Annotated in this window: 202 protein-coding genes, 9 tRNA genes, 6 rRNA genes, 2 other RNA genes, 2 pseudogenes and 1 riboswitch (2 of these 222 only partly in view); of the genes and pseudogenes, 88 read left to right on the forward strand and 133 right to left on the reverse strand. The window is 51.9% G+C overall.

Annotation, left to right across the window (positions count from 1 at the left end; genetic code table 11):
* Together recQ and pldA are read right to left on the reverse strand one after the other, a co-directional pair.
* Positions 1-1228 carry the 5' portion of an ATP-dependent DNA helicase RecQ gene (gene recQ, locus GN242_RS19990; RefSeq protein WP_156288092.1) on the reverse strand. The gene continues 608 nt to the left of window position 1, outside the view, so only the first 1228 of its 1836 coding nucleotides appear in the window; the start codon lies at positions 1226-1228; the stop codon falls past the left edge of the window.
* Positions 1229-1293: 65 nt separating this feature from the next.
* Complete coding sequence (gene pldA / locus GN242_RS19995) at positions 1294-2172, reverse strand: phospholipase A (RefSeq protein WP_154754500.1); 879 nt, start codon at positions 2170-2172, stop codon at positions 1294-1296.
* Between the two features lie 204 nt (positions 2173-2376).
* Here pldA and GN242_RS20000 point away from each other — a divergent pair, with 204 nt between their 5' ends.
* Positions 2377-2847, forward strand: coding sequence for a thioesterase family protein (locus GN242_RS20000; protein ID WP_156288093.1), 471 nt, complete (start codon positions 2377-2379; stop codon positions 2845-2847).
* 4 nt (positions 2848-2851) lie between these two features.
* Positions 2852-3751, forward strand: a complete 900-nt coding sequence (gene rarD, locus GN242_RS20005; protein ID WP_154754498.1) for an EamA family transporter RarD — start codon at positions 2852-2854, stop codon at positions 3749-3751.
* Between the two features lie 84 nt (positions 3752-3835).
* On the opposite strand, the gene corA is transcribed toward rarD, so the two are convergent.
* The 17 genes from corA to GN242_RS20090 all read right to left on the reverse strand — a co-directional run bounded on the left by corA (position 3836) and on the right by GN242_RS20090 (position 22151).
* Positions 3836-4795, reverse strand: coding sequence for a magnesium/cobalt transporter CorA (gene corA / locus GN242_RS20010; RefSeq protein ID WP_154754497.1), 960 nt, complete (start codon positions 4793-4795; stop codon positions 3836-3838).
* Between the two features lie 293 nt (positions 4796-5088).
* Complete coding sequence (gene uvrD, locus GN242_RS20015; RefSeq protein WP_154754496.1) at positions 5089-7251, reverse strand: DNA helicase II; 2163 nt, start codon at positions 7249-7251, stop codon at positions 5089-5091.
* A gap of 59 nt (positions 7252-7310) precedes the next feature.
* Complete coding sequence (gene yigB, locus GN242_RS20020; protein WP_154754526.1) at positions 7311-8027, reverse strand: 5-amino-6-(5-phospho-D-ribitylamino)uracil phosphatase YigB; 717 nt, start codon at positions 8025-8027, stop codon at positions 7311-7313.
* Positions 8027-8935 (reverse strand): tyrosine recombinase XerC, encoded by a 909-nt coding sequence (xerC, locus tag GN242_RS20025; RefSeq protein WP_156288094.1) that lies wholly within the window; start codon positions 8933-8935, stop codon positions 8027-8029. The genes yigB and xerC overlap by 1 nt, the downstream gene beginning before the upstream one ends.
* Complete coding sequence (locus tag GN242_RS20030) at positions 8932-9639, reverse strand: DUF484 domain-containing protein (RefSeq protein ID WP_154754494.1); 708 nt, start codon at positions 9637-9639, stop codon at positions 8932-8934. Before GN242_RS20030 ends, xerC begins: the two co-directional genes overlap by 4 nt.
* A complete protein-coding gene (gene dapF, locus GN242_RS20035; protein ID WP_154754493.1) occupies positions 9636-10460 on the reverse strand; it encodes a diaminopimelate epimerase in 825 nt (274 codons plus the stop codon). The genes GN242_RS20030 and dapF overlap by 4 nt, the downstream gene beginning before the upstream one ends.
* Before the next feature lie 27 nt (positions 10461-10487).
* Positions 10488-10688 carry an LPS translocon maturation chaperone LptM gene (gene lptM, locus GN242_RS20040; RefSeq protein WP_154754492.1) on the reverse strand — a complete coding sequence of 67 codons (201 nt, stop codon included), beginning with the start codon at positions 10686-10688 and terminating at the stop codon, positions 10488-10490.
* Between the two features lie 161 nt (positions 10689-10849).
* Complete coding sequence (locus GN242_RS20045; RefSeq protein ID WP_154754491.1) at positions 10850-11845, reverse strand: hypothetical protein; 996 nt, start codon at positions 11843-11845, stop codon at positions 10850-10852.
* Between the two features lie 17 nt (positions 11846-11862).
* Positions 11863-12831, reverse strand: coding sequence for a hypothetical protein (locus GN242_RS20050; protein WP_154754490.1), 969 nt, complete (start codon positions 12829-12831; stop codon positions 11863-11865).
* Between the two features lie 2 nt (positions 12832-12833).
* Positions 12834-13835 (reverse strand): hypothetical protein, encoded by a 1002-nt coding sequence (locus tag GN242_RS20055; protein WP_156288095.1) that lies wholly within the window; start codon positions 13833-13835, stop codon positions 12834-12836.
* 37 nt (positions 13836-13872) lie between these two features.
* Positions 13873-14511 (reverse strand): hypothetical protein, encoded by a 639-nt coding sequence (locus GN242_RS20060; RefSeq protein WP_197094747.1) that lies wholly within the window; start codon positions 14509-14511, stop codon positions 13873-13875.
* A 2-nt stretch (positions 14512-14513) separates the two neighbouring features.
* Complete coding sequence (locus GN242_RS20065) at positions 14514-15053, reverse strand: CS1 type fimbrial major subunit (RefSeq protein ID WP_156288096.1); 540 nt, start codon at positions 15051-15053, stop codon at positions 14514-14516.
* 25 nt (positions 15054-15078) lie between these two features.
* Positions 15079-15549, reverse strand: a complete 471-nt coding sequence (locus GN242_RS20070) for a hypothetical protein (RefSeq protein WP_156288097.1) — start codon at positions 15547-15549, stop codon at positions 15079-15081.
* Positions 15546-16229, reverse strand: a complete 684-nt coding sequence (locus GN242_RS20075) for a pilus assembly protein (protein ID WP_156288098.1) — start codon at positions 16227-16229, stop codon at positions 15546-15548. The genes GN242_RS20070 and GN242_RS20075 overlap by 4 nt, the downstream gene beginning before the upstream one ends.
* A gap of 16 nt (positions 16230-16245) precedes the next feature.
* On the reverse strand, positions 16246-18246 hold the full coding sequence (locus GN242_RS20080; RefSeq protein ID WP_197094748.1) for a TcfC E-set like domain-containing protein: 2001 nt from the start codon (positions 18244-18246) through the stop codon (positions 16246-16248).
* Between the two features lie 357 nt (positions 18247-18603).
* A complete protein-coding gene (locus tag GN242_RS20085) occupies positions 18604-19134 on the reverse strand; it encodes a CS1 type fimbrial major subunit (protein WP_154754484.1) in 531 nt (176 codons plus the stop codon).
* 458 nt (positions 19135-19592) lie between these two features.
* Positions 19593-22151 carry a class I adenylate cyclase gene (locus GN242_RS20090; protein WP_156288100.1) on the reverse strand — a complete coding sequence of 853 codons (2559 nt, stop codon included), beginning with the start codon at positions 22149-22151 and terminating at the stop codon, positions 19593-19595.
* Positions 22152-22444: 293 nt separating this feature from the next.
* On the opposite strand from GN242_RS20090, the gene hemC reads away from it, so the two are divergent.
* From hemC to hemY, 4 genes are all read left to right on the forward strand, one after another.
* A complete protein-coding gene (hemC, locus tag GN242_RS20095) occupies positions 22445-23386 on the forward strand; it encodes a hydroxymethylbilane synthase (RefSeq protein ID WP_154754482.1) in 942 nt (313 codons plus the stop codon).
* Positions 23383-24126 carry a uroporphyrinogen-III synthase gene (gene hemD, locus GN242_RS20100; RefSeq protein WP_156288101.1) on the forward strand — a complete coding sequence of 248 codons (744 nt, stop codon included), beginning with the start codon at positions 23383-23385 and terminating at the stop codon, positions 24124-24126. Before hemC ends, hemD begins: the two co-directional genes overlap by 4 nt.
* A gap of 67 nt (positions 24127-24193) precedes the next feature.
* On the forward strand, positions 24194-25333 hold the full coding sequence (gene hemX, locus GN242_RS20105) for a uroporphyrinogen-III C-methyltransferase (RefSeq protein WP_154754480.1): 1140 nt from the start codon (positions 24194-24196) through the stop codon (positions 25331-25333).
* A 2-nt stretch (positions 25334-25335) separates the two neighbouring features.
* Positions 25336-26526, forward strand: coding sequence for a protoheme IX biogenesis protein HemY (gene hemY, locus GN242_RS20110; protein WP_154754479.1), 1191 nt, complete (start codon positions 25336-25338; stop codon positions 26524-26526).
* A 594-nt stretch (positions 26527-27120) separates the two neighbouring features.
* Here the strand turns inward: hemY and GN242_RS20115 are convergent.
* From GN242_RS20115 to trxA, 19 genes are all read right to left on the reverse strand, one after another.
* A non-coding RNA gene (locus tag GN242_RS20115) (RtT sRNA) lies at positions 27121-27250 on the reverse strand.
* A 32-nt stretch (positions 27251-27282) separates the two neighbouring features.
* A non-coding RNA gene (locus GN242_RS20120) (RtT sRNA) lies at positions 27283-27410 on the reverse strand.
* Between the two features lie 32 nt (positions 27411-27442).
* Positions 27443-27519: transfer RNA gene (locus GN242_RS20125), tRNA-Pro, on the reverse strand.
* Between the two features lie 89 nt (positions 27520-27608).
* Positions 27609-27685: transfer RNA gene (locus GN242_RS20130), tRNA-Pro, on the reverse strand.
* Between the two features lie 34 nt (positions 27686-27719).
* A tRNA-Leu gene (locus GN242_RS20135) sits at positions 27720-27806 on the reverse strand.
* Positions 27807-27819: 13 nt separating this feature from the next.
* Positions 27820-27895 (reverse strand) — tRNA-His (locus tag GN242_RS20140).
* 101 nt (positions 27896-27996) lie between these two features.
* Positions 27997-28073, reverse strand: a tRNA-Arg gene (locus GN242_RS20145).
* 179 nt (positions 28074-28252) lie between these two features.
* A complete protein-coding gene (gene wecG / locus GN242_RS20150; RefSeq protein ID WP_154754478.1) occupies positions 28253-28993 on the reverse strand; it encodes a lipopolysaccharide N-acetylmannosaminouronosyltransferase in 741 nt (246 codons plus the stop codon).
* Positions 28994-29030: 37 nt separating this feature from the next.
* Complete coding sequence (gene wzyE / locus GN242_RS20155; protein ID WP_156288102.1) at positions 29031-30377, reverse strand: ECA oligosaccharide polymerase; 1347 nt, start codon at positions 30375-30377, stop codon at positions 29031-29033.
* Positions 30374-31450, reverse strand: coding sequence for a TDP-N-acetylfucosamine:lipid II N-acetylfucosaminyltransferase (gene wecF, locus GN242_RS20160; RefSeq protein ID WP_154754476.1), 1077 nt, complete (start codon positions 31448-31450; stop codon positions 30374-30376). The genes wzyE and wecF overlap by 4 nt, the downstream gene beginning before the upstream one ends.
* On the reverse strand, positions 31447-32697 hold the full coding sequence (wzxE, locus tag GN242_RS20165; protein WP_156288103.1) for a lipid III flippase WzxE: 1251 nt from the start codon (positions 32695-32697) through the stop codon (positions 31447-31449). Before wzxE ends, wecF begins: the two co-directional genes overlap by 4 nt.
* Before the next feature lies 1 nt (position 32698).
* Positions 32699-33829, reverse strand: a complete 1131-nt coding sequence (gene rffA, locus GN242_RS20170) for a dTDP-4-amino-4,6-dideoxygalactose transaminase (protein WP_156288104.1) — start codon at positions 33827-33829, stop codon at positions 32699-32701.
* On the reverse strand, positions 33826-34521 hold the full coding sequence (rffC, locus tag GN242_RS20175; protein WP_156288105.1) for a dTDP-4-amino-4,6-dideoxy-D-galactose acyltransferase: 696 nt from the start codon (positions 34519-34521) through the stop codon (positions 33826-33828). The genes rffA and rffC overlap by 4 nt, the downstream gene beginning before the upstream one ends.
* Positions 34521-35783 carry a UDP-N-acetyl-D-mannosamine dehydrogenase gene (gene wecC / locus GN242_RS20180; protein WP_156288106.1) on the reverse strand — a complete coding sequence of 421 codons (1263 nt, stop codon included), beginning with the start codon at positions 35781-35783 and terminating at the stop codon, positions 34521-34523. Before wecC ends, rffC begins: the two co-directional genes overlap by 1 nt.
* Positions 35780-36910, reverse strand: coding sequence for a non-hydrolyzing UDP-N-acetylglucosamine 2-epimerase (gene wecB / locus GN242_RS20185; protein ID WP_156288362.1), 1131 nt, complete (start codon positions 36908-36910; stop codon positions 35780-35782). The genes wecC and wecB overlap by 4 nt, the downstream gene beginning before the upstream one ends.
* 48 nt (positions 36911-36958) lie before the next feature.
* Positions 36959-37987 carry an ECA polysaccharide chain length modulation protein gene (gene wzzE, locus GN242_RS20190; RefSeq protein ID WP_156288107.1) on the reverse strand — a complete coding sequence of 343 codons (1029 nt, stop codon included), beginning with the start codon at positions 37985-37987 and terminating at the stop codon, positions 36959-36961.
* A gap of 30 nt (positions 37988-38017) precedes the next feature.
* Complete coding sequence (gene wecA / locus GN242_RS20195; protein WP_156288108.1) at positions 38018-39121, reverse strand: UDP-N-acetylglucosamine--undecaprenyl-phosphate N-acetylglucosaminephosphotransferase; 1104 nt, start codon at positions 39119-39121, stop codon at positions 38018-38020.
* 289 nt (positions 39122-39410) lie between these two features.
* Positions 39411-40670, reverse strand: coding sequence for a transcription termination factor Rho (gene rho / locus GN242_RS20200; protein WP_154754469.1), 1260 nt, complete (start codon positions 40668-40670; stop codon positions 39411-39413).
* A 362-nt stretch (positions 40671-41032) separates the two neighbouring features.
* Positions 41033-41362, reverse strand: a complete 330-nt coding sequence (gene trxA, locus GN242_RS20205; protein ID WP_154754468.1) for a thioredoxin TrxA — start codon at positions 41360-41362, stop codon at positions 41033-41035.
* Between the two features lie 129 nt (positions 41363-41491).
* On the opposite strand from trxA, the gene rhlB reads away from it, so the two are divergent.
* Positions 41492-42784 carry an ATP-dependent RNA helicase RhlB gene (gene rhlB / locus GN242_RS20210; protein ID WP_154754467.1) on the forward strand — a complete coding sequence of 431 codons (1293 nt, stop codon included), beginning with the start codon at positions 41492-41494 and terminating at the stop codon, positions 42782-42784.
* A 6-nt stretch (positions 42785-42790) separates the two neighbouring features.
* Positions 42791-44275 (forward strand): guanosine-5'-triphosphate,3'-diphosphate diphosphatase, encoded by a 1485-nt coding sequence (gene gppA / locus GN242_RS20215; RefSeq protein WP_154754466.1) that lies wholly within the window; start codon positions 42791-42793, stop codon positions 44273-44275.
* A gap of 139 nt (positions 44276-44414) precedes the next feature.
* On the opposite strand, the gene rep is transcribed toward gppA, so the two are convergent.
* A complete protein-coding gene (gene rep / locus GN242_RS20220) occupies positions 44415-46433 on the reverse strand; it encodes a DNA helicase Rep (RefSeq protein ID WP_156288109.1) in 2019 nt (672 codons plus the stop codon).
* Positions 46434-46645: 212 nt separating this feature from the next.
* Between rep and ppiC the strand changes: the two genes are divergently transcribed.
* Positions 46646-46927, forward strand: coding sequence for a peptidylprolyl isomerase PpiC (gene ppiC / locus GN242_RS20225; protein WP_154754464.1), 282 nt, complete (start codon positions 46646-46648; stop codon positions 46925-46927).
* 61 nt (positions 46928-46988) lie between these two features.
* Here the strand turns inward: ppiC and ilvC are convergent, their stop codons facing one another.
* Positions 46989-48467: a ketol-acid reductoisomerase gene (gene ilvC / locus GN242_RS20230; RefSeq protein ID WP_154754463.1), complete on the reverse strand. Its 1479-nt coding sequence runs from the start codon at positions 48465-48467 to the stop codon at positions 46989-46991.
* A gap of 168 nt (positions 48468-48635) precedes the next feature.
* Between ilvC and ilvY the strand changes: the two genes are divergently transcribed.
* Positions 48636-49517, forward strand: a complete 882-nt coding sequence (ilvY, locus tag GN242_RS20235; RefSeq protein WP_154754462.1) for an HTH-type transcriptional activator IlvY — start codon at positions 48636-48638, stop codon at positions 49515-49517.
* On the opposite strand, the gene ilvA is transcribed toward ilvY, so the two are convergent.
* The 6 genes from ilvA to ilvL all read right to left on the reverse strand — a co-directional run bounded on the left by ilvA (position 49514) and on the right by ilvL (position 56063).
* Positions 49514-51058 (reverse strand): threonine ammonia-lyase, biosynthetic, encoded by a 1545-nt coding sequence (gene ilvA / locus GN242_RS20240; RefSeq protein WP_154754461.1) that lies wholly within the window; start codon positions 51056-51058, stop codon positions 49514-49516. The genes ilvY and ilvA overlap by 4 nt on opposite strands.
* Positions 51059-51063: 5 nt before the next feature.
* Complete coding sequence (gene ilvD / locus GN242_RS20245) at positions 51064-52914, reverse strand: dihydroxy-acid dehydratase (protein ID WP_154754460.1); 1851 nt, start codon at positions 52912-52914, stop codon at positions 51064-51066.
* A gap of 65 nt (positions 52915-52979) precedes the next feature.
* Positions 52980-53906 (reverse strand): branched-chain amino acid transaminase, encoded by a 927-nt coding sequence (locus GN242_RS20250; protein ID WP_154754459.1) that lies wholly within the window; start codon positions 53904-53906, stop codon positions 52980-52982.
* A gap of 18 nt (positions 53907-53924) precedes the next feature.
* Complete coding sequence (gene ilvM / locus GN242_RS20255; RefSeq protein WP_154754458.1) at positions 53925-54182, reverse strand: acetolactate synthase 2 small subunit; 258 nt, start codon at positions 54180-54182, stop codon at positions 53925-53927.
* Positions 54179-55825 carry an acetolactate synthase 2 catalytic subunit gene (gene ilvG / locus GN242_RS20260; protein ID WP_156288110.1) on the reverse strand — a complete coding sequence of 549 codons (1647 nt, stop codon included), beginning with the start codon at positions 55823-55825 and terminating at the stop codon, positions 54179-54181. The genes ilvM and ilvG overlap by 4 nt, the downstream gene beginning before the upstream one ends.
* Positions 55826-55964: 139 nt before the next feature.
* On the reverse strand, positions 55965-56063 hold the full coding sequence (gene ilvL / locus GN242_RS20265; RefSeq protein WP_154754456.1) for an ilv operon leader peptide: 99 nt from the start codon (positions 56061-56063) through the stop codon (positions 55965-55967).
* 341 nt (positions 56064-56404) lie between these two features.
* Here ilvL and GN242_RS20270 point away from each other — a divergent pair, with 341 nt between their 5' ends.
* Positions 56405-57928, forward strand: a complete 1524-nt coding sequence (locus tag GN242_RS20270; protein ID WP_156288111.1) for a YifB family Mg chelatase-like AAA ATPase — start codon at positions 56405-56407, stop codon at positions 57926-57928.
* Between the two features lie 33 nt (positions 57929-57961).
* On the opposite strand, the gene GN242_RS20275 is transcribed toward GN242_RS20270, so the two are convergent.
* Positions 57962-58300, reverse strand: a complete 339-nt coding sequence (locus GN242_RS20275; RefSeq protein ID WP_154754454.1) for a MaoP family protein — start codon at positions 58298-58300, stop codon at positions 57962-57964.
* 121 nt (positions 58301-58421) lie between these two features.
* Between GN242_RS20275 and hdfR the strand changes: the two genes are divergently transcribed.
* A complete protein-coding gene (gene hdfR / locus GN242_RS20280; protein ID WP_156288112.1) occupies positions 58422-59249 on the forward strand; it encodes an HTH-type transcriptional regulator HdfR in 828 nt (275 codons plus the stop codon).
* A gap of 140 nt (positions 59250-59389) precedes the next feature.
* Here hdfR and GN242_RS20285 read toward each other — a convergent pair.
* The 8 genes from GN242_RS20285 to btuB all read right to left on the reverse strand — a co-directional run bounded on the left by GN242_RS20285 (position 59390) and on the right by btuB (position 67882).
* A tRNA-Trp gene (locus GN242_RS20285) sits at positions 59390-59465 on the reverse strand.
* A 7-nt stretch (positions 59466-59472) separates the two neighbouring features.
* A tRNA-Asp gene (locus tag GN242_RS20290) sits at positions 59473-59549 on the reverse strand.
* Positions 59550-59649: 100 nt separating this feature from the next.
* A 5S ribosomal RNA gene (gene rrf / locus GN242_RS20295) occupies positions 59650-59765 on the reverse strand.
* 232 nt (positions 59766-59997) lie between these two features.
* Positions 59998-62903: ribosomal RNA gene (locus GN242_RS20300) — 23S ribosomal RNA — on the reverse strand.
* Positions 62904-63123: 220 nt separating this feature from the next.
* Positions 63124-63199 (reverse strand) — tRNA-Glu (locus GN242_RS20305).
* A gap of 71 nt (positions 63200-63270) precedes the next feature.
* A 16S ribosomal RNA gene (locus tag GN242_RS20310) occupies positions 63271-64812 on the reverse strand.
* The 16S, 23S and 5S rRNA genes sit together here with 3 tRNA genes alongside, the layout of an rRNA operon.
* A gap of 405 nt (positions 64813-65217) precedes the next feature.
* Positions 65218-66069 carry a glutamate racemase gene (gene murI, locus GN242_RS20315; RefSeq protein ID WP_154754186.1) on the reverse strand — a complete coding sequence of 284 codons (852 nt, stop codon included), beginning with the start codon at positions 66067-66069 and terminating at the stop codon, positions 65218-65220.
* Entirely contained in the window at positions 66014-67882 is a 1869-nt protein-coding gene (btuB, locus tag GN242_RS20320) for a TonB-dependent vitamin B12 receptor BtuB (RefSeq protein WP_156288113.1), read from the reverse strand. Before btuB ends, murI begins: the two co-directional genes overlap by 56 nt.
* A 66-nt stretch (positions 67883-67948) precedes the next feature.
* A riboswitch (cobalamin riboswitch) is annotated at positions 67949-68151 on the reverse strand.
* Positions 68152-68268: 117 nt separating this feature from the next.
* Here btuB and trmA point away from each other — a divergent pair.
* Entirely contained in the window at positions 68269-69369 is a 1101-nt protein-coding gene (gene trmA, locus GN242_RS20325) for a tRNA (uridine(54)-C5)-methyltransferase TrmA (protein ID WP_154754184.1), read from the forward strand.
* 40 nt (positions 69370-69409) lie between these two features.
* On the opposite strand, the gene GN242_RS20330 is transcribed toward trmA, so the two are convergent.
* Both GN242_RS20330 and fabR read right to left on the reverse strand, forming a co-directional pair.
* On the reverse strand, positions 69410-69760 hold the full coding sequence (locus GN242_RS20330; RefSeq protein ID WP_154754183.1) for a YijD family membrane protein: 351 nt from the start codon (positions 69758-69760) through the stop codon (positions 69410-69412).
* A 33-nt stretch (positions 69761-69793) separates the two neighbouring features.
* Complete coding sequence (fabR, locus tag GN242_RS20335; protein WP_154754182.1) at positions 69794-70435, reverse strand: HTH-type transcriptional repressor FabR; 642 nt, start codon at positions 70433-70435, stop codon at positions 69794-69796.
* Between the two features lie 224 nt (positions 70436-70659).
* On the opposite strand from fabR, the gene sthA reads away from it, so the two are divergent.
* Positions 70660-72060, forward strand: coding sequence for a Si-specific NAD(P)(+) transhydrogenase (gene sthA / locus GN242_RS20340; protein WP_154754181.1), 1401 nt, complete (start codon positions 70660-70662; stop codon positions 72058-72060).
* Here sthA and oxyR read toward each other — a convergent pair.
* A complete protein-coding gene (oxyR, locus tag GN242_RS20345) occupies positions 72043-72957 on the reverse strand; it encodes a DNA-binding transcriptional regulator OxyR (RefSeq protein WP_154754180.1) in 915 nt (304 codons plus the stop codon). The two genes, sthA and oxyR, sit on opposite strands and share 18 nt — an antisense overlap.
* 137 nt (positions 72958-73094) lie before the next feature.
* On the opposite strand from oxyR, the gene GN242_RS20350 reads away from it, so the two are divergent.
* Positions 73095-73826 carry a glutathione peroxidase gene (locus tag GN242_RS20350; RefSeq protein WP_154754179.1) on the forward strand — a complete coding sequence of 244 codons (732 nt, stop codon included), beginning with the start codon at positions 73095-73097 and terminating at the stop codon, positions 73824-73826.
* A 74-nt stretch (positions 73827-73900) separates the two neighbouring features.
* Here the strand turns inward: GN242_RS20350 and argH are convergent, their stop codons facing one another.
* From argH to argB, 3 genes are read right to left on the reverse strand one after another with little or no spacing between them, the layout of a single operon-like run.
* Complete coding sequence (gene argH / locus GN242_RS20355; protein WP_154754178.1) at positions 73901-75274, reverse strand: argininosuccinate lyase; 1374 nt, start codon at positions 75272-75274, stop codon at positions 73901-73903.
* Positions 75275-75333: 59 nt separating this feature from the next.
* Positions 75334-76548 (reverse strand): argininosuccinate synthase, encoded by a 1215-nt coding sequence (locus GN242_RS20360; RefSeq protein ID WP_154754177.1) that lies wholly within the window; start codon positions 76546-76548, stop codon positions 75334-75336.
* Positions 76549-76594: 46 nt separating this feature from the next.
* Entirely contained in the window at positions 76595-77371 is a 777-nt protein-coding gene (argB, locus tag GN242_RS20365; RefSeq protein WP_154754176.1) for an acetylglutamate kinase, read from the reverse strand.
* A gap of 171 nt (positions 77372-77542) precedes the next feature.
* On the opposite strand from argB, the gene argE reads away from it, so the two are divergent.
* Together argE and ppc are read left to right on the forward strand one after the other, a co-directional pair.
* A complete protein-coding gene (gene argE / locus GN242_RS20370; protein ID WP_156288114.1) occupies positions 77543-78694 on the forward strand; it encodes an acetylornithine deacetylase in 1152 nt (383 codons plus the stop codon).
* Positions 78695-79067: 373 nt separating this feature from the next.
* Complete coding sequence (ppc, locus tag GN242_RS20375; RefSeq protein ID WP_154754174.1) at positions 79068-81719, forward strand: phosphoenolpyruvate carboxylase; 2652 nt, start codon at positions 79068-79070, stop codon at positions 81717-81719.
* Positions 81720-81788: 69 nt separating this feature from the next.
* Here the strand turns inward: ppc and metF are convergent, their stop codons facing one another.
* The 6 genes from metF to metB all read right to left on the reverse strand — a co-directional run bounded on the left by metF (position 81789) and on the right by metB (position 89316).
* Positions 81789-82691 (reverse strand): methylenetetrahydrofolate reductase, encoded by a 903-nt coding sequence (gene metF / locus GN242_RS20380; RefSeq protein WP_154754173.1) that lies wholly within the window; start codon positions 82689-82691, stop codon positions 81789-81791.
* Between the two features lie 1569 nt (positions 82692-84260).
* Positions 84261-84665 carry a hypothetical protein gene (locus tag GN242_RS20385; RefSeq protein ID WP_156288115.1) on the reverse strand — a complete coding sequence of 135 codons (405 nt, stop codon included), beginning with the start codon at positions 84663-84665 and terminating at the stop codon, positions 84261-84263.
* 48 nt (positions 84666-84713) lie between these two features.
* Complete coding sequence (locus GN242_RS20390) at positions 84714-85118, reverse strand: hypothetical protein (RefSeq protein ID WP_154754169.1); 405 nt, start codon at positions 85116-85118, stop codon at positions 84714-84716.
* A 44-nt stretch (positions 85119-85162) separates the two neighbouring features.
* Positions 85163-85567, reverse strand: a complete 405-nt coding sequence (locus GN242_RS20395) for a hypothetical protein (RefSeq protein ID WP_156288116.1) — start codon at positions 85565-85567, stop codon at positions 85163-85165.
* Positions 85568-85717: 150 nt separating this feature from the next.
* Positions 85718-88153, reverse strand: a complete 2436-nt coding sequence (locus GN242_RS20400; protein WP_154754167.1) for a bifunctional aspartate kinase/homoserine dehydrogenase II — start codon at positions 88151-88153, stop codon at positions 85718-85720.
* Positions 88154-88155: 2 nt separating this feature from the next.
* Positions 88156-89316 (reverse strand): cystathionine gamma-synthase, encoded by a 1161-nt coding sequence (gene metB / locus GN242_RS20405; RefSeq protein WP_154754166.1) that lies wholly within the window; start codon positions 89314-89316, stop codon positions 88156-88158.
* A 243-nt stretch (positions 89317-89559) separates the two neighbouring features.
* On the opposite strand from metB, the gene metJ reads away from it, so the two are divergent.
* The gene (gene metJ / locus GN242_RS20410; protein ID WP_154754165.1) at positions 89560-89877 is read left to right on the forward strand and encodes a met regulon transcriptional regulator MetJ; all 318 of its coding nucleotides are present in this window, start codon (positions 89560-89562) and stop codon (positions 89875-89877) included.
* 175 nt (positions 89878-90052) lie between these two features.
* Here the strand turns inward: metJ and rpmE are convergent, their stop codons facing one another.
* Entirely contained in the window at positions 90053-90265 is a 213-nt protein-coding gene (gene rpmE, locus GN242_RS20415; protein ID WP_154754164.1) for a 50S ribosomal protein L31, read from the reverse strand.
* A gap of 221 nt (positions 90266-90486) precedes the next feature.
* Here rpmE and priA point away from each other — a divergent pair, with 221 nt between their 5' ends.
* The 7 genes from priA (at position 90487) to rraA (ending at position 98676) form a co-directional block, all read left to right on the forward strand.
* Positions 90487-92685 carry a primosomal protein N' gene (gene priA / locus GN242_RS20420; RefSeq protein ID WP_154754163.1) on the forward strand — a complete coding sequence of 733 codons (2199 nt, stop codon included), beginning with the start codon at positions 90487-90489 and terminating at the stop codon, positions 92683-92685.
* Between the two features lie 208 nt (positions 92686-92893).
* Positions 92894-93952 (forward strand): DNA-binding transcriptional regulator CytR, encoded by a 1059-nt coding sequence (gene cytR, locus GN242_RS20425; protein WP_156288117.1) that lies wholly within the window; start codon positions 92894-92896, stop codon positions 93950-93952.
* 158 nt (positions 93953-94110) lie between these two features.
* On the forward strand, positions 94111-95019 hold the full coding sequence (ftsN, locus tag GN242_RS20430; protein WP_156288118.1) for a cell division protein FtsN: 909 nt from the start codon (positions 94111-94113) through the stop codon (positions 95017-95019).
* Between the two features lie 90 nt (positions 95020-95109).
* Positions 95110-95640: an ATP-dependent protease subunit HslV gene (hslV, locus tag GN242_RS20435; protein ID WP_156288119.1), complete on the forward strand. Its 531-nt coding sequence runs from the start codon at positions 95110-95112 to the stop codon at positions 95638-95640.
* A 12-nt stretch (positions 95641-95652) separates the two neighbouring features.
* On the forward strand, positions 95653-96984 hold the full coding sequence (hslU, locus tag GN242_RS20440; RefSeq protein ID WP_154754161.1) for an ATP-dependent protease ATPase subunit HslU: 1332 nt from the start codon (positions 95653-95655) through the stop codon (positions 96982-96984).
* 172 nt (positions 96985-97156) lie between these two features.
* A complete protein-coding gene (locus GN242_RS20445; RefSeq protein WP_156288120.1) occupies positions 97157-98083 on the forward strand; it encodes a 1,4-dihydroxy-2-naphthoate polyprenyltransferase in 927 nt (308 codons plus the stop codon).
* Positions 98084-98190: 107 nt separating this feature from the next.
* Entirely contained in the window at positions 98191-98676 is a 486-nt protein-coding gene (gene rraA, locus GN242_RS20450) for a ribonuclease E activity regulator RraA (protein WP_154754159.1), read from the forward strand.
* Positions 98677-98751: 75 nt separating this feature from the next.
* Here rraA and zapB read toward each other — a convergent pair whose 3' ends face one another.
* Positions 98752-98991, reverse strand: coding sequence for a cell division protein ZapB (zapB, locus tag GN242_RS20455; protein WP_154754158.1), 240 nt, complete (start codon positions 98989-98991; stop codon positions 98752-98754).
* Positions 98992-99435: 444 nt separating this feature from the next.
* On the opposite strand from zapB, the gene GN242_RS20460 reads away from it, so the two are divergent.
* From GN242_RS20460 to glpX, 3 genes are all read left to right on the forward strand, one after another.
* A complete protein-coding gene (locus GN242_RS20460) occupies positions 99436-100278 on the forward strand; it encodes an MIP/aquaporin family protein (RefSeq protein WP_154754157.1) in 843 nt (280 codons plus the stop codon).
* 34 nt (positions 100279-100312) lie between these two features.
* Positions 100313-101827, forward strand: a complete 1515-nt coding sequence (gene glpK / locus GN242_RS20465; protein WP_154754156.1) for a glycerol kinase GlpK — start codon at positions 100313-100315, stop codon at positions 101825-101827.
* 97 nt (positions 101828-101924) lie between these two features.
* Positions 101925-102935, forward strand: a complete 1011-nt coding sequence (glpX, locus tag GN242_RS20470; protein WP_154754155.1) for a class II fructose-bisphosphatase — start codon at positions 101925-101927, stop codon at positions 102933-102935.
* Positions 102936-103783: 848 nt separating this feature from the next.
* On the opposite strand, the gene emrD is transcribed toward glpX, so the two are convergent.
* Complete coding sequence (emrD, locus tag GN242_RS20475; RefSeq protein ID WP_154754154.1) at positions 103784-104962, reverse strand: multidrug efflux MFS transporter EmrD; 1179 nt, start codon at positions 104960-104962, stop codon at positions 103784-103786.
* 308 nt (positions 104963-105270) lie between these two features.
* Between emrD and fpr the strand changes: the two genes are divergently transcribed.
* Positions 105271-106017: a ferredoxin--NADP(+) reductase gene (gene fpr / locus GN242_RS20480; RefSeq protein WP_156288121.1), complete on the forward strand. Its 747-nt coding sequence runs from the start codon at positions 105271-105273 to the stop codon at positions 106015-106017.
* Here the strand turns inward: fpr and GN242_RS20485 are convergent.
* The gene (locus GN242_RS20485; protein WP_156288122.1) at positions 106008-106451 is read right to left on the reverse strand and encodes a DUF805 domain-containing protein; all 444 of its coding nucleotides are present in this window, start codon (positions 106449-106451) and stop codon (positions 106008-106010) included. The two genes, fpr and GN242_RS20485, sit on opposite strands and share 10 nt — an antisense overlap.
* 91 nt (positions 106452-106542) lie before the next feature.
* Between GN242_RS20485 and GN242_RS20490 the strand changes: the two genes are divergently transcribed.
* Both GN242_RS20490 and tpiA read left to right on the forward strand, forming a co-directional pair.
* Positions 106543-107136 (forward strand): YiiQ family protein, encoded by a 594-nt coding sequence (locus tag GN242_RS20490; protein ID WP_154754151.1) that lies wholly within the window; start codon positions 106543-106545, stop codon positions 107134-107136.
* Positions 107137-107254: 118 nt separating this feature from the next.
* Entirely contained in the window at positions 107255-108022 is a 768-nt protein-coding gene (tpiA, locus tag GN242_RS20495) for a triose-phosphate isomerase (protein ID WP_154754150.1), read from the forward strand.
* A 31-nt stretch (positions 108023-108053) separates the two neighbouring features.
* Here tpiA and pdxR read toward each other — a convergent pair whose 3' ends face one another.
* Entirely contained in the window at positions 108054-109478 is a 1425-nt protein-coding gene (pdxR, locus tag GN242_RS20500; protein WP_156288123.1) for a MocR-like pyridoxine biosynthesis transcription factor PdxR, read from the reverse strand.
* Positions 109479-109538: 60 nt separating this feature from the next.
* Here pdxR and GN242_RS20505 point away from each other — a divergent pair, with 60 nt between their 5' ends.
* The gene (locus GN242_RS20505; RefSeq protein ID WP_154754148.1) at positions 109539-109994 is read left to right on the forward strand and encodes a carboxymuconolactone decarboxylase family protein; all 456 of its coding nucleotides are present in this window, start codon (positions 109539-109541) and stop codon (positions 109992-109994) included.
* 320 nt (positions 109995-110314) lie between these two features.
* A complete protein-coding gene (gene mqo, locus GN242_RS20510; RefSeq protein WP_154754147.1) occupies positions 110315-111877 on the forward strand; it encodes a malate dehydrogenase (quinone) in 1563 nt (520 codons plus the stop codon).
* A gap of 142 nt (positions 111878-112019) precedes the next feature.
* Here mqo and GN242_RS20515 read toward each other — a convergent pair whose 3' ends face one another.
* Positions 112020-112604 carry a LysE family translocator gene (locus tag GN242_RS20515; protein ID WP_156288124.1) on the reverse strand — a complete coding sequence of 195 codons (585 nt, stop codon included), beginning with the start codon at positions 112602-112604 and terminating at the stop codon, positions 112020-112022.
* Between the two features lie 152 nt (positions 112605-112756).
* On the opposite strand from GN242_RS20515, the gene GN242_RS20520 reads away from it, so the two are divergent.
* Positions 112757-114193, forward strand: coding sequence for an aminotransferase-like domain-containing protein (locus GN242_RS20520; protein WP_156288366.1), 1437 nt, complete (start codon positions 112757-112759; stop codon positions 114191-114193).
* 36 nt (positions 114194-114229) lie between these two features.
* Here GN242_RS20520 and GN242_RS20525 read toward each other — a convergent pair whose 3' ends face one another.
* Positions 114230-114853: a glutathione S-transferase family protein gene (locus GN242_RS20525; protein WP_154754145.1), complete on the reverse strand. Its 624-nt coding sequence runs from the start codon at positions 114851-114853 to the stop codon at positions 114230-114232.
* A 113-nt stretch (positions 114854-114966) separates the two neighbouring features.
* Between GN242_RS20525 and GN242_RS20530 the strand changes: the two genes are divergently transcribed.
* Positions 114967-115818 carry a PhzF family phenazine biosynthesis protein gene (locus tag GN242_RS20530; protein ID WP_156288125.1) on the forward strand — a complete coding sequence of 284 codons (852 nt, stop codon included), beginning with the start codon at positions 114967-114969 and terminating at the stop codon, positions 115816-115818.
* 42 nt (positions 115819-115860) lie between these two features.
* On the opposite strand, the gene GN242_RS20535 is transcribed toward GN242_RS20530, so the two are convergent.
* Positions 115861-116619, reverse strand: a complete 759-nt coding sequence (locus GN242_RS20535; protein ID WP_156288126.1) for an SDR family NAD(P)-dependent oxidoreductase — start codon at positions 116617-116619, stop codon at positions 115861-115863.
* Between the two features lie 115 nt (positions 116620-116734).
* Here GN242_RS20535 and GN242_RS20540 point away from each other — a divergent pair, with 115 nt between their 5' ends.
* Entirely contained in the window at positions 116735-117634 is a 900-nt protein-coding gene (locus GN242_RS20540; protein ID WP_154754142.1) for a LysR family transcriptional regulator, read from the forward strand.
* A 56-nt stretch (positions 117635-117690) separates the two neighbouring features.
* Entirely contained in the window at positions 117691-118704 is a 1014-nt protein-coding gene (gene yhjD / locus GN242_RS20545; RefSeq protein WP_154754141.1) for an inner membrane protein YhjD, read from the forward strand.
* Between the two features lie 35 nt (positions 118705-118739).
* On the opposite strand, the gene GN242_RS20550 is transcribed toward yhjD, so the two are convergent.
* The 5 genes from GN242_RS20550 to GN242_RS20570 all read right to left on the reverse strand — a co-directional run bounded on the left by GN242_RS20550 (position 118740) and on the right by GN242_RS20570 (position 123307).
* The gene (locus GN242_RS20550; RefSeq protein ID WP_156288127.1) at positions 118740-119510 is read right to left on the reverse strand and encodes a CDP-diacylglycerol diphosphatase; all 771 of its coding nucleotides are present in this window, start codon (positions 119508-119510) and stop codon (positions 118740-118742) included.
* A gap of 182 nt (positions 119511-119692) precedes the next feature.
* On the reverse strand, positions 119693-120682 hold the full coding sequence (locus tag GN242_RS20555; RefSeq protein WP_156288128.1) for a sulfate ABC transporter substrate-binding protein: 990 nt from the start codon (positions 120680-120682) through the stop codon (positions 119693-119695).
* 144 nt (positions 120683-120826) lie between these two features.
* On the reverse strand, positions 120827-121789 hold the full coding sequence (gene pfkA, locus GN242_RS20560; protein ID WP_154754138.1) for a 6-phosphofructokinase: 963 nt from the start codon (positions 121787-121789) through the stop codon (positions 120827-120829).
* Positions 121790-122002: 213 nt separating this feature from the next.
* Complete coding sequence (gene fieF, locus GN242_RS20565) at positions 122003-122905, reverse strand: CDF family cation-efflux transporter FieF (RefSeq protein WP_154754137.1); 903 nt, start codon at positions 122903-122905, stop codon at positions 122003-122005.
* Positions 122906-123007: 102 nt separating this feature from the next.
* The gene (locus GN242_RS20570; RefSeq protein WP_154754136.1) at positions 123008-123307 is read right to left on the reverse strand and encodes a TM2 domain-containing protein; all 300 of its coding nucleotides are present in this window, start codon (positions 123305-123307) and stop codon (positions 123008-123010) included.
* A gap of 282 nt (positions 123308-123589) precedes the next feature.
* Here GN242_RS20570 and GN242_RS20575 point away from each other — a divergent pair, with 282 nt between their 5' ends.
* Positions 123590-124411, forward strand: a complete 822-nt coding sequence (locus tag GN242_RS20575; RefSeq protein ID WP_154754135.1) for an FkbM family methyltransferase — start codon at positions 123590-123592, stop codon at positions 124409-124411.
* A 126-nt stretch (positions 124412-124537) separates the two neighbouring features.
* On the opposite strand, the gene cpxP is transcribed toward GN242_RS20575, so the two are convergent.
* Entirely contained in the window at positions 124538-125038 is a 501-nt protein-coding gene (gene cpxP, locus GN242_RS20580; protein ID WP_154754134.1) for a cell-envelope stress modulator CpxP, read from the reverse strand.
* A gap of 152 nt (positions 125039-125190) precedes the next feature.
* On the opposite strand from cpxP, the gene cpxR reads away from it, so the two are divergent.
* Genes cpxR through trmL form a run of 3 tightly spaced genes read left to right on the forward strand, consistent with a single transcriptional unit; the run spans position 125191 to position 127781 of the window.
* Complete coding sequence (cpxR, locus tag GN242_RS20585) at positions 125191-125892, forward strand: envelope stress response regulator transcription factor CpxR (protein ID WP_154754133.1); 702 nt, start codon at positions 125191-125193, stop codon at positions 125890-125892.
* Positions 125889-127268 (forward strand): envelope stress sensor histidine kinase CpxA, encoded by a 1380-nt coding sequence (cpxA, locus tag GN242_RS20590; protein ID WP_154754132.1) that lies wholly within the window; start codon positions 125889-125891, stop codon positions 127266-127268. Before cpxR ends, cpxA begins: the two co-directional genes overlap by 4 nt.
* A gap of 39 nt (positions 127269-127307) precedes the next feature.
* Positions 127308-127781, forward strand: coding sequence for a tRNA (uridine(34)/cytosine(34)/5-carboxymethylaminomethyluridine(34)-2'-O)-methyltransferase TrmL (gene trmL, locus GN242_RS20595; protein WP_154754131.1), 474 nt, complete (start codon positions 127308-127310; stop codon positions 127779-127781).
* Between the two features lie 154 nt (positions 127782-127935).
* Here trmL and cysE read toward each other — a convergent pair whose 3' ends face one another.
* The 5 genes from cysE to GN242_RS20620 all read right to left on the reverse strand — a co-directional run bounded on the left by cysE (position 127936) and on the right by GN242_RS20620 (position 131088).
* Complete coding sequence (gene cysE / locus GN242_RS20600; protein WP_156288129.1) at positions 127936-128757, reverse strand: serine O-acetyltransferase; 822 nt, start codon at positions 128755-128757, stop codon at positions 127936-127938.
* Positions 128758-128817: 60 nt separating this feature from the next.
* Positions 128818-129837: an NAD(P)H-dependent glycerol-3-phosphate dehydrogenase gene (gpsA, locus tag GN242_RS20605; RefSeq protein WP_156288130.1), complete on the reverse strand. Its 1020-nt coding sequence runs from the start codon at positions 129835-129837 to the stop codon at positions 128818-128820.
* Entirely contained in the window at positions 129837-130298 is a 462-nt protein-coding gene (gene secB, locus GN242_RS20610; protein ID WP_154754128.1) for a protein-export chaperone SecB, read from the reverse strand. Before secB ends, gpsA begins: the two co-directional genes overlap by 1 nt.
* Positions 130299-130386: 88 nt before the next feature.
* Positions 130387-130638, reverse strand: coding sequence for a glutaredoxin 3 (gene grxC / locus GN242_RS20615; protein ID WP_154754127.1), 252 nt, complete (start codon positions 130636-130638; stop codon positions 130387-130389).
* Positions 130639-130656: 18 nt separating this feature from the next.
* Positions 130657-131088 carry a rhodanese-like domain-containing protein gene (locus GN242_RS20620; RefSeq protein WP_154754126.1) on the reverse strand — a complete coding sequence of 144 codons (432 nt, stop codon included), beginning with the start codon at positions 131086-131088 and terminating at the stop codon, positions 130657-130659.
* 352 nt (positions 131089-131440) lie between these two features.
* Between GN242_RS20620 and envC the strand changes: the two genes are divergently transcribed.
* Positions 131441-132748 (forward strand): murein hydrolase activator EnvC, encoded by a 1308-nt coding sequence (gene envC / locus GN242_RS20625; RefSeq protein ID WP_154754125.1) that lies wholly within the window; start codon positions 131441-131443, stop codon positions 132746-132748.
* Positions 132749-132751: 3 nt separating this feature from the next.
* Positions 132752-133687, forward strand: coding sequence for a divergent polysaccharide deacetylase family protein (locus tag GN242_RS20630; protein WP_154754124.1), 936 nt, complete (start codon positions 132752-132754; stop codon positions 133685-133687).
* Positions 133688-133750: 63 nt separating this feature from the next.
* Here the strand turns inward: GN242_RS20630 and tdh are convergent, their stop codons facing one another.
* Both tdh and kbl read right to left on the reverse strand, forming a co-directional pair.
* The gene (gene tdh, locus GN242_RS20635; protein WP_154754123.1) at positions 133751-134779 is read right to left on the reverse strand and encodes an L-threonine 3-dehydrogenase; all 1029 of its coding nucleotides are present in this window, start codon (positions 134777-134779) and stop codon (positions 133751-133753) included.
* Positions 134776-135987: a glycine C-acetyltransferase gene (kbl, locus tag GN242_RS20640; RefSeq protein ID WP_156288131.1), complete on the reverse strand. Its 1212-nt coding sequence runs from the start codon at positions 135985-135987 to the stop codon at positions 134776-134778. The genes tdh and kbl overlap by 4 nt, the downstream gene beginning before the upstream one ends.
* 229 nt (positions 135988-136216) lie before the next feature.
* On the opposite strand from kbl, the gene rfaD reads away from it, so the two are divergent.
* From rfaD to GN242_RS21805, 5 genes are all read left to right on the forward strand, one after another.
* Positions 136217-137152: an ADP-glyceromanno-heptose 6-epimerase gene (gene rfaD / locus GN242_RS20645; RefSeq protein WP_154754122.1), complete on the forward strand. Its 936-nt coding sequence runs from the start codon at positions 136217-136219 to the stop codon at positions 137150-137152.
* 16 nt (positions 137153-137168) lie between these two features.
* Positions 137169-138215 carry an ADP-heptose--LPS heptosyltransferase RfaF gene (gene rfaF, locus GN242_RS20650; protein WP_156288132.1) on the forward strand — a complete coding sequence of 349 codons (1047 nt, stop codon included), beginning with the start codon at positions 137169-137171 and terminating at the stop codon, positions 138213-138215.
* Positions 138216-139184: a lipopolysaccharide heptosyltransferase RfaC gene (gene rfaC, locus GN242_RS20655; RefSeq protein ID WP_154754120.1), complete on the forward strand. Its 969-nt coding sequence runs from the start codon at positions 138216-138218 to the stop codon at positions 139182-139184.
* A 103-nt stretch (positions 139185-139287) separates the two neighbouring features.
* The gene (locus tag GN242_RS20660; protein ID WP_156288133.1) at positions 139288-140187 is read left to right on the forward strand and encodes a WaaZ-like lipopolysaccharide core biosynthesis protein; all 900 of its coding nucleotides are present in this window, start codon (positions 139288-139290) and stop codon (positions 140185-140187) included.
* Between the two features lie 418 nt (positions 140188-140605).
* Positions 140606-141340: an O-antigen ligase family protein gene (locus tag GN242_RS21805; protein ID WP_230320748.1), complete on the forward strand. Its 735-nt coding sequence runs from the start codon at positions 140606-140608 to the stop codon at positions 141338-141340.
* Between the two features lie 50 nt (positions 141341-141390).
* On the opposite strand, the gene GN242_RS20670 is transcribed toward GN242_RS21805, so the two are convergent.
* The gene (locus GN242_RS20670) at positions 141391-142503 is read right to left on the reverse strand and encodes a glycosyltransferase family 9 protein (protein WP_230320747.1); all 1113 of its coding nucleotides are present in this window, start codon (positions 142501-142503) and stop codon (positions 141391-141393) included.
* 269 nt (positions 142504-142772) lie between these two features.
* On the opposite strand from GN242_RS20670, the gene galE reads away from it, so the two are divergent.
* Positions 142773-143789: a UDP-glucose 4-epimerase GalE gene (galE, locus tag GN242_RS20675; protein WP_156288135.1), complete on the forward strand. Its 1017-nt coding sequence runs from the start codon at positions 142773-142775 to the stop codon at positions 143787-143789.
* Positions 143790-143839: 50 nt separating this feature from the next.
* On the opposite strand, the gene GN242_RS20680 is transcribed toward galE, so the two are convergent.
* Positions 143840-144802, reverse strand: coding sequence for a polysaccharide deacetylase family protein (locus GN242_RS20680; protein ID WP_156288136.1), 963 nt, complete (start codon positions 144800-144802; stop codon positions 143840-143842).
* A gap of 174 nt (positions 144803-144976) precedes the next feature.
* Between GN242_RS20680 and rfaQ the strand changes: the two genes are divergently transcribed.
* Genes rfaQ through GN242_RS20695 form a run of 3 tightly spaced genes read left to right on the forward strand, consistent with a single transcriptional unit; the run spans position 144977 to position 148274 of the window.
* Positions 144977-146047 (forward strand): putative lipopolysaccharide heptosyltransferase III, encoded by a 1071-nt coding sequence (rfaQ, locus tag GN242_RS20685; RefSeq protein ID WP_374189871.1) that lies wholly within the window; start codon positions 144977-144979, stop codon positions 146045-146047.
* The gene (locus GN242_RS20690) at positions 146044-147174 is read left to right on the forward strand and encodes a glycosyltransferase family 4 protein (RefSeq protein ID WP_154754114.1); all 1131 of its coding nucleotides are present in this window, start codon (positions 146044-146046) and stop codon (positions 147172-147174) included. Before rfaQ ends, GN242_RS20690 begins: the two co-directional genes overlap by 4 nt.
* Positions 147171-148274: a glycosyltransferase gene (locus tag GN242_RS20695; RefSeq protein WP_154754113.1), complete on the forward strand. Its 1104-nt coding sequence runs from the start codon at positions 147171-147173 to the stop codon at positions 148272-148274. Before GN242_RS20690 ends, GN242_RS20695 begins: the two co-directional genes overlap by 4 nt.
* Before the next feature lie 22 nt (positions 148275-148296).
* Here the strand turns inward: GN242_RS20695 and GN242_RS20700 are convergent, their stop codons facing one another.
* Positions 148297-149331: a glycosyltransferase family 9 protein gene (locus tag GN242_RS20700; RefSeq protein WP_154754112.1), complete on the reverse strand. Its 1035-nt coding sequence runs from the start codon at positions 149329-149331 to the stop codon at positions 148297-148299.
* Between the two features lie 295 nt (positions 149332-149626).
* On the opposite strand from GN242_RS20700, the gene GN242_RS20705 reads away from it, so the two are divergent.
* The 4 genes from GN242_RS20705 (at position 149627) to coaD (ending at position 153314) form a co-directional block, all read left to right on the forward strand.
* Entirely contained in the window at positions 149627-150628 is a 1002-nt protein-coding gene (locus GN242_RS20705; protein ID WP_156288368.1) for a glycosyltransferase, read from the forward strand.
* A 161-nt stretch (positions 150629-150789) separates the two neighbouring features.
* Positions 150790-152064: a lipid IV(A) 3-deoxy-D-manno-octulosonic acid transferase gene (gene waaA / locus GN242_RS20710; RefSeq protein WP_154754196.1), complete on the forward strand. Its 1275-nt coding sequence runs from the start codon at positions 150790-150792 to the stop codon at positions 152062-152064.
* Positions 152065-152841 carry a glycosyltransferase family 2 protein gene (locus GN242_RS20715; RefSeq protein WP_156288138.1) on the forward strand — a complete coding sequence of 259 codons (777 nt, stop codon included), beginning with the start codon at positions 152065-152067 and terminating at the stop codon, positions 152839-152841.
* Positions 152838-153314: a pantetheine-phosphate adenylyltransferase gene (coaD, locus tag GN242_RS20720; protein WP_154754110.1), complete on the forward strand. Its 477-nt coding sequence runs from the start codon at positions 152838-152840 to the stop codon at positions 153312-153314. The genes GN242_RS20715 and coaD overlap by 4 nt, the downstream gene beginning before the upstream one ends.
* Before the next feature lie 12 nt (positions 153315-153326).
* Here coaD and mutM read toward each other — a convergent pair whose 3' ends face one another.
* From mutM to radC, 4 genes are all read right to left on the reverse strand, one after another.
* Positions 153327-154136, reverse strand: coding sequence for a bifunctional DNA-formamidopyrimidine glycosylase/DNA-(apurinic or apyrimidinic site) lyase (mutM, locus tag GN242_RS20725; RefSeq protein WP_154754109.1), 810 nt, complete (start codon positions 154134-154136; stop codon positions 153327-153329).
* Between the two features lie 103 nt (positions 154137-154239).
* Positions 154240-154407: a 50S ribosomal protein L33 gene (gene rpmG / locus GN242_RS20730; protein WP_001051798.1), complete on the reverse strand. Its 168-nt coding sequence runs from the start codon at positions 154405-154407 to the stop codon at positions 154240-154242.
* Between the two features lie 16 nt (positions 154408-154423).
* Entirely contained in the window at positions 154424-154660 is a 237-nt protein-coding gene (rpmB, locus tag GN242_RS20735; protein WP_154754108.1) for a 50S ribosomal protein L28, read from the reverse strand.
* A 297-nt stretch (positions 154661-154957) separates the two neighbouring features.
* Positions 154958-155629, reverse strand: coding sequence for a RadC family protein (radC, locus tag GN242_RS20740; protein ID WP_154754107.1), 672 nt, complete (start codon positions 155627-155629; stop codon positions 154958-154960).
* A gap of 189 nt (positions 155630-155818) precedes the next feature.
* Between radC and coaBC the strand changes: the two genes are divergently transcribed.
* The 3 genes from coaBC (at position 155819) to slmA (ending at position 158184) form a co-directional block, all read left to right on the forward strand.
* Complete coding sequence (gene coaBC, locus GN242_RS20745) at positions 155819-157033, forward strand: bifunctional phosphopantothenoylcysteine decarboxylase/phosphopantothenate--cysteine ligase CoaBC (protein ID WP_156288139.1); 1215 nt, start codon at positions 155819-155821, stop codon at positions 157031-157033.
* Entirely contained in the window at positions 157011-157469 is a 459-nt protein-coding gene (gene dut / locus GN242_RS20750) for a dUTP diphosphatase (protein WP_195918395.1), read from the forward strand. The genes coaBC and dut overlap by 23 nt, the downstream gene beginning before the upstream one ends.
* A 118-nt stretch (positions 157470-157587) precedes the next feature.
* Complete coding sequence (gene slmA / locus GN242_RS20755) at positions 157588-158184, forward strand: nucleoid occlusion factor SlmA (RefSeq protein WP_154754105.1); 597 nt, start codon at positions 157588-157590, stop codon at positions 158182-158184.
* Positions 158185-158236: 52 nt separating this feature from the next.
* Here slmA and pyrE read toward each other — a convergent pair whose 3' ends face one another.
* Together pyrE and rph are read right to left on the reverse strand one after the other, a co-directional pair.
* Entirely contained in the window at positions 158237-158878 is a 642-nt protein-coding gene (gene pyrE / locus GN242_RS20760; RefSeq protein ID WP_156288140.1) for an orotate phosphoribosyltransferase, read from the reverse strand.
* Between the two features lie 56 nt (positions 158879-158934).
* Positions 158935-159651, reverse strand: coding sequence for a ribonuclease PH (gene rph, locus GN242_RS20765; RefSeq protein WP_154754103.1), 717 nt, complete (start codon positions 159649-159651; stop codon positions 158935-158937).
* A 209-nt stretch (positions 159652-159860) separates the two neighbouring features.
* Between rph and GN242_RS20770 the strand changes: the two genes are divergently transcribed.
* Positions 159861-161045, forward strand: coding sequence for a NupC/NupG family nucleoside CNT transporter (locus GN242_RS20770; protein WP_154754102.1), 1185 nt, complete (start codon positions 159861-159863; stop codon positions 161043-161045).
* A gap of 39 nt (positions 161046-161084) precedes the next feature.
* Here GN242_RS20770 and GN242_RS20775 read toward each other — a convergent pair whose 3' ends face one another.
* Positions 161085-161513, reverse strand: a complete 429-nt coding sequence (locus tag GN242_RS20775; RefSeq protein WP_154754101.1) for a DUF3574 domain-containing protein — start codon at positions 161511-161513, stop codon at positions 161085-161087.
* 155 nt (positions 161514-161668) lie between these two features.
* Between GN242_RS20775 and GN242_RS20780 the strand changes: the two genes are divergently transcribed.
* The gene (locus GN242_RS20780) at positions 161669-162532 is read left to right on the forward strand and encodes a YicC/YloC family endoribonuclease (RefSeq protein ID WP_154754100.1); all 864 of its coding nucleotides are present in this window, start codon (positions 161669-161671) and stop codon (positions 162530-162532) included.
* A gap of 43 nt (positions 162533-162575) precedes the next feature.
* Here GN242_RS20780 and GN242_RS20785 read toward each other — a convergent pair whose 3' ends face one another.
* Positions 162576-163514: a LysR family transcriptional regulator gene (locus GN242_RS20785; RefSeq protein WP_154754099.1), complete on the reverse strand. Its 939-nt coding sequence runs from the start codon at positions 163512-163514 to the stop codon at positions 162576-162578.
* Positions 163515-163704: 190 nt separating this feature from the next.
* Between GN242_RS20785 and GN242_RS20790 the strand changes: the two genes are divergently transcribed.
* The 8 genes from GN242_RS20790 to GN242_RS20825 are packed head-to-tail and all read left to right on the forward strand — an operon-like array spanning position 163705 to position 169623.
* Entirely contained in the window at positions 163705-164316 is a 612-nt protein-coding gene (locus tag GN242_RS20790) for a hypothetical protein (protein WP_154754098.1), read from the forward strand.
* Positions 164317-164328: 12 nt separating this feature from the next.
* Complete coding sequence (locus GN242_RS20795; protein WP_154754097.1) at positions 164329-165105, forward strand: AfsA-related hotdog domain-containing protein; 777 nt, start codon at positions 164329-164331, stop codon at positions 165103-165105.
* Complete coding sequence (locus GN242_RS20800; RefSeq protein WP_154754096.1) at positions 165098-165928, forward strand: hypothetical protein; 831 nt, start codon at positions 165098-165100, stop codon at positions 165926-165928. The genes GN242_RS20795 and GN242_RS20800 overlap by 8 nt, the downstream gene beginning before the upstream one ends.
* Positions 165929-165937: 9 nt before the next feature.
* Complete coding sequence (thmT, locus tag GN242_RS20805; RefSeq protein WP_154754095.1) at positions 165938-166162, forward strand: 2-hydroxymuconate tautomerase; 225 nt, start codon at positions 165938-165940, stop codon at positions 166160-166162.
* A 2-nt stretch (positions 166163-166164) separates the two neighbouring features.
* Complete coding sequence (locus GN242_RS20810) at positions 166165-166815, forward strand: HAD family hydrolase (protein WP_156288141.1); 651 nt, start codon at positions 166165-166167, stop codon at positions 166813-166815.
* Between the two features lie 23 nt (positions 166816-166838).
* Positions 166839-168050 carry an MFS transporter gene (locus GN242_RS20815; protein ID WP_230320746.1) on the forward strand — a complete coding sequence of 404 codons (1212 nt, stop codon included), beginning with the start codon at positions 166839-166841 and terminating at the stop codon, positions 168048-168050.
* Entirely contained in the window at positions 168047-168451 is a 405-nt protein-coding gene (locus tag GN242_RS20820) for a carboxymuconolactone decarboxylase family protein (RefSeq protein ID WP_154754094.1), read from the forward strand. The genes GN242_RS20815 and GN242_RS20820 overlap by 4 nt, the downstream gene beginning before the upstream one ends.
* A complete protein-coding gene (locus GN242_RS20825) occupies positions 168448-169623 on the forward strand; it encodes an acetyl-CoA C-acetyltransferase (protein ID WP_154754093.1) in 1176 nt (391 codons plus the stop codon). The genes GN242_RS20820 and GN242_RS20825 overlap by 4 nt, the downstream gene beginning before the upstream one ends.
* Before the next feature lie 67 nt (positions 169624-169690).
* On the opposite strand, the gene GN242_RS20830 is transcribed toward GN242_RS20825, so the two are convergent.
* On the reverse strand, positions 169691-170689 hold the full coding sequence (locus GN242_RS20830; protein ID WP_154754092.1) for an aldo/keto reductase: 999 nt from the start codon (positions 170687-170689) through the stop codon (positions 169691-169693).
* A gap of 171 nt (positions 170690-170860) precedes the next feature.
* On the opposite strand from GN242_RS20830, the gene GN242_RS20835 reads away from it, so the two are divergent.
* Together GN242_RS20835 and GN242_RS20840 are read left to right on the forward strand one after the other, a co-directional pair.
* Positions 170861-171199, forward strand: a complete 339-nt coding sequence (locus GN242_RS20835) for a zinc ribbon domain-containing protein YjdM (RefSeq protein ID WP_154754091.1) — start codon at positions 170861-170863, stop codon at positions 171197-171199.
* A 150-nt stretch (positions 171200-171349) separates the two neighbouring features.
* Positions 171350-172714 (forward strand): MFS transporter, encoded by a 1365-nt coding sequence (locus tag GN242_RS20840; protein ID WP_156288142.1) that lies wholly within the window; start codon positions 171350-171352, stop codon positions 172712-172714.
* Between the two features lie 4 nt (positions 172715-172718).
* Here the strand turns inward: GN242_RS20840 and GN242_RS20845 are convergent, their stop codons facing one another.
* The 4 genes from GN242_RS20845 to GN242_RS20860 all read right to left on the reverse strand — a co-directional run bounded on the left by GN242_RS20845 (position 172719) and on the right by GN242_RS20860 (position 178337).
* Positions 172719-174881 (reverse strand): peptidase domain-containing ABC transporter, encoded by a 2163-nt coding sequence (locus tag GN242_RS20845; RefSeq protein ID WP_156288143.1) that lies wholly within the window; start codon positions 174879-174881, stop codon positions 172719-172721.
* A gap of 47 nt (positions 174882-174928) precedes the next feature.
* Positions 174929-176191 (reverse strand): HlyD family secretion protein, encoded by a 1263-nt coding sequence (locus GN242_RS20850; protein WP_156288144.1) that lies wholly within the window; start codon positions 176189-176191, stop codon positions 174929-174931.
* A 43-nt stretch (positions 176192-176234) separates the two neighbouring features.
* Positions 176235-177545 (reverse strand): TolC family outer membrane protein, encoded by a 1311-nt coding sequence (locus GN242_RS20855; protein WP_154754088.1) that lies wholly within the window; start codon positions 177543-177545, stop codon positions 176235-176237.
* A 96-nt stretch (positions 177546-177641) separates the two neighbouring features.
* On the reverse strand, positions 177642-178337 hold the full coding sequence (locus GN242_RS20860; protein WP_231617121.1) for a response regulator: 696 nt from the start codon (positions 178335-178337) through the stop codon (positions 177642-177644).
* A gap of 467 nt (positions 178338-178804) precedes the next feature.
* Here GN242_RS20860 and GN242_RS20865 point away from each other — a divergent pair, with 467 nt between their 5' ends.
* Positions 178805-179422: a trimeric intracellular cation channel family protein gene (locus GN242_RS20865; RefSeq protein WP_154754086.1), complete on the forward strand. Its 618-nt coding sequence runs from the start codon at positions 178805-178807 to the stop codon at positions 179420-179422.
* Here the strand turns inward: GN242_RS20865 and ligB are convergent.
* Complete coding sequence (gene ligB / locus GN242_RS20870; protein WP_154754085.1) at positions 179419-181104, reverse strand: NAD-dependent DNA ligase LigB; 1686 nt, start codon at positions 181102-181104, stop codon at positions 179419-179421. The two genes, GN242_RS20865 and ligB, sit on opposite strands and share 4 nt — an antisense overlap.
* A gap of 259 nt (positions 181105-181363) precedes the next feature.
* Between ligB and gmk the strand changes: the two genes are divergently transcribed.
* From gmk to rluF, 8 genes are all read left to right on the forward strand, one after another.
* Complete coding sequence (gene gmk, locus GN242_RS20875) at positions 181364-181987, forward strand: guanylate kinase (protein ID WP_154754084.1); 624 nt, start codon at positions 181364-181366, stop codon at positions 181985-181987.
* A gap of 56 nt (positions 181988-182043) precedes the next feature.
* Positions 182044-182319, forward strand: a complete 276-nt coding sequence (rpoZ, locus tag GN242_RS20880; protein ID WP_133846462.1) for a DNA-directed RNA polymerase subunit omega — start codon at positions 182044-182046, stop codon at positions 182317-182319.
* Positions 182320-182338: 19 nt separating this feature from the next.
* Positions 182339-184462 carry a bifunctional GTP diphosphokinase/guanosine-3',5'-bis pyrophosphate 3'-pyrophosphohydrolase gene (spoT, locus tag GN242_RS20885; RefSeq protein ID WP_154754083.1) on the forward strand — a complete coding sequence of 708 codons (2124 nt, stop codon included), beginning with the start codon at positions 182339-182341 and terminating at the stop codon, positions 184460-184462.
* 86 nt (positions 184463-184548) lie between these two features.
* Positions 184549-185244, forward strand: coding sequence for a tRNA (guanosine(18)-2'-O)-methyltransferase TrmH (gene trmH, locus GN242_RS20890; protein WP_154754082.1), 696 nt, complete (start codon positions 184549-184551; stop codon positions 185242-185244).
* Positions 185244-187325 (forward strand): ATP-dependent DNA helicase RecG, encoded by a 2082-nt coding sequence (recG, locus tag GN242_RS20895; RefSeq protein ID WP_154754081.1) that lies wholly within the window; start codon positions 185244-185246, stop codon positions 187323-187325. The genes trmH and recG overlap by 1 nt, the downstream gene beginning before the upstream one ends.
* Positions 187326-187425: 100 nt before the next feature.
* The gene (locus tag GN242_RS20900; protein ID WP_154754080.1) at positions 187426-188814 is read left to right on the forward strand and encodes a nucleobase:cation symporter-2 family protein; all 1389 of its coding nucleotides are present in this window, start codon (positions 187426-187428) and stop codon (positions 188812-188814) included.
* Positions 188815-188932: 118 nt separating this feature from the next.
* On the forward strand, positions 188933-190615 hold the full coding sequence (locus GN242_RS20905) for an AsmA family protein (RefSeq protein WP_154754079.1): 1683 nt from the start codon (positions 188933-188935) through the stop codon (positions 190613-190615).
* Between the two features lie 84 nt (positions 190616-190699).
* On the forward strand, positions 190700-191575 hold the full coding sequence (gene rluF / locus GN242_RS20910; protein ID WP_154754078.1) for a 23S rRNA pseudouridine(2604) synthase RluF: 876 nt from the start codon (positions 190700-190702) through the stop codon (positions 191573-191575).
* Positions 191576-191622: 47 nt separating this feature from the next.
* On the opposite strand, the gene GN242_RS20915 is transcribed toward rluF, so the two are convergent.
* The 5 genes from GN242_RS20915 to GN242_RS20935 all read right to left on the reverse strand — a co-directional run bounded on the left by GN242_RS20915 (position 191623) and on the right by GN242_RS20935 (position 197450).
* The gene (locus GN242_RS20915; RefSeq protein ID WP_231617122.1) at positions 191623-192168 is read right to left on the reverse strand and encodes a fimbrial protein; all 546 of its coding nucleotides are present in this window, start codon (positions 192166-192168) and stop codon (positions 191623-191625) included.
* Positions 192169-192180: 12 nt separating this feature from the next.
* Complete coding sequence (locus tag GN242_RS20920) at positions 192181-193263, reverse strand: fimbrial protein (protein WP_195918394.1); 1083 nt, start codon at positions 193261-193263, stop codon at positions 192181-192183.
* Positions 193264-193336: 73 nt separating this feature from the next.
* Positions 193337-194098, reverse strand: coding sequence for a fimbrial biogenesis chaperone (locus tag GN242_RS20925; protein WP_154754190.1), 762 nt, complete (start codon positions 194096-194098; stop codon positions 193337-193339).
* A gap of 38 nt (positions 194099-194136) precedes the next feature.
* Positions 194137-196605 (reverse strand): fimbria/pilus outer membrane usher protein, encoded by a 2469-nt coding sequence (locus GN242_RS20930; RefSeq protein ID WP_154754189.1) that lies wholly within the window; start codon positions 196603-196605, stop codon positions 194137-194139.
* A gap of 293 nt (positions 196606-196898) precedes the next feature.
* Positions 196899-197450 carry a fimbrial protein gene (locus tag GN242_RS20935; protein ID WP_154754076.1) on the reverse strand — a complete coding sequence of 184 codons (552 nt, stop codon included), beginning with the start codon at positions 197448-197450 and terminating at the stop codon, positions 196899-196901.
* A gap of 235 nt (positions 197451-197685) precedes the next feature.
* On the opposite strand from GN242_RS20935, the pseudogene GN242_RS21810 reads away from it, so the two are divergent.
* Both GN242_RS21810 and GN242_RS20945 read left to right on the forward strand, forming a co-directional pair.
* Positions 197686-197819, forward strand: a pseudogene (locus GN242_RS21810) (Mor transcription activator family protein); the annotation flags it as partial.
* A gap of 95 nt (positions 197820-197914) precedes the next feature.
* Positions 197915-198175 (forward strand): annotated as a pseudogene (locus tag GN242_RS20945) (23S rRNA pseudouridine(2604) synthase RluF); the annotation flags it as partial.
* A 47-nt stretch (positions 198176-198222) separates the two neighbouring features.
* Here the strand turns inward: GN242_RS20945 and GN242_RS20950 are convergent.
* The 11 genes from GN242_RS20950 to typA form a co-directional block, all read right to left on the reverse strand.
* Positions 198223-198768 carry a fimbrial protein gene (locus GN242_RS20950; RefSeq protein ID WP_231617123.1) on the reverse strand — a complete coding sequence of 182 codons (546 nt, stop codon included), beginning with the start codon at positions 198766-198768 and terminating at the stop codon, positions 198223-198225.
* A 12-nt stretch (positions 198769-198780) separates the two neighbouring features.
* A complete protein-coding gene (locus GN242_RS20955) occupies positions 198781-199857 on the reverse strand; it encodes a fimbrial protein (protein WP_154754075.1) in 1077 nt (358 codons plus the stop codon).
* Between the two features lie 90 nt (positions 199858-199947).
* On the reverse strand, positions 199948-200700 hold the full coding sequence (locus GN242_RS20960; protein ID WP_154754074.1) for a fimbrial biogenesis chaperone: 753 nt from the start codon (positions 200698-200700) through the stop codon (positions 199948-199950).
* A gap of 20 nt (positions 200701-200720) precedes the next feature.
* Positions 200721-203201 carry a fimbria/pilus outer membrane usher protein gene (locus tag GN242_RS20965; RefSeq protein ID WP_154754073.1) on the reverse strand — a complete coding sequence of 827 codons (2481 nt, stop codon included), beginning with the start codon at positions 203199-203201 and terminating at the stop codon, positions 200721-200723.
* Positions 203202-203217: 16 nt separating this feature from the next.
* A complete protein-coding gene (locus GN242_RS20970) occupies positions 203218-203472 on the reverse strand; it encodes a hypothetical protein (protein ID WP_154754072.1) in 255 nt (84 codons plus the stop codon).
* Positions 203473-203548: 76 nt separating this feature from the next.
* On the reverse strand, positions 203549-204100 hold the full coding sequence (locus GN242_RS20975; RefSeq protein WP_154754071.1) for a fimbrial protein: 552 nt from the start codon (positions 204098-204100) through the stop codon (positions 203549-203551).
* A 281-nt stretch (positions 204101-204381) separates the two neighbouring features.
* On the reverse strand, positions 204382-205320 hold the full coding sequence (gene fabY / locus GN242_RS20980) for a fatty acid biosynthesis protein FabY (protein ID WP_154754070.1): 939 nt from the start codon (positions 205318-205320) through the stop codon (positions 204382-204384).
* A 59-nt stretch (positions 205321-205379) separates the two neighbouring features.
* A complete protein-coding gene (gene dtd / locus GN242_RS20985; protein ID WP_154754069.1) occupies positions 205380-205817 on the reverse strand; it encodes a D-aminoacyl-tRNA deacylase in 438 nt (145 codons plus the stop codon).
* Positions 205814-206686 (reverse strand): virulence factor BrkB family protein, encoded by an 873-nt coding sequence (locus tag GN242_RS20990; RefSeq protein ID WP_154754068.1) that lies wholly within the window; start codon positions 206684-206686, stop codon positions 205814-205816. Before GN242_RS20990 ends, dtd begins: the two co-directional genes overlap by 4 nt.
* 3 nt (positions 206687-206689) lie before the next feature.
* Complete coding sequence (yihX, locus tag GN242_RS20995) at positions 206690-207283, reverse strand: glucose-1-phosphatase (protein WP_154754067.1); 594 nt, start codon at positions 207281-207283, stop codon at positions 206690-206692.
* A gap of 263 nt (positions 207284-207546) precedes the next feature.
* Entirely contained in the window at positions 207547-209370 is a 1824-nt protein-coding gene (typA, locus tag GN242_RS21000; protein ID WP_156288145.1) for a ribosome-dependent GTPase TypA, read from the reverse strand.
* Positions 209371-209807: 437 nt separating this feature from the next.
* On the opposite strand from typA, the gene glnA reads away from it, so the two are divergent.
* From glnA to glnG, 3 genes are all read left to right on the forward strand, one after another.
* Positions 209808-211217: a glutamate--ammonia ligase gene (gene glnA, locus GN242_RS21005; RefSeq protein WP_154754066.1), complete on the forward strand. Its 1410-nt coding sequence runs from the start codon at positions 209808-209810 to the stop codon at positions 211215-211217.
* A 273-nt stretch (positions 211218-211490) separates the two neighbouring features.
* Entirely contained in the window at positions 211491-212540 is a 1050-nt protein-coding gene (gene glnL, locus GN242_RS21010; protein ID WP_154754065.1) for a nitrogen regulation protein NR(II), read from the forward strand.
* Between the two features lie 7 nt (positions 212541-212547).
* Positions 212548-213957 carry a nitrogen regulation protein NR(I) gene (gene glnG / locus GN242_RS21015; RefSeq protein ID WP_154754064.1) on the forward strand — a complete coding sequence of 470 codons (1410 nt, stop codon included), beginning with the start codon at positions 212548-212550 and terminating at the stop codon, positions 213955-213957.
* 71 nt (positions 213958-214028) lie between these two features.
* Here the strand turns inward: glnG and hemN are convergent, their stop codons facing one another.
* From hemN to yihI, 3 genes are all read right to left on the reverse strand, one after another.
* Positions 214029-215402: an oxygen-independent coproporphyrinogen III oxidase gene (gene hemN, locus GN242_RS21020; protein WP_156288146.1), complete on the reverse strand. Its 1374-nt coding sequence runs from the start codon at positions 215400-215402 to the stop codon at positions 214029-214031.
* 10 nt (positions 215403-215412) lie between these two features.
* On the reverse strand, positions 215413-215571 hold the full coding sequence (locus GN242_RS21675; protein WP_197094806.1) for a hypothetical protein: 159 nt from the start codon (positions 215569-215571) through the stop codon (positions 215413-215415).
* A 351-nt stretch (positions 215572-215922) separates the two neighbouring features.
* Positions 215923-216450 (reverse strand): Der GTPase-activating protein YihI, encoded by a 528-nt coding sequence (gene yihI / locus GN242_RS21025; protein ID WP_154754062.1) that lies wholly within the window; start codon positions 216448-216450, stop codon positions 215923-215925.
* Positions 216451-217003: 553 nt separating this feature from the next.
* Here yihI and yihA point away from each other — a divergent pair.
* A complete protein-coding gene (yihA, locus tag GN242_RS21030; RefSeq protein ID WP_156288147.1) occupies positions 217004-217639 on the forward strand; it encodes a ribosome biogenesis GTP-binding protein YihA/YsxC in 636 nt (211 codons plus the stop codon).
* Between the two features lie 216 nt (positions 217640-217855).
* Here the strand turns inward: yihA and spfP are convergent, their stop codons facing one another.
* From spfP to GN242_RS21050, 5 genes are all read right to left on the reverse strand, one after another.
* A complete protein-coding gene (gene spfP, locus GN242_RS21990; RefSeq protein WP_071892919.1) occupies positions 217856-217903 on the reverse strand; it encodes a small protein SpfP in 48 nt (15 codons plus the stop codon).
* Positions 217904-218195: 292 nt separating this feature from the next.
* Positions 218196-220985 (reverse strand): DNA polymerase I, encoded by a 2790-nt coding sequence (gene polA / locus GN242_RS21035; RefSeq protein ID WP_156288148.1) that lies wholly within the window; start codon positions 220983-220985, stop codon positions 218196-218198.
* A gap of 404 nt (positions 220986-221389) precedes the next feature.
* Positions 221390-222019, reverse strand: a complete 630-nt coding sequence (dsbA, locus tag GN242_RS21040; protein ID WP_154754059.1) for a thiol:disulfide interchange protein DsbA — start codon at positions 222017-222019, stop codon at positions 221390-221392.
* Positions 222020-222067: 48 nt separating this feature from the next.
* A complete protein-coding gene (locus GN242_RS21045; protein WP_154754058.1) occupies positions 222068-223060 on the reverse strand; it encodes a serine/threonine protein kinase in 993 nt (330 codons plus the stop codon).
* Positions 223061-223141: 81 nt separating this feature from the next.
* Positions 223142-223411, reverse strand: coding sequence for a YihD family protein (locus GN242_RS21050; RefSeq protein WP_154754057.1), 270 nt, complete (start codon positions 223409-223411; stop codon positions 223142-223144).
* 51 nt (positions 223412-223462) lie between these two features.
* Between GN242_RS21050 and mobA the strand changes: the two genes are divergently transcribed.
* Positions 223463-224044, forward strand: a complete 582-nt coding sequence (gene mobA, locus GN242_RS21055) for a molybdenum cofactor guanylyltransferase MobA (RefSeq protein WP_156288149.1) — start codon at positions 223463-223465, stop codon at positions 224042-224044.
* A 240-nt stretch (positions 224045-224284) separates the two neighbouring features.
* Here mobA and rrf (GN242_RS21060) read toward each other — a convergent pair.
* From rrf (GN242_RS21060) to GN242_RS21075, 4 genes are all read right to left on the reverse strand, one after another.
* Positions 224285-224400: ribosomal RNA gene (gene rrf / locus GN242_RS21060) — 5S ribosomal RNA — on the reverse strand.
* A 232-nt stretch (positions 224401-224632) separates the two neighbouring features.
* A 23S ribosomal RNA gene (locus GN242_RS21065) occupies positions 224633-227539 on the reverse strand.
* A 219-nt stretch (positions 227540-227758) separates the two neighbouring features.
* Positions 227759-227834, reverse strand: a tRNA-Glu gene (locus GN242_RS21070).
* 71 nt (positions 227835-227905) lie between these two features.
* Positions 227906-229448 (reverse strand): 16S ribosomal RNA (locus GN242_RS21075).
* A gap of 551 nt (positions 229449-229999) precedes the next feature.
* On the opposite strand from GN242_RS21075, the gene mdtD reads away from it, so the two are divergent.
* Positions 230000-230686: the 5' portion of a multidrug transporter subunit MdtD gene (mdtD, locus tag GN242_RS21080; protein ID WP_156288150.1), read on the forward strand. The gene runs 711 nt beyond the window's last position; 687 of the gene's 1398 nt are visible here — the first part of the coding sequence; it begins with the start codon at positions 230000-230002; the stop codon falls past the right edge of the window.

Below are 230686 nucleotides of genomic sequence, written 5' to 3' on the forward strand. Positions count from 1 at the left end.
AACGACGAGGCGGATCAAGGCAAATATCGCAGTTATCACAAGGCTGCTGCCGGCCTTCACCGAAGTAGTTCAGCAGTACCAGACGGCGGCAGGTCTGCGCTTCGGCAAATGCCCCCATCGCATTCAGCTTATGGCGTTCGATATCCTGTAGCGGCCCTGGCGCTTTCTCTTCCAGGCAGCGGCGCAGCCAGGCCATATCCGCCGGATCGTAGAGCAGCAGTGCCTCAGCAGGGAGGCCATCACGCCCCGCACGGCCGGTTTCCTGATAGTAGGATTCGATATTGCGCGGAATATCAAAATGCACCACAAAGCGCACGTTAGGTTTGTTAATTCCCATACCAAACGCAACGGTTGCCACCACAATTTGCAGGTCATCACGCTGGAAGGCTTCCTGCACGTGGGCACGGTGAGCGTTATCCATCCCCGCATGGTAAGCACCAACGCTCAGACCCCGGCTTTGCAGGCGAGCAGCTGTGTCTTCTACTTTTGCCCGGCTGTTACAGTAAATAATGCCGCACTTGCCGCGCTGATCCTGCACATAGCGCAGCAGCTGTTCGGTGGGTTTAAATTTTTCCACCAGCGTATAGCGGATATTGGGCCGGTCAAAACTGCTGATCTGAATCAGCGGATCTTCCAGCTGTAGCAGGCGGGCAATATCGTTACGTGTCGTTTCATCCGCAGTGGCGGTGAGGGCCATCACCGGGACATCAGGCAGGCGCTGACGCAGCTGACCAAGCGCACCGTATTCCGGGCGGAAATCATGGCCCCACTGGGAAATACAGTGAGCTTCATCCACCGCCAGCATTGCCGGATTCCAGTGGATCAGCTGTTCGAGGAAGTTATCCATCATCAGACGTTCAGGGGCGATATAGAGCAGACGGATTCTGCCAGTCCGGCAGCCCGCCATCACCTCCTGCTGCTCTTCGCGGTTCTGCGTTGAGTTAAGGCAGGCAGCGGATACGCCGTTCGCCAACAGCTGATCGACCTGATCTTTCATCAGAGAGATCAGCGGCGATACCACCAGCGTCAGACCTTCACGCACCAGGGCTGGGATCTGATAACAGAGTGATTTACCGCCGCCGGTTGGCATGACCACCAGACAGTCACGCCCGTTCAGCGATTCCTGGATAATGGCTTGTTGTCCAGGGCGAAACTGCTGATAGCCGAAGGTCTCGCGCAATACCTGTTCTGCCAGCGTTTCTGTATTGATGACTGCTGCCGTAGACACATCGTCCCCAAATCTGAAATATAAAATTCTGACCAGATGGCCTGCACCACCCGGTCACGACGACCTTAGAACAGGTCGTTGAGCGCCACGCCGACACCGACGCGCGTTTGACGGTGATTATAATCGATAAGTGACTCGCCATAACCGCTGAACACCTGCGTGTAGAAACGCACATGATCGGTCATCGGGTAGCTCCAGCCGAGTTCAGCGCCGCCGTAGCCGCTGTTCCAGTTGTAGTTACTTCTCACGCTGAAGATGCTGTCACCCATCTGGTAACCCACCGTCAGGCGATAATACCCCATGTACTTAGTGATATCAGGGTTATCATCATTATTTTCACTTTCTGGAATACGGTACCAGGGTTTGACTTCCACCAGCCAGTTACCGTTTTCTGCCATCAATCGGGCGTAAACACGGTTCCAGCTACGTGACGTCGGATCCGAACGGCCATTGGATTGATGATTAAGACCCGTTTCCACATCACGCAACGTCCAGCCGGCTAAACGGTAGTCGGTAGCCCAGCCAAGAAACAGCTGCGGCTCGTAGTTAGTTTCACGAAACGGTGAAGATGCGCCACGATTGGAAAGCTGCCACCATGATTGCTGAGTATAGGACGCCGCCAGTACCGAGTTATCGCCAGCAATGCCACGCCACAGAGGGAAAGCCAGACTTAGCTTGAACTTGACTTCATCGTGTTTGGCCTTGTTTCCCCAGTCGTAAGATGAGATCGCATCTTTATTGATATTGCTGGTATCGGTATAAAGCAGATAGTTGCTTTCATAAGGAAACAGGATAAATGGGTTATCATGCTTCTCCAGCAAATTGGCAATGATGCTGCCGCGTACTGCCGGCTGATCGTGCACATCTTTTACTGTGGCTTCCTGTGCCAGCACTAACGACGGAAACAGAATTGCTGACGCCAGCAATCCTTTCAGCAGAGCCATAGGTTTCTCCCAGAAAGGCGGATAAATGAATAAAAAGCACGCCATTCTACACAGAAAGCTCCTAAGGGATTAGTGCTCATTTCTGAAAGTGGAAAGCACTCTCAACGAAGCATAAGATATACAATCCATTAACATGTTTTTTTCACTTCTACCCTGAGTAATTCGAGTACGAAGGGTAAAGACGCTTTACAGGAAGACCCGCTAATGTCAGCTGTACCTATGGATCAGGCCGCCGCTCGCCGCCTGATTGGAGAGATTTTTGTTTACCATATGCCGTTCAACTGTGCGCTGGGGCTGAAGCTCGATCGCCTTGAGTCGGATTATGCTGAACTGAGCCTGGAGAACCAAACCAAGCTGGTCGGTAATTCTGCGCAGAAAATTCTGCACGGCGGGGTGGTTGCTTCGGTGCTGGATGTTGCCGCCGGTCTGGTGTGCGTCACCAGTGCGCTTACACGCCAGGAGAGCATCACGGAAGAGGAGTTACGCCAGCGTTTATCGCGTATGGGAACCATCGATTTACGGGTAGATTATCTGCGCCCGGGCCGGGGTGAGCGCTTTATTGCCAGCAGCAGCCTGCTGCGGGGCGGTAATAAAGTTTCGGTAGCCAGAGTAGAACTTCATAACGACGCGGGATTACATATTGCCAGCGCCACTGCGACCTATCTGATCGGATAAATTAATGAATCAACAGCAAACGCGACAGGGCATTTTATTTGCCCTGGGGGCCTATTTTATCTGGGGTGTTGCCCCGGTCTATTTCAAACTGATCCAGCAAGTTTCCCCGGCGGAGATTATGACCCACCGGGTGATCTGGTCATTTTTCTTTATGCTGGTGCTGCTGAGTGTTTGCCGTAACTGGAACAATGTCAGAACCATTGCCAGGCACCCTAAAAAAGTGCTGCTGCTGGCGCTCTCTGCCGTGGTGATTTGCAGTAACTGGTTACTCTATATCTGGGCGGTCAATAACCACCATTTGCTGGAAGCCAGCCTGGGCTACTTTATTAATCCACTGTTAAACGTCCTGGTGGGGATGGTGTTTCTGGGCGAACGCTTTCGTCGTTTGCAGTGGCTGGCGGTGGCACTCGCCGCCTGCGGTGTGCTGATACAGGTGTGGCAGTTTGGTTCCGTGCCAGCCATCGCCCTTGGCCTGGCGGTCAGCTTCTCGTTTTATGGCCTGCTGCGCAAAAAGATTGCTGTTGATGCGCAAACCGGAATGCTGATTGAAACCAGCTGGCTGTTGATCCCTGCGGCTATCTATCTGTTCGCTATCGCCGACAGCACGACCAGTCATCTGGGGGAAAATCCCATGAGTCTGAATCTGCTGCTGGTGGCCGCAGGGGTGATCACTACCGTTCCGCTGATGCTGTTTACCGCCGCCTGTAGCCGCCTGAGGCTCTCCACCGTGGGCTTCTTCCAGTATCTGGGGCCGACGCTGATGTTCTTGCTGGCGGTGATTTTCTACGGGGAGGAGATGACGCCAGATAAGATCGTTACCTTTGGCTTTATCTGGGCCGCTCTGGCGTTGTTTATCGCAGATGCGCTGTGGGCATTGCGCCGATCCTCTACCCCCCCGGCGTAACGGATAGGGTTTGTAAGGTCAGACGGGAAACCGCATATATAAAAAAATCGCCACATGGGCGATTTTTTTATTGCTGATAAGAAGTTACAGCCAGTTTTTACGCTTGAAGTAAGCATAAGGTGCCAGGCCGGCAAGAATCATCAGCGTTATTGCGCCCGGGTAACCAAAGCTCCATTTCAGCTCCGGCATAAACTCGAAGTTCATTCCGTAGCTGGAGGCCACCAGCGTTGGCGGCAGGAACACCACTGAAACCACCGAGAAGATCTTGATGATGCGGTTCTGTTCGATATTGATAAAGCCCATCGCCGCCTGCATCAGGAAGTTAACTTTCTGAAACAGGGATTCGTTGTGCGGCAGCAGAGATTCGATATCGCGCAGGATCTCGCGGGCCTGCTCCAGCTGATTCCCCGGCAGACGAGCCTTTCGCACCAGGAAGTTCAGAGCACGCTGGGTATCCATCAGACACAGACGCACCTTCCAGCCAATATCTTCCAGCTCGGCCAGCGTCGACAGCGCTTCATCAAAAGCATCGCCCTGCTGTCCTTCCATTATCACGCGGCTCAGTTTTTCCAGGTCGCTGTAGATATTCTCTATTTCATCCGCCAGCTGTTCGATTTTCGTTTCAAACAGGTCGAGCAGCAGCTCATAGGCATTCCCGTCAGTCAGCACCTGATTGCGCGCGCGCATACGGTAGAGGCGAAATGCCGGAAGCTCACGTTCGCGCAGGGTGTAGAGACGCCCTTCACGAATGGTGAAGGCTACCGTTGAGTTCCCCGCGTGATCGTCGGCATCTTCATAAAAGAAAAATGAGTGAATGTGCAGGCCGTCTTCATCTTCAAAGAAACGTGCGGAGGCCTCGATATCTTCCAGCTCGGGACGGGTTGCCAGGCTCTGGCCCAGCTCTGTCTGTACCCGTTCACGCTCCGCTTCTTCGGGTTCTATCAGATCAACCCAGACGGAACCGATCAGCTCATCTCTGGCATCAGCATCATCCAGTTCAAGACGGGTCAGACGGTTTTGGTCGAGTTTAAATGCGCTCAACATAAGCTGTACTCCCAAAATCACAGTAACAAAATGGGACAGAGCGTTTGAACACGGGAAACAGATGTTTCAGTCAGCGATCAAAACTGACTCAGAGCGACGGGAAAGGAGGTCGCCAACAACCACGAAGGCTATCGGCAAAAGAGGATAGCCTTAGGAGTTGTACCTGCGGTGCAGGTCAGTGAGCCAGTATGTACTGGGTGTGTCCAAGGCGAATGTCCTCTTAGGGTAATGGTGGGCGCATGTTACGCTGAGACTAAAAAGGCGTCAAGCGGGGCCATGCGCCCTTCAGGGCGTCAGAGTGCTTCCAGCCTGGCATAAGCGGCAACCAGCCACTTGATTCCCTGCCCCTGGAAAGCCACCTGCAACCGGCTGTGCTCACCACTTCCTTCCAGATTGACGATGGTACCTTCACCAAATTTAGCGTGATGCACACGCTGGCCAAGCACGAAGCCGCTGTCATTTTTCGCCACAGGGGTTCCCATGCGCTGATGGTTCACAGGCCGGCTCACGCTGGCGCGCAGGCGGACTTCCTCCACGCACTCTTCCGGCAGTTCACCGATAAAGCGTGACGGGCGGTGATACACTTCCTTACCATAAAGCCGCCGCGTTTCGGCGTAGGTCAGCGTCAGCTTCTGCATGGCTCGCGTGACGCCCACATAGGCCAGGCGCCGCTCCTCTTCCAGCCGTCCGCCTTCATCCAGCGACATCTGGCTGGGGAACATGCCCTCTTCCATGCCAACAATAAACACCTGCATAAACTCCAGGCCTTTGGCGGCGTGCATGGTCATCAGCTGCACCGCATCCTGCCACTTATCAGCCTGGCCTTCACCTGCTTCCAGAGCCGCATGGGAGAGGAATGCCTGGAGCGGCATCAGATCCTGATCTTCATCCTGATAGCTGTACTGCCGCGTGGCGTTAACCAGCTCTTCAAGGTTTTCGATACGTGCCTGGCCTTTCTCGCCTTTTTCCTGCTCATACATCAGCCACAGGCCGGAATCTTTGATTACCCGGTCAGTCTGCACATGCAGCGGCATCTCGGCTGTTTCCTGCGCCAGTGAGTCGACCAGTTCGGTAAAGCGCAGCAGTGCCGAAGCGGCACGCCCGGCCAGAGCTTTTTCCTGCAACAACACACGCGTGGTCTGCCACAGCGTCAGCTGCCGTTCGCGTGAAGTCTGGCGTACCACATCAAGGGTGCGGTCACCAATGCCGCGCGTAGGGGTATTGATCACACGCTCAAAAGCGGCGTCGTCATTGCGGTTAGAGATCAGGCGCAGATAGGCCAGCGCATCTTTGATTTCCTGACGTTCGAAGAAGCGCATACCGCCATAGATCCGGTACGGCATGCTGGTTTGCAGCAGGGCCTCTTCCAGCACGCGGGACTGGGCGTTACTGCGATAGAGAATAGCGCAGTCGTTCAGCGCGCCGCCGTTCTCCATCCATACTTTGATGCGGTTGACCACAAAACGCGCTTCATCCAGCTCGTTGAAAGCACAGTAGAGAGCAATCTGCTCGCCGTCGCTGTCTTCCGTCCACAGCTCTTTACCAAGACGACCACTGTTATTAGCAATCAGGGCATTGGCCGCTTTAAGAATATTGTTAGTTGAGCGGTAGTTTTGCTCAAGGCGGATAGTTTCCGCACCCGGGAAATCTTTCAGGAAGCGCTGAATGTTTTCCACCTGCGCCCCGCGCCAGCCGTAGATCGACTGGTCGTCATCCCCCACAATAATTACTTTACCCGTGTCACCCGCCAGCATACGGATCCAGGCGTACTGAATGTTGTTGGTATCCTGGAATTCGTCGACGAGGATATTGGTGAAGCGCTCACGGTAGTGATTGAGGATATGCGGTTTGTTCAGCCACAGCTCGTGCGCACGCAGCAGCAACTCGGCGAAGTCCACCAGCCCGGCACGATCGCAGGCTTCCTGATAGGCCTGATAAATGCGCAGCCAGGTCTGTTCAATCGGGTTGCCGTAGCTTTCGATATGTTTCGGGCGCAGCCCTTCATCTTTTTTGCCGTTGATGTACCACATTCCCTGACGGGCGGGCCACTGCTTCTCATCCAGATTCATCGCCTTGATCAGGCGCTTCAGCAGCCGCAGTTGATCTTCACTGTCAAGGATCTGAAAATCCTGCGGCAGGTTGGCATCCAGATGGTGTGCACGCAGCAGACGATGCGCCAGCCCGTGGAAGGTACCGATCCACATTCCCCCCTGACTGGTGCCAATCAGCTGCTCGATACGATGGCGCATCTCGGCCGCCGCTTTGTTGGTGAAGGTCACCGCCATAATCGAATAAGGAGAGCAGTTTTCCACCGCCATCAGCCAGGCAATACGATGAACCAGCACGCGGGTTTTTCCGCTGCCCGCGCCGGCCAGCACCAGCAAGTTGCTGCGCGGGGCAGCTACGGCTTCGCGTTGTTTATCATTCAAGCTGTCGAGCAGGTCAGAAACGTCCATAAGCACCGTCGGGGATCGGGGGCAGCATCAGGCCGCCCACTGGATATTTAACCAGCTTATTATATCAGCGCGGTCAGCGATGCCAACTGCGAAATTTCCAGCGTTGGCAGCAGGCGGGAATCCTTCATATGCATCAGATTTCCCTGATGTGGATTTATCCAGCATGCCTGCATACCACTGCGTATAGCTCCGGCAACATCGGTTATAAGATCGTCACCCACATGCAGGATACTTTCAGCGGGCAGATTTAAGCGCTCCACCGCCACGTCATACATGTCCTGATACGGCTTGGCACGGCCATCCGGCCCGGCACGCAGGGTAAACTGGAAGTATTTATCAAGACCACAAAGGTGTGGTTCAGCGTTACCGTTCGTGATCGCTACCAGAGGGATGCGCTGCGCAAGAGCCGCCAGCGTGGCATGTGTCTCAGCTGGCACCTCAATTTCACTGCGCCAGCGGGCAAACACCGCCATTACGTCATGGGAACCGCTCACTGCCTGCGCTGACGGCAGCCCGGCGTCCAGCATTACCTGTTCAACCGCACGGCGACGCCATTCGCTGACATCATGATAAATCTCTGGTTCGGCGGCCAGCAGGCGGTCACGCACCTGCTGATACTGCGCCACACTGTAGTTTTTCAACGCCGGGTGATAGGCCTGTAAGGCGCTGTGAGATTCCTGCGTGGTGCGCAGAATCACCGGATAGTTGTCGTACAGAGTGTCATCAAGGTCGAACGTCATTGCCGCAACCGGGCGTAAAGGGCGGTAAAAGTGCATCATGATTTTCCTCGTTTCGCACGGGGATGAGCAGCATCGTAAACCGACGCCAGATGTTGAAAGTCGAGATGGGTATAGATTTGCGTGGTGGTCAGATTGGCATGCCCAAGCAGCTCCTGTACCGCACGCAGATCGCCACTGGATTCAAGCATGTGCGTGGCAAACGAATGGCGCAGTTTGTGCGGATGAACATGGCTGGATAGCCCCTGTTTTATGCCCCATTCGGCAAAGCGTTTTTGCACGTTACGCGTTGAGATACGTTTGCCCTGCTTCGACAGAAACAGCGCGTTATCGTCAGGTGCAAACAGCTCACGCAGCTCCAGCCAGTGCTCAATCCAATGTACGGCAGTGCGGCCCATCGGCAGACGGCGCTCTTTACTGCCTTTACCGGTCACCCACACTTCACCGGAAGCCAGATCAAGGTGGCTGCGATCGATGCCCACCAGTTCGGAGAGACGCAGCCCGGCCCCGTACATCACCTCCAGCATAGCGCGATCGCGCACCGCCAGCGGGTCGTTAAGGTCAATATCCAGCAGCCGGTTCACTTCATCAACATCAATATTTTTAGGCAGATGGCGCGCAGCCCGCGGCGTGGCAACGCCTTTCGCCGGGTTAGCGCTGATCACGCCCTGACTAATCAGCCAGTCGAGGAAGCTGCGTAATGCGGAAAGACGTAACGCCAGGCTGGCAGGCTTCAGACCGCTACGGCTACTGCGAGCTGCCAGAGAACGTACCAATGCAGCATCCAGCTGCGGCCATGCTTTAACCTTGAGTTCATCCAGCAGGAGGATAACGGCACTGAGCTGACGCTGATAGCTTTCCAGAGTGAGCGGACTAAGCTGGCGCTCAACCTTAAGGTAACGCAGGAAGCCCTCAACGGCAGCAACCAGGGGCGACTCGCTGTTCACACGCGTTCGACCCAGCGTGAAAGTAGCTGAGGCAGCATCTGCGACAGGTGCTGTAATAATACGGTGCCCATACCCTGCTGGTAGTGCTGGTTGTCACGGCTGCTGAAAATCAGCACACCGAGATCGCCCTCTTCACCCAGCAATGACAGCGCCACCGAACCAATGGCTTTCGCCTGCGGTATTAACAGCAGTAGCTCCGGGCCATTGAGGCTCCCGAGGTAGTGATTCTGCTTACCGAGGCGCTGAATACGAACGGGTTCAAATGCCTGGCGCGGCAGCGCAAGTTGCGTAAAGTCAGACGGCGCGCCAATGCGCCATTTCTCACTGAACAGGCGGATATTCGCTCCCGCCAGGCCAAACTCACGCGCCCAGCGATGCAGCCGATTGAGCATATCATGCAAACTGGTGGCAGATGCCAGACGGCCCTGAAGAGCAAAGAGACGATCAAACAGCTGCTGATTGGCGCTGGCCTGCTCCATCAGCAAGGTAATATCTTCTTCCAGCTGATGAATATGGTTACGCTGGCGGGCCAGCTGCCACTCAACCAGCGATACCGAGCCGCGTACCGGATGCGGCACCATCATCTGCTCAACCTGGCGGGCATTACGGATAAAGAAGTCTGGATTTTGCAGCAGGAACTCGCTAACCATGCGATCGTCCAGCAAAATTTCGCCAGCGTCCTGTTGTTCCTCGACATTTTTCATAAATGAATAAACCCGTCATAAACGTGAGTGGCAGGGCCGGTCATATACAGTGGATGCCCGGGCCCTTTCCAGGCGATGTTGAGCGTGCCGCCCGGCAGTTCAACCCGCACTTTTTCTGCCAGCAACGCTTGCTGGATCCCCACCGCCACCGCCGCACACGCGCCGCTGCCGCAGGCCTGGGTTTCACCTGCACCGCGTTCATAGACGCGCAGGCGGATATGTTCACGGCTCACCACTTCCATAAAGCCTACATTGACCCGCTCAGGAAAACGCTCGTGGCTTTCCAGCACCGGACCAAGGGTTTCCACAGCAGCGGTTTGTACGCTATCAACCTGCAAGACGCAGTGTGGATTACCCATCGACACCACGCCACACATGACAGTTTGCTCGGCGGCGCGCATCAGGTAGATGTTTTCTACTTTATTGGCACGGAAAGGGATCTGCTGTGGTTCAAAATCAGGCTCACCCATATTCACGCACACCAGTTCATCCTGGTTAACGCTTAACACCATGCGGCCGGTTTGTGTGCTGACGCGAATATCGCTTTTATTGGTCAGCCCTTTCAGGCGCACAAAGCGGGCAAAGCAGCGCGCACCGTTGCCACACTGTGCAACCTCGCTGCCGTCGGCATTAAAGATACGGTAGTGAAAATCAAGATCGGGATCGTAAGGGGGTTCAACGATCAGCAGCTGATCAAAGCCGATCCCCAGGTGCCGATCGGCCAGGCGGCGGATCAGTTCTGGTGAGAAATAGACATTCTGCGTCACGGCATCAACTACCATAAAGTCGTTGCCAAGACCGTGCATTTTTGAGAACTGCATTTTCTGCTCCGCCGAGTGCGTCATAGTTTACTGAGCCGGTTGCACACTCTGTTCGCCGATCGTGGCAGGTTGTTGCGCCTGATTGCCAGACTGCGTTGCAGGGGTTGTCTGAGTGGTTGGTGGTTTAGCCTGCTCATCCTTCGGAAAATAGAGCGGCCCTTTTAATCCACACCCCGCCAGGCTGGTGGCAGCCAGTATCAGGGCCAGCTGGCAAATTCTTTTCTTCATTCTCATTTTGCTCGTTTTACACCCTAAAATGTCATGTCGGTGGACACAGACAGTCAGTCTATCATCGCAGGTGAAGCGCCGAAAGCAACAGGGAAAAGGTAATCCCTGTTGCATCGTTGTGGGCACGGTATTAGCCACCCGAAGCAACGGCGGAAGAGGTTTCAGGCTTTCGTCACAATATTAAAGGTCAGCACATCGGTATAGAGACCGGGTTCGAGATTTTCAGGCGCCATAGTTATAAAGGTGGGAATAAAACACGTGCTTCCTCCGGCATTTAGTGTGATGGTACTGTTGTAAGAGTTCGGCAAAACAGTTAAACCACCCATGGTGTTATTCAACATTAATATATAAGGAGCTTCTTGCGATGGATTATATAAGTGACTCATGCGGTAGAGACTATTTTTTACACCATTCTGATTAGTGGCATTAATAATAAACTGCTTACCCGCCACGCTGCTGCCGGTATATTTCAGGCATAGCTGTTCAGCGCTGCCGCTGAGTGGGATACTCTGCTGACCCGGTTTGATTTCGCCCAGGTTCCAGTCCGGTGCAGTAACTGTGATATCGATATTATCTGGCGGTGGCGGTGGCGACGACGGCGGCTGAATATTTCCAAAGCTGGGATAAAGCTCACATTTCCCATTGCTGCTCTCATTTATATATACATAGCCAATGTTATCAAACACAACATCGGTGCTTCCCACGTTTGCGATACCGATCAGGACTCCAAACCGTTTCTGCTGGGTCTTATTTGATATCCGAACTACAACATGCGAGGAAAAATCAGCATCGTTACCCCATGACTTATTGCTTGCTGAACTTTTATAATGATAATCAGTTAAAAGTATGTACATTGATGAATCGGAAGGCTCTCCATTCATAGTTACACTCTTAACATTGGTCGTATCTGTTCCTGATTCTAAATGGTCATATAGCCCCAAAGCTCTGCTGACAAGGTTACCCTGACCTAACAATTTTATCGATGAATTAAACCCTATATTTAATGATACTTCAGACTCATCGCCAAAATTGACCATCGAGCATGAATCAAAGGAATTGGACACTCTCGCCGAATATACCGCAGCCGTTGCCTGATTGGACGTAGCGCTAAGAAATATTAAAATAACTGAAAAAAGAGAAGCCGTTATCTGTTTCATTATTCTATTCCTCCTGTTCAGGCTTTCGTCACAATATTAAAAGTCAGTACATCGGTATAGAGCCCGGGTTCGAGATTTTCAGGCGCCATAGTTATAAAAGTGGGAATAAAGCAGGTACTCCCTCCGGCATTGAGCTCGATAGCACCGTGGTAAGAGTTAGGTAAAACGACTACACCACCCACTGTGCGGTTCATTATTAGCCCATAAGGAATTTCCTGCGATGGATTAAGTAAATGCTTCATCAGGTAGCTATTATTTTTTATGCCGTGCTGATTGGTGGCATTAATAATAAATTGCTTACCCGCCACGCTGCTGCCGGTATATTTCAGGCATAGCTGTTCAGCACTGCCGCTGAGTGGGATACTCTGCTGACCCGGTTTGATTTCGCCCAGGTTCCAGTCAGGTGCGGTAACTGTTATATCTATATCCGCTAAGGGATTGGAAATGATATTACAGCGCCCCTCTCCCCCGTTCTTTTGCACATATGCCAATCCTTTTTTATCAACCACAAAATCTCTGCTTCCCAGGTTCCCCATACCAATAGCGATGCCTGACCAGGATGCCAGAAAATGACTTTGCATCCGAACAACAACTACTCTCGGCATATCACTAGAGTCGCTCCATGAATGAGAGTTGTTTGGATTTCTATAATAATAGGTAACCCCCGACAAATTCATCTCTGCATCAGAAGGAGTTCCATTCATAGTGACGCTTTGAACTCTGATGTTCTCAGTGTAGCCTGATTCTGAATAACGATATACCGCCACCGCTCTGCTTATAAATGAATCCTGATTAGAGGCTGCATTGGCGTTATTCGGAGAAAGCCAAATCGTTGCTTCGCTATATCCATTCCCCAAATCATCCAGAAAACAAGTATCGTATCCAGAGGTCACGTCGCCCCAGACTAATGCGGCGAGTGCCTGACTAGCTGTAATATCAAGACATATTAATATGACTGCGCAAATAAAAGTGGCGACCTGTTTCATTGTCATGCTTTCGTCACGATATTAATGGTCAGCACATCTGAATAGATGCCTGGTCTAATATTTTCAGGTACATCGAGCCTAAACATGGGCGTAAAGCAGCTCCTGCCTCCCGCATCAAGATTGATACCCGTATTTTGAGAGTTTGGCCAGTATATTACCTTACGCCCGGAACCAATATCGGAACCAATCAGCGTCAGCCAATAAGGAATAACCTGCGATTTATCCTGCAAATTTGTCATCTGGTAGTAGTCATTATTCACGCCATTCTGAGCAGTGGCATTTATAACAAAAGGCTTGTTGGCTATGCTTCTGTCCGTATATTTCAGGCAGAGTTGTTGAGAAGCACTGACTAAATGTATATTTTGCGATCCGGGTTTGATTTCGCCCAGATCCCAGTCAGGGGCAGTCACACTTATATTTATATCCGGCGCAGGCGGAACAGAAGGATCGGCAATTACATTACACGTGTTTTTGCCCCTTTCTATATATACTGCGCCGCCATTATGGAGCACAGTCTCCTTTCCTCCTACGTTTGCCGCCTGAATAGCAATACCAGGCCAGACATCCAGTATAGTATTTGACACATTAACACTAACATGGGCATTATTATATCCTTGTTCGTTCCATCCAGAATTTGACATCGCGCTGGAATAAAGGACAAAATTATCCCTCACCGTGATGTCATTAGCTGGCATACCATTGTAATTGACCGCTAAAGCTTTGGTATTCTGCTGCATACCCGATGCTGAATAGCTATAGAACACCACGCCTCTGCTTTTCATGGAAGTACCGTACGCCGACTTAAATCCGATAGATAGCGTTACATTGATATAAGTTCCATAATTGGTAATACTGCAGTTAGTGTATCCGGAGGCAATATCGTCGTACAGAATCTTATTAGCTAATACCTTATTAAAAGTAGCGCTAAAAAATATTAAAAGTACTGAGTAAAGAACAAAAATCATCTGTTTCACTATTGCGCCAATCCATATATTTTTATTCATCCGGTGAATCTTCCGGATATTCCGTAGATAAATTCCTTTACCTGCAAACCCTCTTCCCCGCCATTTCAATATCAGGGCCAGCGACGAAAATCGGTGTCCCCGGGTAGACATTAAATGCCTCAATCGTCTGACCACCCGTTCTCATGCCCCCCACCTTATAACGCGTGGTGCCCGTGGCGGTCAGCATTACGCCTTGAGCGCGACAAGAGATGGAAATATCACTGCTCTGCTTATCCGGTAGCTGGCGTACCAGTGCACTAAAACTGAGTTTAACCGCCACCCCTGCTGTCGACTTAAGCGCAGCCTCTCCGGATAATGCCGCGACGGTCTTCACCTCCAGCCGATAGACATTCTCCTGCTTAACCGTGGTTAGCGGTTTAAGTACGATCTTTTTTGATTGTCCTTGTGCCAGCGACACCCGAAACGGATAAGCGTAAAGCTGCGGATTGCGTGACATTCCTACCGTTTCCAGCTGCTCCTTTTCATGGGGCACCCCAGGATTGAGCAGACGGAACAGTGTTACCGTCACATATTCCGGATGGTCACTATTATTGATAATGCTTACCGTCGTGAGCTCTTTTCCTTTAACTTCAATCAGCTTTGGTTGCACATCAATGGCTGCTCCCGCCTGATAGCTGGCTAGCACCACCATCGCAAAAAGAATTATTTTTAACATCACTACTCCAGCACGGGTTCAAAGGTCAATGACAGTACGCCGGTATAATTTCCCCCAGTCGACTTAAAATCACCCGATGGCGGTAAGGCAGAAACAGTCAACAGGTAATGGCCGATACTGTCATCACCATTAGCAGATGCTGCCGGGTTGGTAAATGTGGTGTTTTGCGCCACCGCCAGCAATTTAAGCGCCTCTCCACGAGGCCCCATTTTTACCACGACATTGCGGAAAACTAACGCGGGCTTGCTCACATGCTGTAACACCAGAGAGGAATCTATACGAACGTGAAACTTACCACTGGTGGAAGTGATACGCAGGGGAGCCTCAACCTCGTAGGCACTGCCAAGTCCGCCCATTTGAACCATAATCAACCCATTCTCATACCAGCCTCCTCCTTCATCAGTGACAAACAGGTTGTTTGTTCTGGTAACCACTGCCGTTACCATGCTGCTAGTTTTTCCCTTCAGCACCACTTCTGACTGCCCAATGCCAGGCAACCAACATAACAACAGCGCAATAAGCTGCACGGCGGTGTTTCTCATTGTTCCGTCCCCGGTTTTACTATTTTCACACGGCCCCCGGTTGATAAATCACCACACCGTAACCAATGCTGATCGAAACCGGTGCCACAGCTCTTTCTTCCTCGTCACTGGCTGAGATGACGATTTTTTCACGCGGGCGAAAAGTGACACGCCAGATTTTTCGCTGTTGCGGAATGCGCAGCACTTTTACGTTGAGTACGCGTTTTTGCCCGGGGCCAAGAACCAGTTTTACCGGGCTGATCAACAGCGATGGAGAAGGGACTTCCCCTACAGAAAGACGCACTTCCGGCACGGTGAGCGGTGTTTGCACCAGTTCCTGGGTCACATCCAGATAAAGGGCTGAGTTGCCGATATTCTCAATTTCTAACTTTGCAGGCGGCAGCGTGCCACCCACGATAATTTCTGTGTTGGTCAGCCGAAGTATCCCCGCTGCCTGTGCCTGAAACAGGGCCAGACAGCCGCCAGCCAGCAGCATCCAGCCAGCGACACGCCTCACGGGCAGCTCACTGTTGCCGGTTTATCCTCTACATTCATGGTGATTTTTTTCCCTTTAACTACCTGAGGCACTCCGGGGAAAAGCCCGATTGCAGTAGGTTGGCTTTTACCCGACGGGGAGACCTGAATCTCCGAAAACCGCACGCGAACGTTGCCTGTATTGGTCAGCGTAATACCGCCATTTTCACAGCGATGCGACCAGCCCGATTTTTGTTTGTCGGGAGCGGGCATATGCCGTACCAGCACTCCGTAGCCAATCGATACAGACAGCGGGGCCGTAATTTTGTCGGCGGGGGCCTGCTCCACGGTGAGAGATTTGACCGGCATAATATAAACCCGATACAGCACTTCCTCTTTAGGCTCCCCCAGGGAGATAAGCCGTAGATCGCGTGCCTGATTTGGCCCCAGCGTGATCTTATCCGGCGATGCCAGCATTCCGGGATTCGGTATATCGCGTAGCTTTACTTTTTTCTCCGGAGAGAGGCCCGGATTTGTGACTTTCTCCACCATCACCGAGAGGTATAACGGCGCATCGCCTACGTTACGAACTTTAATGCTCTTTTCATGGGCATTGAACAGTTTAGTACTGGCAGGCAGTACCATCAGTTCACCCTCGGCCTGAGCTGGCATTGAGGCCAGCAAAGCGCTCCCCAGAACGACCATCCATATTTTCTTCAACATATAAAGCCCTTTATTATTAATCGTTAATCTCTAGCGGATCACATGAGTAATCATTACCTACAGGGCGAGTCAGGTCACAACGGTATACCCCGCTCTTACCATCAACGGTCACTTTTGATAGCAGAGTCTTACTGACGATAGAGAACAGCCCATTGGGATAAACAGTATCCCCGGTTTGAGTAATCACTCCTGCTACGGGTTTACCCTGCATATCTTTCATAAATCCGTTGTAAAGCAGGCTCAATTCGACCGTTGCCTCTGCGTTGTAAACCTGACCAGGGTGCGCACGCACGATATTGGCAGGGACTTCTACGTTCATATCCATATCCTTGCTATTGGTGGTAACCCGGGCAAAAGATACATCTGCATAGGATTGCAGTGGCACGGCATAACGTCTGCCGCCTGCAACCGGCGCACCCTCAACGCTAAACCCGTAATGGGTACCAGGAATTTCAGGCGTTTTCAGTAACATTGCCGATCCGCTATAGCTATAACGCCCCAGCGCCACTCCCTGTGAGTTAGCAGCCAGCATGCCGCGATAGTTAAAGTCAGCATTAGTGCTGAATGGGTTATGCCCCAGGTTCACTGACACATCCCCACGGGTACCTGCGCGGCTCGCATACAGGGCGACGCTGGTCTCGTCATCAATCCGACTCACCGTAGTACCCGCGGTGGTTTCACCGTACTGATCCTCAAAGGTGTTTCGATAATCTCCGCTCAACTGCGTTTGCTGGCCGGAACGGGCTGCCCTGAAGCTGGCCTGCGAGTTATTCAGCGTCCAGCTGGTATTGAGATACACGGCATAGTTGCCGGCGGACTGGTGATATCCCCCCTTCTGCACCCCTACGGAGAAGTTCGCCCATAGCCCGTTCGGGCGATAGTTCCAGCGGACTTCTGCCTGCTGCTGTTCACTGTTAGAAAAACGCTGATAGGTGTAACTCAGCAGGGTTCCTTTGAATAAATAACTGTAAGAAAAACTGGTACTTGAGGATCCCCGATAAAAATAGGAAACATCATTGTTCTGATAGCGGTTAATCGTTACTGAGCCCAATTCGTTACTGCTGGCGCTCAGGCTGGCATAGCCTCCGCTTTTCTTCTCACCGGTCAAAATGCCGATGCTCGGATCCACTTGAATGTTACCTATCGGTGAGGGCCGGGTGATATTCACCTCCGCCGCCCACTTGCCGTGCTCGCCGCTAATCGCAGAAGCGTTAACATAAAACCAGCGAACATCGCGGCTCCATGAAGCCTGTAGCATTGTTCTGCGCGTACGCATTTCGCGCCCGGCAGTCAGACTCCAGGCGTTACCGCCCCTGCCGAAAGTGACGTTATTAACTTCACGTATCTCTTTTTTAATGATCCGGCCATCGCGATCAACAAGATATACCTCCAGTGAGTAGTAACCACCGGGCAGGTCAGCAAAACCGATTTCATTGCGACCCAGAACTGCCGGACGTTTAAGGATCATGCGGCCGCCACGATATATCTCGTAATTCCCTTCAGCCGTGGAGTAAAGCACCAGTGACCCTTTATGGGATTTAGTCTGCAAATGTGCCTGACTCCCTACGGTAATAAACTGATCGAAGCTGGGTGATAACACAGTGCTGACAGAGCCGGATAAGTAGTCGATACTGTTCTGCTTACCGGCCCGCAAATAACTGCTGGTAAAGTTTTTTTGCATATACCAGGACGAGATCCCTTCACTGCGATACGACTGATTTTTTCTCTCTGTATGGCTGGCATACCAACTCAGATAGCCAAAAGTTTGAGCAGGTAACCCCAGCCAGGCATTGCCATTAATATTCATCGCACGATAGCTATCCGAAGATGCGCGCAGATCAATTGACTGATTGTGAACCAGACCAAAATTGGTAGCGGGCACCACGTAATCGCTGTTGATATCGCGAATAGAAATGGTTCGTCTGAGTTTATCCAGGGAAACCCGATAGCCCTCCAGGGTTATATCGCATCCTTCCTTACAAGCCAGATAATCAAGTTTTTTAAAAACCGCTTGCATAGCAAGGATGTCTTTTTCTTCAATATTATTTTCCTGGTACCTTTTTTCATCAAAGGTTAACTTCCCGTTATCTCGCGAAACGCTAATAAAATCTGGCAAAATCATTCCATTAAACGTACCCAGATAACGAGCATCGATATCCATTTCTGCAGCGGCAAAGCCCGCTGGAACAGCATAGGAAATTTTAATCCTGGCATGGGAGTTTGTAGAAAAAACGGCAAAAAAAACAATAAACCACTTTTTATAAAAGTATAAATTATGGACACAGCGGTTCATATCCATTTTACCCAACAGAGATCCACATGATATATAGCCCCGTATCCTCCGGGGCTAGCCCTGTAACAACTGATTAGGGGGTTAACTGCCGTTTGGAGCGCTGGCAACTGCCTCAAACAGCATAACCAGCTCACCGCTGTAACTACCATTGGTGCTTGCAGTGGTTTTTACAGGAGCATCGACATCAATTTTCAGATCGTATACAGAGTCAAAACCATCTGTACCCGCCACAACCTGCGTCACTTTCGTCGAAGTGCCGAATGTCACCTGCTTATTGCCCTGAGGAGTAACCAGAGTAACGGCCGGATTTATCATTTCATAATTACCGTTGCTCATTTTCAACTGCTGCGCCAGTGAGATATTGAAGTCAGCATTTTTACTCCAGACACGGATAGGCAGTACTTTAGAGAAGTGCGCCTGTTTATAGTCAGTCGCTTTCAGTTCTTCAGTTTCATACCAGGAAGAACCGTCCGGTTTAGAGACAAAAATACTGTCATTTATCTGTGCGGTCAGAATGATTTTTTTGGACACCGTAGCGTCATTGGCTGCATGAACCGAACCCGCGAAGGAGAACGCGATAGCCATTGCAAGAGCAATATTTTTGATCTTCATAATACTCATCCATAATATATTTTTCATAGCCACCTTCATGATGGCTGTTTCGCCAAGGTATAAAGCCCCTTGCCTTTAATCAGAAAAATCACAGGCAAAAGACCTCGCTTATAGCGCAAGATTAGATCAACAAAACATCTTTATTGGAAAGAAAATGATACTACAGCACTCGTGCATGAAAACAAACAAGCTCATTAAATACACGAAAAATAATTTTCAGTCATCAAACAATAATTGAAAAAAAAGATTGGCGATATAATAACCCAAAACAAGTAACACAGACAGATTAAAATCTCGCGCGAGAGCCATGGTATAAATTTCAGACATTAAACCTTCTTGGTATTACGTGTGCTTTCAGGAAGGATTGCTAATAAATCATAATGAAATTAAGAGTGTTTAATTATAATTTTTTGGAAAGAAAAAAGGAGGGAGTAATCTGGCAACAATTGCTAAGGTATTTACTGCATCTGATAGCGGCGAGCATACTCTTCGCTGGCGGCGTCATCATCCGGCAGGGCAGCACAAAGCTGTGTCAGGGTCTGGCTACGAAACGGTATCACCTGGAAGCGATCTTCCACGCGCACAATCTGATAGAACTGTGGAAGATTGAAGTTGATAAAGCTGGAGCCATAGGTGAAGCGATCATGGGAGGAGGAGTAGAAACGGCTGACATCACGCACCAGCTCTTCTTTACTGCCTTCACAGTGGTGATACACCTCGACGCGGTTGGTCTCATCAAGGATATAGATATTGAAGCCGTGATCGTCCAGCGTATCTTCAAAGAAGAACTGGATAATGCCTTCACTGGCATAGCCATTCACCACCGCAGGCAGGCGTACCTCATCGGTTTCCACCTTCAGTGACAGTCCGTGCAGTTTATTATTGGAGATAGCGCCATAAAATTCCACGGCATTTTCCAGTTTCTGCACGGATACGCTCAAACGCTCAAAGAACAGTCCCCAGGTCTGCCCTGCGACACGCACGGCTTTAAATCGCCCAGGTTCCTGACGGGTGCTGGAGAGGCGCAACTCAATACACTCTGACACCAGCTGCTGTACACGAGTGCGAATTAATCCACGCAGATGCTGGCTATAGCAGAACACTTCTACCGCATCCGGCGGTGATGCATCCTGGTGCATTTTGCCAAGAATAGTTTTCAGCGCTTCTATCATCGCCTGCTCGCCGTTGAAATGCAGGGTACGCACTTCGTTCCACGAGTTACGGTAGAGCAGGTCGACACTGCCTACCAGGCACTGCTGCTGCTGACCAAAACTGAAGACGTCCAGCTTGCGGAAATCAAAGTGAACCACCTGATTACGGAACGCTGCCGTCGGATCATATTCAAGGTTAACGATAATGGCCAGATGACGGATTTCGCACGGGCTGTAAAGCGCCTTCGGTGAAGGTGCAGGCAACCGCAGCGGGAAGTGATGCGAGACGTCGGAAACCAGCTCCTGCAAACGAGCAAGATCGCAAACCTCATTTCCTTTGATATGCAGCCGCGTTTTACTGGTCAGCAGGCCGTTAAACCACGCCCAGGCCACCAGCTTATTAAGGTAACGGTTATACTCCAGCGGCTGATGGCTGATTATCGAGCTCATATCCGGCGACTGATTGTAGAGATACCAGCCTGCACGGTTAGCACGCCCGTTTGGCACATGAATAAAGGTCAGATCCGGTTCAGACAGATCCGGGGAAATCTGCGGATTAAGCAGGGTGACTTTCCCGGGCAGCGCTTCAAAAGCAGCGTACAGCTTACGGGTCAGCACGCCAATATCCTGCGGGCTGGCGCTGACGCTTAAGTTGTTGCGCCGCGCAAAACGAATCAGGTTGCGATAGCTCTGCATCATTGCATCCAGCAGCTCGTTATGTGCTTCACGTACCTGGCTTATTTTCCAGTCAGAGCGGCTGTCCAGCATGGTCAGACGTGCATTATCCCAGCCCCACTCTTTAACCAGCTGGCCAAGAATTTCGCGACGCCAGCCAGTATCTTCCGTAGCAACTGACAGTTTTTCACACACTTTGAGATAGAAGCAACGCCGTACCAAATCGAGGCGAGCATGATCGTCAATACTGGTCAGATAGTGCGTTACCCGCTCCAGCATCATGCAGTAAGGATCAAGACCATAGGAGACGATTTCACCATCATGCAGGCGCTGCTTAATATCCATCGCCAGCAGTCGTGTAGCGGGATACTCCCAGGAATAAGCCTCCAGCAGCAGGGTCTTTAATACAGCTTTATAGGGTGAATCGATGCTTTTATACAGCTGCCACAGGCTGGCACCGAAGTACTCTTCAGCCGACAAAGTACCAAGCCCACCGAGATCCAGCCATTCGTTTGGCGTCAGCACGCCCTGCTGGTACAACGACATCACGTAGTCGTCGTAATGCTCTTCTTCTTCGCGTGGCACCATATTCCACAGAATCCGCTTGCCCGCCATCCGCACTGCGGTGCGATAAAATTCATCAAGCAGCAGAATGTGCTGAGTTGAGCCACAGTCTTCCCCACCCAGGCTGCCACTTTCGTTATGGCGGAAGCGGTTTTCGTCAATCAGGAAGAAGCTCACCTCAACGCCCATCGCGGCACACCACTTTTGCAGCAGAGTGCATTTTTTTTGCAGGCTCAGACGCTCTTCGTTATCCAGCCATGACTGATGGCATACCCAGATATCCAGATCGGAGGTGTAGTTCTGTCCTACGGATGAGGTACTGCCCATTGAGTAAACACCGGTGATCGGCATCTCTCCCTGCGGCGGAATAGCAACAGCCGACCCGGATTTTCCTTCCAGATCATTCAGATAGATTTTTTGACTTTCATCAGGCGTGTAGAAGCCGATGCCATGTGGAACGTTACCTTCGAAGTAACCCGGCATCAGCGGATGATGATAATGTAATAAGGTCGGCAGCAGACTGTAAACCTGTTGGAACGCAGGCCCCATGGCCGCCAGTGCACGGTCAACGCGCAGCTGGTTGATGGCATCCAGTCTCTGTTTCAGTGTCTCAATGTAGAGGTACAAGACGTTTCGCCTGATTATCCCAGTGCTAATACCCTTTATATGACTCTCAAGGGTATATAAAAGTTCGCTTTCCGAAATCTGCCGCTTGCTTTAGAAATAGTCGTGCAGATTATTGCTGGAAACGTGATCAATCTAACACCTGGCAGATTGACGGTAAAGAAAGTTGCGCGAGTTAACAGTTTAGCACATTTTACAATCAAATTGCTGCAATAGCTGCCCGTTCCGCCGTTTAACTGACAGGGTTCCCGGTTCAATGATAGGATAATCAGTGAACGATCAAAACGGTATCAAGCATGTTAGACAAAATTTTAAGAATTGCCACTCGACAAAGTCCACTGGCGCTGTGGCAGGCAGAATATGTACAGCAGCGTTTAATCACCGCTCACCCGGGCCTGCGCGTTGAGCTGGTGCCAATGGTGACGCGCGGGGATGTGATCCTCGATACGCCACTGGCAAAAGTCGGCGGCAAAGGTCTGTTCGTTAAAGAGCTGGAACAGGCCATGTTGAGCGATCGCGCCGATATCGCCGTCCACTCGATGAAAGATGTTCCTGTCGACTTCCCACCAGGATTAGGGTTAGTCACTATTTGCGAACGCGAAGATCCGCACGATGCGTTTGTTTCTCATCACTATGCATCGGTAGATGCATTGCCACAAGGCGCAGTGGTGGGTACATCAAGCCTGCGTCGCCAGTGTCAGCTAAGTGCTCGCCGTCCGGATCTGGTTATCCGTTCATTGCGCGGCAACGTCGGTACCCGGCTGGGTAAGCTGGATGCCGGTGAATATGACGCCATTGTGCTTGCTGTAGCCGGGCTGAAACGTCTGGGGCTAGGCGATCGTATCCGTCAGGTAATGCCTGCGGAAGAGTCGCTGCCCGCAGTCGGCCAGGGTGCAGTGGGCATTGAATGCCGCCTTGATGATAGCTGGGTTATCGGACTTTTGTCAGCGTTAAACGACGACGATACCGCCTGTCGGGTGCGTGCAGAACGCGCTATGAACACCCGGCTGGAAGGGGGCTGTCAGGTACCGATCGGTAGCTTCGCGCTGCTGGAAGGCGATCAGCTTTGGCTGCGAGGGCTGGTCGGAGCGCCAGACGGCAGCCAGATGATTCGCGGCGAACGTCGTGGTCCACGCGCCGATGCAGAAAAAATGGGAATTTCACTGGCTGAAGAGCTGCTGGATAACGGCGCTCGTGAAATTCTTGCTGAGGTCTATCAGGGGAATCCTCCGGCATGACTATTCTGGTAACCCGTCCGTCACCGGCTGCCGATGAGCTGGTTAGCCGTCTGCGTACTCGTGGGCAGGTTGCCTGGGCATTCCCATTGATTGAATTTACACCGGGAAGCCAACTGGATCGTCTGCCATCGCGGCTTAGTTCGCTGACGGCAGGCGATCTGGTATTTATCCTGTCACAGCACGCAATCCAGTATGCCCAGCCAGCGCTAGCCCTGGCGGGTACAACATGGTCTGCTAACCTGAACTATTATGCTATAGGCCGCACTTCAGCCCTGGCGCTTCACGCGGTCAGCGGCCATAACGTGGTCTGGCCGCACGAGGAGGAAATCAGTGAAGTACTGATTCAACTTCCCGCGTTACAGGCCGTGGCGGGCAAGCGCGCCCTCATCTTACGCGGAAATGGCGGTCGGGAACTACTGGCAGAAACTTTGCTTGCCCGTGGCGCTCAGGTAGAGTTTATTGAGTGCTATCAGCGCTGTGAAAAGAATTATCATGGCGCAGAAGAGGGGCGGCGCTGGCGCGATCGCGGTATTGAGACGCTGGTGGTAACCAGTGGTGAAATGCTGCAACAGCTTTACCAGCTGTTCCCCGATGTTGACCGGGATGAATGGCTACTACACTGTCGGCTTATTGTCGTCAGTGAACGTTTGGCGACCTTGGCCAGAAGGCTGGGCTGGGCGAACATTTGTGTCGCCGGGGGCGCCGATAACGATGCGCTATTGCGCGCACTATACCTTTAAGATCTCCTGCGGACACTGCGCGAGAGATTAAACGTATAAAACACACTTAAATATGGGATGAACCAGAATGACGGAACACAAAGATTCCTCCGCCATGGTTGAAGAGACTACCCCAGCGGGTGAAACCTCGACACTTAAACCACAACCACCGCGGAAAGTGAAAAACAGTGGTGCGGTGCTGGGCGCTGTAGCCATCGCTATTGCTCTGGCGATGGGTGCAGGTCTCTACATGTATGGAAACCATCAGATACAGCAGCAGGCTGCCGCCAATAAGGCGCTGGCTGAACAACTTTCCAACCTGCAACAGTCATCAATCAGTGACAAGCAGTCACTGGTTGAGCAGCTGGCGACACAAGCCAGCGCGCTTGAGACAACACGTCAGCAGCAGGCAGCCACCAGTCAGCAGCTGGATGAGCTGAAACAGAAGGTAGCCACGATCTCAGGCAGCGATGCCCAGACATGGATGCTGGCTCAGGCCGATTACCTGGTTAAAATGGCCGGGCGTAAGCTGTGGAGCGATCAGGACGTTACCACCGCAGTTGCGCTGCTGAAAAGTGCAGATGCCAGCCTGGCGGATATGAACGATCCAAGCCTGATCGATGCGCGCCGTGCGCTCACGCAAGATATCAGCACCCTCTCGGCCCTCAGCCAGGTGGACTATGACGGCGTGATCCTCAAACTCAATCAGCTCTCGAACGATGTTGATAATCTGCGTCTCGCCAACAACGACAGCGATAATGAGCCGATGGATTCTGATAGCAATGAGCTGACCTCTTCCCTGCGCGAGTGGCGTCAGAACCTGGTGAAGAGCTGGCATAACTTTATGGATGATTTCATCACGATACGCCGCCGCGATGCCACCGCCGAGCCGCTGATGGCTCCTGATCAGGATATTTATTTGCGTGAAAACATCCGTTCACGTCTGCTGATTGCCGCCCAGGCGGTACCGCGCCATCAGGATGAAATCTATAAACAGTCGATCGATACGGTTTCTGCCTGGACGCGCGCCTGGTTCGACAGCAGCGATGCCAATACTAAAGCCTTCCTTGCACAGCTGGATGACCTCAGTCAGCAAAGCGTGTCTATGGATGTACCAGAGGCGCTGCAAAGCCAGCCGCTGCTGGATAAACTGATGGAGACCCGCGTGCGTAACCTGCTGGCGCAGCCAGCAGCACAGTCGGCTCCGTCCCAGCAGCAGGGAGAATAATAATGTTAAAAGTTCTTCTGCTGTTTATGTTGTTAATTGCCGGTATCGTGCTGGGCCCTTTAATCGCGGGCCATCAGGGTTATGTACTGATTCAGACCGATAACTGGGACATCAGAACCAGCGTGACTGCCATGGTAATCATGCTGGTTCTCACGCTTATCGTGATTCTGGCAATCGAGTGGCTGCTGCGTCGGCTATTCCGTACCGGCGCCCGCACTCGTGGCTGGTTCAACGGTCGCAAACGTCGCAGCGCACATAAGCATACCAATGCGGCGCTGGTGAAGCTGGCAGAGGGTGATTATCAGCAGGTTGAAAAATTGCTGTCACGCAATGCCGATCACGCTGAACAGCCGGTGGTGAACTATCTGCTGGCTGCTGAAGCCGCGCAACAGCGCGGTGATGAAATTCGTGCTAATCAGCACCTGGAGCGCGCCAGCGAAATAAACACGGGTGACCCGCTACCGGTAGAAATCACACGTGTACGTATCCAGCTGGCACGTAACGAAGATCATGCAGCACGCCATGGTATTGATCGTCTTCTGGAAGTTGCCCCTCGCCATCCTGAAGTGCTGCGTCTGGCGGAGCAGGCTTATCTGCGTACTCACGCCTGGAGCGCTCTGCTGGATATTCTGCCTGCGATGGAGAAGATTCAGCTGGGTGACGAAGCTCACCGTCTCGATTTGCAGAAGCAGGCCTGGCTGGGCCTGATGAGCCAGGCGATGGCCGATCAGGGTAGCGATGGTCTGAAACGTTGGTGGCAGAATCAGAGCCGCAAAACCCGTCAGGATCCTGCTTTGCAGGTGGCAATGGCGGATCATCTTATCGCCTGCAATGACCACGATACCGCGCAGCAAATCGTGCTGGACGGCCTTAAGCGTCAGTACGATGAACGTCTGGTGCTGTTGATGCCGCGGCTGAAAACCGGTAATCCCGAGCAGCTGGAAAAAGCACTGCGCCAGAAGATTAAACAACACGGCGCTACGCCGCTGTTACACAGTACGCTGGGCCAGCTGTTAATGCAGCACGGGGAGTGGGAACAGGCTAGCGAGGCATTCCGTGCAGCGCTGCAACAGCGTCCGGATGCGTTTGATTACGCATGGCTTGCCGATACTCTGGATCGCCAGCATAAACCTGAAGAAGCCGCCACCATGCGCCGTGACGGTTTGTTGCTGACACTGAAAAACAATCCCTGAATCCTGAAACCTGTTCAACAAAACCGGGCCTGTAGCCCGGTTTTTTTATGTCTGCTTTTCGTGTTGCAGGAAGGCGGCCAGCGGGAGAATCCCCGGGAGCTTACATCCGTAAGTGACCGGGGTGAGCACGCGCAGCCAACGCATCTGCGGCGCGAAAGATAACGGGCATCAGGGCAAAAAAAAACACCTGTCCATGGACAGGTGCAAATTTTCAGGTCGGCTAAGACAACCGGTTGGTACCCGACTCAACGTATTGCCCGATAGATCCAATAAGGCGTTAGCGATATTGGCTGGCTGGACAACAGGTACCGTAAAGTGGCTCTGCATCATTCCCAGGTTTATGAAGCTTGCGCAAACATAAGAGGTGGAATGAGCATCTACGGCGATATTCTTGCATAGTGCGTGCCAGGATTGCAATGTGAGCGATATTAAAAATCTATCTTCATGATATTAAAGCGATTACATATAAATCTGCTCATCTGATATTTCACTAAAGTGTCGTCTGTTGCTGGCACGATGATGGTGTAAACGTCTCTATATGGCGACAATCAATGTATGCTCATGTAAATGTTTTTTAAAACAATGAGATAAATGTCGCCGATTAGAGACAATTACTAATTGATCTGATAATGGATGCGGGCCGTTGCTGAAGCGCAACGTTGTCTCGCTACGCCCGGCTCTAACCTCCTTCGGAGGTTCTCATCCTCATTAGTACAGACGAAAAAAAACCTGCTTTTTCAAGCAGGTTTCTTAAATTGGTCGGCGAGAGAGGATTACGGCTCTTCGAGCCGCCCTGCGGGCCGTTGCTGAAGCGCAACGTTGTCTCGCTACGCTCGGCTCTAACCTCCTTCGGAGGTTCTCATCCTCATTAGTACAGACGAAAAAAAACCTGCTTTTTCAAGCAGGTTTCTTAAATTGGTCGGCGAGAGAGGATTCGAACCTCCGACCCACTGGTCCCAAACCAGTTGCGCTACCAAGCTGCGCTACTCGCCGAATACTACATCGTTGCCACTACTTTTCTTTTTGTTGCTCAAAACGCTCAGGCTTTGAGCAAAACCTCGCAAAAGCAAGATTTTATAAATTGGTCGGCGAGAGAGGATTCGAACCTCCGACCCACTGGTCCCAAACCAGTTGCGCTACCAAGCTGCGCTACTCGCCGAATACTACGGCACTGCTTCACTTCTAAGATTTTGTGGTGCGAAGAGAGGGACTTGAACCCTCACGTCCGTTAAGACACTAACACCTGAAGCTAGCGCGTCTACCAATTCCGCCACCTTCGCATACTACAAAATCTGGGGTGGCTAATGGGACTCGAACCCACGACAACTGGAATCACAATCCAGGGCTCTACCAACTGAGCTATAGCCACCACACCTTACTTCTTCAACTACTCTACTCTTTACTTCACTTCTTTACTGCTTACTAACGCGGTAAATGTTACCACCGCCGCTCATATGCGCACAAAATAAATGGTGCGCCCGACAGGATTCGAACCTGAGACCTCTGCCTCCGGAGGGCAGCGCTCTATCCAGCTGAGCTACGGGCGCGTAGCGCCGTTGCGGATGTGCATACTACGGAGGACAGCCCTGACTGTCCAGTGCTTTTTGCACAAAATAGATCGTTTGATTACGCTTTGTGCATTCCGTCTAAAGTCGCAGCGTTTTTCGGCCTTTTCAGCGGGTTGAATCACACAATATGCCCTTCGCGAATAAAAACAGCCTGGTAATTAAAGATCGCCCCGCCAGTGATATTTAAGGTATTTCAGCAATCTGAGCTGACGCCGCAGGCGTGAGGGTTGCGAAAGCAGACGATACAACCACTCCAGCCCCATTTTCTGCCATATCTTAGGCGCACGCTTGACCCGCCCGGTAAACACATCATATGTGCCGCCCACTCCCATATATAACGCATCCGGGTACAGGGCTTTGCAGTCACGCATCAAAATCTCCTGGCGCGGAGACCCCATCGCCACCGTCACCAGTTTAGCGCCGCTCTCTTTAATACGGGTAAACAGTCCTTCACGCTGATCCGGAGTAAAAAAACCATCCTGAGATCCCACAATATTCACATTCCACTGACGACGCAGTTTATCCATTGTGTGCGCAAGAACAGCTGGCTGGCCTCCGATAAGAAAAACTGGCGTGCCTTCACGTCCAGCTCTTTCCATCAGTGCCTCCCATAAATCAGCTCCGGCAATGCGCGATACCTGCGCCTGCGGATACTTCTTACGGATGGAGCGCACAATACTGATGCCATCAGCATATTTGTATTCTGCCGCATCAATCAGCTGATGAACCTCAGCGTCTGCCTCCGCAGTCAGCACTTTCTCTGCGTTAATCGCCACCAGCGTACCGGTTTTCAATTCACCCTGCTGGTTGAGATAGTCGACAAACTGAGCCATATCACGGAAGCCCGACAGCGCTATACCACGGATCTGATACTGCGGCACCGTTACAGAGATACTCATGAAAATTCCTTCAAAACAAAATAATGCATATCAATGGCTACGGCTGAGTCGACAAGGAGCGAGCAGCGGCACGTACTCGCACCAGCCCGGCACTGTCCAACAGCCAGTAAAGCAGCTTGGCTGCCACCACACAGACTGCGAAAATCACACAGAAGAACACCGCGCGTGAAACAAACGCATCCAGTCCCTCGCGCGCCAGCACGATCATATTGAATACCGCACCAAAGCAAAAACTTTGCAGAATCGCCGCCTTGTAACGGCTCTGCTCCTGCTGGCCTTTCTCATACAGCCAGTCAAACCACTTGATAATCAGCCCCACGGCCACAGCACCCAGCGGAATAAACAGTGCGCCGCCCATCACCACCAGCGAACCGATTAGCGTGGGCGAGATCGCCAGCCCTGAGTGATTATCAAGGACATCCCACGTAAAGTAGTTGGCGCTGTTGAGCACGATGGAAGGCCGCTCATGCCAGAGCCAGCTGGGGATAAATACGTAAAAATCGCGCCAGACAGGTGCCAGCCCCTGGAAATCAATCTTGTCATAATTTTGCAGCAGCAGGCCCAGATTCTCCCACGGCGAGAAGGTATCACGCGTGAGATAAAGGAAGGTGTAAAACGCTTCCGACCCGCTGACATCCAGGTTGTAGCGTTTTAACGCCAGCCAGAACATCCCGACAATGCCGCCGATGCCCGCCAGCGCCAGCATCCACAAAGTGATCCAGCCACGGATAATGCCGATAAACAGGAACAGGGCGAAGGCGATAATAATATTCGCCCGTGTTCCGCCTACGATCGTATAAGTCAGCAGACCGAAGGCCACTGTACTTACCAGAAACAGCAGCCAGCTGCGTTTATCCTGCTTCAAAAAGTAGATCACCAGCATTGCCGGGATAAAGAAGTAGAAGAAGCGTTTTAACGCCACGCCAGAGACATCCGCAGAGAAGATCTGGCTGTAGCTGTGCAGCTTAAACAGCAGAAAGCCATTATGCATAAAGAACACGCTAACGGTGCCCAGCGCCACCAGCGCGAGGATGCCCCAGGTGAGATGGGCCTCAATGCGATTAATGGTAAACATCTGGCGCGAGGGTGCCCGATGGCGCGCGCGCAGCCGGGTTTTATAGCTAACGTAGTAAATGGCATAGAAACTACCGGCTGACAGCAGCGCCTGTAACAGGTATTCCGGCGGCACCACTTCAACGTTGAACCCAAACACCAGCATGCAGGTCAGTGGGAAACCAAAGAAAAAGGTCAGCAGAAATAACAGCGAGAAAAACACATTGAAATTGAAGCGTACGCGACGAAATTCGCGCCAGGTGAGCGTAAGTATAAAACCACAGCAGCACAGGTAGACCACCAGCAGGCCGGCAAACTGTAATAGCGTCATACGCAGTCTCCTTCGACCAGACGCAGTGCCTGCTGCCAGCCGCTCAGATAGCCAGGCTCAAAAAAGGCAATACGTGATTTATCTAACAGCATCATCTGACGCCGCGCCTCGCTGACCGTTGCAGCATCCAGCGGATCACCATCAAACAGTACCGGCACCTGTTGTTCCGCCAAATCCTGCCAGAACGGATTCTTGCGATTAAGCACAAAGGGTACATTCGCCTGCATCAACAGACACAACGTGCCAATCCCCTGCTGACGTTCAAAAATAAAATAGCCAAGATGGCACTGGGCTATCAATTGCAGATAGTCGCTAAATGCCAGCTTCTCAGTTAACAGTTCCACTACGCCTGGAGCAAACAGCGCAGCGGCCGCCTCTTTTACGCGCTGAATATAGGCCCCGTTATTCGCCGGATAGCCCAGCGGTACCTTTACCCGTACATGATTACCAAACTGCTGACAGATGGTCTGTAGCGCCTGAATATGGCGGTTACTGGCATCGCCGGAGTTACCCAGAAGGATGGTCAGTGGCCCCTGCGGCTCCTCACTGGATTGCACATTTTGTGCCAGTCTGGTCGGGAAATAGAGCAGCGATGCCGGAATATGCGGGTTACGCTGGTGCAAGTGCGTGATATCACCCCGGGTGGCAAACACATGGGCCACTCGTTTTTGTGCCTGACGCCGCAGCAGATAGAACAGGCGGAATTTCAGGTGGGTGGACTCTTCGTAAAGGTCAGCCCCCCAGATATGCCAGTAAATCTGGGAGCGTTTAAGCTGGCCAGATAACAACGCCAGCCACAGGCGCGGATTAAACTGACCGTGGCAGAAAAAACGTGTATCACGCTCGCGGCGTCCGGTGGCAATCACCGCTGCGGCCAGCGCGGATTTATCCGCAAACACCCGGATATTCAGCCGGGTAAACGACTGAGCGATCGCGGGCTGTGCGCTAACGACCCAGAACTGACGCGCGGTCGTAACGGGCACCGCGTCATGGAGCTGTTGATCGAAGAAACTCAGCACCGTCTGGTTATGATGCGGAATATCTGAGCCTAAAAGGTGGATTACTGTGGTCATACTCGTCTACGGTAAATAATAAAAATGCCTGCACAGAGTGCAAAATAAGCGATATAGGTCGCCATATACGCCTGAGCCGCACCGGCTGCACCATGCAGCGGGATGAGCCAGCGGGAAAATCCGGTAAGCAGGACGAACTGACTCACTTCCGTCAGCACATAAAAACGTAGCGATGCCTTCGCAATGACCAGATAGCCAAACACGTAGCAGCCAACCTTGAGTACATCACCGATTAACTGCCAGACAAACAGGTCGCGCATGGCAGCAAATTCTCGGGAAAACAGCAGCCAGATGGCCACATCGCGCAGCAGCCAGACGGTAAAACTTACCGCAGCAACCGCTGGCAGCACAAAGCGCAGAGCCTTGATAATTTCGCGGGAGATCTCCGCTCTGTTTTGTAGCCGTGAAAGCGTAGGCAGCAGATACACGCTAAACGATGCGGTAATAAATTGCAGATACGCATCAGATATACTGCTGACGCCCTGCCATAAACCTACCTCTTCCCATCCTGCATGCTGTGCCAGCAAGTTACGCATCATCATCCATGCCACCGGCAGCGTTACTGCGGTAATCAGCGCCATCAGTGTGAATTTACCCAGCAGGGTGACAAACTCTGGCCGCCAGGCAGGCAACAGATAGCGCATCGGCAGATGGTCGCGCCGCGCCAGCAGGATAACAGCGGGAACCACCACCAGCGCAGGCACCATCGCCAGCCCAACCAGCGCGCCGCTGTAGCCTCCCAGCTTGTAGCAAACAAACCATGCGGCGACGCCAGTCAGGCTGCCGACTATCAGCGACAGAGCATTACCGGCCGCATCCCGGAAGCCTTTCATGATCGCCAGCGCCAGGTTGGCCCAGGCAATCCCCATTTGCAGGAAGGCGACGATACGAATTACCTGCTGATAACGCTCATGGCCGAACAGCGCCTGGCTGATTGGCGCAGCAAACAGCAGGAAGATCAACGCCAGCAGCAGTGAGAAGCCCAGCACCATCGACGATGCGGTACCGGTGACAGCACGTAACTGTTCCGGCTGCTGCTGATACTGCGCTACATATTTAGTCACGCCGTTAAAAATCCCGGCCCCGGCCAGAACTCCAAGCACGGTAATCAGCTGACGGAAGTTACCCGCCTGCCCGACCCCGGCTGGCCCGTATGAGACCGCCAGCATTTTCACCACCAGCAAACCAGCGACAATTTTTACCAGTGTGGATATCGCCGTCCACACTGATGCTTTTGCCAGTGACATATCAGGAGAAATAGCTTAGTAAGGAGCCGATCACCGTTTTCTGATTATTATCAGAGAGGTTATAGAACAGCGGCAGGCGCAGCAGGCGATCGCTTTCACTTTGGGTAAAACGATCTTCACCGTTCATACGCCCAAAGCGCTGCCCGGCCGGGGAGCTGTGCAACGGGATATAGTGGAACACCGCCAGAATTTCGGCTTCTTTAAGCCAGGCAATCAGCGCGCTGCGGTCATCATGGTCGCGCAGCTTCAGGTAAAACATATGCGCATTGTGCTGGCAGTCAGCCGGAATACTGGCCAGTTCAATACGTCCACGGGCGGCGATCGGTTGCAGGGCATCGCTATAGTTCTGCCACAGGCGTAAACGCTGTTGGTTGATCTGCTCTGCGGCCTCCAGCTGCGCCCAAAGATAGGCGGCCTGCAAATCGGCCATCAGGTAGCTGGATCCGATGTCACGCCAGGTGTATTTATCCACCTGACCGCGAAAGAACTGACTGCGGTTAGTGCCCTTCTCACGAATAATCTCGGCACGCTCGACCAGTGTTGCATCGTTGACCAGTGTCGCCCCGCCTTCACCACCCGCAGTGTAGTTTTTGGTCTCATGGAAGCTGAAACAGCCAATATGGCCGATGCTACCCAACGCCCGTCCCTTATAGGTCGACATCACACCCTGAGCGGCATCTTCCACTACCCACAGCTGATGCTTTTTCGCCAGCGCCATAATAGTGTCCATCTCGCAGGCAACTCCTGCGTAATGAACCGGCACAATGGCTTTGGTCTTTTCGGTGATCGCCGCTTCAATCAGGCGCTCATCGATATTCATAGTGTCCGGGCGTACATCAACAAAGACAATGGTCGCACCGCGCAGCACAAAAGCATTGGCGGTGGAGACAAAGGTGTAGCTCGGCATAATGACTTCATCGCCGGGCTGAATATCAATCAGGATGGCCGCCATCTCCAGCGATGCAGTACAGGAAGGCGTCAGCAGCACTTTACGGCTGCCGAAGCGCTGCTCCATCCACTGCTGGCAGCGACGGGTAAAACCGCCATCGCCGCATAGTTTGCCGCTGCCCATTGCCGACTGCATATATTCAAGTTCAGTTCCCACCACCGGTGGCGCATTAAACGGAATCATGGGTTTTCCCTGTATAACCAGTAGGCGGTGCGTTCAATCACGCCACCGCAGCGAAGATAGAGTCGCAGCGCGGCAACATTGCCCAGCTGCGTTGCTACATGTAGCCGTGTCAGGCGGCGCGCCCGGCACCAGTCGTTAGCGGCATTCATCAGCCGCTGGCCAATGCCCAGCCCTTGTGCCGCAGGTAACACCGCCAGCAGGCCAATACGTGCCGTGCCGTCGTCCAGTTCGCGCAGAGAAACAAAGCCCTGCATTGCGCCCTGTTCATCCACTGCCAGCAGGCACTGGTGATCAAAGGTGCCACGCACGGCATTCTCCACCCACTGCGCATAAAAACGCCCGCTGTCACCTGGCGCATACCAGGGAGCACGAAAACGGCTGTAGAGAAAGGCGTGTTCTGCCACCTCGCGCAGGGCGGATATATGCTCAACACGGGCAATGCGAATACCCGTCGGGCGCTCAACAGGGGTAACCCCCAGAACGCAGTCGGCTTCCCCCTCAACCAGACGAAAACCGAGGGCGCTCAGTGCATCCAGTTCGGCACTCTGCTGGGCCAGCACTTTGACCTGCACCAGCTGATAACTGTCGAGCAGAGCGATATCCAGTGGCGTATCGCCCTGCAATTCCAGCAGCGCGCTGTGGCAACCAAAGAAGGCGTTTTCCCACGCCAGGGGTTTAAGCGTCGCTTGCACTAACGCCAGACGCCCTTGGTATCGACAATCCACTGCTGGCTGACTGTTGACGCATCGGTAGCTTTAAACTGACGGTGATCCACCAGCATCACCAGTATATCGGCCTGTTGCAGTGCATCGTCCAGCGATACCAGCGTTACGCGTTCCTGCAATTTAGGCGGAAGCTGCTGTACGTTCGGTTCAACCGCCAGCGTGATCCCCTGATGCCATTCAGCAATCATTTTCGTGACCTGCACAGCCGGGCTTTCACGTAAGTCATCAATATCCGGCTTAAACGCCAGGCCAAAACAGGCAATTTTCAGCTCGCTGGCGCGTTTATTGTTATGCATCAGGCAGTCGGCTACCTGGCGCTGAACCTGCTCCAGCACCCAGTGCGGTTTGCTGTCATTCACCTCACGCGCGGTGCGGATCAAACGCGCCTGAACCGGGTTTTGCGATACGATAAACCATGGGTCGACAGCGATGCAGTGACCGCCAACTCCCGGGCCTGGCTGCAAGATATTGACGCGAGGATGGCGGTTGGCCAGCCGGATCAGCTCCCAGACATTGATCCCCTGGTCGGCCGCAATCAGCGACAGCTCGTTTGCAAAGGCAATATTGACATCGCGGAAGCTGTTTTCGGTTAATTTGCACATCTCAGCGGTGCGCGAGTTCGTCACCACGCACTCACCTTCCAGGAAGATGTTATAGAGATCGCAGGCGCGCTGTGAGCAGCGCGGCGTCATTCCGCCAATCACGCGGTCATTTTTAATCAGTTCAACCATCACCTGGCCTGGCAGTACACGCTCCGGGCAGTAGGCGATCTGAATATCTGCATCCTCACCCGCCTGCTGTGGGAAGCTCAGGTCAGATCGTGCCGCCGCCAGCCATGCTGCCATCTGCTCGGTGGCACCAACGGGGGAGGTTGATTCCAGAATCACCAGATCACCCTTTTTCAGTACCGGAGCAATGGACTCAGCGGCAGCCTGCACATAGGCCATATCGGGCTGATGCTCGCCTTTAAACGGCGTTGGTACGGCGATCAGCCAGGCATCAGCAGCCTGAGGCTGGGTTGAGGCACTTAACCAGCCCCCTTCAACGGCGGTTTTCACTGCCTGACCAAGATCCGGTTCAACAATGTGTATCTCGCCACGATTGATGGTTTCAACCGCGTGAGCATTAATATCAATGCCAATCACTCGCTTCTGACGTGAAGCAAATGCGGCGGCAGTAGGCAGGCCAATGTAGCCCAGCCCAATCACTGAAATAGTATTAAAACTCATAATGTTATCCGATTATTTTTAAGGGCCTGCACAATGCGCTGGCAGGCCAGCCCGTCACCGTAAGGATTATGGGCACGGCTCATTGCATGCCATGCGTCCTCATCGGTGAGCAGACGAGTCACTTCGCGAACAATCTTCGCACCGTCAGTTCCCACCAGTCTGACTGTCCCGGCGGCTACCGCCTCAGGGCGCTCGGTTGCATCACGCATTACCAGTACTGGTTTACCGAGAGACGGGGCTTCTTCCTGAATCCCGCCGGAATCGGTGAGGATCAGCCAGGCGCGATCCATCAACCAGACGAACGGCAGGTACTCCTGCGGTTCAATCAGAATAATATTGTCAATATCGCGCAGTATGCGGTTTACCGGCTCGCTGACGTTCGGGTTGAGATGCACCGGATAAACGATCTGCGTATCCGGATGCAGACGCGCGATCTCGGCCAGTGCATTGCAGATACGTTCGAAGCCACCGCCAAAACTTTCGCGACGATGGCCGGTGACAAGGATCAGTTTTTTATCCGCATCGAGGAACGGATAACGAGCTGCAAGACTGTCTCTTAGTGCGGTATCGCTGAGTACGCGATCCCGCACCCATAGCAGTGCGTCAATCACCGTGTTTCCGGTGACGAAAATACGCGACGCTGGCAGATTCTCACGCAACAGGTTCTGCTGCGAGTTATCAGTCGGGGTGAAATGGTAGCTGGCGAGATGCCCGGTCAGCGTGCGGTTCGCTTCCTCTGGCCACGGCGACCAGAGATCGCCTGTACGCAACCCCGCCTCCACATGCCCGACGGGAATACGGTGGTAAAAAGCTGCGAGGCTGGCAGCCAGCGTGGTGGTGGTGTCACCATGAACCAGCACCACATCCGGAGTGAAGTCGGCAAACACCGTCTTCAATCCCTCCAGAATACGGCTGGTGATCTCGGTCAACCCCTGGCCGGGTTGCATAATATTAAGATCGTAATCCGGCACGATGGAAAACAGGTGCAGCACCTGGTCGAGCATTTCCCTATGCTGTGCGGTCACGCATAAGCGTGACTCGATTTCATCATCCTGCGCCAGCGCTTGCACCAGAGGTGCCATTTTTATCGCTTCCGGGCGCGTGCCAAAAACCGTTAATACTTTCACCATGACTCTCTTAATTCAAATTATTTAACAGCACCGGTTAAAGTGCCCTTAACGGCGAGAGCGGCGCACCAGCGCAGTCCCTGCACCCAGTAATACGCCTATCGTACCCCACATGATCATCAGCAATACACGGCGTGGACTATCACGATTTACCGGCTCTTCCGGCGTACGCAGATAACGCCACGTCTGGAATGATTTCACCAGGGTAGGGCCAACATTTAGCGTCGTCAGCATTGCCCGATTTTGATCGTATTCCAGATCGTAAGACGGTCCGGTTGCCCGCAGATTTTCCAGCCGCGCCTGTAGCAGCGGTCGGCCCAGCATAAACAGCTCAGAGTCCGGCAGCTGTTCAGATGGAATCTCTGTTTTTGACTGCTCAAAGCCCTGCTGTTGCGCTATTTTCAGCGCCTGCTCGATGCTGTTGATCTGACGATCGTAAATAGCTTTGGCGACCGCTTCCTGACGTTTAACCTGCGCTTTTAACTGGATACTGCGCGCAGCCCATGCGGCAGACAGCTCTTCATTCAGATGCGTGGTGGCGCGGGCGTTCGCAAAGGCCACATACTGACGCAGCAGGGTATTCGCATCTGCCGACGTCTCCGCAACCAGCCTGACGGTATCATTCATATTTTTCGCACCGTCGGCAGGCTGAAACTGGATGTTGGCGATCATTTCATCCAAAAGTGCCGCATCTTCGCGCGCCTTGCCGGTTTTACGCTGCTGGTAATAGCTGGACTGTAACCAGAAATCACGGCGTGTATCCCAGGCAAAAAGCTGCATCATGAATTCTTGATACGCTTCCTCCATGACCGTTGGAGGTGCCACGGTCAGGCTTCCGGCACGAATATCCAGATTATTAAGAAACTGCTGCTGAGAGTAGAACCCGGAGAGCATATTCACCGTTGGGCGGTCGACAATCGCCGTCGTGCTCCATTTAGGCGTGACCACTAACGAATAGAGCCAGGCCAGCAGCGCAAACAGTACGCCCCCGGCAATAATCCAGAATTTACCGCGCCATAGCGCGCAGCAGAGGCCGCGAATATCCAGCTCATTATCTGCAGCGTCAGGATGGGTCATACATCTGTTTCCTTGTCATGAGGGCATCTGTCAGTCAGTGGAAGATTTGCTTTCATTATTGTTATTTCGCAGACGGCGTTTAAACCGTTTAATCATGCGCGCTACACGCCATGCGCGTTTGATGCAGTAGCCATAAAGCATAAATGCCAGTAAGAACAGCACCAGCATCACCCATTCAGGGACAAACGAAAGGTACTCACCCAGTACACCAACCATCGCCAGCAGCGCCGCCGCAGCGGTAATCAGGACAAATGCCTGGCGCGAGGTAAAGCCTGCGCGCATGATCAAATGGTGTATATGCTGACGGTCGGCAGAGAACGGGCTCATCCCTTTACTCAGTCGGCGATACATAATCGCCACCATATCCATCAGCGGAATGGCAATCAGCCACAGCGCGGTGACCGGCGTGATTGGGTGATTCTGGCCCTGGGTCGCCTCTAACAGGATCCAGATAATCGTGAAGCCAATCACCGTACTGCCTGCATCACCCATAAAGACTTTATAGCGGCGACCAAACATACCCAGGTTCAACAGAATGTAGGGCACGATGGCAGCAATCATGATGAAGCACCACATCGCAAGGCTGCTCTGCCCGTCTAACATCAGGATGACACCCATCGCCAGAAACGTTACGCAGGATAAGCCGCCCAGCAGACCGTCAATTCCGTCTACCATGTTGAATGCGTTGATCGCGGCCCAGACAGCAAATAGCGTCAGCACATAGCCGAACGGCCCTACCACCAGCTCCCAGGGGCCGAATATATAGCCCAGGCTTAACAGATAGAGTTTAGCCTTCATCATCATAACGATGGCAACACCCGCCTGTACCACGGCGCGGAATTTGACACTTATGTCATAGCGATCATCGAGCGCACCCACCAGTACCAGACAGCCGGCGCAGGCCAGGTACAGTTCAGCATGGGGAATATAGAAGTTCGTTAATGCAAAAGCGAAGCAGCTACCCGCAAAGACAGAGATCCCACCAACAAGCGGAATGGCTCCCTGATGACGTTTGCGATAGTTGGGTTTATCCACCAGTCCAACTTTTTTAGCCGCTTTACGTGCAAAGAAAAGAAACACCAACGAAAATAAAAAAGTCAGGCCAAGTTCTGTACTCATATTGAGCAAATTCACATTATCCAGCTCTCTGCTAAGAATTGCACAGATGTTATAAGCAATATTTGTGCCAATACATATCTGCAATTCTGATTTTGTTCACCAGGGCTAAAAAAATCACTATCCTCTGTGACTAGTACCCTGTGCCGTTCTTTAGGTTTAATTCTCCCAGATTAGGATAGCCTATAGGCCAAAAACAAAAAACGCCACGACTATGCGTGGCGTTACCCGAGTTTTGTACTTAATATTGACGGCAGTAGTGTTGTCTGGCGGTTAAATCATCGCCTGACCTGCTGCCCGAAGACCTTTATGAACGCTTCATCATATCGAAGAATTCATCATTGGTTTTCGTCATCGCCAGCTTGTTGATGAGGAACTCCATTGCGTCGATTTCGCCCATTGGGTGAATAATCTTACGCAGGATCCACATCTTCTGTAGCTCTTCGGAAGTGGTAAGCAGCTCTTCTTTACGCGTACCAGAGCGATTGTAATCAATAGCAGGGAACACGCGTTTCTCAGCGATTTTACGCGCCAGATGCAATTCCATGTTGCCTGTACCTTTAAACTCTTCGTAGATCACTTCGTCCATCTTCGAACCGGTATCAACCAGTGCGGTGGCGATAATGGTCAGGCTTCCGCCCTCTTCCACATTACGCGCAGCACCGAAGAAGCGCTTCGGACGATGCAGGGCGTTGGCATCCACACCACCGGTCAGTACCTTGCCAGAGGCAGGAACAACGGTGTTGTAGGCACGCGCCAGGCGGGTGATGGAGTCCAGCAGGATGATAACGTCTTTTTTGTGCTCGACCAGGCGCTTGGCCTTCTCGATTACCATCTCAGCAACCTGAACGTGACGGGATGCTGGTTCGTCGAAGGTAGAAGCAATAACTTCACCTTTAACCAGACGCTGCATCTCGGTGACTTCTTCCGGACGTTCGTCAATCAGCAATACCATCAACACGCAGTCTGGATGGTTGTAAGCGATGCTCTGCGCAATGTTTTGCAGCAGCATGGTTTTACCGGCTTTCGGAGGCGCCACAATCAGACCACGCTGACCACGACCGATCGGCGCAGCCAGATCAAGTACGCGGGCGGTCAGATCTTCGGTAGAACCGTTACCACGCTCCATGCGCAGACGAGAGTTGGCATGCAGCGGCGTTAAGTTTTCAAACAGGATTTTATTACGGGCATTTTCCGGTTTGTCGTAGTTAACTTCATTAACTTTCAGCAGGGCAAAGTAACGCTCACCTTCTTTTGGCGGGCGAATCTTGCCAGAGATGGAGTCACCTGTGCGGAGGTTGAAGCGGCGGATTTGGCTGGGGGAAACGTAGATATCATCGGGACCGGCGAGGTAGGAGCTGTCTCCTGAGCGGAGGAAACCAAATCCATCCTGCAATATCTCGAGTACGCCGTCGCCGAAGATGTCTTCGCCACTTTTAGCGTGTTGCTTAAGGATGGCGAAGATTATGTCCTGTTTGCGCAAACGCGCCAGGTTTTCCAGCCCCATATTTTCGCCGAGGGTAATCAGGTCTGAAACCGGCGTATTTTTTAATTCGGTAAGATTCATAATGGTGGGTTCTTAAACTCGGGGTAATACATGAACTGTTTGTCGTGAATGGTATGGCGAAAGATCCATGCCTGTTTAATTGGTTTCTGGTGCCGATGTCCACTCGATGATCACGTGCAGGAAAACGCAAATCTGAGACGAGGAGACGGTAAAGGCAAGAAACCGGAAATCAGTTGATACTAACCGTCAGATTGCTGAACATCTGTAAGACTTTGATGAATACTGTGTTCAACAAGGAGTAATTCTAAAGATTCAAACTACAAGGCAAGTGCGTAGTGCAGTAGATTTAACTTAGCACGCTTAAAGCCGGGCGTCTAGCGGTCAACGAAAAATTCGAACCGCAAGCCGCCGGCATAGCTTAATTAGCCAAGGTTCGCATTCAGGAACTCTTTGAGCTGGCCTTTAGACAGTGCGCCGACTTTAGTCGCAGCCACTTCGCCATCCTTGAACAACAGCAGGGTTGGGATACCACGGATACCGTATTTAGGTGCCGTTGCTGGATTTTCATCGATGTTCAATTTAGCAATAGTGAGCTTGCCTTCATACTCTGCTGCCACTTCATCAAGAATAGGGGCAATCATTTTGCAAGGGCCACACCATTCTGCCCAGAAGTCGACCAGCGTCAAACCTTCTGCTTTAAGGACGTCGGTTTCGAAGCTGTCATCGGTCAGGTGAACAATTTTATCGCTCATGTTTACTCCAGGGGATTATCTTTACCTTCAATGTTGCATTAAGCCACATCAGGCTGAGTTTATATCACTGCTTTTATTTCACCGGATAAGCTTTCGTAAAGCAATAGTAAGCTGATATTCTACCACACTATGAGCAAAACACACTTAACCGAACAGAAGTTTTCCGACTTCGCCCTGCACCCTCAGGTTGTTGAAGCCCTTGAAACTAAAGGGTTTCATAATTGCACGCCTATCCAGGCGCTGGCATTACCTTTTACGCTCTCCGGGCGTGATGTAGCAGGTCAGGCGCAAACAGGTACCGGCAAAACGATGGCGTTTCTGACGTCAACGTTCCATCATCTTCTTTCTCACCCAGCACCGGAAGGTCGCCAGGTTAACCAACCGCGAGCGCTGATTCTGGCACCAACGCGCGAACTGGCGGTGCAGATTCACGCGGATGCGGAGCCTCTTGCGCAAGTAACCGGACTCAAGCTTGGTCTGGCTTACGGTGGCGATGGCTACGATAAGCAGCTGAAAGTGCTTGAAAGCGGCGTCGATGTTTTAATCGGCACCACTGGCCGTTTAATCGATTACGCTAAACAGAATCATGTGAATTTAGGTGCTATCCAGGTGGTAGTGCTCGACGAAGCTGACCGCATGTTCGACCTCGGCTTCATTAAAGATATTCGCTGGCTGTTCCGTCGCATGCCTGCGGCCAACCAGCGCCTGAATATGCTGTTCTCCGCCACGCTCTCCTTCCGCGTCCGTGAACTGGCGTTTGAGAATATGAACAACGCTGAATACGTTGAAGTCGAACCGGAGCAGAAAACCGGACACCGTATTAAAGAAGAGCTGTTCTACCCTTCCAATGAAGAAAAAATGCGTTTGCTGCAAACGCTGCTGGAAGAAGAGTGGCCCGATCGCGCGATTATTTTCGCCAACACTAAGCACCGCTGTGAAGATGTCTGGGGCCACCTGGCAGCAGATGGTCATCGTGTCGGCTTGCTGACCGGTGATGTGGCACAGAAAAAACGCCTGCGTATCCTGGATGATTTCACCAAGGGTGATGTCGATATCCTGGTTGCTACTGATGTTGCCGCACGTGGCCTGCACATTCCTGCGGTGACTCACGTGTTTAACTATGATTTGCCGGACGATTGCGAAGACTATGTGCACCGAATTGGTCGTACTGGTCGCGCAGGTGCAAACGGTCACTCAATCAGCCTCGCCTGTGAAGAGTACGCACTGAACCTGCCGGGCATCGAAGAGTATATCGGTCACAGCATTCCGGTCAGCCGCTATAACAGCGATGCGCTGATGAGCGATCTGCCGCCGCCAAAACGTTTGACCCGCAACCGTTCTGGTAATGGTCCGCGCCGTGGTGGCAATAATAACCGCCGCAGCAGCGCTCCGCGTAATCCTAACCGTAAACGTTCAGGTTAAGCCGCCATGCTGAGTGCATCATCACTCTATGCTGCGATCGATTTAGGATCGAACAGCTTCCATATGTTGGTGGTGCGCGAGGTGGCTGGTAGCATCCAGACCGTTGCCCGCATCAAACGCAAGGTGCGCCTTGCCGCCGGTCTCGATGCCGATCATCATCTTTCCGATGAGGCAATGGAGCGCGGCTGGCAGTGTCTGCGGTTGTTTTCCGAACAGCTCCAGGACATTCCCCCGGAACAGATCCGCGTGGTGGCCACTGCCACTCTGCGAATAGCTGCCAATGCCGGGAGTTTCCTGGTAAAAGCGCAGGAAATCCTCGGGTGTCCGATCAATGTTATCAGCGGCGAAGATGAAGCACGCCTGATTTATCAGGGTGTGGCGCATACCACCGGTGGCTCCGACAAGCGCCTGGTGGTTGATATCGGTGGCGGAAGTACCGAACTGGTGACAGGCAGAGGTTCACAGACCACAACGCTTTTCAGCCTGTCGATGGGCTGCGTCACCTGGCTTGAGCGCTACTTTGCCGATCGCCATCTGGGTAAAGCCAATTTCGAACAGGCCGAAGAGGCCGCGCGAGCCATGATCCGTCCGGTTGCTGACGCTTTACGCGAGCAGGGCTGGCAGGTCTGCGTGGGTGCTTCCGGCACCGTGCAGGCGCTACAAGAAATTATGATGGCGCAGGGCATGGATGAGCGGATTACACTCAGCAAACTTGAGCAGCTTAAACAGCGTGCTATCCAGTGCGGTAAGCTGGAAGAGCTGGAAATCGAGGGGCTGACCCTTGAGCGTGCGCTGGTGTTCCCCAGCGGCCTGTCGATTCTGATCGCTATCTTTACTGAACTGAACATCACCAGCATGACGCTGGCCGGCGGTGCACTGCGCGAAGGACTGGTGTACGGCATGCTGCATCTGCCCGTAGATCGGGATATTCGTAATCGTACGCTGCACAACATCCAGCGCCGTTTTGCCATTGATCCTGAACAGGCCGAGCGTGTACGCCAGCTGGCTGACAGTTTTGCCCGTCAGGTCAGCCAGGTGTGGAAACTGGACGATCGCAGCCGCGAACTGCTGGAAAGCGCCTGCCTGATCCACGAGATTGGTCTGAGCGTAGATTTCCGCCAGGCTCCACAGCACGCGGCTTATCTGGTTCGCCATCTGGATCTGCCCGGCTTTACTCCGGCGCAGAAAAAGCTCCTGGCTACCCTGCTGCAAAACCAGGTCAACGGTATCGATCTGGCGCTGTTAAGCCAGCAGAATGCGGTACCACCGCGTGTTGCCGAGCGTATGTGTCGTCTGCTGCGGTTAGCGATTATCTTTGCCAGCCGCCGTCGTGATGACATGCTGCCCGCCGTGCGTTTACAGGCGGATGATGACAACCTGACCCTGACGTTACCGGCCGGATGGCTGGAACTTCATCCTCTGCGGGCTGAACTGCTGGAGCAGGAAGCGCACTGGCAAAGCTATGTGCACTGGTCACTGGTTATCATATAAAACAGCTGTGCCAGGCCATGCTGTGTTAAAAATTTCACGTCACATGCTCATTTACGCTCTGTAAACTCCGCTTTGCCGTGAATTTTTTTGTCTTGCCTGACCCGCCGCCCGCTACAGTTTCGACCGGGTAACTTCGATTCTATTTCTTCGCTTTATCCAGCATCGCACGCAGACCGGCCACGCGACTCTGTCCGGTTTGCATGCGCTCTTCCGCGCTGACGACTTTCCGCTCCGACTCCCATTTCAGGTCATCCTGCGGCAGCTCCAGCAGGAAACGGCTTGGCTCCGGACGCACCAGCTCACCATATTGACGGCGTTCGCGGCACAGGGTAAACGTCAGCTCTTTTTGCGCACGGGTGATCCCGACATAGGCCAGACGTCGCTCCTCTTCAACGTTGTTTTCGTCGATGCTGCTTTGATGAGGTAACAGCCCCTCTTCCATACCGACCAGGAAGACATACGGGAACTCCAGACCTTTTGAGGCATGTAGCGTCATCAGCTGAACCTGATCGGAATCCTCATCACTTTCTCCACGCTCCATCATGTCGCGCAGGGTAAAACGTGTTACTACCTGGGTCAGCGTCATCGCTTCATCAATATCACTGCCTTCCAGCATTTCAGTCATCCACTGGAACAGAGTGTTGACGTTTTTCATGCGCATTTCGGCGGCTTTTTGGCTGGGTGAAGTTTCATACAACCAGCTTTCATAATCGATATCACGAATCAAATCACGCACTGCCGCTATCGGCTCACGTTCAGCCAGGCGGGCAATCTCCTGCAACCAGTGGGTGAAACGCTGTAGCGATTCCAGACCACGGCCGCTTAACGTCTGCTCCAGACCCATATCAAAACTGGCGCTGAACAGGCTTTTGTTACGCTGCATCGCCCAGTCACCCAGCTTTTGCAGCGTGGCGGAACCAATTTCGCGCCGCGGCGTATTCACAATACGCATAAAAGCACTGTCGTCATCAGCGTTGGTCAGCACACGCAGATAGGCCAGCAGATCTTTGATCTCTGGCCGTGAGAAGAACGACGTACCACCCGAAATACGATATGGGATGCGGTTCTGCATCAGCATCTTTTCAAATACCCGCGACTGATGGTTGCCGCGATAAAGAATGGCGTAATCTTTGTAGCTGGTTTTATTGATAAAGTGGTGGGCGATCAGCTCTCCGGTCACGCGCTCCGCTTCATGATCTTCATGGTTAGCTGTGACCACTTTTAGCTCTGCACCGTAGCCCAGCTCAGAGAACAGACGCTTTTCAAACACATGCGGATTATTAGCGATCAGAATGTTCGCTGCTTTCAGGATACGTTCAGAAGAGCGGTAGTTCTGCTCCAGTTTAATCACCTGTAACGCCGGAAAATCTTCCTGTAACAGCACCAGGTTCTGTGGACGTGCGCCACGCCATGAATAAATAGACTGATCATCATCGCCCACTACGGTGAAACGCGCCCGGCTCCCTACCAGCAGTTTAACCAGCTCGTACTGGCTGGTGTTGGTATCCTGATATTCATCCACCAGCAGATAGCGAATACGCTGCTGCCAGCGTTCAAGCACCTCCTGATTACGCTGGAACAGCAGAGTCGGCAGCAGAATCAGGTCATCAAAGTCCAGCACGTTGCATGATTTAAGATGTTTGTCATACAGCCCATAGCAGTGGGCAAACAGCTTATCGCGTTCCGAGATCGCGCCCGCCGCGGCACGGGACGGATCCATCAGATCGTTCTTCCAGTTCGAGATCGTCGAGATCAGCTGTTGCAGCAGGGTTTTATCATTTTCCAGCCACTTTTCAGTTAAATCTTTCAGTAGCGCCAGCTGATCCTGATCGTCGAACAGTGAGAACTTAGCTTTCATTCCCAGCGCTGCATACTCACGTTTGATAATCTCCAACCCCAGGGTGTGGAAGGTCGAAATCATCAGCCCGCGCGCTTCTTTGCGCCCGAGGGTTTGAGCCACACGTTCTTTCATTTCGCGTGAGGCTTTATTGGTAAAAGTTACCGCCGCGATATGGCGCGCCTGATAGCCGCACTCGCGGATCAGATGGGCAATTTTGTTGGTGATCACGCGTGTTTTACCTGAACCGGCACCAGCCAGCACCAGACAAGGCCCGGTAACAAATTCGACGGCGTGTTGTTGCCCAGGATTAAGACGCATAGATAAGTCACTCAATGAAATTACGAGGGAGAAGAAAACAGCGTGGTAGTATATACCCAAAATAATTCGAGTTGCATGAAGGCAGCAAAAGTGTGAATCCCGATGAGCTGACTGAAGTCAGTGATTCGGGTGAACGAGAGCAGCTAACGCACAGGCAGCTTGAAGTATGACGGGTATAGCCCGCGAAATCCCTATGACTCAAGGTAACAATCATGGCAAAAATGGCAGCAGCACTGCATATTCTGGTAAAAGAAGAACAACTGGCGAATGACCTGTTAGCACAGCTGCAACAGGGCGCTGATTTTGAGAAGCTGGCGAAGAAACACTCCACCTGCCCGTCAGGCAAAAAAGGCGGTCATTTAGGCGAGTTCAAACAGGGTGCGATGGTACCGGCATTCGATAAAGTGGTGTTCTCCTGCCCGCTGATCGAGCCACAAGGCCCGCTGCACACTCAGTTCGGTTACCACATCATTAAGGTGTTGTACCGTAACTAAAAGAAAGGCGCCGTAAGGCGCCTTTTTTACTGGAAAGGATCGTCAGACCCTTGCTGAATAATTAACCTGCTACCGCGATACGTTTCATATCGGTCATGTAGCCACGCAGTGTGCGGCCCACGGTTTCGATATCATGGTTGCGGATGGCTTCGTTAACATCGCGCAGCTGCGCGTTATCAACGGTGGTGGCAGTATTCACCGCCTGGCCCAGGTCGCCTGCCTGCAAGGTTGTCATAAACTCTTTCAGCAGCGGTACTGCCGCGTAAGAGAACAGGTAGTTACCGTATTCCGCAGTATCCGAGATAACCACGTTCATTTCATACAGGCGCTTACGGGCAATAGTGTTCGCAATCAGCGGCAGTTCGTGCAGTGATTCGTAGTAAGCAGACTCTTCAATGATGCCAGCAGCAACCATGGTTTCAAATGCCAGCTCAACGCCCGCTTTCACCATGGCAATCATGACTACGCCCTGATCGAAGTAATCCTGCTCGGAGATTTTACCTTCAAACTGCGGAGCGGTTTCGAACGCGGTCTTACCGGTCTCTTCACGCCATGTCAGCAGATTTTTATCGTCGTTTGCCCAGTCAGCCATCATACCGGAAGAGAACTCACCGGAGATAATGTCATCCATGTGCTTCTCAAACAGCGGAGCCATAATGGTTTTCAACTGCTCAGAGAGGGCGAATGCACGCAGTTTCGCCGGGTTAGACAGGCGATCCATCATCAGGGTGATACCGCCCTGCTTCAGTGCTTCAGTGATGGTCTCCCAGCCGAACTGAATCAGTTTTTCTGCATAAGCTGCGTCGGTGCCTTCAGCAACCAGCTTGTCGAAACACAGCAGTGAACCCGCCTGCAACATACCGCACAGGATGGTCTGCTCGCCCATCAGGTCAGATTTCACTTCCGCTACAAAGGAAGATTCCAGCACGCCCGCACGGTGACCGCCAGTCGCCGCAGCCCAGGCTTTAGCAATCGCCATACCTTCGCCTTTAGGGTCGTTTTCCGGGTGAACCGCGATCAGCGTTGGCACACCGAAACCACGTTTGTACTCTTCACGCACTTCGGTGCCCGGGCATTTCGGTGCCACCATGATTACGGTGATGTCTTTACGTACCTGCTCGCCCACTTCAACGATATTGAAGCCGTGAGAGTAACCCAGCGCAGCACCGTCTTTCATCAGCGGCTGAACAGCCTGTACAACTGAGCTGTGCTGTTTGTCCGGCGTCAGGTTGATCACCAGATCGGCCTGCGGGATCAGCTCTTCGTAAGTGCCCACTTTGAAACCATTTTCGGTCGCTTTACGCCATGAAGCACGTTTCTCAGCAATGGCCTCTGCACGCAGAGCATAGGCGATGTCCAGGCCGGAATCGCGCATGTTCAAACCCTGGTTCAGGCCCTGAGCACCACAACCAACGATGACGACTTTTTTGCCCTTCAGGTAGCTGGCTTCATCGGCGAATTCTTCGCGCGCCATAAAACGACATTTACCTAATTGCGCTAACTGGTTGCGCAGGTTCAAAGTGTTGAAATAGTTAGCCATGGGGTACTCCGTTATGAGGTTGTGTTCGCATTATTGTTTGTTGTCGGGGCGGGTTATTTCCCTGCCCTCAATAGACCTTATCATATGACAGGAAATGCGTTGCTGAAATTGATATATTAACAACGTGACATTGCACTTTTTGCAACATGAAAACGAGGCACGACTCTGATGGATTTACGCGACCTGAAATTGTTTCTCCATCTGGCTGAAAGCCGCCATTTCGGGCGCAGTGCACGGGCGATGCATGTCAGCCCCTCAACGCTCTCACGACAGATTCAGCGGATGGAGGAAGATCTCGGGCAGACGCTATTTTTACGCGACAACCGTACCGTTACCCTGACCGATGCCGGAGAGCGTCTGCGCCAGTTCGCGCAGCAAACGCTGTTGCAGTATCAGCAGATGCGTCACGCTATCGGTCAGAACGGCCCGTCACTCAGCGGTGAACTGAAGCTATTCTGCTCGGTAACCGCCGCTTACAGCCATCTGCCGCCAATCCTCGATCGGTTTCGTGCCGAACATCCGCTGGTTGAAATCAAACTCACCACCGGCGATGCTGCCGATGCGGTGGAAAAAGTGCAGACCAACGAGGTGGATATTGCCATTGCGGGGCGACCGGAAACGTTGCCCACCAGCATTGGCTTTATGCCTCTCGGACTGATTCCTCTGGTGCTGATCGCACCGGCGCTGCCCTGCCCGGTTCGAACTCAGGCAACCCAGCCGCAGCCCGACTGGGCGCAAATCCCGTTTATTCTGCCCGCTCAGGGGCCATCGCGGCGGCGTATTGATTTATGGTTCCGTCATCGCCATATCGCGAATCCGCAGATTTACGCTACGGTCTCCGGCCATGAGGCGATTGTATCAATGGTGGCGTTGGGCTGTGGTATTGCACTGCTGCCCGACGTGGTGCTGGAAAACAGCCCGGAGCCGATACGTAACCGCATTCTGGAACTGGAAGATGTGGAGATGGTAGCGCCGTTTGAGCTGGGCGTTTGCGTACAAAAAAAGCGACTCACAGAGCCGCTTATTGATGCTTTCTGGAAACTGCTTTAGCCAGCAAGGAAGAAGCGGAAAGCAGGGTTATGCGTTTCATCGTGGAAATCATAGCCCAGCGCCGCCAGATGCTCTTCGAACTGCGGTTCACTGTCACTCAGCTCAAATGCCGCCAGCACGCGGCCATAGTCGGTGCCGTGGCTGCGATAGTGGAACAGCGAAATATTCCAGTGAGTGCCGAGCGTCTGCAAGAAACGCAGCAGCGCACCGGGCGCTTCCGGGAACTCAAAGCTGAACAGCTTTTCACGTAGTGGCTTAGATGGACGTCCGCCGACCATGTAACGCACATGCAGCTTCGCCATTTCGTCGTCGGAGAGATCCACCACCTTGTAACCGCCCTCGGAAAGAAGCGTCAGAATCTCCTCACGTTCGTCCAGGCCGCGCGTCAGCCTTACACCCACGAAAATACAGGCTTCATCAGCGTGAGCGTAACGGTAGTTGAACTCGGTGACCGAACGGCCGCCCAGTAACTGGCAGAAACGCAGGAAGCTACCCTGCTGCTCAGGAATGGTTACCGCCAGCAGCGCTTCACGCTGCTCACCCAACTCGCATCGCTCAGAGACGTAGCGCAGGCCGTGGAAGTTCACGTTAGCGCCAGACAGCACATGTGCCAGGCGTTCACCCTGGATCTGGTGCAGCTGGATATACTTCTTCATCCCTGCCAGCGCCAGCGCCCCTGAAGGCTCCGCGACCGCGCGAACATCGTCAAACAGATCTTTCATCGCGGCACAGATGGCATCGCTGTCAACGGTGATAATATCGTCCAGATACTCCTGACACAGGCGGAACGTTTCGTCACCGATCCGCTTCACCGCCACCCCTTCAGCAAACAGCCCGACGCGCGGCAGATCAACCGGATGACCGGCATCAAGCGCGGCTTTCAGACAGGCCGAATCGGCAGCTTCGACCGCAATCACTTTGATTTGCGGCATCAGCTGCTTGATCAACACCGCGACACCCGCCGCCAGCCCGCCACCGCCTACCGGCACGAAGACGCGATCCAGGTGAGCATCCTGCTGCAACAGTTCCATAGCCAGCGTGCCCTGCCCGGCGATGACCATCGGGTGATCGAACGGCGGCACAAAGGTATAGCCCTGCAATTCGGACAGCTCAATGGCTTTCGCTTTCGCTTCGTCAAAGTTGGCCCCAAACAGATAAACCTCACCGCCAAACGCACGCACAGCATCCACTTTGATATCCGCAGTTGCCACCGGCATCACAATCAGAGATTTGATCCCCAGCTTGCTGGAAGAGAGCGCCACGCCCTGGGCATGGTTACCGGCCGAGGCGGTAATCACCCCTCTGGCCTTCTGCTCTTCGTTCAGCCCGGCAATCATTGCGTAAGCACCGCGCAGCTTGAAGCTGTGCACCGGCTGGCGATCCTCACGTTTCACCAAAATAGTGTTACCGAGGCGCGCAGAGATTTTTTCCATCTTCTGCAACGGTGTCACCTGCGCAGCTTCATACACCGGGGCACGCAGCACGGCACGCAGATACTCCGCGCCATTGGGTTGATCGGATAGCGGTTGAGATTCAGCCATGTTTGTTAGCCTCCCAGCTTACTCTTATCACGGACGGCGCCTTTATCAGCGCTGGTTGCCAGTGTGGCATAAGCGCGCAGCGCAAAGGAGACCTGACGTTCACGACCGTGTGGCGTCCAGGCTTCATCGCCGCGAGCTTCTTCTTCACGACGGCGTGCTGCCAGCTCTTCAACAGAGATCGCCAGCTCAATACCGCGGTTAGGAATATCGATATTGATGGTATCTCCATCTTTTACCAGTGCGATAGTACCGCCACTGGCTGCTTCCGGTGAGGCATGACCAATGGAGAGACCAGAAGTACCGCCGGAGAAACGACCGTCGGTGATCAACGCACAGGCTTTGCCGAGCCCCATAGATTTCAGATAAGTAGTCGGATAGAGCATTTCCTGCATGCCGGGACCGCCTTTCGGGCCTTCGTAACGGATCACCACCACATCACCGGCGACAACTTTTCCGCCGAGAATGGCAGAAACCGCATCGTCCTGACTTTCATAGACTTTCGCCGGGCCGCTAAACACCAGACTGCCTTCATCAACGCCTGCCGTTTTAACAATACAGCCGTTTTCAGCGATGTTGCCATACAGCACCGCCAGGCCACCGTCCTGACTGAAAGCAAACTCGCGTGAGCGAATACAGCCCTCCTTACGATCGTCATCCAGCGTGTCCCAACGAGTGTCCTGCGAGAACGCCTGGGTGGTACGAATACCCGCCGGGCCGGCGCGGAACATTTTCTTCACCGCTTCATCTTTGGTCAGCATGATGTCGTACTGATCGAGGGTTTCCCGCAGGCTCAGGCCGAGGATGTTACGTACGCTATTGTCCAGCAATCCGGCGCGATCCAGCTCACCAAGAATACCGAGCACGCCACCCGCACGGTGTACGTCTTCCATATGATATTTCTGGGTGCTTGGTGCCACTTTACACAGGTGCGGAACCTCACGGGACAGGCGGTCGATATCAGAAATATCGAAGTCAATTTCGCCTTCCTGGGCAGCAGCCAGCAAATGCAGAACAGTGTTAGTGGAACCGCCCATGGCGATATCCAGCGTGATGGCGTTTTCAAAGGCTGCTTTGCTGGCGATGCTGCGCGGCAGTGCCGTTTCATCATCCTGCTCGTAATAACGCTTAGTCAGAGCAACAATTCGACGGCCAGCATTCAGGAACAACTCTTTACGATCGGCGTGGGTCGCCAGCAGTGAGCCGTTACCTGGCTGTGACAGACCCAGCGCTTCGGTCAGGCAGTTCATTGAGTTAGCGGTGAACATACCGGAACAGGAGCCGCAGGTTGGGCAAGCAGAGCGCTCAATCTGATCGCTCTCTGCATCGCTGACGTTCGGGTTTGCCCCCTGAATCATCGCATCAACCAGGTCGAGTTTGATGATTTTGTCGGAGAGCTTAGTTTTACCCGCTTCCATCGGGCCGCCGGAAACGAAGATCACCGGAATATTCAGGCGCAGTGAAGCCATCAGCATTCCGGGGGTGATCTTGTCGCAGTTGGAAATACACACCATGGCATCAGCACAGTGTGCATTCACCATATACTCCACCGAGTCAGCGATCAGCTCGCGAGACGGCAGAGAGTAGAGCATCCCGCCGTGGCCCATCGCGATACCATCATCGACGGCAATGGTGTTGAACTCTTTCGCAACGCCGCCTGACGCTTCGATCTCTTCAGCGACCAGTTTTCCCAGATCGCGCAGATGAACGTGGCCAGGCACGAACTGCGTGAAGGAGTTAACAACCGCAATAATCGGTTTGCCGAAATCATCATCGGTCATTCCCGTGGCGCGCCACAGTGCACGGGCACCCGCCATATTTCGGCCGTGGGTGGTGGTGGCGGAACGATACTTAGGCATGCTCTTTACTCCAGAAATCAGATAGTGCGCGGGCATCAACTGATGCCCGCGAAAAGTATTTTTTGTTATGGGTTAACCGGATCCAGCCAGCCCCATTTGTCTTCCGTTTCACCCGTGAACAGACCAAAGAATGCAGACTGGATACGCGCGGTAACCGGGCCGCGTTTACCTTCGCCAACCTGAATACCGTCAACGCTGCGTACCGGAGTGATTTCTGCTGCGGTACCTGACATAAACACTTCATCAGCCAGGTACAGAGATTCACGTGACAGTACCTGCTCACGCACTTCAATACCCATATCCTGCGCCAGTTTGATGATGGCGTCACGGGTAATTCCTGGCAGCGCAGAAGAGGTGAACGGTGGCGTAAAGAGGATCCCGTCTTTCACTTCAAAGAGGTTTTCACCCGCGCCTTCAGAGATATAACCCTGAGTGTCCAGCGCGATACCTTCCTGATAACCGTGGCGGCGAGCTTCGCTGCCTACCAACAGTGAGGAGAGATAGTTACCGCCCGCTTTGGCCGCAGTCGGCAGCGTGTTTGGCGCCACGCGGTTCCATGAAGAAACCATCGCATCAATCCCCTGCTCCAGCGCTTCAGCACCGAGGTAAGCGCCCCATGGGAAGGCAGCGATAATGACATCAGTTTCGTAGCCGTCCGGCGGGTTAACGCCCAGACCAACATCACCAACAAACACTAACGGACGAATATAGGCACTCTTAAGATTATTCTTGCGCAGAGTGGCACGGCAGGCCTCCATCAGTTCATCAACGCTCAGACTGACAGGGAAACGGTAAATTTTTGCAGAATCGCGCAGGCGTTGCATATGTTCACGATGGCGGAAGACTACTGGCCCTTTGTGCGAGTCATAGCAGCGTACGCCTTCAAATACTGAAGTGCCGTAGTGCAGGGCATGGGACATCACGCTAACCTTAGCGTCTTCCCATTTTACCATCTCGCCATTGAACCAGATAAAGTCTGCTTTCTTCGTCATTCTTGTTTCCTTGCGCGCTTATGCGCGGATTTGTTGTGATGTTTGTTGTTGGATCTGAACGCATGCCACGTCCATCAATTTACTCAACTGTGTTGACAGTAAATCGACAGAGCGCAGGCTGGCAACGGTCATCTCAATATTAATATTGTCAGTATTCACCAGCGACGCCATGTTCATTGAGCACACCTGAAAACCACGGTGACGTACGACGCGCAAAATGCGTTCCAGTATTTCCGGGCGAAAACGTGCTTCTATAGACAATTGATGCTGTTTCATGAGGTCTTCTCCATCATATTTTCGTTGCTGGCACCCGGTGGTACCAGAGGCCAGACGTTCTCATGCTCGTCAATCGCGACGTGGAGCATGTATGGCCCTTCACTGTGCAGCAAAGCGTCTAATGCGGCGTCGACCTGATCTTTACGGGTAATACGCTGGCCGGGAATGCCGAAGGCACTGGCCAGAATGAGAAAGTCCGGATTATCTGAGAGGTTAGTTTCGCTATAACGTTCTTCGAAGAACAGCTGCTGCCACTGGCGTACCATTCCCAGGCGCTGGTTATCGATCAAAACAATTTTAACCGGTAGCTGCTTGCGCTTAATGGTACCCAGCTCCTGCACGTTCATCATGAAGGAGCCATCACCGGAAACGCAGATAACTGTGTCATCCGGGCGAGCAACCTGGGCACCCACAGCGGCAGGCAGGCCGAACCCCATGGTGCCCAAACCGCTCGATGTGATGAAGTTTTCAGGGCGGTTAAAACTCATATGTTGAGCTGCCCACATCTGATGCTGTCCCACGTCTGTGGTAACTACCGCGCTTTGCGGCTTACGATCGGATAACTGCTTTAAAAACAGCGGCGCAAAAATGGCTTCGCCCGGATGATCGTAACGCCAGCCGTTATTGGCTTTCAGCGCTTTCACCTCTTCACGCCAGGCGGTGATAGCAATCGGCTGGTACAGATCGGGCAGCAGCTTATTGAGGTCGCCTTGCAGGCCAACATGGGCCCGGCGGAGTTTATGCAGTTCTGCGGGGTCAATATCCAGATGGATCACGCTGGCATGCGGGGCGAAGGTATCCAGCTTGCCAGTTACGCGGTCGTCAAAGCGAGCGCCTACAGCAATCAACAGATCACACTGCTGCACTGCGAGGTTAGCTGCTTTGGTGCCGTGCATCCCCAGCATACCGAGGTAATATGCGTCTTCAGCATCCGGGGTACCAAGACCTTTCAAGGTCGCAACGGTAGGAATTCCGGTCTCTTTAGCAAACGCCCTCAATGCATGCACTGCATCCGCCATACCCACGCCACCGCCCACATACAGGATTGGTTTTTTCGACTGAGCCAGCAGGTTACGCGCCTGCTGCAATTCGGCATACGGATGCGGCATTGCCTGCTCTACCGGCAGCAGATGAGCCACCAGATCGCCGCTGGCTAACTGGATATCCTTAGGGATATCAACCAGTACCGGGCCAGGACGACCTGATTTTGCAATAGCAAAAGCTTCTGCCAACACCACCGGCAGTTCATCAAGGGACTCTACGAGGAAGCTATGTTTGGTACAGGCCAGAGACAGACCCAGAACGTCAATCTCCTGAAAGGCATCCGTTCCCATCACCGCAGATGAAACCTGGCCCGTGATAGCAACGATAGGTACAGAATCCAGCATGGCGTCCGCCAGGCCGGTGATCAGATTGGTCGCACCCGGCCCTGAAGTGGCGATACAGACGCCGACTTTTCCGGTTGCACGAGCGAAGCCGATAGCGGCCATAGCTGCACCCTGCTCATGGCGGCAAAGTAGGTGTTCGACACCGCCGTCATACAGCGCGTCATAGACCGGCATAATTGCACCACCCGGATAGCCGAAAACTGTCTCGACTCCCTGTGCACGCAAAGCTTGAACCACCCACTGAGCACCATTCATAGTTATTCCCCCGCCTCTCGCTGGGAACAACAGCATTTTATGCTACTGTTCATATTCTGTTCCTCTCTCATATTGTCTTGCCAAAAAAAAACCCCCGGACCTTTCGGTGCGGGGGTTCTTTCGAAATCAGGCTTGATTTTTAAGCCTTTCTTTCTCCGAGCGTAGCCCCGCACGGCGTGATAATAATCACGACGACGTTAATAATGACTAGGCTAATGACTCGTAGAAGGGCTTTCATTCGGATTCTTTTAATTCACTTGTTCGAAGTAATGCCTACAGAGTTATCACAGTTATCAGCTTTAATTCAACTTTTTTCATTATTTTATTTTATGAGCCCTTGCACAAAACAAGAAAAAACTATTGTTATTCAGTAAATAAGAAGGCATTGATTTTTTTTCATCTGTCACGATGCGTGACTATTTTATTTCCACATAGTGGAAATCCGTGAGGCGTCCCGCAACAGAATGTCATCGGTGGTCAACCGAATGCGATCGATCACAGCACCGCGCGCAAATTAACGTTTTCTCACTGGCCTGCTAAGTCACCACAATCCACAGTAGTGAACACAAGGAGTGTGTTATGTCGCTATCTGTTGCCAATACCCGTGCCGCATTGGGCATTCAGGCACCTCTGGTGTCTGTGGAAGTTCATCTGAGTAATGGCTTGCCTGCCCTTTCCCTGGTTGGCCTGCCGGAAACCACCGTGAAAGAAGCCCGGGATCGGGTGCGCAGCGCCATTCTCAATAGCGGATTTACCTTTCCGGCTAAACGGATCACCGTCAACCTGGCACCCGCCGATTTACCTAAAGAGGGTGGACGCTATGACTTGCCCATCGCTATTGCCATTCTGGCTGCCTCAGAGCAGATTCCAGCGGCAAAACTTGCCGGGTATGAATTCCTCGGCGAGTTAGCCCTGACGGGCGCGCTACGTGGCGTACAGGGCGCTATTCCTGCTGCCGTTGCCGCACTCGATGCCGGACGGCAGCTTATTCTCTCAGCGGACAATGTGAATGATGTTGCCTTGATTCAGCACGGGAAGAGTTTAATTGCCGGTCATCTGCTGGAGGTGTGCGCTTTCCTGCACGGCAGAGCACAGCTGGAAGAGGCACAAAGCAGGCCACAGATATGTCCGCCGCATGCAGGAGGAGACCTGAACGAGATTATTGGTCAGCAGCAGGCCAAGCGCGCGCTGGAGATTACGGCCGCGGGGGGACACAATCTGTTATTGATCGGCCCACCAGGCACAGGTAAGACAATGCTGGCATCCCGGTTGAATAGCCTGATGCCGCCTCTAAGCGATCGTGAGGCCCTGGAGAGTGCCAGCGTAGCCAGTCTGCTGGGTAGTGGTGATCTGCATCGTCAGTGGCGTCAGAGGCCGTTTCGTTCCCCTCATCACAGCTCCTCTCTCTATGCCCTGGTCGGCGGCGGCTCAATACCAAAGCCAGGTGAGATATCTCTCGCCCACAACGGCATCCTGTTTCTTGACGAGCTTCCGGAGTTTGAACGCCGCGCTCTGGATTCCCTGCGCGAGCCACTGGAGTCAGGTGAGATCAGTATTTCCCGCGCACGCGCCAAAATCACCTATCCGGCACGCTTCCAGCTGATCGCTGCGATGAATCCCAGCCCAACCGGGCACTACAGCGGCCCACATAATCGCAGTTCACCCCAGCAGACACTGCGCTATCTCAGTCGCCTCTCTGGCCCTTTCCTCGACCGTTTCGATCTCTCTCTTGAAGTTCCGCTACTGCCGCCAGGAACGTTAAGTGCGCAGCAGGGCGGCGGCGAGTCGAGCCAGGAGGTTCGCGTACGGGTTCTGGCAGCGCGGGAACGCCAGATAAATCGCTGCGGCAAAGTGAATGCGGTAATGAAAAACCACGAAATCCAGGCTTGCTGTACACTTACACCTGAGGACGCCCAATGGCTGGAGCAAATACTTAACCAGCTGGGGCTGTCGGTGCGAGCATGGCAACGCCTGCTAAAAGTGGCACGTACCATTGCTGATTTGGAAGGGGAGGACGAAGTTAACCGGAACCATCTGACGGAAGCAGTGAGTTACCGTGGGATTGACCGTTTGCTGATTCACTTGCACAACAGCCTGCAATAGCAGAAATGAGAAAGGGGCCGAAGCCCCTTTTTCTTAATCGTCACTATCCGTGTAGTCTTCAACGCCTTCCATCTGCGGCTTGCCGCCGGAAAGGGTATGAAAACGTTTAGGACGTTTAATTCGGGTCATATACTTTGACCAGACTTTTTCTGCCTCAGTTTGTGGCTCACGCACGCCCCGGCACACCTCAATGAACAGACGCTCTTCTTCCGTTGATGGCTCTCGTTTTGCCAGGTCGAGCTCATTAAAAGCGTAACCATAACGCTCAAGAAGTTGGGCTTCTTTGATGGTGAAATCACCGTGACGGGAGAACCCGCGAGGGTAATGTTTGTTATCAAAAAAACGATTCGTTGTTGCGAAGCTTTCCGCCATTTTACACGCTCCTAACTCTTTTATGGCCGTGCTATTTATGGCGCGGAGTATTAGATAGGCTTGACAGAGTGTAAAACAAAACATTTAAATCATAACGACAAATGTTTTTTAGGAGATGGATGTGGATACGGAATTATTGAAAACCTTTCTTGAAGTGAGCAGAACTCGTCACTTTGGACGTGCCGCCGAAGCACTCTATCTCACGCAATCTGCTGTAAGTTTTCGCATCAGGCAGCTTGAAAACCAGCTGGGAGTTAACCTGTTTACGCGCCATCGCAATAACATCAGGCTGACGGCTGCCGGGGAGCGATTACTGCCTTACGCAGAGAGCCTGATGAGCACGTGGCTGATGGCCAAGAAAGAGGTCGCGCACACACAGCAGCATCATGAGCTGTCCATTGGGGCCAGTGCCTCTTTGTGGGAAGCGTATCTGACTCCATGGCTACAGACGCTGTATGAAAATCGTGAAAGCCTGCATGTGGAAGCGCGTGTTGCGCAGCGTCATTCGCTGGTTAAGCAGCTGCATGAACGGCAGCTTGACCTGCTGATCACAACTGAAGCGCCAAAAATGGATGAATTAACCAGCCAGCAGATTGGTCATATTTCCCTGACGCTTTTCCGGTCGCGAAAATCGGAGAAAAAGGAGAAATATGATTATATTAAGCTGGAATGGGGTGCTGATTTCCATCAGCATGAGAGCTATCTGGCCGGGGCGGATGATGTTCCGGTGCTGACGACAACATCAGCACATTTAGCTCGTCAGCTTCTACATACAACCGGTGCCTGTACTTTTTTACCGGATGCCTGGGGCAAAGAATACAGCGATCTGTTAGTGATCCCTGATACCGCTGTAGCGACCAGACCACTGTACGCAGTGTGGTTACAAAACAGCGATCAGCAGGCACATATCCGGCAGCTGATTAAATTTCCGGTGAATACGCGAGCATAATCAGTACAAATAAGCATCTAACAGGGCCGGTTTTCTGGCCCTTTTCTATTCTTTACGAGTGACAACTGGAACCAACAGGAAAAATGGCAGGAATTTTAGACAAAAAAAATCCTTTGCCGAAGCAAAGGATTGTTTTTATTTGGCAGGGGCGGAGAGACTCGAACTCCCAACACCCGGTTTTGGAGACCGGTGCTCTACCAATTGAACTACGCCCCTAAAAGGGTGGCGGAACGGACGGGGCTCGAACCCGCGACCCCCTGCGTGACAGGCAGGTATTCTAACCAACTGAACTACCGCTCCACCGATTCTGTACTGACTTCAGACTGCGTCTGACTTCAGGTGTTTCGCCCTTACCTTGTCAGGGGTAAGGTCACGACCCGCTTACGGGTCTTAATTTGATGCCTGGCAGTTCCCTACTCTCGCATGGGGAGACCCCACACTACCATCGGCGCTACGGCGTTTCACTTCTGAGTTCGGCATGGGGTCAGGTGGGACCACCGCGCTAAAGCCGCCAGGCAAATTCTGTGCTCTGTCCTGTGTCTTTTGCGCTCTGACTGCGTTGCCTGCGCTCGCAAGCTCAGTCACATACCTGTGTATGCTCCTTCACTCACTTCGCTGGCCGCCTTGTCACAGCACAAAATCCTTCGGAATTGACTCCGCAGGAGGACAGATAAATTCTTTATCCGGTACAGGCTGAAAATTGTCTTCGCGTCTCTCATAACGCTCACCAGAACGCTTCTGGCGTTGTAAGGTTAAGCCTCACGGGTCATTAGTACCGGTTAGCTCAACGCATCGCTGCGCTTACACACCCGGCCTATCAACGTCGTAGTCTTCAACGTCCCTTCAGGACTCTCAAGGAGTCAGGGAGAATTCATCTCGAGGCAAGTTTCGCGCTTAGATGCTTTCAGCGCTTATCTTTTCCGCACTTAGCTACCGGGCAATGCCATTGGCATGACAACCCGAACACCAGTGGTGCGTTCACTCCGGTCCTCTCGTACTAGGAGCAACCCCTCTCAATTCTCCAGCGCCCACGGCAGATAGGGACCGAACTGTCTCACGACGTTCTAAACCCAGCTCGCGTACCACTTTAAACGGCGAACAGCCGTACCCTTGGGACCTACTTCAGCCCCAGGATGTGATGAGCCGACATCGAGGTGCCAAACACCGCCGTCGATATGAACTCTTGGGCGGTATCAGCCTGTTATCCCCGGAGTACCTTTTATCCGTTGAGCGATGGCCCTTCCATTCAGAACCACCGGATCACTATGACCTGCTTTCGCACCTGCTCGAGCCGTCACTCTCGCAGTCAAGCCAGCTTATGCCATTGCACTAACCTCACGATGTCCGACCGTGATTAGCTGACCTTCGTGCTCCTCCGTTACTCTTTAGGAGGAGACCGCCCCAGTCAAACTACCCACCAGACACTGTCCCCACGCCGGATCACGGCGCCAGGTTAGAACATCAAACGTTAAAGGGTGGTATTTCAAGGTTGGCTCCACGCAGACTGGCGTCCACGCTTCAAAGCCTCCCACCTATCCTACACATCAAGGCTCAATGTTCAGTGTCAAGCTGTAGTAAAGGTTCACGGGGTCTTTCCGTCTTGCCGCGGGTACACTGCATCTTCACAGCGAGTTCAATTTCACTGAGTCTCGGGTGGAGACAGCCTGGCCATCATTACGCCATTCGTGCAGGTCGGAACTTACCCGACAAGGAATTTCGCTACCTTAGGACCGTTATAGTTACGGCCGCCGTTTACCGGGGCTTCGATCAAGAGCTTCTCCTTGCGGATAACCCCATCAATTAACCTTCCGGCACCGGGCAGGCGTCACACCGTATACGTCCACTTTCGTGTTTGCACAGTGCTGTGTTTTTAATAAACAGTTGCAGCCAGCTGGTATCTTCGACTGGCTTCAGCTCCGGGAGCAAGTCCCTTCACCTACGCGCCAGCGTGCCTTCTCCCGAAGTTACGGCACCATTTTGCCTAGTTCCTTCACCCGAGTTCTCTCAAGCGCCTTGGTATTCTCTACCTGACCACCTGTGTCGGTTTGGGGTACGATTGATGTTACCTGATGCTTAGAGGCTTTTCCTGGAAGCAGGGCATTTGTTACTTCAGCACCGTAGTGCCTCGTCATCACACCTCAGCCTTAAAGAGTTCCGGATTTGCCTGGAACTCAAGCCTACATGCTTAAACCGGGACAACCGTCGCCCGGCTAACATAGCCTTCTCCGTCCCCCCTTCGCAGTAACACCCAGTACGGGAATATTAACCCGTTTCCCATCGACTACGCCTTTCGGCCTCGCCTTAGGGGTCGACTCACCCTGCCCCGATTAACGTTGGACAGGAACCCTTGGTCTTCCGGCGAGCGGGCTTTTCACCCGCTTTATCGTTACTTATGTCAGCATTCGCACTTCTGATACCTCCAGCAGCCCTCACAGGCCACCTTCGACGGCTTACAGAACGCTCCCCTACCCAACAATACTTGCGTATCGCTGCCGCAGCTTCGGTGCATGGTTTAGCCCCGTTACATCTTCCGCGCAGGCCGACTCGACCAGTGAGCTATTACGCTTTCTTTAAATGATGGCTGCTTCTAAGCCAACATCCTGGCTGTCTGTGCCTTCCCACATCGTTTCCCACTTAACCATGACTTTGGGACCTTAGCTGGCGGTCTGGGTTGTTTCCCTCTTCACGACGGACGTTAGCACCCGCCGTGTGTCTCCCGTGATAACATTCTCCGGTATTCGCAGTTTGCATCGGGTTGGTAAGCCGGGATGGCCCCCTAGCCGAAACAGTGCTCTACCCCCGGAGATGAGTTCACGAGGCGCTACCTAAATAGCTTTCGGGGAGAACCAGCTATCTCCCGGTTTGATTGGCCTTTCACCCCCAGCCACAAGTCATCCGCTAATTTTTCAACATTAGTCGGTTCGGTCCTCCAGTTAGTGTTACCCAACCTTCAACCTGCCCATGGCTAGATCACCGGGTTTCGGGTCTATACCCTGCAACTTAACGCCCAGTTAAGACTCGGTTTCCCTGCGGCTCCCCTATACGGTTAACCTTGCTACAGAATATAAGTCGCTGACCCATTATACAAAAGGTACGCAGTCACACCACGAAGGTGCTCCCACTGCTTGTACGTACACGGTTTCAGGTTCTTTTTCACTCCCCTCGCCGGGGTTCTTTTCGCCTTTCCCTCACGGTACTGGTTCACTATCGGTCAGTCAGGAGTATTTAGCCTTGGAGGATGGTCCCCCCATATTCAGACAGGATGTCACGTGTCCCGCCCTACTCATCGAACTCACAGCAAGTGCATTTTTGTGTACGGGAGTATCACCCTGTACCCTGCGACTTTCCAGACGCTTCCACTAATGCACAAACTGATTCAGGTTCTGGGCTGTTCCCCGTTCGCTCGCCGCTACTGGGGGAATCTCGGTTGATTTCTTTTCCTCGGGGTACTTAGATGTTTCAGTTCCCCCGGTTCGCCTCATGCCACTATGTATTCATGACATGATAGTGTGCCGGAGCACACTGGGTTTCCCCATTCGGGTATCGTCGGTTGTTGCGGTTCATATCACCTTACCGACGCTTATCGCAGATTAGCACGCCCTTCATCGCCTCTGACTGCCTAGGCATCCACCGTGTACGCTTAGTCGCTTAACCTCACAACCCACAAGCGTCCCGGAGGACACATTGCTGTTGCGAGCATTTGAGAGACTCGAACATATCGTTGATTTCATTCTTATTTACGGAGAATGAAAACGACATGTCGTTTCAATTTTCAGCTTGTTCCGGATTGTTAAAGAGCAAATATCTCAAACATGACTCGTTAAAGTCAGCTTTGAGATACTGGGTGGCAACGTCTTTCACGTCGTTACCGGTATGGCGTCCCCAAGGGGATTCGAACCCCTGTTACAGCCGTGAAAGGGCAGTGTCCTGGGCCTCTAGACGATGGGGACTCGGGTACTACTTTGCTCGTTACTTCTATCAGACAATCTGTGTGGACACTGCGCGGGAAGGTATCTTCAGGTAAGGAGGTGATCCAACCGCAGGTTCCCCTACGGTTACCTTGTTACGACTTCACCCCAGTCATGAATCACAAAGTGGTAAGCGCCCTCCCGAAGGTTAAGCTACCTACTTCTTTTGCAACCCACTCCCATGGTGTGACGGGCGGTGTGTACAAGGCCCGGGAACGTATTCACCGTAGCATTCTGATCTACGATTACTAGCGATTCCGACTTCACGGAGTCGAGTTGCAGACTCCGATCCGGACTACGACGCACTTTATGAGGTCCGCTTGCTCTCGCGAGGTCGCTTCTCTTTGTATGCGCCATTGTAGCACGTGTGTAGCCCTGGCCGTAAGGGCCATGATGACTTGACGTCATCCCCACCTTCCTCCGGTTTATCACCGGCAGTCTCCTTTGAGTTCCCGGCATTACCCGCTGGCAACAAAGGATAAGGGTTGCGCTCGTTGCGGGACTTAACCCAACATTTCACAACACGAGCTGACGACAGCCATGCAGCACCTGTCTCACGGTTCCCGAAGGCACTTTCGCATCTCTGCAAAATTCCGTGGATGTCAAGGCCAGGTAAGGTTCTTCGCGTTGCATCGAATTAAACCACATGCTCCACCGCTTGTGCGGGCCCCCGTCAATTCATTTGAGTTTTAACCTTGCGGCCGTACTCCCCAGGCGGTCGACTTAACGCGTTAGCTCCGGAAGCCACGCCTCAAGGGCACAACCTCCAAGTCGACATCGTTTACGGCGTGGACTACCAGGGTATCTAATCCTGTTTGCTCCCCACGCTTTCGCACCTGAGCGTCAGTCTTTGTCCAGGGGGCCGCCTTCGCCACCGGTATTCCTCCAGATCTCTACGCATTTCACCGCTACACCTGGAATTCTACCCCCCTCTACAAGACTCTAGCCTGCCAGTTTCGGATGCAGTTCCCAGGTTGAGCCCGGGGATTTCACATCCGACTTGACAGACCGCCTGCGTGCGCTTTACGCCCAGTAATTCCGATTAACGCTTGCACCCTCCGTATTACCGCGGCTGCTGGCACGGAGTTAGCCGGTGCTTCTTCTGCGGGTAACGTCAATCAGCGAAGCTATTAACACTCTGCCTTCCTCCCCACTGAAAGTACTTTACAACCCGAAGGCCTTCTTCATACACGCGGCATGGCTGCATCAGGCTTGCGCCCATTGTGCAATATTCCCCACTGCTGCCTCCCGTAGGAGTCTGGGCCGTGTCTCAGTCCCAGTGTGGCTGGTCATCCTCTCAGACCAGCTAGGGATCGTCGCCTAGGTGAGCCGTTACCTCACCTACTAGCTAATCCCACCTGGGCACATCCGATGGTGTGAGGCCCGAAGGTCCCCCACTTTGGTCCGAAGACGTTATGCGGTATTAGCCACCGTTTCCAGTGGTTATCCCCCTCCATCGGGCAGTTTCCCAGGCATTACTCACCCGTCCGCCACTCGTCACCCAAGGAGCAAGCTCCTCTGTGCTACCGTCCGACTTGCATGTGTTAGGCCTGCCGCCAGCGTTCAATCTGAGCCATGATCAAACTCTTCAATTAAAAGTTCGATTTGCTGCAACAAGTGCAGCGATGCTCAAGTGTAAAACGTCATAATGAATTTCATTATGTGTTCACTCTTAAGACTTGATATTTTTTGTCACCCGGAGGTGACTGATATCAATCCTGCGAGTGCCCACACAGATTGTCTGATAAATTGTTAAAGAGCGGTGCAATCAGTGCCGAAGCTTCCTGTTGCGAGGTGGCGTATATTACGCTTTCCTCCTTCGGAGTCAACTTCTTTTTGAGAAGTTTTTCCGGCGCTATCAGTTACCTGACGCTTCTGACCCGGTAGCCCGTAAGCCGTTGTTCCGTGTCAGTGGAGGCGCAGTATAGGGATTTTCTGGCGGGTGACAAGAGCAAAATGCAAAAAAATTACTGACTGGCGCTTTTTTGCCCTAAAGTTCCCTAAAGTGCCAGTTTTTCGAGCTTCCCAAAGCCATAACGCTGCAAAACGGGCATTAATTGTACCGCCTGTTCAGTGATATCCATGCAGAACGCCACGTTCTCATCCTGAGAAAATGCCTCAGGTGACTCATTTTCTAACAACCATACCGTACGCCGGGCAATTGCAGCGCCAGAATCGATTAAACGCGTCCCTTCCGGCAATACTTGTTGCAACTCTTCACTAATAAGAGGGAAGTGAGTACAGCCCAGCACAACAGTGTCCGGCGGCTCCTGCATACGCAGCCAGGGTTGCAGGATACGTTTAACATCTTCTATAGCTACAGGCTTTCCATGCAGTTTGGCTTCGGCCAGTTCCACCAGTTCAGCAGAGCCAAGCATCTCGGTCTTACACTCGCTGCCGAAACGTGCCACCAGCTCATGCGTATAAGGACGCTTTACCGTGCCACGCGTTGCCAGCAGACCAACAACACCGTTACGGGTCAAACGTGCCGCAGGTTTAATCGCAGGCACTACGCCCACTACCGGGAATTCAAAGCGTTTACGCAGTGCAGGCAGCGTCACGGTGCTCGCCGAGTTGCAGGCAATCACAACCAGCGCAAGAGGATAGCGGCGGGTGACTGCCTCAACGATAGCCACCACGCGCTCAACGATAAACTCTTCCGACTTTTCACCATAGGGGAAGGCGACGTTGTCGAATGCATAGAGATAATGGAGATCCGGCAATAATTTGCGGATCTCATCATAGACAGAAAGCCCACCAACGCCGGAGTCAAAGACCAGCACGGTGGGGCGCGCTTTAGAAGGTGTAGCTGCCGCTGAGGTAGTATTCCCGTCCAGGGGTTTCATAGCCATACGCTGTCTCGTATTCTTTATCGAACAGGTTGGCGATTCTACCACGAACGGTGAGATGTGATGTGACTGGATACGCGACTGCGAGATCCCACAGGCTCAATCCACCCATTTTGATCGTACGGTAAGGATACGTGTTGAAATCCTGATCGTAGCGCTGGCCCAGATACTGGTAAGTCACCGACCAGTCGAAGTTATACACCGTCCAGTCCAGCTGGTACTTCACCTGCTGTTTAGCACGACGTAACAGTATTTCATTGGTCTGGCTGTTACGGGGATCAAGGTAGTCAAATGAGATCTGGTGGCTCAACGGGCCGGTATCAAAGGCGGCGGTGGCTTCTACTCCTTTAATGGTTGCCTGTGCAACGTTGTAATAAACATATAAAGGTGCATCGGCAGAAATGAGGTTATCAATATCATTCCGATATCCAGAGACATGCCATGTAACCGGGCCTGTGAGACCTTCAAATCCGGCTTCCCACTGCTTACTTTCTTCAGGTTTAAGATTTGGGTTTCCGCCATAGGTGCTGTACAGCTGCGATAGGTAAGGCGCTTTATAGGCCGTCGCATAAGAGGTCACGAAGCGATATCCCTCAATGAACTCCCACGCCCCACTGGTTTGCCAGGTGTTATGTCGGCCAAACTGTGAGTTATCATCAGAGCGAACCGCACCTTCAAGGGTGAAGTCCCCCAGACGCTGCTGGCCTGTCAGATAGAGTCCGGTATTGCGTATCGCTGTACTGTCAGAAAGTAAGCTGGTGCCAGGTTCCGTGGTCTCTTTCTGCCAGTCAACCCCTCCACTGACCGTACCCTGCCCCACTTCAATGCTGTTACCCCATTGCAGATTGTACTGTTTACTCTCATCCAGTGAGGTCGCCGGGCTGTATCGCCCCAGACGTGGGTCATAGTTGTAGTCTTTCACGTGGCTGTAACTGGCTACCAGCTGAGACGAGTAGATACCCTGCTGGAAACGCAGACCGGTGTCCCACGTCTGGCTGTAAAGCTGGCGGGTATCTACCAGCGCTCCAGGTACCGAAAAACTGGAACTGTTGTCATATGCAGTGCGATTATCAAAACCATAACCACGAACAAAACCGCTGAACCTGTCGCTGAAATCATGTTCAAGCCCACCGTATAGCGTCTTACTCATATAGCCATCCCGGTCAGGCTGTGCCGGGCCACTGTCATTAGGGTAGCCTGCTTTCACGTCAAAACCGTGAGTGTAGGTGTAGTCCCCTGCCAGCGTCACCCGCGTATTTTCGCCCAGTTTTTGCTGCGTCGACCCGTTATAGTTTTGGTAACCATAGGAGCCCACTCCTGCTTCCAGGGTCGTTCCCTCTTCCTTGCGGGTAGTGATAATATTGATCACCCCGCCAATGGCATCCGACCCATATACTGCCGAACGCGCACCCCGGATATATTCAACGCGCTGTACCAGCGCCAGTGGGATCTGACTGATATCGGCAGAACCCGAAATACCAGACTGGTTAAGACGAATACCGTCAATCAGTACCAGAACATGGTTTGAGTTAGTTCCGCGAATAAACAGGCTGGTTTTCTGTCCCATGCCACCACTTTGCACCGCGTCCACACCCGGTAAGCGGCGCATTACATCATTCAGGCTTTTCGCCTGCCAGCGGTCTATCTCCGCACGGGTCACAATCGTTGTCGGTGCCAGCACTGTATTTACCGGCTGCTGAAAGCGATTCGCGGTGACGACCTGTGTGTTGTCACTATTCTGCGCAAAGCCGTTTTGCGCCCAGAGAGAAATTGCCGTGGCGCTAAACGCCAGCAGCTTATATTTTTTTGTAGTCATGACCAAGCATCCAAAAGATGTGCGGATGCCGCAGGCATACGATCAATAGCACGCGATGATCGTAAAAAATGCGACGTTAATCCGGCAGGTCTTCGGGCTCAGAACTTGATACCTAATAGTATCGGGTGGCAATGACTTCCCATCAAAAGACAGTGTCTGCGTTACGCTATTGTCACGACATTCTATACCGCTGCGCGTCAGCTCCAGATTTACACTGGATTCCCTTTTAACTCGTTGGGAGGCCGGGAACCGCATTTTATGTATAAATATGTCGGAAGTCCAGATATCCAGACTTCCATAAGGGATGAATTGAGGACAATACTGGACATGAGTTAAAGAATCCCTACAATCGCCCGGCTATTACTGCCACATACACAGGAACAACCATGACACCCGAACAACTGCCTGTTGAACACTATGACGACCAGCTCTCAGAGAAAGTGACACGGCTGACATCCATGATGTCGGCGTTTAACGCTCCCGATGTCGAGGTCTTCCGTTCACCGGTCAGCCATTACCGGATGCGTGCAGAGTTCCGTATCTGGCATGACGGCGATGACCTCTACCACATCATTTTCGACCAGGAGACGCGCGAACGTATCCGGGTCGATAGTTTTCCGGCCGCCAGTGAGCTGATTAACCGGCTGATGCCTCGTCTGATCGATGCCGTACGTGATCAAAGAACGCTGCGGTTTAAACTGTTCCAAATCGACTATCTGTCAACGGTCAGTGGCCAGATCGTAGTCTCCCTGCTTTATCACCGTAAGCTTGATGAAGAGTGGCAGCAGGCGGCCACACTGCTGCGCGACACGCTGCGTGCTGAAGGTTTTGACCTGCATCTGATTGGGCGCGCCACTAAAACTAAAATCTGTCTCGACCAGGATTTCGTTGATGAGCGCCTGACCGTGGATGGCCGTGAAATGGTCTACCGCCAGGTGGAGAACAGCTTTACCCAACCTAACGCGGCAGTGAACGTGAAGATGCTGGAGTGGGCGCTGGATGCAACGCAGAATTCTCGCGGAGATCTGTTGGAGCTGTACTGCGGTAACGGCAACTTCTCACTTGCGCTGGCCCGCAATTTCCGCCGGGTGCTGGCAACGGAAATCGCCAAACCTTCAGTTGCATCAGCGCAGTACAATATTGCCGTCAACCAGATCGATAACGTACAGATTATCCGTATGGCGGCTGAAGAGTTTACTCAGGCAATGAAGGGTGAAAGAAGCTTCAGACGGCTGGAGGGTGTCGATCTGACGAGCTATGAGTGTGAGACCATTTTCGTTGACCCGCCACGCAGCGGCCTGGATGACGAAACGGTGAAGATGGTGCAGGCCTATCCGCGTATCCTCTATATCTCCTGTAACCCGGCAACGCTGTGCGACAATCTCGCCACGTTATCGGCCACTCATACGATTACGCGCCTGGCGCTGTTCGACCAGTTTCCGTATACCCATCATATGGAGTGCGGCGTGTTGCTGACCCGCCGCTAAAAGAGTGCGGGCGATGATAAGTCGCCCTGCTTTACCTTACTTAAGCGCGACGTGCGCGCCACTTCATCGCAATCCAAAGCGCCACGACCACCATCAGGATGGTTGGCACAAAGTTGGAGCCAATTTCAGGATACTCTGCCCTGACTATTGCGCTGTACACCAGGATCCCCAACAGGAAAAAGGCGGCGGCCAGCGATGGCATGCCATCCGGCATGGCACGGTTAAGATAACGTTGATGCAGGCACCAGGCAGACAGGCCCAGTGCAATAAGAGGGAAAACAGAGAATGGTACCAAAGCGCTAAACAGCGCTGAAAACGAACCATTAATCGACAGCCCGGTAAGAAACATCAGCAGCAGAGTTCCTTTATCACGGCCAGTAGCTAAATTCATTTCACCCCCTTGCGCCTGTTCCAGTAGGCTATTCTATTCTCTAGATTCCAGCGTAACCGCCAGCTTCTCCTGCTCACGACGATACCAGTAATATGCCCCTTTCGAGATCATACGCAGTTGCAGCACCAGCCGTTCTTCCAGCTGACGCCGTTGATCGACGTCGATATCCAGCGCTTCAGCGCCAGCGTTAAACACGATAATTACCATCGCTTCTGCCTGCGCCTCAGTGAAACTGCGCGGCATACGGTTTTCAATTTCAAGGTAGTCGGCCAGTTCAGCAATAAAGTGCTGAATTTCACGGGCAACGGCGGCACGAAACGCCGATGACGTACCGGATCGCTCACGCAGTAACAGCCGAAATGCATTAGGGTTATTGCCAATGAACTCCATAAAGGTAGAGACCGATGTGCGGATAACGCTGCCACCTTTAGCAATACGCTGACGCGCCTGCCTCATCAGCTGGCGTAACATCAGGCCACTTTCGTCCACCATTGTTAACCCTAACTCATCTACATCACGAAAATGACGATAAAATGACGTAGGGGCAATTCCAGCCTCCCTGGCAACTTCCCGCAAACTGAGGCTGGCAAAACTACGCTCGGCACTTAGCTGACTAAATGCTGCTTCAATAAGTGAACGCCGTGTACGTTCTTTTTGCTGCGCTCTGACGCCCATTTTTGTGCCTGTTTAGCCTGCGAGTAGGCACTATAACAAAAATTTCAGCGTACAGTGGGCCAAACTTTGTGAACGTCTGTTAGACAATGTGCCGCTATCGCGAAACATTACTTAAAAGCTTAATTCGAGGTTTGAAAGAAAACAGCACGGTTAGAATTGGGAACTGAGGCACGAGATGTTAGAATCTCGTTGTAAAATTGTTTTAGAAAATAGGACGTATTGGTATGCAACAGTCTTATGATTACGACGCCATAGTGATTGGTTCCGGCCCTGGCGGTGAAGGTGCCGCAATGGGGTTGGTAAAACAGGGGGCGCGCATAGCCGTTATCGAGCGCTACCACAACATTGGCGGTGGATGTACACACTGGGGAACAATCCCGTCGAAAGCGCTGCGCCATGCCGTCAGCCGCATTATCGAGTTCAACCAGAACCCACTTTACAGCGACCATACACGTCTTCTGCGTTCTTCTTTTGCCGATATTCTGAATCACACTGAAAATGTCATCAGCCAGCAAACCCGTATGCGTCAGGGTTTCTATGAACGTAACCATTGTGAACTGTTCCAGGGTGATGCGCGTTTTATCGATGCTAACACCATCGAAATCAAGAGCCAGGATGGCACTGTTGAGCGCCTGACAGCAGGCAAATTTGTTATCGCCTGCGGCTCACGTCCTTATCACCCGCCTGATGTCGACTTTACCCATCCACGCATCTACGACAGCGACTCCATCCTCAACCTGCATCATGAACCGGAACATGTGATTATCTATGGTGCCGGAGTGATTGGCTGCGAATATGCGTCGATTTTCCGTGGTTTGTCGGTCAAGGTTGACCTGATCAATACCCGTGACCGTCTGCTGGCCTTCCTTGACCAGGAAATGTCAGATTCACTTTCCTATCATTTCTGGAATAGCGGTGTGGTAATCCGCCACAACGAAGAGTTTGAAAGAATTGAAGGGGTGACAGATGGAGTCATTATGCATCTGAAATCCGGTAAAAAGCTGAAGGCAGACTGCCTGCTCTATGCGAACGGCCGTACCGGTAATACCGATTCACTGGGGCTGGAGAGCGTAGGTCTGGAAGCCGATGGGCGTGGCCTGCTGAAAGTTAACAGCATGTACCAGACTGCACAGCCGCATATCTACGCGGTGGGCGATGTTATCGGCTATCCGAGTCTGGCGTCAGCCGCTTACGATCAGGGGCGCATTGCTGCACAGGCGATGATAAAAGGTGAAGCCACGGCTCATCTGATTGAAGACATTCCTACCGGTATCTATACCATTCCGGAAATCAGCTCAGTCGGTAAAACCGAGCAGCAGCTAACGGCGATGAAGGTGCCATATGAGGTGGGCCGGGCGCAGTTCAAACATCTCGCGCGCGCGCAGATTGTCGGTATGAACGTCGGTAGCCTGAAAATCCTGTTCCACCGCGAAACCAAAGAGATCCTCGGGATTCACTGCTTTGGTGAGCGCGCCGCCGAAATTATTCATATCGGTCAGGCGATCATGGAACAGAAAAACGGTGGCAACACGATTGAATACTTTGTGAATACCACCTTTAACTACCCGACGATGGCGGAAGCCTACCGGGTCGCCGCGCTGAACGGTTTAAACCGGCTCTTTTAAGCGATCCATCACCACGCGCATATGCTCGCGGATTGCCTCTGCCAGCTGCTCATAACGGCCACGCAGAGGTGAACCCGGGCGGTAAACCAGTGCAATAGTGCGCTGCGGTACAGGTTTGTAGCAAGGCAGATAGCAGACGCCATCACGCACCCGCTCGTTCGGCACGGCAAGCGAAGGCAAGAGCGTGATACCGCTACCTGCCGCGACCATATTGCGCAGCGTCTCCAGACTGGTAGCGCGGAAATGGGTATCTTCATCGGCTCCCGCCTGGAAGCAAAAGCCCATCGCCTGATCGCGCAGACAGTGACCATCTTCCAGCATCAACAGTTTTTCCCCTGCCAGATCTGACATCGGTACACGATCGCGGTCATGCCACGGGTGATCGGCGTAGATCGCCAGCTTCATTGGCTCATCAAACAGCGGAACTTCAATAAATGCTTCCGACTCTTTTACCAGTGCGAGAATGGCACAATCCAGCTTGCCGCTGTCGAGCTGCGCCAGCAGCTGCTGCGTCTGCGCTTCATGCAGATACATTTCGAGTTTAGGGAAGGTCTGATGCAAGGTAGGGATAATCTGTGGCAGCAGATATGGGCCAACGGTAGGGATCAGGCCTATATGCAGCGGTCCGGACATCGCCTCGCCCTGCTGGCTGGCCATCTCTTTCAATACTTTCACTTCACGCAGCACGGTACGTGCCTGATCCACCAGCAGCAAACCGGCCTGAGTGAATAACACTTTGCGGCTGGTACGCTCCAGCAGCATCACTCCCAGCTCATCTTCCAGCTTACGAATCTGGCCGCTTAACGTTGGTTGACTCACATGGCAGGCATCGGCTGCACGACGGAAATGGCGGTGTTCTGCCAGTGAAACCAGATATTCCAGATCACGAATGTTCATCTTAATCCTCTATTTCACGATAGACCGTGACGATAGATAGCATAGCAACCAACGATTATCCCTATCAAGCATCAATAATGATAATGTGCCGGTGCCAGAACATGAGCACACCTAATTTTATAATCTTGAGGTCTTTTATGTTTGCAAGTCAGGAAGGTAAGTCTGTCCCGCAGGTCACTTTTCACACACGTCAGGGCGACAGTTGGGTCGATGTCACCACTGATGAGCTGTTTAAAGACAAAACCGTGATCGTCTTTTCACTGCCGGGTGCCTTTACCCCCACCTGCTCCTCCAGCCATCTGCCACGCTACAACGAACTGGCTGATGTATTTAAAAAACATGGCGTAGACAGCATCCTGTGCGTTTCTGTCAACGATACGTTTGTGATGAATGCCTGGAAAGCCGATCAGCATGCCGGACACATCACCTTTATCCCCGATGGCAACGGCGAGTTCACTCGCGGCATGGAAATGCTGGTCGAAAAAGCCGATCTCGGCTTTGGCCCGCGCTCCTGGCGTTACTCCATGCTGGTACGTAACGGCGTGGTAGAGAAAATGTTTGTTGAGCCAAACAAACCGGGTGACCCGTTTGAGGTATCTGATGCAGATACCATGCTGCGCTATGTAGCGCCGGAGTTTAAGGTGCAGGAGTCCGTATCGCTGTTCACTAAGCCGGGCTGTACATTCTGCGCTAAAGCCAAGCAGATGCTGTTAGATCGCGGGATTAAGTTCGAAGAGATCGTTCTGGGCCAGGATGCAACCACCGTCAGCCTGCGCGCTATGACTGGCCGTGCTACCGTACCTCAGGTATTTATCGGCGGACGTCATATTGGCGGCAGCGATGATTTAGAGCAGTTCTTCGCGGCGTAAAACAAAAACGGGATGGGCATGCCCATCCCCTACAACATTACCCAGGGGGCGGACTTGCCCGACCCACAGCGCGATTAAGCCAGACGCTGCTTCGCTTCGGTAATCGCGGCTGCTACCTGATGCGGAGAAACGCCGCCTTTCGCGTTACGTTTATCCAGGCAGGATTGCAGCGCAAGAATCGGATACACATCCTCGCCAATCACACTGCTGAACTTCTGCAAATCAGATAACTTCAGTGCTTCCAGCGCCACGCCCTGCTTGATAGCTTCAACTACCGTTTCGCCAACAATATGGTGCGCTTCACGGAAAGGTACACCTTTAGCTACCAGATAGTCCGCCAGTTCGGTGGAGTTAGCATATCCTTGTTCGGCGGCCTCCTGGCAACGCGGGCGTTTCACCTGAATACCATCCAGCACCAGCGCCGCCATATGCAGGCAGTCAGACCAGGTATCGAGTGCGTCAAACAGCCCCTCTTTGTCTTCCTGCATATCTTTGTTGTAGGCCAGCGGCAGCCCTTTCAGCGTCATGCTCATCGCGGTTAAAGCACCCTGCACACGACCAGCTTTGCCACGGATCAGCTCCAGCGCATCCGGGTTTTTCTTCTGTGGCATCAGAGATGAACCTGAAGTGACCTTATCAGACAGCTCGACAAAACCGGATTCGCCAGTGTTGAAGAAGATCAGATCTTCAGCGAAGCGCGACAGGTGAATCATGCCGATTGAGGCATCAGACAGCAGCTCCAGCACGTGGTCGCGGTCTGAAACGGTATCGAGGCTGTTACGGGTTGCAGAGGCAAAACCTAACCAGCCTGCCAGCTGCTCACGATCGATCTCATAGGCTGTTCCCGCCAGCGCCCCGCAGCCAAGCGGACTGACATCAAGGCGCTTCAGCGTATCCTGCAGGCGGCTTTCATCACGCGCCAGCATCTCAACGTAGGCCAGGCACCAGTGGGCAAACGTCACCGGCTGGGCGCGTTGCAGGTGGGTATAGCCCGGCATTACCGCATCCTGATTGGCTTCTGCGGTGGCGACCAGCGCCTGCTGGAACTGACGCGTGGCGATCAGCAATTCGCTGACCTGCGCTTTGCACCACAGTTTCAGGTCGGTTGCGACCTGATCATTACGGCTACGGCCAGTATGGAGTTTTTTACCCAGCGCTCCGACCTTATCGATCAGTTTGCCCTCCACCCAGCTGTGAATATCTTCGGCGTCGCTTTCCAGTATTTGCTGTGGATTTGCGCGCACATCTTCCAGTAAAGCATTCAGCGCCACTTCCAGCTGCTGCTGCTCATCGGCGGTTAATACATTGACCGTCACCAGCGCTTTGGACCAGGCAATGGAACCGGTAATATCCTGCTCTGCCAGACGATAGTCGAAGCGCAGTGAGTCATTGAAGAGCTTGAAACGTTGATCTGCTGCCTGCGTAAACCGTCCACCCCAAAGTGCCATGCTCAGTACTCCCTATCAGAAATCTTGTAGGGGCGAGGCGCACCTCGCCCGAAAAAATACTACTTCTTCTCGTTCAGCGCACGGATGCGTGAAGAGAGAGAGAACAGACGGATAAAGCCGCCTGCATGACGGTGATCGTACACTTCATCTTCACCGAAGGTCGCGAACTCTTCAGAGTACAGGCTGTTAGCAGATTTTTTCTGAATCGCCGTTACCTGGCCTTTATACAGTTGCAGAACCACTTCACCATTCACTTCTTCTGCCAGTGCTGCGGCAGAGGCCTGAATAGATTTACGCAGCGGCGCGAACCAGCGACCATCGTAAACCACGTAGGACATTTCCAGACCCAGCTGCTCACGCCATTTGAAGCTATCGCGATCCAGCACCAGTTGCTCAACGGCACGCAGCGCATTCACCATGATGGTGCCGCCAGGGGTTTCATAGCAGCCACGGGACTTGATACCGACCAGACGGTTTTCCACGATGTCGATACGGCCAACGCCGTGACGGGCACCGATAGCATTCAGTTTGTCCAGGCAGCCAAACGGGCTTAACGCTTCGCCATTGACGGCAACAACGCGGCCTTTCTCAACGGAAACGGTCACCTGCTCAGGCTGATCTGGTGCTTCCAGCGGATCAACGGTCCACACCCAGCAATCTTTGTTCGGTGCGTTCCACGGGCTTTCCAGCACGCCGCCTTCGGTGGAGATATGCCATGCATTTTCATCACGGCTGTAAATTTTTTCCAGCGACGCAGTAGTCGGGATATTACGTTCTTTCAGGTAATCCAGCAGAGCTTCACGGGAACGCAGGTTCCACTCACGCCATGGCGCAACCACTTTCAACTGTGGTGCCAGCGCGGTGTAGGTGGTTTCGAAACGCACCTGGTCATTACCTTTACCGGTCGCGCCGTGGCACAGCGCATCTGCGCCCACTTTAAGGGCCAGTTCAACCTGAGCTTTTGCGATAATCGGGCGCGCCATAGACGTTCCCAGCAGATAGGTGCCTTCATACAGGGCACCGGTTTGCAGCACCGGATAAACGTACTCGCTGATGAACTCTTCACGCAGATCCACCACATGACACTCTGACGCACCAGATTGCAGCGCTTTCTGCTCAACGCCTTCCAGATCGCCGCGCTCCTGGCCGATGTCCGCCACGAATGCCACGACTTCACAGCCGCCGTAGTTCTCTTTCAGCCATGGAATGATGGCCGAAGTATCCAGACCGCCGGAGTAAGCCAGTACGATTTTTTTGATGCTCTTATCTTGCATTGTCTTTTCCTTGAACTTCCCTTCATCTTCCGGGAAAGGTTTATAGTTAAGCGAGGATACGGGTGCCAATGGACACGCCGTTAAACAGGGCTGGCAGCTGTTCCGCATGGCGCCAGCTGGCAATATCAACCGGACGGCCCAGAGTACGGGCAGCGTCCAGTGCAGCGTTTACTTTAACGATCATACCGTCGGTGATCACACCGTCAGCGATCAGCTGTTCTGCTTTTTCTGCCGTCATTTCAGCGATACGCTGCTTATTAGCGTCAAGAATACCGCTAACGTCAGAGAGCAGAATCAGATCTGCGCCCAGAGTAGCTGCCAGTGCCGTCGCTGCCTGATCGGCATTCACGTTCATCAGCAGGCCATCCTGAGTAATACCAATTGAGCTGACTACCGGCAGATAACCCGCCTCCAGCAGCGTGGAGATCAGCCGTGGAGAGCCTGGCGTTGCCAGACCAACGTGGCCAAGCTCATCATCAAACTGCGCCACATTGACGCTGCCGCCGTCACCAAGACAGAGGCCCACAGCATCAATGCCATGTTTTTTCGACCAGGCCAGCAGGGTTTTGTTCGCCGTACCAGCCAGCGCACCGGTAATAATGTCAATCTGATCGGCTGGGGTCACACGCAGGCCGTTTTTCTTCTTCACCGGCAGCGCTAATTTAGTCATCAGCTCATCGACCAGGCAGCCACCACCGTGAACAATCAGCAGCGGACGTTGATGAGCAGCACGATAGGCCACCAGGGCGTCAAACAGCCGCTCCAGCGCTTCTTCGCTGTCCAGCAACACACCACCTAACTTGATAATTAACGGATTCGTCATGAAAGTCACTCGCTCACTATGAGTCATTGCGCTTCAGGGCTGCCAAAACGCCTGTTGAACTGCTACCGTGGAAGACAAAATTATCGGTTTCCATCCGGTCGTCGTTAATGTATTTTTATTCACTATTAATGCATGAATATTGATACTATCCTAACCCAAGGACTGTCAACAGTGAAGACAAAATTACCCCCTTTTATTGAGATTTACCGCCAGTTGATTGCAACGCCATCAATCAGTGCAACCGACAGTGCGCTCGATCAGAGCAATGAAACTTTAATCAATTTACTCGCTGGCTGGTTCCGCGATATCGGCTTCACGGTGGAAGTGCAGCCAGTGCCTGGTACGCGCAATAAATTCAATATGCTGGCGAAGAGCGGTAACGGTGCCGGAGGCCTTCTGCTGGCGGGTCATACTGATACCGTTCCTTTCGATGATGGCCGCTGGACGCGTGATCCCTTTACCCTGACCGAACACGATAACAAGCTATACGGGCTGGGAACGGCTGATATGAAAGGCTTCTTCGCTTTCATTTTAGATACTTTGCGTGATATTGACGTGTCAGCGTTGAAAAAACCGCTCTACATCCTGGCTACCGCTGACGAAGAAACCACTATGGCGGGTGCGAAGTTCTTCTCTGAAACGACCAGCCTGCGCCCGGACTGTGCCATTATCGGCGAGCCAACATCACTGAAACCTGTACGCGCCCATAAAGGCCATATTTCCAATGTCATCCGCATTCAGGGCCAGTCCGGCCACTCCAGCGATCCGGGGCGAGGCGTTAACGCCATTGAACTGATGCATGAGTCGATTACCCAGCTAATGGAGCTGCGCAACACGCTGAAAACGCGCTATCACCACGACGGCTTTGCGATCCCCTACCCTACAATGAACTTCGGCCATATTAACGGCGGTGATGCTGCTAACCGCATCTGCGCCTGCTGTGAACTGCATATGGATATACGCCCACTGCCGGGTCTGACGTTAAGCGATCTCGACGGGCTGCTGAATGAAGCGCTGGCTCCGGTAAGCGCACGCTGGCCTGGCCGACTAACCGTAGGCGAATTGCATCCGCCGATCCCTGGCTACGAGTGCCCGCGTGAACATCAGCTGGTGCAAGTGGTAGAGAAACTGCTGGGAACAGAAACGGAAGTGGTCAACTACTGCACCGAGGCACCATTTATTCAGGAAATCTGCCCGACGCTGGTTTTAGGCCCGGGATCAATCGATCAGGCGCACCAGCCGGATGAATTTATCGACACGGCATTTATCAAGCCAACCAGAGAGCTGATCGCCCAGGTGGTGCACCATTTTTGCCATCACTAAGTGAAAAGAAGAGGTAATAGGCAGTGAAAACAGCCGATTATCTCTGATTTCGATTATTCGGGATGATAAGAATAACTTATCTCACTCCGGGGTTGTTAAATTTCATAAATTCCCGCCACTTAGCGCCACGATGCGGGAAATTTAAGTCAATTGACGAATGGTTGTTAACGTGGCTAGATAAAAGGCTGAGTTATGCCCACAAGGGTTATTTATAGCCAAAAATAGTTGGAGTTGCAGCAGGGCGGCAAAAGAACGAGTTCCGATGAGCTTGCATAAGTAAGTGATTCGAGTGAGTGAGAGCAGTCAACGTAGTTGCAGCTTCAAAGATGACGGATATTAAAGTTACAAATACTAGAAGGGTGTCAGGGATCATATGAACGAACAATATTCCGCAATGCGAAGTAATGTAAGTATGCTCGGCAAACTGCTCGGGGATACTATCAAGGATGCACTGGGAGAGAACATCCTGGACCAGGTAGAAACCATCCGTAAGCTCTCCAAGTCATCACGTGCGGGAAATGATGCCCACCGTCAGGAATTGCTGACCACGCTGCAAAATTTGTCCAATGATGAACTGTTGCCGGTTGCCCGTGCATTCAGCCAGTTTTTGAATCTGACGAACGTGGCCGAGCAGTACCACACCATTTCACCAAAAGGTGAAGGTGCTAACCATCCCGAGTTGCTGGCCAAGACGTTTGAACGACTGAAACAGCAGCCGAATCTGACCGAAGCTGACATACGTAACGCCATTGAATCCCTGTCGCTTGAACTCGTTCTGACCGCGCACCCAACTGAAATCACTCGCCGTACACTGATCCACAAACTGGTGGAAGTGAATACCTGTCTGCAACAGCTGGATCACAACGATCTCTCCGACTATGACCATGGAAAGATCATGCGTCGCCTGCGTCAGCTGGTCGCTCAGGCCTGGCATACCGATGAAATTCGCAAATACCGTCCTACGCCAGTTGATGAAGCGAAGTGGGGCTTTGCAGTAGTCGAAAACAGCCTGTGGGAAGGTGTTCCTCACTTCCTGCGTGAGCTGAACGAACAGGTCGAAGCCGCTTTTGGCTACACTCTGCCCGTCGATTTTGTGCCGGTAACGTTTACTTCATGGATGGGTGGTGACCGTGACGGTAACCCAAATGTTACCGCTGATATCACCCGCCATGTGTTACAGCTGAGTCGCTGGAAAGCCACCGATCTGTTCCTGCGTGATATCGCGGTGCTGGTCTCTGAGCTGTCGATGTCCGAATGTACGCCTGAAGTACGCGAACTCTGTGGTAACCCGGAAGCGCTGGAACCCTACCGCGAGATTATGAAAAATCTGCGGGGCCAGCTGATGAGCACTCAGGCTTATCTTGAGCGCCGTCTGAAAGGTGAGCGTTTACCGCGCCCGGCTAACTTATTGATCTCCAACGATCAGCTTTGGGAACCCCTCAACACCTGTTACCAGTCGCTGCAAGCCTGCGGCATGGGCATTATTGCCAATGGTCAGCTGCTGGATACGATGCGCCGCGTGAAATGTTTTGGCGTTCCGCTGGTGCGAATCGACATCCGTCAGGAAAGCACCCGCCACACCGAAGCGATTGCTGAGATCACCCGTTACCTCGGCCTTGGCGATTACGAAAGCTGGTCAGAAGCCGACAAACAGGCATTCCTGATTCGCGAACTGAATTCCAAACGTCCTCTGATGCCGCGTCAGTGGGAGCCAAGCGCCGAGACCAAAGAGGTGCTGGAAACCTGTCGCGTGGCCGCAGAGGTGCCGAAAGGTTCAATTGCTGCCTATGTAATCTCGATGGCAAAAACGCCGTCAGACGTGCTGGCCGTACACCTGCTACTGAAAGAAGCAGGTATTACATACGCAATGCCTGTGGCTCCGTTATTTGAAACCCTCGATGACCTCAATAACGCTAACGAGGTCATGAACCAGCTACTGAATATTGACTGGTATCGCGGCCTGATTCAGGGCAAACAGATGGTAATGATTGGCTATTCCGACTCCGCAAAAGATGCGGGCGTGATGGCCGCAAGCTGGGCGCAGTATCAGGCTCAGGATGCGCTGATTAAAACCTGCGAGAAAGCCGGTATCACCCTGACGCTGTTCCACGGACGCGGCGGTTCAATCGGCCGTGGCGGTGCTCCAGCACATGCAGCCCTACTCTCTCAGCCTCCGGGCAGCCTGAAAGGCGGTCTGCGCGTTACCGAACAGGGCGAGATGATCCGCTTTAAATACGGCCTGCCGGAAGTCACTATCAGCAGCCTGTCGCTGTATACCGGTGCAATCCTCGAAGCCAATCTGCTGCCACCACCGGAGCCGAAGGAAGAGTGGAACAGCATCATGGATGAGCTGTCTGAGGTTTCCTGCAAGATGTACCGTGGCTACGTACGTGAACATGCCGATTTCGTGCCGTACTTCCGCTCTGCCACGCCTGAGCTGGAGCTAGCCAAGCTGCCGCTGGGTTCACGTCCGGCAAAACGTCGCCCGACTGGCGGTGTTGAGTCGCTGCGTGCTATTCCGTGGATCTTTGCGTGGACGCAGAACCGTCTGATGCTGCCAGCCTGGCTGGGTGCCGGAGCGGCATTGCAGGAAGCGATGGAAAAGGGTCATCAGGAAACACTGGAAACCATGTGTCGCGACTGGCCGTTCTTCTCTACCCGTCTGGGTATGCTGGAAATGGTGTTCTCGAAGGCCGATCTGTGGCTGGCGGAATACTACGATCAGCGCCTGGTAGACAAATCACTGTGGGCGCTGGGTAAACAGCTGCGCGATCAGCTGGAGTCTGATATCAAAGCGGTACTGACTATTGCCAACGATTCCCATCTGATGGCCGACCAGCCGTGGATTGCCGAATCAATTGCGCTGCGTAACGTCTACACTGACCCACTAAATGTGCTTCAGGCCGAACTGTTACATCGTTCACGCCAGCAGGAAGCCGCCGGGGCAGAGCCAGACGCCCGCGTTGAGCAGGCATTGATGGTAACAATTGCAGGTGTTGCGGCGGGAATGCGTAATACCGGTTAACCTGGTTACAACACAAAAAAAGGACGCGTAAGCGTCCTTTTTCGTATGGTTAGGCTACCGGGCTAATTGTCAGACAGCTACCGATGCTTCCGGGCGCACACCCAGGGTATGACAGATGGCGTAGCTCAGTTCGGCACGGTTCAAAGTGTAGAAGTGGAAATCTTTTACCCCTTCGCGGCTGAGGATTTTCACCATATCCATCGCCACATTAGCCCCGACCATTTTGCGGGTTTCCGGATCATTATCCAGCCCTTCAAACATGCTGGTCATCCAGCCCGGCACACGCACGTTAGTCATGGCCGCGAAACGCTGTAGCTGCTTGAAGTTTGACACTGGCAGAATACCAGGGACGATCTCAACATCAATTCCGGTCGATACACAGCGGTCGCGAAAACGCAGGTAGCTTTCCACATCAAAGAAGAACTGGGTGATAGCGCGATTAGCGCCGGCATCAATTTTACGCTTCAGGTTGATCAGGTCAGCCTGCGCGCTTTTTGCCTCTGGATGTACTTCTGGATAGGCCGCAACAGAAATATCAAAATCCCCCACCTCTTTCAGCAGCGCCACCAGGTCAGCACCGTACATATCCGGCTTGCCGCCACCCGGTGGCAGGTCACCACGCAGTGCCACAATATGACGGATCCCATTGTTCCAGTAGTCCTGGGCAATAGTGCGCAGTTCATCACGGGTAGCATCAACACAGGTCAAATGTGGTGCCGCTTCCAGACCGGTACGATCTTTAATGCCTTTAATAATGCTGTGAGTACGGTCGCGCTCACCGGAGTTGGCACCATAGGTGACCGAGACAAACTTAGGTTTCAGGCTGCTAAGACGATCGATGGAGCTCCACAGGGTATCTTCCATTTCACTGGTGCGCGGCGGAAAGAACTCAAAGGAAACGTTAATTTGCCCGCTGATTTCGGCAAGACTCTGGTTCAATGCTTCGCGCTGGTTTGCGTGGAAAAAACTCATACCCGTTACCTCATCGATCGCTACATAAAATGGCTCACCGCCTTACACGTCTATCCATTTAGACGTCCAGACATTCAAAATGACCCAAATTGGTTAATCAGTCAACAGATAAATGATGACCTGCCGTGACAAATTCTCACTGAAGTTGAAAGAAATTCATGATGTGACAATCCAGCTAAGTAAATATTTACCTTTGTCATTATTTGTACAATATAAACAACGAGTTACAGGAAAATCTTTTTCTACCAATATCGCTGTTGCGAAAAAAACATCATTGGATCACTAAATTATAGCCGCTTCTTTTACGCAAAAAGAAAATTGTGCACATCACTTAGATTAAATACCATAAAACAATAAATTGGTTATCATCATTTAAAATACAATTGACAATTAAAAAATAAATCAATCTCACATATTTAAATCCGCTGTGTTATTTAAAACACTCAAAAAACAACAATTATGGACTATGTATTATATACTTTTTAAATTGCCCCGCCATAATATATACACTTCATTGAACCATCACGTATAATTTCAATAAATAAGTTTTAACCAACTAAAGCCTATGGAAGTACTATTGACCACTGGTAGTTATACTGTAGAGAGTTAGAAGTTATTATGAATGTGTAAAACAAGCCAACCTATACAATGAAGATAATTTAATCGCCACAGTTGCACCGAAAAAAAATGAAGTTGATCGAAATGGCAAGGAAAAATCTCGGCAATCTGGTTCATATAATTAATACGACGGAAAAGCTGAGAGAAAAGATACAGCTTCAACTATGGCGAAGCTATAAAACCATTGATAATCCTCCCAGAACCCATCATCACTCAATGTTCTGAGGAGGATTTTTTTATCCTCTGAATGACATCCACCGCACTAACACTACCAATAATCGACGTATCCCAGCTATTTTCGTGTTTTATCGATTGAGATGGGGAGGCTAAAGCTTTTAATATTTTCCTAAATTAGCTCATTATTTTATGCAAAAGACTTCGTACCAAAATGGGAGACTAAATCTCCACCCATGAAGCTATTCCTTGGCGGTACCTCAGTTTACAAACTAAAAGCAATTATTTATGATCATAACTATATTTATAACGGTGATTAGTCAGTTTCAATCATCGATAGCCTGGGGCGGGCTAATTTTGTACCAGCGCATTCTTAACCTAAGTATCGATAGCTTCATGGTGGTTATGATGCTTAAGCCTTCAGATCGGGAACAAATAAAAAACTTATACCATACAGAAAATAAAGAAATTATAAACATCACCAGGCCGCTAGCTATACCATTAGAGTAATAAGTATATAAAACAATAAAAGAAAACAGAATGTACATCCAGAAAAAACCGCGACTGCATATTTCTGCGATAAGTAGTATAAACCTGTCAAATGACTCATCCTCAGTGACTTTCTGTATACGCCCGTAGACAATACGTTTTTTACTCAGATACTGCGTTTTCAGTCTTAACAGCTCTCGCAGCGTAAAGCTGTTGGTTAAAATCAGTTTTCTTGCATCCATGCGGGATCCTTTTTTTTTAAAATTAATGATGAATCTAAAAATAATTTCAATCATCCATAATCTGTGGCGGACTGATTTTGTACCAGCGCATTCTTAATCTGAGAGTTGATAGTTTTATAGCGATTGTTACATTCAACCCTGCGGCCCTTGCACAGTTAAAAAAATTATAAAAAACAGGGATAAAACAGATCACAAACATGACAGCCCCGCCAAAAAAACCTTCTTCCAGATAAGTTAAAATAGTTATAACAACACTAATACCACATAAACCAAAAAATCCACGACTGCATATTTCTGCGATAAGTAGTATAAACTTGTCAAATGACTCATCCTCAGTCACTTTCTGTATACGCCCGTAGACGATACGTTTTTTACTCAGATACTGAGTTTTCAGTCTTAACAGCTCTCGCTGCGTAAAGCCGTTGGTTAAAATCAGTCTTCTTGCATCCATGCGGTTACCTTTTTTTTTGAAAAAAACAATAATAAAACTAAAGAAGTGTTAATCATCCATAATCTGCGGCGGACTGATTTTGTACCAGCGCATTCTTAATCTGAGCATCATTAATTTTATTATAATTAAAATACTTAAATTCGTACTTTTTGCCCTACTAAAGAGATCATAAAGAATAAAACCAAGAAAGAAGAAAAATAGTATCCATCCGCCGTTAAAACCTTCATCGAAAAAATGACCAAAAAACATAAAAAAAACCACTCCGTGCACTAAAAAAAATGCACCACTGGATAAATCAGAAGTTAACAGAATAAACCTGTCAAACGACTCATCTTCAGTCACTTTCTGTATACGCCCGTAAACGATACGTTTTTTACTCAGATACTGAGTTTTCAGTCTTAACAGCTCTCGCAGCGTAAAGCCGTTGGTTAAAATCAGTTTTCTTGCATCCATGCGGGATCCTTTTTTTAAAATTAATGATGAATCTAAAAATAATTTCAATCATCCATAATCTGTGGCGGACTGATTTTGTACCAGCGCATTCTTAATCTGAGCAAGGCTAATTTAATGACAATAACAAAACTCAATCTTGAAACTTTCACCCTATAAATAAAAGCTACAAAACCATAAAAAAGACAAATAGAAAGCATTAATAAACCTGCTTTTTCATCATCCGTAAAAAATGTACCTACCGTAATAAAACATAAAGTAAAATTAAAAATAAAATATCCCGAACTTGATAGATCAGCAATCAGCAGAATAAATTTGTCAAACGACTCATCCTCAGTCACTTTCTGTATACGCCCGTAGACGATACGTTTTTTACTCAGATACTGAGTTTTCAGTCTTAACAGCTCTCGCAGCGTAAAGCCGTTAGTTAAAATCAGTTTTCTTGCATCCATGCAGGTTATTCCCTTAAAACCAAAAAAGTCTTTAGGGATATTCTAGCGAAAATGAGGATATTTTACAGCGAGGAAATAATTGAATAAGACTATCATTTAAACGGGATTCTGCTGCCGCTTCCCGGCGGCAGAATCCTCTGTATTACTGATTTACAGCAATTGCGCCAGGCGGTTCAGATCCGACTGAATTGCTCCGGCGGTGACGTCGCGCCCCGCACCAGGCCCACGGATAACCAGCGGGTTATCCCGATACCAGCGGCTTTCAATGGCAAATACGTTATCGCACGGCAGCAGAGCCGCCAGCGGATGATCGTCGCGCACGGCTTCCACACCAACGCGAGCTTTGCCGTTGGCATCGAAGCGCGCCACATAGCGCAGCAGCAGGCCCAGCTCCTGCGCCGCCTCGAAGCGCTGCACCATCTGCTCATTCAGCTCATCGGCGTTTTCAAAGAAATCATCCACCGATCCGGACTGGTAGCTAGCCGGCACCAGCGACTCCACGCGTACCTGGTCGGGTTCAATGTCGTAGCCCGCCTCGCGCGCCAGGATCACCAGCTTACGCATCACATCCTGACCGGAAAGATCGACGCGCGGATCGGGTTCAGTCAGCCCTTGCTGCCATGCCTGCTCCACCAGCTCAGTAAACGGCACCGTGCCGTCGAATTGCAGGAACAACCAGGATAGCGTGCCGGAGAAAATACCGCTGATCGATAAAATACTGTCGCCGCTTTCACGCAGATCGCGCACCGTATGGTTCACCGGTAGCCCGGCTCCCACCGTAGCGTTATATAGCCAGTGACGCCCGGTCTTGGCAAAAGCATCGCGGATCTGGCGATAGCTGTTGCTGCTTGACGCACCAGCAACCTTATTCGCACCAATAACGTGAAAACCATAGCTGGCGAAATCAAGATACTGTGCGGCGAGAGTTTCACTGGCAGTGACATCCAGCACCACCAGATCGTCAAACGGATGGGCACGCATCCACAGGAACAACGACTCTTCATCCTGCTCCACGGCTTCATCTTCAAAGAAGGCCAGCGCACGGCTGGCATCCAGCCCGTCATAACTCAACAAACTGCGGCGGCTGTCCACGACCCCGGCAAGAATAAATTCAAACCCGGTACGGGCAGAAATCGTCTCCTGCTCGCGTGCAAACAGCTCTAGCCAGCGGGAACCGATATTGCCTTTGCCAAACAGTACCAGGCCCACCTGCTTTTCAGCACGGAATAACGTCTGGTGCAGACCACGAACCAGATGTTCTGTCGGCCCGACGCGCAGCACCGCCACCAGGCTAATGCCCTCCTGCGACTGACAGATAAACTCCACCGGCTGGTCTTTCATCTGCTGCCAGAAACGGTGGCTGTGCAGCGGATTACGGCAAACACCAGCCCCTACCATCGCCACCATTGCCATGCCTTCCCGCAGCTGTAAGCGACCCGGCAATGCCGCATCCTGTAGCAGAGTCAGCGCGCTGTTGACCACTTCCGAGGTGTAGCAAAGCTGCAAAAGGTTACGATCAGGATGGATGCCCGTCGCCAGCGGACGAACCTGGGCACGCAAGAGTAGCTGATCGATATCTTTATGCAGTGAGGCAAAATCATGCTGCGCAGGCACCTGAAACTCAATCAGACAGACATCATCATGGCTGGTGACAATTCGCGCCCCAGTGCCTGATGCCAGTACGCGTTCAATGCGCGTGGAACCCTGCTCCGGCTGATAGCTGCAACGCAGCTGTAAATCGATATCGCTGCCGGAAACGGGCTGTAAAGTACGCGTATGCAGTACCGGAGCCGCCAGTCGAGCCAGCTCACTGGCTTCATCCAGACGCAGCAGCGGCAGCAGGCAAGCATCTTTTACTTTACGTGGGTCAGCGCTGTACACCCCGGCAACATCACTCCAGATGGTGACGCGGGTCGCCCCGGCCAGCGCACCGATCTCCGTCGCCGAGTAGTCACTACCGTTGCGTCCTAACAGTACCGTTTCACCTGCATCATTGGCGCAGATAAAACCGGTCACAACTAAGCGTTGCGCCGGACGCTGTGCCATCAGCTGCTGCAACAGCGGCTGAGACTTTGCCTCATCCACCTGCGGCTGCGCGGCACGTTCGGCACGTAAGAAATCGCGGGCATCCAGCCAGTCGGCATGAAGATCGCGCTGATTCAGCACCGCTGACATTAGCCGTGCCGACCAGATCTCACCGTGACCCACAACCTGCGCATACACCGCATCGGTGATAGTGCCATCCAGCAGAGCGGCCAGTTTTTCGAGGTCATGAATAAATGCAGCAGTCAGTGGCTCGGCCACCGCTGGCGGTAACAGACTGCTAATCAGCTCACTTTGATAACGACGCAGCGCCTGCTGCACCTGGTGCGCAGATAACCGGTCGCTCTGGCTCAGTTTGAGCCAGTTAATCAGCTGGTTGGTGGTACTGCCTGCCGCAGAGACGACCATCAGGTCACCGGGCTGGCTGTACTCTGCCATGATCCCGGCAACACGCTGGTAGCATTTGGCATCGGCCAGGCTACTGCCACCAAATTTATGTAACTGCCGTGAACTGTCTGCCCCTGCCACTGCTGAATAACTCATGCTTACCTCTTGGCCGCGATCCGGAACGCATTATCCAGATCGGCGATTAAATCTTCGTGATCTTCAATTCCTACCGAAACACGCAGCAGCGTTTCCGAAATTCCCGCTGCCGCCCGTGCTTCAGCAGACATGCCTGCATGTGTCATCGTCGCAGTATGAGAAATCAGGCTTTCAACGCCACCCAGCGACTCCGCCAGGGTAAATAATTCCAGCGCTTTCAGGAAACGACGCAGCGTCGCTTCATCACCGTTCAGCTCAAAACTTAGCATGGCGCCAAAGCCTTTTTGCTGACTTACCGCAAACTGATGGCCGGCATTTTCCGGCAGCGAAGGATGATACAACTTTTTCACCAGCGGTTGTTGTTTCAGGTAATCGACAATCGCTAATGCATTACGTTGGGCGGCCGCCATACGCGGGGCCAGAGTACGCATTCCGCGCAGCAGCAGATAGCTGTCGAACGCGCTACCGGTTACACCAATATTGTTCGCCCACCAGGCAAGATCGATGGCATGCTGCGGGTCTTTGGCAACCACAGCACCTGCCACAACATCAGAGTGACCGTTAAGATATTTGGTACATGAGTGAATCACCAGGTCAGCACCCAGCGCCAGCGGATTTTGCAAGGCCGGGCTGAGGAAAGTATTGTCCACTACGCTAATCGCGCCTGCCTCTGCCGCCGCCCGGGCGATGGAGACAATATCCACCACACGCAGCAGCGGATTGCTTGGGCTTTCAATCAGCACCAGCTTTGGTTTCTCGGCCAGTGCTGCCTTTAATGCTGCTTCGTCACCCTGGTCGACAAATTTCACGCGATAAGCGCCACGCTTACTCAGGCTGTCAAACAGACGGTAGCTGCCGCCATAACAGTCATGTGGTGCCACCAGCAGGTCGCCAGGCTTAAGGAACACGGTACACACCAGATGAATGGCGGACATGCCCGTATTTGTCATCACCGCACCAGCGCCCCCTTCCAGCTCCGCCAGCGCACGCTGCACCACATCACGCGACGGGTTGCCACGGCGTGAGTAGTCATGAGCGCGCGGCTCATTGAAGTCGGTAAAGTTATAGGTGGTGGAGAGATGGATGGGTGGGACGACGCAGCCATATTGCTCGTCATCATTCAAACCGCTACGTACTGCGATAGTTGCCTGTTTACGCGTCATGGTGCATTGATTCCTGCTGGTAAGGTAAAAGAATAGTGATAGAGTAAACAGCAGGGAGATAGACGTCAATACATCTGGACATCTAAATGTCTTAGCGTATAGATTGAGCAATGAATGAATAACCGTTAGAATTATGTCGATATATCCCAGAGAAAGTTGTGCCATCCCGGTGTGGTGGACATCGACTTCGGGCATAATTGGCCAAATTTCGGTATTTCTAATTAAATATGACTAAGGTAACTCATGGCTGAATGGAACGGCGAATATATCAGCCCTTACGCTGAACACGGTAAAAAAAGCGAACAGGTTAAAAAGATTACGGTATCCATTCCGTTGAAAGTATTGAAAATTTTGACCGATGAACGCACCCGCCGCCAGGTTAATAACTTGCGCCATGCCACCAACAGCGAACTGCTGTGTGAGGCATTCCTGCATGCATTTACCGGCCAGCCTTTACCGGATGATATCGACCTGCGTAAAGAGCGCAGCGACGAAATACCGGAAGAAGCAAAAACGATCATGCGGCAGATGGGCGTCGATCCTGATACCTGGGAATACTAGAAACCCGGTTATCCGCTCAGGCATCTGATGAAAAATCAGGTGCCTCATCTGCCCGTGTTCCTGAACGCCCTCTGCATATGACAGACGCCGTTCCCCGGGCCGCAGACATAAAAAAACCCAGCCAATGGCTGGGTTTTTCTTACATCCGAAACGTTTACCGTCTCTTACAGGGTGCTTATTTAGCGCCTGGGATGCTGAAACGCTTGTTGAAGCGATCCACACGACCACCGCTAGCAACATCACGCTGCTTACCGGTGTAGAACGGGTGGCAGTTGCCGCACACGTCCAGGTTCAGGTCGCGACCCACGGTAGAGCGGGTTTTGATTTCGTTACCGCAAGAACATTTAGCAGTAATTTCAACGTAATTCGGGTGAATACCTTTTTTCATGGGAAAACCTCAGTTAAGGCCGTGTCGCTCTCCCGCGCCAGGATTTCTCCTGCACCGGCACCACACGAAGATTAATAGTAATACTTCACGGTATTGGTACCAAAAAGCTGTACCAACGGCGGCGAACTATACAGAAACTAAACAGCCGCTGCAATCGGATCCGCACATTCCCGACGACTCAGTGTACACTTACTGGCCCTGTTTTTCACCCGGATGAATCCATGCCCGTTGTTCAGGTCGCGCTACCCGTTCCGCTTGCCCGCAACTTTGATTACCTGTTGCCTCCACATCTCAGCCACGCTGTGCCTGGAGGACGGGTCAGTGTGCCTTTTGGCAAGCGTAAAGCGATCGGCGTGGTAGTGAAGATTGTAGAACATAGCGACTTCCCGCTCGACCAGCTAAAAAGCGTACATGAGGTGCTGGATAGCGATTCACTCTATCCTGCGCCCCTGTGGCACATCCTCCTTTGGGCTGCCGACTATTATCACTATCCGCTGGGGGAAGTGCTGTTCCACGCTATGCCTGTCCTGCTGCGTCAGGGGAAAGCAGCCGAAGAGGCCCCGCTATGGCAATGGTTAATGACGGAAGAAGGTAAAGCCACCGCGCCGGAAAGCCTGAAACGCGCCCCGAGGCAGCAGCAGGCGCTGGCGGCGCTGCGTAGCCGCGGGCTTTACCGCCATGAAGTCAGCCAGCACGATATTACCGAGGCCACACTGCAAGCCCTGCGCGCCAAAGGTCTTTGTGAGCTGCGCCCGCAGCCCCGTGCCCGCCAGGACTGGCGAGAAAATTATACGGTCAATGGCGAACGCCTGCGGCTGAATACGGAGCAGGCAACCGCAGTCGGTGCTATCCGCAGCGCTGACGACCATTTCTCCGCCTGGCTGCTGGCGGGGATTACCGGATCGGGTAAAACCGAAGTTTACCTCAGCGTGCTGGAGAATATTCTCGCCAATGGCAAGCAGGCGCTGGTGCTGGTACCGGAAATTGGCCTGACGCCACAAACCATTGCCCGTTTTCGCGAGCGTTTCAGCGCACCTGTTGACGTACTGCATTCCGGGCTAAACGACAGCGAACGCCTCGCCGTCTGGCTGCGGGCGCGCAGCGGCGAAACGGCCATTGTGATTGGCACCCGCTCCTCGCTGTTTACGCCGTTTGCCCGCCTGGGGGCGATCATTATTGATGAAGAGCACGACAGCTCTTACAAACAGCAGGAAGGCTGGCGCTATCACGCGCGCGACCTGGCGGTGTTCCGCGCACGTCAGGAAGATATTCCCATCGTAATGGGATCGGCGACTCCGGCACTGGAAACCCTGCACAATGTCCAGTCAGGTAAATATCGCCAGCTTAACCTCAGCAAACGCGCCGGGAACGCCACCAGGGCTACGCAGCTGCTGGTGGATCTGAAAGGCGTCAAGCTCCAGGGTGGCCTGTCTCCGATGCTGATTAAGAAAATCGGCCAGCATCTCAAGGCCGATAATCAGGTGCTGCTATTCCTGAACCGCCGGGGTTTCTCACCCACTTTACTGTGTCACGAATGCGGCTGGATTGCCGAATGCCAGCGCTGCGATCGTTACTACACACTGCATCAGCACCAGCGTCAGCTGCGCTGTCATCACTGTGACAGCCAGCGCCCCGTGCCGCATCAGTGCCCACAGTGCGGTTCGACACATCTGGTACCGGTCGGGCTGGGCACCGAACAGCTGGAGCACAATCTCGGCTCGCTGTTCCCCGACGTACCGCTAACGCGTATCGACCGTGATACCACCAGCCGCAAGGGTGCGCTGGAGCAGCAGCTGGCGGAAGTGCATCGCGGCGGCGCGCGCATTCTGGTAGGCACACAAATGCTGGCAAAAGGTCACCACTTCCCCGACGTCACCCTGGTGTCATTACTGGACGTCGATGGCGCACTGTTTTCTGCCGATTTCCGCTCTGCGGAGCGCTTTGCCCAGCTATATACTCAGGTTGCGGGCCGCGCAGGGCGTGCCGGTAAGCAGGGGGAAGTACTGTTGCAGACCCACCACCCGGAACATCCACTGCTACAAACCCTGATGCATCAGGGCTACGATGCTTTCGCGCACCAGGCTCTCAGCGAAAGGAAGAGCGTATTCCTGCCGCCGTTTACCAGCCATGCCCTGTTCCGTGCAGAAGATCATGATAACCAGCAGGCCAGCCTGTTCCTGCAACAGCTGCGCAATCTACTGGAAGCAAGCCCGCTAAACAGCGAATCCTTCTGGGTGATGGGCCCGGTTCCGGCGCTACAGGCAAAACGCAGCGGCCGTTATCGCTGGCAGCTCCTGCTACAGCATCCTTCACGCGCAGTTCTTCAGCGTCTGATTAAAAGCAGCCTGCCGCTGGTATCAACCCTGCCACAGGCGCGCAAAGTGAAATGGACGCTGGATATTGACCCGACGGAAAGCTGAGTGCGTAACCGGTTGCCTGGCAAAGATGCGTACCTGATCGAAAAAAGTCGCACAAGTCACAATTTTTATGCAAATTAAGTAACAGCAACCCCGCATATCTGTTAAGAATGCGGGGGGTTACCACCGAAGCGATATTAGCGGTACCGAACGATAAAACTGTCTTACGTTGTTCAGGTCAGCTCAGGGGCTGGCGTGCAGGAGAAAAGTGTTGGAGCAGAATCAAGATTCACCCGTGGTGACCATGAAAAACGTGGCTGAAAAAGCAGGCGTATCAACGGCTACGGTCTCCCGCGCCCTGATGAATCCGGAAAAAGTCTCTGCGGCAACGCGCCACAAGGTTGAGCAGGCCGTGATTGCCGTCGGTTACTCGCCTCATTCAATGACGCGCAGCGCCAGACGCAGTGAGTCGCGCACCGTACTGGTGATTGTGCCGGATATCTGCGACCCGTTTTTCAGTGAAATTATTCGCGGTATTGAAGTGGTGGCAGCGGCTGAAGGCTATCTGGTGCTGATTGGCGACTGCGCACACCAGAACCAGCAGGAAAAATCCTTTCTTAACCTGATGCTGACCCGCCAGATAGATGGCATGGTACTGCTCGGCTCCAATGTACCGTTTGATACCGGGATTGAAGAGCAGCGGAATCTGCCACCCATGGTGATGGCGAATGAGTTCGCACCGGAGCTGGAGCTGCCGACGGTACATATCGACAACCTGACCGCTGCCTTCGAAGCCGTTAACCATCTGCAAAAACTCGGGCATCGCCGCATTGCCTGCATCTCAGGGCCGGAAGAGATGCCGCTCTGTCAGTATCGCCAGCAGGGCTATATTCAGGCTCTGCGTCGTCACGGAATGACCGTAGATCCGCAGTATATTGTGCGGGGAGAATTCACTTTCGATGCAGGCTCCCAGGCAATGAAGCACCTGATGACACTGCCGAAACCGCCCGATGCCTTATTCTGCCACAGTGATATTATCGCGCTGGGTGCCATGTCGCAGGCGAAAAATATGGGTCTGCGTGTACCCAAAGATTTGTCGATTATCGGCTTCGATGATATCGAGCTGTCTCGCTACAGTGACCCGCAGTTAACTACTGTAGCCCAGCCGCGTTTCAACATCGGTCGTGAAGCGATGCTACTCTTGCTGGAGCAGTTGCAGGGAAGAATGGTCAGTAACGGTTCACGTCTGCTGGATTTTGAGCTAAAAATTCGCGGCAGCACCGCGCCTTCATTGCGCGATGAAGAGTGGCCAGCCCCCGCCCGCAAATGATAAAACTCATGCGCTGGCGGGGAAAAATCAGCGCATTCTTAGTAAGATCGCTGCTGGTCAAACTTCCGGCCCTTCAGTAACATGGCGGGCACTCATCGGGCACGTATTTTCTCTCTTTCAGCCCGACCTTACCTTTATAGATTATTAGCGGAACGATAGTGGCACAAAAAGATTATGTAGGCCGCGGGCGTTCGACAGGGACGCGTCGCAAAAAGACCAACAGTCGCAGTAAAAAGCGCAGCAGTGGATCGGGTGTATCAAAAATCATGATTGTGCTGGCGGTTGCCGTTCTGGTCACATTTGTTGGTGGCTTATGGTTTATTGCGCATCACAAAAAAGAAGAAACTCCGGCGATCCCCGATCACAAGGCAACCGGTAATGGCCTGCCACCTAAACCGGAAGAGCGTTGGCGCTATATCAAAGAGCTGGAAAATCGTCAGCTTGGCGTTCCTACGCCAACGGAACCGACATCGGGCGGAGAAGCTCATTCTCAGACCCAGCTCACCGATGAACAGCGTCAGCTGCTGGATCAGATGCAGGCCGATATGCGCCAGCAGCCCACCCAGCTAAACGAAGTGCCGTGGAACGAACAGACTCCGGCGCAGCGCCAGCAGACCATTCAACGTCAGCAGCAGCAGACTCAGCTTCAGCAGCAATCGCGGATGCCGCAGCAGCAGACCCAGCAACCGCGGGCGCAGACGCAGACGCAGACTCAACCGCAGACACCGCGTGCCGCACCAATAACTCCGGTTACACGTGAGCCAGTGCGCCAGCCGAAACCAGAAATTGCTGCTCAACCGAAAGCGGAAACCAAACCGAAAGAAGTTGTAAAAGAGAGCACGCAGCGCTGGATGGTGCAGTGCGGTTCGTTTAAAGGAACCGACCAGGCCGAGTCCATCCGCGCTCAGTTAGCCTTTGAAGGATTTGAAAGCCGCATTACTACCGGCGGCGGCTGGAATCGTGTGGTGATTGGCCCTTACAACAGCCGTAGTGCGGCAGACAGCACGCTGAAACGCCTGCGCGGATCCGGCCACTCAAATTGTATTCCTCTTTCAATCGGGGGTTGAAACCCCTTAATCCCGCCCCATATCTGAATGCATCAGTGCCCCGTACAAAATGTGCGGGGTCATCTTCCGACTGCAACAAGGGGTCTGCCCGTGACAACAATAGTAAGTGTACGACGCAACGGCCAGGTAGTAATTGGCGGTGATGGCCAGGCTACCCTCGGCAACACCGTGATGAAAGGCAACGTCAAAAAAGTGCGTCGTCTCTACAATGACAAAGTCATTGCAGGTTTTGCCGGCGGTACCGCTGATGCCTTCACTCTGTTTGAACTTTTTGAACGCAAGCTGGAAATGCACCAGGGCCATCTGGTGAAGGCTGCCGTTGAGCTGGCAAAAGACTGGCGCACCGACCGTATGCTGCGCAAGCTCGAAGCACTGCTGGCCGTGGCCGATGAAAATGCCTCACTGATTATTACCGGTAATGGCGATGTTATTCAGCCAGAAAACGACTTAATTGCTATCGGTTCGGGCGGCCCGTACGCTCAGGCAGCGGCCCGCGCCCTGCTGGAAAACACCGACATCGGCGCTCGTGAAATTGTGGAAAAAGCGCTGGGTATTGCAGGTGATATCTGCATCTATACCAACCATAACCTCACCATTGAAGCATTACCGTCTAAAGCGTAAGGATCCTAATTTATGTCTGCTATGACTCCGCGCGAGATTGTCAGCGAACTGAACAGATTTATTATCGGCCAGGATGGCGCTAAACGTGCCGTCGCCATCGCGCTGCGTAACCGCTGGCGTCGGATGCAGCTGGACGAAGAACTGCGTCATGAAGTCACGCCAAAAAATATTCTGATGATCGGCCCGACAGGGGTCGGTAAAACTGAAATTGCCCGCCGCCTGGCCAAGCTGGCTAACGCACCGTTCATCAAGGTTGAAGCCACCAAGTTCACCGAAGTGGGCTACGTCGGGAAAGAAGTAGACTCGATTATTCGTGATCTGACCGACTCCGCAATCAAAATGGTGCGTTCACAGGCGATTGAGAAAAATCGCTATCGTGCCGAAGAGATGGCGGAAGAGCGCATTCTTGATGTGTTGATTCCACCGGCAAAAAATAACTGGGGCCAGAATGAAACGGCACCTGAGCCATCTGCGGCGCGCCAGGCATTCCGCAAAAAACTGCGTGAAGGCCAGCTGGATGACAAAGAGATTGAAATCGATCTGGCTGCGGTTTCCGGTGGCGTAGAGATCATGGCACCTCCGGGTATGGAGGAGATGACCAGCCAGTTGCAATCGATGTTCCAGAACCTCGGCGGGCAGAAGCAGAAACCGCGCAAGCTGAAAATCAAAGAAGCGATGAAGCTGCTGGTGGAAGAAGAAGCCGCCAAGCTGGTGAATCCGGAAGAGCTGAAGCAGGAAGCGATCGATGCGGTTGAACAACACGGCATCGTGTTTATCGATGAGATTGACAAAGTCTGTAAGCGTGGCGAATCTTCAGGCCCGGATGTCTCCCGCGAGGGGGTACAGCGCGACCTTCTGCCGCTGGTAGAAGGCTGTACGGTATCGACCAAACACGGCATGGTGAAAACCGACCATATCCTGTTTATCGCTTCCGGCGCGTTCCAGGTTGCCAGCCCGTCAGACCTGATCCCTGAGCTGCAGGGCCGTCTGCCGATCCGCGTTGAACTTCAGGCGCTGACCACTAACGACTTTGAGCGCATTCTTACTGAGCCAAGTGCCTCCATCACCGTACAGTATAAAGCGCTGATGAACACCGAGGGCGTGGAAATCAACTTCACCCCTGACGGCATCAGCAAGATTGCTGCCGCAGCATGGCAGGTGAATGAAACCGCTGAGAATATCGGCGCACGTCGTCTGCATACCGTGCTGGAGCGTCTGATGGAAGAGGTTTCCTATAACGCCAGCGATCTGAATGGCCAGTCGATCACCATTGATGCCGAATATGTGAGCAAGCATCTGGATGAGCTGGTCGCTGACGAAGATCTCAGCCGCTTTATTCTGTAATCGGCCTGATGTGCGACAAAAATGGAGGCTCCGGCCTCCTTTTTTTATGCCGTTATACCAGCCAACTTGACCAGGATTAATTCCTGTCAGCCAAAAGCCCCTTACCATGATGCCGATAACGTGCTGGCATTCGCCACACTCGACCTGAAGCGGATCGGAGGCGTAACCTGTCATGGATAATAGTCAACTGGCTCCCCCCCTTTCAATGCCCCAGGCGTGGCTGGAGAGTTTGCGCCTGCGCACTCTGCCGCTGGCCTGTGCCTCGATTATCACCGGTAGCGCACTGGCGTGGCATCAGGGATATTTCGACCCTTCCATTGCCCTGCTGGCTCTGCTGACCACCATCCTGTTACAGATTCTCTCCAACCTGGCGAATGACTATGGCGACGCGCTGAAAGGCAGCGATACGCCACAGCGCATTGGCCCGCTGCGGGGAATGCAGAAAGGTGCGATCACTAAAGAGCAGATGCGCATCGCGCTGATATTCACCGTAGCGGTCACCACCGGCTGCGGTCTGTTACTCATCCTGAGAGCCTGCCAGTCCCCCGCCGATATGCTCGGCTTTGTGATAATGGGCGCGCTGGCCATCGTGGCTGCCATCGCCTACACCGTGGGAAAAAAACCTTACGGCTATCTTGGCCTTGGGGATCTGTCAGTGATGATTTTCTTCGGCTGGCTGGGGGTAATCGGCAGTTGCTACCTGCAAACCCACCAGGTAGACCCGCTGCTGCTGCTTCCCGCCAGCGGCTGCGGTTTGCTGGCAACCGCCGTTCTTAACGTCAACAATCTGCGCGATATCGACAGTGACCGCCAGAACGGCAAATTCACGCTGGCTGTGCGCCTGGGCGTGCAGGGCGCACGCCGCTATCATGCCGTGTTGTTAAGCGCAGCAACGGCATGCTTTGTTCTCTATAGCGGGATTGCTGGTTTGCGCCCGGCGGGCTGGCTATTTCTGCTGGCGGTACCTCTGCTATGGCAACAGGGGCGCTTTATCCTGCGCGAAACCAGCGCCCTGGCGATGCGTCCGATGCTGGAGAAAACCGTTAAGGTCGCGCTGTTGATTAATGTGCTGTTCGCAGCGGGATTGATGTTCAGCTAAACGTGATGTGCTTGACCCATCGCAACTTTTAACAATTGATGATTTTGCCAACAGCACTCTTTAAGCGATATACTTAAGCCCTCCTGTGGCAAACAGATGAAACCCCTATGAAATACGATACGTCAGAACTATGCGACATCTACCACGAAGATGTGAATGTCGTTGAACCGCTTTTTTCAAACTTTGGTGGGCGTACCTCATTTGGCGGGCAAATCACCACGGTAAAATGTTTCGAAGATAACGGCTTGCTGTATGATTTGCTGGAAGAGAACGGCCTTGGTCGCGTTCTGCTGGTTGACGGAGGCGGATCGGTACGCCGTGCGCTGGTGGATGCTGCACTGGCAAGACTGGCTCTGCAAAACGAGTGGGAAGGCATTGTGGTCTACGGCTCTGTGCGCCAGGTCGACGATCTGGAAGAGCTGGATATTGGTATCCAGGCCATCGCCGCTATTCCTGCCGGAGCTGCCGGTGAGGGCATCGGTGAAAGCGATATTCGGGTGAACTTTGGCGGAGTGACTTTCTTCTCCGGCGATCACCTTTACGCTGATAATACCGGAATGATCCTGTCCGAAGACGCGCTCGACATCGAATAATTACGAACATAAAAAAATGGGTGCCCCAGGGCACCCGTTTTCTGCTCGCATCCTGCTTTTACGTCAGGTGCAGCATTACACCTCTTCCATTTTTCCCAGCAAAGCCCGCAGACGTTCCTGCCAGACATGCTGTTCTTCCTTAAGCTGCTGATTTTCACGCACCAGAGCATCAGTGCTGCCTGCTGCCTGCTGAACCTGCTGGCTCAGATTCTCTTTTTGCTCTTTAAGCTCTTCGATTTCCATCTGCAACAGCGTGATGGTATCAATCGCCTGCTGCACTTTCGCTTCCAGTTTCTCGAATACTTCAAATGACATGTCTATAACCTCTCCTAATCGCAGGGCGTTGATGATGCTAGCCGCAGGGGTGAGGAACGAACCGGCATTCCGCGGATAACAACGATGTTCCGATTGTAAGTAGAGCGACAGCTCAAGTCCAGCAGCGAACCCGCATGGGGCGCAGTCTGTAACAATTTTCAGTCTAGACCTGGTTTCAGCAACATTTCCCCCGGTAAGATGTAAGCCCCCGGTTAAATAATTGCGCATTTCCACTGCGATAAAACGCGCACCCGGAGGTTTCATGAAGGCAAAAAGACGCGAAAACGCTCATTTTTATGACGAACAACACAGTTTTTGATTTCGCTATTTCTCGTTTGTGCTCGTTAACGATAAATTCACATCAGCCCTACATAAGACTTGGGTAATTCACGGATGAAACAAAACTAAGAACTAAACTATTAACCTCGCCTTCAGGAATTCATCATGAGTCAGACTACTAGTACGCTTAAAGGGCAGTGCATCGCCGAGTTTCTTGGCACAGCCACGATTATCTTTTTCGGTGCTGGCTGCGTTGCCGCAATGAAAGTTGCCGGAGCCAGCTTCGGTCTCTGGGAAATCAGTATTGTCTGGGGCCTGGCCGTTGCGATGGCGGTGTACCTCACTGCTGGCATTTCCGGTGCTCACCTGAACCCGGCCGTCAGCGTTGCGCTGTGGCTGTTCGCCAATTTCGAAGGTCGCAAAGTGGTGCCCTACGCTATCGCACAGGTAGCGGGTGCATTCTGTTCTGCGGCGCTGGTGTATGGCCTGTATCACAACCTGTTCCTCGATTATGAACAGACACATCATATGGTGCGTGGCAGCGTTGAAAGCCTCGACCTTGCAGGCGTCTTCTCCACTTACCCTAATCCTCATATCGGCGTAGGCCAGGCATTCATGGTCGAATTGGTGATCACCGCCATTATGATGGCGCTGATTATGGCACTGACCGATGACGGTAATGGCCTGCCGCGCGGCCCGATGGCTCCGCTGCTGATTGGTTTCCTGATCGCTATTATCGGTGCCGCGATGGGACCACTGACAGGCTTTGCCCTGAACCCGGCGCGTGATTTCGGACCTAAACTGTTCGCCTGGATCGCTGGCTGGGGCAATGTTGCCTTCACCGGTGCCCGCGATATCCCTTACTTCCTTGTTCCGATCTTTGGCCCACTGATCGGTGCAAGTCTCGGTGCCTTTGGCTACCGCGCCCTGATTGCCAACAACCTTCCTGGAAAGGTTGTGGAGAAACAGGAAAAATCGGCCCCGCGCGCTGCACAGCGTAAAGCGTAATCCTGCTCATTGCTTACATCATCAGGAATTTATTATGACCGTAGAAAAAAAATATATCGTCGCACTCGACCAGGGAACCACCAGCTCGCGCGCTGTTATTCTGGATCATGACTCCAATATCGTTGCGGTATCGCAGCGCGAATTCCAGCAAATCTATCCAAAAGCGGGCTGGGTTGAGCATGACCCGATGGATATCTGGGCGTCGCAAAGCTCCACCCTGGTCGAAGTGCTGGCTCATGCCGACATAAACTCTGATGAGATTGCGGCCATTGGTATCACCAACCAGCGTGAAACCACCATCGTCTGGGATAAAGAGACCGGCAAGCCGATCTATAACGCTATCGTCTGGCAGGATCCGCGTACCGCTGACTACTGCTCGAAGCTGAAAAAAGAGGGCCTGGAAGAGTACATTCGCCATACCACTGGCCTGGTCATCAACCCATACTTCTCCGGCACCAAAGTGAAGTGGATCCTTGACCATGTAGAAGGCTCCCGCGAGCGTGCACGCCGTGGCGAACTGCTGTTTGGTACCGTCGATTCCTGGCTGGTGTGGAAAATGACTCAGGGACGGGTTCATATCACTGACTACACCAACGCCTCACGTACCATGATGTTCAACATTCACAAGCTGGAGTGGGATCAGCGTATGCTGGAAATCCTCGATATCCCGCGTGAAATGTTGCCTGAAGTGAAATCCTCCTCAGAGGTTTATGGCCAGACCAACATTGGTGGTAAAGGCGGAACGCGTATTCCAATCGCCGGTATCGCCGGTGACCAGCAGGCAGCGCTGTATGGCCAGCTGTGCGTCCAGCCTGGCATGGCAAAAAACACCTACGGTACCGGCTGCTTTATGCTGATGAATACCGGTACTGAAGCGGTAACCTCTACGCACGGCCTGCTGACCACAATTGCCTGCGGCCCGCGCGGCGAAGTGAACTATGCACTGGAAGGCGCGGTATTCATCGGTGGCGCGTCCATTCAGTGGCTGCGTGACGAAATGAAGCTGATCAGTGACGCCAGCGACTCTGAATATTTCGCCACCAAAGTGAAAGACACCAACGGCGTCTATATGGTGCCTGCCTTCACCGGTTTGGGCGCGCCTTACTGGGATCCGTATGCGCGTGGTGCCATCTTCGGGCTGACCCGTGGTGCTAATGCTAACCACATTATCCGTGCAACTCTGGAGTCGATTGCTTATCAGACCCGCGATGTGCTGGAAGCGATGCAGAACGACGCCAGCACCCGCCTGCAATCACTGCGTGTGGATGGTGGTGCCGTAGCCAATAACTTCCTGATGCAGTTCCAGTCTGACATTCTCGGCACTCGCGTTGAGCGCCCTGAAGTGCGTGAAGTTACCGCGCTGGGTTCCGCTTATCTGGCTGGTCTGGCGGTGGGCTTCTGGAAGGATCTGGATGAAGTGCGCGCCAAATCCGTTATCGAGCGTGAATTCCGTCCAAGCATCGAAACCACCCAGCGTAACGTGCTGTACGCAGGCTGGAAGAAAGCTGTCGCCCGTGCTCAGTCATGGGAAGAGGCTGACGATAAGTAATCGCACCCGCCCGTGGTCACCTGACCACGGGTATCTCCCTTCCCCGCTCCGCTCCCTGTGATAAACTTCCCGCCTCATTACTTTCCCGAGGCATGTCATGAAACGAGAACTGGCGATTGAATTTTCCCGCGTAACCGAAGCGGCGGCACTGGCTGGCTATAAATGGCTGGGGCGTGGCGATAAAAACGCTGCTGACGGCGCAGCGGTGCACGCTATGCGCATTATGCTTAACAAGGTGGATATCGACGGTCAGATCGTGATTGGCGAAGGGGAAATTGATGAGGCACCGATGCTCTATATCGGTGAGAAAGTCGGTACCGGCAGCGGTGACGCAGTCGATATTGCCGTCGATCCTATTGAAGGCACGCGCATGACCGCACTGGGCCAGGCGAACGCACTGGCAGTGATGGCTGTCGGGGACAAAGGCACTTTCCTGCACGCCCCTGATATGTACATGGAGAAGCTGGTGGTTGGCCCGGGAGCCAAAGGCGCCATCGACCTCAACCTGCCGCTGGAGGAGAACCTGCAACGCGTGGCGCGTGCGCTGAATAAACCCTTAGCCGACCTGACCGTCACGCTGTTAGCCAAACCGCGCCATGATGCCGTGATCAGCAGCCTGCAACAGCTCGGTGTACGTGTCTTTACCTTCCCGGACGGCGATGTGGCCGCCTCAATCTTGACCTGTATGCCAGACAGCGAAGTCGATGTGATGTACGGCATCGGCGGTGCGCCGGAGGGCGTGGTGTCCGCTGCCGTGATCCGTGCGCTGGATGGCGATATGCAGGCGCGCCTGCTGGCCCGTCATGACGTAAAAGGGGATACCCCTGAGAATCGCCTGCTGGGCGAGCAGGAGCTGGCACGCTGCGCTGAGATGGGTATTGCCGCAGGCCAGGTGCTGAAACTGGAACAGATGGCCCGCAACGACAATGTGATTTTCTCCGCCACCGGCATCACCAGCGGTGACCTGCTAAAAGGCATCACCCGTCAGGGCAATATGGCAACCACGGAAACGCTGCTGATTCGCGGCAAGTCCCGTACGATTCGTCGTATTCAATCGATCCACTATCTCGATCTGAAAGACGAAAGCCTGCACCAGTATATTTTGTGATCGCCCGGTGACAATGTGGGTCGGGCATGCCCGACCCCTACACAACCTTGAGGGTATTATGCTCCCCCGTAGGGGCGAGGCATGCCTCGCCCGGTGACAATGCGAGTCAGGCATGCACGACTGTGGGTATTACGAACCCCCGTAGGGGCGAGGCACGCCTCGCCCGGTGACAATGAGAGTCAGGCATGCCCGACTGTGGGTATTACGCACCCCGTAGGGGCGAGGCATGCCTCGCACGGTGACAATGAGAGTCAGGCATGCACGACTGTGGGTATTACGCACCCCCGTAGGGGCGAGGCATGCCTCGCCCGGTGACAATGAGAGTCAGGCATGCACGACTGTGGGTATTACGCCCCCCGTAGGGGCGAGGCATGCCTCGCCCGGTGACAATGAGAGTAAGGCATGCCCGACTGTGGGTATTACGCCCCCCGTAGGGGCGAGGCACGCCTCACCCGGTGACAATGCGGGTCGAGCATGCCCGACTGTGGGTATTACGCACCCCCGTAGGGGCGAGGCACGCCTCGCCCGGTGACAATGAGAGTCAGGCATGCACGACTGTGGGTATTACGCACCCCCGTAGGGGCGAGGCACGCCTCGCCCGGTGACAATGAGAGTCAGGCATGCACGACTGTGGGTATTACGCACCCCCGTAGGGGCGAGGCATGCCTCGCCTGGTGACAATAAGAGTCAGGCATGCACGACTGTGGGTATTACGCACCCCCGTAGGGGCGAGGCACGCCTCACCCGGTGACAATGAGAGTCAGGCATGCACGACTGTGGGTATTACGCACCCCTGTAGGGGCGAGGCATGCCTCGCCCGGTGCCAATGCGATAAACAACTATGGGCATTACACCGCATGAGCCTGCGGATGTTTTGATAGCGGCAGCCAGCACAGCAGAATAAGCAGCGCGGTGGCAAACATCAGCATTCCGAGGCTGAACTGCCCGGTTTGCGGCAGCAGCGCTGACAGCCAGGCGACAAACCCGGAACCGAGATTCTGTAATCCCCCGACCAGCGCTCCGGCGGTACCCGCCATATAAGGCCATGGCTCCATCGCCCCCGTGGTAGCCAGCGGAAACAGCATTCCGGCACCAAAAAAGAACAGCGATGCAGGAATAATCAGCGTCCACAAATTCATAAAGTCCAGCCAGCCCGGGATCCACATCATCACACCGGCCAGCAGACAACTGTTCACCGCATACCACATCACCGTAGTAAAAGGTTTCTCACTGCGCCCGGCAAACCACGCACCAAAGAAAGCCGCTGGCAGGGGCAAAATAAACAGCACGCTGACGGCAAGACTGCTCATTCCCAACACACCGCCCATCAGTACCCCACAGCTGGCCTCAAATACCGCAATCCCGGCCAGTGCGCCAATAAGGATTACCAGATAGCGCACAAAATTATGGTCAGCGAGCAGCGGGCGATAGCGAGAAAACAACGGACGCGGCTGCTGTCCTGCCGGGCGGGTTTCAGGCAGCCAGCGCAGTATCGCCGCCGTTACCGCCAGGCACAGCACCAGTAAAAAGGCGAAACAGGCGCGCCAGCCAAACAGATGTGTCAGCCCGGCACCCAGCAGGGGTGCAATCAGCGGACTGATCAGGATCCCCATATTCAGCAGGCTGTTCGCATGACGCAGGGCACCGCCGGCATAGAGATCGCGCGGCATAGTACGCGCCATCACCCCTGCCACGCCGGTACCCATCCCCTGAATAGCGGCACCCAGCACCAGACCGTTGAGGCTTCCAGCCAGCAATGCGGTAAGCGATCCGGCAATAAACACCGTCATGCCCATCAGGATCACCGGGCGGCGGCCAATACTGTCGGACAGCGGGCCATAAAACAGCTGCGATGCGCCATAGGCCATCAGATAGGCAGCCATCACCCGCTGTACTGCACCATCACGCACATGGAAGAAGTCAGCAATCTCTGACATCGCCGGAACATAAATGGTTTGCGCCATCTGACCCACCGCCAACAGCGCCATCAACATAATCAGCAAATGGATGTTTTCAATCTTTCTCATCAACTTATAACTCGTATAAATAGCGTAAAATTCGCCCAATGACGGGGAGCTGCCAGTCATACCGGCATAATGGCGCTGAAAATATCAGGATTACATGGCAAAGCGAGGGGGCAGGGGCAAATAACACTGTCATCACTGTCAGTAAATTCAGGCGCACCTGTAAAACATTTTTTACGCTACGTTTAAATAGTGCTCATAGTTTGTCGATATGAGCTTTCACCAGGGCCGGCAGCTGGAAAAGAGCACAATAGCTGGCGAAGATAGCCGCAGAAACGCTAATGATGACGTAAGCGAATGGAGGAATTTTTATGGCCGTATGGGTCAATGCCCGCGTTAAACATGTCACCGACTGGACCGACAGCCTGTTCAGCCTGACGGTGACAGCCCCCATCGCCCCGTTTGCTGCCGGGCAATATGCCAAACTGGCGCTGGAAATTGACGGTGAACGAGTGGTAAGAGCCTACTCTTTTGTCAACGCGCCGAGTAATGAGAATCTGGAGTTCTATCTGGTTACCGTGCCAGAGGGCAAACTCAGCCCGCGGCTGCATGCGCTTAAACCAGGCGACGAGGTAATGATTACTCAGGATGCTCAGGGCTTCTTTATTCTGGATGAGATCCCGGAGTGCGAAACGCTGTGGATGCTGGCCACCGGCACCGCCATCGGCCCGTATCTGTCGATTTTGCAGGAAGGAAAAGGGCTGGATCGTTTCAAAAATATTGTGCTGGTGCATGCCGCGCGCTATGTGCAGGATTTGAGTTATCTGCCACTGATGCAGGAGCTACAGCAGCGTTACAGCGGCAAGCTACAGATTCAGACCGTGGTCAGCCGTGAAGAGAGCCCGGGTTCACTCACCGGCAGAATCCCGGCGCTGATTGAGAATGGTCAACTGGAAGCTGCCACGGGGCTGACTATCGATGCCGAACGCAGCCACGTGATGCTGTGCGGCAACCCGCAGATGGTGCGTGATACTCAGCAATTACTGAAAGATACCCGCGGCATGCGTAAGCATCTCAAACGTAAACCGGGACATATGACCAGCGAACACTACTGGTAATCAGGTGTACGGCGACGCAGAAATATCACGGCCTGCGTCGCTTTGCCAAACCGGTTATCCCCAGGCGTGCCCGCAAAACCACCCAGTTCAACCAGCATGCCAACCATAATCAGCGTGGGAATAAAGCGCCCCACCACCCACTGAGCGTCGCCCGGTAGCATTGACCAGTGCCCCGCCATCAGCATCCAGGCCAAAATAAACAGCAGCGCCCACTGGCCGCCTTTGTTACGGTCATGCAGCCTTTTCACCAGCACAGCGCTGGAGGGCCACATCAGGGCTACCACGCAGAATGCAGCGGTCTGGGTATCGAGTAAATTATTGCCCGCCAGTGTAAACAGCAACACCAGCATCAGCAGCCAGACGGCCTGCCAGATCCAGAAGTCGCGTCGTCCCAGACGGCCACGAAAAGAGAAACACCATTGCTGTAACGTCATTATTTTTATCTCAGAGTCCGGGTGCCCTTTGACTTTGCCGGTCATTGTCCGTTTTAATCTTGGGCTGAGTTTACTGGTTAGGGCCGATGAAATGAAGAACGCGATTTGGGCAGGGTTTGCACTGCTATCCGCAATGATGATCGCGGTGGCACATGCCGATCCGGATCCGCAAGACAGAACGGAGCATCTGCCTACCGCACCCTATCTGCTGGCCGGCTCCCCTACCTTTGATATGACTATCGGCCAGTTTCGCGAAAAGTATAATGCTGCCAACCCAGCGTTACCGTTGAGTGAATATCGCGCCATTGACAATCGTGACGATAAAAGCAATCTGACGCGTGCTGCCAGCAAGATCAACGAAAATCTTTATTCATCCACTGCGCTGGAGCAGGGAACCGGGAAAATCAAAACGTTGCAGATTACCTGGTTGCCTATTCCCGGGCCGGAACAGAAGGCCTCGCGCGATAAAGCACTGGCGTATATGGCAGCGCTGGTTCACTACTTCGAACCTATGCTCAGTAAAGAACAGAGCATGAAACGTGTGGAAGCGCTGATGACAAAAGGTAAGGGTTCCCGTTTTTACCAGCAGACTGAAGGCGCGCTGCGTTATATCGTGGCCGATAACGGCGATAAAGGACTAACTTTTGCCGTGGAACCCTTGAAGCTGGCGTTAAGCACGCCTTAAGCCACCCTGTGGAAAGGATGACGAAAAGCAAAGCCTTTACGATATTTGATCTCTATACTGTCTGGCAGACAATGCTGCCTGCTGGCAGCTTTAATACTCTCTAAGCGTGGAGGATACAATGCGACATCCATTAGTTATGGGTAACTGGAAACTGAACGGCAACAAACACATGGTCAACGAGCTGATCGCCGGTCTGCGTACCGAGTTGAGCGGTGTTGATGGTTGTGGTGTGGCGATTGCCCCGCCTGTGATGTATCTGGATCAGGCGAAGCATGCCATTTCCGGTAGCCATATCGCACTGGGTGCGCAGAACGTCGACGTTAACCTGTCTGGCGCTTTCACTGGTGAAGTCTCTGCCGACATGCTGAAAGACATTGGCGCGCAGTACATTATCATTGGTCACTCTGAGCGTCGTACTTACCACGCTGAGAGCGATGAGCTGATCGCGAAGAAATTCGCCGTGCTGAAAGCAGCAGGCCTGATCCCGGTGCTGTGCATCGGTGAAACTGAAGCGGAAAACGAAGCGGGTAAAACCGAAGAAGTTTGCGCACGTCAGATCGACGCAGTTCTGAACACCCAGGGCGCTGAAGCGTTCAACGGCGTAGTAGTGGCTTATGAACCTGTATGGGCTATCGGTACCGGCAAATCGGCTACCCCAGCTCAGGCTCAGGCAGTTCATAAATTTATTCGTGACCATATCGCGAAGAAAGATGCCACCGTTGCCGCTCAGGTCATCATCCAGTACGGCGGTTCTGTAAATGATAAAAATGCGGCAGAGCTGTTTGCCCAGCCAGATATCGACGGTGCCCTCGTGGGCGGCGCATCACTGAAAGCAGATGCTTTCGCCGTGATCGTTAAAGCTGCGGCCGCAGCGAAAAAAGCCTGATGATGCCTTCCTGCCCCTCCCGGGGCAGGAGTTAACCAAACTGCTCGATCAGCGCTTTTAACCGCAGCGCACTCCCGGTAAATCCTTCCTTTGGCAGAGTAGTCACACTCAGCACCAGCCCACGACGACCTTGATCCTGATACCACACTGATAGCGGAGTTGGAGCCATTCCATATGCCAGCGCCTCATGGGCGATACGCGTATCCTGGCACCCCTCAGGCAGGGCGATAATCACCGCCAGCGCCGCACGTGATGCCTGCGGAAACAAGGGTTGCAGCGCCGCCAGCAGCGCTATCAGTCGCTCGTTGTATAACCGCTTCATACGTCGTAAATGACGCATAAAGTGACCTTCAAGCAGAAATTCAGCCACCGCGTTATGCAAAACAAAAGATGAGGCCGGAGCCAGCAGCGCCGCCGCCTCGCCAAAATGTGCCGCCTGATGGGCCGGAACAACCAGATAGCCCAGACGCAGTGACGGGCTGAGGGTTTTACTGAAAGTACCGATATGCAGTACGCATCCGTCATCCAGCGCCGCCAGCGCCGGGGCAGCCCTCCCCTCAAGCTGCAATTCACCGAGGTAATCATCTTCAATAATCCAGCTTCCATGACGCCGCGCCCAGGCCAGCAGAGCAGCGCGCCGCTCCAGCGACAGCGTCATACCCAGCGGTGCCTGCTGGCCTGGGGTCACCAGTACCGCAGCGGCATCGGGTGCCTGCCGGATACCCTCCTCCACGCACAGGCCCTGCTCATCTACTGCCACGGGAATGGTCTCCACGCCCGCAAGGGTCAGCGCTTTACGCGCCAGCAGATAACCAGGATCTTCTGTCCATATCGCCTTGCCGCGTAAGCCCAGCGCAAGGCAGATCAGCCCGAGCGCACCGGCATAACCGTTGGTAATCATCACCTGGGAAGCCTGGCAACGTATGCCGCGAGCCATCGACAGATAGCTCACCAGCTGTTGACGCAGCGCCAGGCTGCCGCGCGGATCGGAATAGCCGGTCGGCTTACTGACCATTTCGCGGGCGTGGCGTGTCAGAATGCGCGACCAGACTTTGGCCGGAAAAGCATCATTGGCGGGAACGCCCATCTGGAAGGTCAGGGGCGGGCTGTCAAAAGCGTGGATAATCGCCGCCAGTGGAGCAATCACCCTGTCTTGCTGACGGCTTTCCCCCGGCGGCCGCTGGATATCAGTAACCCAGGTTCCCGCCGCTCCTTTCGCCACCAGCCGCTGACTATCAACCAGCATGTCATAAGCTGCGCGCACCGTACCGCGGGCTACGCCGAGCTGTGCAGCCAGATCGCGGCAGGAAGGCACACGAGATCCGGGCTTCAGACGCCCTTCGTCAATTGCCTGTGTTATCCCCTCGCGAATCTGTTCACTCAGCGACAGACCGGCTTCGCGCCGCAGTAAAATACCGGGAACGGATGGGCCACTATTTTTGTCAGTTCCTGGCACTTTCGACAACCCATTAAACGGAAGAAAATAGCACCCTACCCCTGATGAAAGGACAAGGCAATGAGCGAACGTATCGACTTCTACACCAGTGCACCGGCAGGCATGAAAGCGCTGGCGGCTGTTTCAGGCTATGTGGCCCAGAGCGGCCTGCCTCACGATATTACTGAATTAGCTTTTCTGCGGATCTCTGAGATTAACGGCTGTGCATACTGCATTGATATGCATACCAAAGCCTTAAATAAATCCGGGCTGCCATGGGACAAAATTGTGCTGACGAAAGTATGGCGCGAAGCGGGCGGCTGGTTCTCCTCCCGTGAGCAGGCGGCGCTTGCCTGGGCTGAGTCGCTGACGCTGATTTCACAGACCCACGCCCCGGACGAGGTTTTTGCTCAGGTGCAAGCGGAATTTAGTGACAAAGAGATAACCGACCTCACGATCGCTATTGGTTTAATGAATGCCTACAACCGTCTGGCGATCGGACTGCGTAAGTTGCCCGCCAGTGCACCCCGCCGTTAATTCCTGCCTGCTCAGATAGTTACCCCTGATCATGTTGCGGGATCCCTTCCCAGACAGCGGGCCTTTCAACGGCCCGTATAAATGTTACTTATTTTTTAATCCCTATCATTCTCATTTTTAATCTTTAAACACTTTTTTAATTAGCCCGTAACAATGATATATTTCAAATGCTTCTGAACAGCGATTAAGCACATTAAGTTGGTGTAGTTTACCGCTGTCAGCAATCCAGAAAGGGCGAAGCAGTCAGACCTACTCTCAAAAACCTGGCGCTGCTTCTCTTGTTAACATGTTGATTTCCTTCAACACGGAGATGTCGTCTCATGCGCAAACTGGCAGTAGAGAAGCACGTCGATGTATTACTGATCGGGGGTGGCGTGATGAGCGCAACACTCGGTACCTACCTGCAAGAGCTGGAGCCGGAATGGCGCATCGGCATGGTAGAGCGTCTGGATGGTGTGGCCGAGGAGAGCTCAAACGGCTGGAATAACGCCGGTACCGGCCATTCAGCCCTGATGGAGCTGAACTATACCCCGGAGAACGCGGACGGTTCTGTCGATATTAAAAAAGCGGTGGCGATTAACGAAGCCTTCCAGATCTCCCGTCGCTTCTGGGCGCATCAGGTGCAGCGTAATGTTCTGCACGATCCGCGCAGCTTTGTCACCAGCGTCTCACATATGAGCTTCGTCTGGGGCGAAGAAAACGTCTCATTCCTGAAGAAAAGATTCACCGCCTTGCAGCAGAGCACCCTGTTCCGCGGCATGGAGTACTCTGAAGATCCATCGCAAATCAAAGAGTGGGTGCCGCTGGTAATGGAAGGGCGTGACCGCACGCAGAAAGTTGCCGCGACGCGTATTCCCACCGGAACCGATGTGAACTTCGGTGAAATCACGCGCCAGCTGGTGGCATCTCTGCAAAAAAGCAAAAACTTTGAACGCCAGACCAGCCATGAAGTACGCGCGATTAAACGCAACGACGATGGCAGCTGGAGCATCACCGTATCCGACCTGAAAAACCACGATGAGAAAACAGTGATCAGGGCGAAATACGTGTTTATTGGTGCCGGTGGTGCTGCGCTGACGCTGTTGCAGGAGTCCGGTATTCCGGAAGCAAAAAACTATGCCGGCTTCCCGGTCGGCGGCGAATTCCTCGTAACCGACAACCCGGAAATAGTGCAGCGTCATCACTCTAAGGTGTATGGCAAGGCCTCGGTTGGTGCGCCGCCGATGTCGGTTCCGCATCTGGATTCCCGTACGCTGGACGGCAAGCAGGTACTGCTGTTTGGGCCGTTCGCCACTTTCTCCACCAAGTTCCTGAAACAGGGCTCGTTGTGGGATATGTTCGGCTCCATTACCCCATCGAACCTGATGCCGATGGTTCGCGTTGGCCTCGACAACTTTGACCTGGTGAAGTATCTGGTAGGTCAGGTGATGCTGAACGAAGATGACCGCATCAACGCCGTACGCGAATACTTCCCGGAAGCGCAAAAAGCCGACTGGCGCCGGGTGAAAGCTGGCCAGCGTGTGCAGATTATTCAAAAAGATGCTGAAAAAGGCGGCGTGCTGAAACTGGGTACCGAAGTTGTGACCTCGCAGGACGGGACGATTTCGGCCCTGCTCGGCGCCTCACCTGGAGCGTCTACCGCTGCACCGATTATGCTGGAGCTGATGAGCAAAGTGTTCAAAGAGCAGATGGTGTCAGCCGACTGGCAGAGCAAGCTGAAGGCGATTATTCCATTCTACGGTCAGCGCCTGAACGGTAACGTAGCCGCTACAGAGCGCGAGCTGGCAGAAACCAGCCGCATTCTGCAACTGGATTACGCGCCAATGAATCCGGCCGCCAACGACGAACCCGTTGTGACGGTGGACTCTGTGATCGGCAAATAAGATGTAACGGGCGCGGCATGCCACGCCTCTACAGAGTTTTACGGTTTTTGCCGATGCCGGGGCCAGGCGTGTCGCCGCCCTGTAAGCTTTTGCAATTAGCTTTAGGGGTCAGGCATGCCTGACCCGCCTCTCTCTGCAATGACTACAGATTAACTGCCTCCACCAGCATCCACATCGTTGTGGCCAGCAGTGACAGCGCCATCAGACTGTTAAACAGCTGTAGCTTCCACGCCACCTGCAAATGTTTCCCCAGCCTGTCGCCCATCATCGCCCAGATAAGAATGCACGGCAGATTCAGCGCCATAAAGCCCAGCATTACCGTGAGAATAGTGCTGTTCACCGTGTACATCAGCGCCACGTTAATCGCCATCAGCCACGCTTTGGGGTTCACTGCCTGGAACAGCACACCGCCTATAAAGGTCATTGGTCGCGCCTTCTCCCGCATTTCCGGCGCACCAGAGCGGAAGATCTTCCACGACAGCCATAAAAGATAGGTGCAGCCTGACAGCGTCAGCGGCAGACGCATCGCTCCCATCCATTGCAGCAGCACCTCAAGCATCGCCCCTGCCAGTGCAGTCTGTAATCCGCAGCCAATCATTACGCCGCTGACCATTGGCAAGGTGCGGCGTAAACCGAAGTTCACGCCTGAAGTCGCCAGCATCAGATTATTCGGGCCAGGGGTGATCGACATAACGGTGACATAGCTGATAAAAGAGGGATCAAGCATGATTTCTGTCCTGCATTTCAAAGGTGATTCTCAGTGTAATCAGCCGCCGACAATGGTAACAGATGCAGAAACTATGTATTGTTATGGGTACAAAAGCACAAAATAAACCACTGTACCCATATACTGAGGAGAGCATTGTGTCCATCGCTGAAATGCCGATAACGCTATACCATCAGCTGGCCGAAACTCTGGCTGAGGCGATCCATCAGGGTACCTATATGCCCGGCTGTCGCCTGCCTGCTATTCGTCGCTGTGCCAGCAACCATCAGGTCAGCGTAAACACCGTGCTCACCGCCTATCGCATCCTGGAAGATCGCGGACTGATTGAAGCCCGCCCGCAGTCGGGCTATTACGTGCGGGATACTCTTCCCTCACTGACCCGTCAGGCTTTTTCACGCACCAGCGTTCGCTCCCCGAGCAGTGAAAAACTTGATCTTATTGATACGGTATTCGCCGCACAGAACCATAGCGAGTACACCAATATTTCGCTGGCGTGCCCGCAGAGTGGTGATTTTTTCCCGACGGCGAAGATCGGCCGCATTATTGCCTCGCTGCTGCGGCGCGAGCCTGAGCTGATTGGCCGTTATGCGCTGCCACCGGGCAGCCTGCGCCTGCGGCGTGAAATTGCCCGCCGCTCCAGAGAGCTGGGAATTACCCTGAGCGCCGAAGATGTCACCCTGACACATGGCTGTATGGAAGCGTTGCAACTCGGCCTGCGTGCGGTTACCCGACCGGGAGACTGCGTGGGGGTAGAGACACCGACCTATTTTTATCTGTTCCCGCTGCTGGCCAGCCTCGGCCTGAAAGTCGTTGAGATACCGACGGATCCGCAATACGGGCTGTCGCTGGATGCTCTGGAGCTGCTGTTACAGGAGAAACGCATCCAGGCGCTGATTGCCATGCCGAATGCGCAGAACCCGCTGGGAAGCAGCATGACGCTGGAGGGTAAAAAGCGGCTGGCGCGGCTGGTAAATCACCATCAGGTACCGCTGCTGGAAGATGGCCTGTACACAGAGCTGCAATTTTGCTGGCCGTTAAGCCCGGCAGTGAAGGCCTTTGACGAGGACGGCTGGGTGATGTACTGCACCAGCTTTACCAAAACCGTCGCCCCTGATTTCCATCTTGGCTGGATAGCCGCCGGGCGTTTCAGCCAGCAGCTGGCGCGCCTGAAGGCGGTCTCCTCGCTGGCCGAGTCACGCCTGTTGTCAGAAGCTCTGGGGCATTTTCTCGAATCGGGCGGCTACGATCATCATCTGCGTACGCTGCGCCGCCGTTACGCGGCACAGCTGGAAGAGGCGCGCGGCATTATTGCCCGCCATTTCCCTCAGGGGACACGCGCCACCCGCCCCAGCGGCGGCTTTGTATTCTGGGTAGAGTTGCCGGGTAATGTCGACAGCGTCGAGCTGTTTCATCGCCTGTTGCAGGAGAAGATCTGCCTGACACCGGGAGCGCTTTATACGCTATCCGATCGCTGTAACAACGCGCTGCGCCTCTCATGCTGTTATCCGTTTGATGAACGCTATACCTGGGCGCTGAAACGCACCGGAGAAGTGGCTTGTGAAATGAGCGGGATTGCAGCAGGTATCTGAAGAGGGGCTGCCTGACAAAGCCAGCCCGCACAGCGTTTAAGGGGTACCGTTACGCCCCCAGTTGGCATAGCCTTTACGCGCCGTCAGACGTTCATAATAGGCGCGTACCGCAGGCAGCTCCACATGCTCCAGCGGCGTTTCATACCAGCGGTTAACGGACAGACCAATCGGAATATCCGCCAGAGAGAAAGAGTTCCCGGCCACATAAGCCCCGGTGCGCTCCAGCTGCTGGTTTAAAATCCCCATGGTATAGGCCCAGCCTTTTGACGCGGCGGCCAGCAGGCGCGGATCCTGATGTGCCGGAGAGTGGCGCACCAGCGACATAAATGCATAACGCCAGGAGGTGTTCAATTCGGTGGCCTGCCAGTCAATCCACTGATCGACCCGCGCACGCGCCTTCGCCTCAACCGGGTACAGGGCTTCGCCGCCGTAGGCGTTCGCCAGATAACGAATAATGGTGTTGGACTCCCACAAGATAAAATCACCGTCCTGAATCACCGGGATCAGCGCATTAGGATTCATCGCCTTAAATTCAGCCTCCTGCGGCGACTTAAAGCCATCGCCCCACTCCTCGCGGTGAAAGGCAATATTCAGTTCATCGCACAGCCACAGCACCTTTCTGACATTGATGGATGAAGCACGTCCGAGTATTTTCAGCATAAAATCATCACTTTTTTTAACCACTGTGGTTTATTAATACCCATAATAGTCGGTACTGACAACCGCCATTCAGGTCGTCAGCCCATGGAACCTTCTCACTGACAGGAAGAGCTATGACGCAATTACGCGCTTTTAAACAGGTCGATGTCTTTACTTCCACGCCGTACAACGGTAATCCACTCGCGGTGATTATGGATGCCAGCGGCCTTAGCGATGAGCAGATGCAGTCGATCGCCCGCTGGACTAACCTGTCGGAAACAACCTTTGTTCTTCCGCCCACCGACCCGGCTGCCGACTATCGGGTGCGTATTTTCACCCCGGATACGGAGTTCCCGTTTGCAGGCCATCCTACGCTCGGTACCGCGCATGCGCTGCTGGAGTCGGGTATCGTCCTGAAACAATCCGGCCAGATTATTCAGGAGTGCGGGTTGGGTCTGGTACGGGTAAAGATCAGTGAAGATGGTGCGCTGGCTTTTGCTGCCCCCGAAGCGATTCTTACTCCATTTAACGACGCGCCGATTAGTAATGCGCTGAACAGCAACCAGCTGGAAGAGCAGCTCCCGGTCATGATTGCCGATATGGGTATTCGCTGGCTGCTGGTGCCGATGACCTCGGCTGATGCCGTGCTGGCACTTAAGCCAAATGCAGTAGAGTTTGCCCGCCTGGTGCAGAAAGCCCGGGTTGATGGCGTGGCACCCTTTGGGCCGCTGGCTGGTGCAGATGAGCAATATGAAGTGCGTGGCCTGCTGATTGAGCAAGGGGCGCTGGCGGAAGATCCCGTTACCGGCAGCGCCAACGCCTGTCTGGCACGTTACTTCCAGGCACGTGGCGTGGAGCTGGATTATCGTGTGCGCCAGGGAACCGCCCTCAAACGTGCCGGCCGCCTCAGCGTGCGCTATGCAGCCGATGGTATCTGGATCGGCGGCCAGACCGTCACCGTCATCGACGGTAAAATTCGTCTGTAAAATGAAAAAAGGCGACCTGTCAGCGGGTCGCCCATACCTGCATTACAGGAACATCCCGCCTGACGCTTCAATACGCTGGCCGTTCACCCAGCGGCACTCCTCGCTAAACAGTGCCGCAACCGCATGACCGATATCATCCGGCAGCCCGACGCGCCCCAGGGCGGTCTGTGACGCCACAAAGGCATTCATTGCCGCATCATCACGCACTCGCCCGCCGCCGAAATCAGTCTCAATAGCCCCCGGGGCCAGGATATTAACCGCAATACCACGGGCACCCAGCTCTTTGGCCTGATAGCGCGTCAGCACTTCCATCGCTCCTTTCACCGCTGCATACGCACTGGAACCCGGCATGCTGAAACGGGCGAGGCCGCTGGAGACATTGAGGATACGCCCACCGTCAGCCATAAATGGCAGCAGGGTCTGGGTCAGGAAAAATGGCCCCTTAAAATGAACGTTCACCAGCTGGTCAAACTGCGCTTCCGTGGTATCAGTAAATGGCACATACAGACCTGTTCCTGCATTGTTTAATAAATAGTCAAAGGTTTCACGCTGCCAAACGGTTTTCAGCTGGCGAACAACTTTGGCGGCAAAAGCGCTGAAGCTGTGACTCTCCGCGACATCCAGTGGAAGAGCCACCGCACGGGCACCCAGCGCCTGAATGCGGGCAACTACGTCCTCCGCTTCCTGCTGCTGGCTACGATACGTCAAAATCACATCAATACCCTTCGCGGCGAGTTTCAGGGCTGCATTCTGGCCTAAACCGCGGCTGCCGCCGGTAATCAGTGCTATTTTCTGGCTCATTTTTTTCTCCAGGGAGTGGGCTGTGGACAAAAAAGAGGATATTACCTGCCAGCTGATCTATAAATGTCTTCAGATACGCTTCACTGTTCCATTAATCACAACAATGAGCAAAGTAATGGATAAAATTCACGCAATGCAGGTGTTTGTCAGAGTGGCGGAAATGCAGAGTTTTACCAAAGCAGCGGAGAGCCTGGGTCTGCCCAAGGGCAGCCTGTCGCGGCAGATCCAGGCGCTGGAAAATAGCCTCGGTTCACGTTTACTGCATCGCACAACCCGCCGGGTACAGCTTACCCAGGATGGACAGGTTTACTTTGAACGCTGCCGCGATGTGCTCGCCACGCTGGATGAGATGGACTCTCTGTTTCAACACGATCCGGCGACCCTGAGCGGGCGGCTGCGGGTCGATATGCCGGTCAGTCTGGCCAGTAACTATCTGATCCCGTTACTGCCAGACTTCCTGCAACACTATCCGGGAATTGAGCTGGAACTGAGCAGTAGCGACCGACGGGTGGATGTGATTCGCGAAGGTTTCGACTGCGTAGTGCGCGTTGGTGTGCTGGAGGATTCCGGGTTGATTGCACGTCATCTCGGCCATCTGCCGCTGATTAACTGTGCCAGCCCGGATTATCTGGCGCGTTTTGGTACGCCGGATTCGCTGGAAGATCTCTCTCAGCATGCGATGGTGCATTACAGTCAGCACCTGGGCGGGCAGCCTGGCGGCTTCGAATATGACGACGGTAAAACCACGCGGCTGATTAAGACCGGCGGAGTGATGACCGTGAACAGTACTGAGACCTACCGCGCCGCCTGTATCGCGGGGTTGGGGATTATCCAGGTACCGCGAGCAGGAGTATCGCAGGCATTAAAAGAGAAAAAGCTGGTGGAGATTATGCCGCAATTCCGGGCACCGGCAATGCCTGTATCCCTGCTCTATCCACACCGCCGTAACCTGGCGCGCCGGGTTCGGGTGTTTATTGAATGGATCAGCCAGGCGCTTGCACGTTACGTCACCTGATCAGCAGGCTATAATAAGCAGCAGTATGATATTTAAATAAGGATGAAGAAGGATTCATGGCAGAGAAGCAACAACGCACGACCCAACCCACTGAGCAACCAGCAGAGAAGCCGCTTATCAACCTGAAAACCGGTAACCCTACGGTGGATAAATCCCTGACACGTTTATCACGTTTTGTTGAGTGGTTCCGCGCTATTCCGGCGGTGGCGCATTTTATCCGTGCCGGTGAGCGCTTTAACGATCGTCTTGGCAGCCAGTTTGGCGCGGCGATCACTTACTTCTCATTTCTCTCACTGATTCCAATTTTGATGGTCTCATTTGCTGGCGTCGGTTTTGTACTGGCTTCCAATCCAGATCTGATGGCTAAACTTATCAACACCATCGTCAGTAATATCAGCGACCCCTCGCTGGCTGCTACGCTAAAGAGCACGGTAAATACCGCCATCCAGCAGCGTACCACCGTCGGTCTGACCGGTCTGCTGGTGGCGCTTTACTCCGGAATTAGCTGGATGGGAAATCTGCGTGAAGCGATACGCGCCCAGTCTCGCGATGTGTGGGAGCGCGCGCCGCAGGATCAGGAAAAAATCTGGTTTAAATATACACGCGACTTTATTTCACTGACCGGCCTGGTGCTGGCGCTGATTATTACGCTGTCGCTGACATCGATTGCCGGAGCGGCACAGGCGTCAATCGTTCATGCTCTGGGGCTGGATGGCATTGAATGGCTGCGTCCGGCGCTGACGCTGATCGCCCTGTCGATCTCCATTTTCGCCAACTACCTGCTGTTCCTGTGGATCTTCTGGATACTTCCGCGCCATAAGCCACGCAAGAAAGCCCTGTTCCGTGGCACGTTACTGGCGGCAATAGGTTTTGAAGTGATTAAATTTATTATGACCATTACCCTGCCCAAGCTGGCATCTTCACCTTCCGGTGCGGCATTCGGCTCAGTACTGGGACTGATGGCCTTTTTCTATTTCTTTGCACGTCTGACGTTGTTCTGTGCGGCCTGGATAGCCACCGCCCAATATAAGAATGACCCCGAAGCAGGGCAAAAAGACCAGACGAAATAGAGACCAAAGGGGCCGGACAGACGGCCCCTTTATTTTTAATGCCCGCCGCTCACCTTAAGTAAGGCACAGCTATGATCCTGTAACTCTTCTGCCGAAGCACGGTTCAGCATCAGCAAATTGCTTTTCACTACCATCATGGCCCGCTTGCCCTCGCCTAATGCGGCGATGGCGATACCGTAACTGCCCATATTCTCACGCGCCCCCGGCAGCTCATTGGCAAGGCGTATAAATGGGCTGGTGCGTTTAAATTCATCACGGGTTATCATTCTTATCTGATATTCATGCTCGCCAAGAAGCTGACTTTGCCATTTATCATTCAGGCGTGGAGCCAGTGCATCCAGCTGCTGCCGAATATCCGCACGCAGGCAGGAAATATGAATATGCAACTGATCCTGGGTACGTCCCCAGCGTGAATTAACCGCCAGTGAATAGACCTGATCATCAATAACTGCACCATATCTCTCTTCCATAAAATGGCGTGCGCGCCATGCTTCTGCCAGGTAGTTAGGCGAGGCCGGATTAAGCAGCTTTTGGCTCTCCACCCCTGTAACTTTCGCCACTGGCATCAGTAAAAATTGCAGTGCACCATTTCGGTCTTTTAATACGACATACCCATCCTGAATATTCACCTGCCGACAGGGGGACGGATCATTTCTTTGCTCCTGGCCGGGAACACACTGCTGACTGACTATTTTCCATAGCTGGTCAGAATTGTTTAAATAATTCAGAGCAATATAAGTACAGCAGACGGTTAACAGCACCACCATAGTAATCAGCGCAATTATAATCCGCCTTCGTCCCAGCATCTTTTCAAAACCTCTACATATTCGTTGTTCACAATGTAGTCTAAGCCGGGAAGAATATCATGTGAAATCATCACAAGGCGGAACTTTTACTGGAAAGTTACCATTGATTGAAACACTTAAATCAAATAACAAAAAAAGGGCCGACTAATGTCGACCCTCGATTGCAAATAACATCAAATAGACTAGCGTTTCATTACCTGGTCGTAGGTACCACCCTCTGCAAAGTGGGTTTTTTGTGCCTGTGCCCAGCCACCGAACTTATTATCGATAGTAAACAGTTTAACCGGCTGGAAGGTGCTGGCATATTTCTTCGCTACTGCCGCATCACGTGGACGATAGAAGTTCTGCGCGGCAATTTCCTGCCCTTCGGTTGAGTAGAGATACTTGAGATATTCATCAGCCACTTTACGGGTATCACGCTCGTCCACTACTTTGTCGACGACGGAGACCGTTGGTTCTGCGAGGATAGACTCACTGGGTGTGATGATATCAAACTGGTCTTTGCCCAGTTTGTTGACCGCCAGATACGCCTCGTTTTCCCATGCAATCAGCACATCACCGATGCCACGTTCAACGAAGGTATTAGTGGCACCACGTGCGCCGGAATCCTGCACTTCAACGTTTTTAAACAGCGCCTTCACATAGGCCTGGGCTTTCGCCTGATCGCCGTGATTCTGATCCAAAGCCCAACCCCAGGCTGCCAGATAGTTCCAGCGGGCACCGCCTGAAGTTTTCGGGTTTGGGGTAATAACAGAGACGCCAGGTTTAATTAAATCCTGCCAGTCATGAATTTGTTTCGGGTTGCCTTTACGTACCAGGAACACGATGGTGGAAGTATAAGGTGCGGAGTTATCCGGCAGACGTTTGATCCAGTTTTTATCAATGCGTCCCCGCTCGGCAATCGCATCAACGTCAGACGCCAGCGCCAGCGTTACCACATCGGCTTTAATACCGTTAATCACTGACGTCGCCTGCTTGCCAGAGCCGCCGTGTGACTGGCGGATCACCACGTTATCGCCAGTTTCCTGCTTGTAGTGCGCACTGAAAGCCTTGTTGTACTGTTCATACAGCTCACGGGTTGGATCATATGACACGTTCAGCAGCTGAATATCCTTCGCCAGCACGCTGGTTGAGGCCAGTAACAGGGTAATTCCCACACTCCACTTCTTCATTGCACGCACTCCCAAAGGTTTTATCTGGTAAGGAGCGTGACACAAAGTTTTGAGTGAATTAAAGAATTAAAAATTAGCTGTAATAACTATATGGAATAACGCTTTGCATAATAAAGGCGCTGACCCGCAGCGCCTTGTTTTTTATCAGTAAAGTTTTTTGGCGGTATCCAGCCAGTCACCTTTAAATGGACGCTTCATATTTTCAATGGCGTCGATGATGTCATGATGCACCATCTTCTCATTCTGAATACCCACGCAGCGACCGCCGTAACCCTGTAACAGCAGCTCGATGGAATAGGCACCCATACGTGAGGCGAGGATACGGTCATAGGCAACCGGCGCACCGCCGCGCTGAATATGGCCCAGCACCGTGGCACGTGTCTCGCGCTTGGTCTCTTCTTCGATGTATTTAGCCAGTTCGTCGATATCGCAGATGTGCTCGGTAATCGCTACGATGGCGTGTTTTTTACCTTTCGCAATACCGGCTTTAATCTCACCCACCAGCTCTTCGCGAGTGTATGGAATTTCCGGCAATACAATAAATTCGCAACCACCCGCAATCGCTGCCGCCAGGGTCAAATCACCGCAGTAACGTCCCATCACTTCTACGATGGAGATACGCTGATGTGAGGATGAGGTATCACGCAGACGGTCAATGGCCTCAACCACGGTTTCCAGCGCGGTGAAATAGCCAATGGTGTAATCCGTACCGGCTACGTCATTATCAATGGTGCCCGGCAGCCCAATACAAGGGAAACCCATCTCAGTCAGGCGTTTTGCACCCATGTAAGAGCCGTCACCGCCAATCACTACCAGCGCATCAATGCCGCGCTTTTTCATGTTCTCGATAGCAACCGTACGCACTTCATCATTACGGAACTCAGGGAAACGCGCCGAGCCCAGGAATGTGCCGCCACGATTAATCATATCTGACACGCTGTAGCGATCCAGGTTGACCATTCGGTCTTCATACAGGCCCAGATAGCCGTCATAAATACCACAAACTTCTAAACCTTCACTGAGTGCGGCGCGAACTACACCCCGGATCGCAGCATTCATACCTGGGGCGTCGCCGCCGCTTGTCAGTACACCGATTTTTTTGATCATGACAACCTCTGAACTTGATGATGCAAATGATGTGTTCTGGACGCCGGAGCGGGGTCGACAGCGTGCGAACGAGATAACCGACTCAATTAATGGCAATAGTATATCAAACCCTGCCAGCTGAATTGATTCAGGTCAGGCAACTTTCGGCTATTTTTTTTGCGCTGTATCACGTTTCAAACAGTGTAAACGCTAACCTTTTCATTTAAAAACGATTTACAACTCAAATTTACCCTGCGGCCTGTCAGGTAATACCGAGCAGGGATCCTGGTGAATAATCACATCGGAACCTGGAAACTTATGCAGCAGCGCCATTTCAACCTGCTCGGCTATCTGATGAGCCTGGTACAGCGGAAGATGATCGTCCATTTCCAGATGCAGCTGAATAAAGCGCGTCGGCCCGGACTGGCGGGTGCGGATATCATGCGCCCCCTGAACGCCAGGCCATGCTGCAATGATATCGACAATCGCCTGATGTTCTTCAACAGGAAGCGCACGATCAAGCAAAGCCTGAACAGCCTCATAGCCCATACGCAAAGCACTATACAAAATCCACACGCCAATCCCTAGCGCAAACAGGGCATCGGCACGATGGAAGCCATTCCAGCTTAATGCCAGCGCCAGCAGAATAGCACCGTTCATAACCACATCAGACTGATAGTGCAGCATATCGGCTCGAATAGCCTGACTGCGGGTACGGCGGACAACCCAGCGCTGGAAAGCAACCAGGATCAGCGTGGAGAAAAGGGCAATTACCGTCACCACCATCCCCACCAGCGGTGCTTTCATCGGCTCAGGAGAAGCAAGGTGCTGTAAACCCGTAAGGAATAAAAACAGCGCAGAGCCGGAGATAAACATGCTCTGCGCCAGTGCCGCGAGAGATTCAGCTTTGCCGTGACCGAAGGTGTGCTCTGCATCAGCGGGTTGCAGTGAGTAGCGCACCACCAGCAGGTTAGTCAGCGAAGCAGCAATATCCACCAGTGAATCCACCAGCGCTGCCAGCACGCTCACCGAACCGGTGTACCACCAGGCAAAAATTTTCATAATCAGCAGCAACGAAGCCAGTGCCGTAGCCGCAAGGGCCGCTGCATTGACCAGGCGCGCATAGTTCGCATTCATGGCATACCCCGGTGATATCGGAGAGCTAAGTATACTGGATTTCAGGCAAAAAAAAGCCCGCTGCTCGCGCGGGCTTCTTGCTCATCAATCTGAGTGCTGCTGCTAACCGTATCTGCGGGCGAACTCTTCATCGGAGGTGCACAGATAAATAATTGCTTCCACCAGCGCTACCAGTGCGGGGATGAACGTCCAGCAAAAAACAAGATACAAAATCCCCTGGCCGATTCTGTTTAAATAAAATTTATGCAGGCCAAAACTGCCTAAAAAGAGAGCCAGCAGAGCCGCTGCAATCTTGTTTTTCTTTCCAATACCCGTATTTTGCATTGCGCCACAATTTGGGCATACCAGCGCACTGCTGTGCACTTCCTTACCGCAGCCACGGCAAAAAACCATCCCTGACATATATCCTCCTGATAGATTTAAATTCCCGTAGATTATATGCGGATCTAAATCAATCCTATAGCTACGGGTGATGATAAAAAGTGCTATACGCACAGGCTGATAGCTTAGAATCCGCCGCCCTCTATCCCGGCTGTTATCGCCGGATAAATGCAGATAATAGCGAACATTGCGAGGGTTAAGTTGAAATTAATATCATATAATTTGTGTGATTTTTCTCCATCGCAACTTAGCTACTACCACATCAGCAGCGCCTGATGTTTTATCAAAAGGATCTTCACCCTTATGGACGAGAGCGATCGGTACAATTGCCAGTTATTTACCGTAGAAGACAGCCACTACCTGCTGACCAACGGGCCGGATTATATTAGCCGTGTATTGCGTAACGGGATTGCGTGGGAAACCGACACGCTCGCGATAGGCCAACGCCTGATTGAAGGTATCAGCGCCCCTGTACTGCTCGATATCGGTGCTAATCTGGGAGCATGGTCTGTCCCGATGGGCATCCATATTCGTCGTTCCGGCGGAAAGCTACATGCGTGGGAGCCTCAGCGTCAGGTCTACTATCAGCTCTGTGCCAATCTGTTTATTAATAATCTGACCCACTGCGTTGCACATCATGGAGCCATCGGTGATTACGCAGGGGAAATTGATGTGCCGGTGCTGGATGTTATGCAGGACGCCAATCTGGGAGCACTCTCACTGCTGCCTGAAGTTTATAAGTTTCAGCGGGAGCAAAAATCTGAGTATTGCGAGACGGTACCGATTACTACGCTTGATCTACTTAATCTTCCTCGCGCAGACCTGATAAAAATTGACGTTGAAGGGATGGAATATGAAGTATTGGCCGGTGGGAAAAACTGGCTGGAGCAGATGGACTACCCTCCGGTTATTTTTGAAATCTGGAGCGATACAATCTCGCCTACGAAGAGAAAACAGGAAAAGTTAATCGCGATGATGCGCGATGAGATGCAGTATGAAGTTGTACTGCTTGGAGAACTTGCCGTAGCCCAGCATAAGAACCATAAACGGCTGAACATTACGCTGCATAAACAGGGTTATTCTCTGGCAAAGCCCACTCATTTTGGGATGAGTTTCCTCCCTTAGAGGTTTAATTGCTCATTGTTCTGACAAGAAATTTAGAGCAAAAAAAACCCCGCCATCATGGCGGGGAAGACAGGGATGTGTCTATGGCAAGGAAAAACAGGGATACTTGGTACTGTCGGGACTACCTTACGGGGTACTACTTGCTGCCTGCAGCGGTGAAAACTGCTGCATATTTGTTAGCCTGCGCATCTCTTCAAAGCGCCGCTGATGTTTCTTTTCCAAAACGTCCTGCTGCTGTGGCGTTAACAGGTGATACATCTGGTTGCGAACCCTGGCCATCTCGACCTGGCGCGCTACCTCAGCCTGTGAAATTTTCTCCGCCTGAGCCTGATAGGCCGCTTGATCAAATTTATCTGCAATAATCAGTTCGTGAAGTCGTTCTAAATCGTTAATACTTATAGGAGAACGATCGTGTCGTGCCTGCTGCATCAGATCTCTCAGCTGCTGACGCTGCTGTTCTGTGAGGTTGATGCCATCAAACATATGACTCTGAGGAACCTGTCTCAGTGTACGGTTTGCTCCGTCATCCTGATGCATTTCGTCAGTCGTCGTGACGTTGTCAGCCCATGCGGCGGAGAGAGTGAGCATCAGCGCCGGAACCACAACGACGGCGGTAACTTTACGCATCGTTTACTCCCAAGTTTGTTTCCGTATTTCGATTCAACGAGAATGAGTCTACGGCCCCCGCTGCAAACATGCGTCAGGGGGTGTAAAACTACGTAAAGTCATGGATTGAGCGCATTCGTTCACGGTATTTTGCCTGCGGAGGGCAATAAAAAATGAATAAGATCCTGTTGGTTGACGATGACCGCGAATTGACTTCGCTGCTTAAAGAACTGCTTGAAATGGAAGGTTTTAATGTTCTGGTTGCCGGCGACGGCGAACAAGCACTGGCAATGCTCGACAGCACTGTCGATCTGCTATTACTGGATGTGATGATGCCGAAGAAAAACGGCATTGATACCCTGAAAGAACTGCGTCAGCAGCATCAGACGCCTGTCATTATGTTAACCGCACGCGGCAGTGAACTGGATCGTGTGCTTGGACTTGAACTGGGGGCTGATGACTATCTGCCTAAGCCGTTTAACGACCGTGAACTGGTTGCGCGTATACGCGCCATTCTGCGCCGTTCAAACTGGAGCGAACAGCAGCAGCAGCAGCACGACAACAGCTCACCAACGCTGGAAGTTGACTTACTGCGCCTGAATCCGGGCCGTCAGGAAGCCAGCTTTGACAATGAGACACTGGATTTAACCGGTACTGAATTTACGCTGCTCTACCTGCTTGCCCAGCATCTGGGGCAGGTGGTATCACGTGAGCATCTCAGCCAGGAAGTTCTGGGCAAGCGGCTGACACCGTTTGACCGGGCAATTGATATGCATATCTCTAACCTGCGGAGAAAACTGCCGGAGCGCAGGGATGGCCTGCCGTGGTTTAAAACACTGCGCGGTCGGGGATACCTGATGGTGTCTGCTACATGATATCCAGCCTGACCACCCGCATCTTTGCCATTTTCTGGCTAACTCTGGCACTGGTACTGATGCTGGTGTTAATGCTGCCCAAGCTTGACTCCCGTCAGATGACCCCGCTGCTGGATAGTGAGCAGCGGCAGGGATTGATGATTGAGCAGCACATTGAGGCGGAGCTGAGTCAGGATCCGCCCAATGATTTAATGTGGTGGCGCAGGCTGTTTCGCGCCATCGATAAATGGGCTCCGCCGGGTCAACGCCTGCTGCTGGTTACCAGCGAAGGGCGCGTGATTGGCGCACAGCATAGCGAAATGCAGGTGATCCGTAATTTTATCGGCCAGTCCGATAATTCCGATCATCCGCAGAAGAAAAAATATGGCCGACTGGAGATGGTCGGCCCGTTTTCCATACGGGATGGAGAAGATAATTATCAGCTGTATCTGATCCGTCCGGCGGGCAGTTCTCAGCTTGATTTTATCAACCTGCTGTTTGACCGTCCGCTATTGCTGCTGATTGTCACCATGCTGATTAGCTCCCCGCTGCTGTTGTGGCTGGCGTGGAGCCTGGCGAAACCGGCACGTAAGCTGAAACATGCGGCCGATGATGTTGCCGCGGGCAACCTGCGCCAGCGGCCTGAACTGGAGTCTGGCCCGCAGGAGTTTCTCGCAGCGGGTGCCAGCTTTAACCAGATGGTCAGTGCGCTGGAACGCATGATGACGGCCCAGCAGCGACTGCTGTCCGATATCTCCCATGAGTTGCGCACTCCGCTGACGCGTCTGCAACTGGCGACCGCACTCATGCGCCGCCGTCATGGTGAAGGCAAAGAGCTGGGACGCATCGAAATGGAGGCGCAAAGGCTGGATGGCATGATTAACGATCTGCTGGTGTTATCGCGTACTCAGCATACCAATGCGCTGGTCAGTGAGGCTATTAAGGCTAATCACCTGTGGTCTGATGTACTGGAAGATGCGCGCTTTGAAGCGGAACAGATGGGGAAAACCCTGGAAGTGCCATACCCGCCAGGGCCGTGGCCGCTGTACGGTAACCCCAGTGCGCTTGAAAGTGCGTTGGAAAATATTGTTCGTAACGCACTGCGCTATTCACATAGCAAGATTTCTGTCAGCTTTGCCGTGGATAAACAGGGTATTACCGTGCATGTTGACGATGACGGCCCGGGTGTCAGCCCGGAGGATCGTGAACAAATTTTCCGTCCATTCTATCGCACGGATGAAGCACGCGATCGTGAATCCGGCGGAACTGGTCTTGGGCTGGCAATCGTCGATAATGCTATCCAGCAGCATCGTGGCTGGGTCAAAGCTGATGACAGCCCGCTTGGCGGGTTGCGTCTGACACTCTGGCTACCGCTGTATACCACCAAGAGCGAATAATTTGCTATTCTTCGGCCCTCGTTCCTGAGGGCCTGTCAGATGCTAAATATCGTTTTATTCGAACCCGAAATCCCGCCGAACACGGGCAACATTATCCGCCTGTGTGCCAATACTGGCTTTAAACTGCACTTAATCGGGCCGCTCGGCTTTGCCTGGGATGACAAACGGCTGCGCCGTGCCGGGCTGGATTACCATGAATTCACCGCAGTTACCCACTATGACGGCTATGCGGCGTTTACAGCCGCAGAAGCGCCACAGCGCATCTTTGCCCTGACAACAAAGGGAACGCCTGCTCACAGCGCTGTGAGCTATCAGGCTGGGGATTATCTGCTGTTTGGCCCGGAAACACGCGGCCTGCCTGCTACCATCCTCGATGCGCTGCCTGCTTCGCAAAAAATCCGTATCCCGATGATGCCAGACAGCCGCAGCATGAATCTTTCGAACGCCGTTTCAGTGGTGGTTTATGAAGCGTGGCGGCAGCTGGATTACGCAGGGGCGTTAATTAAGAAGTAACGGAGGGAGGTAGAATTCACGCCTCTACCAAGGGCCGTCGGTGTCGCAGCAAGTTTGAATTCGGCCAGCGCGCAGCAACCGGAGCGTACACAGAGTACGTGAGGATTGCGGGCACTGCCCGGATTCAAAATCGCAAGTAAACCAGGCTAACCAACTAGATTCCGTCGCCGAATTCGAAGCCTGGCACCATGCCATTAAAATGCTGATCCATATCCATGGATGGCTTATCGCTATTCGGCTTACCGACAATACGTGCAGGAACACCTGCGGCAGTGGTATGCGGCGGTATAGGCTGTAACACGACCGAACCGGCCCCGATTTTTGCCCCGCGCCCGACTTCGATATTGCCGAGAATCTTGGCACCAGCGCCAATCATCACGCCTTCGCGGATCTTAGGATGGCGATCGCCACTGGTTTTACCGGTACCGCCTAAAGTGACAGATTGCAGAATCGATACATCATCTTCGATCACCGCCGTTTCCCCCACCACAATACCGGTTGCGTGGTCGAGCATAATGCCACGGCCAATTTTCGCCGCCGGATGAATATCCACGGCAAAGGAGACTGAAATTTCGTTTTGCAGATAAACCGCCAGCGCACGGCGTCCTTCATTCCACAGCCAGTGCCCTATGCGATAAGCCTGCAACGCATGGAAGCCTTTCAGGTACAAAAGAGGTGTGGAGTACTTATCTACCGCGGGGTCGCGCTGACGCACCGCCTGAATGTCACAGGCAGCAGAAATGATCATTGATGGATCCTGCCGATAGGCATCCTGAATCACTTCACGGATAGCGATCGCTGGCATGATCGGGTTAGCCAGTTTATTGGCCAGCATGTAGCTCAGAGCACTGCCCAGGTCATCATGCTTGAGCAGAGTAGCGTGATAAAAGCTGGCCAGCATCGGTTCACAGTCGGCCAGCGCACGCGCTTCGGTCTTGATGTTATCCCAGATCAGTTCGGGTTCTACACACGGCATGGCTCTCTCCCAATTAAAAATGGCGTCCGATCAGACGCCACATGCTACAACACGCCCGGTTCAGCTCCCGCTGTTTTCGTCCTTCCTTGTGCGACCGAGCAGACTTAATGCTGCCTCGCGTGCATTTTTTCCGCAATAGAGAACCTGATAAATCTGCTCGGTAATCGGCATCTCCACACCAAAGCGCGCGGCCAGGGCCTTCACTTCTTTGGTGTTACGGAAACCTTCAACTACCTGACCGATGGTCTGCTGGGCACCTTCAACATCAGCACCCTGCCCCAGCATCATGCCAAACCGACGGTTACGCGACTGGTTGTCGGTACAGGTCAGCACCAGATCGCCCAGCCCCGCCATGCCCATAAAGGTGGTGGGATCGGCACCCAGCGCAGCGCCCAGACGGCTCATTTCGGCAAGGCCCCGGGTGATCAGCGCGGTACGCGCATTGGCACCAAAGCCAATGCCATCCGACATGCCAGCGCCGATAGCGATGACGTTTTTCACCGCCCCGCCCAGCTGCACGCCGATAAAATCAGGATTGTTATATACACGGAAGCTTTTGCCGCAGTGCAACAGTTGCTGTAAGTCTTCAGCGAATACCGCGTCCGTTGCCGCCAGGGCTATGGCCGTTGGCAGACCGGCTGCCAGCTCTTTCGCGAATGTCGGCCCGGAAATCACCGCCAGCGGAATAGCATCGCCCAGGATTTCACGCGCCACATCTTGCAGCAGACGTCCGGTTTCTTTCTCCAGACCTTTCGTCGCCCACACCAGACGTGAATCGGCACGCAGATGTGGCTTAATCTGCTGGAGCACATCACCAAACACATGGCTGGGAACCACCACCAGAAGATCACGACTGGCAGCTATCGCCGCGGCAAGGTCGGTTTCAAGATGAAGCGTATCCGGGAAAGGGACATCAGGAAGGAAAGCGGTATTACAACGGTCAGCCTGCAACTGAGCCTGGTGTTGGGGGTTATGACCCCACATCACCACTTCGTGACCGTTACGGGCCAGCGTAATCGCCAAAGCGGTGCCGTACGAGCCGGCACCGATGACGCTCATGGATGCATGAGAGCTATCCATTAAGCATCCTGCTGAGGAGCTGCACCTTCTGACTGCTGCAAATAGTTCATAAACAGCGCGTCAAAGTTAACCGGTGCAAGGTTCAGCTGCGGGAAGGTGCCACGGGATACCAGGCTGGTAACGCATTCACGTGCATACGGGAACAGAATGTTCGGGCAGTATGCACCCAGACAATGTGCCATCTGAGATCCTTCAATGCCGCCAATGGAGAAAATACCTGCCTGCTGCACTTCGCACAGGAATGCGGCATCTTCACCTACGGTTGCCGTGACAGTCACGCGCAGCACGACTTCATACACGTCGTCTGCCAGCTGGCTTGACGCGGTATCCAGATCCAGTTTGACTTCAGGCTCCCACTCTTTCTGGAAAACCTGTGGCGCGTTTGGCGCTTCGAAAGAGATATCTTTGGTATAGATACGCTGGATCAGGAATGACATCTCGGTATTGTTCTGTTCTGACATGGTACATAATCCTATTAGGTTAATAATCCGTTACTGTGCTGCAGCAATAGTCAGGCAATATGCGCCGTAATATATGCGCAGCCTTTCCTTATTTTAACAACGGGCTAAGACCGTCACGAGCCTCAAGTGCAAAGAGGTCGTCACAGCCGCCGATGTGCTGTGCATCAATAAAAATCTGTGGAACCGTGCTCCGGCCGCTACGTTTTATCATCTCTTCACGCAGGGAAGCATCCCCATCAATTGGGATTTCCTGAAAATTCACTCCTTTCTGACTCAGCAGCGCTTTCGCACGGTGACAGAAAGGACAGGTCGCTTTGGTGTAGATCTCAACGTTTGCCATGCCAGAACCCTCGTTTTTTTATTTACCGCGAACCAGCGGCAGGTTATCGCCACTCCAGCCGGACACGCCATCTTTCAGTACGTAGACCCGCTCAAATCCTGCTGCATTCAGCTTATTTGCCGATTCAGATGCAGAAGTTCCGGTTGCACACACGACGATTACTGGCTGCGCTTTATGTTTTTCAAGCTCACCGAAGCTCTCTTTTTTAATATCTGCGGCCAGTATATTCATCGCGTTAGAAATATGGCCCTTGCGGTAATCGTCGCGTCCACGCACGTCCACTACCACGGCATCTTCTTTGTTAATTAAGCGGGTTGCTTCACCGCGGCTAATTACTTTTACTTTGGAGAACATGCCCTTAACGGTGGTCACGACCACCAGAACCAGCAAAGCGACCCACGCCAGACCTAAAATTGTGTGATTGCCTGCAAACTGCATAATATCTTGCATGAGGTGTAACAACTCCCGAAAGGGTTAATAAGCGAAAAACAAGGCTTCTGAGTATACCTGCCAGGAGTGTCATGTACAGTCGAGAAGCCCTTCAGAGTTGTGTTTTCTGCGACAGATTACAAAAAAAAGTTGCCTTAAGTGAAAACGGCTATCCTGTGATGGCATTGCAGCTAAGTTAAGCGGTTAAATGTTGCGCAATAATGTGTTTTCACACGCTGCCATCGGATGTCTGATCCACTGCTTTCGAGTGATTGCTCACGCAGGAAAAAGGCGGTGACTGTTACTGTCAGTAATAGAAAACCATTCAGAGATGGCTGGTAAGCTGCTGTTCATCGTGGAATAATCCAAACATATGAGGGAAAAAGCGACAGTGTTACACCCAAGGACCCCGCGTTATGCATCGGCTGTAGTGTCGCCATCACGCGCAAGCTTGTCCGCCCTGGCCGTCAGTGCGCTTTGCACCGGAGCATTGCTGTTCTCTTTTTCTGCCCTGGCGGCAGAAGATAACAAATCACAACTGCAATCGATTCAACAGGATATTGCCGCTAAAGAGAAAAGCGTGCAGTTGCAGAAGCAGCAGCGCAGTCAGCTGCTCGACCAGTTGCAGAGCCAGGAAAAGATTATCGCGCAGGCCAGCAGGCAGCTGCGCGACACCCAGAGTAGCCTCACCACGCTCAATAAAGATATCGCCAGCCTTAACGCATCCATCAGCAAACTTCAGCAGCAGCAAACGCAGCAGGAATCCATTCTGGCGCAGCAGCTTGATGCCGCATTCCGTCAGGGTCAGCATAACGGATTACAGCTTATTCTTAGCGGGGAAGAGAGCCAGCGCAGTGAGCGTATGCTGGCTTATTTTGGTTACCTCAACGACGCACGGCAGAAATCGATTGAAGCGCTGAAACAGACTCGCAGCGATCTGTCAGCACAGAAAGCCTCGTTGATTGATAAGCAGGCTGAACAGAAGTCGCTGTTAAGCCAGCAGCAGAGCCAGCAGCAAAAACTGGAAGGCGCACGTCAGGCCCGTAAAAAAACCCTCACCACGCTAGAATCTTCGCTGGAGAAAGACCAGGCGCAGCTGGTTGAAATGCGCCAGAACGAAAGCCGCCTGCGCGACAAAATTGCTAAAGCCGAACGGGAAGCTAAAGCGCGTGCCGAGCGGGAAGCACGTGAAGCCGAGAAAGTCCGCCAACGCGAAGCGCAGGCAAAAAGCAAAGGCAGCACTTATAAACCGACCGACAGCGAGCGTTCACTGATGTCGCGTACCGGCGGTCTTGGTCAACCGTCGGGTCAGGCAGTATGGCCGGTTCGGGGAAGTATTGAACATCGTTTTGGTGAGCAGTTACAGGGTGAACTGCGCTGGAAGGGGCTGGTGATTGACGCGCCTGAAGGTACCGAAGTGAAAGCTATTGCCGATGGCCGTGTTTTGATGGCTGACTGGCTGCAGGGTTACGGCCTGGTGGTGGTGGTTGAGCATGGTAAAGGCGATATGAGTCTGTACGGCTACAATCAAAGTGCCCTGGTCACCGTTGGCACTCAGGTGCGTGCCGGGCAGCCTATCGCGCTGGTCGGTACCAGCGGTGGGCGTGGCACACCTTCACTCTATTTTGAAATCCGCCGTCAGGGACGTGCAGTCAATCCACTACCGTGGTTAGGAAGATAAGTTTTGTTTCAAAGCCGAAAACTCAGCGGCCTGCTGGTCGCACTGCTTTTATCCGCTCCGGTCTATGCAGGCAAGCTTTCAATTGTCATTGATGATTTTGGCTATCGGCCTGCACAGGAGAACCAGGTATTGCAGATGCCCGCGGCTATCTCGGTCGCAGTATTACCCAATGCCCCGCACGCGCGTGAAATGGCAACCAAAGCCCACCAGCGCGGCCACGAGGTGCTGATTCACCTGCCGATGGCCCCCCTCAGCAAACAGCCGCTGGAAAAAGATACCCTGCGCCCGGATATGTCCCTGGAAGAGATCACACGCATCATCCGGGAAGCAGCAGCTGATGTGCCGTTTGCAGTTGGCCTCAACAACCATATGGGCAGTGCAATGACCTCCAGCCTGCCGGGCATGGAGAAAGTAATGCAGGTGCTCGATCACTATAACTTCTACTTTCTCGACAGCATGACTATCGGTAACAGCCAGTCCAGCCGGGCTGCCGCTGGCACCAGCGTGAAAGTCATTAAACGCCGGGTGTTCCTGGACGATACCCAAAACGAAGCGGATATCCGCCAGCAGTTTACTCGCGCAGTACGTCTGGCGCAGCGTGATGGTTCAGCGATTGCTATCGGGCATCCTCATCCTGCAACCGTCAAAGTCTTGCAGCAAATGCTGCCCACGCTGCCAGCCGATATCACCCTGGTGCGTCCAAGCCAGCTGCTCAACGAGCCGCAGCGCATCAACAACAAGCCACTGCCACCAGACCACAAACCTCAGCCGGTAAAACCGCGTAATCCGTTCCACGGAAGTGAAGTGTGTAAAGTGACCGTACAGCCGGTACCTGCAACTCGTGCGCTGGAGGTGATAGGCGAAAGCATCAGCGACAGCCCGCTGGTACAGAGCCTGGAGAAAGACCTTTCCGGCGTGAAATTCGATTTCGGCCAGTAACACTGCGTTCAAACCGGGGTCAGGAATGACTGGCCCCGACAAAAACAGTCGATGTCACCTGGATTAGCTCCAGTCGAGGATTACTTTCCCCGAACGCCCGGAGCGCATCTCATCAAAGCCCTGCTGGAAATTATCAATGTGATAGTGGTGGGTGATCACCGGTGACAGATCGAGACCAGACTGAAGCAGCGCGGCCATTTTGTACCAGGTTTCAAACATCTCCCGGCCATAGATACCCTTGATAAACAGCCCCTTGAAAATCACCTGATTCCAGTCGATAGCCATCTCTGACGGTGGAATGCCGAGCATGGCAATGCGCCCGCCGTGGTTCATCACTGCCAGCATTGAACGGAAAGCCTCAGGAACGCCGGACATCTCCAGACCAACATCAAAGCCTTCCGTCATTCCCAGCTCACTCATCACCTGAGACAGGTTCTCTTCATTGATGTTTACCGCACGTGTCACGCCCATCTGGCGCGCCAGCCCCAGGCGGTACTCATTCACATCGGTGATCACCACATGACGCGCACCAACATGATGACAGATAGCGGCAGCCATTATGCCAATAGGGCCAGCGCCGGTAATCAGCACATCTTCGCCCACCAGGTTAAACGAGAGTGCCGTGTGAACAGCGTTGCCGAAGGGGTCAAAAATGGCTGCCATATCATCAGAGATATTGTCAGGGATTTTGAAGGCGTTAACAGCGGGGATCGCCAGATATTCGGCAAAGCATCCCTGCCGGTTTACACCAACACCGATTGCGTTACGGCAAAGATGCGTACGCCCCCCACGGCAGTTGCGGCAGTGTCCGCAGGTGATATGCCCCTCGCCGGAGACACGGTCTCCGATGCTGAATCCCACCACTTCCTGACCCATCGCCACGACTTCACCGACATACTCATGGCCGGTGATCATGGGCACCGGAATGGTCTTCTGTGACCACGCATCCCAATTGTAAATATGCACATCAGTGCCGCAGATCGCTGTTTTGCGGATCTTGATCAGCACATCGTTATGTCCTGGCTCCGGGATCGGAGCATCCTCGATCATCCAGATCCCGGGCCGGGCGTGAAGTTTTGCTAAGGCTTTCATTGTGCTTCTCCCTGTGGGATCACACCCAGTTCCTGTCCCACCCGCCGGAAGGCGTTGACCGCCCGTTCTAACTGATCCTGAGTATGGGCGGCTGAGATCTGCGTACGGATCCGCGCCTGCCCCTTCGGCACTACCGGATAACAGAAACCGGTGACATAGATCCCTTCCTGCTGTAAACGGGCGGCAAAATTCTGTGCCAGCCGCGCATCACCCAGCATTACCGGAATAATCGCATGGTCTGCCCCTGCCAGAGTGAAACCTGCTGCGCTCATGGCCGTGCGAAAATAGTTTACGTTGTCCCACAGTCGCTGCCGTAAACCCTGCCCGTCAGCCAGCAAGGCCAGTGCCTGCCGGGATGCCGCAACTATTGAGGGTGCCAGTGAGTTAGAGAACAGATAGGGCCTTGATCGCTGCCGCAGCCACTCCACTACCTCTTGTTTCGCGGCGGTATATCCTCCAGAGGCGCCGCCCAGCGCTTTTCCCAGGGTACCGGTAATAATATCGATCCTTCCCATCACCCCGCAGTGTTCATGACTGCCGCGTCCCAGATGCCCCACAAAGCCAACGGCATGAGAATCATCGACCATTACCAGCGCCTGATAGCGATCTGCCAGGTCGCAGATACCCGCCAGGTTGGCGATTACACCATCCATAGAAAACACACCATCGGTAGCGATCAGGATATGGCGGGCACCCTCTGCCTGTGCCTGCTGCAAACAGGATTCAAGCTCTGCCATATCATTATTGGCATAGCGATAGCGCCGGGCTTTACACAGGCGGATACCGTCAATAATCGAAGCATGATTCAGCGCATCAGAAATTACCGCATCTTCCGGCCCCAGCAGCGTCTCAAACAGTCCGCCGTTGGCATCAAAACAGGAGGAGTAGAGAATGGCATCTTCCATACCGAGAAACGCAGCCAGCTCCTTCTCCAGCTGGCAGTGGCTGTCCTGAGTGCCGCAGATAAAACGCACGGAGGCCATACCAAATCCATGGCTGTCCATACCTGCTTTAGCCGCAGCAATCAGCGCGGGATGGTTGGCAAGGCCAAGGTAGTTATTGGCGCAAAAATTAAGCACTTCGCTGCCGTCAGCCAGCACAATTGAAGCCTGCTGTGCGCTGGTTATTTGCCGTTCATGTTTAAACAACCCTTCCCGTTCAGCACTGCTCAACTGTGCCTTAAGCTGCTGATAAAATTCCTGATTCACTTTTATCCTCCCAGTTAGATTTCTTGCGATACAGATAACTGAAAGTGAAGCATATGGGCGATGATATGCGCGGAATAATCTATTTTCTGCCGCATAAATCACGGAAAATGGCTTTTATACCCTTTCGTTACAGACTCCTCTGGCTGTCGACATGGCGATGAGATGTTATGATATGAACCATTAGCGAGTGGAACCTCCTGTTTCACCCCATTGTTTAGGGTTAGAGCTCATGATTATCGTCACTGGCGGCGCTGGATTTATTGGCAGCAACATCATCAAAGCGCTGAATGATAAGGGTCACACCGATATTCTGGTGGTGGACAACCTGAAAGACGGCACTAAGTTCGCCAATCTGGCGGATCTGAATATCGCTGATTATATGGATAAAGAAGACTTCCTGATCTCTATCCTGGCGGATGAAGACTTTGGCGGTGATGTTGAAGCGGTATTCCATGAAGGTGCCTGCTCCTCCACCACTGAGTGGGACGGTAAATACATGATGGATAATAACTATCAGTATTCCAAAGAGCTGCTGCACTGGTGCCTCGATCATCAGGTGCCGTTCCTGTATGCCTCCTCCGCAGCCACATACGGCGGGCGTAATGCAGACTTTATCGAAGAGCGTCAGTTCGAAGAGCCGCTAAACGTATACGGCTACTCCAAAATGCTGTTCGACCACTACGTGCGTAATATCCTGCCAGAAGCGCAGTCACAGGTTTGTGGCTTCCGTTACTTCAACGTCTACGGCCCGCGCGAAGGCCACAAGGGCAGCATGGCGAGCGTGGCATTCCACCTCAATACCCAGTTGAATAACGGCGAGAATCCAAAACTGTTTGAAGGCAGCGATGGATTTAAACGCGACTTTATCTACGTGGAAGATGTGGCCTCCGTGAACCTGTGGTTCTGGGAAAATGCCGTATCCGGTATCTTCAACTGCGGAACGGGCCGTGCTGAATCATTCCAGGAAGTGGCTGATGCCGCACTGAAATATCACCAGAGCGGTGAGATTGAGTACATTCCATTCCCGGAAAAACTGAAAGGCCGTTACCAGGCGTTTACTCTGGCAGACCAGACCAAACTGCGTGCAGCAGGCTATGACAAGCCTTTCAAAACAGTTGCTGAAGGTGTTGCAGCCTATATGGCCTGGTTGAACCGTAACGCGTAAGAGGCACTGTCCGGGAATGAAAATTCTGGTTATTGGCCCGTCATGGGTCGGCGATATGATGATGTCACAAAGTCTCTATCGCACCCTAAAAGCCGAACATCCCGATGCAGTCATTGACGTGATGGCACCAGCGTGGTGCCGTCCGTTATTGTCACGGATGCCGGAAGTGAATCAGGCAGTGGCGATGCCGCTGGGCCACGGGGCGCTGGAAATTGCCGAGCGTCGCCGGCTGGGGAAAATGCTCAAGGCCAACGGCTATGACCGTGCCTTTGTGCTGCCCAACTCGTTTAAATCCGCCCTGGTTCCCTTTTTCGCTGATATCCCACGCCGTACCGGCTGGCGCGGTGAGATGCGTTACGGATTATTGAACGACCTGCGCAAGCTTGATAAGAGCGCATTCCCATTGATGGTACAGCGTTATGTAGCGCTGGCGTACGATAAGACGCGTATTCACAGCGCCAGTGACCTGCCACAGCCTCTGCTATGGCCGCAACTAGCCGTACAGGATGCAGAAAAACAGGCCGCAATCAGCGCCTTCGGCCTTGCTTCCGGACGCCCGATGATTGGCTTCTGCCCCGGCGCAGAATTTGGCCCGGCTAAACGCTGGCCACATTACCATTACGCCACCCTGGCACAGCGCCTGATCGACCAGGGCTACCAGGTTGTGCTGTTTGGTTCAGCAAAAGATCACGATACCGGGCAGCAGATTCTGGCAACACTTGCGGATGATTCACGCCAGCACTGCCGTAATCTGGCCGGAGAAACCCAGCTGGAGCAGGCGGTTATACTGCTGGCGGCCTGCGATGCCGTGGTCAGTAACGATTCCGGCCTGATGCATATTGCCGCAGCACTGAACCGGCCGCTGGTAGCTCTCTACGGGCCAAGCAGCCCTGACTTTACCCCACCGCTGTCCGATAAAGCCCGCGTGATACGTTTAATTACGGGTTACCATAAAGTTCGCAAAGGTGATGCCGATGAAGGATATCACCAGAGTCTGATTGATATTACGCCAGAACGGGTCATGACCGAGCTGGAAACGCTTTGCCCACGACCTGGAGTCTGAATGCGGGTTTTGATTATTAAAACATCCTCAATGGGGGATGTACTGCACGCATTACCCGCTCTGACCGACGCTATGCACGCGATCCCTGGGATTCGCTTTGACTGGGTGGTAGAAGAGGGTTTTGCGCAAATTCCCTCCTGGCATCCGGCAGTGGATCGCGTTTTGCCCGTGGCGATTCGCCGCTGGCGTAAACACTGGTTTGGCAGCCAGGTGCGTGAAGAGCGAGTGGTATTTAAACGCGAGCTTCAGTCTCGGGAATACGATGCAGTCATCGATGCTCAGGGGCTGATTAAAAGTGCAGCCCTGGTGACGCGTCTGGCAAAAGGCATTAAGCATGGTCAGGACAGCCGTAGCGCCCGCGAGCCATTTGCCAGCTGGTGGTACGACAAACGTCATGACATCAGTAAGCAACAGCATGCCGTACAGCGTACCCGCGAGCTGTTTGCTAAAAGCCTGGGATATGCGCTGCCATCAACGCCAGGCGATTATGCTATCGCGCAGCACTTTACTCAGGAGCTGCCCGCAGACGCTAATCAATATCTGGTGTTTTTGCACGCAACGACGCGAGACAACAAACACTGGCCGGAAGATCACTGGCGCGAGCTGATAGGTTTAATAGAGCCTTCAGGATTAAAAGTTAAATTACCCTGGGGTGCAGAGCATGAGCATCAACGCGCACTGCGGCTGGCAGAGGGGTTTGACTTTGTTGAAGTGCTGCCTAAGCTGACGCTGGAGAAAGTTGCCTGTTACCTTGCCGGTGCCCGCGCTGTAGTGTCGGTGGATACCGGGTTAAGCCACTTAACCGCAGCGCTCGACCGGCCGAATATTACCCTGTACGGCCCGACCGATCCGGGACTGATTGGCGGATATGGAAAGAATCAAGTGGTGTTGCTTCCGGCTGAGTCGAAAGATATGGCGGCCATTAGCCCGCAAATGGTTATGCAAAAACTCGTCACAATTCTGCCGTAAAATCCCATAAATCGGCCATCTGTTGCAGATGGTTTTTTTATAGAATTTACATACTCAGCAATGCCGGGAAGTGGTCACACGAAGTGAGGACACAGCAGTAAACATGGGAACATTTTTCAAACAAATCTATCGGTATAGTCATTCGCGCCGTTTTCGTCATAACGAAAATCTTTGGCCGTATGTCAAAATCAAACGAGCCAGTGAAGGCCATATTAGCAGCCTCAGTGTCCGTGGACAGCCGGTAGCAATCGTAAATCTTTCCGATATAGCGCGGAAATACTCAGGGGATCTGCTGCTGATTGCCTCCGGCCCCTCAGTGAATGAAACGGATTTCTCCCCGTTGCAGCATTTGCCCGCAATGGGGGTGAATGGCTCATGGTTTATGCATGATAAAACCAACTTCAAATTCTTCGTGATTGTTGATATGACCTTCATTGACCAGCGGCAGAGCATGGTCAAAGAAATGATTAATGATCCTGATATTCTGTTTTTCACCACGGTTCGCGGTGTGGTGAAAGTTATTGAATACTTTGGTTACTCAGCTATTCGCTGTCAAATCGCGATTGTTGAAGATGCCTGCTTTAAAAGCTTCCAGCCCCAGGTGCTGACAGAAGAAATCCATCAATCTTACCAGGATGAAGAGAGCGTCAGCTTCTGTAAAACAGATCGGAATATTGCCTTTTTTAAAGATATCCGCAAAGGTGTGTTCGATGCAGGAACCGTAGCGCACTGGGCATTACAGATTATTCAATTTATGGGATTCAGCAGAGTCATTATCGCTGGTCTGGATATGAATAATTTTCAACAACCTCGTTTCTATGAAAATGAAAATGACAAATCACCCTGTGGTCTTGAGCAACAATTTTCAGGTTTAATAGAGCCTGCATTCCGACACGCCAGTCAGGTATTAAAAGAGAATTCCATCGAAGTTTTAAATCTCTCATTGAACAGTGCGTTAGATAGCAGTATTTTTAAAAAGGTAAAGCCTCATGATGTCTGCTAAGAATAATAATTTGATAATAAAATCAATGATATTCTTTTATGCTGCTTTTTTATTTTTAATGCCACTCCTCGGTGGGCTTGGGAAAGTCAATAATACGTTTCATATTGCTTTAATACTTTCTGTTGTTTTTTTACTCTCCAATAAAAACATCCGAAAGAAAATATTCAGTTCAGCAGAGATAAAAACTGGCTTAGTCATAACCTCTATATTTCTTTTTTACTACTCTATAAGCGGTCTGTGGAATGCGAATTCTGAAACACTGGTTTCAGACCTGACCCATAGTGTTTATATTATTTTCTTTATGGCTATTTTTTATATCATAAGTTTTTATAATAAAAAGAACCTTATGCTGGCCATGGTTTTTTCATCAATTGTCATTCTATGTTTATTGACTTTCTTTTATGTCAATAAACACACGTTGCTGCATAATCGCCTTGAAAGAGCCTTCCCGCTGGCACCGGAAAACGTGATAGATATGGCTGGCTACTTTGGTGTCGGTATCTTTTGCGGGCTGATTCTGCTGCGAGAAACCGGTAAAAAATGGCTCTACCTGCCCATTGCGATGCTCTTTGTCGCCATTCTGCTTACGCAAAGCCGTGGCCCGCTGTTCTCACTGATTATTGCACTGGCCCCGATGATGTTGTTAATCAAACGATTACATCGCAAAGACTGGTTAATCATTGGCCTGATCTTACTGGCGATCGGGTTGGGCATGGTATATACCAACAGCTTTGACGTTTTAATTGCGCGTATACAGAACAGTTACTCACAGAGTTTTGTTCGTTTTGGTATCTGGGAAAATGCACTGAGCTATATACAGCAGAAACCGTGGTTTGGCTGGGGCTTTGGTCAGGAGCTAAACTTTGTGAACGAAATCGGGCAGCGGGTTCATACCACGCACAGCCTCTATTTCTCTTCATTGCTGAAAGGTGGCATTGTCGGTGGGCTGATGCTGCTGGTGGTGATTGGTTACGGTTTCTATCTGGGATGGCAGCATATTAAAGCGCACCAGGCGCTGGAAGCATCAATGTTTCTCTTTGTCCTGCTGTTTTATACCACTCAGGGGATGTTCCTGATTGGTAATCCTGGCACATCGTGGGTGATGTTCTGGCTGCCACTGGCTATTATTATGGTATTACCTAAACGGCAGTAATCACCGGTAACCGTTACGCCGATATCGGGTCGACGTAACGGTTATTGTTATTAAGCTGATACTAATTGAGTAATCTTTTCCTGCACCGCTTCTGCACTAATTTGCTCTAACGGCTGGCGGCTGTCAGGCCGTATTTCATCCAACTTCATAATCATATGCAGCTGCGGATCCTGATAAGGCCCGGTGTGTTTAGGCTCTGCATCCGCATAGAGGCTGACGGTAGCGGTTTGCAATGCAATGGCAAGATGAAGCGGGCCTGTGTCTCCTGTCACTAATACATTCAGCCCGTCGATTAGCGTCAGCAGCTCCACCAGCGAAGTTTTCCCCACTTTATTCTCCACGAGGGAAAAAATCTCAGGCCCCACCAGCTGCTCAAACTCAGCCACCAAACCCCGATCTTTGGGGCCGCCAGTGAGTACGACCTGGTATTGATCATCCTGGCACAGCAAGCTGGCTAACTCGGCAAAACGCTTAACCGGCCAGCAGCGTTTAGCTTCTGAAGCCCCCATCTGAAAACCGATACGAATTTTACCCCCCGGGTTTTCACTGGCACGCCAGGCAACCGGAATATGCATGCGACAATCGTCATTACGACATCCAAGCGGGGTGAGCAGATCTAGCTTACGTTGAATCAAATGTCCGTTATAAGGCCTGGAATAGAGATTCAACCAACGATCCATCAGCGGGCTATCGACCCGATACTGATCGCGGATAATGTATTCGCTGTTGGACAACACAGCACATAGCACGTCATAAGGCATATAAGAATGCAGAATCACCGTAAGCTGCGGCTGAAAGCCACGCAGAGACTTAATCAAGCGGTGCGCATTTCGAATCTTATTATCCCAGTAAAAAACCTCATCAAACCACGGGCTGGGATCGACTAACGGGCCGTTTTTCACACTGGATACAAGGACGAACGAGGCTTGAGGATATCGCTGTTTCAACGCAAAGATGGCAGGCGTGTTAAACATCAAATCGCCCAGCGCGGTAGTCGAAAAAATCGCTATACGCTGAAATTCCATTTCGGCATTCAGGGGTTTATTTTTTTTCAGGTGGCGGGAGAAAAAGGTATATAACGTTAATGCCCGGTTAATCCACTTTACTTTAGATTCCTTCATTACACCACTCAACTTTTTCTTATAAAACACTTCCAGACTCATACGCTGGAACGGAATTAAACCTGTCTGCTTTTAAAGTAAAACAAGTTCACTAAGCTAACCTGGGGGTAATACAGATGGCCCGCATGATAGCACTGTTTTTCGCGAGTTACGACGTGAAGGATAGGCTCAGAAAGGCCTGAGAACCGCCCTGTCCGCAGTGCCTGGCGTATTGCACTTACCGTCTTAATCCCGCAGTATATTGCTTAATATTAAAACGTTGGCCCAACGACGGATAGTCACGTCACACATTAAACGGAGTGAGAACCTGTATGGCAATTCTGATAACTGGCGGGGCTGGCTATATCGGTTCTCACACCGTGATGTCACTGCTGGAAAACCAGTATGACGTGGTGGTACTGGACAATCTGGTCAATGCATCCCCGATCGCCCTGGAGAGAGTGGAACGTTTAACCGGCTGCAAAATCACGTTCTATCCGAATGATATCCAGGATCGCGAACAGCTGAGATCGATTTTTGCCCAACATGACATCTCCGCAGTTATCCACTTTGCTGGTTTGAAATCCGTTAGTGAGTCCGTCGCTAAACCTCTCGAATACTATCAAAACAATGTTGCCGGCACGCTGATCTTGCTGGATGAGATGCGTGCGGCGGGCGTTCACGACTTTATATTCAGCTCTTCGGCGACGGTTTATGGTGCGCCGGAATCGACACCGCTGCGTGAGACCTCCAGAACTGGCGGCACAACGAATCCTTACGGTACCTCCAAGCTGATGGTTGAACAGATCCTGCTCGACTTCGCCAAAGCCTGCCCGGATTTTGCAATCACCATCCTGCGTTACTTTAATCCTGTGGGCGCCCATGAGTCAGGCCTGATTGGGGAAGATCCGAATGGCATCCCGAACAACCTGATGCCGTATATTTCTCAGGTTGCCAGTGGAAAACTTCAGCGCCTGTCAATTTTTGGTGACGACTACCCCACCCCAGATGGAACCGGTGTTCGCGACTACGTCCATGTAATGGATTTAGCGGAGGGCCATTTAAAAGCGCTGCAACATATCCGGCAATTCCCCGGAGTCAGCATTTACAATCTGGGAACAGGCGTTGGCTATTCCGTACTGCAAATGCTGAAAGCATTCGAAAAAGTTTCAGGCCGCCCGGTGCCGTACCAGATTGTTCCACGCCGGGAGGGTGATATTGCCGAATGCTGGGCTGATGTTGAGCAGGCAAGCAAGCACCTGGGCTGGAAAGCCCGGCGTGGTCTCGATGAGATGATGCGGGATGCATGGAACTGGCAGGAAAAAAACCCTCTCGGCTTTCAGAGCTGAAGCAGCCACTACTCAGCCCTGACAGCGGTGTGTACAGGGCTATAAATAAGCTATAGCGTGCTGATTTTGCTCTGGTGGTACTCTGCCAGAGTTTTTCCCACTGTGCGTTCAGCAAGCCAGCTAAATAACTGCTCCAGATCCTGATACAAACGCTCAATATGCTGTTCTGTCGAAAAAGTCGGGCTGCCACCAGGCATAAACTCAGATGAGTGCAGCATAAACTCAACATAGTCATGCCCCTCATCCAGCGACTGCTGCGCAACTCGTTTCATCATCTCGACATTGCCGCCAGAGGGGCGCAGCCAGTGTACCGAAGGCGATCGCCGCTTTCCGCGCAGGCGATCATAACCACTCTTCAGCGCATTCATTAAGCCTGAATGTTTGTACTGGATCGTCATCGGCACTTCCAGCAGTGGCGACGCTCCTGCACGAGCGATATTTTTTTCATCAATAAAGTAAGCCTGTGAGGGAAAATCGCGATAGTTCGTGCCGCCTTTTCCCGCCGGATCGCCGGGTGAAAACTGCCAGTTAACCTTTGGCGTCACAGAGCAATCAACCACATAGCCAAACTCAATTAACAGTGCCGCATAGTACTCATTAAAAGCCCAGCGCCCGGCGCGATGACTCAGCATTTTCGTCTGGAATGTCTCCTCCAGCAGCCGGGTCATAAATTCAACTTTGCTGCGGATTTGTGCAGCAGGGTACTCAATCAAATAGGGCTTATGCCGCCAGTCGTCTTCTGTCAGAGGCTCCAGCGGTGGGCTGTTCCAGGCGTGCAGATGCATGCCAACTTCGCCAGCATCGCGGGCGATAACATCACGGGCAAAAGCGACATAGTCACTGTCCATCGCCATCTCATAGTTGGTGAGATAAACCGGCTTAAATGCATACTTCTCACACAACGCCTGAAAGCGCGGCAAATAATGGGTATTTTGAGTCGAAATACGATCGTGGTTTTCCCACAGATTATCGCCCTCGGTATCAATGGTAATGATGAACGCTGGTTTAGCCATGGTTAGTGAACCTGAATTGTGCTTTTAACCCTATGTTACGCAGCCCGTTTCGTCAGAGCAAATGACTTCGCTGCCAATATGCCCCAGGCCCGAATGCGCAGAGAAAACAGAGCAATGCTAGCCACACTGACATTGCTCCTTTAGAATTCAATTCCCGTTTCCCGGAAAAAAAGCATCATGAATTCAGCACCTGTTCCACTGCCAAAGCGCATTTTGGTTATTAAACTACGCCATCATGGCGATATGCTGCTCACGACCCCGGTCATCAATACTCTGAAGCAAAACTGGCCGCAGGCGGAAGTTGATGTACTTCTGTACCACGAAACCAGAGAGATGCTGTCAGCAAACCCGGCTATCGCCCGGCTGATGACCATTGACCGGCAGTGGAAAAAACAGGGTGCCGCTGTACATTTGAAACATGAATGGCAGCTGATGCAACAGCTTCGCGCTCGTCAGTATGATGTTGTTATCAACCTTGCTGACCAATGGCGCAGCGCCCTTGCTACGCGCTGGACGGGAGCCAGGATCAGGCTCGGTTTTGACTTTCCCAAGCGTCGCGGCGCGCTGTGGCGTTTTTGTCATACGCAGCTGGTGCCCGTTACAGGACACGGCAAGCTGCATACCGTTGAACAAAATCTTTCGCTGCTGGAACCACTGGGCAACCTGCAAACCTCATCTCAGGTCACTATGAGCTATAACGCCAGTGACTGGGAGCACGTCGAGGGCTTACTGGGTCAGCAGGCCGTACCGAATGATTTTATTGTGGTTCAGCCAACATCCCGATGGTTTTTCAAATGCTGGACGGAGGCCAAAATGGCCGCCACCATCAGCGCACTGCAAGCCAGCGGCTATACGCTGGTGCTCACCTCTGGCCCTGATAAACGAGAGCAGGAAATGGTGGCGAATATTCTGGCACAGTGCCCTGAAGAGCGGGTGATTTCCCTGGCCGGCCAGCTCACTTTGCGTCAGCTGGCGGCGTTGATCGACCATGCGCGGCTGTTCATCGGCGTGGACTCGGTACCTATGCATATGGCGGCGGCACTGAGCACTCCCTGTGTGGCACTCTTTGGCCCGTCAAAACTGACCTTCTGGCGTCCCTGGCAGGTACAAGGCAAAGTCATCTGGGCGGGTGACTATGGCGCGCTGCCGGATCCTGACGATATCGATACAAAAACCGATGAGCGTTACCTTGATCTCATCCCCGTCGAGGTTGTGATCAATGCAACAAAGGAGCTGTTGTCATGAAACCATTTCGTCTGGCCCTGGTAAGGCAAAAATATCGCCCGGATGGCGGTGCCGAACGCTTTATTTCGCGTGCGCTGCTGGCACTTGAACAGCAGAACCTCGAACTTAACGTCATTACCCGCGAGTGGCAGGGTGAAGTCAATCCAGACTGGCACATCCATTTATGTAACCCACTGAAACTGGGCCGCATCAGCCGTGAGCGCGGCTTTGCCAGAGCGGCAAAAGCGGTATGGCTGCGTGAAAAGTTCGATCTGGTACAAAGCCATGAACGTATAGCCGGGTGTGATATCTATCGTGCCGGAGATGGCGTCCATCGCAACTGGCTGCATCAGCGAGCGCGACTGCTTCCCTCGTGGCGTCATCCACTTCTATTTAACAGCCCTTATCATCGCTTTGTGATGCAGGCAGAGTCCGATATGTATTCCGCGCCTGAGTTAAAAGCGGTGATTTGCAATGCCGGGATGATAAAGCGGGAAATCGTTGAGCAATTCCATGTGGACGCAGAAAAAATCACCGTCATCTATAACGCTATCGATCACCATACGTTTTATCCCGCAGATATCGCGGTAAAGCGTCAGTTACGCGAGCAGTATCAACTCCCGGCTCAGGCACACTGCCTGATCTTTGTCGGCTCCGGGTTTGAAAGAAAGGGACTGGCCGCTGCAATACGAGCGATTGCCCCCACCGATAGCTATCTGATGGTTATCGGCCGCGATAAAAACGAGAAGTCCTGGCGTGCTCTGGCCAGCTCTTTGGGCTGTGAGGCCCGTATTCGATTTATGGGTATGCAAAAAAACACCCTGCCGTTTTATCAGGCGGCAGATGGCCTGCTATTGCCCACACTGTACGATCCCTTCCCCAACGTTATTCTGGAAGCGATGGCATGCGGGCTACCCGTTATTACCAGTACAACCTGCGGCGGTGCCGAATTTATCACCAACGGTGCCAATGGCTTCGTCACTGATGCCCTTGACGTCCCTGCGTTGACGGCTGCTGTTCAGCAGTTACCGCGTGAAGCGCTGGATTCCGCTATGGGTAGCGCTGCGCGTGAAAAGATCATGCCCTATAACCCGTCAGCTCTCTCCTCGCAATTGATCGACCTTTATCAAAGAGTATTAACTCAATGAAGAACCATATTCTGTTTATCATCGATGGCCTGCCCGGTGGCGGAGCGGAAAATGTCACTCTTACGCTGGCAAAGGGGATCGCGCTGCGTGGCTATGCCGTCACACTGCTGTCGTTAAGCGACCGCCTTGATTATGAGATCCCCGGCGAAATTAATTATATTGTTGATCGCGACAAGGGAAAAAAAGGTCCTTTCCGTAAGCTGTGCGAGCTGAGAAGACGCGCTGCCTCGCTGGATAGCTTATTGCCCGAACTGTTCCGTCAATATGGCAAACCCACGCTGGTGATAAGCAGCCTGCACAAAACCGATCGTATCGTGGTGCGTTCCAGCGTGCTCAATACCTGTAATCTGTGGTTCTGTGTCCACGGCATGTTCTCACGATCTTACCTCGGTAATAAAACCGGTTTTAGCCGCTGGCTGAAAACACGAAAAATAAAAAAAGTTTACCAAAACCGGAGCATTATCTCTGTTTCAGATGCCGTAGGTGAAGACCTGATCAACAATGTTGGGCTTAAACCATCGGCGTTGATGACCATCTATAATCCCTTCCATCTGGACGACATCAGGGCGCGGGCGGGGCAAAGCAATCCTTATGCCCATGAGACCTATATTGCGCATGTGGGCCGCTTTCACCATGTGAAAAGGCATGACAGGTTATTAGAAGCGTTCTCGCTGGCTAACCTGCCATGCAAACTGATCATCGTCGGGCAGGGTGAAGACGCCGTGACCCGCACGATTCAGGATAAAGTTTCACAGCTAAACCTACAGGACAGAGTGATCTTTACAGGCTTTACGAAAAACCCGCTCCCAATCATTAAAGGCGCAAAAATGATTGCGCTGAGTTCCGACAGCGAAGGTTTGCCGTCCGTCCTGATTGAAGCCCTGATTTGCCATACACCTGTTGTCAGTACCGCCTGCCCCGGCGGAGCATCTGAGATTATGACCGGTGAACTTCAGCCTTATCTGGCAGAGCTAACCAGTGCATCTCTGGCCGAGAAAATGCGTAAAGCATGGGATACGCCGCCACATATTAGTGAAGAGATGTACCATAAGTTCAGCTATGACATTATTATTGACCGGTACTTATCATTGCAAAAATAATAAGTACCGTTGACGCTATAAATTAATTCAGCGCAATATCTTTTATGTGTTGCGACTGAATTTTTTCCCACACCTCATCAACCGTGATATCAAAACATTCGCCGGATTCAGTTTGCAGAATTTCATACTCACCCGTCCACGGGTGCCACTCATCCACGCTGGTATCACCAAAAAATACTACCTGCTTTTTATTCATCGCTGATGCCAGGTGCATCTGTCCGCCATCGCTGCAAAGGAGATGCTCACATTTTTCATAGGCCGCCACCAGCTCGCGAACCGACGCGGTGGGGTACAGGGAAACCCTCTCATCTTTACATGCCGCCAGCAGCTGTTCAGCACGATATTGATCGCCAATATCATCCGGTTCCAGCGTTCCCTGAGGTGACCAAAAAATCAATACACTGCCGCTGTATTCCCGCAGGTAACGCTGAATAATTTCTGTATAGCGCTCCAGCAGCCAGCGACGCTTTTCACTGCGGCTACTGATATGTACCGCCAGCCCGATAGTTTGACCCGGCTGTAAAGCAGCAATCCGTTCTGCGGCAGCTTCACGCTCCTGGTCAGTTAACCAGATGCGCACCGGCGGGATAGCAACCTTCCTGTCGGTAATGGCCGATAAATAACTGAAGGTACGTTCAACCTGATGTTTACCATGAAAGTCTTCCCGACGAAACGGGACAGTGATAGCGCCATCGCCATCTGTTGCACCAACGATATTTTTAGCGCCAATCATTTTGGCCATTCTCAGGCTATATTTACATGGCCTTGGATTAGCCAGAATAACCGCATCAAATGCAATGTGCCGCAATTTTAAAATTATTTTTATACGATCGAAATAAACACCAACTTTCGTTTCATTTTTGGTTTTGTGTTTTATCTTACGATATATAAAAGTAGTGTGAATATAAGGATTATTTTTGACCACATCATGGCTGACAGTGTTGATTAATAAATAGACATTCGCATCAGGGTAGGCAATTTTCACCCCTTCAATCAGCGGGGTAGTACAGACCAGATCGCCAATATTATCGCGGCGAATTATTAAAATATTCTTCATGGCTAACCTGCTGGCGAAAAATTCGCCCGTATCAACATACTGGAGTTCCGCCCAAAAACAGCATCACTCGCCTAAAGACCCTCCTTATCCATTTGATAAATTCTCCTCCCCCACAATCCGCTTCGCGGGTGGCGGCAAAGCTATGCCTTTAACACCACTGCTCCCTGACCTCTTCAGACACCGGGATCGCACGAATTGCACACTTAAAATCAAAAAAAATCCATAGGATCTACTAACCTTTGTTAACTGTTTGAAATCTCAACGGATTGGAATTTTCGAGGAAAGGATATTGCCTGTGACCCAAAGCCCTCTGCTGAGTGTCGTTGTACCTCTTTACAATGCAGGGGAGCTATTTGCTCCTTTTATGGCATCTCTGCTGGCACAAACTTTCGAAGATCTTGAAATCATTATTGTTGATGATGGTTCAACGGATGGCTCAGGAGAGCGTGCAGATGAGTATGCTCGCCAGAAAAGTAACATCACTGTTATCCATCAGGAAAACGGTGGCGTCTCCTGCGCCCGAAACACTGGTATGAAACACATCAGGGGAACCTATGTCACCTTCCCCGACGCAGACGATATCCTTGAGCCAGACCTGTACAGCACCTTAATGGCAATGGTCAGGACTGACGATCTGGATGTGGCACAGTGCAACGCATTACGCACCAGTTCATTATATGGCCCGGGAACCATATTAATTCCTCTCAATCGGCTTCGTTCAACTCAGATTATGAGCGGCACATCCTGGTTGGATCGTGCTTTAAAAACCCGTCGTTATCTGCACGTTGTCTGGCTGGGTGTTTACCGCGTTTCTCTGATCAAGCAGGCAAATTTGCAGTTTGTTCCAGGGCTTCATCATCAGGACATACTGTGGACAACCGAATTTATGCTCAATGCCCGTCGGGTACGTTATAACGAGCGCGCCCTTTATCACTATCTGCTGCATTCAGAATCCATTAGCAACCGCCCAAGAGTGGGGCAGCCTAACGTTGAGTACCAGCGCCATTATTTGAGGATTTGCCAGCGCCTGGAGGAATTGAATCAGCAATACAGTCATTCCGTTAAAATCCATCGCTCATTTCATGCCCAGATTTTTCGTGAGGCGCTGATTGTTTGTCATGCCATTCGCCGCGAACCTGATGAGGCCGCCAGACAGGCGATGATTGCTGATTTTTTAGCAACCGACACCCTTTCCAGGATGCGGCGCAACGCGCGTGGACTGAAGCAAAGATACCATCTCCTGCTCTGGCATTATCGCTTGTGGTGGTGGCGAAAATCCGCTCAGGCGCACACCTGACCGGACAATTACCCTTGTCATCATAATGTGCTTTTAGCAAACCTATGCTCAAGCCATGAAGTAGTGTGAGCAAGCCTCACTTATCTGCTAACATGCCGCATTATTTCTCTTTTTTCGGCTATCCCTGGGCACAAGTCTCCGTTCAACTGAAAAGCAATGTGATGATTACCATTTATACCGCTCTGCTGTATCTCATTCAGCCTCTTATCTGGCTGCGCCTCTGGCTGCGCGGCCGGAAAGCCCCTGCTTACCGCAAACGCTGGGCTGAACGTTATGGATTCTGCGCGGGGAAAGTGCAGCCTGACGGTATTCTGCTTCACTCGGTATCGGTGGGTGAAACTCTGGCCGCTATTCCTCTGGTGCGCGCACTGCGCCATCGCTACCCTAATCTTCCGATTGTTGTCACCACCATGACGCCAACAGGCTCGGAGCGTGCCAGCTCGGCCTTTGGCAAAGACGTTCACCACGTCTATCTCCCCTATGACCTGCCCGGCGCAATGAACCGTTTCTTCGATACGGTGCGTCCGCGACTGGTGATCATCATGGAAACCGAGCTATGGCCTAATATGATCACCCAACTGCATACGCGCAAAATTCCGCTGGTGATCGCCAATGCTCGTCTGTCTGAGCGTTCCGCAAAGGGTTATGCGAAGATCGGTAAATTCATGAAACATCTGTTGCAACGCATCACTCTGATTGCCGCGCAAAATCAGGAAGATGGTGAGCGTTTCATCAGCCTTGGCGTAAAACGTTCGCAGCTGGCGGTCACCGGCAGTCTGAAGTTTGATATTTCTGTAACACCAGAGCTGGCTGCGCGCGCCATCACACTGCGTCGTCAGTGGGCGCCACGTCGCCCGGTATGGATTGCCACCAGCACCCATGAAGGGGAAGAGAGCATTATTCTTGAGGCGCACCGTAAGTTGCTGGAGCGTTTCCCTAACCTGCTGCTGATTCTGGTGCCACGCCACCCGGAGCGTTTCGATACCGCACGTGTGCTGACGCAGAAAGCTGGTTTCAGCTATACCATGCGCAGCAGCGGTGAAATTCCCTCAGGCAGCACTCAGGTAGTGATTGGCGATACGATGGGTGAGCTGATGCTGTTATACGGCATCGCCGACCTGGCCTTTGTTGGCGGCAGCCTGGTTGAGCGCGGCGGCCACAACCCGCTGGAACCAGCGGCCCATGCTATTCCGGTACTGATGGGGCCACACATCTTTAACTTTAAAGATATCTGCGCACGCTTGCAGCAGGCCGATGGGCTGATTACCGTAACCGATGCCGACTCGCTGGATAAAGAGATTGGCACCCTGCTGACAGATGAAGATTACCGCCTCTACTATGGCCGGCATGCCGTAGATGTGCTTCACCAGAATCAGGGAGCATTGCAACGCCTGTTACATTTACTTGAACCTCATCTGCCTCAGCGGAATCATTAAATGAGCACTCGCCAGAAACTGTCGGTAGTGATGATTGCCAAAGATGCAGCAGACCTGCTGCCAGAATGTCTTGAGTCAGTCAGCTGGGCAGATGAGATTATCCTGCTCGACTCCGGCAGCAGCGATGGCACGCCGGATATTGCCAGCCGTCACGGTGCAAAAGTCTTCCACTCTGAGGGATGGCCCGGATATGGCAAACAGCGCCAGCAGGCGCAGCGCCATGCCAGCCACCCGATGATTCTGATGATCGATAGTGACGAACGCGTCACCCCTGAGCTGAAACAGGCTATTGAAAAGGTTCTGGAGCAGCCTCCCTCCCCGGCGGTGTACAGCATTGCGCGGCGTAATCTGTTCCTCGGCCGTTTTATGCGCCATAGTGGCTGGTATCCGGATCGCGTCACCCGCCTGTATCCTCGTCACTATCAGTACAACGACAACCAGGTGCATGAATCACTGGAAACGGCACAGGTGAAAGCCACCCCGCTGCACGGCGATCTGCTGCACCTGACCTGTCGTGACTTCGCTGCATTCCAGTGGAAACAGTTCGCTTACGCAGAAGCCTGGGCTAAACAACGCCATCAGCAGGGGAAACGTTGCGGTATAACGGCCATTTTTGGGCATACAGCCGGAGCATTTCTGAAAACACTGGTGCTGCGTGCAGGTTTTCTTGATGGGAAACAGGGCTGGTTACTGGCCGTGGTGAATGCACAGTATACTTTTAATAAATACACGGCCCTCTGGGCTCTTAATCACGCATCCAGGAACGGCAGACTATGAGCACCAAAGCCATCTACCCCGGTACCTTTGATCCGATGACCAACGGCCACCTTGACATCGTAACCCGCGCTGCGCTGATGTTTGATCACATCATACTGGCAGTGGCGGCCAGCCCGAGCAAGAAGCCCCTGTTTTCACTGGAGGAGCGCGTTGCACTGGCAAGCGAAGTGGTGGCACATCTGCCAAACGTCAAGGTAGTGGGCTTCAGTGACCTGATGGCTAACTTCGCCAGAGCGCAACAGGCCAATGTGCTGGTACGCGGACTGCGGGCGGTCTCAGATTTTGAGTATGAATTGCAGCTGGCGCATATGAACCGCCATCTGCTTCCCACTCTGGAAAGCGTATTTCTGATGCCGTCCGAAGCCTACTCCTTTATTTCATCATCGCTGATGAAAGAGGTGGCGCGCCACGGAGGGGAAGTCGAAGCGTTTCTTCCGGCCCCGGTATACGAGGCTCTGAAAGCGAAGCTCTGAATGAGGAGCGGCTTACTTCTGGCAGTGACGGCAGAAAAATGTGCTGCGCTGCCCGTGTTTACTACTCTCTATCGGCATACCGCACTGGCGGCAAGGCTCACCAGCACGTCCATACACCTGTAGCTCCTGCGCAAAATATCCCGGCTTGCCATCACTTTGCAAAAAGTCACGCAGCGTGGTTCCGCCCTGCTCAATAGAGCGCAGCAAAACCGCTTTAATCGTGGTAACCAGCAGCGCGGCATCTGCTTCGCTTAATGCCATCGCCGGACGATCGGGCGAGATCCCTGCCACGAACAGCGACTCGCTGGCATAGATGTTACCCACACCAACCACCACTTTGTTATCCATCAGCCATGGCTTTACCGCCGTGCGCTTACCACGCGATTTTTCAAACAGATATTCCGGTGAAAAGTCATCGCCAAGAGGCTCAGGCCCGAGATGCGACAGTACTGAACTGGCCGCAAGATCAGGACACCACAGCCAGGCACCGAAGCGGCGCGGATCCGTGTAGCGCAAAACTTTGCCATTGCTCATCACCAGATCGACATGATCGTGTTTTGCCGCAGGCAGATCTTCCGGTAACACTCGCAGGCTGCCTGACATACCCAGATGCACGATGATCCAACCCGTCGGCAGTTCGAGCAGCAGATATTTTGCACGTCGCTGAACGCTCAGTACAGGCTGATCGCTCAGGGCATGGATCTCCTGAGATACCGGCCAGCGCAGGCGCGAATTACGCACCACGGCATGCAAAATCGTGGCGCCAACAAGATGCGGCTCAATCCCGCGTCGACTGGTTTCGACTTCTGGTAACTCTGGCATTTCCTCGCCTCCATAAGGGGACTCGAATTATTGAGGGTATATATAAAAATGCAGAAACAAAAAAACCCGGCCGAAGCCGGGTTTTTTCATCCACTGAGATTAATTACTTAATCTTAGCTTCTTTATAGATCACGTGCTGGCGGACAACTGGATCGAATTTCTTCAGTTCCAATTTTTCCGGCTTAGTACGTTTGTTCTTCGTGGTGGTATAGAAGTGACCTGTACCAGCAGAAGAAACCAGCTTGATCTTCTCACGAATACCTTTAGCCATGTTTCAGTTCCTTACCTTAGTACTTCTCACCGCGGGTACGCATATCGGCCAAGACCGTATCAATACCCTTCTTATCAATTACGCGCATGCCTTTGGCAGATACGCGCAGTGTAACGAAGCGCTTTTCGCTCTCAACCCAAAAACGGTGAGAGTGCAGGTTAGGCAGGAAACGGCGTTTCGTCGCGTTCATTGCGTGGGAACGGTTGTTACCCGTTACCGGACGCTTGCCAGTTACTTGGCAGACTCGTGACATGTCTATTCTCCAAAAATCAAATCAGCTCGAGCTTTAAAAATAAGGTTCTGGCCGCCTCGTCAGGCTTATAGCCCATCCAGGCGAGTTCTATGTGAACCCGCTGAGTAGGCTCAAACGCCAAACCCGAGATTCTCAAAGGTGGCGTAGTATACGCCCTGAAGCGCGACCGCTCAAGTCCCGAACAGATAAAGATCCCTTAGGATCGCGTACATTTGTCTTTTTTGTACGGGAAACACCCTGTTTAGCCACTGTAAAAGCAAAACCAAAGCGAAAATTGATTAAATAATAACCAACTGACTATAACCAGCCCCGTTCAGCAAAAGAGACATACTCCCCCCGACCGATCACCATATGGTCAAGCACCCGAATATTCATCAGGGCACATGCACTCACGATTTGCTTAGTGATTGTGCGATCGGCACGGCTGGGTTCTGCCAGCCCTGATGGGTGATTATGCGCCAGAATTAACGCTGCTGCATTTCGTTTTAGCGCTTCGCGGACAATTTCTCGCGGATGAACTTCTACACTATTCAGCGTACCGCTGAACATTTCGCTGGTATGAATCACCCGATGCTGGTTATCAAAAAAGACCACCTGAAAAATTTCCCGCTCCCGATGTGCCAGGGAGCTGTTAAGAAAATCCAGCATCTGTTCAGAACTACTGACTGTAGTTTTCTCCAGCGCCTGTGGGCTGGTGAAGCAGCGCCGGGCAAGTTCTGCCACCGCATTAAGCTGCGCATATTTTGCCATACCTATCCCGTGGATTGCCCTAAAATCCTCCGGGGGGGCAGTCATCATCCGATGCAGCGATCCGAATACATCGAGTAACCGCTGCGCCAGTGCCATAACATGCATTCCGCGTGTGCCGGTTCGCAGGAAAATGGCCAGTAATTCAGTGTCGCTCAACGCCGCCGGGCTGAACTCTACTAATTTTTCACGCGGGGGGAGCCCCTTCCAGTTCTCTTCCATCTGCCGTTTCTCCTTCCTGAAGAGAAAAAAGCATGGCATTATATACAGTAGTTTCCTATCGTGATGTGCAGACTTTACGTGCCCGATCGCAAAAATTGTGTGGTACTAACCCGTCTGATGGAGTGTGATAAAATAATCGAGTAACGGCGCCAGGGCACCGCAAAGGCTTAAGAGAAGGCAAACAGCAAAATGATGGGATTAACCGGAAAACGTATTGTTCTTGGCGTCAGTGGTGGTATCGCGGCTTATAAAACACCTGAGCTGGTGCGCCGGCTGCGCGACCGTGGCGCGGAGGTGCGCGTGGTAATGACTCACGCGGCGAAAGCCTTTATCACTCCACTCAGTTTGCAGGCAGTGTCCGGTTATCCGGTCTCCGATGATTTACTCGACCCCGCAGCCGAAGCCGCTATGGGGCATATCGAACTGGGTAAATGGGCTGATTTAGTGATCCTCGCCCCGGCAACCGCTGACCTGATCGCTCGCGTTGCCGCCGGTATGGCGAATGACCTGGTGACCACTCTCTGCCTTGCCACTGCGGCTCCGGTGGCGATTGTCCCGGCGATGAATCAGCAGATGTACCGTGCGCTCCCTACCCAACATAATCTGCAACTGCTGGCGCAGCGCGGCGTACAGGTGTGGGGGCCGGATAGCGGCAGCCAGGCCTGCGGCGATATTGGCCCAGGGCGCATGCTCGACCCGCTGGCGATTGTAGACCTGGCTGTCGGCTGGGCTTCACCCATCAACGATCTGCAACATCTTAATATTATGATCACCGCAGGCCCCACCCGTGAAGCACTCGACCCGGTACGCTTCATCAGTAATCATAGTTCGGGGAAAATGGGGTTTGCTGTGGCTGCGGCCGCGGCAAAACGCGGTGCCCGCGTCACCCTGGTTGCCGGTCCGGTGACGCTTCCCACACCAGCGGGCGTCAACCGCATTGATGTCCTGACGGCCCTGGAGATGCAGCAGGTGGTGATGTCTCAGGCGGCTGACCAGCAGATATTTATCGGCTGTGCAGCGGTCGCAGATTACCGCGCAGCTGAGATAGCAGAAGAAAAAATCAAAAAACAGGGGGAAGAAATTACCCTGCGAATGATAAAAAATCCGGATATTGTGGCCGGGGTTGCAGCGATGCAGCAAAACAGGCCGTATGTTGTAGGATTTGCCGCTGAAACCCAGAATGTGGAAGAATACGCCCAACAAAAAAGGGCGCGCAAGAATCTGGACTTGATCTGCGCCAATGATGTAGCCAAAACCGGGCAGGGTTTCAACAGCGATACCAATGCCCTACACCTTTTTTGGCAGAAGGGAGATAAAGCCTTACCGCTATGCGATAAGTCACTCCTTGGCCAACAGCTATTAGACGAGATTGTCAGCCTTTATGATGAAAAAAATCGACGTTAAAATTCTTGATGCACGAGTCGGCACCGACTTTCCCCTGCCAACCTATGCAACTTCAGGATCTGCCGGGCTGGATTTACGCGCCTGCCTGGATGAAGCCTTTGTGCTGCAACCTGGCGTAACCACGCTGGTGCCAACCGGTCTGGCTATTCACATTGCAGACCCGCAGCTCGCTGCCGTGATCCTGCCGCGCTCCGGGCTGGGCCATAAGCATGGCGTGGTACTGGGTAACCTGGTAGGCCTGATTGATTCCGATTATCAGGGGCAGTTGATGGTCTCCGTCTGGAACCGTGGACAGGACTCATTTACTATCGAGCCAGGCGAACGTATCGCGCAGATGGTTTTCGTTCCTGTCGTCCAGGCCGAGTTCAACCTGGTCAACGACTTTGACACCAGCGCGCGTGGCGAAGGTGGTTTCGGCCATTCTGGTCGCAAGTAATTCTCCACGGCTCCCGCAACAACGATAATCTGAATTTCCCCTCCGTGAGCATCTTGTTCACGGATGTTGTGTGGGTCTTTGCCCGTTTATGGTGATGTTTTCAGGGGTCTTTTAAGACATGGCAGAAAAGAAGAGTGCGAAAAGGAATCGCCGTGAGGAAATCCTGCAAGCGCTGGCGCAAATGCTGGAGTCCGGTGATGGCAGCCAGCGTATTACTACCGCCAAGCTGGCGGCCAGTGTAGGAGTTTCTGAAGCGGCGCTTTACCGGCATTTTCCCAGCAAAACCAAGATGTTTGACAGCCTGATCGAATTTATCGAAGACAGCCTGATTACGCGCATCAATCTGATTCTGAAAGACGAAAAAGAGACGCTGCCGCGCTTACGTATGATTACTCAGTTAATTCTGGGCTTTGGTGAGCGTAATCCGGGTTTAACGCGTATTTTGACCGGCCACGCGCTGATGTTCGAACAGGATCGTCTGCAGGGGCGTATCAACCAGCTTTTTGAGCGTATTGAAGTGCAGCTACGTCAGGTACTGCGTGAGAAAAAAATGCGTGAAGGTGAAGGCTTTATTACCGATGAAACGCTGCTGGCCAGCCAGCTACTGGCATTCTGCGAAGGATTATTGTCGCGCTTTGTCCGCTCTGAATTCCGCTATCGTCCAACGGTAGACTTCGATGTACGCTGGCCGCTGCTGGCCGCACAGTTTGTCTGACAGTTTGCTCTTGCCCTGAAACATGGCGGCCAGCACATGGCCGCCCTGCTAATCAGATACCATACTCGCTACGGTATGCACGTACCGCTATCAGGTGATCGGCCATTTCAGGCTTTTCTTCCAGGTAAGCAATCAGCTCTTTTAGCGTAACGATCGAAATCACCTTACAGCCGTAATCACGCTCCACTTCCTGAATAGCGGAGATGTCACCACGTCCGCGCTCCTGTCGGTCGAGGGAGATCAGCACACCAGCCAGCGTCGCCTGATTCGCCGCGATAATTTCCATCGACTCCCGGATAGCAGTGCCTGCGGTAATCACATCATCCACCAGCATAATTTTACCCTGTAGCGGGCTGCCCACCAGCGTTCCACCTTCGCCATGCGTTTTAGCTTCTTTACGATTGAAGCAGTAAGGCACGTCACGGTCGTGATGATCTGCCAGCGCCACCACCGTGGTGGTAGCAATAGGAATGCCTTTATAAGCCGGGCCAAAGACCAGATCAAAATCAATACCTGAATCAACCAGAGCCTGAGCGTAGAAACGGCCCAGCAGGGCGAGATCGCGCCCGGTATTAAACAGACCGGCGTTAAAGAAATAAGGGCTTCTACGCCCTGATTTCAGCGTGAATTCACCAAACTTCAGCACCTGCTTGTTGATAGCGAATTCGATAAATTGGCGCTGCCAGGCTTTCATGTCGTTTTCCTCAAATCGGGGGCATAAAAAAGGCGACTATTCGTCGCCTGAGAAAATCAGTTGGCCAGCGCCGCTTTCTGCGCTGCAACCAGAGTATCGATACCGCCTCGCGCCAGCTCAAGAAGCTTCAGCAGCTCATCGTGACTGAACGGCTCACCTTCTGCGGTGCCCTGCACCTCGATCATGCGGCCATCTTCAGTCATTACCACGTTCATATCCGTTTCGGCAGCGGAGTCTTCAACATACTCCAGATCGCACAACGCTTCGCCGTTAACGATACCAACAGAGATAGCCGCGACCATGCCTTTCATCGGGTTAGCTTTCAGCTTGCCGATAGAGACCAGATGGTTCAGCGCATCAGCCAGTGCCACACAGGCACCAGTGATAGAGGCGGTGCGGGTTCCACCATCGGCCTGCAATACATCGCAGTCAAGGGTGATGGTGAACTCACCCAGCGCTTTCAGGTCAATTGCAGCGCGCAGTGAACGAGCGATCAGGCGCTGAATCTCCAGTGTACGACCGCCCTGCTTGCCTTTAGCCGCTTCACGCGCGTTACGGCTGTGGGTGGCGCGAGGCAGCATACCGTATTCAGCGGTGACCCATCCCTGGCCCTGACCTTTCAGAAAACGCGGTACGCCTTCGTCAATGGTTGCGGTACACAGCACTTTGGTATCACCGAATTCAACCAGCACAGAGCCTTCTGCATGTTTGGTGTAATGGCGGGTCAGGGTAACGGGGCGCACCTGTTGTACACTTCGGCCTGATGGACGCATAATTTCTCTCCGGCTAGCTAAACATAATTGGCTGCGCATTATACGGATTTCGCAATGGATTGCCTATGGCAGGCGCTAATCAACGCTGATTGTTATGAAAACGACAGATAATTAAACGCTAAAACAGCAGGATAGCCAGCAACAGGGTGTAAAACGTACCGAAATATGGCTAAATACCTTTTATCAACAATTCCCCTGCCGGACTCCGTATGACCTCTGTTTTTCATTTTATCCTGGCCCTGGCCATTATCTGCTGCCTGGCGTTACTGTTCAGTAATGACCGGAAGAAAATTCGCCCGCGCGTCTTGCTGCAACTGGTAGTGATTGAAGCCGCGCTTGCCTGGTTTTTCCTGCACGCCTCTGGCGGACTGACTATCGTCAGCGCCTTTTCGGGCTTCTTTGAAGTACTGCTGAAATATGCAGCCCAGGGAACCGATTTTGTCTTCGGCGGCATGAGCTCACAGGGACTGGCATTTATCTTCCTTGGCGTGCTCTGCCCGATCATCTTTATTTCTGCACTGATTGGCATATTACAGCACCTTAAAATTCTGCCGGTACTGATCAGAGTGGTTGGCACTGTTCTGTCCAAAGTGAATGGCATGGGAAAGCTGGAATCATTTAACGCCGTCAGCACCCTGATCCTCGGCCAGTCGGAAAACTTCATCGCTTATAAAGGTATCCTGGCAGAAATTTCCCCACGCCGCCTCTACTCGATGGCCGCTGCGGCGATGTCCACCGTGTCGCTATCGATTGTTGGTGCATATATGTCGATGATCGAGCCGCGCTATGTGGTGGCAGCACTGATCCTTAACATGTTCAGCACCTTTATTATTTTGTCGATTATCAACCCGACCCCGGCCGGTGATGAACCAGAGATTCGCCTGGAAAAGCTGCATGAAGATCAGAGCTTCTTCGAGATGCTGGGTGAATACATCCTCGCTGGTTTTAAAGTGGCGATGATTATCCTGGCTATGCTGATTGGCTTTATTGCACTGATTGCTGCGGTGAACGCAATGTTCTCAGCAATTTTTGGCATCAGCTTCCAGCAGATCCTTGGCTATGTATTCTGGCCGTTTGCATGGCTGATTGGCATTCCGGCTGCTGATGCTCTGCCGGCTGCCAGTATTATGGCAACCAAGCTGGTCACCAATGAATTCGTGGCGATGATTGAGCTGAAAAAAATTGCCGCAGAACTGTCGCCGCGTGGGCTGGGTATTCTCTCTGTGTTCCTTGTCTCTTTCGCTAACTTTGCTTCTATCGGCATCGTAGCGGGTGCCATCAAAGGGCTGAATGAGCAGCAGGGTAACGTAGTATCACGCTACGGCCTGAAACTGATTTATGGCTCAACGCTGGTCAGTCTGCTCTCCGCAGCGTTTGCCGGACTGGTGCTGTAATAGCGAACCCCGGCGCAACCGTGCCGGGGTTACATCTGGTCAGAACGCCACGCACGCCGGGCTATCCACCCGCATTACTGAGTCCTGAGCAAAGCGCTGTTTATAGATGGCACGCAGTGCCTCTATTCCCTGTTCGCTGGTCTTATCCGTTGTATGGATCAGCATCAGTGCCCTGCTGTTTTCTCGTGCCAGCTTGCCGTCATTCCCCATCCACTGCCCTTTTGCCGCAAATACTGTCAGCCCGTCTTTAAAGCGCGGAGTGACATCTGTATCAACAAATGCCTGCCATTCCGCTTCTGTTATAGCTGCACCCTGCGGACGATTAAGACCGAAATAAAGGGTAGTTTGCGTCATGGCATCGCCCACGGTGCAGGCCGGAATAGCAGCATGATGAGTCGCCCGGGGAGATGTCGTACAGCCCGAGAGAGCCAGCAGCAGCAGAGAAAAAGTCATTACACGCAACGTCATGGTTGCTCCTGAAATTAAGGTCATTGGCACAGCTGGCATCTTAAACTCCTGCAAACAAAAGGTCAGCCAAAACACCTCCATTTGACCGAATGCCTGTTAAGCCATCGCCAGCACCGCTATAATCGTTGCATCTTTTCTTAAAAACGGTACGCAAAATGATCCGCAGTATGACAGCTTATGCCCGGCGCGAGACCAAAGGCGAATGGGGCAGCGCAGCCTGGGAGCTGCGTTCCGTCAACCAGCGCTATCTTGAAACCTATATCCGTCTGCCAGAGCAGTTCCGTGGCCTGGAGCCGGTGATCCGTGAACGCATCCGTAATCGTCTGACCCGTGGCAAAATTGAAGTTAACTTACGCTTCGATGCCGATCTGCGCGCCCAAAGCTCGCTGGTACTGAATGAAAAACTGGCGGTGCAGCTGGTGCAGGCAGCAAACTGGGTGAAAATGCAGAGTGACGAGGGAGAAATCAATCCGGTCGATATTCTGCGCTGGCCAGGCGTGATGTCAGCCGAAGAGCAGGATCTGGATGCCATCTCCGCCCAGCTGCTGAGTGCGCTGGATACCGCCATCGACGAATTTATTACTGCCCGCGAAAGCGAAGGTGCTGCACTGAAAGCCTTGATTGAACAGCGTCTGGAAGGTGTCAGTGCCGAAGTGATCAAAGTACGCGCCCATATGCCAGATGTCTTGAAATGGCAGCGTGAACGCCTGGTCACCCGTCTGGAAGAGGCCCAGGTACAGTTAGAAAATAACCGCCTGGAACAGGAACTGGTCATGCTGGCGCAGCGCGTGGATGTGGCGGAAGAGCTGGATCGTCTGGAAGCTCATGTGAAAGAGACCTATAACATCCTGAAGAAGAAAGAAGCGGTCGGCCGCCGTCTCGACTTTATGATGCAGGAATTCAACCGCGAGTCGAACACCCTGGGGTCAAAATCCATCAATGCCGAAATCACGGCTTCTGCTATTGAGCTGAAAGTATTGATTGAGCAGATGAGAGAGCAGATTCAGAATATCGAGTAAGAGATTCCGCCGACATAAAAAAGCCCTGTTTACAGGGCTTTTTTTAATCTGGCTCTCGTCCCGTCAGGCTCTGTACTCCTTTGATAACCAGCTGCCTCTTTTCATTTTTTCTCGTGGCAACATACACATCAATATTCAGTGACTGTGCGGCTTCTTCCGTCAGGGTGCGATAACAGAGGCCCTGCTGATTAAAGGTACACATCGAACGAGGCATCAGTGTCATACCTTTGCCACGGGCAATACTGGAGAGCAGAACCAGGGAATCATCAGGTTCCTTCACCCTTTTTAGGGTAAACGGTAAATGCTGGAAGTACTCTTCGCATTTGTCGTAATAGACCGGGTTAGCGTTACGCGGGAACCAGAACAGAGGCAGGTCGGCAATATCGGCCAGAGCAACCTTCTCTTGCAGGCTGGCAGGATGAGAAGAAGGCATAGCCAGCAGCAGCGGTTCACGATAGATCCAGTGAAAACTAAAGTCCTGTTCACTGTGCAGGCTCATTTCCCCGATGATCACCATATCCATCTGGCCCTTAGACAGTGATTGCAGAAGCTGACTGGACGTCTGATTCTGAATATCAATCTCTTCATCACTGATGAGCTGTTTTATTTTGTTATTAACTTGCGGGATATTCTCAAAGCTGAGAGTTCTGGTCAGGCCAATGCGCAGATGGGACTGTTCTTTATTTATTTCACGAATAAAGTTGGTGAACTCCTCAATCAGATGTGTCGCCTTTTCCACCAGCTTAGTTCCGGCTTCCGTCAGACGGACTTCATGAGTATTACGAGTAAAAAGCTCACGGCCCAGCGCATCTTCAAGGGATTTTATTTGCCGGGTCAGGGGAGGTTGTGTCATTCGCAACCGTTCTGCCGCTCGTCTGAAGTTAAGTTCCTGAGCAACCACAAGAAAGCATTGTAACTGCTTTATGCTGGGTAACTTACTATTAATGCTGTCCACAAGTTCTCCGCGGCTGTTGCGTGGCATTATGCAGTTTTTTAGGCATCATTTGGTTGTCATTACCTTATCTCAAACGCCCTTCTTTGTAAAATTATCAATGCGTTACAAAAAAGGTTTTGTTGTGATACCTAAACTGAATTACAAAATTAACAATTCTCATATAAATCTCAGATGATAGTTTTATCCACGAACTTCACCCATCAAGGATAAAAATATTATGTCTGCTAAATATGTTCTGATCTCTCGCTTTCCGCTAAAAGCCAATGTAAATGCATCTTCTATCAGTGGCCTGAAATCCACAGCTGAAAAGAAATATTTCGTTTGTGAAGAAGATAATATCCATGAACTGCTTGAACTGCGTTCATTTAATGATATGAAAGAAATACCATGGGTAGAAGGCGAACTGGAAGCCGACTTCCATAATATGGCCTCACAGCTGGCCGGTGACATTCGCCGTGAGCTGGTGAAATATGTCGAAGCCCCTATCGAGACGAATAAACCTCTGCCTGACACTAAATATATCCAGCTGCGTCATGTCGAAGTTCCTGCTGATAACTATGCGCAGTATCGTCACTGGCGTGATGAAACTATCTTCAATGTTGTACGTGATAATAAAGATAAAATCAGCAGCTTTGAAGCATTCCACTCACTGATCAGTGGTCAGCCTGGCGTTATGTTTATCTCCTCATTTAACGGTGACAAAGATACCTACAAAGAAGCGTTCACCAATGCTCGCTATCAGACCATTATTCAACAGGCCGGAGATAACTATATCACCGGTGGCAATGAAGGTCTTTATACCCGCATCTATCGCGCTGTTTCTTGTTGAAGGTAGGCTTTGATGAATATTAAGAAAATCTTTGTTGTTGGCGATAAATTCAGTGAATTCACAAACGGTAAAAACGTCCTGACTATTTCCCAGCTGGAATTACTGACTCAAATACCTGCGAAAATAATCGACACTGAACATGAGATTATTGTCGGTCAGGGGGTCAGAGATGACTTCGCCCGGAAGGTAATTAAAAATCAAAAGCGCAATGAGATTCATGACAATAAACTCAATATAATCTCATTAGAGAAATTGACCGAAGCGAAGAAAAACTGTCACGCGCATAAGAAAATTAAACACAATGTCCTTATTGGCGGCGCTGAAAAAGTAGCTGATAACGATAATCTGTATACGTTACCGCTGATGATTGATGAGCGTTGTGAGTTGATGGCCGACCATCAGACCGGACAACATATTCAGGGCATGCTGTTAGTTGAAGCATGCAGGCAAACCTTTATTGCTGTTACAGAAGAGTTTTTCTTTAACGGTGAAAGTAATCGCTATTACGTGATTAACGGTATGGCTATTAACTTCAGTAACTTCCTGTTCCCGCTGCCAGCAGTGGTGCATTATGAAATCCTGGAGCAGGATATTAACGATCGGCGTGCACGCTTTAAGGCACAAATCCGCGTCACGCAGCATCAGACGTCGTGTGCAACGATGGATGTGTCGTTTACCGTTTATCCGTCGGAAGTGATCAGCAGCAAAGAGAGCGAACTGGCGATTGCAGCAACACACAATGCCTTCTCTGCCGCCCAGCATATTCCGCGCGAGGCTGTATATGCCTGAGAACAGCCGGAAGTATGAACTGGCTGCCACCACGCAGGGGCCGCTTTATCCCCCTGCGGAGGTGATGGATAGTCAGGGGAACTTTGTTGTTGTCGGGATGATTCCCGCTGAATACGGGGTACGTTGGGGCAGTGCTATTGTTTCTGCGCAAAGTCCACTGCCCGCATTTGGCCAGGTAACACCTTATAACGTAGTACATTCTCTGGAAGAGATGCCGCCGGAAGCACAGGAAGAGATCGTGCTGTTCACGCTGCCATTACCGATTCCATTAAATAACTACAATATGACGTTTGCACCTGAACAACGACCGGATGCCAACTCAGAACAACGTGCCAGCGTGCCGCTTCATCAGGGTCAAATTGCTGATTATCGTGTCAGCGATGGCCGACGCAAAGTGGCACCGATTACCTTGCGCCACTGGCTGGAAGCCAAAGGCGAACTGATAGTCAGCATTGCTCAGGATCGTAAAAGTGCCAGATTTGAATTCGAATTCCATCATCTGGTACCCGATAGCCTTTATACCGTCATGAGTCTGCGTGAGCGCGACCTCGATCCCGAGAATACCAGCCGGCCTGGCCCGCTGGGTATTCCAAATGTATTTATCACCGATGATACAGGCCATGCCAGTTTCTGGGCGGAATTACCCAATCCCTTCCCGAAGACCGGCCAGGACAGTAATCGAATTATTAATGTTGTGGTGCTTTATATGAGTACACAGCAAAGCTATGGCGGTGCCATCGGCCTTTATGGGCTGGGTGGAGATATACACGCACAGTTAAAGTTGCAGTCCCGTTCTTTTGATGAATTTACCACTCTTGCCTGAGGAAATACGATGCCGTTCGTAAATATATCCACCTGGAAAATGAATGATGAAGACCAGGTAAAGAAAATGATGGAAGCCGTGACACTGGCTGTGCACCAAACCAGCGGAGCGCCATTAGATAAAATTTCCGTGATTATCACTGAAATTAACCCGTCACGCTGGAGCGATGCTGGCGTCAGTGGAAATGATCCACAGTTTCCCACTAAAAGCCGCAGGAAGTCTTACGAGGAGTAGTTGTGGATAAGATCGCCGCTTTTTTTGATGTTGATGAAACCATTATAAATCTCAAAAGTATGTTCAGTTTCTATGATTACTGGTGTCGGGAAAAAGACCTCATCGCCCAGCATAGTGAATATGCCGCCAAATTTAAACGAGACGTTCAACAAGGTAAACCTCGTGAGTTACTTAATCAGGAGTATTACCAACAGTTCCGTAATGTCTCACTGAATGAACTGAATGAATATGGTCAAAAATGGTTTCATGAGTGTCTGAATAAAGACAACTTTATAGCACAGGCCGTGGCTGAATTACGCTCTCATCAGGAAAAAGGAACGATACCTGTTTTTGTTTCCGGATCGATGTTACCTGTTCTGCAACCTATTGCGGACGCTTTAGACGTTAACGTTATTCTCTGCGCACCATTAATTATTGATGGCGAGGGTTTCTTAACCGGAGAAATAGGTAAACCTCAAACTATCGGCACTGGAAAGAAAGAAGCGATACTTTCATTCTGTCGTGGTGAAGGTTTCCGTCCTGAATATTGTTATGCCTATGGCGATGATATATCTGACATCCCAATGCTTGAAGCAACAGGGCACCCTGTTTGCGTAGGCAGTAATAAAAAACTTCTTGATTATGCGGCCCTCAAAGGCTGGCGAAATATTTAAAACATTGAAACAGGAAAACCATCATGGCTTCTGAAATAAAAGAGTCAGCTATGTCAATCCGCACATGGGTGGCATTATTTATTCTGGCATTATCGACATTTACTATCGTAACTACCGAGCTGGCACCCGTAGGTTTACTGACACCGATTGCTAACGGGCTGCATGCGTCTGAGTCTGAGATTGGTATGACGGTATCGCTCTATGCCTGGATTGGCGCATTAAGTGCGCTTTTTGCCTCAGTATTTTTGGGCAACTTACCGAAGAAACTCCTGCTTCTTTCACTGACTGTTGTGCTGTTCATCTCCAACGTATGGTCTGCCACCGTAGACTCTTACGAAGTGCTGCTCGCGGCGCGCGTAGTTGGTGCCCTGGCTCATGGTGCGTTCTGGGCAATGATTGGCGCTACTGCTGTCGCGATGGTTCCGGCTAAGTATCTTGGCGTGGCCACCTCTATCGTGTTCGGTGGCGTGTCGGCAGCCAGCGTATTTGGTGTTCCTCTCTCTAACTATATTGGTCTGAACTTCGGCTGGCGCCAGGCGTTCTGGCTGATGTCGATACTGAGCGTGGTCGCCTTCTTCGGCATGATGTGGGTAGTACCCAGCATCAGCGCTAAAAGCACCATCGGCCTGGGCGCTCTGAAGAATGTATTACGCTCATCCACGCTATGGAAAATCTATTCGGCCACACTGCTGGCGATTACCGCACATTTCGCAGCCTTCACCTTTATTGAACCATGGCTGCAAACTCAGCCAACGCTCTCTACCGCGTTTATCCCCGTCGTGCTGTTTATATATGGTATCGCAGGCCTCGCCGGTAACTTCCTCACCGGGATGCTGATCGATAAATATCTCAAAATTACCGTTTCTCTCTCCGTCCTGCTGATCGGTGCCGTATTAGTCGCTCTGGGTCTGGAAGCACAGTCACTGTCACGCCCTCTGATAGTGGCAGCAGTGATGCTCTGGGGCATCGCAGTCTCTGGCATCTTCGTCGGATTCCAGACGTGGGTACTGCGCGTTGCCGCGGAAGAAGCCTTCCCCGCCTCGGCTATCTATGTCTCATTCTTTAACGCCGCAATCGGTATTGGTGCTTCTGTTGGTGCGTGGATGGTTTCTGCTCTGTCACTGCCTGCACTGTTTGTGACGGCTGGCGTTGCCAGCGCGCTTTCCTTCCTCCTTGTCGCGTTTATCCCCGCTGACAAACCCGTGACGAAAAAAATGATGGAGAACATCGCATGAAACAGGGAACTGAACTGACCCGCCATGGCCGTGAAATTATGGATCGTCTGGAAGAAGGACTTGCAGATGGCGTGACCTCCCGCCTGGCAGAACTGGATGCCGATCTGCCGCGCCTGATCACCGATTACGCCTTTGGCGCCGTGGTTGGCCGTCCGGGGCTTGATCTTAAAACACGTGAAATGTTGACGGTGGCATCGTTGATCACCTCCGGCAATGCACAACCTCAGCTGGAATTACATATGCGTGGCGCACTCAATGTCGGCGTCACCCAGGAAGAACTGCTGGAAATCGTTATACAGATGGCAGTTTATGCCGGTGTTCCGGCCTGCATGAACGGACTGACAGCCTATCGCGCCGCAGTCGCACGCTTCAATTCTCGTAGCGCGGGAGAGAAAAAATGAGTGAGATCGTCGTCGTCGCCGCCAAAAGAACGGCAACAGGTGCATTTCTCGGCGGGCTGGCTGAACATTCAGCCACCGCACTCGGCAGCATCGTGATTAAAGCCCTGCTGGCCGACAGCAACCTGGCAGCAGAGGATGTGGATCAGGTGATCATGGGACAAGTTCTGACCGCCGGGTGCGGTCAGAACCCGGCAAGGCAGTCTGCATTAAATGCGGGCCTTCCGGTATCGACCACTGCGCTGACCATCAATAAAGTCTGTGGTTCTGGCCTCAAAGCCGTGCACCTTGGAATGCAGGCGCTAATCTGCGGCGAAGCCGATTTCGTGATTGCCGGTGGCCAGGAGAGCATGTCGAACGCCCCACATATGCTGACGGGTTCAAGGCAGGGAATTCGCCTCGGCGAAGGAGCACTGCAAGATAGCCTGGTCGCCGATGGGCTTTGGGATGCGTTTAATCACTATCATATGGGAGTAACGGCGGAGAACGTTGCCGAACGCTACAATATTTCCCGATCTATGCAGGATGAGTTTGCCCTGCTCTCCCACCAGCGGGCCTTAAAGGCCCAGGCGGCTGGATTGTTCTCTGAAGAAATTGTTCCGGTAACCTGGACGACCCGGAAGGGCGAAATCAGAAGCGTCATTCAGGATGAGTGCCCTCGTCACACCAGCATCGAGAAACTGTCCGGATTAAAAACCGTATTTAAAAAGGATGGCACGGTGACCGCCGGGAATGCCTCATCGCTGAATGATGGTGCGGCAGCAGTGCTACTTTGCCGCCGGGAAACCGCAGAAAAGCGCGGGCTGGATATTCTCGCCTCGCTTGGCGCTTTCTCCAATGCCGGAATTGAACCGGAACTGATGGGCGCAGCGCCGATTAAAGCGATCGAAATGAATATCAAAAGCATGAACTGGTCGGCTAAAGAGGTGGATATTCTGGAGTCAAATGAGGCATTTGCTGCGCAGGCAGTGGCAGTAGCACTCTCCTGTGGCATCGCTCCTGACCGCATCAATCCTCAGGGGGGAGCAATCGCTCTGGGCCATGCCATTGGTGCATCCGGCTGTCGTATTCTGGTCACGCTGATCCACGGCTTAATCCGCGAAGACGGCCATAAGGGCATCGCGGCGCTGTGCATCGGTGGGGGCGAAGGTGTTGCACTCAGCGTAATGCGTTAATCCGGTACGAAGTATCAGCCAAAAAAAACCGCCTGAAATTGGCGGTTTTTTTTGTCTATAGACTGGGTTAAACATTAATACCTTTCATTCCCTCTTCGGTATAACGACTGCCTTTAATCAGGATCTTACTGTGAATATCATTCAGTAATGCCACATCTGACTTATCCAGTACCAGGTCAGCGGCCGCCGCGTTCTCTGCCAGATAGTTAGCATTCTTGGTTCCCGGAATAGGAACGGTTTTTTCATACTGTGCCAGTAACCAGGCCAGCGCAATCTGACCCGATGTGCAGTGGTATTTCTGCATTAACGGGGTGATCGCATCCAGCATCTTGCGGTTATGGTCGATGTTGTCCTGCTGAAAACGGGCGTTATTTCTGCGGAAATCACCTTCCGGGAAATCGGTATTCTTCAGGTATTTGCCTGTCAGAAAACCGCGTCCCAGCGGGGAATATGGCACTAACCCAATGCCCAGTGACTTCACCATCGGCAGGATGCTCTCTTCAATATCACGGGTCCACAGTGAATACTCAGTTTGCAGAGCAGTGACCGGAAAGACTGCATGCGCTTTTTGCAGGGTAGCAGCGGAGACTTCGCACAAGCCAACATGACCAATTTTCCCTTCTTTCACCAGGCGGGACAAACAGTGCATGCTCTCTTCAATATCGGCGTCTTTATCCACACGGTGAAGATAGAAGAGATCAATTTTTTCTACCCCCAGGCGCTGCAAAGACTCATGGCAGCAGCGAACGATATAGTCAGGTTGGTTGTTTATTTTGCGGGCGTAAGCCGCGTCAGGATCGCGATCGATACCGCATTTGGTAGCAATTTTAAACTGGTCACGCGTCTGGCTATCCAGCTGCGCTAAAAAATGGCCGATAAGCCGCTCATTGTGCCCGCGTCCGTAGAGATTCGCGCTATCAATAAAATTAACGCCAGCTTCCGCCAGTTTTCCTAACAGCGCCAGAGACTTTTTATCGTCCGTTTCACCGTAAAACTCGCTCAAACCCATCGCACCGTAGCCGATAGCGCTGACCGTAAGATCCTGGGACAAATTTCTCGTTTTCATAACCCCTCCATAAATGAAATTTCATTCTTTCATGATTGGGTAGTGACCTGAATTTCAATGTGGGTGATACAATTTAGGTATCAGCGCGGTTATCTAAACAGGGGTAGGAAGAAAGTCTCCGACAAGGTAAACTATTCCCTTTCTTTATTATGGATTTATTTGAGGATTCCGATGCAAACTTTACCTCCTTGTCCCAAATGTAGCTCAGAGTATAGCTGGCAAGATGCCGAGATGCTCAACTGCCCAGAGTGCGGTCACGTGTGGGCTGAGGGTTCTGAAACCGTCTCTGAATTTACCCTTATCGTAAAAGATGCCTTCGGCAATCTGCTGGAGGATGGCGATACCATCACGGTAATCAAAGACCTCAGGGTCAAAGGTAGCTCCACTCCAGTGAAGATGGGCACCAAAGTGAAAGGTATTCGTCTGGTCGAAGGTGACCATAATATCGACTGTAAAATCGATGGCCTTGGCCAAATGAAACTCAAATCTGAGTTTGTTAAGAAAGCCTGACCCCTGCCAGTAGCCTCAGCGCTACTGGCCTTATCTTCTGCCCGCTCGTTTTGCCCTCCGGCTTTAACCTGCTAGTATCACAAAGCAACAGCTTACGTGTAAGGGCGTGCGGCGCTCAACGGACCGGCTCAAAAATCCCCAGGGGGCAGAGTGAACAAGACGTTAGGCGTGTTCTTCCCGCTTTATACCACTACGCTGTTAATGCTGCTCGGATCAGGGTTGCTGACGACTTATGTTTCCCTGCGACTGACATCAGTTCATGTCTCAGGAGGCATGATTGGCGCCATTATCGCAGCGAACTACATTGGCCTGGTGATAGGTGGCAAAGTTGGCCACTTTCTAATCGCCCGCGTGGGCCATATCCGTACCTATGTATCCTGCGCCGGTATTATTACCGCCGCTGTGTTATGCCATGGATTAACCAGCTTTATCCCCGCCTGGGTCGTGCTGCGGTTGATTATCGGGCTCTGCATGATGTGCCAGTATATGGTGCTGGAAAGCTGGCTCAACGATCAGTCCGAATCTGAGCAACGCGGGAAAGTATTTGGCTGCTATATGGTGGCAACTTATCTCGGCATGTCGCTCGGGCAGGTCGTGCTGATGATGCAGACCGATCTTGGTATCAGCACGTTGCTGTTGATCGCTCTCTGCTTCGCGCTTTGTCTGGTGCCGATTGCACTGACCACGCGCACACATGCCCGTCAGCTCTCTCCGGCCCCGTTGGAACTGCGGTATTTTATCGGCGCTATTCCAAAAGTACTGGCCACCACACTGGCTATCGGTATGGTGGTTGGCTCTTTTTATGGTCTGGCACCGGTGTACGCCAGTCAGCAGGATCTGACAACAGGGCAGACCGGCCTGTTTATGGCTATCGCTATTTTTGCCGGTCTGGTGGCACAGTTTCCACTTAGCTGGCTCTCCGATCGCTACAATCGCACCCTGCTTATGCGCCTGAATGCCATTGTGCTGATTGTGGCGGCACTGCCGCTGGCGTTACTGCCGCATATCAGCTTCTCGCTGCTGCTGGGGCTGGGTTTCATTGTCAGTATGTTGCAGTTTTCGCTCTACCCACTGGCCGTTGCACTGGCCAATGACCTGGTTGAACCGGAAAGGCGCGTCTCTCTGGCAGCCTGCTTGCTGATGGCATTTGGCGTCGGTGCCAGTATTGGCCCGCTGTTAGTAGGCTTGTTAATAGAACCCCTGGGTGGTAACACGCTTTATGCGTTCTTTGCTCTGTGCGGCCTGATGATTGTCGGCCTGAGCAGAACGGTCAAACAGGATGAGGCGCAATTTGTTGAAGATGCGCCGGTGCCTCATATTGCGATGCCAGACAGCCTGATGAGTTCACCACTTTCTCCGGCACTCAACCCGGCGTTTGATGAGCAGATGATTGAAGAAACAATGCCGTCGATCGATAGCGAACCGCTTGCGGAAGAAGAGGAAGAGGTCGTCACTGCTCAGGGGGCCGATCCCGATGAAGAGACCGGCCTGAAAAAAGCCTGGGAAAAACTGTAAGCCGTCAGGCCTGGATCATGTCCGGGCCCTGGCGGGAAATAAAGCTATCCGCATCCTGAGAACGGGCTTTGCCCTTCTCTATCACAATCACCCGGTCAGCACTGCGAATCGTTTCGGCACGGTGGGCAATGATGATACGGGTGACATCCATTTGCTTTATGGCCTGATTAATCAATCTCTCCCGTTCTATATCCAGATGACTGGACGCTTCATCCAGTATCAAAATTTCTGGCTGACGATAAAGTGCACGCGCCAGCAACACTCGCTGCACCTGCCCGCCGGAAAGGGATGACCCCATATCGCCCACTAGCGTCTGATATCCCATTGGCATATCGATGATATCCTCGTGGATCTGGGCATATAATGCCGCAAGCTCAACTCGCGTCTGATCGGGCGTGGCATCAAAGAAGCTGATGTTATCGGCCACTGAACCGGCAAACAAAATATCATCCTGCATTACGCAGCCAATACGTTCACGGTGTGCCAGCAATCCCTGCTTACGGATCTCAACTCCACCCACTTCAATGGTGCCTTGCTCAGGTTTTAACAGCCCCAGCAAAAGCTTGGCCAGGGTGGTTTTCCCCTCACCGGAACCGCCAACGATAGCGACACTTTCACCGGGTGCAATTTCAAATGAACAGTTTTCCAGTATCCATGGCTCTGTTTCCGCATAGCGAAAACTCAGATCCGTCACGCTGACACCCGGTCCGGTGACCTGCTCATTTTTCGCGGGCAGTGCAACCTTTGGCTCCAGATTATCTTCTTTATCTGTCAGCACGATATCCGCAAGCCGTTCCCCATGAAGTCGCAGCATACGAAAGTCGATAATAGCGTCAATTAAGCCAGCAGCACGGCCTATAAACTGATCGGAAAAACTGATAAAGGCCACCAGCATCCCCGCAGAGAAGTTACCATCCAGCACCTGCAAAGCCGCCAGCCAGATCAATACAATGCGCCCTACCCCTGAGATCAACCCCTGTAATGTACTGAAACCGATGGTCAAACGCTGAATCGCGATCCCTTTGTTGGTGGCCTCTACCAGCGCATTGGCGTAGGCCGCCAGGCGAACCTCCTGCTTATTGTTCAACTTAACGGCCTGGACGCCGCGAATGGTTTCCAGCAGCTGGGTTTGTGCACGTGCCATCGCAATAATCTGATCCTCATTCGCCTGACGGAATGGGCGATAGGAGAGAAAACGAACCAACGAATAGGCAACAAACAGCCCGATCACCAGCAGAGTCAGCTTCCCGTTGTAGGCAAAAAGCATTCCCAGCGTGATAAAAGCCATCACCCCGTCCAGCACCGTACTGATAAAGCGGGTAGTCAGCGTGTTCTGGATGGTGGAAATAGAGCCAAAGCGGGAAACCACATCACCCACGTGGCGTTGCTCAAAAAACGTCATCGGTAAACCCATCAGCCATGAGAATACGTTGGTCGTCCACTGCACACTCAGCACACTGGAGAACCATGTCATTACCCAGGATCGCAACGCCGTGATGACATTTTGCAATACCAAAATAATGATGAAACCGGCCCCCATCAGGCTGAGTAGATCCCGATCGGCAGAGACCAGCACCAGATCCATTACCCACTGCATAAAGAACGGTGTCAGCAAGCCAAACAGTTCGAGCGCAACAGAAAGAATCAGGATTTGCGCAAAGACAGGGCGCAGACCAATAACCCCACCAACCAGTTTGCGCATTGATACTGACTGCTTCTCTTCTTTTTTCTGAAAGGAGGCTGAAGGTAACAGCTCAAGCGCCACGCCGGTGAACGACTTCGATACTTCTTCCATCGGCACATCGCGGATGCCTCGCGCCGGGTCATGAATAGTGATTTTATTTCGATGAACCTTTTTCAGCACCACAAAGTGATTCAGATCCCAATGGAGAATACAGGGCGTACGGAGCTGGTTAAGCTCTTCCATTTCCAGACGCAGTGCCCGCCCCACCATACCTAACCGGTGTGCGATCAGCATGATGTCAGCGAGAGTGGCACCTTTCAGAGATGTGGAAAAACGGTGACGCAGTGTGACGAGATCAAAGGTGTGCCCATAGTAGCAGGAGATCATCCCGACACAGGCAAGCCCACACTCTGCCGCCTGCGCCTGTTGCAGCATCGGTAAGCGCCGCCCCCAGCCAAAAATTAATGAATCCGCAAAGCTCATCGTTATTTATCCTTAAATAGTCTTACAATCACATCCAGGTGTTTTTTTTATTCATCAATCGACCGTCTGGACAAGGCAAGGAGCGGTTCGAGTACCCATTCAATCAAACGCCGATTCTCTATCAGGAAGTCAGCCTCAACGGCCATACCTGGCCGCAGAAGCTCCTGCTTGCCGTAGGCAGTAATATGCTGTCGGTCTAATGACACCAGCACACGGTATTGTTGTTCGGTAACATTATTACTGCCCGTCAGGTTGGCAATCTCCTGTGGGGTAAGTGCCGTACGTGACACTTCTTTGACACGACCATATTGCTGGCCGAATTTTTGGTAAGGGAACGCCTGGTAGCGTAATACCACCCGCTGCCCGGCCTGGATAAAACCGATAGCGCGGCTGCTGACCAGCATCCTGGCCTCCAGCTTACTGTTCTCGGGGAGAAGAGTAATAACCGACTGCCCGGCCGTCACCATTTGTCCGATATGGGGTAACACCGTTCCAATCGTGCCATTTTGTGGTGCCCTGATAGTGACCGAACGACGGGATTCATTTTCAGCCAGCGACTGCTCAAGTGACGAAAGCCGAACTTCCAGCTCATGAATTTGATTACGCGCATTCATCGGCTGCTCTTGCAGTTGCTGTGTAATCTGCGCCATTTGCTGGTGCTGCTCCAGCTGTTGCCGCTTTAACTCCTGCACAGCAGCGCTGGCTTCCAGTACGGCACTCTCCTGCTGTTCCACCATAGTGGAAGATGCATAGCCCTCATGCTGCATCTTCCGTTGTTTATCCAACTGAAGCTGGGCAAGCTGTTCCTGACGCTTTTTCTTAGGTAACAACTGAGAGAGTTGCTTAATCTGCTGCTGTAAGATTGCTTGACGGCTGCGTAGACCCTTTAGGGTCTCTTCGTTTAATGCTTCGGTTTCCAGAAGTTCGTGTTTCAGGCGCGAGCGCTGTATCTGAATCTGCTCAATGACGGCCTCCCACGTTCCCCCCTGTGACGTTGATAGCTCGGAGGATATCTCCATCAACGGCATTCCTTTTTTAACAGCTTCGCCTTCTGTGACTTTTACATCACTCACCGTACCCGCCGTTTGCGGAACAAGTGTGATAACCCCTCTTGATGGCAATAGCTCACCCTGCGCATTCTCGCGCTTGGTGTAGCTACCGAAAATAAAAAATCCGGCAATAGAGAGAGTAATAACCGCAACGACTGAAATCATCAGCCAACGCCAGGGGGGAGAATAAATCGCGACCGTACCGATCATCTTTGACTTATTCGCATCGACCACTTCCGGTCGGAATAAAGGCTCGTTCATATTTTCTCAGATCCATGAGATGGCCAGGCTATTTCTTGAGTACTCAGCCCGGGTGCTTACAATCAAAAGCGATGAGAATACGATCATCAAGTGTTCCCAACAGCAACAGGAGATCAAACGTCGATGTCAGATATTTGTATCGGGCTTCAGCGATACTTTGTAAGGAATCATAGTATTTCTGCTCGGCGTTGAGTTCATCGATAATGGTTCTCAGCCCCAGCTCTCTACCATAACTTGTTGATTTAACCTTGGTCTCAGCTGACATTGCTGCTTTTTTTCGAGCTTTCAGCAACGCCATACCGTTAGTAATATTTAGCCACGCTGTACGGGTCTCCTGGCCGACTTTACGTCGCGTATGTTCCAGTAAATCTCGCACCTGATTACGGCGATCGATCGCTTCTCGCGTGGCTGAAAGCTGCCCTCCCCCAGCAAAAAGCGGGATTGAAACGTTGACCCCTACAAGGGTATTGCGCGTTTTAGAGGTCGTTCCAAAAACACTATCCAGCACGTTTTCGTTTTCCCCCCGGCTCCAGTTTCCACCATAGGCTCCCTGGAGTGTGACAATCGGCAAATGCGCCCCGGCAGCACCGACCAGGTCACTTTTTGACAGTTCCACTTGCTGAGTGGCTTTTTTGATCTCTGTATTATTGCTTTGTGCTTGCAGGAGGACTTTTTTGATATCTCCCAGCTGAGATGGCTGGTAACACTGAGTAGAGACTGGGATTATTTCATCTGCATCCAACCCCGTCATACGCTGATACGCTGCATTGGCAACCTCCAGATCGTTGCGGGCCATGATCTCCTGAGCTTCAGCTTCATCGTAATTCGCCTGGGCTTCGTCAACTTCGGTACGATTGCCATTTCCCAGTCTGAAGGCAGTAACCGCCTGAGCACGCTGCTTTTGAAACACTTTTGTTGCCGATATGGCCACCTCAGTGACTTCTCGCTGATAAATAACAGCAAAATAAGCATCAGCAACATCACGAATTAATTTTTGCTGCGCAGCAATAAACTCCATGTCTGCCAGTTCCGATGCAGCATTCCCGCGCTGAAATGCAGCAATCTTAGAGATATCAAACAGGGGCTGGTTCAGGGTAACGCTGTAACTATGGCGTTTTACCGCTGCCGCGTAGCTGGCGTGAGGTTGATCCTGTTGGGTGTAACTTCCATCAAGGCTTATTGTGGGAAGCAAACCTGCAACCCCTTGATCAAACGCCTCATTTCCGGCCTTTTTGGCTTGAAATGCCGCACTAAACTCTGCGTCATGATGACGGGCAGCATTGACTGCCTGCAAGAGACTGGTTGCATGAAGGATTGGAGAAATAAAAAATAATAAGAAAAATAAAATTTTCATTTAATCCCTTAAAAACTGAATCAGTCTTGACGCTTGACGGTTCAGATGGAAGTCACTTTCCAATAAAAATCTATTTACGTTTAAGAATCGAAAATATTAAATCAGACCTTTTGCGTATGCATAGCGTATCAACTCAATGTTAGATGAAACACCCAGCCTTCGCATGGCATTATATTTTTGTGTGGAGATAGTACTAATGGTTCTGTTTTGCCGTTGAGCAATTTCTGACAGCGTGTATCCCGAGGAGAACAACCTTATAACCTCTAACTCTTTTGGCGTAAGAGGGCTGCCTTTTTCTCTCCCTTTTATAAGGTAGTTCTTAATATAACTAAATGTAGAAGAAAAATAATATCCAGACTGTGTCATAACATGCTGGCAAGCCTGTAACGTTTCCTCAACGGGATCAGATTTACTAACAATTGATTTAACACCATAATCACATGCACTTCTCAAAATTGCAGTATTACTCTGTGATGTAAGCAGAACAATTTTCACATCAGGAAAGCGACCCTTTAGCGCGCGCAGCTTGGCAAAACCATCAATCGTTGAACGGTCAGAACTTAAGGAAAAGTCCGTAATAACAATGTCCACTGGCTTAGTTGCGAGCGCCGACAATAAACTTCTTCCACATACAGTTTCGTTAGAAATAACAAAACGATCGCTATTTGAAAAAAGCATTTTTAACGAGTGAATAATATGCGGGTGGTCATCAGAGATTGCCACTGTGTATCTGTTAGACATACTCCCTCCATGTAGATTATCTTCACAGCCCTGAATCAATATACGATCCATTACAATTCCACAAAAGAAAAAACATCTTAAGTGTGCACAGTACGGAATGGCAAGCAATTTGCGTCACGAAAAGTAAGCTGTTGGTGTAACGTTACGTAATAAAAAAATAAAAATGAACATGGTATTACCTGGAAAAGAAGGTTTCTAAATAAATTTCGAATACTTTTGACCCAAAAGAATCCATAACATCAAGTTTGACCTATGCATTAAGAATATATTAATCAGGCTTAAAACCTATTTAATAAGAATATCTAGCAGGATATTATATCCTGATTGCGTATATCTGGTTTTTCCTACTACTCACTTACTGTTTTCCATGCATTCTGCCTGGTAAGGCGCCGACAGGCTTACCCTTTGCGATTTTTTATATGTATAAACCCAATCGTGCATAATCCCTCTGAGAAAATTTCAGTCGCCGTTTTGGCGTGAACCCCTTAGGATTGCCGCCAGGTTTTAAGGAGATGGCTATGTTACTCACAGTCCTTTACATCATTGGTATTACTGCGGAAGCCATGACCGGCGCACTGGCGGCGGGTCGTCGTAAGATGGATATGTTCGGTGTCATCATCATCGCATCTGTCACTGCAATCGGCGGGGGCTCAGTGCGCGATATGCTGCTGGGGCACTACCCGTTAGGTTGGGTGAAGCATCCTGAATATATAATGATTGTCGCCGCTGCGGCGGTCATCACCACGATGGCCGCTCCTTTGATGCCCCATCTGCGCAAAGTGTTTCTTATCCTTGATGCACTAGGCCTGATAGTATTTTCCATTCTCGGTGCACAGGTTGCGCTAGACATGGGGCATGCCGGAATTATTGCCGCCATTAGCGCAGTTGTGACGGGGGTTTTCGGCGGAGTGCTTCGCGATATGTTCTGTAATCAGATCCCGCTGGTTTTCCAGAAAGAACTCTATGCTGGCATCGCCTTCGCTTCAGGCTGGGTTTACATCCTGTTGCTAAAAACCACTCTGCCGATGGAGACCGTTATCATCATTACGCTGTTGGCCGGATTCAGTGCACGCTTACTGGCTTTGCGCTTCAAACTTGGCCTGCCGGTATTCAACTATCCGCACGATGACCATTAACCTGGCGAAGCTTCTGACCGGATGGCTGGTTCTTCCAGCCACTGGATAAGCTGCCGTACCTCTCTATCCTGCAAAAACTCGCTAATTCTGTGCGCCAGTCCGGAGCCAATACCCGGCAGCTTCTGCCACTCTTCAACGCTGCGAGACAACAGTTGCAGCCAGCTGTCGTCTGCAAGAGCATTCATTGCTTTCTGCGGTATCGGAACACCCAATGCTCTGACCCAGCGCTTGAAAGGCTGCTGACGGGTTAAACGAAATTGCTGCCACAAAAGATGAGATCTTGCTTCACCCATCCCCGGGATAGTTTTTAACTGTTCCTGCGAGAGTGGCAGCCATGAGAACAGGTGCGTTATATGCCCGGACTGTATTAGCTGCTGCCAGCTATGGCGCCCCACGCCCTTGATGTTAAGCACGGACTTAGCACTCAGCCACTCCAGTCGTGCCAAAAACTGCTCACGACACTCTGGCGTCAGATGGAAGCAGCTAAGATGGCTGTAATATCCTGCATCAGGCGGTTGAGGGTATTCGCGATGTGCCACACGCCACATTACGTCATCGAGACGCGGAATGCCCTGTCCCGCCAGACTAATTCGGACATGATCACCGGCAATCACATTCCACTGCTGCCAGCGCTGCACAGACCCCACATTCACCCGACTGATACGCTTGTCATCTAACTGCACCGGTTGCAAAGTCAGTACCACATTAATTTTGCCTGTGCGCCCGATTGAAAACTCAACGGAGCGAACCTCGCTGGTAACTTCCGGTGGTGAGTATTTCCATGCCACCGCCCAGTCTCCTTTATCAGGTATCCAGTTACGGCCATGCTCTGAGGGCTGACTGTGAACTACGATGCCATCGGTAACAAAAGGCAGCGGCTGATGAAACCAGCGCTCGCGCCAACCCACAACCTCATCGACTCCCTCAACCTGCTGCGTCCACTCACTGATATCAGGAAAACCGGCCCTACGCAGATCCAGCAAGCGCTGCGCGATGCTGTCTGGCCCGTCGGGCCATGCCCAGACAAACAGTCCGACGTTTTGCAGCACCTCACCGGGCATTTTCGCCATCATTGCCCCTGCCACGATTGAGCGCGCATTTCGCCCCCCATCGGTAGCCTGTTGATGACCGGTCATCTTCAGGTAGAGCTCCCCCTGAAAAACCTGATGCCCCGTCGATAACGGAATTGAAAGAGGGATATCCGATATGAGCGGTGCTTTTGCCGTCCAGTCTTCTCCGATCAGGCCGTCGCCCCGGCTGATCATTTTCGCCAGTTTTCCCTGTTGGTAGATTAGCGTGATCGCCACGCCGTCCACTTTTGGTTGCACCCAAAGCTGGTGCCTGTTCGCCATCCAGCGCAACATATCCCGATTGTTTTCCAGCTTCCTTACTCCAACGTGAGCCACTGGATGCGGCGCTTTACCATCGGTTTTTAGCTGCGGCTGGCGGGCTTCACTGGCAGGATGAAAACAGCGCTGCCACTGCTGTAATTTACTCTGCAACGCGTCGTAGTGTTGATCAGTAACAGCACTTTTACCCTGGCGATAATAAAGATCATCCCACTGCTGAAGCTGCACTTTCAGGGCTGTAATTTCCTCTTCTGCACGTGTCGGCGCCCAAACAGGACAGGCTGCCGATACCCCATAAGTAAATAGCCCGAGCAGTAAAACGAGATAGTGCATCCGTGCTTCTCCTGAGAATTCTGTGAATGCCCGGCAGTACAGCGCAGTTGAGCGGTACTTACGAGGGGAAAAGCTGGAGGATGGAAGGAGCCTTCCGGAGTTTCATCGGCAGACAACAACGACCAACAAAAATTTGCGAAACGTTGTCCAATTTTACAGAAAAAGGCCCATTCGCTCCCCTAAACGCTGCATCACGGGCTGCACCTGTGTATACTGTGCAGGAAGTAGACTCCGCTTTATTGGCATATCAAGAATAATCATGGCTCAAGGCACACTTTTTATTATTTCCGCCCCAAGCGGCGCGGGTAAATCCAGCCTCATTCAGGCGCTGTTAAAAACGCAACCGCTGTACGATACTCAGGTATCGATCTCCCACACTACACGTGGGGCGCGGCCCGGTGAGAACCATGGTGAGCATTATTACTTCGTCAACCACGACGAGTTTCGCACCATGATTAACGACAATGCGTTTCTCGAACACGCTGAAGTGTTCGGTAACTACTACGGAACCTCGCGTAAAGAAATTGAACAAGTGCTGTCGACCGGCGTTGATGTGTTTCTTGATATCGACTGGCAGGGTGCAAAACAGATTCGAGAGAAAATGCCGGCAGCCCGCAGCATTTTCGTGCTGCCGCCGTCGAAAGATGAGTTGAACCGCCGCCTGCGCGGTCGCGGACAGGACAGCGAAGAAGTCATCACTAAACGTATGGCTCAGGCAGTTGCCGAAATGAGCCATTACGCAGAGTATGATTACCTGATCGTAAATGATGATTTCGACCTGGCATTATCCGATCTGAGAAATATTATTCGCGCAGAACGTCTGCGCATGGCTCGTCAAAAAGCCCGTCATGGTGCTTTAATCACCAAACTATTGGCAGACTGAGGACAACTCAGTATGATGCCCAGTCATTTCGTCACCACCCGTGGAGTATCACACTTATGGCACGCGTAACCGTACAGGACGCAGTAGAAAAAATTGGTAACCGTTTTGACCTGGTTCTGGTAGCAGCACGTCGCGCACGTCAGATGCAGATTGGTGGTAAAGACCCACTGGTTCCTGAAGAGAACGACAAGTCTACCGTTATCGCGCTGCGCGAAATCGAAGAAGGCCTGATTACCAATCAGATCCTCGATGTGCGCGATCGTCAGGAACAGCAAGAGCAGGAAGCCGCTGAATTGCAGGCTGTTACCGCTATCGCTGAAGGTCGTCGTTAATTCGCATTGAAGGCCAGCCTTGTATCTGTTTGAAAGCCTCAATCAGCTGATTGAAAAATACTTGCCTGAGGAGCAAATTAAGCGCCTCAAGCAAGCTTACCTTGTCGCACGTGATGCTCACGAGGGACAGACACGCTCCAGCGGTGAGCCTTATATCACCCATCCGGTTGCCGTAGCCTGCATTCTCGCTGAAATGAAGCTCGACCATGAAACACTGATGGCCGCACTTCTGCACGACGTTATCGAAGACACCCCCGCTACCTACCAGGATATGGAACAGCTGTTCGGTCAGACTGTGGCTGAACTGGTTGAAGGGGTTTCTAAGCTTGATAAGCTAAAGTTCCGCGACAAGAAAGAAGCGCAGGCTGAAAACTTCCGCAAGATGATCATGGCGATGGTGCAGGATATCCGCGTCATTCTGATCAAGCTGGCCGACCGCACGCATAATATGCGTACGCTGGGCGCGCTGCGTCCGGATAAAAAACGCCGAATAGCGCAAGAAACTCTCGAAATTTATAGCCCACTGGCACACCGCCTGGGTATTCACCACCTGAAAACCGAGCTGGAAGAACTGGGCTTTGAAGCTCTGTATCCGAACCGCTATCGCGTGATTAAAGAGGTGGTGAAAGCTGCTCGTGGCAACCGTAAAGAGATGATTCAGAAAATCCTCTCTGAAATCGACGGTCGCCTTGAAGAAGCGGGAATAACCCGACGCGTCAGCGGTCGTGAAAAACATCTCTATTCCATCTACTGCAAAATGCACCTGAAAGAGCAGCGTTTCCATTCAATTATGGATATCTATGCTTTCCGGGTGATCGTGCGTGATGTGGATACCTGCTATCGCGTACTCGGCCAGATGCACAGTTTGTACAAACCTCGCCCTGGTCGGGTTAAAGATTACATCGCCATCCCTAAGGCAAACGGCTATCAGTCCCTGCACACCTCAATGATCGGCCCTCACGGCGTTCCGGTTGAAGTACAGATCCGTACTGAAGATATGGATCAAATGGCAGAGATGGGGGTGGCGGCGCACTGGGCTTATAAAGAGCAGGGCGAAAGCAGCACTACCGCACAGATTCGCGCCCAGCGTTGGTTGCAAAGCCTGCTGGAGCTGCAACAGAGTGCAGGCAGTTCATTTGAATTTATCGAAAGCGTGAAATCCGATCTGTTCCCGGATGAGATTTACGTTTTTACCCCGGAAGGACGTATCGTCGAGCTGCCAGCGGGAGCCACACCGGTGGACTTCGCGTATGCCGTGCACACCGATATCGGCCATGCCTGTGTTGGCGCACGAGTCGATCGTCAACCTTATCCACTTTCTCAGCCACTCACCAGCGGCCAGACGGTTGAAATTATTACCGCACCGGGCGCACGCCCGAATGCCGCGTGGCTGAATTTTGTCGTCAGCTCCAAAGCTCGCGCCAAAATTCGTCAGCTGCTGAAAAACCTCAAGCGCGATGACTCCGTTAGCCTCGGCCGACGCCTGCTCAACCATGCGTTGGGGGGAAGTCGAAAACTGGCAGAGATCCCGGAAGCCAACATCCAGCATGAGCTGGAGCGCATGAAGCTGAATTCTCTTGACGATCTGCTGGCTGAAATCGGCCTTGGCAACGCGATGAGCGTGGTGGTAGCGAAGAACCTGCAACAAAACGATCAAAACGCACCTGCCACCGGTGCGCAAACCACCAGCAGTTCACGCAGTAAGCTGCCGATCAAAGGGGCTGACGGGGTATTAATTACCTTCGCTAAGTGCTGTCGCCCAATCCCTGGTGATCCGATCGTTGCCCACGTCAGTCCTGGTAAAGGCCTGGTGGTTCACCATGAGTCATGCCGTAATATCCGTGGCTACCAGAAAGAGCCTGAGAAATACATGGCGGTAGAGTGGGATAAGGTAACCGAGCAGGAGTTTGTCGCCGAAATTAAGGTGGATATGTTTAACCACCAGGGCGCACTGGCCAACCTGACAGCAGCGATCAATACCGCTGGTTCTAATATTCAGAGCCTGAACACCGAAGAGAAAGATGGTCGTGTGTACAGCGCCTTTATCCGTCTGACGGCGCGCGATCGTGTTCATCTGGCCAATATCATGCGTAAGATCCGCGTGATGCCAGATGTGATCAAGGTGCACCGCAACCGCAATTAAAGGAATGATGGAGCTGGCCTCCATCTTTTCCTGCTCCCCGATCGCCGGTCTGACGGAATGACTAATTTTTTGGGAGTCCGCTTCGCATGAATGCTCAACGTTATGCCCGCATCCGCGCAATGCTTGCCGCCCGTCAGCACGACCTGACGGTGTGTATGGAGCAGGTGCATAAACCTCATAACGTTTCGGCGGTGATCCGTACTGCCGACGCCGTCGGCGTGCATGAAGTCCACGCGGTGTGGCCCGGTAGCCGTATGCGCACCATGGTTTCATCCGCTGCGGGCAGTAACAGCTGGGTGCAGGTAAAAACCCACCGCTCTATTGCCGACGCCGTGACCCATCTTAAAGGCCAGAACATGCAAATTCTGGCAACTCATCTCTCTGATAAGGCAGTTGATTTTCGTGAAATCGACTACACCCGCCCTACCTGTATTTTAATGGGTCAGGAGAAAACAGGTATCACTCAGGAAGCGCTAGACCTGGCCGATCAGGACATTATCATTCCGATGATCGGTATGGTGCAGTCGCTGAATGTCTCCGTCGCCTCAGCGTTAATCCTCTATGAAGCTCAACGCCAGCGGCAAAATGCCGGGATGTATCTGCGCGAAGAGAGCACGCTGGAGTACAGCGAACAGCAGCGACTGCTGTTTGAAGGCGGATACCCTGTACTGGCGCGAGTGGCGAAGCATAAAGGGCTGCCTTACCCGGAAATTAATGATTGTGGTGAGGTCGTTGCTGACCCGGAATGGTGGGCCACCATGCAATCCAGGGCGCATAAATAATGCAGGGCCGCCTGCTGGATGCAGTGCCACTTAACACCCTGTCGGGCGTGGGTGCCAGCCAGACGGCTAAACTGGCAAAATTGGGGCTGGTGACAGTACAGGATCTGTTGCTACATCTGCCAATGCGCTATGAAGACCGAACTCAGCTGTATGCCATTAACGATCTGCTACCGGGTATCTATGCCACGGTCGAAGGTGAAGTACTGCATACAGATATCTCCTTTGGCCGTCGCCGTATGCTGACCTGTCAGATCAGCGATGGCAGTGGTGTGCTTACCCTGCGTTTTTTTAACTTTAATGCCGGGATGAAAAACAGTCTCGCCACCGGAAGACGCGTCACCGCCTATGGTGAGATCAAACGCGGCCAGCGTGGTGCAGAAATTATTCACCCCGAATATAAGGTACAGGGCGACCATAGCGTCACCGCCCTGCAGGAAACCCTGACGCCCGTTTACTCCACCACTGAAGGGGTACGTCAGGCAACACTGCGTAACCTGACCGACCAGGCGTTGAAACTGCTGGAAACCTGCGCAATTGCTGAATTGCTTCCGCCAGAATTGAGCCAGGGGATGATCAGCCTGCCCGATGCTTTGCGTACACTGCATCGCCCGCCGCCAGATATGATGCTGGCAGACCTTGACAGTGGCACTCACCCGGCACAGCGTCGTCTGATTATGGAGGAGCTGCTGGCGCACAATCTCAGCATGCTGGCGGTACGTGCTGGCGCGCAGCGTTACCATGCGCTTCCTATGGCTGCCCGCCACAGCTTAAGCAACAAACTGCTGGCCGCTTTGCCCTTCAAACCGACCAAAGCACAGGAACGCGTGGTGCGCGAGATTGAAACCGATCTGGCTCACGACTACCCGATGATGCGCCTGGTGCAGGGCGATGTTGGTTCCGGGAAAACGCTGGTTGCAGCGCTGGCAGCATTGAATGTGATTGCCTGGGGAAAACAGGTAGCGCTGATGGCACCAACTGAACTGCTGGCCGAACAGCATGCAAACAATTTTCGTCAGTGGTTCGCGCCGCTTGGGCTGGAAGTGGGCTGGCTGGCTGGCAAACAGAAAGGTAAAGCGCGTATCGCCCAGCAGGAAGCTATTGCCAGCGGTCAGGTGTCGATGATTGTCGGCACCCACGCCATTTTCCAGGAGCAGGTGCAGTTTAATGGATTAGCGCTGGTAATTATCGATGAACAGCATCGCTTCGGCGTCCACCAGCGTCTGGCGCTATGGGAGAAAGGCGTTGAGCAGGGTTTCCATCCGCATCAGCTGATTATGACCGCAACACCTATCCCCCGTACCCTGGCGATGACCGCCTACGCCGATCTGGATACCTCCACCATCGATGAGCTACCGCCCGGACGCACACCGGTGACAACAGTGGCGATTCCGGATACCCGTCGTGCCGATATTATCGCCCGAGTCAAAGGAGCCTGCGGCAGTGAAGGCCGCCAGGCTTACTGGGTTTGTACGCTGATTGAAGAGTCTGAGCTACTGGAAGCGCAGGCGGCAGAAGCCACCTGGGAAGAGCTGAAGCTGGCCTTACCCGAGCTGAACATCGGGCTGGTGCATGGGCGAATGAAACCACAGGAAAAACAGGCAGTGATGCTGGCGTTTAAGCAGGGAGAGATTCACCTGCTGATTGCCACTACGGTGATTGAGGTTGGAGTGGATGTGCCCAATGCCAGCCTGATGATTATTGAAAACCCTGAGCGCCTGGGCCTTGCGCAGCTGCATCAGTTACGCGGGCGTGTCGGGCGCGGTGCGGTGGCATCTCATTGCGTACTGCTCTATAAAGCACCTCTCAGTAAGACTGCACAAAAACGTTTGCAGGTGCTGCGTGACAGTAATGATGGCTTCGTAATCGCCCAGTGCGATCTGGAGATCCGCGGCCCCGGTGAGCTGCTGGGGACGCGTCAAACCGGTAATGCCGAGTTTAAAGTGGCTGACCTGCTGCGTGACCAGGCGATGATACCCGAAGTCCAGCGCGTGGCGCGTCATATCCACCAGCACTATCCAGAGCAGGCAGTCGCCCTGATTGAGCGCTGGCTGCCGGAAACAGAACGCTATACCAACGCCTGATCATAAATGCCTGGATTAGGTGTTCGTCGAGCTGGCAAACGATTGCTTTTATGCTACAGAAGATTAAAATCGCCACTTTATTGCCCGGGAAGCCTGAAATATGTCTGTTGAAACCCAAGATGCTGCCGCCGATCGTAGTCCTGTTGCTACAGGCAAAAGCGAACTGATTTATCGCCTTGAAGATCGCCCTCCGTTGCCTCAAACCTTGTTCGCTGCCTGCCAGCACCTGCTGGCGATGTTTGTTGCCGTTATCACTCCTGCATTATTGATTTGCCAGGCGCTTGGCCTGCCCGCGCAGGATACGCAGCACATTATCAGCATGTCACTGTTTGCCTCAGGCGTGGCGTCAATCTTACAGATAAAAACCTGGGGACCAGTGGGTTCCGGATTGCTGTCGATTCAGGGCACCAGCTTCAACTTTGTTACACCGCTGATTATGGGAGGGCTGGCCCTGAAAAATGGCGGCGCTGACGTACCCACGATGATGGCGGCATTATTCGGAACGCTGATGCTGGCGTCATGTACCGAAATGGTGCTATCACGCGTACTGCACCTGGCCCGCCGTGTTATTACGCCGCTGGTTTCCGGTATTGTGGTGATGATTATTGGCCTGTCGCTTATCCAGGTGGGTTTGACATCCATTGGCGGTGGCTTTGCCGCGATGAACGATCACACCTTCGGCGCGCCGAAAAACCTGCTGCTGGCCGGTGCGGTACTGGCGGTGATTATTCTGCTTAACCGCCAGCGTAATGCTTACCTGCGCGTCGCATCGCTGGTGATCGCTATGGCGGTTGGCTATCTGCTGGCCTGGGCAATGGGTATGCTGCCGGAAAATACCACTCCGTCTAACACCTCATTAATCACCATTCCGACACCGTTTTATTACGGGCTGGGCATCGACTGGAATCTGCTGATCCCTCTGATGCTGGTGTTTATGGTGACTTCTCTGGAAACCATTGGCGATATCACTGCGACCTCTGACGTTTCTGAGCAGCCAGTAAGTGGCCCGCTATATATGAAGCGCCTGAAAGGCGGCGTACTTGCCAATGGCCTCAATTCCTTTGTCTCAGCGCTGTTTAATACCTTTCCTAACTCCTGCTTCGGCCAAAATAACGGGGTAATCCAGTTAACAGGCGTTGCCAGCCGCTATGTTGGTTTTGTCGTATCGCTGATGCTGATCGTGCTTGGTCTGTTCCCGGCGGTCAGCGGATTTGTGCAGCATATTCCGGAACCTGTGCTCGGGGGTGCCACCATTGTGATGTTCGGTACTATCGCTGCATCCGGCGTACGTATTGTTTCACGCGAACCACTAAACCGCCGGGCGATTATGATTATCGCACTGTCGCTGGCCGTCGGTCTGGGCGTATCCCAGCAGCCGTTAATTTTACAGTTTGCACCTGACTGGCTGAAAACCCTGTTCTCTTCCGGTATTGCCGCCGGTGGTATTACGGCGATCGTTCTGAATCTGGTTTTCCCGCAGGAAAAATAAACCGGTTCCTGTTCCGGATGCGGGCGGCTAATTTCCGCCCGCTCACCGTATGCAGGTTGAGATACGGTGATAAATCAGGCATAACAAGCCATTACCAGAATATTTAGGGATGGATACGATGAAGTTTCTCGGAAAAGTTTTGCTTACCTTGCTGCTGCTGTTGCTGCTGGCGATCGTCACCCTCTACGTATTGCTGCAAACGCAGTGGGGCGCGGGTTGGATTGGACGTCAGGTCAGCACCAATAGCGATTATCAGCTCTCCCTCAGTAAAATGGAGCATGACTTTTCCAACCCAAGCCATCTGCTGTTAAATAACGTCTCTTTTGGCCGTAAAGGCCAGCCGGCAACGCTGGTGGCAAAACGCGTCAATCTCGGCTTTGGACTGATTCAGTTCAGTAATCCTCTCCATTTCTCCAGTATTCGCCTTGAGCAGGGAACGCTTAATCTTAGCGAAAAAAGTGCTCCTCTTTCATTACAAGCCGACCGTCTGCAACTTAGCCAGATGGCATTGAATCGCAATCAGGGTGAATGGCCATTACAGGCACAGCGGGTCGACGGTGGAGTCATCCCCTGGAAACCTGAAGCAGGCGATGTACTCGGTAAAGAAGCCAGTTTTCAGATGAGCGCTGGTTCACTAACTCTGAAAGGCATTCCCGCCTCCAACGTGCTGATTCAGGGCAGCCTGAAAGGACGCGAGCTGGTGTTCAGTAATCTGGGCGCTGATATTGCGCTGGGTTCCGTAACTGCCAGTGCAGAGCGAGATAATGACGGCGCATGGAATGTCACTAATCTGCGCCTGAACAGCATTCGTATGCAGAGTGATAAAACCCTTAGCGAGTTCCTGCAACCGTTCCTTACGCTGCCGGCAGTACATTTTGAGCGTGTTGACGTGACCGATGCACGACTTCAAGGCCAGGACTGGGCGGTGACCGATCTCGATCTGACCTTAAAAGACCTGAGCATTATTAACGGCGACTGGCAAAGCGACAACGGTTCGCTGTCAATGAATGCCAACAGTTTTATTAATGGCAGCATGCAGTTAAACGATCCGATTGCCAATATGGATTTCTCAGCACAGGGCATTACGCTTAAACAGTTCAGCTCACGCTGGGTTAATGGCCTGGTGCGTACTCAGGGAAACTGGACGCGCAGCGACAGAAAACTGACCCTGGATGAACTGGTGGTGGCCGGGCTGGAATATACCCTGCCCCTTAACTGGCGTGACCACTGGATGCAGCCTCTCCCTTCCTGGCTGGAGAGCGTAGAGGTGACCAGGTTTAGCGCCAACCGTAATCTGATTATCGATATCAACCCGGACTTCCCCTTCCAGATGACGTCGCTGGACGGCACAGGTAATCATCTGTTGATGGCTCGTCAACATCAGTGGGGCATCTGGTCTGGTGACCTGAGCATCAATGCCGCTGAAGCCACATTTAACCGTGTCGACCTGCGTCATCCTTCGCTGGCGCTGAACGCCGGAGAGAACACAATCAATGTAACGGAGATGAGCGCGTTCAGTCATGAGGGAATGCTGGAAGGGCTGGCCACAGTCAGCCAGCAGCCGCAACGCGCGCTTTCGCTAACCCTGACAGGCCGGCAGGTACCGGTGAACCTGCTGCATGACTGGGGCTGGCCGCAGCTGCCTTTACAGGGCAACGGCAACCTTCAGCTGAAGATGCAGGGCAATCTTTCCGCTGCACAGCCGCTAAAATCGTCGGTGAATGGCACTCTTACGCTGACTACGGATGATAAATCGATTCATCAGACGATGGTGGCAGGTCAGGTCGCTGGTGCGCAGTAATTCACGTTCAGGGCAAGATCTGCCTCGTCCGGGCTTCGCAACCTCACGCGGGTAAGGTATAGTCCGCTTTTTTACGGGGGAACTATGCTGACTAACTCATCCATTCGTCTTAACAAATATATCGGCGAGAGCGGTATCTGTTCTCGCCGCGATGCCGATCGTTACATCGAACAGGGAAATGTTTTTATTAACGGCAAGCGTGCCTCGGTGGGCGATCAGGTATTTGCCGGAGATGTGGTGAAAGTAAACGGTCAGCTTATTGAGCCACGTAATGAAGACGACCTGGTGCTTATCGCCCTGAACAAGCCTGTTGGTATAGTCAGTACCACAGAAGATGGCGAGCGCGACAACATCGTTGATTTCGTTAACCACAGCAAGCGAGTCTTCCCTATCGGACGTCTGGATAAAGACTCCCAGGGGCTTATCTTACTGACCAATCACGGCGATCTGGTGAATAAGATCCTGCGTGCCGGTAATGACCACGAAAAAGAGTATATCGTGACCGTTAATAAGCCGGTTACCGAAGAGTTTATTCGCGGCCTGGGCGCAGGTGTACCGATACTCGGTACAGTTACCAAAAAATGCAAAGTGAAGAAAGAAGCTCCCTTTGTGTTTCGTATTACGCTGGTGCAGGGGCTGAATCGTCAGATCCGACGGATGTGTGAGCACTTCGGCTATGAGGTGACGAAGCTGGAGCGTACCCGCATTATGAACATCAATCTAAAGGGGTTGCCGCCGGGTGAATGGCGTGACCTGACCGATGATGAACTGATCGCGCTCTTTAAGCTGATTGAGGCCTCATCATCTGAAGATAAATCAGCGAAAAAAGCACCTGCTAAAAAACCCGCCACTGTGAAAAAGCCGGTTACCGCTGGCGCGAAAAATCCCGATAAAGCAGCTGCCAACCCGGCAGGCCGTAAACGCTTTGCCCAGCCAGGCCGTAAGAAAAAAGGCCGTTAAACTTCTGCCCTGCCACTCAGGATCTACCCCATAAGACCTGAGTGGCATCACTGGTAATGTAGCGTGTAATTAGCAACGGCGGTAAACGGGCCATACTGAATTGCTCCGTTTTTCAGCGCATCCGGCTCCCCTTGTAGAAAAGCCCTAAAATTCAGGCTCATTTTTCCAGTGGAAAGCAGCATCGCCGGAGAAGCCTTATTCAGTTCAATGCTATTTCCGTTCTGCATTTGCAGACCGATACCCACCCCAGCCGCGCCCCCTGGCGAGTCCGCAACGATCGCCAGGTGATTGGGTAGTTCTTTGTTTTTACTACCACCGAAAGTCACCGTGACCGAATTAAACACATCTGTCGTGCAATCCGCAAGGCGGATGGAAAAAGGGATCGGGGAAGACCTTTTATTCAGGTAGAGATCTTTGGTGGAGACCTTTTGGAAATCGACTAATACCCTTTCATCGCCCGGAGCAATGCTGCACGCCAGAGAAACCACCGTGCCATGGAAATTGATATCAGTTCCGATTAAATTCATATTTGCCCATACACTGCCTGATAAAACCGGATAAATAATCAAAAAAAACAGATTACGAAAATTCACAATGGCTACTCTTTAGTTGAATTCAGCCACCACCGTGGCACTGGAACTAAATTCCCCTTCGGGAATATCTCTTCCCTGATTGGCAACAGGAGCAGCAGTTAAGTCCCATCGCCCCTGGTTTTTACTGAATACATCGATAGGATAGAATGTATTGGGTTTCACTATCTGATTATTTTTATTTCGAATAACAATCCCCAAATCCTTACGGTCTGCCTTACCAGTAGTGCCAAAAAAATCAGGATTAAAGTTAGTGATTCCCGCTCCGGCAGTCTGGAGTGCCAGTTTTATATTCAGCGCCCCTTTACTAAAACTTCCGCCTGTACACTGCACATCAATCTCCAGCGGTTGTTTATAATTCTGACCGTTTAATTTTTCGCTGGAACTGCCAACGGGACCAAACTCTATGGTGATAGGGGTCCCTTTATTAATAACGCACTTATCCGGTACAGATATTATTCCTGACTTTACTACTACTTTTGCTACTGCCTGGCTATGAAGAGCAGGGCCACTCCCCAGATTTCCAAACAGCTCTAACACTTCAACTGCACTTAAGGCGACACCATTTATCACAGGTTTAGTCGTTAAAAAAGTGAGTCTTCCTTTACTACCACTTCCAACGCTATTATTATGTTGAGTATATGGAGGAGAGCAATCTAACTTAGAATTTTTATTAGAAAAATCATAAAAAGGTACTGTGATATAGTCTTTTACCCCCCCTGAAATATACACCTCAACTTTTACATCAAAGTAATCATTAAAATACAGATAACCAAGATTCGATGAAGAAGGCCGCATTTTTGTTTTAGCAGTATAAAAAATCGCCCGCATAGACATATATTTTCTACAAAAAATATTTACACTATAACTCTCCCCCAGATCCCACGAATGAACAACCTGCGTTCCGATGTTATTATTTATTGCACCTGTATTGCTCAAATTAAAATTGAATATATTGGGGCCACCAACAGGTATCATTTCACCTTCACCATACGACCAGGAAAAATGACTGAATGAGAATGATGCCGCCAATACAATAATTATATTCAGAATGATTTTTTTAAATATTCCTTTTAAAACTGACATGACCATTTTCATCTGGTGATGCTCCATCTCTTATCTGAGGGGGTTTTCGTTGTCATCTTGACTCTTTTCTCTTCATTCTACTGATTTATTTTTGTTGCTGATCCGCAGGTAATACTTTACACAGGCTTATATCACAGCCATAGCGAATCTCAGGATGACCACCATAGTCGTTAACGTACATCATCTTGAAACCTTTAACGGTGCTGTCTGTTACCGGAATATCAAGGGACGATTTCGGACTTATCATGACACCAGAGAAAGATGTCAGCTTATTGCCCTGGTTCGGGGAAGTCTCATCTGTCAGGGCAATCAATGTGATGTAATAGGGCGTGGGATTTTCAGCTATAAACATTTTCTCTTTTTTATGAAACACGATTTTATCCTGCCATACCTGACCTTTTATTTTTGGAATAACGGCTGCAGGACGATAGAACAGTTTTATTCTCGATTGCATAGCCAGCATCAGCACATTAGCCTTGGTGGATTTAGGCGGGATCTCCCTGACATTCAAATAGAAAAGGCTTTCCCGATCCTGAGGTAACGCATTAATACCCGTAGTTTTGGTTACTCTAATTACGCCTTTTTCGTTTCCATTAATTCTCTGTAAAGCAGGAAGAACGAGCAAGGGAGCGGTGATTTTCTTTCCACTGGCGTCTTCAACCCACGATTGTGCCAAAAATGGGATTTCCTGACTGGTATTGGTCAGATTAGCACTGGCAGACTGACTGTCACCATCAAGAATTAATCGGGTACGGTCGAGCGAAATCCCCGCAGTAGACACCCCCATTCCTGCCGAAATCAAGAAAATGCCGACAATAACCTGGTTGACGGTTGATGATAATTTCATATAATAATTCTCACTAAAATAATTTATTAAAAATAATCTTACTGACATGGCATTAATACCTGTGTCTGGTCACCCGTTAACTCCTGAGGGACAACGATATAACACTGTATTTTACCTTCCCAAAAGGCTGCCAGTTTCTCACCGGTTTTCACACCAGAAATATAAGTGATACCATCGTCCATAACCATAGAGACATTGATACCATCGCTGTTGAATACCTCTGCTCCGAAAGGTGGATAACTGCCATCGCTCAAACGAATCACGGCAAGAAATCTTTCGCCCTGAGCCACACTAAAACGTTCATAACCAATCGCCCCTTCCGTCAGAGTATTGGTAGAGATTGCGCGGCTGATTTCAATATTACTGTCCATCGCATCAACGTCGACACGTGTATCAAAACTTCTGTAGCTGACGACGTCAGGAACAACACCAATCCCAAAATAGTTAGTTCTTACTCGTTCATCATTGAGCGGCACGCTGGCTACCCCGCTCGTATCAACCATAATACGTGCGGTATCCAGAGTGGTACTGCTATTATGCATCGCAGCACCAAAACGTGTGGCCGTCAGGCCCCCACGCGCTGAACCGCCAAGAGAGAGAAAGTTATCCTGCTGATAGCTCATATTTAAATTCATTTCAGCCATTCGGGCACGATGCTGGTAATAGCCATCCACAGCTGCTTTCCCTCTGTAGCCGGCACCCGCACGCATACGCCAAAGGTTGTTGTCATCGCTGTTATCACTGTACGACACCATATGAGTATTGTTACTGCCCTTGACCTGCATATCATACCCGGCCCACCGGCTGTTACCGATCGGTACAGAAAACGTCAGCGACAGGCTGTCATCCCTTCGTCCCCGATAGCTAGACCGGAAGAGCGACAGGTTTGCCGTAATACCCTCAATACCGGCGAGACGAAACGCTCGCGCCGCAGAAAAACCGTAACGATCCTGCCCTGCCCGATCCCAGTAATTATGGTGTGTATAGGTCAGATAGATCATGGTTCTTAAATCGGGATGATCTGCCCAAAGAGTTTTATTACCCGTAATGGTGTACATCTCTTTGTCACGGCCATAGTCGTTATGATTCTGGTCACGTTCACTCAGAAACTGAGACAGGGTTCTGAATTTTTTCTGTGAAAAACGGTAGCCCGCGAAGGTAATCGTACTGTTGTATTTATCAAAGGTTTTCGCATAGCTCAGTTTGAACGACATCCCCTGCTGTGAGCGCTCACCGGGAAGCTTGCTTATCGACTGAGTGGCATCTGCCGACAGTGCTCCCAGAAAATTCATGTCACGACCCAGGCCTATTGACCACGCATTATAATTACGCCCGGTTAACATCGCACCGCCGTAAAATGACCAGCTGTTACTGATACCCCATGAGAAATCACCGGAATAAAATAACGGGCCATCGAGCTTATGGTTGTACAGGGATGGCCTGCCGACTGAGGCGTTGTAACGAATATATCCCGGCCGCGTCAGATAAGGGATATTCGCCGTGTTCACCTGGAAGGTGCTGACGCTGCCGTCCTGCTCTTCAACTTTAACATTAAGCTCACCGCGTACCGCACTGTCCAGATCCTGAATATTAAACGGCCCTGCGGGAACGGTTGTTTCATAAATAATATGGTCACCCTGGCTCACCGTAACTTTCGCATTGCTTTTGGCGATACCGCGGATTTGTGGCGCATAGCCCTGAAGATTAGGCGGCAGCATACGTTCGTCGCTGGCGAGATTCACCCCGGTGAATCGCACGGAGTCAAACACCTGGGAGTTCATGTAAATTTCTCCCAGAGTCAGCCTGGCGGCATACATCGGTAAGGGCCGGTAAGCGTAAAACCGATCCCAGTCAAAGTCCCTTATATGATTATCCGAGGAATAGCTTCCCTGATAATCAGCACGAAAACGCCATGCTCCCAGGTTCGCCCCTGCCTGACCATAAATAGACAAATTTTGGGTTGAACGCCTGATTTTTATCTGGCGTGCAGTGTTTCCGGTTACGTTGTAATCCAGCAAGAGGCCAGGAACACCATGATCCCAGCGTTCTGGAGGAACCCAATCCGGATCAGAATACTTCATCCACGCCTGAGGAATAGTGATGTCCAGTATTCCCCCATGGTTTTCAAGCCTTACGCTGGGGATAGTTGTAATATCAAGACAGTTTTCATCAATCTTACGAATCAGCTTCAATGCACTGTCTTTAATTGCCAAAGAATTAAGCAAATCGTGGGTTATACATGCCAGGCTGATATTTTCATTTTCTGGAGAAAGAATGTAGGTTATTTTTTTCTGGCTAAAAGACTTTCCATTTATTTTCAAATCAAGAAGGTAGGTCGCAGGTGAAACAAAGTTGGTCTCAGAAAAACGACTGAGGTCAATGTTATTACGATCTGAAGCATCAAGTGCATCCACACTGAACTCTACAAAATTATCGTTTGCATGTGATGAATGAACAAAAAATAAAAAAGTTAAGTTAACAACTAACCATTTACGTCGACATTTCAGACAGTAAGACACCTACTATTCCTTCCCTTCATGTGAAGGGTGGTTAAATAAATGAACAGAAAAATTTCTTCATCTGTTTTATAGAGGCACTCCATGAAAATCTATGCGCATAAAAAACCAACATCTTTATGCGGAGAGGATGGATTTAAATAAATATTACTTATAAATATCCTGAGAACATAGTTTTAAAGGCATAGCGCTGAAAATTTCAGCCTGACAAAAATATCCCTGGTGTTAGCCTAACCAAGGATATCAAGATACATAACACACACAATTAATATTTATGTATCCGGTTACTGGTAATCAATCCGGAAATTAATACTTGACTGGAATGTACCTGGATTCACCTTTGTGTCACCATTTTCTTTGACATAGGCAACAAATGAGATATTCGAAGAGCCTTCCGTCAGACTCACTGGCGTTGAGGCCTGACCCCATATTACCGGTTGGTTAGCGCTCGTTAAACCAATACCCGCACCACTTGCTGTACCCGAGGTAAATGCAGCCAGAGTCGCATCCTTTGCATCAACAGTATTAGGGGTATAAGTTACTGTCGCAGTTTTAGCTACGGTTATATCACAATGCTGCAACTCAATATTCTTTTGAACGTTCCCCACGTGTTGTTTATTTTTCAGACGAGAGGTTGTGATCTGACCAAAGTCAACCATTACCGGCGTTGAAGAGGGGGCTAAACCACAGGCTGAGTTCACCAGTTCACCTTTAAACTGGATTTCACCATTGGTAGGAGAGATTACCTCAACTGGAGGATCTGCAGCAATTACTGCGGTTGGCATCATCGTCGCAGAGACCAAAGCAGCGGCAATAAGAACACTGTTCAATTTCATTTCTATTCTGTTTCCTTGAAAAGGTATTATAGTTAAATTTAAAGGCTCAAAAAAATAAAAAATCATACTTATTTAACCTAAAGCGTAACGTTAACAACCCATCACTTGCAAGACAGATGAGGTTATATAAACTTAAAGCATATGTGCTAATACCTTTAATATAGAGCTTAGTTGGGCTTTTTAATATTTATAAATTAAATCATAGAGATATAAGGGAAGGGTTTTATAATGAAACATCGCAGTGGCTGACCAAACCGGCGAAGCAGTAGCCAACCGCATGATGCAGGTCTGAGGCGGGCAGAACGTGTATTCCCGATGGGCATGGTCTGGAAAGTCAGCCAGCGCGACCGGGAAATCTTCCTGGAGTTCCCCGCTCTGGGCATTAAGACTGAAGACCAGAAAGAACTGTTGGGCATGTAGTTGGCCGAGAATTAAGGGCTTCCCGGATGCGATAAACCGTGTTTACCCGCATTATGAACATCAATCTAAAGGGATTGCCGCCGGGTGAATGGCGTGACCTGACCGATGATGAACTGATTGCGCTCTTTAAGCTGATTGAGGCCTCCTCATCTGAAGATAAATCAGCAAAGAAAGTACCGGCCAAAAAACCCGCCACCGTTAAAAAGCCGGTTACCGCTGGAGCGAAAAATCCCGATAAAGCAGCTGCCAACCCGGCAGGCCGTAAACGCTTTGCCCAGCCAGGCCGTAAGAAAAAGGGCCGTTAAACTTCTGCCCTGCCACTCAGGATCTACCCCATAAGACCTGAGTGGCATCACTGGTAATGTAGCGTGTAATTAGCAACGGCGGTAAACGGGCCATACTGAATGGCTCCATTTTTCAGCGCATCCGGCTCCCCTTGTAGAAAAGCCCTAAAATTCAGGCTCATTTTTCCAGTGGACAGTAACATCGCCGGAGAGGCCTTATTCAGTTCAATGCTATTTCCGTTCTGCATTTGCAGACCGATACCCACCCCAGCCGCGCCCCCTGGCGAGTCCGCAACGATCGCCAGGTGATTGGGTAGTTCTTTGTTTTTACTACCACTAAAAGTCACCGTGACCGAATTAAACACATCTGTCGTGCAATCCGTCAGACGGATGGAAAAAGGGATTGGGAAAGACCTTTTATTCAGGTAGAGATCTTTGGTGGAGACCTTTTGGAAATCGACTAAAACACTTTCATCACCCGGGGCAATGCTGCACGGCAGAGAAACCACCGTGCCGTGGAAGTTGATATCAGTTCCGATTAAATTCATATTTGCCCATACACTGCCTGATAAAACCGGATAAATAATCAAAAAAAACAGATTACGAAAATTCACAATGGCTACTCTTTAGTTGAATTCAGCCACCACCGTGGCACTGGAACTAAATTCCCCTTCGGGAATATCCCTTCCCTGATTGGCAACAGGAGCAGCAGTTAAGTCCCATCGCCCCTGGTTTTTATTGAACACATCGATAGGATAGAATGTATTGGGTTTCACTATCTGATTATTTTTATTTCGTATAACAATTCCCAAATCCTTACGGTCTGCCTTACCAGTAGTGCCAAAAAAATCAGGATTAAAGTTAGTGATTCCCGCTCCGGCAGTCTGCAGCGCCATTTTAATATTAAGTGGTACTGCGCCAAAACTTCCACCTGAACACACCACATCAATCGCCAGCGGTTTTTTATAATTCTGACCGTTTAATTTATCACTTGCACTGCCAACAGGGCCAAACTCTATGGTGATCGGCGTTCCTTCATTAACAACACACTTATCTGGTACCGTAATAATGCCTGATTTTAATATCACTCTTGTCAATGGTTCACTTAACATTGCCGGACCATATAATCCCTTTCTTCCGAAAATTTCAATCTCTGTAACGGAACTCAAATCGATACCATTTATCACAGGTTTCGTCGTTAGAAAAGTTATCCTTCCTTTGCTTCCGCTTTCCACTTTATCCACCAAAGTTTTTGGCGGTATACACTCTCTAAGATTGTTAAGGTTAGAAACATCGTAAAAAGGAACAGTGACATATTTGCCCTTATTACCTCCAATAAACACCTCTATCTTTACGTCAAGATAATCATTGAAATACAGATAATCAGGATTAGATGATGAAGGTCGCATTCTTGTTATGCTGGTATAATAGACCGAGTCAACCCCAGCCGGCATGGCTGTAGTGCAATAAAAGTTTGCCTGATATTCCCGCCCTAAATCCCACGTGCGTTCAACCTGCGATCCGGTAGTGTTATTTATTACATCTACCGTGCCAAAAGTTAAATCGAATATATTTGTCCCTCCGATTGGTATCATTTCACCTTCACCATACGACCAGGCAAAGCGGCTAAAAAAAACAGACAAGACCATTGCCACAGCCATATGAACGATAATTTTTTCAACTATTCTGGTTAAACCTGACATGACCCTTTTCCTCTGGAGGTGCCCACTATTTATTCAGATATTTTCTTTCTCAGATTGATTTTTTTGTACGCTTTGAGTCAGTTACTTCCACTACTGGCTCGCAGGAAGTGCCTTACACAGGTTGCTGTCACAGGTATAACGAAGCTCTGGGTGCCCGCCGTAATCATTGACATACATCATTCGGAAACTCTTAACGCTGCTATCTGTTACCGGAATATCAAGTGACGATTTCGGACTTATCATGACACCAGAGAAAGATGTCAGCTTATTGCCCTGGTTCGGGGAAGCCTCATCTGTCAGGGCAATCAATGTGATGTAATAGGGCGTGGGATTTTCAGCTATAAACATTTTTTCTTTTTTATGAAACACGATTTGATCCTGCCATACCTGACCTTTTATTTTTGGAATGACGGCAGCAGGACGATAGAACAGTTTTATCCTCGATTGCATAGCCAGCATCAGCACATTAGCTTTGGTGGATTTAGGCGGGATCTCCCTGACATTCAAATAGAAAAGGCTTTCCCGATCCTGAGGTAACGCATTAATACCCGTAGTTTTGGTTACTCTAATTACGCCTTTTTCGTTTCCATTAATTCTCTGTAAAGCAGGAAGAACGAGCAAGGGAGCGGTGATTTTCTTTCCACTGGCGTCTTCAACCCACGATTGTGCTAAAAATGGTACATCATGACTGGTATTGGTCAGATTAGCACTGGAAGACTGGCTGTCTCCCTCGAATATAAGTCGGGTTCGATCGAGTGAAATCCCTGCAATGGAAACACTCATCCCTATAGTAATCACAAATAAAGCTAATAAAGCGTCTTTAAGAAACGATATAAAACTCATAAAAACCTCACTGGAATGATTTATTGACACGGCATGAGTATTTGTACCTGATCATCCGCTAACTCTCGGGGGACAATGATATAACACTGGGTTTTACCCTCCCAAATGACCGCCAACTTTTCGTCTTCCTTAACTCCGGAAATATAAGCCACTCCATTATCCATAATCATAGAGACATTGATGCCATCGCTGTTTGATATCTCTGAACCAAAGGGTGGGTAAGTTCCATCATTTAAACGAATAACGGCGAGAAATTTCTCCCCCTGCATTACATTAAAACGTTCATAACCAATCGCCCCTTCCGTAAGAGTACTGGTGGATATGGCACGCCTTATTTCAACGTCACTGTCCATCGCATCAACATCGATACGGGTATCAAAACTTCTGTAGCTGACGATATCGGGAACAACGCCAATACCAAAATAGTTAGTCCTGACTCTTTCTTCATTGAGCGGCACGCTGGCTACTCCGGCCGTATCCACCATTATACGAGCCGCATCCAGAGTGGTATTACTGTTATGCAGTGCAGCGCCAAAACGTGTGGCCGTCAGACCTCCACGCGCAGAGCCGCCAAGAGATATAAAGTTATCCTGCTGATAGCTCATATTTAAATTCATTTCAGCCATTCGGGCACGATGCTGATAATAGCTATCGAGCGATGCTTTACCCCTGTAACCGGCACCCGCTCGTATACGCCAAAGGTTATTGTGATCGCTGTTATCACTGTACGATGCCATATGAGTATTGTTGCTGCCCTTAACCTGCATTTCATATCCGGCCCAGCGGCTGTTACCAATTGGTACAGAGAACGTCAGCGACATACTGTCATCACGTCTTCCCCGATAGGTAGTACGGAAGAGCGACAGATTTGTTGAAATACCCTCAATACCGCCGAAGCGAAACGTCCGTGCCGCAGAAAAACCGTAACGATCCTGTCCTGTCCGATCCCAGAAATTGTGATGCGTATAAGTCAGGTAGAGCGTGGTTCTTAAAGCAGGACGATCTGCCCACAGAGTCTTGTTACCCGTGATGGTGTACATCTCTTTGTCACGGCCATGATGGCTGTGACTCTGGTCGCGCTCATCCAGGAACTGAGACAGGGTTCTGAATTTTTTCTGGGAAAAACGGTAGCCCGCGAAGGTAATCGTACTGTTGTACTTATCAAAGGTTTTCGCGTAGCTCAGTTTGAACGACATCCCCTGCTGCGAGCGCTCACCGGGAAGCTTACTTATCGACTGAGTGGCATCTGCCGATAATGCCCCCAGGAAATCCATATCACGGCCCACGCCTGCCGACCATGCATTGTAGTTACGGCCGGTTAACATCGTACCGCCGTAAAGTGACCAGCTGTTACTGATACCCCATGAAAAATCACCGGAATAAAATAACGGGCCATCGAGCTTATGGTTGTACAGGGATGGCTTACCGACTGAGGCGTTGTAACGAATATATCCCGGCCGCGTCAGATAAGGGATATTCGCCGTGTTCACCTGGAAGGTACTGACGCTGCCGTCCTGCTCTTCAACTCTGACATCCAGTTCACCGCGTACCGCACTGTCCAGATCCTGAATATTGAACGGCCCTGCGGGAACGGTTGTTTCATAAATAATATGATCGCCCTGGCTCACCGTAACTTTCGCATTGCTTTTGGCGATACCGCGGATCTGTGGCGCATAACCCTGAAGATTAGGCGGCAGCATACGTTCGTCGCTGGCGAGATTCACCCCGGTGAATCGTACGGAGTCAAACACCTGAGAGTTCATGTAAATTTCTCCCAGAGTCAGCCTGGCGGCATACATAGGTAAGGGCCGGTAAGCGTAAAACCGATCCCAGTCAAAGTTCCTTATATGATTATCCGAGGAATAGCTTCCCTGATAATCAGCGCGAAAACGCCATGCTCCCAGGTTCGCCCCTGCCTGACCATAAATAGACAAATTTTGGGTTGAATGATTTAGTTTTATCTGACGTAACGTATTGCCACTGATGCTGTAGTCCATCAAGAGGCCAGGGACACCATGATCCCAGCGCTCAGGTGGCACCCAGTTTGGATCGGAATAATTTATCCAGGCCTGAGGAATGGTGATATCCAGCGTTCCGCTATGGTTTTCTACCCTCACACTAGGCACTGTTGTAATATCAAGACAGTTTGGTTCAATCTTACGAATAAGTTTCAACGCACTCTCTTTAAATGCCAACGCATTAACCACCTCCGGGTTTAAGCAGGCCAGGCTGATTTTTTCATTTTCTGGGGAAAGAACGTAGGTTATTTTCTTCTGACTAAAAGACTTTCCATTTACTTTCAGATCCAGAAGGTAGGTCGCTGGTGGAACAAAGTTCGACTCGGAAAATCGGCTTAGGTCAATGTTATTGCGATCTGAAGCATCGAGCGCATCCACACTGAACTCTACAAAATCATCGCTTGCATATACGGGATTAACAAAAAAGCAAATTGTCAATTTAGCTATAAATATATTGCGTTGATTTATAAAATAGTAAAGCATCCACTATTCCTTCCCTTCATTTCAGGGAGGTTATGACAAAATATATAATTTCCGCATTTATTTTCCTGAAAGCACCAAAAATAAAAACCATGTCAATATCAAAAATGCCCACTCTCAAGAAAGACCAAACCTTGGTTTTTTCTTGCATCTCGTGTGCATGCATAGTTTTCCAGGTCAATTTCAGTTTCATAATAATATCCCTGGTGTCAACCCCACCAGGGATATGGGCATGCAGACGTGCAACTAAATAAACATCACCTACCATAAACATCTCATAAATTTCTTATAAGATATTTATATTTACATTGATAGTATCATCAGCAATGATTAAAAACGTTCATCCAGATTTATTGGTAATCAATCCGGAAGTTAATATTTGACTGGAAGGTACCCGGTGTTATAGCTGTATCACCATTTGCTTTAACGTAGGCAACGAAAGAGATATTCGAAGTGCCATCTACCAGATTCACCGGCGATGTAGCCTCACCCCAGATTACTGGTTGGTTACTACTGCTCTTCAATCCAATGCCCGCACCCGTTGCTGTGCCTGAGGTAAATGAAGCCAGTGTCACATCCTTTAAGTCGGTACTGTTAGGGGTATAAGTTACTTTTGCAGTTTTCGCCACGGTAGTATCACAGTGCTGCAACTCAATTTTCTTTTGAACGTTCCCCACATGCTTTTTATCTTTGAGACTTGCCGTAGTGATCTGACCAAAATCGATTACTACAGGACTTGAGTTAGCAGCTAAACCACAGGCTGAGTTCACCAGTTCACCTTTAAACTGGATCTCACCATTAGTAGGAGCGATTGGCTCAACCGGAGCTTCTGCAGAAAAAACAGCTGTTGAGATAATTGCCGAAGAGGCTAATGCTGCAGCGATAATACTCTTTAATTTCATTTTTAAAATCCTTAAAAAAGTCACCTAGTTAAATTGTGGACATCAAAAAAAACACATTATGAAACGTGAACAACCCGAAAGATATTATCAATGAGAGGTTAAAATTCTTTGGTAAGAAAAACGATTTTAATAAATGCGGTGGAACTTATAATGACCACTAAGGGGCTTTAATAATTTTAAGGAGCTTTCGTGTGGGGGGGGAGATAAAAGGAGGAGAAGAACAGGATTTAAAAAATAGTATATCCGACCAATGCTAAACTTATTGGTCGGATATTAAAGTTCTATACAGCACATCCGCCCAATTCTAACGGGCCGTCCGGATCAGCGGGCAACACAATATATACGCCTTCAAATACCGCACCGGACACATCATTGCCAAATAATTCTACTTCAAGCTGTACTCGCGCCTTACGGCCACGTGCGAGGCGGTCAAGATCGCCACTCAGTGAACCAAGATCTGCAATTGCCCCCGGCTTACCGCTAATAGGCTTGCTGTAGCGGATATGTGCATCGGCAAGAATAATGGTTCCGCCAAGATGGCGTTCACGTAGCAGCAGCCAGATAAGCCCCCAGCCAGTAAGCGTCGCCAGTGAGAACAGACTCCCGGCAAACAGCGTGTGGTGAGGATTCTGGTTGCCGGTTTCAGGCATGGTGGTGATAAATTTCTGACCGGTATATTGCAGGATGCGCACACCCATTTTTTCACTGAGTGGAATGTGCTGATACCAGGCCTGCTGTAACTGACCACACCAGTCAGCCCGGTGCAGAATATCATCCAGCGTCACCACCGGTTTTATCATCAGGAAATGGCGTACCGGCGTGGTCTGAGGTGCGGTGATCTCCCCCTGATTGAGATAGCCAAGCTTGGAAAAGAAATCAACCGCATCTTCACGGGCGCTACATACCACACGCTTGACCCCTTCCTGACGCGCTACGGACTCCAGCGTCATTGCTACCAGCGTTCCCAGGCCTTTGCCCTGCACTGAGGGATGCACCGCCAGAAAGCGGATGGCGGCTTCGTTATCGGCATTGATATATAACCGGCCGATAGCTACCGGATTTCCCTGCTCATCTACTACCATTTGATGGTGTGCCAGGGCATCCCAGGCGTCACGTTCTGAACCCATCGGCTGGTGCAGCGGCTTGCGCAGCATCTCCCAGCGGAACTGGTAATAGGTATCTAACTCTTCTGCAGTTTCTGGCACGCGGAGATGATACATAAAATGGTTCTCTCTTTCGGTTCCCGCCAGGCCACTCCTTTGCCGCTCGGCTAACTGCTTCAAACCTGCAGCCAGAAGGTAACAGGGCCGTCATTAATCAGTGCCACTTTCATATCAGCAGCGAAACGCCCGGTTTCCGTAGCTATTCCTGTATCTCTACAGCAGGCAACGAAATACTCATACAACTTTTCGGCATCAGCCGGTGCAGCACCGCCCGAGAAACCCGGACGCATCCCTTTTTTAGTGTCAGCAGCCAGTGTGAACTGCGACACCACCAGAACACTTCCTCCCGCCTGCTGCACGTTGAGATTCATTTTGTCGTTTTCGTCAGAAAAAATACGGTAACCCAGCACCTTATCCACCAACTTTTTGGCGTTCTCAGGCGTATCACCTTTCTCAACGCCCAGCAGAATCAACAGCCCCGGCCCGATTTCCCCGATGGTTTCTCCCGCCACAGATACGCTGGCAGATAACGCTCGTTGAATTAAGGCAATCATAATTCCTCGTTTTCTCTTTCTTGTTCTTCTTGTTTAAGCTGGCGGTAATCACCCAGCGTGGCGGTAATTTCCGCCCCTAATAAAACGATACACCACGTCCAGTAAACCCATAAAAAAAGAATGGGGATCACGGCAAGTACACCGTAAATCAGCTGATACGAGGGAAACATCGTAACATACAGTGCAAAGCCCTTTTTACCCAGTTCGAACAGTGCGCCCGCCACCAGAGCACCCACCAGCGCATCGCGCCCTGCAACCTGGGTAGTAGGGACAATGCTGTACAGCAGCCAGAACGAAAGACAGGAGAGCAACAGCGGGAATATACGTAACCCGATGTCCACCAGCATGCTGACACCGCTGACTGTTGCCCAGTGCAGCGACAGCAGGTAGGAACTGATAGCCAGACTGGCGCCCGCCAGCAGCGGGCCAAGCGTCAGGATCATCCAGTAAACCGCAAACGAATAGACCAGAGGCCGCTTACGCGTGCTACGCCAGATAGTGTTAAGCGCCGAATCTATCGAATACATCAGCAACAGTGCGGTAAACACCAGACCACCCACACCGACAGCCGTCATCTTGCTGACGTTGGCAACAAACTGCTCCAGGTAGTTCTGGATTGTCGCCCCGGCGGCAGGCACAAAGTTATTAAATACAAAGTTCTTCAACTGAATGCTGGCATCAGAAAACATCGGAAAAGCAGCAAACAAGGCGAACACTACCGCTATCAGCGGCACCAGCGAAAGCAGCGAGACATAAGCCAGGTGCCCCGCAAGCATGGTCATACCGTCTTCATCGATACGTTGCCAGAGCAGCTTTATCCACGCCCAGAAGGCTCTTAGCCGGTGCCGGTAATGATTGAGAGTAGACATTGATTAACGATCGGCGAAGAAAGCTGGCAACACGCTGGCATCGGTAATCAGCAGGCTGTGAATACCCAGCTTGCGTGCCGCTTCGATATTTTCGGGGTTATCATCAAAGAAGATGGCTTCTTCAGCAGAGTACTCTTCTTCATTCAGCAGGCGCTGATAAATGGCCGGATCGGGCTTACGCAGCCCCATATCCTGCGACAGGTAGATTTTATCCGCGGCAGCGCTCACCTCTGGGTACTCTGACGGCCAGAATTGACAATGCAGACGATTGGTATTTGACAGGATTACCACCCGCTCACCCTGATCACGCAGCTTGTGCATAATGGCAATCACTTCCGGGCGTACGCCGACAAACACGGCCTGCCAGCCTGCGGCGAACTGTTCAAAGCTTAACGACAGCCCCAGTTCATGGCATATCTTTTGCGCGAACACTTCGTCACTGATTTCTCCCCGCTCATGCTGGTGGAAACTCTCCCCCATTTGAAAACGACTTTTCAGCGTCGCCAGCGGTACGCGGCTCAGATCGCTCCACACACCGAGAACACGGTTGAAATCAATATCAACAATGACGTTACCTAAATCAAAGATATACAACATGGCCAGCTCCTTTTGTTCCGGTGAGTTATTCACTCTAGCGGTAAAAGTGGAGACTGAACAGGTGAGGATTTTGAAAAGTGCGGGGAAGATTCAGAAGGAAGTACAGGGCCGGAGTTTTCTCCGGCCCTGATATCCCGTCATACTTCAGGTTGCCTCTTTGTTGGCTGCGCTCGCTTGCCCGAATCACTTACTGCTGTAAGTTCATCGGTACTCACTCGCTTACCACCGCGATACAACCCGAATTATTTCGGGTAAAGAGCGTATTACGCTTCTTTCGGACCGCGGCTTGCGCGCTTACGGTCGTTTTCAGTCAGGTGACGTTTACGGATACGTATAGACTGTGGAGTCACTTCTACCAGTTCGTCATCATCGATGAACTCAAGCGCCTGCTCAAGGGTCATTTTCTGTGGCGGAACCAGAGTGGTGGCTTCATCAGTACCTGAAGCACGCATGTTGGTCAGCTTCTTACCGGTCAGGCAGTTCACGGTCAGGTCGTTTGAACGTGAGTGAATACCGATGATCTGGCCTTCATAAACTTCAGCACCATGGCCGAGGAACAGCTTACCGCGATCTTGCAGGCTGAACAGAGCAAACGCGACTGCTTTACCCTGACCGTTTGAGATCAGCACGCCGTTCTGACGCTGGCCAACTTCGCCTGGACGAACATCGTCGTAGTGGCTGAAGGTGGAATACAGCAGACCGGTACCTGAAGTCATGGTCATGAATTCGTTACGGAAACCAATCAGACCACGGCTTGGGATTTCGTAGTCAAGACGCACACGGCCCTTGCCATCCGGATCCATGTTTTTCAGGTCGCCTTTACGCTCACCCATCGCCTGCATCACAGAACCCTGATGCTGTTCTTCGATGTCGAGGGTAACGTTTTCGAATGGCTCTTGCTTACGGCCATCGACTTCACGGTAGATTACTTTCGGACGGGATACCGCCAGTTCGAAACCTTCACGACGCATGTTTTCAATCAGAACTGACAGGTGAAGTTCACCACGACCTGATACGCGGAAGGCGTCAGCATCTGGAGTTTCTTCAACACGCAGTGCCACGTTGTGCACCAGCTCTTTGTTCAGACGGTCAAGAATCTGACGTGAAGTCACATACTTACCTTCTTTACCGCAGAACGGAGAGGTGTTAACGCAGAAATACATGGTAACGGTTGGTTCATCAACGCTCAGGGCTGGCAGCGCTTCCACATTCTGCGGATCGCAGATGGTGTCAGAGATGTTCAGCTCACCCAGACCGGTGATTGCGATGATATCGCCAGCTTCTGCTTCAGTCGCTTCGATACGCTCCAGGCCCATATGGGTCAGAACTTTACCGACTTTAGCGTTGCGGGTTTTACCTTCGCTGTTAATCACAGTGATCTGCTGGTTAGGACGAACCTTACCGCGTTTGATACGGCCAATGCCGATAACACCCAGGTAGTTGTTGTAGTCCAGCTGCGAGATTTGCATCTGCAACGGGGCTTCAAGCTCAACCTGTGGTGGAGATACGTGTTTAACAATCGCTTCATACAGCGGAGTCATATCTTCCGCCATATCGTTGTGATCCAGGCCTGCAATACCGTTCAGGGCAGAGGCATAGATTACAGGGAAGTCGAGCTGCTCGTCAGTCGCGTCCAGGTTTACGAACAGGTCGAAAACCTGATCAACAACCCAGTCAGGACGCGCGCCAGGGCGGTCAACTTTGTTAATTACCACGATCGGCTTCAGACCATTAGCGAAGGCTTTTTTGGTCACGAAACGGGTTTGCGGCATCGGGCCATCCATTGCATCCACAACCAGCAGCACCGAGTCGACCATTGACATCACTCGCTCTACCTCACCGCCGAAATCGGCGTGTCCTGGGGTATCCACGATATTGATGCGGTAGTCATTCCATTTAATGGCGGTGTTTTTTGCGAGGATGGTAATCCCACGCTCTTTCTCCAAATCGTTGGAGTCCATTACGCGTTCGGTTGCTTCGGTACGGGCATCAAACGTCCCGGACTGCTGCAGCAACTTATCAACCAGGGTAGTCTTACCATGGTCAACGTGGGCAATAATGGCGATGTTACGCAAATTTTCGATCACAGCTTTGCCTCAGGCATTTAGAAATAGCGCGCTATTGTACACGGATTAATCGAAGGACTGAACAGGATCACATATTTCATATAAAGATAACTGTTCGGATTGCTTTTTTAGCCACTTTCAGTGCAAAGATTGCACTTAGACGAAAATTTGCACCAAAATGGTGCCCATTTATCACCCAATGGCACCAAAATGGTGCGCGACTTCCATCGTGGTGCAGTCCTCGTCTCACGAGAGGGCGCATCATAGCGCTTTTTTCGTTAAATAAAAAAGTTGGCATAGATTTCGCAAATACTCATCAAGCGAAAAATGCCAGTTTCCACAACGGTTGTAAGCTTGTGAGAGATCCTTATTATCGGAGTTAGTGTCGCGAAACGCAAAGCGCACCGGTGAAAGTTCTCTGACCATTACGCCAATGACTATTTCCAGGAGAGTTAAGTATGTCCGCTGAACACGTTTTGTCGATGATGAACGAGCACGAAGTCAAGTTTGTTGACCTGCGTTTTACTGATACCAAAGGTAAAGAGCAGCATGTGACTATCCCCGCTCATCAGGTTAACGCTGACTTCTTCGAAGAAGGCAAAATGTTTGACGGCTCCTCGATTGGCGGCTGGAAAGGTATCAACGAATCCGACATGGTTCTGATGCCTGACGCAACCACCGCAGTCATTGACCCGTTCTTTGCTGATTCTACACTGATCATCCGTTGTGACATCCTTGAGCCAGGCACCATGCAGGGCTACGACCGCGACCCGCGTTCAATCGCGAAACGCGCTGAAGATTTCCTGCGCTCTTCCGGCATTGCAGATACCGTGCTGTTTGGGCCAGAACCAGAGTTCTTCCTGTTTGATGATATCCGCTTCGGCAGCAGCACTTCAGGTTCACACGTTGCTATCGACGATATCGAAGCTTACTGGAACTCCGGTAAAGAGTACGAAGGCGGCAACAAAGGCCACCGTCCAGGTCTGAAAGGCGGCTACTTCCCGGTACCACCAGTCGACTCAGCGCAGGATATCCGTTCTGCCATGTGTCTGACCATGGAGCAGATGGGCCTGGTGGTTGAAGCTCACCACCACGAAGTGGCAACCGCTGGTCAGAACGAAGTGGCCACCCGCTTCAATACCATGACCAAAAAAGCTGACGAAATTCAGATCTACAAATATGTCGTGCACAACGTTGCTCACGCTTACGGCAAAACTGCGACCTTTATGCCAAAACCAATGTTTGGCGATAACGGTTCCGGTATGCACTGCCACATGTCCCTGTCTAAAGGCGGCACCAACCTGTTCGCTGGCGACAAATACGGCGGCCTGTCAGAAATGGCGCTGTTCTACATTGGCGGTGTGATCAAGCACGCTAAAGCAATCAACGCCCTGGCGAACCCAACCACCAACTCTTACAAGCGTCTGGTCCCAGGCTATGAAGCACCAGTTATGCTGGCTTACTCTGCCCGTAACCGTTCTGCTTCTATCCGTATTCCAGTGGTTGCCAGCCCGAAAGCACGCCGTATTGAAGCGCGCTTCCCGGATCCAGCGGCTAACCCATACCTGTGCTTCGCTGCACTGCTGATGGCTGGCCTGGACGGCATCATCAATAAGATTCACCCTGGCGATGCAATGGATAAAAACCTGTATGACCTGCCACCGGAAGAAGAAGCTGAGATTCCAAAAGTTGCAGGTTCTCTGGACGAAGCCCTGGCTGCACTGAACGAAGACCGCGAGTTCCTGACCCGTGGTGGCGTGTTCACAGAAGACGCTATCGATGCTTATATCGAGCTGCGTAAAGCCGAGATGGATCGCGTTCGTATGACTCCGCACCCGGTTGAGTTCGAACTGTACTACAGCGTTTAATTTAGTTTGAAGTAAACCCGACGAATTTCATGTTGCATTAAGGCGGCAACCGAAGAAGCCCGAATCACTTAGCCTTTTAATTGATTCGGGTAACTGAGTAAGCCAACTCCGCTGCGGCAGGAAAGGCGTCTGGGATTTTGTTGCCGTGGAAACTTTCAGCCCATCTCAGGATGGGCTTTTTTCACCACAAATTCCCGGTTAAGCCAGACGATTTTCGGGTTATATGGCTATAATGCACTAAATTGGTGCATTAATTACTCAGGAGAACGCTGTATGGCAACTGGCACGCTGCCCGATGCTGGGCAGATTCTCAATTCGCAGATCAACAGTATTTTACTGGTTGATAGTGCGTTGGTGGTTCATTACGCCAACCCCGCCGCCCAGCAGCTGCTGGCACAGAGTTCCCGCAAGCTGTTTGGTACGCCACTGCCGGAACTGATGGGTTATTTTTCCCTGAATATTGAGGTCATGCTCGAAAGTCTGGATGCCGGACAAGGTTTTACCGACAGCGAAGTGACCCTGGTGGTCGACAGCCGTGCGCATATTATGTCGCTCACTGCGCAACGTCTTCCCGAAGGATTAATTCTGCTGGAAATGGCACCGATGGATAATCAACGCCGGCTCAGTCAGGAGCAACTGCAGCATGCGCAGCAGGTGGCGGCGCGTGATCTGGTTCGTGGCCTGGCACACGAAATTAAAAACCCGCTGGGCGGGCTGCGCGGTGCAGCACAGCTGTTGGCTAAAGCACTGCCCGATCCGGCGTTAACGGAATATACCAAGGTCATCATTGAACAGGCCGATCGCCTGCGCAATCTGGTCGACCGTCTGCTTGGCCCGCAACAGCCGGGGATGCATGTCACACAAAGCATCCATCAGGTGGCTGAACGTGTGGTAAACCTGGTTTCGATGGAGCTACCCGATAATGTGGTACTTATCCGCGATTATGATCCGAGCCTGCCAGAGCTGCCCCACGACCCGGACCAGATAGAACAAGTCCTTTTGAATGTAGTACGCAACGCTCTTCAGGCGTTGGGTGAAGAAGGCGGCACGATTACTTTACGTACCCGCACGGCGTTTCAGTTAACGCTGCACGGCACACGTTATCGCCTGGTGGCACGCATCGATATTGAAGATGACGGCCCCGGCATTCCGGCACAGCTACAGGACACGCTGTTTTATCCGATGGTGAGTGGTCGTGAAGGTGGCACCGGGCTGGGATTATCCATCGCCCGCAGCCTGATTGACCAGCATTCGGGAAAAATAGAGTTCAACAGTTGGCCGGGACACACTGAATTCTCGGTTTACCTGCCTATTCGCCAGTGAGGTTTCTATGCAACGAGGGATAGTTTGGATCGTCGATGACGATAGCTCCATCCGCTGGGTGCTTGAACGCGCGCTGACTGGAGCCGGTTTAAGCTGCGCCACGTTTGACAGCGCAAACGAAGTTCTGGAAGCCCTTGCGACCAAAACCCCGGACGTTTTACTGTCAGATATTCGTATGCCCGGTATGGACGGACTGGCACTGCTGAAGCAGATTAAACAGCGGCATCCGATGCTGCCGGTGATCATTATGACGGCTCACTCCGATCTGGATGCTGCCGTCAGCGCGTATCAACAGGGTGCTTTTGACTACCTGCCGAAGCCTTTCGATATTGATGAAGCAGTGGCGCTGGTTGAGCGCGCTATCAGTCACTATCAGGAACAGCAGCAGCCACGCAATCAACCCGTCAGCGGCCCTACCACCGATATTATCGGCGAAGCACCCGCGATGCAGGATGTTTTTCGCATTATCGGCCGCCTGTCGCGCTCGTCAATTAGCGTGCTGATTAACGGTGAGTCCGGTACCGGTAAAGAGCTGGTTGCTCATGCACTGCATCGCCACAGCCCACGCGCTAAAGCGCCGTTTATCGCCCTGAATATGGCGGCAATCCCGAAAGACCTGATCGAGTCAGAGCTGTTTGGTCATGAGAAAGGCGCGTTTACCGGCGCCAATCAGATTCGACAGGGCCGTTTTGAACAGGCCGATGGCGGTACGCTGTTCCTCGACGAAATTGGCGATATGCCACTGGATGTTCAGACCCGCCTGCTGCGCGTCCTGGCGGATGGTCAGTTTTATCGCGTCGGCGGCTATGCTCCGGTTAAGGTAGACGTGCGCATTATTGCCGCTACCCACCAGAATCTGGAGCTGCGCGTACATGAAGGGAAGTTCCGTGAGGATTTGTTCCACCGCCTGAACGTCATCCGCGTACATCTGCCTCCGCTGCGTGAGCGCCGTGAAGATATTCCTCGCCTGGCGCGCTATTTCTTGCAGGTTGCTGCCCGGGAGCTGGGTGTGGAAGCCAAAATTCTGCACCCTGAAACTGAAACAGCGCTGACGCGTCTGCACTGGTCTGGCAACGTACGCCAGCTGGAGAACACCTGCCGCTGGCTGACGGTGATGGCCGCCGGGCAGGAAGTACTGATTCAGGATCTGCCACCGGAGCTGTTTGAGACCTCAACGCCGGAAAACCCGGTTCAGTCTCTTCCGGACAGCTGGGCAACGCTGCTGGCACAGTGGGCTGACCGGGCGCTGCGTTCCGGTCATCAAAACCTGCTATCAGAAGCTCAACCAGAGATGGAGCGTACGCTTCTGACTACGGCTTTGCGCCATACCCAGGGGCATAAGCAGGAAGCGGCACGCCTGCTGGGCTGGGGACGTAATACGCTAACGCGTAAGCTGAAAGAACTGGGCATGGAGTAGCATCCCTTCTCGGGAGTTAAAAAAAGGGCGACCCGTCAATAACGGCCGCCCTTTTTTTTAATTTGCACGTATCAGATCACCCGCGAGAATCGTGCACCAGCCGCTTTCTGACGCAGGTAGCGATCAAAGCACATACAGATGTTCCTGATCAGCAAACGCCCTTTAGCGGTGACCACAAGGCCCTTCTCCTGGCATTCCAGCAGCCCATCAGCCTTTAACGGTTCCAGCAACGCCAGATCCTGCGCAAAATAGTCACGGAAGTTGATTCCCCACTGGGAACTGATGTCATCAAATGACAGCGCAAAGTTACAGATCAGGCTCTTAATCACATCACGCCGCAGGCAGTCATCATCGCTCAACTGCAATCCACGCCACAGCGCCGTTTTACCTGCACGAATTTCTGCGTAGTAGTGCTTTAGCTCTTTGTGGTTTTGCGCATAGGTATCTCCGATCATACTAATGGCCGACACCCCCATACCCAGCAAATCGCTGTCACCCTGCGTGGTGTACCCCTGGAAGTTGCGGTGCAGCTCACCGGCACGCTGGGCGATGGCAAGCTCATCATCCCGGCGGGCAAAATGATCCATACCGATAAACTGATACCCTTCTGCCGTCAGCGTGGCGATAGTTTGCCGTAAAATATCCAGTTTTTCCTGGGCACCGGGCAGATCCTCATCCCTGATTTTACGCTGTGCGGGGAACAGAGCAGGCATATGAGCATAGTTAAACACACTCAGCCGGTCAGGATTCAGCTCGGCGACTTTATGCAGAGTGAAAGCAAAACTCTCAGCGGTCTGCATTGGCAGGCCGTAGATCAGGTCGATGTTGGTGGAAGCAAAGCCCAGTTCACGCGCCCGCGCCATCAGGGCGAAGATCATTGCTTCATCCTGAACGCGATTAACTTTCTCCTGCACCTGCTTATTAAAATCCTGCACCCCCATGCTCAGACGGTTAAAACCTTCAGCGCGCAGATGGTCGAGAACGTTCAGCTCAATTTCGCGTGGATCGATCTCAATGGAGATCTCAGCATCGTGCATGAAGTTAAAATGCTGGCGCAGACAGGCCATCAGCCGGCTGATTTGCGCCTTGTTGAGGAATGTAGGGGTACCGCCGCCCCAGTGCATCTGACTGACGTTGCGCTTTTCAAACAGCGGCGCACGTGCGGCAATTTCCTGCACCAGTACATCGAGGTAATCGTCAGCTTTATGCTGCTGACGCGTCACCTGCTTATTGCAGCCGCAGAAGTAGCATAGCTTGTGGCAAAACGGAATATGCAGGTAGAGCGACAGCGGCCGCTCAGGGTAACGCTGCGTCGCCTGGAGAAAAGCGGGTTCGTCAAAATTTTGATGGAATTCCAGCGCGGTCGGATAAGAGGTGTAACGGGGACCGGCGATGTTATATTTTTGAATCAGCGGGAGATCCCACTCAGTGGTCTGCGTTGGCATACTACTTCCCTTATCGTCGTCGCATTGATCGCCGCGTGACAGGGAGCTGCTGGCTGGCGATCTTGCTGCGCAGCCGGGTTTTCAGCCGCGACAGCCGCTGTAGTTTAACGAATAACCACCCCAGCCAGCACAGCAGAATCAGCGCAATAATTGATCCAGGCCAAATCATCGCCAAAAACCCCATAAAGATAAAGCAGCACTAAATTGCGCTGCTTCAAATTACGCCAACCAACCATTGAGCAAATACCCTATAGATTTCGCGTTGCAGGAAGGCGGCAATTAAGTGAATCCCCGGGAGCTTACATCAGGTAAGTGACCGGGGTGAAGGCAAGCGGCCAACGCATCTGCAGCGCGAAAGATGACGGGTACTTACGCCAACCAACCATTGAGCAAATACCCTATAGATTTCGCGCTGCAGGAAGGCGGCAATTAAGTGAATCCCCGGGAGCTTACATCAGGTAAGTGACCGGGGTGAAGGCAAGCGGCCAACGCATCTGCAGCGAGAAAGATGACGGGTATTTTAGTTTCCGCCTTTGAGCAGACGATACATATCTTCTTCTGCTTTCTCATCTTCAGCGCCATCGTCCAGAGCAATACCTAACTGCTCCATCAGCACATCGATACGATCCAGTGACTGATCCAGCCACGCCTGCTCTTCTGCTGACAGGCTGTCGCCATTTTCCAGACGATCGAGCAGTGCATCCAGACGTTCGTCATTTTCCAGCTGTGCCAGCTCTTCTTCTGGCGACAGACGCGGTTTTTTCTCGACGACTGGTTTTACTACTTTTGCTGGCTTAGGTTTACTGGCTGCTACATCGGATCCCAGAGCAATCGGCTTTTTACTGCCAATGCGCGGATCTTTAGCGGGTTTACCGTCAGTGCCCTTTTTGCTTTCAGTTGCCGGATTCGCCCGGCTGCCGGAGGCATTGCCGCTGTGCTTTTTATCACGCTTGCGGTCGCGCGCTTCCTGATTAATTTCATCACGCGTTTTACGTTTAACTTTGGTTCCCGGTTTTTTATCCTGGGACGTGCGTGCAGGTTGCTTCATGGTTTCTGCTCTCAGACTTTTATATTCAGTATAGAATTGCCGCGAAATCTAGCAGAAAGCAGACAAAGAAAAAAGGCGCCAGGTCACCCTGTCGCCTTTTTTCGCACCTTCCGCAGAAGGACTGACAATGTCAGCATCCTTATTAGCATCCAGCATCCCTGTTTTCCGTTGCCTTTGCTTTATCCTTTAAGCGTTCCAGAATCCTTGTCGCGCACGCCTGTGCACATTTCCTTCCCTGCCCGAGATCGTCCCGATGCTCCTTGAGCACTTCATCCTGAAGTGAAATATCCTGTTTCTGGCTACAAATGTAGACTAACCAGTCCGGCAAACAAGGTGAGGAAAGTAATTTTTACTCTGTTTTTTTAGCGCTTTTCTCAACTCTATGAAAAGTAGTAAAAAATCCATTTTATTAAATTCAAAATACAGAGAGTGCTGGCACATCCAATGGACAATGTCTCACAGCGGTTGATGAGGGGTAGTGTCTTACCGGGCGCTTTGCGGCCATACAGGGTATAATCAGCGCAATTGTCCTTTCATACCTGGAGTATCTATTTTGTCTGGCTGGAATTATCACGTCACCCATTTTGTCACCAGCGCCCCCGATATCCGCCACCTGCCTGCCGATACCGGTATTGAGGTTGCTTTTGCCGGGCGTTCTAACGCGGGTAAATCCAGCGCGCTTAATACGCTGACTAACCAGAAAGGTCTGGCCCGTACCAGTAAAACCCCTGGCCGCACCCAGTTAATTAACCTTTTCCAGGTTGCTGAAGGCTACCGTCTGGTCGATCTGCCAGGCTACGGCTACGCACAGGTTCCTGAAGAGATGAAGCTGAAGTGGCAGCGTGCGCTGGCAGAATATCTTCGCGATCGTAACTGTCTGAAAGGGCTGGTAGTGCTGATGGATATTCGTCATCCGCTGAAAGACCTGGATCGTCAGATGGTAATGTGGGCTGTACAGAGCGGGATTGAAGTACTGATTCTGCTAACTAAAGCGGATAAGCTGGCATCCGGCGCGCGTAAGGCACAGCTAAATGCCGTTCGTGAAGAGGCGAAAACCTTCCTCGGCACCGTTGAGGTAGAGGCATTCTCATCGCTGAAGAAAATTGGTGTGGATAAACTGAGCCAGAAGCTGGATAGCTGGTATCGCGATATTCCTCCGGCAACCGAAGACGATATTCCCGCCGAATAAACCGCCTGAAAAGGATGATCTGTCGCCGACAGATCTCGCCCCCTGATGGGGCCTGCAGTTGGAACAGCAAGGCGGCAAGAGCATAAGTTCCCGGGGCTTACATTAGTAAGTAGCCGGGGCGCTGGCTCGCTGTTAACGCAGCTGCGGCGGTCAAGGATGAAGGCAAAAGACAATAAAAAACGCCCCAGTCATTACTGACTGGGGCGGCTAAAATATTCAGCCAAATCCGATTACGTGAAGTAAAAGGTCTGAAAGATAGAACATCTTACCTCTGTACCCTACATCAGAAACTTTACATCATTTTTTGAGCGCTCAAAAGGGTTTTTTGTAGTTAATTTTCAGAAAACGACATGCAATATCCAACTCAAGTCACAAAAACCCATCGTTCATGTAGCTTAATTACTAAAAAAGTGTTTTGGCTGAGACGTTTAGGCGATCCTGAATAGATACGTGAGCGAGGTGAAATGCTGAACCGTTTAAAGCCAGAATCTTGTCAGTGACAATCCGGCAGACCAATCTGGTAATAAAATTAGCCTGCCGGACAGCAACGTTCTGCTTAGTGAGCCTGATCCCAGTTGTCGCCCACGCCAACTTCAACGCGTAACGGTACATCCAGTTTCATACTGTCTTCCATCAGCTGACGAATCTTAGCGGATGCCGCTTCCACTGCATCGGCTTTCACTTCAAACACCAGTTCATCGTGTACCTGCATGATCATTTTCACGTCACCGTTAGTCTGAGGTGCCAGCCATTCATCCACCGCAATCATCGCCCGCTTAATGATATCTGCTGCGGTTCCCTGCATTGGCGCGTTGATTGCGGCACGCTCTGCCGCTTTACGACGCATCGCATTACTGGCTTTAATATCTGGCAGATACAAGCGACGGCCATCCAATGTCGACACATAGCCCTTCTCTGCCGCCAGTGTGCGGGTGCTCTCCATATATTGCAGTACGCCAGGATAGCGCTCGAAGTAGAGATCCATATACTTTTTCGCTTCACCTGCGCCGATATTTAACTGACGTGACAACCCAAAAGCACTCATACCGTAAATAAGGCCGAAGTTAATTGCCTTGGCGCTGCGACGCTGTTCACCGCTGACCTTATCCAGCGCCACACCGAACACTTCTGAAGCGGTGGCACGGTGAATATCTTGTTCACTGGCAAAAGCACTAAGCAAGCCTTTATCCTGCGACAAGTGCGCCATAATGCGCAGCTCGATTTGCGAGTAGTCAGCTGCAACAATACGACAGCCCTTTGGCGCGATAAATGCCTGACGAATACGTCGCCCTTCATCATTACGTACCGGAATATTTTGCAGGTTCGGATCGCTGGAGGAGAGGCGTCCGGTAGCTGTAACGGTCTGATGATAAGAGGTATGCACCCGTCCACTGTGTGGATTGATCATCAGCGGCAGCTTATCGGTATAGGTGGACTTGAGTTTGGAAAGACCACGATGTTCCAAAATCACTTTTGGCAGCGGATAGTCCAGCGCCAGTTCAGCTAAAACTTCCTCACTGGTAGACGGTGCGCCACCCGGGGTTTTCTTCGTTGGTTTGATACCCTGTTTTTCAAACAGAATGGTTTGTAGCTGCTTAGGTGAAGAGAGGTTGAATGGTTCGCCCGCCAGCTCATGCGCCTTAAGCTCCAGCTCTGCCAGGCGGCTGCCCAGCTCCTGCGAGTGCAGCGCCAGAATGTTCTGGTCGATAAGGACACCATTGCGCTCAATACGGGAGATCACCGATACCAACGGCATTTCTACTTTTTCAAAGACCTCTTTCGGCCCCTGCTCTTTCTGCAACTCCGGCCACATCTTAAGATGAAGCTGCAACGTTACGTCGGCGTCTTCTGCTGCGTAGTGCGCTGCCTGCTCCAGTGCGATCTGGTTGAAGGTCAGCTGATTCTTACCCTTACCGGCTATCTCTTCGAAAGAGGTGGTTTTATGATTCAGCCAGCGTGACGCCAGGGTGTCCATATCATGACGCCCGATCACACTATTTAGCGCGTAAGATTCCAGCATGGTATCAAACTGAATACCCTGCAATTCAATATCATAGTTAGCAAGCACGCCACGATCGTACTTAAGGTTCTGACCAACCTTATATGACTTAGGATCTTCGAGAAGTGGTTTAAGACGTGCCAGTACTGCCGTGCGATCTAACTGCTCTGGTGCATCCAGATAGTCGTGCGCAACTGGCAGGTAAGCGGCTTCACCCGGAGCAATGGCAAATGACAGGCCGATAATATTGGCACTGAGCGTATCCAGCGAATCGGTTTCCAGATCAAGAGCAAACAGCTCGCTTTGCTGAAGTTTCTTCAGCCAGCTATCAAAGGTCGCTTCGTCGAGAATAGTGACATAGCCATCAGAAGAGAGCGTACTGACCACCTCCTCATCCACAGGCTGGCTTTCTGCCGCTGCGACTTTTTTCGCAGACGGATTACCTTTATTGCCCTGCAACCACTTGCCTTCTTCCAGGTCAACAATCCAGCGCTTAAACTCGTAATGCTTAAATAATCCCAGCAGCTCTTCAACCGCAGGTTCTTCAACCGTCAGCTGATCGCAGGTCAAATCCAGCTCAACATCGGTTTTAATCGTCGCCAGTTGGTAAGAGAGGAAGGCCATCTCTTTATTCTGTTCAAGCTTCGCGGCCATGGTTTTTGCACCGCGAAACGTCAACGTGGCAACTTTATCCAAATTGGCATAGATATCTTTTACACCACCCAGCCCCTGTAACAGGGCCTGAGCCGTTTTTTCACCGACACCCGCGACGCCCGGAATGTTATCTGATGAGTCTCCCATCAGAGCCAGGAAATCAATAATCAGCGAAGGTGGAATCCCATATTTCTCAGTCACTTCATCAGGGCCAAGAATCGCATTATTCATGGTATTGATCAGGGTGATATTCGGCGTTACCAGCTGGGCCATATCTTTATCGCCAGTGCTAATCAGCACCGGTTTACCGATCTTTTCTGCCGCCAGTGCCAGCGTACCTATGACATCGTCTGCTTCAACGCCAGAGACAGCCAGCAGCGGCAGCCCCATGGCTTTTACCATGGTATGCAGTGGTTCAATCTGCGCTCGCAGGTCATCCGGCATAGGAGGGCGGTGGGATTTGTACGCTTCAAATAATTCGTCGCGAAAGGTTTTACCCTTTGCATCAAATACCACGGCCACATGACTTGGCTTATATTGTAACAGCAGGCTGCGCAGCATATTTAATACGCCGTACATTGCACCGGTGGGCTCGCCTGCGCTATTGGTCAGCGGAGGGAACGCATGATAAGCACGGTACAGGTAGGAAGATCCATCTACCAGAATCAGCGGGTTTTCTGCAATTTTAGCCATAAGTCGTCACGTTCTTCTTTGGTTTTTGATTGGCGTTAAGGATGCCACAGCTCGCAATGAAAGATGAAATTTCAAGGGCGAATAATCCTCAGACAATTGTGATTTTGCGTTACGCTTCGCAATGACACGCTGTGGATAAGTTTGTGTGTAAATTTACTAACAACCACGTACATATCGGCGATCATAAAAAAAATAAATTAATTTTTGTTTATAATCATTCAGTTAATTATTCACTCCAGGATTAATGCGATGTTTTACAGAATAACGCAGATGTGGATATAAATTGGCATGCCCGGTTGAAGAAACGATATCTCCGACTAACGAAAGAGCATTTTTACGGTATTTATCTCGAAGGGAGTGAAAAAACGCCGACAAAGCCGGCGTTAGAAAATCTCATTGAAGAATTATTTCTGAGTGATCAGGAATTTCACCACGTTGGCGTACTGCTGAACATAGTTTTCCTGTGAGCTGGTATCCAGACCGCCATTGTTAACCATGTATTTACCGTTAACAAACATCGCCGGCACGCCGCGCAGATCCAGGTCTGCTGCTGCTTTTTGCTGTTGAGCAACCAGGGATTTCACTACGAAGCTGTTCCAGGCTGCATCGTATTCTTCTGGCTTAATACCCGCAGCTTTAACGAATACTGCTTTCAGGCTCGCCGGGTCGGTGATGGTTTGCGTCTGCTGAATACCTTCAAAAATCGCAGCAGTGACTTTATCTTCCACACCCAGTGCCATCGCTACGGCCCATGCCTGCGTTACGGTTTTACCCATTTCGCCGCCCAGGAACTCTACATGGTATTTTGTTACTTTGGTGCCAGCAGGCAGGCCTTTTTTCACAGCATCGCTTACATGCCATACATGCTCGAACTGGTAGCAGTGCGGGCAGTAGAAGGAGAAGAACTCCAGAACCTGCGGCTCGCCCGTAGCCGGTTTATCCAGCGTAACGTATTGCTGACCATCGGTAAATTGTGCGGCAGAAGCGCTGAATGCCAGAACCATACCGACGAGCGCAAATAAAATCTTTTTCATCGTGAAACTCTCTCCTAGTTACATCTCAGTAGGCGAACCAAAGGGTGATCACACCTGGAAAACAGGCGCAAGCTGAAGCGGAGGTTCTTGCAGCAGCTTGTTCTGTTCGTTAAAAGTGGATATCTGCCGAAGCCAGAAATCCTCGTCCGTCATCCACGGAAAACTGGCTGGGAAAGCCGGGTCATGCCAGCGGCGTACCACCCAGGCAAGATAATAAACCATCCGCATAGCACGTAAAGGCTCAATCAGTGACAATTCGTGAGTGTCGAACTCGCAAAATTCACCATAAGCTTCCAGCAGAATATCCCACTGCAGACGCTGTTCCTGCCGATCGCCGTTGATCAGCATCCACAGATCTTGTACCGCTGGGCCATTACGCGCGTCATCCAGATCAACAAACAAAGGCCCGTCACGCCATAGTATATTGCCCGGATGACAGTCGCCATGTAAGCGCAGCGGCTGCCACTGAGTATGCCAGCAGTTTTGTAAAGTTGTGCGTAGACGCCCGATACTATCCAGTAAACCCATTTTTAACTTAGCAGGAACAAGTGCGCTGTCAGTCAGGATCTGTAGCGGTTCATCAATATATTCTTTGAGCCCTATGGTTGGTCGTGACTCAAATGTCTTGCGGCGTCCAACCTGATGAATTCGCCCAAGAAAACGTCCTACCCACTCCAGATGATCGTAATTATCCGTTTCATACTGACGCCCACCAAGACTGGGGAAAACAGCAAACCAGAAGCCCTTGTGCTGATGGAGCATTGAGCCGTTCAATTCCAATGGGGCAGCAAGCGGGATCTCATCGGCAAACAGTTCTGCGGCGAACTGATGCTCTTCTTCAATTTGCGCCTGTGACCAGCGCTGAGGGCGGTAAAATTTCGCCACATAGCGTCGTTTGTCATCGTCGGAAAACTGATAGACGCGGTTTTCATAACTGTTGAGCGCTGTCAGGCCGGATTCCACACGCAGTCCGGTCTCCCACAGCGCATCCAGAATGGTATCAGGCGTCAGGGTTTGGAAGTTAAAAGCAGGTTCTTTCATCCGGCAAGCTCGCTGATAATCAATATAGATAGCGTGCAAGAGTACCATTAAACGGGTACTACTTCGGATTAACGACCTGATTTAATCCTTAATGACGCCTCGTGCACGCAGTAATGCTGTTTTGAAATCGTCCTCATAGTCTTTCTTCAAGCCAGGGATTTCAGCATTTTTATCACTACCACGCATTTTGAGATGGTAGATTAGTACATCGTCCTTTAATTCACTAATAGGCTGCTTAAAGCCTGCTTCATCGGCTAACTTCTGTAAAAACTCGATTAAATTCAGATCTGGTTCCTGCTGCCATTCAGGTTGCAGCAGGCTGATTAACTCATTTAGACGATGGCATTTCATGCGATTGTACCTGTATAAAGAACCCAACGTTAAGCATAGGGTATAAAACTAATGGGAACAGTTTCTACCACGGATCAGATGCCGATAACCGGCGTGATTCTGGCTGGTGGCCGTGGCAGCCGGATGGGGGGTGATGATAAGGGGCTGATTATCTGGCAGAACCAGCCGCTTTATCAACACGTTCTACAACGTTTGCAGCCCCAGGTCACTACTGTATGGATTAATGCCAATCGAAATATTGAGGTATATCAACAGAGTGGATTACCTGTGATATCCGATACGCTGGCTGATTTTCTGGGGCCGCTAGCAGGGATGTTATCAGCTCTGCAACAGACAGAAACAGAATGGGTAGCCTTCACTTCATGTGATACGCCACAGCTACCCGATAATTTTATCCATCATCTGTGGCAGTACAAAGGTGATGCACTGGCTGTATGGGCACGGACTGAAGAGCGCGATCATCCGACACTCGCGTTATTACATCGCAGTCTGGCGACTACTTTACAACAGTATCTGGCTCGTGGGGATCGTAAATTGATGTCATTCCTTGAGCAGTCAGGAGGGCATAGTGTGTTATTTGCTCAATCTGAAGCAGCATTCCGTAATTTTAACCGGCCGGAAGATCTTATTTAAGCTTGTTAAGATGGGAGAGTGTCCATTTTTCAGCCGCCAGTGGTACTCGTTACCGATAACTGTAGCTTTATTAAACACAAAAACCCCGGCCTTGCGGTCGGGGTTCTTTCTTTGATGCCCGGCAGTTTATTGACTACTTCCCTGCGCACCGTTCAGACAGACGCTGAAGAGCCGCTCACCGGCAAACAGCAGACGAAAAAAAACCCCAACCTTACGGTCGGGGTTCTTTCTCTATTTGATGCCTGGCAGTTCCCTACTCTCGCATGGGGAGACCCCACACTACCATCGGCGCTACGGCGTTTCACTTCTGAGTTCGGCATGGGGTCAGGTGGGACCACCGCGCTAAAGCCGCCAGGCAAATTCTGTGCTCTGTCCTGTGTCTTTTGCGCTCTGACTGCGTTGCCTGCGCTCGCAAGCTCAGTCACATACCTGTGTATGCTCCTTCACTCACTTCGCTGGCCGCCTTGTCACAGCACAAAATCCTTCGGAATTGACTCCGCAGGAGGACAGATAAATTCTTTATCCGGTACAGGCTGAAAATCGTCTTCGCGTCTCTCATAACGCTCACCAGAACGCTTCTGGCGTTGTAAGGTTAAGCCTCACGGGTCATTAGTACCGGTTAGCTCAACGCATCGCTGCGCTTACACACCCGGCCTATCAACGTCGTAGTCTTCAACGTCCCTTCAGGACTCTCAAGGAGTCAGGGAGAATTCATCTCGAGGCAAGTTTCGCGCTTAGATGCTTTCAGCGCTTATCTTTTCCGCACTTAGCTACCGGGCAATGCCATTGGCATGACAACCCGAACACCAGTGGTGCGTTCACTCCGGTCCTCTCGTACTAGGAGCAACCCCTCTCAATTCTCCAGCGCCCACGGCAGATAGGGACCGAACTGTCTCACGACGTTCTAAACCCAGCTCGCGTACCACTTTAAACGGCGAACAGCCGTACCCTTGGGACCTACTTCAGCCCCAGGATGTGATGAGCCGACATCGAGGTGCCAAACACCGCCGTCGATATGAACTCTTGGGCGGTATCAGCCTGTTATCCCCGGAGTACCTTTTATCCGTTGAGCGATGGCCCTTCCATTCAGAACCACCGGATCACTATGACCTGCTTTCGCACCTGCTCGAGCCGTCACTCTCGCAGTCAAGCCAGCTTATGCCATTGCACTAACCTCACGATGTCCGACCGTGATTAGCTGACCTTCGTGCTCCTCCGTTACTCTTTAGGAGGAGACCGCCCCAGTCAAACTACCCACCAGACACTGTCCCCACGCCGGATCACGGCGCCAGGTTAGAACATCAAACGTTAAAGGGTGGTATTTCAAGGTTGGCTCCACGCAGACTGGCGTCCACGCTTCAAAGCCTCCCACCTATCCTACACATCAAGGCTCAATGTTCAGTGTCAAGCTGTAGTAAAGGTTCACGGGGTCTTTCCGTCTTGCCGCGGGTACACTGCATCTTCACAGCGAGTTCAATTTCACTGAGTCTCGGGTGGAGACAGCCTGGCCATCATTACGCCATTCGTGCAGGTCGGAACTTACCCGACAAGGAATTTCGCTACCTTAGGACCGTTATAGTTACGGCCGCCGTTTACCGGGGCTTCGATCAAGAGCTTCTCCTTGCGGATAACCCCATCAATTAACCTTCCGGCACCGGGCAGGCGTCACACCGTATACGTCCACTTTCGTGTTTGCACAGTGCTGTGTTTTTAATAAACAGTTGCAGCCAGCTGGTATCTTCGACTGGCTTCAGCTCCGGGAGCAAGTCCCTTCACCTACGCGCCAGCGTGCCTTCTCCCGAAGTTACGGCACCATTTTGCCTAGTTCCTTCACCCGAGTTCTCTCAAGCGCCTTGGTATTCTCTACCTGACCACCTGTGTCGGTTTGGGGTACGATTCGGTGTTACCTGATGCTTAGAGGCTTTTCCTGGAAGCAGGGCATTTGTTACTTCAGCACCGTAGTGCCTCGTCATCACACCTCAGCCTTAAAGAGTTCCGGATTTGCCTGGAACTCAAGCCTACATGCTTAAACCGGGACAACCGTCGCCCGGCTAACATAGCCTTCTCCGTCCCCCCTTCGCAGTAACACCCAGTACGGGAATATTAACCCGTTTCCCATCGACTACGCCTTTCGGCCTCGCCTTAGGGGTCGACTCACCCTGCCCCGATTAACGTTGGACAGGAACCCTTGGTCTTCCGGCGAGCGGGCTTTTCACCCGCTTTATCGTTACTTATGTCAGCATTCGCACTTCTGATACCTCCAGCAGCCCTCACAGGCCACCTTCGACGGCTTACAGAACGCTCCCCTACCCAACAATACTTGCGTATCGCTGCCGCAGCTTCGGTGCATGGTTTAGCCCCGTTACATCTTCCGCGCAGGCCGACTCGACCAGTGAGCTATTACGCTTTCTTTAAATGATGGCTGCTTCTAAGCCAACATCCTGGCTGTCTGTGCCTTCCCACATCGTTTCCCACTTAACCATGACTTTGGGACCTTAGCTGGCGGTCTGGGTTGTTTCCCTCTTCACGACGGACGTTAGCACCCGCCGTGTGTCTCCCGTGATAACATTCTCCGGTATTCGCAGTTTGCATCGGGTTGGTAAGCCGGGATGGCCCCCTAGCCGAAACAGTGCTCTACCCCCGGAGATGAGTTCACGAGGCGCTACCTAAATAGCTTTCGGGGAGAACCAGCTATCTCCCGGTTTGATTGGCCTTTCACCCCCAGCCACAAGTCATCCGCTAATTTTTCAACATTAGTCGGTTCGGTCCTCCAGTTAGTGTTACCCAACCTTCAACCTGCCCATGGCTAGATCACCGGGTTTCGGGTCTATACCCTGCAACTTAACGCCCAGTTAAGACTCGGTTTCCCTGCGGCTCCCCTATACGGTTAACCTTGCTACAGAATATAAGTCGCTGACCCATTATACAAAAGGTACGCAGTCACACCACGAAGGTGCTCCCACTGCTTGTACGTACACGGTTTCAGGTTCTTTTTCACTCCCCTCGCCGGGGTTCTTTTCGCCTTTCCCTCACGGTACTGGTTCACTATCGGTCAGTCAGGAGTATTTAGCCTTGGAGGATGGTCCCCCCATATTCAGACAGGATGTCACGTGTCCCGCCCTACTCATCGAACTCACAGCAAGTGCATTTTTGTGTACGGGAGTATCACCCTGTACCCTGCGACTTTCCAGACGCTTCCACTAATGCACAAACTGATTCAGGTTCTGGGCTGTTCCCCGTTCGCTCGCCGCTACTGGGGGAATCTCGGTTGATTTCTTTTCCTCGGGGTACTTAGATGTTTCAGTTCCCCCGGTTCGCCTCATGCCACTATGTATTCATGACATGATAGTGTGCCGGAGCACACTGGGTTTCCCCATTCGGGTATCGTCGGCTGTTGCGGTTCATATCACCTTACCGACGCTTATCGCAGATTAGCACGCCCTTCATCGCCTCTGACTGCCTAGGCATCCACCGTGTACGCTTAGTCGCTTAACCTCACAACCCACAAGCGTCCCGGAGGACACATTGCTGTTGCGAGCATTTGAGAGACTCGAACATATCGTTATTTCATTCTTATTTACGGAGAATGAAAACGACATGTCGTTTCAATTTTCAGCTTGTTCCGGATTGTTAAAGAGCAAATATCTCAAACATGACTCGTTAAAGTCAGCTTTGAGATACTGGGTGGCAACGTCTTTCACGTCGTTACCGGTATGGCGTCCCCAAGGGGATTCGAACCCCTGTTACAGCCGTGAAAGGGCAGTGTCCTGGGCCTCTAGACGATGGGGACTCGGGTACTACTTTGCTCGTTACTTCTATCAGACAATCTGTGTGGACACTGCGCGGGAAGGTATCTTCAGGTAAGGAGGTGATCCAACCGCAGGTTCCCCTACGGTTACCTTGTTACGACTTCACCCCAGTCATGAATCACAAAGTGGTAAGCGCCCTCCCGAAGGTTAAGCTACCTACTTCTTTTGCAACCCACTCCCATGGTGTGACGGGCGGTGTGTACAAGGCCCGGGAACGTATTCACCGTAGCATTCTGATCTACGATTACTAGCGATTCCGACTTCACGGAGTCGAGTTGCAGACTCCGATCCGGACTACGACGCACTTTATGAGGTCCGCTTGCTCTCGCGAGGTCGCTTCTCTTTGTATGCGCCATTGTAGCACGTGTGTAGCCCTGGCCGTAAGGGCCATGATGACTTGACGTCATCCCCACCTTCCTCCGGTTTATCACCGGCAGTCTCCTTTGAGTTCCCGGCATTACCCGCTGGCAACAAAGGATAAGGGTTGCGCTCGTTGCGGGACTTAACCCAACATTTCACAACACGAGCTGACGACAGCCATGCAGCACCTGTCTCACGGTTCCCGAAGGCACTTTCGCATCTCTGCAAAATTCCGTGGATGTCAAGGCCAGGTAAGGTTCTTCGCGTTGCATCGAATTAAACCACATGCTCCACCGCTTGTGCGGGCCCCCGTCAATTCATTTGAGTTTTAACCTTGCGGCCGTACTCCCCAGGCGGTCGACTTAACGCGTTAGCTCCGGAAGCCACGCCTCAAGGGCACAACCTCCAAGTCGACATCGTTTACGGCGTGGACTACCAGGGTATCTAATCCTGTTTGCTCCCCACGCTTTCGCACCTGAGCGTCAGTCTTTGTCCAGGGGGCCGCCTTCGCCACCGGTATTCCTCCAGATCTCTACGCATTTCACCGCTACACCTGGAATTCTACCCCCCTCTACAAGACTCTAGCCTGCCAGTTTCGGATGCAGTTCCCAGGTTGAGCCCGGGGATTTCACATCCGACTTGACAGACCGCCTGCGTGCGCTTTACGCCCAGTAATTCCGATTAACGCTTGCACCCTCCGTATTACCGCGGCTGCTGGCACGGAGTTAGCCGGTGCTTCTTCTGCGGGTAACGTCAATCAGCGAAGCTATTAACTTCTCTGCCTTCCTCCCCACTGAAAGTACTTTACAACCCGAAGGCCTTCTTCATACACGCGGCATGGCTGCATCAGGCTTGCGCCCATTGTGCAATATTCCCCACTGCTGCCTCCCGTAGGAGTCTGGGCCGTGTCTCAGTCCCAGTGTGGCTGGTCATCCTCTCAGACCAGCTAGGGATCGTCGCCTAGGTGAGCCGTTACCTCACCTACTAGCTAATCCCACCTGGGCACATCCGATGGTGTGAGGCCCGAAGGTCCCCCACTTTGGTCCGAAGACGTTATGCGGTATTAGCCACCGTTTCCAGTGGTTATCCCCCTCCATCGGGCAGTTTCCCAGGCATTACTCACCCGTCCGCCACTCGTCACCCAAGGAGCAAGCTCCTCTGTGCTACCGTCCGACTTGCATGTGTTAGGCCTGCCGCCAGCGTTCAATCTGAGCCATGATCAAACTCTTCAATTAAAAGTTCGATTTGCTGCAACAAGTGCAGCGATGCTCAAGTGTAAAACGTCATAATGAATTTCATTATGTGTTCACTCTTAAGACTTGATATTTTTTCGACACCCGGAGGTGTCTTGATATCAATCCTGCGAGTGCCCACACAGATTGTCTGATAAATTGTTAAAGAGCGGTGCAATCAGTGCCTGAAGCATCAGTTGCGAGGTGGCGTATATTACGCTTTCCTCCTTCGGAGTCAACTTCTTTTTGAGAAGTTTTTCCGGCGCTATCAGTTACCTGACGCTTCTGACCCGGTAGCCCGTAAGCCGTTGTTCCGTGTCAGTGGAGGCGCAGTATAGGGATTTTCTGGCGGGTGACAAGTGTTTATTGCAAAAAAATGACTGAGCGCCTCTTTTTTCATCAGAAGCGCCAAAAGAACACATATTCAGGGCGAAAAATAAGCGTTTCCTGACCAAAAACAGGGGAAGACCAGATCTGAAAACAAAAATGAGATGCTATTCTTTCTGCATCTCAGGGAATTTTCCTGGCCATACTCACACAAGAAAGGGAAACCAATGATTAAATCCGCGCGCAGTATGGCCGGACTTCCATGGATCGCCGCCATGGCCTTCTTTATGCAGGCACTTGATGCCACCATTTTGAATACTGCTCTTCCTGCTATCGCCCACAGTCTGGATCGCTCGCCTCTGGCGATGCAGTCTGCCGTTATCAGTTATACCTTAACCGTTGCGATGCTGATTCCGGTTAGTGGCTGGCTGGCCGATCGCTTTGGTACCCGAAAGGTGTTTATTGCTGCTGTGTTTCTTTTTTCACTGGGTTCACTTGCCTGCGCACTCTCTGGTTCGCTGGCGATGCTGGTTGGCTCTCGAATAATACAGGGAGTTGGTGGCGCAATGATGATGCCGGTGGCACGCCTTGCTTTGTTAAGAGCCTATCCCCGCAGTGAGCTGCTACCTGTACTCAACTTCGTCACCATGCCGGGGTTAATTGGTCCGGTGCTGGGACCACTGCTGGGCGGCGTACTGGTAACCTGGGCAACATGGCACTGGATTTTCCTGATTAACATTCCTATCGGTATTCTTGGCATTTTCTATGCGCGAAAGTATATGCCGGACTTCACTACGCCTAAACGGCGCTTCGACCTGCTCGGTTTCCTGCTGTTTGGTTTAGGTCTGGTAGGTATTTCTAGCGGCATTGAATTATTTGGTGAACGTGTAGTGTCGAGTGTCATTGCTCTGGTG

The sequence above is a fragment of the Erwinia sorbitola genome (genome assembly GCF_009738185.1).
GTDB classification, from domain to species: domain Bacteria; phylum Pseudomonadota; class Gammaproteobacteria; order Enterobacterales; family Enterobacteriaceae; genus Erwinia; species Erwinia sorbitola.

What these genes read in the sequence shown, in the direction of transcription:
- GN242_RS20620 (WP_154754126.1), bottom strand. Translation starts at nt 131,088, where the DNA reads ATGCAAGATATTATGCAGTTTGCAGGCAATCACACAATTTTAGGTCTG.
- GN242_RS20970 (WP_154754072.1), bottom strand. Translation starts at nt 203,472, where the DNA reads ATGTTTATGGTAGGTGATGTTTATTTAGTTGCACGTCTGCATGCCCAT.
- GN242_RS20535 (WP_156288126.1), bottom strand. Translation starts at nt 116,619, where the DNA reads ATGAGCCAGAAAATAGCACTGATTACCGGCGGCAGCCGCGGTTTAGGC.
- ilvA (WP_154754461.1), bottom strand. Translation starts at nt 51,058, where the DNA reads ATGGCTGAATCTCAACCGCTATCCGATCAACCCAATGGCGCGGAGTAT.
- waaA (WP_154754196.1), top strand. Translation starts at nt 150,790, where the DNA reads ATGATTACCATTTATACCGCTCTGCTGTATCTCATTCAGCCTCTTATC.
- tdh (WP_154754123.1), bottom strand. Translation starts at nt 134,779, where the DNA reads ATGAAAGCCTTAGCAAAACTTCACGCCCGGCCCGGGATCTGGATGATC.
- fpr (WP_156288121.1), top strand. Translation starts at nt 105,271, where the DNA reads ATGGCCGTATGGGTCAATGCCCGCGTTAAACATGTCACCGACTGGACC.
- coaBC (WP_156288139.1), top strand. Translation starts at nt 155,819, where the DNA reads ATGATGGGATTAACCGGAAAACGTATTGTTCTTGGCGTCAGTGGTGGT.
- ilvM (WP_154754458.1), bottom strand. Translation starts at nt 54,182, where the DNA reads ATGAAACAGCATCAATTGTCTATAGAAGCACGTTTTCGCCCGGAAATA.
- murI (WP_154754186.1), bottom strand. Translation starts at nt 66,069, where the DNA reads ATGGCTATGAAACCCCTGGACGGGAATACTACCTCAGCGGCAGCTACA.
- priA (WP_154754163.1), top strand. Translation starts at nt 90,487, where the DNA reads ATGCCCGTTGTTCAGGTCGCGCTACCCGTTCCGCTTGCCCGCAACTTT.
- wzxE (WP_156288103.1), bottom strand. Translation starts at nt 32,697, where the DNA reads ATGTCACTGGCAAAAGCATCAGTGTGGACGGCGATATCCACACTGGTA.
- hemN (WP_156288146.1), bottom strand. Translation starts at nt 215,402, where the DNA reads ATGCCAACGCAGACCACTGAGTGGGATCTCCCGCTGATTCAAAAATAT.
- GN242_RS20905 (WP_154754079.1), top strand. Translation starts at nt 188,933, where the DNA reads ATGAAGTTTCTCGGAAAAGTTTTGCTTACCTTGCTGCTGCTGTTGCTG.
- GN242_RS20865 (WP_154754086.1), top strand. Translation starts at nt 178,805, where the DNA reads ATGTTACTCACAGTCCTTTACATCATTGGTATTACTGCGGAAGCCATG.
- glnL (WP_154754065.1), top strand. Translation starts at nt 211,491, where the DNA reads ATGGCAACTGGCACGCTGCCCGATGCTGGGCAGATTCTCAATTCGCAG.
- galE (WP_156288135.1), top strand. Translation starts at nt 142,773, where the DNA reads ATGGCAATTCTGATAACTGGCGGGGCTGGCTATATCGGTTCTCACACC.
- wecC (WP_156288106.1), bottom strand. Translation starts at nt 35,783, where the DNA reads ATGAGTTTTAATACTATTTCAGTGATTGGGCTGGGCTACATTGGCCTG.
- GN242_RS20990 (WP_154754068.1), bottom strand. Translation starts at nt 206,686, where the DNA reads ATGTCTACTCTCAATCATTACCGGCACCGGCTAAGAGCCTTCTGGGCG.
- corA (WP_154754497.1), bottom strand. Translation starts at nt 4,795, where the DNA reads ATGTTGAGCGCATTTAAACTCGACCAAAACCGTCTGACCCGTCTTGAA.
- GN242_RS20400 (WP_154754167.1), bottom strand. Translation starts at nt 88,153, where the DNA reads ATGAGTTATTCAGCAGTGGCAGGGGCAGACAGTTCACGGCAGTTACAT.
- GN242_RS20935 (WP_154754076.1), bottom strand. Translation starts at nt 197,450, where the DNA reads ATGAAATTGAACAGTGTTCTTATTGCCGCTGCTTTGGTCTCTGCGACG.
- hemC (WP_154754482.1), top strand. Translation starts at nt 22,445, where the DNA reads ATGTTAGACAAAATTTTAAGAATTGCCACTCGACAAAGTCCACTGGCG.
- GN242_RS20065 (WP_156288096.1), bottom strand. Translation starts at nt 15,053, where the DNA reads ATGAGAAACACCGCCGTGCAGCTTATTGCGCTGTTGTTATGTTGGTTG.
- GN242_RS20250 (WP_154754459.1), bottom strand. Translation starts at nt 53,906, where the DNA reads ATGACGAAGAAAGCAGACTTTATCTGGTTCAATGGCGAGATGGTAAAA.
- rhlB (WP_154754467.1), top strand. Translation starts at nt 41,492, where the DNA reads ATGAGCAAAACACACTTAACCGAACAGAAGTTTTCCGACTTCGCCCTG.
- lptM (WP_154754492.1), bottom strand. Translation starts at nt 10,688, where the DNA reads ATGAAGAAAAGAATTTGCCAGCTGGCCCTGATACTGGCTGCCACCAGC.
- hslU (WP_154754161.1), top strand. Translation starts at nt 95,653, where the DNA reads ATGTCTGCTATGACTCCGCGCGAGATTGTCAGCGAACTGAACAGATTT.
- rph (WP_154754103.1), bottom strand. Translation starts at nt 159,651, where the DNA reads ATGCGTCCATCAGGCCGAAGTGTACAACAGGTGCGCCCCGTTACCCTG.
- gpsA (WP_156288130.1), bottom strand. Translation starts at nt 129,837, where the DNA reads ATGGATAGCTCTCATGCATCCATGAGCGTCATCGGTGCCGGCTCGTAC.
- GN242_RS20060 (WP_197094747.1), bottom strand. Translation starts at nt 14,511, where the DNA reads ATGTTAAAAATAATTCTTTTTGCGATGGTGGTGCTAGCCAGCTATCAG.
- metB (WP_154754166.1), bottom strand. Translation starts at nt 89,316, where the DNA reads ATGACGCGTAAACAGGCAACTATCGCAGTACGTAGCGGTTTGAATGAT.
- GN242_RS20830 (WP_154754092.1), bottom strand. Translation starts at nt 170,689, where the DNA reads ATGAAAACGAGAAATTTGTCCCAGGATCTTACGGTCAGCGCTATCGGC.
- wecG (WP_154754478.1), bottom strand. Translation starts at nt 28,993, where the DNA reads ATGAGTATCTCTGTAACGGTGCCGCAGTATCAGATCCGTGGTATAGCG.
- GN242_RS20965 (WP_154754073.1), bottom strand. Translation starts at nt 203,201, where the DNA reads ATGCTTTACTATTTTATAAATCAACGCAATATATTTATAGCTAAATTG.
- GN242_RS20780 (WP_154754100.1), top strand. Translation starts at nt 161,669, where the DNA reads ATGATCCGCAGTATGACAGCTTATGCCCGGCGCGAGACCAAAGGCGAA.
- GN242_RS20820 (WP_154754094.1), top strand. Translation starts at nt 168,047, where the DNA reads ATGAAACAGGGAACTGAACTGACCCGCCATGGCCGTGAAATTATGGAT.
- dapF (WP_154754493.1), bottom strand. Translation starts at nt 10,460, where the DNA reads ATGCAGTTCTCAAAAATGCACGGTCTTGGCAACGACTTTATGGTAGTT.
- yihX (WP_154754067.1), bottom strand. Translation starts at nt 207,283, where the DNA reads ATGTTGTATATCTTTGATTTAGGTAACGTCATTGTTGATATTGATTTC.
- GN242_RS20350 (WP_154754179.1), top strand. Translation starts at nt 73,095, where the DNA reads ATGTTTGCAAGTCAGGAAGGTAAGTCTGTCCCGCAGGTCACTTTTCAC.
- rraA (WP_154754159.1), top strand. Translation starts at nt 98,191, where the DNA reads ATGAAATACGATACGTCAGAACTATGCGACATCTACCACGAAGATGTG.
- GN242_RS21050 (WP_154754057.1), bottom strand. Translation starts at nt 223,411, where the DNA reads ATGAAATGCCATCGTCTAAATGAGTTAATCAGCCTGCTGCAACCTGAA.
- GN242_RS20770 (WP_154754102.1), top strand. Translation starts at nt 159,861, where the DNA reads ATGACCTCTGTTTTTCATTTTATCCTGGCCCTGGCCATTATCTGCTGC.
- radC (WP_154754107.1), bottom strand. Translation starts at nt 155,629, where the DNA reads ATGGAAGAGAACTGGAAGGGGCTCCCCCCGCGTGAAAAATTAGTAGAG.
- trmA (WP_154754184.1), top strand. Translation starts at nt 68,269, where the DNA reads ATGACACCCGAACAACTGCCTGTTGAACACTATGACGACCAGCTCTCA.
- wzyE (WP_156288102.1), bottom strand. Translation starts at nt 30,377, where the DNA reads ATGACGCTATTACAGTTTGCCGGCCTGCTGGTGGTCTACCTGTGCTGC.
- GN242_RS20660 (WP_156288133.1), top strand. Translation starts at nt 139,288, where the DNA reads ATGGGAACATTTTTCAAACAAATCTATCGGTATAGTCATTCGCGCCGT.
- GN242_RS20900 (WP_154754080.1), top strand. Translation starts at nt 187,426, where the DNA reads ATGTCTGTTGAAACCCAAGATGCTGCCGCCGATCGTAGTCCTGTTGCT.
- emrD (WP_154754154.1), bottom strand. Translation starts at nt 104,962, where the DNA reads ATGAGAAAGATTGAAAACATCCATTTGCTGATTATGTTGATGGCGCTG.
- GN242_RS20690 (WP_154754114.1), top strand. Translation starts at nt 146,044, where the DNA reads ATGAAACCATTTCGTCTGGCCCTGGTAAGGCAAAAATATCGCCCGGAT.
- fabY (WP_154754070.1), bottom strand. Translation starts at nt 205,320, where the DNA reads ATGTATCATCTCCGCGTGCCAGAAACTGCAGAAGAGTTAGATACCTAT.
- GN242_RS20555 (WP_156288128.1), bottom strand. Translation starts at nt 120,682, where the DNA reads ATGAAGAAGTGGAGTGTGGGAATTACCCTGTTACTGGCCTCAACCAGC.
- GN242_RS20670 (WP_230320747.1), bottom strand. Translation starts at nt 142,503, where the DNA reads ATGAGTCTGGAAGTGTTTTATAAGAAAAAGTTGAGTGGTGTAATGAAG.
- ilvY (WP_154754462.1), top strand. Translation starts at nt 48,636, where the DNA reads ATGGATTTACGCGACCTGAAATTGTTTCTCCATCTGGCTGAAAGCCGC.
- ligB (WP_154754085.1), bottom strand. Translation starts at nt 181,104, where the DNA reads ATGCACTATCTCGTTTTACTGCTCGGGCTATTTACTTATGGGGTATCG.
- GN242_RS20515 (WP_156288124.1), bottom strand. Translation starts at nt 112,604, where the DNA reads ATGCTTGATCCCTCTTTTATCAGCTATGTCACCGTTATGTCGATCACC.
- metF (WP_154754173.1), bottom strand. Translation starts at nt 82,691, where the DNA reads ATGAGTTTTTTCCACGCAAACCAGCGCGAAGCATTGAACCAGAGTCTT.
- cysE (WP_156288129.1), bottom strand. Translation starts at nt 128,757, where the DNA reads ATGCCGTGTGTAGAACCCGAACTGATCTGGGATAACATCAAGACCGAA.
- yihI (WP_154754062.1), bottom strand. Translation starts at nt 216,450, where the DNA reads ATGAAGCAACCTGCACGCACGTCCCAGGATAAAAAACCGGGAACCAAA.
- cpxP (WP_154754134.1), bottom strand. Translation starts at nt 125,038, where the DNA reads ATGCGTAAAGTTACCGCCGTCGTTGTGGTTCCGGCGCTGATGCTCACT.
- rluF (WP_154754078.1), top strand. Translation starts at nt 190,700, where the DNA reads ATGCTGACTAACTCATCCATTCGTCTTAACAAATATATCGGCGAGAGC.
- wzzE (WP_156288107.1), bottom strand. Translation starts at nt 37,987, where the DNA reads ATGACCCATCCTGACGCTGCAGATAATGAGCTGGATATTCGCGGCCTC.
- ilvG (WP_156288110.1), bottom strand. Translation starts at nt 55,825, where the DNA reads ATGAATGGTGCTCAGTGGGTGGTTCAAGCTTTGCGTGCACAGGGAGTC.
- GN242_RS20525 (WP_154754145.1), bottom strand. Translation starts at nt 114,853, where the DNA reads ATGCTGAAAATACTCGGACGTGCTTCATCCATCAATGTCAGAAAGGTG.
- GN242_RS20385 (WP_156288115.1), bottom strand. Translation starts at nt 84,665, where the DNA reads ATGGATGCAAGAAGACTGATTTTAACCAACGGCTTTACGCAGCGAGAG.
- GN242_RS20785 (WP_154754099.1), bottom strand. Translation starts at nt 163,514, where the DNA reads ATGCCACGCAACAGCCGCGGAGAACTTGTGGACAGCATTAATAGTAAG.
- rfaF (WP_156288132.1), top strand. Translation starts at nt 137,169, where the DNA reads ATGAAAATTCTGGTTATTGGCCCGTCATGGGTCGGCGATATGATGATG.
- rpoZ (WP_133846462.1), top strand. Translation starts at nt 182,044, where the DNA reads ATGGCACGCGTAACCGTACAGGACGCAGTAGAAAAAATTGGTAACCGT.
- GN242_RS20860 (WP_231617121.1), bottom strand. Translation starts at nt 178,337, where the DNA reads ATGGATCGTATATTGATTCAGGGCTGTGAAGATAATCTACATGGAGGG.
- GN242_RS20855 (WP_154754088.1), bottom strand. Translation starts at nt 177,545, where the DNA reads ATGAAAATTTTATTTTTCTTATTATTTTTTATTTCTCCAATCCTTCAT.
- argB (WP_154754176.1), bottom strand. Translation starts at nt 77,371, where the DNA reads ATGACGAATCCGTTAATTATCAAGTTAGGTGGTGTGTTGCTGGACAGC.
- ilvC (WP_154754463.1), bottom strand. Translation starts at nt 48,467, where the DNA reads ATGGCTAACTATTTCAACACTTTGAACCTGCGCAACCAGTTAGCGCAA.
- ppc (WP_154754174.1), top strand. Translation starts at nt 79,068, where the DNA reads ATGAACGAACAATATTCCGCAATGCGAAGTAATGTAAGTATGCTCGGC.
- GN242_RS20540 (WP_154754142.1), top strand. Translation starts at nt 116,735, where the DNA reads ATGGATAAAATTCACGCAATGCAGGTGTTTGTCAGAGTGGCGGAAATG.
- GN242_RS20795 (WP_154754097.1), top strand. Translation starts at nt 164,329, where the DNA reads ATGAATATTAAGAAAATCTTTGTTGTTGGCGATAAATTCAGTGAATTC.
- GN242_RS21045 (WP_154754058.1), bottom strand. Translation starts at nt 223,060, where the DNA reads ATGAAAGAACCTGCTTTTAACTTCCAAACCCTGACGCCTGATACCATT.
- GN242_RS20390 (WP_154754169.1), bottom strand. Translation starts at nt 85,118, where the DNA reads ATGGATGCAAGAAAACTGATTTTAACCAACGGCTTTACGCTGCGAGAG.
- hemD (WP_156288101.1), top strand. Translation starts at nt 23,383, where the DNA reads ATGACTATTCTGGTAACCCGTCCGTCACCGGCTGCCGATGAGCTGGTT.
- rpmE (WP_154754164.1), bottom strand. Translation starts at nt 90,265, where the DNA reads ATGAAAAAAGGTATTCACCCGAATTACGTTGAAATTACTGCTAAATGT.
- trmL (WP_154754131.1), top strand. Translation starts at nt 127,308, where the DNA reads ATGCTAAATATCGTTTTATTCGAACCCGAAATCCCGCCGAACACGGGC.
- cpxA (WP_154754132.1), top strand. Translation starts at nt 125,889, where the DNA reads ATGATATCCAGCCTGACCACCCGCATCTTTGCCATTTTCTGGCTAACT.
- glnG (WP_154754064.1), top strand. Translation starts at nt 212,548, where the DNA reads ATGCAACGAGGGATAGTTTGGATCGTCGATGACGATAGCTCCATCCGC.
- zapB (WP_154754158.1), bottom strand. Translation starts at nt 98,991, where the DNA reads ATGTCATTTGAAGTATTCGAGAAACTGGAAGCGAAAGTGCAGCAGGCG.
- coaD (WP_154754110.1), top strand. Translation starts at nt 152,838, where the DNA reads ATGAGCACCAAAGCCATCTACCCCGGTACCTTTGATCCGATGACCAAC.
- GN242_RS20575 (WP_154754135.1), top strand. Translation starts at nt 123,590, where the DNA reads ATGGACGAGAGCGATCGGTACAATTGCCAGTTATTTACCGTAGAAGAC.
- rpmG (WP_001051798.1), bottom strand. Translation starts at nt 154,407, where the DNA reads ATGGCTAAAGGTATTCGTGAGAAGATCAAGCTGGTTTCTTCTGCTGGT.
- glnA (WP_154754066.1), top strand. Translation starts at nt 209,808, where the DNA reads ATGTCCGCTGAACACGTTTTGTCGATGATGAACGAGCACGAAGTCAAG.
- GN242_RS20695 (WP_154754113.1), top strand. Translation starts at nt 147,171, where the DNA reads ATGAAGAACCATATTCTGTTTATCATCGATGGCCTGCCCGGTGGCGGA.
- dsbA (WP_154754059.1), bottom strand. Translation starts at nt 222,019, where the DNA reads ATGAAAAAGATTTTATTTGCGCTCGTCGGTATGGTTCTGGCATTCAGC.
- dut (WP_195918395.1), top strand. Translation starts at nt 157,011, where the DNA reads ATGATGAAAAAAATCGACGTTAAAATTCTTGATGCACGAGTCGGCACC.
- trmH (WP_154754082.1), top strand. Translation starts at nt 184,549, where the DNA reads ATGAATGCTCAACGTTATGCCCGCATCCGCGCAATGCTTGCCGCCCGT.
- GN242_RS20030 (WP_154754494.1), bottom strand. Translation starts at nt 9,639, where the DNA reads ATGAAAAATGTCGAGGAACAACAGGACGCTGGCGAAATTTTGCTGGAC.
- GN242_RS20680 (WP_156288136.1), bottom strand. Translation starts at nt 144,802, where the DNA reads ATGGCTAAACCAGCGTTCATCATTACCATTGATACCGAGGGCGATAAT.
- rpmB (WP_154754108.1), bottom strand. Translation starts at nt 154,660, where the DNA reads ATGTCACGAGTCTGCCAAGTAACTGGCAAGCGTCCGGTAACGGGTAAC.
- fabR (WP_154754182.1), bottom strand. Translation starts at nt 70,435, where the DNA reads ATGGGCGTCAGAGCGCAGCAAAAAGAACGTACACGGCGTTCACTTATT.
- GN242_RS20790 (WP_154754098.1), top strand. Translation starts at nt 163,705, where the DNA reads ATGTCTGCTAAATATGTTCTGATCTCTCGCTTTCCGCTAAAAGCCAAT.
- GN242_RS20570 (WP_154754136.1), bottom strand. Translation starts at nt 123,307, where the DNA reads ATGTCAGGGATGGTTTTTTGCCGTGGCTGCGGTAAGGAAGTGCACAGC.
- rfaC (WP_154754120.1), top strand. Translation starts at nt 138,216, where the DNA reads ATGCGGGTTTTGATTATTAAAACATCCTCAATGGGGGATGTACTGCAC.
- btuB (WP_156288113.1), bottom strand. Translation starts at nt 67,882, where the DNA reads ATGACTACAAAAAAATATAAGCTGCTGGCGTTTAGCGCCACGGCAATT.
- dtd (WP_154754069.1), bottom strand. Translation starts at nt 205,817, where the DNA reads ATGATTGCCTTAATTCAACGAGCGTTATCTGCCAGCGTATCTGTGGCG.
- GN242_RS20445 (WP_156288120.1), top strand. Translation starts at nt 97,157, where the DNA reads ATGGATAATAGTCAACTGGCTCCCCCCCTTTCAATGCCCCAGGCGTGG.
- GN242_RS20490 (WP_154754151.1), top strand. Translation starts at nt 106,543, where the DNA reads ATGAAGAACGCGATTTGGGCAGGGTTTGCACTGCTATCCGCAATGATG.
- pldA (WP_154754500.1), bottom strand. Translation starts at nt 2,172, where the DNA reads ATGGCTCTGCTGAAAGGATTGCTGGCGTCAGCAATTCTGTTTCCGTCG.
- GN242_RS20360 (WP_154754177.1), bottom strand. Translation starts at nt 76,548, where the DNA reads ATGCAAGATAAGAGCATCAAAAAAATCGTACTGGCTTACTCCGGCGGT.
- GN242_RS20815 (WP_230320746.1), top strand. Translation starts at nt 166,839, where the DNA reads ATGGCTTCTGAAATAAAAGAGTCAGCTATGTCAATCCGCACATGGGTG.
- GN242_RS20975 (WP_154754071.1), bottom strand. Translation starts at nt 204,100, where the DNA reads ATGAAATTAAAGAGTATTATCGCTGCAGCATTAGCCTCTTCGGCAATT.
- pyrE (WP_156288140.1), bottom strand. Translation starts at nt 158,878, where the DNA reads ATGAAAGCCTGGCAGCGCCAATTTATCGAATTCGCTATCAACAAGCAG.
- GN242_RS20850 (WP_156288144.1), bottom strand. Translation starts at nt 176,191, where the DNA reads ATGAACGAGCCTTTATTCCGACCGGAAGTGGTCGATGCGAATAAGTCA.
- GN242_RS20275 (WP_154754454.1), bottom strand. Translation starts at nt 58,300, where the DNA reads ATGGCGGAAAGCTTCGCAACAACGAATCGTTTTTTTGATAACAAACAT.
- thmT (WP_154754095.1), top strand. Translation starts at nt 165,938, where the DNA reads ATGCCGTTCGTAAATATATCCACCTGGAAAATGAATGATGAAGACCAG.
- GN242_RS20700 (WP_154754112.1), bottom strand. Translation starts at nt 149,331, where the DNA reads ATGAAGAATATTTTAATAATTCGCCGCGATAATATTGGCGATCTGGTC.
- glpK (WP_154754156.1), top strand. Translation starts at nt 100,313, where the DNA reads ATGACCGTAGAAAAAAAATATATCGTCGCACTCGACCAGGGAACCACC.
- tpiA (WP_154754150.1), top strand. Translation starts at nt 107,255, where the DNA reads ATGCGACATCCATTAGTTATGGGTAACTGGAAACTGAACGGCAACAAA.
- secB (WP_154754128.1), bottom strand. Translation starts at nt 130,298, where the DNA reads ATGTCAGAACAGAACAATACCGAGATGTCATTCCTGATCCAGCGTATC.
- ilvD (WP_154754460.1), bottom strand. Translation starts at nt 52,914, where the DNA reads ATGCCTAAGTATCGTTCCGCCACCACCACCCACGGCCGAAATATGGCG.
- metJ (WP_154754165.1), top strand. Translation starts at nt 89,560, where the DNA reads ATGGCTGAATGGAACGGCGAATATATCAGCCCTTACGCTGAACACGGT.
- GN242_RS20800 (WP_154754096.1), top strand. Translation starts at nt 165,098, where the DNA reads ATGCCTGAGAACAGCCGGAAGTATGAACTGGCTGCCACCACGCAGGGG.
- wecF (WP_154754476.1), bottom strand. Translation starts at nt 31,450, where the DNA reads ATGACCACAGTAATCCACCTTTTAGGCTCAGATATTCCGCATCATAAC.
- gmk (WP_154754084.1), top strand. Translation starts at nt 181,364, where the DNA reads ATGGCTCAAGGCACACTTTTTATTATTTCCGCCCCAAGCGGCGCGGGT.
- rho (WP_154754469.1), bottom strand. Translation starts at nt 40,670, where the DNA reads ATGAATCTTACCGAATTAAAAAATACGCCGGTTTCAGACCTGATTACC.
- GN242_RS20715 (WP_156288138.1), top strand. Translation starts at nt 152,065, where the DNA reads ATGAGCACTCGCCAGAAACTGTCGGTAGTGATGATTGCCAAAGATGCA.
- hemY (WP_154754479.1), top strand. Translation starts at nt 25,336, where the DNA reads ATGTTAAAAGTTCTTCTGCTGTTTATGTTGTTAATTGCCGGTATCGTG.
- uvrD (WP_154754496.1), bottom strand. Translation starts at nt 7,251, where the DNA reads ATGGACGTTTCTGACCTGCTCGACAGCTTGAATGATAAACAACGCGAA.
- hemX (WP_154754480.1), top strand. Translation starts at nt 24,194, where the DNA reads ATGACGGAACACAAAGATTCCTCCGCCATGGTTGAAGAGACTACCCCA.
- GN242_RS20045 (WP_154754491.1), bottom strand. Translation starts at nt 11,845, where the DNA reads ATGAAACAGATAACGGCTTCTCTTTTTTCAGTTATTTTAATATTTCTT.
- sthA (WP_154754181.1), top strand. Translation starts at nt 70,660, where the DNA reads ATGCAACAGTCTTATGATTACGACGCCATAGTGATTGGTTCCGGCCCT.
- GN242_RS21675 (WP_197094806.1), bottom strand. Translation starts at nt 215,571, where the DNA reads ATGATTTGGCCTGGATCAATTATTGCGCTGATTCTGCTGTGCTGGCTG.
- GN242_RS20460 (WP_154754157.1), top strand. Translation starts at nt 99,436, where the DNA reads ATGAGTCAGACTACTAGTACGCTTAAAGGGCAGTGCATCGCCGAGTTT.
- GN242_RS20845 (WP_156288143.1), bottom strand. Translation starts at nt 174,881, where the DNA reads ATGAGCTTTGCGGATTCATTAATTTTTGGCTGGGGGCGGCGCTTACCG.
- polA (WP_156288148.1), bottom strand. Translation starts at nt 220,985, where the DNA reads ATGGCTAAAATTGCAGAAAACCCGCTGATTCTGGTAGATGGATCTTCC.
- envC (WP_154754125.1), top strand. Translation starts at nt 131,441, where the DNA reads ATGAGGGAAAAAGCGACAGTGTTACACCCAAGGACCCCGCGTTATGCA.
- trxA (WP_154754468.1), bottom strand. Translation starts at nt 41,362, where the DNA reads ATGAGCGATAAAATTGTTCACCTGACCGATGACAGCTTCGAAACCGAC.
- GN242_RS20055 (WP_156288095.1), bottom strand. Translation starts at nt 13,835, where the DNA reads ATGAATAAAAATATATGGATTGGCGCAATAGTGAAACAGATGATTTTT.
- rarD (WP_154754498.1), top strand. Translation starts at nt 2,852, where the DNA reads ATGAATCAACAGCAAACGCGACAGGGCATTTTATTTGCCCTGGGGGCC.
- GN242_RS20925 (WP_154754190.1), bottom strand. Translation starts at nt 194,098, where the DNA reads ATGAAATTATCATCAACCGTCAACCAGGTTATTGTCGGCATTTTCTTG.
- slmA (WP_154754105.1), top strand. Translation starts at nt 157,588, where the DNA reads ATGGCAGAAAAGAAGAGTGCGAAAAGGAATCGCCGTGAGGAAATCCTG.
- GN242_RS20050 (WP_154754490.1), bottom strand. Translation starts at nt 12,831, where the DNA reads ATGAAACAGGTCGCCACTTTTATTTGCGCAGTCATATTAATATGTCTT.
- oxyR (WP_154754180.1), bottom strand. Translation starts at nt 72,957, where the DNA reads ATGAACATTCGTGATCTGGAATATCTGGTTTCACTGGCAGAACACCGC.
- GN242_RS20775 (WP_154754101.1), bottom strand. Translation starts at nt 161,513, where the DNA reads ATGACGTTGCGTGTAATGACTTTTTCTCTGCTGCTGCTGGCTCTCTCG.
- GN242_RS20920 (WP_195918394.1), bottom strand. Translation starts at nt 193,263, where the DNA reads ATGAAAATGGTCATGTCAGTTTTAAAAGGAATATTTAAAAAAATCATT.
- yigB (WP_154754526.1), bottom strand. Translation starts at nt 8,027, where the DNA reads ATGCACTTTTACCGCCCTTTACGCCCGGTTGCGGCAATGACGTTCGAC.
- GN242_RS20485 (WP_156288122.1), bottom strand. Translation starts at nt 106,451, where the DNA reads ATGACGTTACAGCAATGGTGTTTCTCTTTTCGTGGCCGTCTGGGACGA.
- GN242_RS20955 (WP_154754075.1), bottom strand. Translation starts at nt 199,857, where the DNA reads ATGTCAGGTTTAACCAGAATAGTTGAAAAAATTATCGTTCATATGGCT.
- rfaD (WP_154754122.1), top strand. Translation starts at nt 136,217, where the DNA reads ATGATTATCGTCACTGGCGGCGCTGGATTTATTGGCAGCAACATCATC.
- rep (WP_156288109.1), bottom strand. Translation starts at nt 46,433, where the DNA reads ATGCGTCTTAATCCTGGGCAACAACACGCCGTCGAATTTGTTACCGGG.
- ppiC (WP_154754464.1), top strand. Translation starts at nt 46,646, where the DNA reads ATGGCAAAAATGGCAGCAGCACTGCATATTCTGGTAAAAGAAGAACAA.
- GN242_RS20530 (WP_156288125.1), top strand. Translation starts at nt 114,967, where the DNA reads ATGACGCAATTACGCGCTTTTAAACAGGTCGATGTCTTTACTTCCACG.
- GN242_RS20085 (WP_154754484.1), bottom strand. Translation starts at nt 19,134, where the DNA reads ATGAAGATCAAAAATATTGCTCTTGCAATGGCTATCGCGTTCTCCTTC.
- GN242_RS20075 (WP_156288098.1), bottom strand. Translation starts at nt 16,229, where the DNA reads ATGTTGAAGAAAATATGGATGGTCGTTCTGGGGAGCGCTTTGCTGGCC.
- ilvL (WP_154754456.1), bottom strand. Translation starts at nt 56,063, where the DNA reads ATGAAAGCCCTTCTACGAGTCATTAGCCTAGTCATTATTAACGTCGTC.
- fieF (WP_154754137.1), bottom strand. Translation starts at nt 122,905, where the DNA reads ATGAATGCGAACTATGCGCGCCTGGTCAATGCAGCGGCCCTTGCGGCT.
- GN242_RS20835 (WP_154754091.1), top strand. Translation starts at nt 170,861, where the DNA reads ATGCAAACTTTACCTCCTTGTCCCAAATGTAGCTCAGAGTATAGCTGG.
- gppA (WP_154754466.1), top strand. Translation starts at nt 42,791, where the DNA reads ATGCTGAGTGCATCATCACTCTATGCTGCGATCGATTTAGGATCGAAC.
- GN242_RS20520 (WP_156288366.1), top strand. Translation starts at nt 112,757, where the DNA reads ATGCCGATAACGCTATACCATCAGCTGGCCGAAACTCTGGCTGAGGCG.
- GN242_RS20080 (WP_197094748.1), bottom strand. Translation starts at nt 18,246, where the DNA reads ATGCAAGCGGTTTTTAAAAAACTTGATTATCTGGCTTGTAAGGAAGGA.
- GN242_RS20505 (WP_154754148.1), top strand. Translation starts at nt 109,539, where the DNA reads ATGAGCGAACGTATCGACTTCTACACCAGTGCACCGGCAGGCATGAAA.
- pfkA (WP_154754138.1), bottom strand. Translation starts at nt 121,789, where the DNA reads ATGATCAAAAAAATCGGTGTACTGACAAGCGGCGGCGACGCCCCAGGT.
- rffA (WP_156288104.1), bottom strand. Translation starts at nt 33,829, where the DNA reads ATGATTCCGTTTAATGCGCCACCGGTGGTGGGAACTGAACTTGAATAT.
- GN242_RS20960 (WP_154754074.1), bottom strand. Translation starts at nt 200,700, where the DNA reads ATGAGTTTTATATCGTTTCTTAAAGACGCTTTATTAGCTTTATTTGTG.
- GN242_RS20825 (WP_154754093.1), top strand. Translation starts at nt 168,448, where the DNA reads ATGAGTGAGATCGTCGTCGTCGCCGCCAAAAGAACGGCAACAGGTGCA.
- cpxR (WP_154754133.1), top strand. Translation starts at nt 125,191, where the DNA reads ATGAATAAGATCCTGTTGGTTGACGATGACCGCGAATTGACTTCGCTG.
- GN242_RS20000 (WP_156288093.1), top strand. Translation starts at nt 2,377, where the DNA reads ATGTCAGCTGTACCTATGGATCAGGCCGCCGCTCGCCGCCTGATTGGA.
- GN242_RS20330 (WP_154754183.1), bottom strand. Translation starts at nt 69,760, where the DNA reads ATGAATTTAGCTACTGGCCGTGATAAAGGAACTCTGCTGCTGATGTTT.
- recG (WP_154754081.1), top strand. Translation starts at nt 185,244, where the DNA reads ATGCAGGGCCGCCTGCTGGATGCAGTGCCACTTAACACCCTGTCGGGC.
- yhjD (WP_154754141.1), top strand. Translation starts at nt 117,691, where the DNA reads ATGGCAGAGAAGCAACAACGCACGACCCAACCCACTGAGCAACCAGCA.
- mqo (WP_154754147.1), top strand. Translation starts at nt 110,315, where the DNA reads ATGCGCAAACTGGCAGTAGAGAAGCACGTCGATGTATTACTGATCGGG.
- argH (WP_154754178.1), bottom strand. Translation starts at nt 75,274, where the DNA reads ATGGCACTTTGGGGTGGACGGTTTACGCAGGCAGCAGATCAACGTTTC.
- GN242_RS20395 (WP_156288116.1), bottom strand. Translation starts at nt 85,567, where the DNA reads ATGGATGCAAGAAAACTGATTTTAACTAACGGCTTTACGCTGCGAGAG.
- GN242_RS20550 (WP_156288127.1), bottom strand. Translation starts at nt 119,510, where the DNA reads ATGCTGGGACGAAGGCGGATTATAATTGCGCTGATTACTATGGTGGTG.
- grxC (WP_154754127.1), bottom strand. Translation starts at nt 130,638, where the DNA reads ATGGCAAACGTTGAGATCTACACCAAAGCGACCTGTCCTTTCTGTCAC.
- mutM (WP_154754109.1), bottom strand. Translation starts at nt 154,136, where the DNA reads ATGCCAGAGTTACCAGAAGTCGAAACCAGTCGACGCGGGATTGAGCCG.
- glpX (WP_154754155.1), top strand. Translation starts at nt 101,925, where the DNA reads ATGAAACGAGAACTGGCGATTGAATTTTCCCGCGTAACCGAAGCGGCG.
- GN242_RS20270 (WP_156288111.1), top strand. Translation starts at nt 56,405, where the DNA reads ATGTCGCTATCTGTTGCCAATACCCGTGCCGCATTGGGCATTCAGGCA.
- mobA (WP_156288149.1), top strand. Translation starts at nt 223,463, where the DNA reads ATGGGAACAGTTTCTACCACGGATCAGATGCCGATAACCGGCGTGATT.